This window comes from Corallococcus silvisoli (assembly GCF_009909145.1).
GTDB classification, from domain to species: Bacteria; Myxococcota; Myxococcia; order Myxococcales; family Myxococcaceae; genus Corallococcus; species Corallococcus silvisoli.
This window is the reverse complement of the sequence record NZ_JAAAPJ010000009.1, coordinates 115,343-346,028: the sequence shown is the minus strand read 5'-3', so window position 1 is coordinate 346,028 and position 230,686 is coordinate 115,343. Positions and strand designations below refer to the sequence as shown.

Sequence of the window (230,686 nt, the reverse complement as noted above, 5' to 3'; positions counted from 1 at the left end):
CGCCGCCCTCCACGAAGGGCAAGGCGGTGCGAGGCGCGCCGCGTCCAAGACAAGGCCCCAGGTGCCGAGGCCGCTCGGGATGGGGAGGGGAGTGGGGCCGCGTCCAGCTCGCGGTCCCGCGAGGGGAGGGGAGCTGGGCCGCGTCCGCCGCAGGCAGGGCGGACGCGGCGGGGATGTTCTCCCGCGCCCGCCGCCGTCGTGTGTGGGGGGCGGCGTCACTCGCTTCGGCCCGGGGAACCAGGCCCGGGTTCGTGGCCTTCCGTCCTGCGCCTCCCGTCCGTCAGTCGTCGGCCGACATCAGGGGGCCGGTGAAGCCGACCTCCAGGCCGCCATACTCGGAGGGCGCCAGGGTCAGCCTCCAGCCGTGCAGCTCCACCACGTTGTGCACGATGTGCAGGCCCAGGCCCTGTCCCTGGGGCTCGCGGGTCCGGGCCTCATTGCCCCGGAAGCGACGCTCCAGGAGCCGCGAGCGCTCCTCCTCCGGGATGCCCGGCCCGTCGTCGATGACGCGCAGGTGGAAGGTCTGCTGGCGCGTCGTCTCCAGCACCACCGCCACGTGGCCGTCCTCGCGCCCGTAGCGGATGCCGTTGAGCACCACGTTGCTCACCGCCTGCTCGAGCAGCGTCTCATCCCCCATCACCCAGGTGGACGTCGCCGGCACGCCGCGCTCCAGCGCGATCCGCTGCGGCCTCGCGATGGGCTGGTGCCGGCCCAGCACTCGCGACACCAGCGCGTTCAGGTCCACCGGCGCGTGCTGCACCTGTGGCGCTCCCGCCTCCAGCCGCGCCGCCGCCCCCAGGTTGTGCACCAGGGAAGCCATGTAGTGGGCCTCGCTCATCGCGGAGTGCATCAGGCCGGACTCCAGCGGCTCGCCTGAGCGCATCCGCTGCTGCATCGCGGCCAGGTGCCCCTGCAACACCGTGAGCGGCGTCATCACGTCGTGCGTGGTGTTGGCCAGGAAGTCGCGCAGCGTCTGCTCGCGGGCCTCCTGGTGCGCCATCTGCGCTTGAATCTCCGCGCGGGCCTGCTGGAATGCGCGCGCCAGCTCCGCGATCTCATCGTGGCCGTTCACGGACACCGGCTGCGCGTAGCGGCTGCCCGACGACGCGCGCACCTCCTCGGTGAGCCGGCGCAAGCGCTGCACCACCGGGCCCAGCGCCACCACCATCGCGGAGAGCAGGATGAGCGTGGGCACGCCCCAGATGTACAGCGGTGGCAGCCCCACCTCCGGCGAGTCCGCTGGCTCCACGCGCCGCGCGAGCACGTATTCGCACGGCCCGCCCTCCCAGGGCATGCGCAGCAGCAGGTCCTGCACCAGCGCGCCGTCGTCCTTGGCGTAGCGGCGCACGCCCACGCCGTCGTCGCGCGCGCCGTCTCGCAACGCGTCGTCCAGCGTCGGGGCCTGCGCGTTGCGCGAAACGAACTGCCCGTCGAACGGGTAGAGGTTCACCGGTGGCAGTCGCCGGCCCATGGGGCCCCTGCCGCCAGTTCGCCCCCTGGGGGGCCCCTCATCCCCGGGTCCCCGGGGGCCCTTGCCGGGGCCGCCTCCCCGCGGCTCGTTCGAGTCGCCCGGGGGAGGGCCGCCGCTGCCATCGGGCATCCCCTCGCGCTCCCAGGGCGGCTGCTGCGGGGAGCGTGGGGGGCGGACCATCCAGGTCTCGGGCGCGGCCTCGCAGCGCTCGCGCCCCCCGGCCTGCATCTGGGACATCGTGGACGCGATGATCACCTCGTCCGTCGTGCGGCGGCGCACCGAGTGCTCCACCTGCACCAGGGCGAACACCGCCGGCACCGTCACCGCCACCGCCGTGAGCGCCAGCCGCAGCCGCAGCTTCACGCCTCCTCCCCGGGCACCAGCCGGTAGCCCACGCCCCACACCGTCTCCACGCACTTCACCGGCCCCAGCTTGCGCCGGAGCCGGGAGACGTGGACGTCCAGCGTGCGCTCCGTGCCCTCTCGCTCCGGATCCAGGACGTGCTCGACCAGCCACTGCCGCGTCACGGCCTCCTGGGGCCTGCGCGCCAGGGCCGCGAGCAGCTCGAACTCCACCCGGGTGAGCTCCACCGCGCGCCCCTGCACCTGGACGGCGTGCGCCTGGAGGTCGATCCGCAGCGGGCCCACCTCCACCACCGCCTGCTCCTTCTGGAGGGTGGGGCGGCGCAGGCGCGCACGCACGCGCTCCACCAGCTCCTCCGGCCAGAAGGGCTTGGTCATGTAGTCATCCGCGCCCAGCTTCAGCGCGCGGACCTTGTCCAGCGTGTCGTTGCGCGCGCTCAGGATGAGCACCGGGACCTCCGAGAAGGTCCTCAGTGCCTTGAGCATGTCCAGGCCATAGGCGCCGGGCAGCATCAGGTCCAGCACCACCAGGCTCACGTCCGGCAGGTCCCCGGGCACCAGCAGCCGGCCCTCGCGCCACCACAGGGGCTCGAAGCCCGCGCCTCGCAGGTGCCCGACAATCTGGGAACCGAGCGGGTCGTCATCCTCCACCAGCAGGATGCGTTCGCCCATGCGCCATGCCTCCCTTCGGGCCGGTCCCCCGGAGTGCTCCGGGGGCCCTTCACCCTAGTTCACGGCATCCCGCCATCGAAGCCCGGCGGAGGAGGCCCCATGCCCCCATCGAAGCCCGGCGGAGGCCCCATGCCTCCGTCGCCGCCCGGCGGGGGACCGCCGCCTCCCCCGCCGCCCCCCGGGATGGCGCACTGCGCGCTGTCGAGCGACGAGCGGATGACCAGCGTCTTGGATGCCAGCATCGCGCCATCCGCCATGCGCTGGGTGGTGAAGAGGTAGTTGCCCACGCTGTCCGCGGACACGACGTTGTCGTTGGCGTTGGTCGTGTCCCGGGGGCCGCGCGTATTGTAGAGCGGCTGCGTGTTGACGATGTCGTCGTTGACGGTGTCGTCGAAGAACAGCTGCGACGTGACGAACTCCTGGCCGCCCACGCGAACCGTGAAGTGGATGTGGATGGTGCGGCTGCTGTACCAACCGGGGAAGCACGTGTCGAAGTCCACGCGCCCGTTCGCGTCCGTGGTCTGCACGCCGCGGAACCACCGCGCCGCGCGGGCCACCGCGTCCCCGGAGGTGCAGAAGTCGCTGGCGTCCTCGCCGGAGTAGAGCCCTTCCGGCGCCGCGTGCCAGATGTCCACCGTGGCGTTGGGCACGGGGACGCAGTTCTCGTTGACGATGAGGAAGGACAGGCGCACCGGGAGGCCGTCATGGCCCTCGCTGATGTCCTTGCGCGCCACGGTGGTCGCGTAGCAGGGGCCCAGAGTGGCCTCGCAGGTGAGGTTGCACACCGTGCCCAGCCCCGACGCGAACGGATCCGGGTAGCTGGCGGCGGCCGTCATCGCCGCGGTGCCGCCGGTGGCCCAGACGCCCGGGTCGGTGAAGCCGGCGTCGGTGACGCCCGCGTCGGTCGCGCCACCGGGGTCCACCGGAGCGTCCTCGCCACCGCAGGCGACGAGCAGCTTCGCCACGGGGACCGCGGCCAGCGACAGGCCAATGCCACGCAGGATGCTTCGGCGCGTGATGACCTTGAGGGATGGGTCCTGAGGGGATTCGCTCTTCATCCGGGGTTTCTCCGGGAGCTCGGGAGCCAGGAGCGGCGGGGGTGCCGCTCTCGGGGCCGTCCGGGGCTGACCGGACGACGAACCGGTTATCTCGGGTGAACCTTAAGCAATCCTTACGCGAAAGGTCCGCGACTCAGGAAAAGCGCACCCGGAAGGTGGCGAGGAGCGGACCCGCCGCCCGGCCGTCCGCCGGAGTCTTCGGACCGCCCTCGGGGAGCTTCGTCCCCAGCTCCTCCAGCGCGGGCTTCATCGCGTCGAAGGCGGCGAGCGCGTCGGCCGCGTTGTCGAAGAAGCGGGGGTGCACGAGCCAGCCCGACACGCCGCAGGTGACGACGTGGAAGGAGCGGGAGTCGTCCGCTTCGTAGGTGAGGCGCAAGAGGTCGCGGAGTCCTTCGTCCCGCGTGATGGTGCCGCCCTGGCTGCCCATGCTCCCGAGCGTCGCGCCGCCCTCGTAGTCACTCCAGCCGCTGTCCTCGGTCATGCCTTCATGCTTACCACTGGAGGCCCGGGACGTGACGGGGGGCGGCGCGTCAGGGAGGCGCCGCGCCGTTCCGCGAGGCCCCGGTCGGGACGGGCGAGGGGCCGCGCGGCCGGGATCGCGCACCGGTTGTCGCCCCCCGGGGATCGCCCCAGGTTTGCGCTGTGGGGGGCTGCCGTCATGTTCGCGGAACCACTGCTTGAGCCGCGCTACTCCGAGGAGGTCGTCCCCTTCCTGTCGGGTGATGGCCGCGCGCTGCACCTGGTCCACCTGCGCGGGTTCGAGGGGGCGGACAAGGGGCCGGTGGTGCTGGTGCATGGCGCGGGCGTGCGCGGGAACATCTTCCGCGCGCCGGTGCGTCGCACGGTGGTGGATGCGCTGATCGACGACGGCTACGACGTGTGGCTGGAGAACTGGCGCGCGAGCATCGACGTGGAGCCGGGCGATTGGACCCTGGACCAGGCGGCCGTGCTGGATCACCCGCCGGCCATCCGCACCGTCTTGGAGAAGACCGGGGCCGACACCGTCAAGGCCATCATCCACTGCCAGGGCTCCACCAGCTTCACGATGGCCGCGGTGGCGGGGCTGCTGCCGGAGGTGGACCTCATCCTCAGCAACGCGGTGTCGCTGCACCCGGTGGTGCCCGCGACCGCGCGGTGGAAGCTGCGCTATGTCGCGCCGCTCGTCTCGCACCTGACGTCGTACCTGGATCCGCAGTGGGCCTTCGAGGGACCCACGCGGACGGCGCGGATGCTGACGCGCGTGGTGCGCGCGACGCACCACGAATGCGACAACCTGGTCTGCCGCTGGACGAGCTTCACCTACGGGACGGGCTTCCCGGTGCTGTGGCGGCACCAGAACCTGAACTCCCGCACGCACGACTGGCTCCAGGACGAGTTCGGCCCGGTGCCCTTCAGCTTCTTCCGCCAGATGGAGCGCTGCGTGCGCGCGGGCCACCTGGTGCCGGTGGACGGCTTCCGCGCGCTGCCGGAGGACCTGGGCGAGCGCGCGCCCCAGACGGACGCGCGGTTCGTCTTCTTCGCGGGGGAGGAGAACCGCTGCTTCCTCGCGGAGAGCCAGCGCCGCAGCTTCGAGCACCTGGAGCGCTTCCACCCGGGACGGCACGCGCTGCACGTGCTGCCCGGCTACGGACACCTGGACGTCTTCATGGGCAAGCACGCGGCCCAGGACGTCTTCCCCCTCATCCTCTCCGAGCTGGACCGCCCGGTGTGACGAAAGGCCCCCATGTTCCTTCCTCGACGCATCCAGAGGCAGTCCGGCCGCTATTCGCGGGTGGACGACATCCCGTACGCGTTGCCCGTGAACTCGAAGGGGGCGCCCGCGTTGATGGCCGCGTTCACCGTGGATGCGCGCCGCGTGGCGAACCTGCTGCCCGGCAATGAGCTGCACCCGCTGCGCGTGTCGCGCGAGCGCAGCGTGCTGCTCATCTCCGTCATCGACTACAAGGACACGGACATCGGCGCGTACATCGAGTTCAGCATCGGGCTGGCGTGCACGCACGGGCGCAGGCCGGCGCCGCCGCTGCTGCCGCTGTTGTTCCCGAAGCACTTCGGCGTGGGGCAGTACGTGGTGGACCTGCCAGTGAACACGGAGGTCTCCGTGAAGGGCGGCAAGGGCATCTGGGGCATGCCCAAGCACCTGGCCCGGCTGGACTTCCGGATGGAGAACGGTTCGGTGAGCAGCCGCTACGAGGAAGGCGGCCAGCAGGCGGTGCGCGTGCGCATCGAGCGGCCGAAGCGCGCGTGGCTGCCGCTGCGCGCCGCGGCGGTGAACTACTGCGCGTTCCGGGGGATGTTGATGAAGTCCTCCCTCTACTTCCGGGGCCGGTTTGGCTTCCGGTTCGGGCGGCGGGCCTGGTCCACGCTGGAGTTGGGAGACCACCCGCGCGTGCAGGCGCTGCGGGACTTGAGCATCGCCCGGCGCGCCTTCTTCACCGGCTTCTTCCCTGCGTCGTACGGCGTGCTGGATGACCACTTCGAGGCGTGGTTCCTCACCCAGCCCACGCTGCCCGCCGCCACGTACCCGGAGGGGCTGGAGAGCGTCGTGGACCTGGGCCAGGGCCAGACGCCGATGCCGCCTCCGGAGTCGGACGGGATGCGGACGGGAGGGCTCCAGGAAGTCCGGCCATGACGGCGATGAAGCTCTCGGCAGGAGGCCCTTCCGTGCGCTGGCTCCCGGCCGTGGAACAGCGCTCGGTGGAGCGCGGGCGCCTGGATGCGTCCCCCGCGCCGCGCGGGGAGGTCCCCGGATGAGCGCGGGCGTGTCGCGATGGCTGGCGCGGCAGGCCCGCGTCCACGGGCGCGTGTGGCGCTGGGCGCTCGCGGTCATTGGATGGGCCACGCTGGTCGCGGGCGTGGTGCGGATGGTGCTGCCGGGAGCGGAGCTGCGCCTGATGTCCGCGGATGCGTCCGTCACGTCCGCTCAGCTCTTCCGCGCCACGGGCTTGTTCATGGTCCTGTTCGGTGGCCTGTTGTTGCATGGCCTGCATGAGCCCCGGGCGAATCCCGCCGCGTTCCTGTGGTCGGGGCTCCAGCGGGTCGGTGCGTGCGCCATGCTGGTGCTCGCCGTGGGGCGAGGGCTGGTGTCGCCGCTGTCCCTGTTCGCGGCGGCGTTCGACGCGCTGGCCGCCGGGGTGGTGCTCGGGTTCTACGCGACGCTGCGCCAGGGCGAGCAGGTCATCTCCGTGCTCAAGCCGGACGCCCACGCGGGATCCATCACCGCCTCGACCCTCATTGACCAGGGCTCCTCGGACGCCTGGCGCTCCCCGTCGGTGGCGGACGCCCGAGGCCTGCCCCTCTCCCTGGAGGACACCCCGATGCCCGAATCCGCTCCCGACCTGACCTTCCGCGAGACGATGTCTGGTCCGCTCGCGATGGGCACCTCCGACCCCGAAGCCGGTGCGCACGACGGCCGCTCCACGCCGTTCACCATGCATTGCACCATCCTCATCGACGACATGGACGCCTTCGTCCGCGATCCCAACCACGTCGCCCGGCTGGTGGCGCACGTGCAGTACAAACCCCTGGGCCTGGACCTGCCCGTGCCGGAGGGGAGCTTCAACCTCTTCCGCGCCACCGATGATCCCCGCACGAAGATCATGACCTATGGCCTGCGCTTCCAGGCCCACGGCCAGGACTACTTCCTGGATGGCACCAAGACGCTGCGCGACGACCCGGGGCCCGACCTCTGGCACGACACCACGCGCCTCTACAGCCACCTGCACGAGGGCCCCGACGCCAGGAGTCCCGTGGTGGGCGCCGGCATCCTGGTGCTGAGCATGCGGGAGCTGCTTCGGCTCGTCTCCAGCATGCGCTCCTCGCGCGAAGGCACGGAGGGCCTGCGCAGGGTGGCCGAGTTCGGCCACCTGTTCCTGGGCGCGCTCTGGGACCTCTACGCCTCCGAGGCGCCGCTCCGGGGCGAAGGGGAGGCGGCGCATGGCCACGAGCGCTGAGCACTTCGATGTCGTCATCGTGGGCTCGGGCTTCGGGGGATCGGTGATGGCGTGGCGGCTGGCGGACGCGGGCCTGCGCGTGTGCGTGCTGGAGCGCGGCAAGGCGTACCCGCCCGGCTCCTTCCCGCGCAGTCCCCACGACATGCGCCGCAACTTCTGGGATCCGAGCCAGGGCATGCACGGGCTCTTCAACCTCTGGTCCTTCAAGGGGCTGGGGGGCGTGGTGTCCGCGGGGCTGGGCGGGGGTTCGCTCATCTACGCCAACGTGCTCCTGCGCAAGGAGGAGAAGACCTTCATCCACGAGGATCCCCGCGACGGCGGTTACGAGGACTGGCCCGTCACTCGCGCCGACCTCGATTCCCACTACGACGCCGTGGAGCGGATGATGCGCGTGCAGCGTTACCCGCTGGAGCACGCCCCGTATGCCTCCACCGCGAAGACGCTGGCCCTGCGGCTCGCCGCCCAGCGCCTGGGGCGCGCGGACGACTGGCAGTTGCCGCCGCTGGCGGTGACGTTCGGCAACCGCGGCGAGGTGCCCGTCCCCGGCGACCCGATCCGCGAGGAGCACCCCAACCTCCACGGGCGCCCGCGGACCACGTGTCACCTCTGCGGCGAGTGCGACATCGGCTGCAACACGGGGAGCAAGAACACGCTCGACCACACCTACCTGTCCGCGGCGAAGCGCGCCGGGGCGGAGCTGCGCACGCGCGCGGAGGTGACGGAGCTGTGGCCCGCGGAGCATGGCGGCTACGTGGTGCGGTACCTGGATCATACGGACGTGGCGGAGAACGTCCCGCGCGAGGGCCCCCAATCGCAGTTGCCCCGCACCACGGTGACGGCGGACCGGCTGGTGTTGGCGGCGGGCACGTTCGGGACCCCGTACCTGCTGCTGAAGAACCGGCGGAGCTTCCCCGCGCTGAGTGAGGCATTGGGTTCGCGCTTCTGCGGCAACGGGGACCTGCTGGGCTTCATGCGTCAGTGCCGCGACACGAGCACGGGTCAGCAGCTGCCGCGCATCCTGGACGGCGGGCACGGCCCGGTCATCACCAGCGCGCTCCACTTCCGGGGTGAGGAAGAGGGAGGAGCGGGCCGGGGCTACTACATCGAGGACGCGGGCTACCCGGAGTTCGTCAACTGGCTCTACGAAGCCGCGCATCAGGTGCCGCTGGTGAAGCGCGGCCTGCGCCTGGGATGGCGCATCGTGCGGGGCTGGACGGGCCTCACGCGCGACACGGACGTGAGCGAGGAGATCGCCGAGCTGCTTGGAGACTGCCTGGGGTCCGCGACGTCGCTGCCGTTGTTGGGCATGGGGCGTGACATCCCCAACGGGCACATGCGGCTGACCCGGGACGAGATGCTGGACATCGACTGGAGGGTGAGCGGTTCGCGCGAGTACTTCGCGCGGGTCCACCAGTCGATGGCGGACATCGCGCACACGCTCGAGGGGACGCTGGTGCAGAACCCGCTCAGCTACGTGAGCCGGGTCATCACCGTGCACCCGCTGGGGGGCTGCCCCATGGGACGGGGGACGGAGACGGGCGTGGTGGATGCTTGGGGCGAGGCCTTCGGACATCCGGGGCTGTATGTGGCGGACGGCTCGATGATGCCGGGCCCCACGGGCCCCAATCCGAGCCTCACCATCGCGGCGCTCGCGGATCGCTTCGCGGACGCGATCATCGACGCACGCACCCGCGTGGCGCCCGTGCGCGCGTGGCAGGCTCCGGAGGAAGGATCATGGCCGTCCGCGCCTCCGACGTGAGCCGCTTCCCGGGCCGGCGGGCGCGGCGGCGCAAGCAGCCGCCGGACACGCCCGAGGGGCGGCCGATGGTGTCCTGGTACGACCCGGGCGTGCTCGTGAAGTCGGGCCTGAAGACGCTCCTGTCAGGGACCTTCGGGCGGCAGGCGGACCGGCGGCTGTTGGACGCGGTGGCTCGGCCCCAGCCGTTGGCGTTCGACTACGCGGAGGACGAGGAGGGGCGTCCGCGCGAGGAGCTGTGGCTGGACTACGTCGCGGACCTGGGGGACGGCTGGAACTCCACGTACGCGGTGGCGTCCTCGGTGATGGCGCCGGAGCTGGACCTGGAGGACCCGACGGGGCAGGTGCACCGAACACGGGGTGGGGACGTGCTCGTGTTCGGCGGGGACGAGGTCTATCCGACGGCGAGCGTGGAGGAGTACCAGGCTCGCACGGTGGCGCCGTACGCGGCGGCGCTGAACCGGCGCCGCCACCGGCCGCACCTGTTCGCGGTGGCGGGCAATCACGACTGGTACGACGGGCTGGTGTCCTTCACGCGCCTGTTCTGCCAGGGACGGTACTCACCGGGCTGGCGCACGAAGCAGCAGCGGAGCTACTTCGCGCTGAAGCTGCCGCATGGCTGGTGGTTGCTGGGGACGGACATGCAGTTGGAGTCGGACCTGGACGCGCCGCAGGTGGAGTTCTTCCAGCAGGTCGCGGCGCGGATGCGCGGCACGGATCGGGTGATTCTCTGCAACGCGGAGCCCGCGTGGATCCACCAGCAGGTGAAGCCCCGTGCGGGCCGCGGCTTCCTGGATCACAACATCGACTTCCTGGAGCAGAAGGTGCTGGGCAAGAAGGTGAGCGTGTTCCTCGCAGGGGACCTGCACCACTACCGCCGGCACGAGAACGGGGAAGGGCGGCAGAAGATCGTCGCGGGTGGGGGAGGGGCCTTCCTGCATCCCACGCACCTGCCGAAGGTGGACCGGCGGCCGGATGGCTTCGTGTTGAAGGAGTGCTATCCGCCGAGGGAGACGTCCCGGCGGCTCACCTGGCGCAACCTGCTGTTCACCGCGATCAACCCGTGGTTCAGCGTGTTCATGGGCGGCGTCTACACGTTGCTGGGCTGGGGCGTGGCCGCGAGGTTGAGCGAGGGTGCCGAGGGCGCACCGCCGTTCCGGGAGGTCCTCAACGCGGCGTTGCAGAGCACGGGGTCGATGGTGCTTGGCGCGGCGACGGTGCTGGGCACCGTCGCGTTCGCGGACAGCCGCAGGGGGAAGCGCTGGCGGCAGGTGTCGGGGGCCGTGCATGGAGGGGTGCACCTGCTCCTGGCGCTGCTGCTGACGTGGGGCGTGTCCGCGATCGCGGCGCCGCTGGCGAGCGAGCTGCAATGGAGCCTGCGCCGCGACTTGTTCAGTGGCCTGCTGCTCTTCGGTGGCGGCGCGCTGGTGGGGCCGTTCGTCATGGGCCTCTACCTGCTGCTGTCGCTCAACGTCTTCTCATGCCATCCGAACGAGGCGTTCTCGTCGCTGTCCATCCCGGACTGGAAGAACTTCCTCCGGCTCCACTTCGACGCGGAGGGAAGGCTGACGGTGTACCCGGTGGGGTTCCGCCGCGTGCCGCGCAGGTGGATGCGTGGGCGTCCCGCGGAGGACCCGGAATGGGTGCCGGACCCGGCGGACACCCGGGCCACGCCACCCAGGCTCATCGAGCCACCCATTGTCATCGGGCGTACGAAAGCGCTTCCGGTGACGCCGGATACCGGTCCGCCTGATGCTGCGACCAGGATCTAAACAGGGCCCTGCTCGGACTGTGTACCGCTGCTTAGAAGCGAACAGCGGGCTCCGACGCTTGATCAGGCTGCTGAAGCGTCAGCCTAGGACCAGTTTCGCGCAATCCGACCGGCAGCGGGTGCGCTGACGTGTCTGGCGAAGCAAGGTAACAGGAACAACTTGTTCTCAGTGCGGTCCAACTTTCAAGAAGCACAACTCCGAGGCCCTCAATGCAAGAACCCACGACGCGAAATCATACTGCCATCGTGAATCACTGGATGGCGCTGAGTCTGAGTGTGCTGCTTGAGTCCGTATTTTTTCAGCACGCCGGATTCTCCCTCAGCATGAGTTGGGTGGCCGAGTGGAAGTCCGACACTCATCCGGGAGCCACTTCGAAATCGTCGGATGGATGGGTCAACTAGTCGCCTTCACGTAGCCCATCCGGTTGAGGCGCTGCCGTCCGGGGCGTATGCGCGGACGTGCAGTGCCGCTCCGCGAGGTCGTGGGGCGCGGGTTGAAATCTGAATGTTGGTCCGCTGCTGGTGACCAGGGTTCCTGTTGGAAGTGACAAGGGTTCTTGTTCCCACGCCTGCTGTTCCGATAGCAGGCGTGGGGATTTTCCCTACGGCATCGCTCACCGGTCAATCCAGACCCGCCGTCCCTGCCTCTATGACAGGCGGCGAACCGCGATCGCCGAGGCAGTTTGAGCGGCGCGGGCCGAAGTCCTACGCTTAGCGCCCATGAAGGCGATGCTCCTATCCCTGATGCTCTTCGGCGCCGCGCCGTCAGGCCCCGCGCCGTCGTCCCTGCCTCCCGAAGCGCTGGGCGCGCCCCCGCTCGTGGATGTGTCTCCCACCGCGTGGTCCTGCACCGTCGACACGCTCCGCGCGGGAAAGGAATGCGTGTTCGAGGCGGAGGTGCCGCCACCCGGCGCCCCCAACGCCAACCAGGAGGCCGCCAACGTCAAGCTCCTCAAAGACGCGTCGCGCGCGCTCTGCACGGAGGCCGTCAGCAACGCCCGTGACGGCACGCCGGACGCGAAGCTCGTCGCCGTCTGCGAGCGCAAGTACGCCGATGTCGTGGGCCGCTGCGGCATCGACGGTGGCTCGCCGGTGGTCGACACCAAGGGCCGCTTCGCGCCCGCGGCCCGTGCCTGCTACCGCGCGCTGTCCACCGTGCTCCAGGACGTGCAGTTGATGGCGTCCGTGGCCTCCACCTGCTGCGAGTGCGCCGCGCGCAGCCAGTGCCCCGGCAATGGTGAGCGCTGCTACGCGGACGTGTCGCGCCAGCAGGCCGGGCCCGGGACGCTCGCGTGCATGGACGAGCGGTGCCACGACGCCTGCTCCATGATGCTGCCCCCGTCCGCGTCCATCCCCCGGTCGGAGCCTTCGCACGGAAGCCAGCGCTCCGGCTCCGCCGCGCTGTAGCCCCCGTCCTCCCGCCAAGGCTCGCATGACTCCACCGCGCACAAGCCCGCTGCCCGGCTCCGCCGCGCAGGAGTCCCCGCGAAGCCTTTCCCGGCTCCACCGCGCACAAGCCCACCGCCCGGCCCAACCGCGCTGGAGTCCCCGCGACGCCCTTCACGGACCTTCATGACTCCACCGCGCACAAGCCCGTCGCCCGGCCCTACCGCGCTGGAGTCCACCCATCGCCCTGCACAGGAGTCCCGCTCCATGTCCCGTCTTTCGCTGCTGACCCTGTTGGGTGCACTCGCTACCGGCTGTGGTGCCGCGCACTCCCACGTGGCCCTCGAGGACCGAACCCTCACGGACGCGCCGCCCCCAGCCCCGCCTGCGTCCTCGGCCCGGCCCGCCACGGAGCAGCCGCCTGCGTCGCCGCATGACGCCCGCGCGTTCCTCGCCCGCTATCCCACGCCCGCCGCCTGCGAGGGCGCCGCCCGCAAGCTCCAGGCGACGTCGCGCGACGACGCATGGCTGGCGCTGAAGCTCTGCGTGGAGGCCCCCGGCTTCACCCAACTGGGCGCCGTGCTCGGCAGCGCATGGACCGAGGACGTCCGCGTGCGTCCGGACGCGGCACCGCTCATCGCCCGCGTGGTGGCCCAGCGCGGCGGCAGCGTGGATGGGGAGCTGCGCCTGCTCCACTCGCGCAAGGTGCCCATCTTCTCGCTCGCCTCCGCCATCGCCCAGCCGGACACCTACCGGGGCCGCTATGTGCTCCTGCGCGCGCAGGTGGCGGACCAGCGCTCCGAGGGCGAACGCCCCACGCTGTGGCTCGTGGAGCAGGGCCTCCAGGCCGTCGGCTCCCGCCGGGAGGTCGGCATCGCGTACCACACCGACTCCGTCTCGGAGACCTCCGGTGACCTGGGCGGAAGGACGGCGCTGACAGGCGAGGGCCGCGTGGGCGGCTCCATCTTCACTCGCGAGAGCACCACCCAGTCCGCCTCCGAGCGGACGTACGACAACAGCTCCGAGGAGACCGGCCGCGAGGCCCTGGGCCGACTCGCCGCGCCGGATCCGTTCCTGGAGACCCGCCGCGACTACGTCATCCTCGCGCGCTTCGACGGCCTGCGCGTCACGTCCGGGATGACCACCGATGACGAGGACGAGGGCCCGAAGATCCCGGTGCTCACCATCGTGAGCTACCACCTGCCGCAGGCGCTCGCCGTCTACTGACGCGCGAGCCTGTCTCTCAGCGCTTCACCGGCGCCGGCGTCGCCGCGGCCGTCATGTCGCGCGACGGCGTGCCGGAGTAGATCTCCACGTCGGTCGCCACCCAGGTCCCCAGCCGCTCGCCGTAGGTGGTGTGGACCAGCGCCCCTGGCTGCAACTGTGAGCGGGCCACGCGCTGGCCGTCGCGGAGGATGCGCGTGGACGGCGCCACCGAGAAGGGCCGCTCCACGCCGTCGTCATCCCGCACGGTGAAGCCCCGGCTGCCTGCGCTCGTCACCGTGCCGTAGAAGTCCGGGAGGTCCTGGGCCAGCGCGTCACCCACGCTCCCGCTTCCACCGGTGCCCTCCGGCGGCCCCTCCGAAGGGGCCTGGAACACCGCGAGCCCGGGCCTCGTGCCGCTCTCGACGACCGCCCCCTCTCGGGACTGGCACGCGATGGCGCACAGCGTGAGTCCTCCGACGAACAGCCACCTCCCGAATCCCTGGCGCATGGGCCCCACCTCGCGTGCGTTGGTGCTCCCAAAGATGGGCCGGAAACGTGGGCCGACAACCACCCCCGCCGGGGAGGTCCGCCCCAGTGTCTCCCGGGCCACGGCGACCGCGACCGGGGGAGGACCCAGGGAGGGAGGCGCCCGCACCCGACGAGCGGGGCAGGGGAGGACCCGCTCAGTCCGGCCCGGACGCCAGCCCGTGCTTGCGCAGCAGCTTGCGCAGGTAGACCCGGTCGATGCCCGCCTCGCGCGACGCCTTGGACACGTTGCCGCCGCAGCGCTCCAGCAGCGTCTTCAGGTAGTCGCGCTCGAAGCCCTCGATGAGGCGCTCCTTCGCTTCCTTGAAGGGAAGGTCCGCCGCCAGCGACTGCGTGTCCTCGGGGCCCAGGTCCTGGGGCGGCGCGCGCGGAGGCGGCGTGTCGGGCAGGTCCGGCAGCGCCGACTCGCCCAGGCTCACCACCCGGTCCACGACGTTGCGCAGCTCCCGCACGTTGCCCGGCCACGGGTACTGGGCCAACAGCGCGCGCGTCTGGTCCGACAGGGCACTGGGCGGCTTGCCCATGCGCTCCAGCACCGTGTCGATGAGCAGCGGGATGTCCTCCGGGCGCTCGCGCAGGGGCGGCAGCGTCGCGCGCAGCACCGCGAGCCGGTGGAACAGGTCCCCTCGGAAGCGGCCCGCCTTCACCGCGCCCTCCAGGTCCTGGTGCGTGGCGGCCACCACCCGCACGTTCACCGAGCGATAGTCGTTCGCGCCCACCCGCTTCACCTGCCGGCGCTCCAGCGCGCGCAGCAGCCGCGGCTGGACCTCCAGCGGCAGCTCCCCGACTTCATCCAGGAAGAGCGTGCCCCCGTGCGCGCGCTCGAAGGCGCCCGCCCGGTCCGCCTGCGCTCCGGTGAAGGCGCCCTTCACATGGCCGAACAGCTCCGACTCCAGGAGCTGCGGCGCCACGCCCGCCAGGTCCACGATGACGAAGGGCCCCTTGGAGCGCCCGCCGTGGGTGTGCAGCGCCTCCGCGCACAGCTCCTTGCCCGTGCCCGTCTCCCCTTGGATGAGCACGTCGGATTCGCCCTGCGCCACGCGCTCCAGCAGGGTGAACACCTCCCGCATGCGCCGGCTGGAGCCCACCAGGTTGCCGAACCGTTCACGGTTGGACAGGGGCAGGGTGTGCGCCTTCTCGCCCTCCGGGACGAGCTTCAGCTCCGTGGTGCCCAGCGTCAGCACGGCTCCGGGGCGCACCTCCAGGGTGGTGAAGCGCATGCCCTCGCAGAAGGAGCCGTTGCGCGAGCCCACGTCCACCGCCTGGACGCTGTCCTCGCGCACGTCCAGCAGCAGATGACTGCGCGACACCGCCCGGTCCGCGACGACGATGTCCGACCCGGGATCCGCTCCCACCCGGTACCGCCCCGGCGTCAACGGGTAGCCATGGCCCGCGTCCGGCCCGGAGAGCACCACCAGCCGCACCCGCACCCGCGCCGTCCGCATCGCCGGCAGCGCGTCCGTCCGAAGCTGACGGTCCTCTTCCCCGCTGTCATCCCCGAAGCGCGCCACGGCGCGGACCATAACATACGGAAATGGAAAGGCCCGGCCTCCCCGCGCGCACCGGAAGATGCGCGTACGCGGGAGGACGGGCCGGGATGACGCGGGCAGGCTCGGGGGTCAGGCCGGCGGCTTCGCGTGCTTGTAGAACAGCACCAAGGTGTAGCAGTGGAACTCGTTGTCCGAGGACTGGCAGACGACCCGGTCCACGATCTCCAGATCCGAGTTGCTCTTGATCCAGCGGGTGACGTTCTCACCCAACTCTTCCCGCTCCTTGGCCTTCGTAGCGGAGAAGACCTTCACGCCCGTGAACATCGCCTGCCACTCCTTGTGCGGTGGTGAGAAAAGGCTGACCGGGAGTTATCGCACACGCCTTTTCAAGGTGTCAAAAATGCGGCGCGCCGAAAGTTGGGGACCCGTGAGGAGGCAGGGGGGCGCGGAGGGTGGGGGTTTGCAGGTCCCAGGGCATGCATAGGTTCACCCGGTCGCACCCGGTTCTTGGATTGGGGCGGGGCCCGGGGCCGTGGCGGTCCCAGGGGCATGGGCGGGAAAAAGGGGGCAGGACCGTGGACATGAAGACGAAGAAGGACCTGGCGGTGGACTTCATCAACACCATCCGCACCATGGAGCCGAGCGCGCTCAATGCCCTCATCGTCAAGGAAGCGGGCGAGGAGCTGGCGCAGTTCTTCCTGAACTACAGCGCCAACCTCATCTCCAAGGACCCGTCGCGGGTGCTGGAGAACACCTCGTCGCTGATGCTGATGGGCTACCTCATCCGCACCTACGAGGAGAAGAACAGCCAGGCCCGGCAGGGCAACTTCCAGTCCTACGCCTACGCCTGAGCGCCGGTGCTCGACAGGCCCCGGGGAGGCCTGTTAGGCACGCGTCGCCCATGCTCATCGACCTACACGCCCATTCCCATCTGTCCAAGGGGTGCGACCTGGAGCCGCGCGCCGTGCTCGAGCGGGCGGCGATGTTCGGCCTGGACGCGGTGGCGTTCACGGAGACCAACACCCAGGACGGCTGCGACGAGCTCTTCGAGATCGGCGCCAGGTCCAAGGTGAAGGTCTTCGTGGGGCTGGAGCTGGTGACGGACCGGGGCCAGTACCTGTGCTTCTTCCCGAAGCCGGAGCTGGCGCCGGAGCCCGTGCAGATGTGGGGCAGCAACCGAGAGAAGCCCTGGAGCGCGGCCGAGTGCCTGCCCAAGGTGAAGGCCCTGGGCGCGGCCATCGTCGCGGCCCGCCCGTTCGACCGCGACGTGCCCAACCCGGCCATGGACTACGTGCGCTCGCTGTCGGGCGTGCTGTGCGCCGTGGAGGGCTACAACGCCAAGGTGAAGCAGACGGCCAACGACCTCGCCGTGGAGGCCGCGGACGGGCTCAAGCTGCCCTGCGTGGGGGGCAGCGACGCGCGCGGCTCCCTGGACGAGATGGGCCGGGGCGCCACCTTCTTCAAGCGCGACGTGCTCACCCAGGCGCAGCTGGTGGAGGAGCTCTTCAAGGGCGACTTCTGGCCGGTGATGGCCGGCGAGCTGCCCCGCCTCACCCGGCCGGGCGAGGCCCAGGCCCAGCGCAAGGGCGGCGGCGGTGGTGGCAAGAAGCAGCACCGCCGCGGCGGCCGGCGCTAAGGCCCTCGGGGCAGGACGGACGCGCCCGCTTCCTCCGCGCGCACCAGCCGCCCGTCGGTGAGGAACGCCTTGCGGCGCTCCCCGGGGTAGCGCCACTCCTCGTTCTTCGCGGTGCCCTCCAGCGTGCGGCGCACCGTCTCGGGCGGGCCCCAGGCCATGCGCACCGCGTCCGCGGGCATGTCCGCCACCAGCTTCTTCGTGCGCACCGCCTCCCGCACCGCCGCGCTGAAGCCGTCCAGCTGCGCCTTGGGCGAGTGGGGCGACAGCGTCTTCTCCAGCTCCGCGCGGAAGTCGTCCGGCCGGTCCAGGTTGGGCGGCAGCACCAGCACCACCTGCTCCCCGGCGGGAGCGCCCTCCACCGTCACGTACACCCACGGCCAGGTGCGCGGGGAGTAGAGCACGCGCTCGGTGATGGCCCAGGCGGTGGGGAACTCCACCTTCGTGATCCGCACGCGCGAGCCCGCCGGGAGGGTGGCCTGGATGGGACCGGGGTCGAGGGGCTTGCCCTGCGTGTCATCCACCAGCCGCACGTCCTCTGGAGGGTAGGGCGTCAGCAGCCGCTTGGACGCGTCCCCGAAGAAGGGCGTCAGGTAGGCGGAGACGCGCAGGAACCGCTCCGCGTCCGGGCCGGTGAGGCTCCGGTCCAGCGAGGCGCGATCCTCGGGGGACATGCGGGTGGCGGAGGCGCAGCCGGTGGCCACGACGGCCACGAGCGGCACCAGGAGGAGGGACGACAGCGAGCGGAAGGGAGGCATGGCACCTGGAGGCGCGCGGGATGGGGCGCGCGCGCGGCGGTGGCCAGCTTTAGCCTAGCGGATGGCCTGCGTCAGCGCCGGCGTGCCCGCCGCGGCGAGCTTGCCGTCGCGGCAGCCCCGCTGGGGAGGACACACCGGACCGCGGCCGTGGGGGTCGGCCACCAGGAGGAATCGTCCCTGCCCCCGCGCATCCGTCAGCTCCGGATGGCCGCACAGCGCGCAGTGGCGGGGGGGACGCTTCGAGGGAGGAAAGGGCACGCGTCAAGTCTGCGCCCGCCCCGCGCCCCCAGCGAATTTTCAGCCAGGGACGCCGGTGCCCCGCGCTACGACTTGTCGCCGGACGCGGTCGACGTGCTGGGGGCCGCCGCCGGAGCGCTGGCCGCCGGGCTGCTCGACGCGGGGGCCGACGACGACGCGGACCCAGACGACGAAGAAGAGGAGGACGATGACGAACCGCCGCCGTCCTTCTTCGTGGAGCCGTACAGGTCCGAGTACCAGCCGCCGCCCTTGAGGTGGAAGCTGGAGCGGCTGACCTGCTTGGTCAGCGTGCCCGGGGCGCCGCACGCGGTGCACGCGGCGGGCGTCGGGTCGGAGATCTTCTGCAGGACGTCGATGGTCTTTCCGCAGGCCGAACAGCCGTACTCGTAGATGGGCATGGGGTGGGTACCTCGTCTCAGTGCGAAGGGGGAACGACCTGGGCGGAGAGCTGCTTGCGCAGGGACTCCGTCAGGTTCAGGCGCTCGAAGGCGCGGGTGACCAGCTCCGCGGGCGCGCCGTGCTGACGAGCCACGACGTTGGCCAGCGAGTGGAGATCGGTGGCGCTCGGCAGGGCATCCTTCGCCAGCCGCTCCAGGTCCTTGCGGAGCGCGTCGATGAAGCGCTTCTGGATGCCCAGGTCCGCCAGGTACTTGTCCCGGCCGAGCAGGTCCAGCCGGTGCGTGAGGTGGGACGTCGCCAGCACCTCGTTGCGGAAGCGCTCGCGCAGGGCCTCCACCTCTTCGGTGAGCCTGAGCGCGTGGGTGAGCCGCTGCAGCTCGTTGGGGCTCAGGCCCAGCGACCAGCCCACGCGGCCGGTGGCGCCGCGCTGGGCGGCGAAGGCGGTCAGGAGGTTGTCGCGCTCGCGGGCCTCCAGCGTCTCCATGATGCCGTGCTGGCGGAGGGCGTTCTCCATGTCCACCTGCGTCAGCTCGCCGCGCGGACCGTTGTAGCGGTGCTCCAGCGTGCGCAGCAGCGAGTAGCGGTGCTCCGTGGCCTCGATGGCGGCCTCCAGCGTCTCCTTGCCCTCCGAGCGCGTCAGATCGAAGAACGACAGCCGCTGGGCCTCCACGCGGGTGAAGCGGCCACGGGGGCGGGGCAGCTCGCGCTTGAGGAAGCGCGGGGCCTCCTCGTCCTGGGAGGGGGCGGCCTGGGCGGCGGTCTCCGGCGCGTCCGCGGCGTCATCGCCGTCCGCGGTGTCGGGGGCGCGCTTCTTGGGCGCGATGCGCTCCTGGACGGCGGCGGCCTCCGCCTTGGCGCTCTTGCGGCGGCCCGCCTTCGCGTCCACCTCGTCGCCAGCCGGGGTGGGCAGCGCGAAGGTGGGCGTCGTGGGGGCGGGCGCGGGGGGAGGGGTCTTCTCCTCGCGCACCTGGGCCAGCTCCTGGGCCACGTCGTAGTAGCCGCACTGCTGGCGCTGGGCCGCGAGCGACGGCGTCACGCCGCGCAGGATGTCCACCACCGCGAAGGGCCCCAGGGGGGACGCCTCCGGTTCACCGTCCGTGAGGGCGCGGACCCGGAAGTCCTCCTCCTCGGTGAGGAGCGAGAGCGCCTCGCGGACCTGCTGCGCGGGGGCCGGGGCCTTCGCGCGTCGGCAGAAGTCCGACACCGCCACCGCCACCGGGGTGGGTACATCATCGGGCTGCCGTCTTCTCTGCCAGGGACTGATCATGGAAAGGTTCGGAAAAATGCTCGTTTACGAGGGCGGATGCCTCTATCTTCGCGGCCAGACAGGTGTCAATGAGCCAGTCCGGCCTCAATGTAAACAGCTCACGCGCGGCGCAAGTCGACGACCGTGGTAGTCAGCAGGGGAGCGGGCGCTTCCCGAGCCGGGCCGGCGAAATAGTCTTGCGGGGGCGGGCATCCCAGCCTCAACACATGTGGTGCTCCAGAGATTGCAGATGACGACCCATAGCCACTCCCACGCCCATTCCCCGCTGGACAAGGATGACGTCCTGGCCCGCTACATGGCCCAGCACGGCCTGAAGAGCACGCGCCAGCGCAGCCTCATCATCGACACGTTCTTCGCCGTGGGTGGGCACCTGTCCGTGGAGGAGCTGTGGAACAAGGTGCGCGAGCAGGACACCAAGGTGTCCGTGGCGACCGTGTACCGGACCATGAAGCTGCTCAACGAGTGCGGTCTGGCGCACGCGCGCAACTTCGGCGACGGGCAGACGCGCTACGAGGCGGCGGCGGGGCGGGAGCACCACGACCACCTCATCTGCACGAGCTGCGGCACCATCGTGGAGTTCGAGAACGACCGCATCGAGACGCTCCAGGACGCGGTGGCGCGCAAGCACGGCTTCACGGTGACGTCGCACAAGATGGAGCTGTACGGCCTGTGTCGCGACTGTCAGCTCCGGGGTGGCCCCCCGGGGACGGAGGCCTGAGCGCGTGAGCCCGGTGCGAGGGCGCGCCCTGGTGTGTGCCGTGGCCCTGGGCGTGCTGTCCCTGTCCGGCTGTCACCGGAACAGCGGGCCGGTGGACGCCGGGCCCGCGTTCCTCCGGGCGCTCTGGCTGCCGTCGGTGGGGCCCACGCGCTACGACCCCCGGCAGCTCCCGGGCAAGGTGGTGCTGGTGTCCTTCCTGGCCACCTGGTGCTTCCCGTGCCTGGCGGACCTGCCCACGCTGGAGCAGCTGCAGAAGACGTACGGCCCCCAGGGCTTCCAGGTCGTCGCGGTGGGCATGGACATCGACGAGGGCCGGGTGCTGGGGCCGTTCGCGGACCACTACGCCTTCCCCTTCCCGGTGCTGCTGTCCGACGAGCACATGCGCGCGGGGCAGAGCGCGTTTGGCCGCATCCGCGGGCTCCCCAGCACGGTGCTGCTGGACAAGCGCGGCCGCGCGGTGGCCGCGTGGCAGGGCGTGGAGGGCCAGGCGGACGTGGCGAAGGCCATCGAGAAGCTGCTGAAAGAGGACTGAGTTCCCGCGCGGCCCGGGGTGCTACAGGGCTGGAGCGGAATTCTTGCGGGCAGGGGGGCCGCTGGTACCTTCGCCGGCGCTCATGACGTCCCGGCGAAAGCTCCTGATGGTGGCGGCGGTGGTGGCGGTGGCCCTGAGCCTCGCTTCGGTGGCGGACGCCAAGGGGTTCCGCCGTTACCTGCGCCTGCGCCAGGACGTGGAGGCGCTCGACGGGCGCAACCGCGCGCTGGCCGCGCAGAACGACGCGCTTCGCAAGGAGATCGCCGCGCTCCGCCAGGATCCGGCGGCGCTGGAGCAGTCCGTGCGTGAGGAGCTCGGCTACGTGAAGCCGGGCGAAATCGTCTTCCACCTGGAGTCGCCATGACCTCGCTGCCTGTGGTGCCCTCTCCGGCGAAGCTGGTGCGCGCGTTCTTCCGCGCCATCCCCGCGGCCGTGGCGCTGGCCACGTTCGTCCATCTGGCGCGCGGCGGGTTCCGGGGGCTGCACACGCTGGGGTGGACGGAGGCGGCGCTGGTGGTGGGGCTGCTCGTCGGCATTGGCATGGCGGCGTGGCGCCGGGCGATGCGCTCCTCGGTGGGCGCGGTCATCGACCTGCGCGACGACCTGGAGCTGGGCGGCGGGCTCATCTCCGCGGCGTTCATCGTGGTGGCGATTGGCGGCGGGGAGCTGTTCCCCATCGTCTACCTGTTGATGGCGTTCCTGGTGGCGTTCCTGCCGCGCAACGCGGGCATGACGCTGCTGGGCGTGGCGCTGGTGTTCGACGGGCTGGTGACGCTGGGCGGGCCGGTGGTGAACCTCACCGGCTTCCTGACGCACACCCTGTTCCTCGCGCTGTTCGCGGGCCTGTACCACCTGGTGTTGTCCGCGCGGATGGCGGTGGCGAAGCGGGCGGAGTCGGACGCGGTGCAGAAGCGCATCCGCGAGGTGGAGGAGCGCGCGCGCACCTTCCGGCTGGTGAGCTCCGGGACGCAGGACAGCTTCAGCGGGATGAGCTCCGACGAGAAGTGGCTGGTCGCGTCGGTGAAGGAGATTGAAGGCGCGGTGCACGCGGCGCTGGAGATCGCGGAGACGGGCCTGCGCACGGACACGTGCGCGGCGTTCCTGCTCACGTCGGATGACCGGAGCCTGAAGCTGTACGACTGCCGCTCGGGGTCGGAGCGGGTGCAGCGCGAGAAGTTCAACGCGGGCGAGGGCATCATCGGCGGGGTGTTGAAGCGCCGCGCGCCGGTGCGGATGAACTCGCCGCAGGGGCTGAAGGGCGTCACGTACTACGAAGGCGGCGGTCCCACGGTGCAGGCGCTGCTGGCGGTGCCCATCCTGGAGGGCAGCGGCCTGGTGCGCGGCGTGCTGGTGGCGGACAAGCTGAAGAACGAGCCGTTCACCGACCAGGACGAGAAGCTGCTCACGACGATCGCGGGCGAGGTGCTGCGCTCCATCGAGGTGGAGCGGGTGATGAGCTACATCCGCAAGACGCGCGACGAGAAGGACCGGTTCTTCCGGGCCATCGAGGAGCTGAACCGCGCGGGCAGCCCGGATCAAGTGTTCGTGGCGGTGCTGGAGTCGACGCGGCAGCTGGCGGGCCTGGACTTCTGCGCGGTGACGCTGGTCTCCGAGCAGGAGGGCAAGCGGGTGCACCGCGTGATGCGGATGACGGGCGTGACGGCGCAGGGCAAGGCGCTGGAGGGTCGCACGTTCCAGGACAACAACGGCCTGGTCGCGAACGTGGTGCGCTACGGGGCGCCGCTGCCGGGGCGGGACATCAAGGCGATGGACCGCCAGGTCATCTTCGATGAGGAGACGCAGGTGCGCGGGCTGGGCGCGCTGAAGATCTTCCCGCTGGTGGCGGGGGACCGCATCCTGGGCACGCTGGTGGCGGGGTCGCGCAAGAAGGCCGCGTTCGAGCAGGACGTGCTGCGGATGATTGAAGTCATCGCGATCCAGGCGGCGCAGGCCGTCTTGCGCGCGCAGCTCTACGAGCAGATGGAGCGGATGGCGACGACGGACGGCCTCACGGGGCTGCTCAACCACCGCACGTTCCAGTCGCGCGCGGACGACATCCTGGCGCAGGCGCGGCGCTACCAGCGCAAGTGCTCCATCGTGTTGACGGACGTGGACCACTTCAAGAACGTGAACGACACCTACGGCCACCCCACGGGCGACCAGGTGCTCAAGGGCGTGGCGCGCATCATCAAGACGCTGGCAAGGGACACGGACGTCGTCGCGCGCTACGGCGGCGAGGAGTTCGTGATGGTGATGCCGGAGACGGACGCGCAGGGCGCGAAGGTCATCGCGGAGCGCATCCGCGAGGCGGTGATGGCGGAGGTGTTCCAGACGGAGATGGGCCCGCTGCGCATCACCATGTCGCTGGGCATCGCGACGTTCCCGGACAACGCGCTGGAGAAGCAGCAGCTGATCGACCTGGCGGACCAGTGCCTGTACCACTCGAAGCGCAACGGCCGGAACCAGTCCGTGACGGTGGCGCAGATGCAGGGCGGCCGGAAGCTCCAGGCGGTCGCGGAGTAGGGCCGCGGTGTCCATGCCGCCGCTCCCCCTCGCTGTCACCACCAGCACCAAGACGGACGTGGCCACGGTGCGCGAGGCGCGGGCCGTGGCGCAGCGGTGGAGCCTGCCATTCCTCTCCCGTCGCTCCAGCGAGGGCATCGCGCCCTGGCTGGGCAGCAAGGTCGACGCGCTGCTCGTCGTGGGCGGCGATGGCGTGACGCTGTGGGAGCCGCACGGCTCGTTCGGCTTCCACGCGGGCATGGCCCACCTGCGGCGCATGCGGCTGCGGCAGGGGCAGCGCGATGACGCGTTCCTCAAGGTCGCGGAGCTGGTGCCGGGCGACGCCGTGCTCGACTGCACCCTGGGGCTCGCGCAGGACGCGCTGGTCGCGTCGCTCGCCGTGGGCCCGGAGGGCAGGGTGGTGGGCCTGGAGAAGAGCCTGCCCCTGTGCGTCGTCGCCGCGGAAGGGCTCCAGCGCTACGCGCGGGGCGCGGACTCCTGCGCCGTCGAGGTGCACCACGCGGACGCGCACGCGTACCTCAAGACACTCCCCGCGAAGTCCTTCGACGTCGTCTTCTTCGACCCGATGTTCGCGAAGCCCAAGAAGGCCCAGCCCGCCTTCGACGTCCTGCGCCGCTTCGCAGAGCACGCCCCCCTCACGCACGAGGCGCTGGAGGAGGGGAGGCGCGTCGCGCGCCGGTGGGTGGTCGTGAAGGGCGCCCGGCACACCGACGACCTGCGCAAGCTGGGCCTCCAGCCGGAGCCCACCTCGCGCTTCAGCGACGTCATCTGGGGCCGGCTTCCCGCGACGCCGTGAGCTACTCCTTCTCCGACCCCTTCGGCGGGCCTTCACTGCCCATGGGGGACAGCTTGCTCGACAGCGCGCCGGCCTGCTCGTGCGCCATCAGGTCGCGCGGCGAGCGGTAGTACTGCATGGGCGAGTGGTGCAGGAAGTTCGACACCCGGCTCGTGTAGAGACACGCGTACTGCTCCACCTGGTAGCCGAAGCGGCTGTTCTCGTTGCCCTCCTTGAACAGCAGGCCCCAGTACGGATTGAAGCCCTCCTCCACGTCGCGCTCCAGCGTGTCCGCGATGCCGTTGGTCGCCTTCAACGACCGGCGCAGCTTCTCCAGCTCCGCCTTCGTCTTCTTGCGCAGCTCCTCCGCCTCCAGGCGCTCCGCCTCCGGCAGTTCCTCGCGCTCCAGCCTGCGCTCCAGCGTGTTCAGCACCGTCTTGCGGTGGTTCACCTCGTCGTCCAGCCGCGCGCGCGTCAGCTCCACCTCCGACAGCGTGACGATCTCCTCGCGCCGTTGGTCCGTGTAGGTGATCTCGTCCTCGATCTCCTGGACGATCATGCATGTGCGCCACAGCGACGACTTCTTCGACTTCAGGATGTCGCCGTAGATGTGGTCGCCCACGTAGAGGATGTGCTCGCCCCGGTAGCCGGTGAACTCCTCGAACTGGGCCAGGTTGCCGCCCGAGTACACCGTGCCGCGCTCCAGCGACTTCGCCTCGCCCACGACCTTGCCGGCCTCCGTCGTCGAGTCCAGCTCCAGGAACGGCCGGTTCTCCGTGAAGAAGGCCGGCTTGCCCGCCGCCGTCACCGTGAAGTCGAAGTAGTTGCGCCAGCTGGGGTACTCCGGCAGCTGCCCGTCCAGCAGGTAGCGCATCACCGCGTTCGTGTAGTCCCACGCGGAGTTCGTCAGCAGGAACAGCTTCTTGCCGCCCGAGCGCAGCTTGTGCAGCGCCGGCCCCAGCTCCGGATCCAGGAACACGTAGCGCGCCAGGTCCTTGCGCACCTCGCGCTTGAGCGAGTTGTCCCGGTGCACCGTGTCGATGGCTTCCCGGATGTCGTCGTAGAGCTTGCCGTAGTTCACGGCGTGTCCCAGCGACTCCATCAGCTCGATGATGCCGGAGTACAGGCACGTCTCCGGCAGGGCGAAGAGCGTGTCGTTCCACGCGAACTGCGGGTTGCGCAGCCGCACCCGCTTGTTGCGGTACAGCTCCCGCCACGCGTCCGGCTTCAGCGGACGCAGGCCGTGGTACGCGCGCCCCACGTGCCCGAAGCGATCCATCTTCAGGACGTTGCCGTTGACCCGGTCCACCGCCAGGCCGCGCATCACGAAGTGGTGGTCGTAGAGCAGGCCCCCGATGAACGGCGGGTAGCCGTACTCGCTGATCAGCTTCGCGATCGTCATGTCGAACGACAGCTGCTCCAGCCGGCGCATGTGGTAGATGGCCAGCGTGTAGTCCATGTCGAACCCGATGAGTTCGATGTGGTCCATGCGCAGGTTGCGGTTGACGAACACCTCGCGCGCATGCGGCACGTGCGCCGCGGGCTCGCGCGGGGTGGTGAGCAGCCGGCCAAGCACGTCGTCGGTCAACAGCTCCCGGGCCCGGCGGGCCGCATCATCGGCGCGCTCCCGGTGGATGGTGGAACGGAAGCTCCCGTGCAGCGGATCCACGGAGGGTCCGCCCGGGATGGGCTGGGCAGAGGAGAGTAGGGGCGACACGGGACCCCAAGACATAACACGCGGCCCCCGCTCCGCGCCCGCGTCCTTGCGGGCTTCGCACGGGGCTGGCACGCTCTGGCCAACGATGCGCACCCCACGTCCATCCCCGGCCCTGGCCGAGGACCTCCACGCGCGCTTGTCCGCACGCATCACCGCGCTGGAGGACCGGGTCCGCCGCCTGGAAGCCCGACTCGCCCTGGAGGCTCGCAAGCCGCCACCCGTCCGCTCCCGGCCCAGCGTCTCCGCCGCCACCGCTCGGGCCGCCAGGCCCCGCCCGCGCTGCCCCGGCTGCACCCTGGAGCTGCCCCGTGGCCGGCGCGGCGACTCATGCGTCTGGTGCGGCTTCGTGTTCGCCGCCGTGGCCCGGCCCAAGACGCAGCGGAAGTCCCGATGAGCGGGATGTACCGGCTCACCGGGCGCACGGAGGCAGGAGACCTGGCGGAGCTGTACGAGGCCCTGCTGCTGCCCACCCTCCCCGTCGCGGTGAAGCTCTTCCTGCCGCGCACCTCCGACCCCGCCTATGCCCGGGAGCTGGCGGAGACGGTGCGGCTGCTCCAGCCCGTGCGCCACCCGGGCATCCTCCACACCGTGGACCTGGGCTTCGTGCGCCAGCGGCTCGCCGTGGTGCGCGAGGACGTGGACGGCTTCACGCTGGGCGTCGCGCTCCAGCGCCTCAACACCAAGGAGGTGCTGCTGCCGCCCACCGTGGCGCTCTCCATCGTCATCCAGCTCCTGGAGGCGGTGCAGCTGGCGCACGACGCGGGCGTCGTCCACGGCGCCATCACCCCTGGCAACGTGCTCCTGTCCCGCGAGGGCTACCCGGCCATCTGCGACTTCGGCGCGCTCCGGGCGCTGCTCTCCGTGCCCCAGCTCAAGCGCACGTTCACGCACCGGGGCCGCAACACCTACCGCGCGCCGGAGGTGACACGCGGCGAGCCGCCCACGGAAGCCTCCGACGTGTACTCGCTGGGCGCCATCGCCTACGAACTGCTGACGCTGCGCGAGCCCGTGGTGCCCGGCAGCGGCGTGAGCACCCGCCGCGAAACGCTGCCGCCTCCCAGCCGGTTGGACCGGCGGATCAACTCCCGGTTGGATCCGGCGGTGATGCGCGCGTTGGATCCGGCGCCGCAGCGGCGCTTCCGTTCGTGCGGCGAGTTCGCCCAGGCCCTGCGCAACTTCCTCTCCGCCGGCGGGGGCATGCCCGGCGCGGAGGAGGTGGCGCGCTTCGTGTCGGAGCTGTTCCCCAACGAGGTGAGCCTCGCCGCCCCCGGGCCCGTGCCGTTCGCCGAGCCCTTCGAACTGGAGCCCATCTCCGGCGCGGAGATGGAGGACCTGCACGCCGAGGAGTACGAGGCGTCCATCGTCCAGCGCGCGCCCTACAGCCGCGCGCCCACGGAGGAGGAGGCATCCGCGGACACGCAGGATGCCGCCCCTGGCTTCGAGTCCTTCCGCCCCGAGGACTACGCGCCCGACGACGCCCCGGAGGAGTCCCCCGACGACGCGTCCGCCGAGGAGGCCGCGGTCAACGACGTGAGGAGCACCGACCCCTCCCATGCGGGCCCCCTGGAAGGGGGCTGGGATGCCCCGCCTGGAGTCCTCGCGCAGAAGGCCCGGCGGCAGGTCGTCCCTCAAGGGGGCGCTGACGGCCACTCCTCCACCCGCGTCGGGCGCAACCCGCGCGTGAAGGTGATCGAGGACTTCTCCGCGCCTCCCCTGGGCGAGGACGAACCGCCCGCGCCCTCGGGCCGCCGCGCCGCGATGCGTCCCGGGCAGCCGCTGGGGGCGGAGGACGAGCCGTCGCCGTCCACGAAGCGCCCGGCGTTGCGCCCCGCGCGCGGGGCCGCGGGCCGCTCTCCCGTGCAGGAGACCCTGGTCCTCGCCTCGGGGGGCACGCCGCCGGCGAGCGCGGACCGGCCCGCGGGGCCCGAAGGTGGCGACTCCGGCGCGCCCCGCCAGGAGCGCCGGGGCCGGGGCGAACCCACGGAGGCCCTGTCGGCGGAGCCGCGCTCCGAGCGCCGCGTGCGTCCGGAGGCCGCTCCCGCGAGGAACGAGCCGCGCTCGCGCCACGACATCGCGCTGCCCGCGCCGTCGGACCGGCACCTGCCGGTGCACCAGCGCTTCGACACGGTGGAGACGCCGCGCATGGATGCGGCGGACGCGGTGCGCCGCCGCCAGCGCCTGCTCTTCATCGCGGGCGGCATCGCCCTGGTGGGCCTCTTCATGTTCGCGGTCGCCGCGTGGCGGCTGGGCCTGGACCCGGTGCATGCGCCGGAGCTGCCCCGGTATGATCCGAACGCGCCCGTGGCCAGCGGCGCCCCGGGCGAGCAGACCGCCAACCCGTCCGCGCTGAAGCCCATCGCGCCGCCAGCCCCCGTCGCGCCTCCGGCCCCGGGCGGCAGGGACGTGGAGGACCTGGACGACGGGGCGGAGGACGCCGCCGAGTCGGCCGTGCCCCCCAAGAACCAGCGCGCGTTCCTCACGCTGCGCACCAACCTCCCGGCGCGCGTCTACATCGACGGGGCGCGGGTGCGCCGCACGACGCCGCTGGTGAACTTCCCGATCCGCGTGGGCACCCGCGACATCCGCGTCGTCGCGCTCTCCACGGGCGAGCAGAAGGACTTCCAGCTCCGCTTCTCGCGGGGCCAGCACCAGAAGCTGGATGAACAGTTCCAGCCTCCCCCCACCAGGCGGTGACCGTGGAGCGCACGCGCATCTTCGTCGTCGAGGACCAGCCGCAGCTGCTTCGCAACCTGGTCAAGGTGCTGAGCACCTTCCCGGAGCTGGAGGTGGTGGGCACGTCCCAGGACGGCGAGCAGTCCGTGGAGGACATCGTCCGGGAGCGCCCCCAGCTCGTGCTCCTGGACCTGGAGCTGCCCGGCCTCAACGGCATCCAGGTGACCCAGAAGGTCAAGCGCCGCGCGCCGGAGGTGGAGATCCTCATCCTCACGTCCTTCGAGGAGGAGCAGAAGGTCTACGAGGCCATCCAGGCCGGCGCGTCCGGGTATCTGGTGAAGCGGGTGGGGCCGGAGAAGATCCGCTCCGGCATCCAGGAGGTCATGGACGGCGGCACCGTGCTGGAGCCCATCATCGCGCGCCGCTTCTGGAACTACTTCCAGTCCGTCCAGTCCAAGCCCGCCCAGAAGCCCGCCGAGCTGCCCTGGGGGCTGACGGCCGTCGAACTGGACGTGCTGCGCTACGTGGCCAAGGGCCTGTCCAACGCGGAGGTGGGGCAGGTGATGACGCTGGAGCGGCGCACGGTGCGCACGCACCTGTCGCATATCTACCGGAAGATGGGCGTCAACTCCCATGTGGACGCGGTGGTGAGGGCCCTGCGTGAAGGTGTCGTGGATCTCTAGCCCCGCCGTGGTTACGGTGGGGCACCTATGTCCAAGGCATCCCCGCGGTCCTCCGCCGTGCGCGCGGTGGACCCCACCCTCGCCGCCCTCTTCGACGTTCACGAGGCAACGCTGCCCAACGGCCTCAAGGTCCGCCTGCTGGCGAACCACCAGGCCCCGGTCGTCAGCCTCTACACCTTCTTCCAGGTGGGCAGCCGCAACGAGCGCCCCGGCATCACGGGCATCAGCCACCTGTTCGAGCACATGATGTTCAACGGGGCCAAGAAGTACGGCCCCAAGATGTTCGACAAGACGCTCGAGTCGAACGGCGGCCGCTCCAACGCGTACACGTCCAACGACATGACGGTGTACTACGACGACTTCTCCGCCGACGCCCTGGAGACGGTGCTGGACCTGGAGTCGGACCGGATGCGCTCGCTGCGCATCTCCCAGGAGACGCTGACCCGCGAGCGCGAGGTGGTGAAGGAAGAGCGCCGCGTCCGCGTGGACAATGAGATCCCCGGCATGATGGACGAGGAGCTGGGCACGCTCGTCTACAAGGCGCACGCGTACCGCTGGCCGGTCATCGGGTGGATGGCGGACATCGAGAACATCACCCGCGAGGACTGCCAGGAGTACTTCCGCACGTACTACGCGCCCAACAACGCGGTGCTCTACATCGTCGGGGACATCGACCCGAAGAAGACGCTCGCGCTGGTGCGCCGCTACTACGGCGGCATCCCGCGCGGTCCCTCGCCCGCCCCCGTGCTCAACGCGGAGCCGGAGCAGAAGGGCGAGCGCCGCGCCATCGTGCGCCACCCCGCGCAGTCGCCGTCCGTGATGATCGGCTACCGGGGCCCCGCCGCCAGCAGCGAGGACACGCTGGTGCTGGACGTGGTCCAGTACATCCTCACCAAGGGCGAGGGCAGTCGGCTGGTGAAGTCCCTGGTGTATGACCAGAAGGCCGCCGTGTCGGTGATGCTCGACTGGAGCTGGCGCATCGACCCGGGGACCATCCTGTTCTACCTGGAGCTCAAGCCCGAGTCGGATCCGGCCCAGGTGGAGGGCCTGCTGTACGCGGAGCTGGAGAAGCTCACGCGCGACGGCGTCACCGAGAAGGAACTTCAGAAGGCGAAGAACAACCTGCGCGCGGACCACCTGCGCGAGCTGTCCACCAACAGCGGCCGGGGCCACGCCCTGGGCCACTACGAGGCCCTGCTGGGCGACTGGCGCGAGGGCCTGTCCCTGCCGACCTTCTACGCGTCCGTCACGGCGGAGCAGGTGAAGGCCGTGGCCGCGAAGTACTTCGCCCCCGAGCGCCGCTCGGTGGTCACCCTCCATCCCGACGCTGGCGCCAACGAGCCCGGCGACGACGTGGACGCGTAACAGCGCGCCGCGAGGAAACCCCCTCCCTGTATGGCTTCCCGAAAGATCGCCTCCGTGAAGAACACCGTCCGCAAGGCCGCCAAGGCCGTGCGCAAACAAGCCACGGCCGCGCGCAAGAAGGTCGCGCAGGTCCGCAAGGCCGCCCCGGCCCGCGCCAGGGGAAAGCTCAAGGTCGTCCCGGCGCCGAAGTCCGCCGCCACCGGTGAGCTGAAGCTGCCCGCGCTGCACGAGAGCACCACGTCCACGGGCCTCAAGGTCATCGCCGCCGAGCGGGGGCCGCTGCCGCTGGTGTCGGTGCGGCTGGTCATGCGCGCGGGCGGCGCGTGGGATCCTCAGGGCAAGGACGGCCTGGCGGACTTCACCGCGCGCCTGCTGCGCCGGGGCACGAAGCGCCTGGACGCCGACGGCATCAGCGAGGCCGTGGAGTTCGTGGGCGCCAGCCTCTACGCGGGCGTCAACGAGGACGTGCTGTCCGTCTACCTCACCACGCCCGCGGAGCACTTCTCCGCGATGCTCGACATGCTGGGGCAGGTGGTGCGCGAGCCCACGTTCCCGGAGCAGGAGGTGGTGGACGCCCGGGAGCGCGCGCTGGCGCAGTTCGCCAACGACCTGGACGACCCGTCCTCCATCGCGGACCGCGCCTTCACGCGCGCCATGTGGGGCGAGCATCCGTACGGGCGCGACCTGGGCGGCATCAAGCGCACCGTGTCCACCTTCACGCGCGAGGACGTGGTGCGCTTCCACGCCGAGCGCATGGGGCCGCGCGTGTCGCTGCTCACGGTGGTGGGCGCGCTCGCCCCGGAGACGGTGGCCGCGGAGGCGGAGCGCGCCTTCGCTGGCTGGACGGGGGGCCCGGACACGCCGCCGGAGCTGCCGCGCAAGCAGGAGCCGCTGGCCAGGGCGGGGCAGGTGCTGCTGGTGGACAAGCCGGACCAGACGCAGTCCCAGGTGCGCCTGGGAGGGCCGGGCTTCTGGCTGGGCCACGAGGACTACTTCCCGGCCACGGCGATGAACATCGCGCTGGGCGGCGGCTTCACGTCGCGGCTGATGAACGAGATCCGCGTCAACCGGGGGCTCACCTACGGCGTCAGCTCCTACTTCGACACGATGAGCGCGGGCGGTGTGTTCGGGCTGTCCACGTTCACCAAGACGGCGTCCACGCGGGAGATCATCGACGTGGCGCTGAAGGAGATCCACGGCGTGCGCGACGGCGGCCTCAAGCCGCGCGAGCTGAAGGACGCGCAGAGCTACCTGGCGGGCCTGTACCCGCTGCGCACGGAGACCAACGAGTCCGTGGCCTCCGTCATCGCGGACATGCGCATCCATGGACTGGGCGACGACTGGGTGGAGAAGTTCCGCGACCGGCTCCGCGCGGTGACCCCCAAGGACGTGGCGCGGGTGTCGAAGAAGTACGCGTTCGCGGACCGGCCGGTCATCGTCGTGCTGGGCAAGGCGTCGGAGGTCAAGCCGCTGCTGGAGGGGCTGGGCCCCATCACCGTCGTGCCGGCGTCGGACTACGAATGAGCGGGGGTTCTCCCCGAGTCCTCTTCGAAGGCGCGGGCGTGCTGGTGGTGGACAAGCCGGCCGGGGTGCTCGTCATCCCCGGCCGGGAGGGCGGCCCGAGCCTGCGGGACACGCTGGAGGCGGAGCGGGGCCGCAAGGTGTACGTGGTGCACCGGCTGGACCGGGACACCTCCGGCGCGCTCGTCTTCGCGCTCGACGCGGACGTGCACCGCGCGCTGTCCCAGGCCTTCGAGACGGGCAAGGTGCGCAAGCGCTACCGGGCGCTGGTGGAGGGCCGGCTGGAGGCGCCCCAGTGGGTGGACGCGCCGCTGGTGGCCGGCCGCAAGGGCCGCATGCGCGTGGCGAAGCCGGAGGAGCCGGACGCGAAGCCCTCGCGCACGCGCGTCCGCCCCGTGGAGACCTTCGCGCGGGCCTCGCTGGTGGAGGCGGAGCCGGAGACGGGGCGCACGCATCAGATTCGCGTGCACCTGCTGTCGCTGGGGCACCCGTTGCTGGTGGATCACCAGTACGGCCGCGAGGCCCCGCTCACCGAGGCCGACCTGGGAGGGCAGGGGACACGCGAGGTGCTGGCACGCACGCCGTTGCACGCCGCGCGCGTGGAGTGGCCCGCGCTGCCCGGGGTGCCCGCGCGCGCGGTGGATGCCCCATTGCCCGAGGACCTGCTGCGCACGCTGGAGTTGCTGCGCGCGGCCGGGTGAAGCGTCCGCGCGACAGCTACTTGGAGGGCTCCAGCCTGAAGGTGTTGGACTCTCCCGTGGCGCCGAAGGCGTCCAGCGCGAAGAGCCTCACGTTGCCAGCGGGCGCGTCCATGACGATGGTCGCGGTGCACACGCCGTCGTCACAGGGGCCAATCTTCGGAGGTGACACCGTGCCGCGCGACGCGGTGAGCTCCACGGAGCCATCGAAGTGCATGGCCCGGGGGCCCTCCGCCCGCACGGTGATGGCGAAGCCCTGACGGCTCGTGCGCGTGCCTTCGATGGCGTCGAAGCTGAACCCCGTGATGTCGCCCTCGCGGATCGGATCATCCGGTCCAGGGCCCGCGTCCCGTGCGCCGCCGTCCCCGGCGTCGGAGCCGGCATCCTCTTCGACGGGCCCCGCGTCTCTCGCCACCAGCACGCCCGCGTCGTCCGGGTCCGCCTTGCCCTGCCCGGGCGGGTAGAGGACGAGCGGCTTGGGGGCCATGGCCTCCCGCCCATCATCCAGACGCAACAGCACCGGGTGCTCGCCCACGCCCAGGCCGCGAGGCACGCTCACGATCGCGATGCCCTCGGGATCGAAGCGACTCGGCTCCGCTTCCCGTCCATCCACCCAGACGCTGCCCGAGACCCTCCGCGCGTCCACTGTCTTCGCGCCGTAGTCCACGGCCACCGGGTAGCGCGCGTCGAACGTCACGGTGAGGGCGCCCCGCGTGTTGACCGGCAGCGCATCCGGCTCCACCGAGAGGATGGTGGGCGGAGGCAGCGATTCGGGGCTGCCTGGACATGCGCACGCGAGCGCCACCAGTCCCCATCCCAGGCCCCGTCGCATCACGGAATGAACCTCAGCCCCGCGGACACGGACACGCCTCCAAGCTCGGCGCGCACCGAATCCGTGTTCACCGGCGCCAGCGCGGCGCGCAGCTCCGTGAGGACGCTCCATCGACCCAGGTCATACGCTCCCTGCGCGGCCAGGAAACCCATGGCGCCCACTCTGCGCTCATCCACCACGTCAGAAAAGACGGCCCCGGTCGCAGATGCTCCCGTCGACAGGCGATGGCGGAACGCCAGCACGCCACCGCCTGCACGGCCGTCCAGTCTGAAGGACCTCTGGTGGAAAAGAGTGACGCGCGCGGACAGAAGCACGGGAAGCCCCCAGACGCGCGAGTGCACGTCGGTGGTGCCCTGTTGCCCATCGAGCTTCGCGTGACGCAGGCCCACCTCCGCCTCCACCGCCAGCCGTTCGTTCCACACCGGCAGCGGCACCGCGACCCCCAGCCCCAGGAGCGGTCCGCGGTTGGCGCCACTCGCGAACGCGGCCCCTCCCAGCAGGAACAACGACGTCCGTTCGCCCACACCGTGCGACCGCGCGGTCGCGGGGAGCGGGGCAGGGGACGCGGGTGCCTTGACCTCCACCGGCTCCGGGGCGCGGGGCTCACCCGGCAGCACGCCCGCGCGCAGTCGCACCGCGTCCACGTCAGCCGCGTCGCGCCAACGCACGGCGACGGACACCTCCGTCGCGTTGGCGTGAGGCTTCACCGTGAAGAGGGGGCGCTCCGATGAAGGCATCCCCGTGAGCGTGGCGCCCTTCGCGGTGACGGCCAGGTCGGAGGACCGCACCGGACCCTCCGGGCCCGCGACGATCAGCCAGCCGCCCCTGTCGGACGGAAGCGGCTCCGGTGTGAGGGCGGCGACCAGCGGGTGCTCCGAGGGCACCTCCAGGGGGGCCCGGCGATCCGTGGTGAGCGTCCCCCGCGTCGCGAGCACGCGGGCCTCCCGTGCATCCGGAGGCACCTCCACGGGCACCTGCGCCCGGCCGCGCGCGTCCGCCTTCACCGGGCCGAAGCGAGCCTCGCCCACCGCGACCACCACCTCCGCGCCTGGAGCGGTGGACACGTCCAGCGTGGTGCGGCCCAGCAGCGGCAACCGCACGGTGGTGAGCTCCGGCGCGCGGGGGCCCTCCACCCAGAACACCAACACCGCCCACAGCGGGTAGCGCACCTTCGGGGGCGTCCAGAGGAAGACGCGCTCGGCGCCGCCTTCCAGCCGCGTCGCGGACCAGGTGCCAGAGGAGGCCGCCGCGCGCACGGGGCCGGCGCCATCCGGCACCCGGACCCGCACCTGGACCTGGGCATCCCTCCCGAGCACCACGCGCCCGGGGGTCGCCTCCACTTCCGGCGGTTCCGCCCGCGCCACGGCGGCACCCAGCAGCAGAAGCGAAACGGCGAAGAGGAGCGGCGGACGCATGCGGGAAACCCGCATCCCAGTTGACCGCCGCTCCGGCCTCCGGGTCAATCCCCGGAAGGCAGGGAAGTCTCAGCCGCGTCGTCGGCGTCCAGGTCCGGAGGCGGCTCGGCCATGGGCTTGTCCGCGGGGCCGGTGTGCTTGTTCGTCGGGGGGCTGAAGACGGGCTTGTCCGTCTGCGGTCCACCGCGGCCGTGCACCAGCGTCTTGGTGTCGGAGCGGAAGGTGAGGTCCACCTTGTCGCCGCGCACCGCGGTCACCAGGCCCACGCCGAACGTCGGGTGGTGGATGACCTGGTCCACCTTGTAGGTGTCCTTGGGGCTGTACTTGGGGGCGCTCGCGATGTCCTTGCCCGCCAGCTGCTCGTCGAAGGAGATGACCACCTTCTCCGCGCGGGTCGTGCCGGAGGAGGCGGCGCGCGGCGCCCGGGTCGTGGACGTCTTCGTGGGGCGATCCGTGGCGCCCGGCGCGCCCCGGAACGCGTGGTCCCCGCCGCACGTGTTGCAGCGGACGCGCACGATCTTGGGGCCCACCATCGCGAGAATCGTATGCGCCAGGTTCATCTTGCAGCGGGTGCACTGGGCATCCACCTCGCCGCCGACCTTCTGAGTAGCCATTCTGTCGTGTCGCTCTGGCCCGGCAACTCCCCGAAGGGCGCGCCGGGCGTGGAAGAAAGAGGGCCGCGGAACATAACGGCCGACCCCAGGCGGAGGAAGCACCATCGCATCGCACCCGCGCGCCGCGTGAGCGCCCCCCGGGCAGCCAACCGGATGGAGGGAGGGGTGGGATGGGCCGCCACGGAGTTCGCTTGTGCGCCCGTCCGGGGCACGTAGAGTAGCCCGCCTGAGCGCATGACCACCGAGACCCCCAGCAAACCCAACCGGTTCACCGGCGCCTTCATCCAGTCGGTGGAGGGCCTCGGCAAGGGCATCATCGACGTCGTCAGCAGCATTGGCGGCGTCGTCGCCCTGGGCCTGGACGTCTTCCGCTGGAGCGTGCGGCGCCCCTTCCGGCTGCACAACCTCTTCACCCAGCTGGACTTCGTGGGCGTGGGCTCCATCTTCATCGTGGCGCTCACCGGCAGCTTCACCGGCATGGTGTTCGCGCTCCAGACGTCCACCGCGTTCGCCCTGTTCGACGCGGAGAGCCTCGTGGGCCCCACCGTGGCCCTGACGCTCACGCGCGAGCTGGCGTCCGTGTTCGCCGCGCTGATGGTCACCATGCGCGCCGGGTCCGCCATGTGCACGGAGCTGGGCACCATGCGGGTCACCGAGCAGGTGGACGCGCTGGAGACCATGGCCGTCAACCCGGTGCAGTACCTGCTGGTGCCCCGGGTGCTCGCGGGGCTGTTCATGGTCCCCGCGCTCACCATGCTCTTCAACACCACGGGCATGGCGGGGGCGTACGTCGTCGCGGTGTTCGGCCTGGGCATCTCCCCCGGTACGTTCCTGTCGCGCACCCAGCAGTGGATGGCTCCCGCGGACATCTACGAGGGGTTGATCAAGGGCGCCATCTTCGGGCTCGCGGTGGCCCTCATCTGTTGTTTCAAGGGGTTCAACGCGTCCGGTGGCGCCAAGGGCGTGGGTCAGGCCACCACCGAGGCGATGGTCGCCAGCGCCCTGTCCATCTTCATCCTCGACTTCATCGTCGGCATGTTGATGCACTGATGGGCCCGCCGAACGCGCCCCTCCCCGAGTCCACCGGGGCAGAGCGGGCGATGATCGACATCGTGGACCTGCACAAGACGTTCGGCGGGAACAAGGTGCTCACCGGCATCAACCTCACCGTTCCCGCGGGCAGCACCTGCGTCATCCTGGGGGGCTCCGGCTCCGGCAAGACGGTGCTGATGAAGCACATGATCGGCCTGCTCAAGCCGGACACGGGCCAGGTCATCATCGACGGGCAGGACATCGTCCCCATGAGCGTGGAGGGACTGCAGCAGGTCCGCCGCAGCTTCGGCATGGTGTTCCAGGCCGCCGCGCTCTTCGACTCCATGACGGTGTTCGAGAACGTCGCCTTCCCCCTGCGTCAGCACACCCAGCTGCCAGAGGACGCCATCCGCGAAAAGGTGCGCAAGCGCCTGGACCTCATGGGGCTCAAGCGCGCGGTGGAGGACCGCTTCCCGGCGGACCTGTCCGGCGGCATGCGCAAGCGCGTGGGCCTGGCGCGCGCCGTGGTGCTGGATCCCAAGGTGGTCCTCTACGACGAGCCCACCACCGGCCTGGATCCCATCACCACGGACTCCGTGGACGACATGATCCTCACCGCGCAGAAGGAGCTGGGCGTCACCAGCGTCGTCATCAGCCACGACATCGCGTCCGCGTTCAACGTGGCCAACCAGATCGCCTTCCTGTCCAAGGGCGTCATCGTGGAGCACGGGCCGCCGGAGCAGCTGCGCGAATCCCAGCACCCCGCCGTCCAGATCTTCCTCCAGACCTGGTTCGGAAAGAACTAGGGCGCCTTGCAAGAACTGGGGCCCTCAAGGAATTCGGCTCCACATGAAAAGCTGGCACCCGGCATGCAAATCGTTAGAGTCGCGCGCGGCCGGTGGTAGCGCTCGGAGTCACATCAGGTGAAGAAGCTCGTCACGCCCTTCCGTGTTGGCCTGCTGGTGCTCGCCGCCGGGGGATTCCTCATCGCGTTCGTGCTGTTCGCCAAGAAGGGCGGGCTGAGCGACCGTGACTCCACCCAGGTGTGGGCGTACTTCCGGGACGCGTCCGGCCTCGCGGTGCGCGGCCGGGTGCAGATCGCCGGCATCCCGGTGGGAGAGATCAGCGACATCAGCCTGGAGGGCACCCGCGCGAAGGTCTGGCTGAAGATCCGCAAGGGCGTGGACGTGCGCCAGGACGCGGCCGTCACCAAGCGCTCGGAGTCGCTGCTGGGTGACTACCTCCTGGACCTGAACCCGGGTACGGAGCAGGCGCCGGAGCTGGAGAACGGCGGGCAGATCCGCCGCGTCGTGGACACCCAGGGCGTGGAGGCCGTCTTCGAGTCGCTGTCGCAGATCACCTCCGACATCCAGCAGGTGACGGGCGCGCTGCGCGAGGTGCTGGGCGGGGAGAAGGGCGCGGGCAGCCTGGAGCGCATCGTGGAGAACCTGGTCCGCCTGTCGGACTCGGTGGATGCGACGGTGCGCCGCAACACGGACCGCCTGGACACCATCATGGCGAACGTGGAGGGCGTGTCCTCGGATGTGCGCGCCATCACCCAGGGCAACGGGGCGGAGGTGGGCCGCATCGTCGCCAACGTCGAGAAGATCACCAACGACGTCCGCGAGGTGCTGGGCACCGTCAAGAACATCGTGGGCAGCGGGGAAGGGGAGTTCAAGGAGAGCGTCTCCAGCCTCAAGCAGACGCTGGGCCGGCTGGACAACACGCTGTCCAACCTGGAGGACATCACCCGCAAGGTGAAGAACGGCGAGGGCGCCGCGGGCGCGCTGCTCACCGACGAGCAGCTGGGGCAGCGCGTCACCGAGGCCGTCACCGACATCTCCGACTTCGCCACCCGGCTCACCACCCTCCAGACGGAGGTGGGTCTGTTCAGCACGTACCTGGTGTCGCAGGGCGCGTCGAAGAACGGCCTGTCGCTCAAGCTCATCCCCAAGCCGGACAAGTACTACCTGCTGGAGATCATCGACGACCCCCGCGGCTCCGTCACCACGCAGGTGGTGCAGACGAACCCGCCGTCGGACGGGGACCCGGTCATCCAGACTCAGAAGGTGACCAAGGAGTCCTTCAAGGTCAGCCTCCAGTTCGCCAAGCGCTACTACTTCACCACCCTGCGGGTAGGCCTCATTGAATCCACCGGCGGCGTGGGCGCGGACCTGCACTTCTTCGATGACGCGCTCACGCTGAAGATGGACGCCTTCAACTTCACCGCGGACGAGCTGCGCTACCCGCGCCTGCGCACCACGCTGCGCGCCCAGGCGTTCGACCACCTGTTCGTCGTGGCCGGCCTGGACGACATCCTCAACGCACAGCAGCGTGACACGGCCACCAAGCGGCTCATCGCCGGCCGCGACTTCTTCTTCGGTGCCGGCTTCTTCTTCACCGACGACGACCTGAAGTCCCTCATCACCGCCGTCGGCGTCCCCACGTTCTAGGCCCGCAAGGCCTCTTGACCTTGCCGGGCAGGTGTCGTACCCGGCATGGGCACGGGGTTTCCCCTGGAATGCGCCGTGCCCTGACGCCTGCTGCCTCGCGCCCGGTCACCCCCCAGGAAGACTCCATGTCTCTTCTCGTCGTCGGTTCAATCGCGCTGGACTCGCTGGAAACGCCCTTCGGCAAGAAGGAGGACGTGCTGGGCGGGTCCGCCACCTACTTCTCCACGTCCGCGTCCTTCTTCGGGCCCGTGCAACTGGTGGCGGTGATTGGCGAGGACTTTCCAGAGTCGCACCTCCAGTTCCTGCGCGGGCGCGGCATCGACCTGGAGGGCCTCACGCGCGAGTCCGGCCGCACCTTCCGCTGGAAGGGCAAGTACGGCTGGGAGCTCAACGAGGCGCAGACGCTGGACACCCAGCTGAACGTCTTCGAGTCCTTCTCGCCCAACCTGCCGCAGGCCTACCGGGAGACGCCGTACGTCTTCCTGGGCAACATCCACCCGGAGCTCCAGGCGCGCGTGCTGGACCAGGTGAAGTCGCCCAAGCTGGTGGCCGCGGACACGATGAACTTCTGGATCCAGGGCAGCCGGCCCGCGCTGCTCAAGACGCTCCAGCGCGTGAACCTGCTCTTCATCAACGACGCGGAGGCGCGCCAGCTGTCCGGCGAGCACAACGTGGTGAAGGCCGCGCGCGCCATCCTGGCCATGGGCCCCTCGCGCGTCGTCATCAAGCGCGGCGAGCACGGCGCGCTCCTCTTCGATCAGGACCACATCTTCGCCTGCCCGGCCTTCCCCCTGTCGGAGGTGTTCGATCCCACCGGCGCCGGTGACACCTTCGCCGGCGGCTTCATGGGCACCCTGGCCACCTCCGCCTCCGGCAAGGTGGATCAGCAGCTCTTGCGCAGGGCCATGGTCATGGGCAGCGTGATGGCCTCCTTCACCGTGGAGAAGTTCAGCCTGGAGCGCCTGCGCGAGGTGCAGCGCCCGGAGATCCACGCCCGCTTCGCCGAGTTCAAGAAGCTCACCCACTTCGACGACCTGGGCCCGCTGGGCGGGTAGGGGAGCGCGGGGAGCGGATCCGGATCCGGTGTGGAACTTGACGGGCCACACCCACCCTCCCTAGGCTCGGGTGAACGCAGTGGATGAATAAATCCGGTGCGGCCATCCTTTTTCAGCGCCGACGTGGACAAGACGGACCCACGTCGGGAGGTCCCCGGGTTGAGCGAGAATCGAAAGCACGCGCGGGTCGGCACCCACCTGCGCTGCTGGTGCGAGGGTGAGAACGTGACCCTGTATGCACGCATCGCCAATCTGAGTGAGGGAGGCTTCTTCCTCAGGACGAGCACGCCCTTGGCGGCGGGGACGCGGACGCAGGTGCGGCTGACACGGCAGGCGACGGACACGCAGTTGCAGGCGCAGGCCACGGTCGTCTGGTTGCGGCAGGAAGAGCAGCCTGACGGCCGGCCCCCGGGCATGGGCCTGAGATTCGAAGCGTTGGACGCGGACGCGCTGGTGAGTCTGCGGCGCATCATCTCCCAGCAGCAGACCCCCCTATAGGGCTCCCATGCGCATCGCCGTCATCTCCGACATCCATTCCAACATCGAGGCCCTCACTGAGGTGTTGAGGGTGGCGGAGCACCAGAAGGTGGACCGCTTCGTGTCGTTGGGGGACATCGTGGGGTACGGGGCGTCCCCCAACCCGTGCTGCGAGCTGGTGCGCTCGGTGGCGGAGATCACCCTGCTGGGCAACCACGACGCGGCGGTGGCGGGGCGGATGGACTACTCGTACTACTACGACGCCGCCCGGCACGCGCTCGACTGGAGCGCCAACGTGCTCTCCGACGAGAACCTGGCCTGGCTGCGCAGCCTCCCGTACACGTACCGGATTGGCGAGGTGGGCTTCTGCCACGGCTCGCCCGTGGATCCGAAGGCGTACGAGTACATCTTCGCGCTGGAGCAGGCCCGGGAGCTGACGCCGTACGTGGCGGAGCTGCCGGAGGTGACCTTCATTGGCCACAGCCACCTGTGCCGGGCGTTCGCCATTGGCAACGGCGAGGTGAATGACGTGGTGGCGCAGAAGTTCGTGCTGCGCAAGGGCTACAAGTACATCGTCTCCGTGGGGAGCGTGGGCCAGCCACGCGACTACGACAACCGGGCCTGCTTCGTCATCTGCGACACGGACGCGCGCACGGTCGAGTACCTGCGCGTGGAGTACGACATCGAGACCTCCGCGCAGCGGATCTTCGACGCGGACCTGGCGCTCAACTTCGGCAAGCGCTTGTTCCTGGGCGTCTGAGCCCCGGGCGCGGCCGGTGCGGAAAAGCGGCGCGGCCGGGCGGAAGGTGGCATAAACCGGGGTCGTGAGCCCCCAGGTCCCCCGTCCGAAGCGGCCCTTCATGGGCCTTGGCCTCGCCGCCGTCCTCCTGCTGTCCGGGTGCAGCCGGGCCCCCGCGCCGCCCTCGCCCGAGTTCGAGCGGGCCAGCCGCCGGTGGACCGTCCTGTACGCCCAGAAGCTGGACGCGGCGTACCTGGACCCCGCCATCGGGGAGATCGAGGCCCAGCTCCAGCGCGTGCCGGCGGATAGCGTGGACGCCGCCGCGTCGCAGGACCTGCTCCAGCGCATCCAGCAGGGCCGCGCGCGCATGCAGGCGGATCGCGACGAGCAGCGCCGCGCGGTGGCGAGCGCCCAGGCGCTGCCCACCCTGGATCCCTCCCAGTCGAACATCCCGCGCCGCGAGGAGCCCGTGGCGGAGGCGGCCCCGGTGGACGCGGGGCCGGAGGACGCGGGAGTGGTGGGCGGCCCGCAGATGGGCACGCCGGCCTCCGAGCTGGTGGCGGGCTTCCGCGGCTGCTTCACCCGTTCCGTGCCGGTGACGGTGGAGGGGCGGGGGATGCGGGAGACCTGGCAGCTGAGCGACCGGGCGTCCTGCCAGCTGGAGTTCCCCAGCCACAAGGACACCTCGCTGGTGATTGAAGACGGCCGCGTGCTGGCGTTGTTACCCAAGAGCGCCATGCGGACGGTGCGGCGCTACGAGGACGGCGGGGTGGTGTCCCCGAGCGCTGACGGCCGTTGAACCTCTTTCCCTTACGTATCGACGACCTTCGATGAACGAACAGACCTTCATGAAGTTGATGCGCGTGCTGCCCAAGTCGGCGGTGTCCTCCGCGGTGGGCCTGGCCACGCGCCTGCCCGCGCCCGCGCCGGTGCACCACTGGGCCATGCGCGCCTTCGCCAAGGCGTACAACGTGGACATGGACGAGGCGGAGCACGGCTTCGAGAAGTACCCGACCTTCGCCCAGTTCTTCACCCGCGGCCTCAAGCCGGGCCTGCGCCCGGTGGACGCGGGCGAGAAGGTCGTCGTGTCGCCGGTGGACGGCCGGGTGTCCCAGGTGGGCTACTCGGACAACGGCCGGTGCCTGCAGGCCAAGGGCATCGAGTACACGGTGGACGAGCTCCTGGGCGACGCGCAGGCGGCGAAGCCCTTCCACGGCGGCGCCTGGACGACGCTGTACCTGTCGCCGCGCGACTACCACCGCATCCACGCGCCGCTGGGCGGCACCATCACGGGGTACGCGTACATCCCGGGTGAGTTCTGGCCGGTGAACCCCGCGTCGGTGAAGAACAAGCAGTCGCTGTTCTGCGTGAACGAGCGGCTCGTCACCTACCTGGACACCGCGGCCGGCAAGGTGGCGGTGGTGAAGGTGGGCGCCACCTGCGTGTCGCGCATCAAGGCGTCGTACGAGGACATCACCACCCACCTGGGGCAGCCGGGCAAGGTGCACCGCTACGGCGCGGGCATCCCGGTGGAGAAGGCCGGGGAGCTGGGCCGCTTCGAGATGGGCTCCACGGTCATCCTCTGCTTCGAGCCGAAGCGGGTGCGCTGGGACGACAGCCTCCAGCCGGAGACGGTGGTGCGCATGGGCACGCGCATCGGAGAAATTCTGTGAGCCAGAAGATCAACGGCGTGAAGGGGATGAACGACCTTCTGCCGGGTGAAATCGAGGTCTGGCAGTTCGTGGAGACGACCGCGCGCACGCTGTTCGGCCGCTTCGGCTACGGCGAGGTGCGCACGCCGATGGTGGAGGACACCGCCCTCTTCGTGCGCAGCGTGGGCGAGGAGACGGACATCGTCGGCAAGGAGATGTACACCTTCGAGGACAAGGCGGGCCGCAGCCTGTCCCTGCGTCCGGAGGGCACCGCGCCCGCGGCGCGCGCGTACATCGAGCACTCGGTGAGCAACCAGGAGCCGGTGTCGCGCTGGTTCTACATGGGGCCCATGTTCCGCTACGAGCGGATGAAGACGGGCCGCTACCGCCAGTTCTCCCAGATTGGCGCGGAGGCCTACGGCGCGAAGGAGCCCGCGCAGGACGCGGAGCTGATGGACGTGGTGGTGCAGTTCCTGGAGGCGCTGGGCCTCACGGACGTCACCCTGAACATCAACTCGCTGGGCGACGACGCGTGCCGGCCCGCCTACCACGCGAAGCTGGTGGAGTACCTCCTCGCGCACCGCGAGGAGCTGTGCGCGGACTGCCAGCAGCGGCTGGAGCGCAACCCGCTGCGCGTGCTCGACTGCAAGAACGAGAAGTGCCAGGCGGTGGCCGCGGCGGGGCCCAACGTGCTGGAGTTCCTGTGCGAGCCGTGCCGCGCGCACTTCACGGACCTGCAGCGCAAGCTGGGCGCGCTGGGCATCCGCTACGTGGTGAACCACCGGCTGGTGCGCGGCCTGGACTACTACACGCGCACCGTCTTCGAGTTCATCGCCGCGCACCCCGCGCTGGGCACCGCCAGCACCGTGGGCGGCGGCGGGCGCTACGACAAGATGATGAAGGGCCTGGGGGGGCCGGACGTGCCCGCGGTGGGCTTCGCCATGGGCCTGGACCGGCTGGTGCTCCTGCTCAAGGAGGGCGGCAAGACGTTCGCCCAGCGGCCGGACCTGTTCATCGCCGTGGCGGACGAGGGCTCCCAGGACGCGGGGCTCGCGCTGGCCAGCCGCCTGCGCCGCGAGGGCCTGCGCGTGGACTTCGACACGCGCGGCGGAAGCCTCAAGAGCCAGATGAAGCGCGCGGACAAGTCCGGCGCCCGCTTCACCCTGGTGCTGGGGGAGCAGGAGCGCACCAGCGGCCAGGCGAAGCTCAAGCCCATGGCGGGCGGCGAGCCCATCCCCGTGGCCCTGGACGCCGTGGCCGCCACCGTGCGGGCCCAGCCGGAGGCCGCGGCGGCCTGATCCGCGCCGCCTTCCGGTCCGCTCGTCCGGGCCGGAGGGGGGCAGGGCGGCCTGTCTTCCCTGAAAATCCAGGAGTAAAGGTGTTAAGCAGCGTAAGTCCCGGGAATCGCTGGGGGAACGAGGGCGCGGGGATTCGCGGCCGTTGAGAGGCTGGAGTAGATTCCGTCCTCGATGTCGAGCACTTCCCACACCTCGCCCGTGATCGAAGGTCCTCGCTGGATCCCCGTGGATGGGGACAGCATGTGGCCGTCGTTGCGGGCAGGGGACGTGGCGGAGGTGGAGCCGCTGGTGGAGGCGCCGCGCCCGGGCGAGGTGGTGCTGGCGCGCTTCGAGTCCGCGCTGGTGCTGCACCGGGTGCGCTGGTGCGACGGCCGCGTCTGCGCGCTGCGCGGGGACAACGGCGGCGTGGAAGATCCGCCGCTGCCCCTCTTCCGTATCCTGGGACGTGCGCGGCGTGTGCGCCGGGGAGGCGCCCTGCTGGAGATGGAGCGCTGGGACGTGGGCCCGCGCGCGGTGGGCCGCTGGCGGGTGGCCCTGAAGCGGAGGATCGCCGCGTGGTTGGGCAGGGCAGGGCGCGCATGAGCTTCACGGCTGAGAGTGTTCCCCAGCGGCGCCCGGGGGCTTCGGGCGAGGGATTTGGCGCGGACTTCCTCGTGCTGGACGCGGAGGGGCGCACGCTGCGGGGGCTCAACCCGGTGGCGGCGCGCATCTGGGCGCTGTGTGACGGACAGCGCACGGCCCGGGCGGTGGCGGAGCAGGTGGCGCTCGAGTTTTCGACCGACGTTGGCCCGGTGCTGGCTGACACGCTGCGGTTCCTGGAGGAGCTGCGGCGCAAGGGTCTGATGGATGAAGTGCGCGCGCCGGCCGGTGTCGCGCCTCTGGGGGGTGCATGATGCGGGCGCTCGTGGTGGTGCTGGCGGGTGCGATGGTGCTGTCGGCGTGCTCGGAGGGCCTTTCGCCCCTGCCGCCTCCTGCCGTGACGCCAGGACCGGGGGGCGGCTCGGCCGGCCCCGTGGATCCGACGGACGTGCTGGCGGGGGGCGGGAGCGTGGCCCAGCCGCCGCCCCCGGCGCCGGTGGACGGGCCGCCTCCGGACGAGGTCGTGGAGGAGGAGCCACCTCCCGTCGCGTCGCCGCCCCCGTCTGGCAGCGCGCAGGTGGTGGGCGCGGGCTCCGAGCCGGTGGGGTTGTCCGAGGTGCAGCAGGTGGACGTGGACTTCGTGGTGAGCGGCGTCCGGGGCAAGGGCCAGGTGGACGTGGAGTTCATCACGCCGGGTGGCCGCCCGTATGAGAAGCGGAGCACGGCCGTGGAGGCGCCGCCCGAGGAGTCCCGCACGCTGCGCTTCTCGCTGCCGGTGGCGGGCACCACGGTGTCCATGGCGCGCATGACGGGCACGTGGCAGGTGCGCTTCTTCCTGGACGGCGCGCAGCTGGCCACCACCTCCTTCACCCTGGAGCCGTGACGTGAGGCCCGCCATGAACGTCCGCACCCTCATGCTGTTCGCCCTGCTGCTGCCCGCGGCGGGCTTCTCCCAGACGTGGAGCGCGCGCCTGGTCCCCGCGCCCGGAGAGACGGTCGCCCAGGTGGTGATGGACGACGCGTCCGACCTGGTCGTGGAGGTGACCAACACGTCCACGGCCACGAGCGATTCGCGCCTGTCGGAGGTGTCCTTCGTCCTGCCGGACGGCTACCAGCTGCTGGACGGGCTGGCCGCGGAGGACTCACCGGCGTGGAAGGTCGAGTACTTCGACGCGAACCAGCGCCGCATCACCTTCCAGTCCACGCTGGGCTGCGTGGAGAATGGCCGGGGGCTGGCGAGGACGCAGACCGCGCGCTTCGTGCTGAGCGTGGTGGCCCCATCGGATCGCGCCACCGACAAGACCAACGAGCGGCTGGTGGCGGGGACCTATGGCCGCGACCAGTGCGACGGCACCAACTACACCATCAACCTGAACAGCTCCTCGTGGACGCGCACTCCGCTGGCCACCACCGTGACGCTGCTGCCGCGCGTGATGGCGGTCAACGCGGCGGCCGTGGCCCGCGTCGTGGTGGAGAACCGGGGGACCGCGGCGGGCACCGTGACGGTGGACAACCCCACCTCCACCAGCGCAGTGCCGCTCCAGTTCGTGAGCAAGGACGCGAACAAGTCCATCGCCGTGCGGGCCGCGGGCATCTTCGTGGCCAACGTGAGGCCCACCGCGGCGGGCACCGTGGCGGCCCGCGTGCGCGCGCACACGACCAGCAACAACGCCAACGCCCCGCTCGCGGACTCGCCGCAGGTGGACGTGGGCAACCTGGCCGCGGCGGCGGACATGGACATCGTGGACGCGTTCAGTGGGGAGCAGGTGACCCTGCGGCTCACCGTGCTGAACGCGTCCAGCGCGAACACGTACTCGAACGTGCGCCCCCGCGCGCCGGTGCTGGTGGGCAACGCGACGGCGACGCTCGTGTCGGGGCCCTCGCCCGACAGCGTGGCGCAGCTCGCCCCCGGGGCCTCCGCCCAGTTCACCTGGCGCTTCCAGGTGTCGGGCACGCCGGGTGCGAGCTACCAGTTCCGCTCCCAGGTGGACGCGACGCTCAACGGCTCCGCGGTGGCGGGGGATGTGGTCACCGCGCGCAAGGGCAGCCTCGCGCAGCACCGCGTGCGGCTCAGCCACGAATCGATGTCCACCGCGTCCACCAACGTGACGGTGGCGTACACGGTGCAGAACCGCGGTGAGTTGCCCATCTACGAGGTGAAGCTGCTCAAGCCCGCGGTGAACTACTTCGCCGTGGCCGCCTCCGGGCAGCAGGCGTTCGGGGACTGGATCGTCTACTCGGACGCGGCGGGCTACACCTGGGAGTCGGAGACGGGCATCCCGGTGGGCGGCGAGGCCGTCTTCCGCATCACCTATTCGGGCTTCACGGCCGTCACGGCCGACACGGCGTTCCGCCACCGCCTGGAGCTGAACCAGGGCTACAACGACGCGCGCATCCGCGTGGAAGCGACGATGACGCTGCTCGCGGTGGCCGCGGCTCCGGACGTGGCGCGCCTCACGGGCGTGGCTCGCGACGGCGGCGTGACGTTGACGTGGGACAACCCCTTCAACCACGGCGGCACGCTGGTGCTGCGCGCGCAGGGGACGGCGCCTCCCAACACCGCGCCTGTCAGCGGCAGGCGCTACGCGGTGGGCGACGTGCTGGGCAACGCGACGGTGGTGTACGCGGATGAGTTCAGCTCCGCGTCCTCGTTCACGGACACGTCGGTCGCCAACGGCACGACGTACGTCTACCGCGTGTACAACGCGGACGACGAACGCAGGTACGGGCCGGGCAACCAGCCCACGTCCCAGGGCCTCCTGGCCACGCCCCGGGCGCGCACGGCGGGCAACCCGCTGTGGTGCTACTCGGTGGGGTTGTCGTCGCTGCTGCAGCCCGTCACCGAGCTGGGGGTGGGCATCTTCAGCTCCTTCAACGACTCCGTGGTGGGCACGCTCACGAACACGGTGAACCCGTCCCTGGACGGCGCGGAGCGCTTCCGGCCGGTGAAGCTGTCGGGGCTGATTGGCAGTCGCTTCCCGGTGGTGCCGCTGCTGGGCCGGGGCGGGCAGCAGTTCATCGTCGTGGGCGACCAGGCCGGAGTCCCCGCGGTGCTCAACGCGGCCACGGGGGAGTTCCTGTGGAAGAACACCACGCTGGGCCTGGGGAACATCAACTCGTTCCCGGTGACGCAGCTGCTGGACTACGCGAACCCGGCGTACCGGGCGGTGTACTCGAACGTGGACCTGGCGTTCTTCGCGACGCGCGTGTCCTCCGCCGCGCAGAACCAGGTGGTCGCGCTGAACGCGGCCACGGGCGCGCTCATCTGGCGCTACCGGCCCGGGGATCTGGGCATGGTGAGCGGCGGCATGTTGGTGGACTACACGACCAACCGGCTCTACGTCGGGACGAAGTCGGGCGTGGGCAGCACGTCCACGCTGCGGGTGTTGGACAGCCTCACCGGGCAGGAGCTGGCGCGCCGCGTGATGGGCGACCTGGAGTTCGGTGTGGTGCGCAACGCCACCAGCAACCAGATCCTGGTCACGTCCAGCGACGGCATGGTGTACGGGGTGGATCCCTCCACGCTGGCGACGGTGTGGTCCTTGTCCGTCGCGACGCGGCCCTCGCCGTCCACGTCCGCGTTCACGCACTTCGCGCGGCCGCTGGGGCGGGGCTTCGTGGTCAGCCTGGCGAACGGCCGCGTGGAGCGCTACGAGATGGACGCGAGCAACGTGCCCGTGAAGCTGTGGTCGACGCCCATCGCGGGCCCGTCCGGCTCCTTCACCCTCAACCAGAACGGCGTGGCGCGCATCTACGTCGGGAGCACGGACGGAAAGGTGCACCAGTTGGAGCTGGAGACCGGCGTGGACTCGGGGCAGGTGACGGTGGGCAGCGCACAGGACATCGGCACTCCGACCATCGACCACACCGTGGGCCGGTTGCATGTTGGCTCCGCGGATGGTCGTATCTGCGCGTTCCCGGTTCCCTTCCAGTGAGCACACGACCTCTTCAGCAGCCCCCCGCGGGCCCCCCTGGTTCGCCCGAGTCGACGGGTTCGGCGGTGGCGCCCGTGTACGTGCCGCCCGCCATCCTGTGGGAGCAGCCGTTCGTCGCGCTGGCGCAGATCTCCGTCTGCTCCATTCCGGGCGAATCGGAGTGCGTGCCGTGACGGGCGGGGACCCGGGATCGGGTCCCCGGAAGTCAGCGCTCCGGATCGCCCTCGCGGGGTGGACGGTGGCGCTGGACGTGGAGGAGGGCGCGCTCGGTGACGTCCTCCGCCGTGTGTTTGGCGCGTTCCTCGCGCCGGACGCGGGCACTCCTGATGCGCGCCTCGTGCTGCGGGCGCCTTCGGCTCCGCGGGCCCCACCGGTCATCCACGAGCTGCCCCGGCTGGAGGTTGGCGCGTCGGGGACGCTGCGGGTGGAGGGCGCGGACTACTCCGCGGTGCTCTCCGCGGATCGGCGCCACGCGGACGTCATCGGGTCGGGCCGGTTCCCGGTGGAGAGCGTGCTCAAGGTGATGCTGGCGCTGGCGCTGGCGGAGCGCGGTGGGTTGCTGATCCACGGCGTGGGGGTGGCGCACGGGGGGCGGGCCGCGCTGTTCGTGGGGAACTCCGGCGCGGGGAAGAGCACCTTGGGCGGGCTGTGGCGTGAGGCGGGCGGGACGGTGCTCGCGGATGAACTGGTGGCGGTGTGGCCGGTGGAGGGTGGGGGCTGGCGTGCCGCGGGGACCCCCTGGAACCTGGGGACCCGGGCCTTCGAGGCGGCGCTGGTAACGGTGGGGACGCTCGCCTGGGACGCGGCTTCCCGGTGGGAAGGGCAGCGCGCGGGGGAGGTGGCCCGAGTGTTGTTGCTCAACGCGATGCTGCCCGAGCCCACCGTGGAGGGGCGCGGTGCGCTGGTGGGCGCGGCGGGGCGTCTGCTGTCGTCGGTGGAGACCGGACGGCTGGTGTTCTCCCGCGATGCCTCCGCCGCCGCGGTCGTGCGGGCGCGGCTGGGCACGTAGGCGCGGAGCGGAGCGCGGTCTTGACGGCCGCAGCGGTGAGGGAGGCCCGGTGCGTCGAGGCCGTCTCGGCGGTGGGAGTCATCGGGCGTCGCGGCTTTGCTGGCGGTCGCGGTGTGGATGGCGCGGGCGCACGGGGCTGGACCTCAGCGCTGGCTGCTGGGACTCGCGCTTGCCGCGCGTCTGCGTTACAGCGGGCCGTGGAGGCGGATGACGGTGGCTGAGACACGGGTGCCGTTGACGGTGATCGCGGGGCCTACGGCGTCGGGAAAGACGGCGCTGGCCATCGCCTGGGCTCGCGCCGCGGGCGGGGAGATCGTCAGCGCGGATTCACAGCAGGTCTACCGTGCCTTCGATATCGGCACGGCCAAGCCTTCCGACGAAGAGCGTGCCGCCGTGCCGCACCACCTCGTCTCCTGCGTGGATCCGCTGGAGCCCTTCTCCGCCGCTGAGTTCCAACGCCGCGCGGATGCGGCCATCACGGCCATCGCCTCGCGTGGACGCCCGGTGTTCGTCGTCGGCGGCACCGGCCTGTACCTGCGCATCCTGCTACATGGCGTGGTCGACGCGCCCGGCGCGCTGCCTTCCCTGCGCGCGGAGCTGGACGTCCTGGCGACGGAGCAGGGGAGGGAGGCCGTGCACCGCCGACTCGCGGAGGTGGACCCCGAGACCGCCGCGAAGCTGCCGCCCCAGGATCTGGTGCGCGTCGTCCGCGCCCTGGAGATCCATGCGCAGACGGGCATCCCTGCCTCGGAGTTCCGCCGCGCCCATGCCTTCGCGCCGGATCGCTACCCCTTCCGGTTGTTCGTGCTCGACCCGCCCCGTGGCGCCCTCTACGCCGCCATCAACGCGCGCACGGAGGCGCTGTTCTCACGCGGCCTCGTGGAGGAGACCCAGGCCCTGCTGGAGCGCGGCTACGCGGACGCGGCCCCCATGCGCAGCGTCGGCTACGTGCAGGCCCGGGCCGTGGTCGAGGGCCGGATGACCCGCGACGAGGCCATCGCCGACACGGCGCAGGAGACCCGCCGCTACGCCAAGCGGCAGCTCACCTGGTTCCGCAAGGAGCCCGGCGCGGTCTTCCTCGCTCCCCCGTATCCCCCCGCCGAACCCTGAAGCGCGGCGGCCCTTCCGGGCCCCCGCTTGGAACTCCGCCCCGTCCCGCCGGGATGGGCGGATTGTTCGCATCCGGCGGCGATCCCATCTTCCAGAAGGAAACGCTTCCAGCGTGTCCGCTCCCGGACCGGCAGGCGGCCGAGGGTGCTCGATGCCGGGAGCCACCACCGCGGAGATCGCCATGCAAACGAACGTCGAACGCACGCCGGAGACCCGGCCCGACCGTCCTCCCCGGGGGGCGTCGGCCATGTGGGGCGCTCCCTTCCTCCTGGGCATCCTGACGGCACTCGCGGGCCTGGTGCTGCTGGGCGCCACGTTCTTCACCAGCGTCATCACCATCTACTTCGTGGGGATGATGCTCGTGATCGGCGGCGTGCTCGAAATCATCGCGGCCGTCCGGAGCCGCTCCGAGGGCACCGGCACCTTCTGGTCCTTCATGCTCGGCGGCGTCCTCACCACGGTCGTCGGCATCCTCACCGTCATGTACCCAGGCGCGGGACTCGCCTCGCTGACGTTGCTGATCGCCGGCTACTTCTTCGCCAGCGGCCTCTTCCACGTCATCACGTCCGTCATGGACCGCTATGCCCAATGGGGCTGGGACCTGGCCTACGGGCTCATCTCCCTGGTCCTCGGCCTCAGCGTCATGGCGCAGTGGCCCCGGTCCTCCGTGTGGCTCGTGGGCACGCTCGTCGGCGTCGCCGTGCTCTTCCGCGGCATCTCCATGATGTCGGGCTCGCTCATGCTGCGCCGGGGCCTGCGGCGCTTCGAGGCCTGAGCGGATGAGCGCGCCAGGGCAGCCCTGGTGGCTCGTCACTGGCTGTGAATTCAAGGATATCCACGGGTGAAGTCGGCCCCGGCCTGGAGGTGGCGGGCCGGGGCGTCGAGCAGGGCTACTTCTTCGTGTGCGCGGTGTCGAACAGGTCGCCGAACTGCTCGCGCGGCACGGGCTTCAGCTCGCCCTGGTCATTGGGGCGCTCCAGCGTGAAGTCGTGGATGGTGCCTCGCACGAGGTACTCCTGGTCGCGCGCGGAGTTCATCATGGCGCGCTCGCGGAAGGTGAAGCTGGACTTCGTCGGATCCACGCCGACGTCCGCCAGGATCTTCCGCTCGTGGGGCTCCGGCTGCCAGAGGGGCTTGCCGGGCTGGCTGCGGTTCACGGCCGTCTCATCCAGGCCCGGATGGGTGGACGTGCGGAGGTCGCGCTGGATGTCGAACTGATCGAACACGTCCCCGCCCTTCGCGTCCTGGGTCGGGTTGTGGAGGATGCGGTTCTGGCCGTAGTCCGGGTTGTCGACGAGCTTCTTCTGCGTCGCCTTGCCGTCCACGCCCACGGGCACGCCACTGAAGGACGTGTAGGGGGAGTGGGCCTTGATCTCCTTCGCGCCGTCCACGTGCTCCGTCAGCGTCACCGCGCGGTCCTTCGGGTCCACCGGTTGGAGCTTGCCCCCCTTGTCGATGGCCGACTTGGGCGTGTCGTACTTCGGCTGCACCTCGTTGAACGGGTGGTTGTCGCGTCGCGACAGGTCCACGTCCGGCCGGATGCGCGGCGCCAGCTGGTTGTTGCCGCCATGGCGCCGGTCCTCCGCGCCCATGATGTCGTTCATCAGGTCCAGGCCGTTGTTGCGGGCCTTGTTCTTGTGCGCCAGCTCCTGGAGCGCCTGGTCCGGATGCACCTGCGTGCTGAAGGGGCGGCTCAACTGCGAGGTGTGCTTGAACAGCCGGGTCGACGTCTGGGCCAGCTTCGGCAGCTTCGAGGCGAACATGGACAATCCCTTTCAATGGAGCATGAAGTGCGAAGCTTCATGCGTTTGTAGGGATTATCCCGTGGATGTGATCTGAGTTGCGTGCAGGTAGGCCTCAGGAGGCGAAGCGGTCCTCGCCGAACGGCTCCAGGGCCGTGGACCGCGAGACTTCACGCGGCGCGCCAAGCGGGTCTGGCACGCGGCCGGTGAGCTGGCTCAGGAGCCGGTCCGGATTCACCGGCTTGGGCAGGAAGGTCTCCGCGCCCGCGTCGAGCGCGCGCTGCCGCACGTGTGGACGGTTGAGGCCGCTCATCACCAGCACCCGGGTGTCGCGGGTGAGCGGGTGCTGCTTGAGCCCTTCGCACAGGCGCAGGCCGTCCACCCAATGCAGGACCACGTCCAGGAGGATGGCGGTGGGCGGCCGGCGGGCGACGGCGCAGAACAACGCCAGCTCGTCCGCGAAGGACACCACGCGCGCCCCGGTGCTCTCCAGGAGCAGCGTCAGCGCCTCGCGCGTGTCCGCGTCGTCGTCCACCACGTAGTACAGGTCCGGCTCCACCTCCGGCACCATCGTCGGCACGGGTTCGATGGGCGTGCGCAGCCACGAGCCCACCACCTCGCGCACGCCCGACCAGCGCGCCGCGGCCAGCAGCGCCAGCGGGGTGGGGGCGCTCAGGCCCAGCACGCCCCCGCCGTACACGCTGCCCAGCGCGTGCTTCGCCCTCGCCGCGACGAACGCCGCCGGGGCCCGCTTGCCCGCGCGGCGCAGCCACGTGATGGCGCGCGCTCCAGCCGCCGCGTCCTCCAGCAGCTCGCCCAACCCGTCGCGCACATACCGCCGCTCCAGCGACGGCGCGTCCAGCCCTCCGTCGAGCAGCGCCACCGCGGCGCGGCTGCACGACGCCAGCGTCTCGGAGAGGCCCACCTGCAGCGGGTGGCCCGAGGCGGCGGGCCCCACCACCAGCTGACCGGGCGCCACCAACGTGCGGCCGGGGCCGAAGGGCAGGCGCGTCGTCTCCAGCGCGGCGACCTCGAAGCCTTCCTCCAGCAGGCCGTCGCGCGCGGCCATCATCAGCACCTGGCACAGGTCCGCCGGCGTCACCGCCGCGCCGAAGGCCAGCGCGTACACGGACGAGGCCCCGGGGACGAGGAACAGCGCGTCCACCGAGGGCAGCGGGGCCACCCACAGGCGCGCCACCGGCGCCAGGTCCCGCCCCACCATCGCGCCCTGGATCCGCGCCTGCACCGCGGGCATGGACGGCGCCGGACGGAAGCCCTTGAAGAAGGCGTCCCCCAACAGCGGCCCCGCGCCCGAGGCCAGCGCCACCGCGTGGAAGCGCTCACCGCTGCCCTGCGCGCGGACCACCAGGGGGCCCGCGTTGCGCACCGACGTGGGCGCGTCCGGGGCGGGGGCCTGCCGCTCCACCCGCTCCACGTGGCGGTTCACGAACCGGGCGCCCTGGGCGCTGGCCGCCGTGGCCAGCACCTGCCGCACCATGTCCATTCCCCCCTCGCTCCGGGGCCAGCCATCCACCACCCACAGCCCGCCAGCCGCGCACGGCAGCAGCTCCCGCTCACCCTGGGCGATGACCTCCACGCCGCGCAGCTCGTGCGCGCGCCACTCCGGCGGGATGCGGCAGCCCAGCGCCGCGAGCCGCGAGCGGCACTCCGGCGTGAGCAGGGCAGGGGGGGCGGTGCGCTCCTCGGTGCCCCCCGCGTAGACGCGCACGTCCAGGGCCACGCCCCGGGCGCGGCCGTTGAAGAGAAGCGAGGCCGCGAGCCCCGCCCCGGCGATGCCGCCGCCGACGATCGCCACCCTCGAACCACTCGCAAGCTTGCTGGTTCCGCTCATCGCGCGCCCTCGATCCTTACCCGCCGTCCGTGCCGCTAGTGCCGCTGCGCCGCCGAGCCATGGAGCGACTGGCCGTACACCACCACCCGGTCCCGCCCCTCCCGCTTGGCCTCGTACAGCGCGGCGTCCGCCGCCTTCAGCAAGGCCTCCGTGCTCTCGCGCGGCATGTCGGCCGTGTGGTCCGCCACCCCCACGCTGATGCTCAACCCGAAGGGCGCCGGCCGCCCGTCACCCCGCTGCACGTTCACGCCGCGCAGCTCCGTGCGCAGGCGCTCCGCGAACACCGCCGCCTCCAGCGACGTCTGGTGCGGCAGCAGCACCACGAACTCGTCCCCGCCGAAGCGCGCCGCGAAGTCGGACTCGCGCAGGTTGCCCTGCATCAGCGTGGCCAGGGCCAGGATGGCGCGGTTGCCCGTGTCGTGGCCCATGCCGTCGTTGATGGCCTTCAGGTGGTCCAGGTCGATGACCACCACGCTGAGCGAGTAGCCGTAGCGCTGCGCCCGCTTGAACTCGTCCTCCAGCCGCACCGACAGCGCGCGAAAGTTCGCCAGCCCCGTCAGTGCGTCCGTCTGCGCCAACACCTGGAGCTTGCGCTGCTGCTCGCTCTGGCGCACCGCGCGGTCGATGCGGGCGAGCAGCTCGCGCGAGCTCGCCGGCTTGTGGATGAAGTCCACGGCGCCCATCTCCAGGCATCTCTCCAGGGTCGCCTCGTCCGCGTCCCCCGTGAGGAAGATGACCGGCACCGTCTCCGTGCGCACGTCCCGTTGGAGCGTCTCCAGGACCGCCAGCCCATCCCCGGAGGGCAGGAAGCGATCCAGCAGGACCAGGTCCGGGCGGTGCTCGCGCGCCAGCTCCACGCCCGCGTCCGCGTCCGCGGCGGCCAGCACGTCGAAGCGCGTGGCGAGCAGATCCATCAGCCCTTCGCGCACGCCGGCGTCGTCTTCGATGATGAGCAGGAGCGAGCGCTCACTGCTGCGGCCGTGCCGTTCCATGAACTGATTTGCTCCGCTTGCCTGACCGGAAATGGCAGGCCGAAAGTCTCGGGCGCCACGCCCCACCCGGTGCTCCCCCCGCCCTTGCGCCCCACGCGCACCCGCCGCCGCCTCGTCCTGCAAGCACCCACCCACCCATCCAGACTTCACCCGAGACCTCCGGCTGCCAAGCCCGTCCGCCTCCGCGAGGAACCCTGGAGGTCTTCCGCCCCTGTCGCCCGCGTGTCCCTGCACGACAGCAAGCCCTGTGCCCCGGGATTCGCGTGGGGGACCGCCTCTTTTCAGGGGGTTGCGGACGCGTTCGCGCGCTCGCCAACAAGGCGACCGGAAGACGTTGCAGCGTGCGGACAGCGCGGCCGGTAGGAATTGCTGGAAGGCGCGGCGCGGCGGAGCCTTCCGCCGGAGGTCCTCCGGAGCGGATCATCCGGAGGCGGGGCCCTGGACTCCCGCGGTCCTCGCGCGGCGTCAACAGGGCCCCTGGCGCCATGGCGCTGGCGCCGGGAAGGCCCTCCCCAGGGGCCGCGGTGCGACGTGCCCTTCACGTCGCGTCAACGCGGCCAGCCGAAGCTTCGTCGAACGCTCGACGAAGCCCGGGGGACCTCAACGTCGGTGGGTGAACTGCACGCGGCGGCCGCCACCCATGGGCGGCATCATCGGCGGCGCCTCCAGGCCGAACTGCCACCACAGCGGCTCGTAGGGCTTCATCTTGAGGCGCTTGTCGTTCTGCAGCTGGGCGAGGCTGGACTTGAGCTTCTCGTCGGAGGGGTTCTGCTCCACACCCCGGGCGAGCACGCGCTGGGCGGCGTCCTTGTCCTTCAACTGGAGGAGGCACCACGCGTACACGGCCCAGACGATGGACTCCTTCTTGCCGCTCTTCACCGCGGCCTCGAACGAGGTCTTCATGGCGCCCGGGTCGTTGCGGCGGAAGTGCAGGGCGCCCTCCATGGCCTTGGCCATGTAGTTGCGGCCGCTGGCCTTCTCCAGGTGCGGCTTCGCCCCGTCCAGGTCCTTCACCATGTACTTGAGCATGCCGATCTGCGCGTGGATCTCCGGGCCGATGAGGAACTGCCACTTGTCCCAGACGAGCCCCTGCTCCAGCGTCTTGACGGCCCGGTCCACGCGGCCCTGGGCTTCCTTCTGGTTGGCCGGCTGGCCCTGCAGATCGTTCTGGACCGTGGTCATCAATGCCTGGACCCGGGTGGAGACCCTGCGGGCGAGCACGATGTAGGTGCCGAACAAGACGATGACGCCGGGGACGATGCCGGCCCACCAGGAGAAGCCGCCGGCGAGCTTGACCAGCACTCCGACCGCCAGCCCCACGGCCAGGGAGATAAGGAGGTTGTACATGCGCAGCCCCTTTAGCGGTGTGCGTGGATCACCGCAATCTTCGGATGCACACGAACCGAAGGCGCGATATACGTTCGGCCGCCTCGTTCACACCCAAGGGGCCCTCTGTCGAAATTGGTAGACGAGGCGGACTCAAAATCCGCTGCGGCTGACCCCGCGTCCCGGTTCGAGTCCGGGGAGGGCCATCCTCTCAAACGCAGACCCGGCGCCCGAGATGCCGTCTTCCGGACCGTCCGAACGTGAAAGCGCCCCCCTGTCCTCCTCGCCGGAAGACGCGATGAAGGTCCTGCTGGTCGAGGACGACACGAGCCTACGTGAGGGCATGGGCGAGCTGGTTTCCGAACTGGCGTCCGTGCATGCCGTGGGGACGCTCGATGAGGCGCTGCGCGCCCTGGAGACCGAGCGCTTCGAGCTGGTGATGACGGACATGCGCATCGCCGGCAACCACGACGACGGCCGGGGCGTCCTGGAAGCGGCCCGCCGCCGCCTGCACGCGGTGGCCATCGTCAGCGCCGCCGGGCCGGATGAGGTCGCCCGGGTCCTGCACCCCCTGGAACCGGATGCGTTGCTGATCAAACCCTTCCAGGTGGACGACATCCTGGGGCTGGTGGAGCGCTTCCTGGAGCTCAAGCGTCAGGCGCTCGCCGTCTCCGGGGCCCCGCCGGCCCGTGACGCCTCCGACTGGACGGAGCTCGCGCCCGGGGCCCGTTCGGCGGGCGCGGCACCGGAAACGGACCTCACCTGGGTGAGGTTGGAGCCGGACGCGGACTTCCGCTGGAGCCGCCCGCCGTGTGCCCAGGGGGTCCTCCTGGTGGAGGGCGACCTGGAGCTGGACGGTGAGCGCTTCGCCGCGCCGTGCTACCTGTTCCTGGCCCTGGGCGCTTCGCCGCGGGTCACGACGCGGACCGGCGCGCTGGCGGTGTGCGTGCCGCTGCGCGCCTAGGCGACGAGGTCACCCGTGGAGATTCCCCTCTGGCCCACGCCGCATGAGCCGTCACGCCTGGGGCGTCCGTCCCGGCGCGCGGCCACCGCGGCGCTGGAGACCCACATCGCGGTGCTCAAGGGAGACCCCCTGAAGGCCGCGCTCGCCACCGCGCTGCGGGAGGCGGAAGGACTGGGCGGCCAGGAGCGCCGCTTCGTGGCCATGGCGGCGCGCGAGCTGTCCCGGCACCAGCGGTTGCTGGACCTGGCGGCGCGGCAGCTGGGCCACGCTCCGGGGAAGATCGTCCTCACGGAGGACCAGGCGCTGGTGCGCTACACGCTCTGGCGGCGCCTCTTCTGTGGAGAGGATTGGACGCGCATTGGCCCGGAGGTGCGGCTGCCGGGGCCGGTGCGGCCGCGCACGCTGCATGACGCGGTGCTGGAGGGGCTCGTCACCAAGCCCCTGCCGGAGCCGCCCGCGGCGGAGTCCCCGGACTCCCTGGTGGAGCGGCTGGCCACCCGGTACTCGTTCCCGGGGTGGCTCACGCAGCGGCTGGCGCAGGTGTACCCGGAAGCGACGCTGGCGGGGCTGATGGCGTCGCTGGACGAGGAGCCCGCGCTGCACTTCCGCGTGCGGCCGCCGGGGACGCGGGACGCGGTGCTCGCGGCGCTGGCGGCGGAGGGCGTGGCGGCGGAGGCGGTGCCGTGCGCTCCCGACGCGCTGCGCGTCGCGGACGCCAGCCACCGCATCTTTGAATCGCGGGTGATGAAGGCCCGCCGCCTCCAGGTGCAGGACGTGGGCAGCCAGCTCATCGTCCTGGCGTGCCTCCCTCCCGGGGGCGGCCTGGAGGGGCTCGCCGTCGCGGACGTGTGCGCGGGGGCCGGGGGAAAGACGCTGGGCCTCGCGGACGCGGTGGGCGCGAAGGGGCGGGTGCTCGCGGGAGACCGCTCCAAGCGGCGCCTCGCGGACGCGCGCGAACGGGTGCGCGAGTTCGGCTTGAAGCAGGTGGCGTTCCCCCACCCGGTCCCGCTGGAGGCGGTGGACGTGGTGCTGGTGGACGCGCCGTGCAGCGGCACCGGGTCGCTCGCGCGTGAGCCGGATCAAAAGTGGAAGCTGTCCGCGAAGGCCATCGCGGAGTTCCAGGCCACCCAGTCCACGCTGCTCGCGGAGGTGGCCGGGCAGGTGAAGCCCGGGGCGCGCATCGTCTACGCCACGTGCTCCGTGCTGCCGGAGGAGAACGACGGGGTGGTGGAGCGCTTCCTCGCGAAGCACCCGGATTTCTCCCTGGAGCCGGTGGGGGAGGGGTGGGCGCCGGAGCTCCAGGTGGGAGTGGACGGCCCGTACCTGCGCGCCCTGCCGCCCCGAGTGCCCGGCGGGGGCTTCTTCGCCGCGCGGCTCGTCCGCAAGCCGGGTTGACAGTCGGCGAGCGGCCACGTTACGCACGAACGACCTTCTCCTCTCCCGAGGGTGACAGCCGTGGCGGCAGATCCGAAGCAGACCGAAGTGATGCGGCAGATCAATGAAGCCTTCCAGGCAGCCGAGGCCAAGCTGGCCAGGCTGCGCGAGGCTGTCGAGCGCAACACGGAGCTGGCTCGGGCCAACGGCAAGGCGGCCTTCCTCAAGGACAAGAAGGAGCAGACCCACCGCGAGCTGGGCGAGGCCGTCTGGCAGGCCGTGCAGGCTGGCCGCCTGGAGCTGCCCCCGGGGTTCGCCAAGCTGCTCCAGTCCATCGCGGCGGCCGAGAAGGCCGCGGCGGACCACGCCGCGTCCCTCACCGACCTGCTCCGGGAAGGGGAAGAGGTGGCGGATCGGTTGAAGGTAAAAAGCGTCGCGAAGCCACAAACAATTGTGGCGTCTGGAGTGAAGAAGCGATAGAAGTGCGCCGCCTTCGACGGACGGCTCCGCCCCCCCACGGCGGGACCGGCAGTACGCAGCAAAGACGGGGCTATAGCTCAGCTGGGAGAGCGCTTGAATGGCATTCAAGAGGTCACCGGTTCGATCCCGGTTAGCTCCACACTGAATTGAGAGAGGCCCGCGGGAGAAATCCCGCGGGCCTTTTGCTTTCGCGGGTCATCTCCAGCGGGTGCTCGGGCCGGCGCTACGCGTTCGCCGGGGCCTGCGCGGGGAGGTGCCGGGGCAGCCGCACGGTGAAGGTGGTGCCGGCTTCGGCCGTGGACTCCACCGCCACGGTGCCGCCGTGGGCCTCCGCCAGCTGCTTCACGATGTAGAGCCCCAGGCCGATGCTGCGGTTTCCGTTGTCTCCCTCGCCGCTGGGGCGCTGGAGGGGCTGGAAGAGCCGGCTCCTGCGCTCCGGGGAGATGGGGGCCCCCGCGTTGTGGATGGAGAGCGTCACCGCGTCGTCCCCGCCGTGCGTTTCGATGAGGATGGGGGTGTCGCGCGGGCTGTACTTGAGCGCGTTGGTCACCAGGTTCTGCGCCATCTGGCCCAGCCGGTCCGGATCCCACTCGCCCTCGCCGCTCCCTGTGACGTGCCTGCGGATCTCCCGGTCCGGGTGCGTCGCTTCAATCTCCTCCAGGACGCCCTCGATGATGTCGTGCAGGTCCGCGGGCCGGCGCTGGACTCTCAGACCCCCGCCCAGGCGTGCCTGGGTGAAGTCGAGCAGGTCGCGGATCAACCGGTGGGCCCGCTCCGCCGCGGTCTGGATGCGGCTGACGGCCTTGGTGCTGCGCTCGTCCAGCTCCTCGCGGCGCATCAGGCTGGCGGCACCCAGGAGGATGGCGCTCACGGGGTTGCGCAGGTCGTGGCTCACGATGCCGATGAGCTGCTGTTCGAAGTTCGCGCGCTGCTGCAGCTGGGCCTGGGCCTGGCGCAGCTCGTGGACGTCCATGGACGTGCCCACCCACTTGAGCACCCGGGCCTCCGCGTCCTTCACCGGCAGGGCGCGCACCAGGTGCCAGCGGTAGGCGCCGTCTGGCCCGCGCACGCGGTGTTCCGTCTGGAAGCGCGCTCCCTCCGCCAGGGCCTTCTCCCAGGCCCGCTGGCTGAGCGCGGCGTCCTCCGGGTGGAGCGTCTTGCGGTAGCCCCGTCCCAGGAGCTCCGCCACGGGGACGCCGGTCTGCTCCGGCAGGACGCCGTTGACGTAGGTGACGGCGCCCTCCGGGTCGGTGGTGAAGACGGCCTCCGGGAGCGCCTCCGCGAGCGTGCGGAACTCCTCCTCGCTGCGGCGCAGGGCCTCTTCCGCCTGCTTGCGCAGCGTGACGTCCTGCATGGCGCCCACCATGCGCAGCACCGCGCCCGCGGCATCGCGCACCACCCAGCCCCGGTCCTCCACCCGCGCGTAGGTGCCGTCCTGGCGGAGGAAGCGGTATTCGCCCCGCCAGTCGGTCCCGGTGGGCGCGTCGAGGAGGGCGTGGAGGCTCCCGACGATCTCCTCCCGGTCTTCCGGGTGGATCCTCCCGCTCCACCACTCCAACCCGGGCGACACCGCGTCGGGCGCGTAACCGAAGAGCGTGTGCACGCCCTCGTTCCAGGACACCTCCTGGGTGAAGGGGTTCCAGTCCCAGATGGCGTCCTTCGTGGCCCGGGTGGCCAGCCGGTAGCGCGTCTCCGACATCTGGAGGGCTTCGATCAGCTCCTTCTGGCGGGCGCGGGCCCTGGCGGCGTGCACCGTCCCTTCCAGGCGGGCCACCAGCTCGCGCACGCCGAAGGGCTTCACCAGGTAGTCATCCGCGCCCGCGTTCAGGCCCTCCACCTTCGCCTCCTCACCGGCGCGCGCGGACAGGAGGATGACGGGGACGTGGGCCGTGCGCGCATCCGCCTTCAGCTCGCGCAGGAGCCCGAAGCCGTCCAGTCCCGGCATCATCAGGTCCGACAACACCACGTCCGGAGGGTGCGCCCGCGCGGCGGCCAGGGCGGACATGCCGTCCGTGACGGCCTCCACCGTGAAGCGGCCCTCGAGCGCCCGCCGCACGTAGTCGCGCATGTCCGCGTTGTCGTCCGCCAGGAGCACGTGGCCGCGCACGCCTCGAGGCGTCGACTCCGGGACGGGCACCGGCGTGGGGGCGCTCGCCGGCCCGTCGCTCAGCCACTGCTCCGCTTCGTGGACGAAGACCTCCGGGTTCGGCGCCCGGGCGGCCCCCGTCCGAGGGCCGCCCCCCTGTCCTGGGGGCAGGTGGGCCGTGCCGGTGGGCAGCGACACCGTGAAGGTGCTGCCCTGTCCCTCGGTGCTCTCCACGGAGACGGAGCCGCCGTGCAGCGCCACCAGCTCGTGGACGAGCGCCAGCCCGATGCCACTGCCTTCGTGGCTGCGGCCGCGCGCGCCCTCGACCCGGTGGAAGCGCTCGAAGACCCGGGGCAGCTCCTCGGCGGGGATGCCGGTGCCCGTGTCGCTGACGGACAGCTCCACCCGGTCGCCGCGCTCCTGGAGCCGGACGGTGACGGCGCCCTGGAAGGTGAACTTGAACGCGTTGGAGACCAGGTTCAGGACCACCTTCTCCCAGAGATCGCGGTCCACCCAGACGGGCACCCGCGGGGACCGGCAGTCCACCTCGAACCGCAGCCCCGCCTTCGCCATCAGCGAGTCGAACGCGCTCACGAGGCCCGCGGTGAGCCGGCCCAGGTCCGTGGGCTCGACGCTCGCGTGCATCCGACCCGCCTCCAGGCGGCTGAAGTCGAGCAGGCTGTTGACCAGCTTCAGCAGCCGCTGGCTGTTGCGCTGGACGACCGACAGCCGCTCCCGGTGCTGGGGCGCGAGCGCGTGCTCGGCATCCCCGAGCACCTCGTCCATGGGGCCCAGCATCAGGGTCAACGGCGTGCGGAACTCGTGGCTCACGTTGGAGAAGAAGGCCGTCTTCGCCCGGTCCAGCTCCGTCAGGGCTTCGGCCTGCCGCCGGGCGTCCTCGTACGCGTGGGCCCTGGAGAGCGTCGCGCCCAGGCCGTTGGCGACGAGCTCCAGGAACGACACATAGGACGCATCCACCCGAAGCCGGGGCGACAGGCCCAGCACGAGCACGGCCGCCGGGGACGTCTCGCTGGAGCGGGCCAGGGGCAGGACGATGGCGGAGGTGGGAGGGGGCACGCCCTCGCGCAGGGGCAGGGGGCCGAAGCGCGCCGCCAGGCCCTCCACGTGCTCGGCCCGGTTGGACGCGGCCACCTGGGCCAGGGGCCAGGGGGCGGCGGTGGTGGGCTCCAGCGGCACCTGGAAGGGGCTGAAGGGGCCGGTCGCCTCCAACCCCATGTGGGCGTCCAGCCAGGCCAGGCCTCGCTCCGCGTCGATGCGGTAGAGGAGCGCGAAGGGCAGGTCCGACGGGTTCGTGGCCAGGGCCTCCATGGCCTGGGTGCAGGCGTCGCGGACCCGGAGGCTCCCGGAGGTGCGCGCGGCGACCTCCTGCAGCGTCCGGAGGCGGCGCGCGTCCAGCACCTGGCTGGTGGTCTCCACCGCGGTGTCGAGCACCCCGCCGACGCCGCCTGACTCGTCGCGGACGGGGCTGTAGGAGAAGGTGAAGTAGGTCTCCTCCAGGAAGCCATCCCGCTCCAAGAGGAGGCGCTGGTTCTCCGACAGGGTGGCGCGCGCCTCGCCTCGGACGTCTTCAATCAGGGGGCCGATGATGTCCCAGATCTCCGCCCACACCTCGCGCCCGGGGTGGCCCATGGCCCAGGGGTGCTTGCCGCCCAGCATGGGCCGGTAGGCGTCGTTGTAGAGCTTCACCAGCTCCGGCCCCCAGAACACCATCATGGGGAAGCGCGAATGGAGGCAGGTGCTGACGGTGGTGCGCAGGGACTGGGGCCAGGACGCCACCGGGCCCAGCGGCGTCTTCGACCAGTCCATCGAGCGCATCAGGGCGCCCATCTCGCCGCCTCCGGCGAGGACCTCCCGGGCCGCGTCGTCGGCGCCGTCCGGCTCCAGCGTGGGCGTGTCCGCACCGCCGGCCCCGGGCGTCCTGGTTGGGTGCGTCATCCTTGTTTCGTAATCGCGACCCTCGCGAGTGGCCAGGGACGGGGGCCGGAAGGGCGAACGCTCCCGGGCCGGACCGGCGCCGGGGGCGACGAAGCGTCGCGCGGTGCGTCCCCTCCCGGAACCAGGGGGAGGGGCGCGGCCCGCGGGAGGTGACGGGACGGCGGACGGCTACTTGCCCGCGAAGATGTTCATCACGTCCTTGAGCAGCTTGATCGACTCCGCGTGCGGACGCTGGAACGCGTTGCGGCCCATGATGGAGCCGAAGCCGCCACCCTGGTGGATCTGCTTGATGTCCTCGAGGAGGGCGGACGTCTCCTTCGCCTCGCCGCCGGAGAAGATGACGATGCGCTTGCCGTTGAACGCGGAGCGCACCACCTCGCGCACGCGGTCCGCGAGCGTCTTGGTGGGGATGTTCGCCTTCTCGAAGGCCTTCTTCGCCTCCGCCTGCTCCAGGTGGTCCGTGGGCGGCTTCACCTTGATGACGTGCGCGCCCATCTGCGCGCTGATCTGCGCCGCGTACGCCACCACGTCGATGGCCGTCTCGCCCTCCTTGGACAGGGCGCCGCGCGGGTAGGCCCACAGCACCGTGGGCAGGCCGTAGGACTTGGCCTCCGCGATGATGTCGCGCAGGTCTTCGTACTGCTCGTTGCGGGCCGCGGAGCCCGGGTAGATGGTGTAGCCCACCGCCGTGCAGCCCAGGCGCACCGCGTCCTTCACGGACGACGTCACCGCGGACATGGGCGCGGCCGTCTTGGCCAGCGAGTCCGAGTTGTTCACCTTGAGGATGAGGGGAATCTCGCCGGCGAGCTTGCCCGCGACCGCCTCCAGGAAGCCCAGCGGCGCCGCGTACGCGTTGCAGCCTGACTCGATGGCCAGCTGCGCGTGGTAGTCCGGATCATACCCCGCGGGGTTCGGACCGAAGGAGCGTGCGGGGCCGTGCTCGAAGCCCTGATCCACCGGGAGGATGACGAGCTTGCCCGTGCCCGCGAGCGTGCCGTGGTTCAGCAGGCGCGCCAGGTTCGTCAGCGTGCCGGGATTGTCGGAGGGGTACCAGGAGAGGATCTGCTTGACGCGGTCGGTGTAGGCCATGGGGTTTTCCTTGAAGGAAGGCGTCGAAACCGGCGCCGGATTCTGCGGTCCCGGGCCGCGCCCACCAAGCTTTGTCTGTAGGGAATGTCGGCGACTGTCACGCCCCCTACGTGCCTGTCGCGCGAGGGGACTGGGCGGAAGCCGACATCCGAAGGGGGACGGATGGTGAACAGAATTGCTGCGCCGTCGCGGGCTTCCAGGTATGCCCGCCAGACACGAGGCGGACCACAGCATGGGCAGAGAAGTCAGTAGGGTCGTCGCAGTGGTGATGATGATCACTGGTGGAGTGTCGGGCGCGCAGTTGTCGCCCACGACGGCTCCCTCGAATGCTCCCGGGACGGGAGCGCCGGGGACCGGCACCGCCTCGCCTGGCACCCTGTCTCCGAGCAGCGTGCCCATGCCCGGCAACTCCGCGACCCCAGCCACGCCCCAGTCCGGGGCGGGGACGTCCTCCGGCACGCCCACGACGGGGACACGCTCGCCGTTGCCACCCGGGCCGGCTCCCGTGAACGCGGCCCCGGCCTCGGAGCCCGGCAACGCCGCCCAGCGGGCCACCACGGGCACGCCCAAGCCTGCTTCCGCCTCCCCCGGCGCCCAGGACATCGCCACCCCTCCGGGCTCCACCGGAAAAGCCGGGGCCACCACGCCACCGGGAGCCACCGGAAGGGCCGGGGCCGCCTCGCCGGGCGCCACCGGAGAGGGGGAGGCCGCCACCGCCCCGCAGGGCACGCCCGGCGCCGCGGCACCCGGTAGGGCACAGGCCCCGGGCTCCACGGCGGGCCAGCAGCCCCTCCGGGAGCCCCTGACGCTGGCCCAGCTGGTGGAGCGCGCGCGCACCCAGGACGCGCGCGTCGCGGAGGCGACCGCGGAGCTGCGCAAGTTCCAGGCGCTCTACATGCAGGCGAAGTGGGCGTGGTTCCCCAAGTTCGAGGTCACCCTGGGCGTGGGCGGCCCGATTCCCGAGGCGCGCAACAACGGCCTGGGCGGTCCGCCGACGACGAAGGCGTCGCTGGAGGGGGACTGGGACTTCGGCCACGTGGGCGTGACGGTGTTCTCCACCGGCAACGCGGTGTTGCCGCTGTTCACCTTCGGCAAGTTCGCCGCGCTGGAGAAGGCGGGCGCGCAGGGGCCCATCGTCGGAGGAGCGCTGCGGGAGCGCGTGCGCGCGGAGGCCGGCTTCCAGGCCGCGCAGGCGTACTACGGCTACCAGCTGGCCCGCGCCGGCCTGAGGCAGCTGGAGGACGTGTCCAAGCGACTGAAGGACGCGAGCGAGCGCATCGACACGCTCCTCAAGGAGGACTCGGATCAGGTGTCGAAGGTGGACACGTACAAGCTGGGTTACTTCCGCGAGCTGGTGGAGTCCCAGCGCGCCAGCGCCGTGCAGGGGGAGCAGTTCGCGCTCGCCGCCATCCGGCTCCTCGCCAACGCGGGGCCGGATGAGAAGGTGGAGGTCGTGGCGGAGGAGCTGCCCCTCCAGGACGAGGTGAGGATCCCCGACCTGGAGACGGTGCTGAAGCGCGCCAGCGAGCGCCGCCCGGAGCTCAAGGCCGTCGCCGCCGGCATCATCGCGCGCGAGCAGGAGGTCTTCATCCGCGAGCGCAGCTTCTACCCGGACCTGGGCCTCGCGGGCTTCTACGACATTCGCTGGACGAGCAGCGCCACGCGCCAGCGCAGCCCCTTCGCGTACGACCCCTACAACGAGCGCACCCTGGGGCTGGGGCTGGTGATGCGCGGCACCTTCGACATCCCCATCAAGGACGCCCAGCTGGAGCAGGCCCGCGCGGAGCTGGACAAGCTGCACGCGCAGGAGCAGACGCTCAAGGCCGGCATCCAGTTGGAGGTGACGCAGGTGCACGGCCAGCTCGTCGCGGCCTACGCGCGGGCCAGGTCCCTGACGGAGGCCGAGCGCAACGCGAGGCGCTGGTCCACCGCCGCCTACGCCGCCTTCGACCTGGGCACGGGGGACACCCGTGAGCTGGTGGACGCCTTCAGCGCGCTGGCCCAGGCCTCCGCGGAGCGGGGCAAGAGCTGGCATGACGTCCGTGTGGGCCTGGCGTCATTGGCGCGCGTCACCGGTGCCGTCCCGGGCGCGGATGAATAACCCTTCCAGGCTTCCTGTCGTCACCCGCGTCGTCTCACGCGTCTTTCCACCCGGAGCTTCATCCCTATGATTGCTTCCCTGCTTGCCGCCACGCTGCTTGCCGCCGCCCCCGCGGGCCCGCTCAACGTCGTGAAGTCGGGCAACGCCGCCGTCCAGAAGGCCGCCAATGCCCCGGGCGCCACCGTCCAGTCCCTGGCGTCCGTCGTGGAGTCCTTCGTCGACTTCCAGGAGCTCGCCAAGCGCGCCCTGGGAGAGAAGGCCTGGAGCGGCCTGAGCCCGGCCCAGCGCAAGGAGTTCACCGAGACGATGACGGGGCTCCTGCGCGCCTCGTACGCCCAGAAGGCCATTGGCCAGGCGAAGGCGGAGGTCGTCTACGGCAAGGAGAGCGTGCAGGGGAACGAGGCCACGGTCGACACGAAGCTCACCGTGAAGACGGACCACGTGCCCGTGGACTACAAGCTGTTCCGCGCCTCGCCCAAGGTGGAGTGGCGCATCTACGACGTCATCACGGATGAGGTGTCCCTGGTGGACACCTACAGCGGCCAGTTCAAGAAGATCCTCCAGACGAAGGGCTTCGACGGCCTGATGACGACCCTCAAGTCCAAGCGCGCCCAGCTGGAGAAGCAGAACGCCAACACCAGCGCGGCCTCCGTGAGCGAGTCCGCCGCCGACACGACGGGCGCCGCCCCGCAGGCGAAGTAGGGCAGGGCGCCGTCCGGCGTCCTTCCGCCCGGGGCCAGGAGCGCCCGGGCGGAAGAAGAGGACGTCACCGCGGGAGGGACCCGCTCAGACGGGCCGCTGGAAGACGCGGTACGTCTTGGAGCGCTGGCCGCCCATCGATTCGATGGCGCGGTTGACCAGGTGGTTGTCCTCCAGCGTCCACGAAATCTCGCCGCCCGTGTACCCCAGCTCCCGCGCGGTGCGCAGGGTGTCCAGGTAGAGGATGGCGTCCAGCCCTCGGCGCCGGTAGCCCTCCTTGATGCCCAGCGTCAGCAGGCGCAGCCGCTTGATGCGCCGCGACGCCAGCACCAGCTTCACCAGGCCAATGGGCAGGCCGAACGTCGTCAGCCGCCCGCCCGCGGCCTTGAACGCCTCGTTGGCGTCCGGCAGCGTCATGGAGAAGGCGACGGGCTCACCCTTCACCTCCGCGATGAGCAGCAGCTCCGGGCGCACGATGGCCTTCATCTCCTTGGCCATGTGCTCGAACTCGCGGTCCGTGAAGGGGATGAAGCCCCAGTTCTTCTCCCAGGCCGCGTTGTAGATCTCCTTGATGCGGGCGACCTCCTGGGTGAACTCCTTCAGGCGCACCGCGCGCACGGTGACGCCCTCGCGGTGGCGGATCTTCTCCGCGATGCGCGCCACCTTCTCCGGGGGCGGAGTGGACGCCGCCAGCTCCCACGCCCACAGGTCCTTCGCCTTGGTGAAGCCGCACGTCTCCAGCAGGCCCGCGTAGTACGCCGGGTTGTACGGCATCATCAGCGCGGGAGGGCTCTCATGGCCCTCCACGAGCAGGCCCCAGTCCTGGTTGGAGGAGAAGTTGGCCGGCCCCAGCATCTGGTCGATGCCGCGCGCCTTCAGCCACGCGCTGGCCGCGTCCAGCAGGCCCCGGGCGACGCCCGCGTCGTTCACGCACTCGAAGAGGCCGAAGAAGCCCTCCTTCGTGCCGTGAAACTCCATGTGGCGCGGGTTCTTGATGGCCGCCACCCGGCCCACCACCTCCGTGCCACGGCGCGCGAGGAACAGCTCCACCTCCGCGTAGTCGAAGAAGGGGTTCTTCTTCGGGTCCAGGAAGTCCTTGCGCTCCATCTCCAGTGGGGGGACCCAGTTCGGGTCGTCACGGTACAGCGCGTACGGCAGCCGGATGAACGCGGTCCGGTCCACCGCGCCGCGCACGGGCGTCACCTGCACGTCGGAGGGCATGGGAGGAGTAGGGGAGGAGGAGGTGTCGGGCTTGGCGGGGTGGGCCATGAGGGAGGCTCAGTTCCTTTCGGCCTGGTTGCCGTCGGAACCGTCGCTGCCGTTGCGCAGGAACAGGTGGGCGCCCTTCTCCAGCAGCAGGCCCCCCAGCTCGCTGCGCTTCTCCCAGAGCTTCTTGGGCGCGCCGCCCAGCCGGCGCAGGTCCTCCGGCTGGAGGTTCGCCGCGCGCCAGGTGAGCTGCTCCACCGCGTCGAAGAACTTCCCGGCCATCTCCCGCGACGACATCCGCGACAGCTGCTCCAGCGAGAAGCCCTTGTCCGCCAGCAGGCCCGCGCTGCCCGCGGCCCACGTCTCGCTCGCCCTGTTGCTGCGCACCACGGAGCCCGGCCGGGCGATCTGCACCGGCTCGTACACGGTGGGGCGCGTCTCCGGGATGACGTTCAGCTTGCGGCCGATCTTCTCGAAGGTGTCCAGCACCTGGTCCAGCTGCGCGTCGGTGTGCGTGGCCATGTAGCTGGTGCGGATGAGCGCGTGGCCCGGCTCCACCGCCGGGGGAATCACGGGGTTGGCGAACACGCCCGCCTCGTGCAGCGCGCGCCAGAAGCGGAAGCACTTCACCTGGTCGCCAATGTGCACCGGCACCACCGGCGTCACTGACACGCCCGTGTCGAAGCCCATGGCCCGGAAGCCGTTGTGCATCTTCTCCGCGATGTCCAGCAGGCGCGCGCGGCGCTCCGGCTCCGCCTCGATGATCTCCGTCGCCTTGAGCGCCGCCGCGATGGACGCGGGCGTCATGGACGCGGAGAAGATGACCGAACGGGCCTTGTGGCGGATGTAGTTGATGACCTCGAAGGGGCCCGCGAGCACGCCGCCCAGCGACGCGAAGCTCTTGGAGAACGTGCCCATCACCAGGTCCACGTCCTTCTCCAGGCCGAAGTACTCGGAGGTGCCCCGGCCCAGCTCGCCCAGCACGCCCATGGCGTGCGCGTCATCCGTCATCACCCGGGCGTTGTACTGCTTCGACAGCTCCACGATGCGGGGCAGGTTGCAGACGTCGCCCTCCATGGAGAACACGCCGTCCGTGACGATGATCTTCCCGGCGCCCGGCTCCGCCGCGGCCAGCAGCTGCTCCAGGTGCTCCATGTCGTTGTGGCGGAACTTGCGCTCGGTCGCGAACGACAGGCGCACGCCGTCCACCAGCGACGCGTGGTTCTGCCGGTCGCTGAACACGATGTCGTGGCGGCCCAGGATGGACGCCAGCGCCAGGTTCGTCTGGAACCCGGTGGAGATGACGATGGCCGCCTCGCGGTTGAGGAACTTCGCCAGCCGGGCCTCCAACTCCTCATGCAGCGCCAGCGTGCCGTTGAGCAGCCGCGAGCCGGAGCACGTGGTGCCGAACCGCTCCGTCGCCTTGATGGCCGCTTCCTTCACCCGCGGATCCGCGGACAGGCCCAGGTAGTTGTTCGAGCCCACCATGATGACCCGCCGCCCCTCGATCTCCACCTCCGTGGCGCCGTGCGACGCCTCGATGGCTCGGAAGTACGGGTACAGGCCGGTGGCCTTGGCGATGCGGTAGTCCTTCCAGGTACGGCACTTGTCGAACACGTCGCTCATGGTGGTCTTTCTTACGCGTCGGGGGGTGTGCTCCGAGCCGCTCTCCATGTGCCGGGCGGTTTCCGGTTCCGGACCGCCCGACGCGCGCGAACACCCAGGGGGACGACGCGTGGGGGTCAATAAAGAGGGAAATCCACACTGTCAAGGCAGCGACGGTTCCATCGCACGCCGTGTGGGGCATCCGTGTCAGGGCGCGCCTTGACATCCATGCCCCATCGGTGGCACGCCGCGCCCCCGGACCTTCGTTCTCCAGTGGATGTTCCAACACCCCGGGCACACACGGGTTCACATGGGGAATGGGTTCCGAGGGGCCGGCTGTTCCGGGGGCCTGGATCGTGGCCGGCTTATTGCTAAGCCGGCCGGTGTCAGAGGAGCGGACGGTGTCCCAATCACGACTGCAGCGGTGGTTCGATGGCTTCATCCAGGCGGCGCTGACGCGGCCCTGGCAAGTGCTGTTCGCCGTCGCGCTGCTGACCGCCGCCGCGGGGCTGTTCGCGGCCCGGCTGGAGTTCCGTGGCTCCTTCGTGGAGCTGCTGCCGGAGGGGGCTCCGGAGGTTCGGGATCTGACACGCGTGTCAGAGAAGGCAGGCGGTGACGGGTACCTCGTCCTCATGGCGAAGGGTGGAACACCGCAGGCCCTTAAAACGTACGCCACTGAATTCCAGAAGCGTTTGGAGGCCCTCCCGGAGGTCCGCTACGTCGAGCACCACTACGACGTCGCCTTCTTCCGCCGCCACGGCCTGCTGCTGCTGCCCACGCGGGAGGTCGCCTCGCTCCGCGAGGACCTGGAGGCCCGCGTCCAGTACGAGAAGGAGCGCGCCAGCCCCCTGTTCGTGGACCTGGGCGTGGAGGACGCGCCGCCCACCTTCGAGGAGATCGCCCGCAAGCACACGCCGGACACGGCGGCGCTGCCGGAGACCCTGGCCAACAAGGACGGCACGGAGGTCTACCTGATGATCAAGCCGTCGGGGACGGCGGGGGACCTGGACTTCGCGCGGCGGTTCGTGGCCACGGCGATGGACACCGGCAGGAAGCTGGCCGCGGAGCAGTACCCGGGCGTGACGCTGGAGGCGACGGGCAACTTCCAGAACCGCATCGAAGAGGACGCGGTGATGCGCGGCGACCTGTCCAACGCGGGCCTCTTGTCCGCGCTCATCGCCGTGGGCCTCATCCTGCTGGCCACCCGGCGGGTGTCGGCGCTGGCGGTGGTGGGCGTGCCGGTGATGGTGGGGCTGGTGCTGACGTTCGCGTTCGCGCAGGGCGCCATCGGCCACCTCAACATCGTGACGGGCTTCCTCGTCGCCATCCTCATCGGCCTGGGCATCGAGTACGGCGTGCACCTGTCGATGCGCTACTGGGAGGAGCGCGAGGAGCACGGCGTGAAGGAGTCGCTGGAGGCTGCGGTGCGCGGCACCTTCAGCGGGGCGCTCACGTCCGCGTTCACCAACGCGGCGGCGTTCTTCGTGCTGGTGCTGGCGCAGTTCCACGCGTTCCAGCAGTTCGGCCTGCTCGCGGGCATTGGCGTGCTGCTGGCGGTGCTGTCCGCGTACGCGATGGGCCCGTCGCTGCTGGCCATCGCGGAGCGCATCCGGCCCTTCCGGCGCGAACACCGGGTGGCGACCGAAGCCCCCCCGGCCGAGGCCCCGGCGGCCCCGGTGAAGGAGTGGCGGCGCTGGCCCACGGGCCTCATCGTCGCGGTGGCGATGTCGGTGGTGGTGTTCGCGGCGTACTCGGTGGGCATCGCGCCCCGGCTGGGCTTCGAGACGAACCTGCGCAACCTGAAGGGCGACTCCCCGGCGTCGCGGCTGGACGACCACATCACGGAGCAGATCGGCTCGCCGCTCAACCCGGCCATCCTCGCGGTGGACTCGCTGGAGCAGGTCCGCGAAGTGGAGGACGTCATCGCCCAGGTGAAGGCGAGGAACGGCGCGAACTCCGTGTTCTTGCGCACCGCGTCCCTGAGCGACCTGGTGCCCTCCGACGTGCCGGGGCACCAGGCGGAGATGGGCCGCATCCGGGCGCTCCTGGACGGGCTGCCGAAGTCCGCGCAGGACGACGCGCGGGTGAAGGACCTGCGGACCCTGGTGGACGCGAAGCCGTATGGGCTGGACGACCTGCCGGTGGAGGCGCGCCGCCGCTTCGAGGCGCTGGACGGCAAGGGCATGTTCCTCCTGCTGTTCCCGTCGGTGTCCAACTACGACACGGAGGACCTGCACCGCTGGGCCGCGCAGCTGGATGAGGTGGTGGCCGGCGCGAAGGCGAAGGGCATCGACCTGGCGGTGCTGGACAGCAACCGCATCGCGGCGCGAATCTTCTCCCTGGTCCGGGGGGATGGGCCGTTCATCCTCTGGTCCGCGGCGGCGGTGGTGTTCCTGGTCATCCTGGCGAGCCTGCGCAGCCTCAAGCGCGCGCTGCTGGTGGCGGGCCCGCTGTTCCTGGGGATGACGTGCCTGGCGGGCGGGATGTACCTGTTCGACGTGCAGCTGAACTTCATCAACGCGGTGGTGCTGCCCAACCTGCTGGCCATCGCGGTGGACAACTCCGTCCACCTGTACCACCGGTACGAGGAAGAGGGCCCCGGGTCGCTGGGCCGGGTGGTGCGCAGCACGGGCTTCGCGGCGGTGGTGGCCACGCTGTCCAACGCGGCGGGCTATGGAGCGCTGATGGTCGCGAACCACCAGGGCTTGCGCAGCATCGGACAGATTGCGCTACTGGGGGTCGTGAGCACCTTTCTGGGGACGACGGTGTTCTTCCCGGCCATGCTGGCGCTGTTGGAGCGGTGGAAGGGGCGGCGGTCCGCGGTGGCACCTCAGCCGGGCGCGGTGGTGCGGCCTCTCAATCTCGGAGGGGCCGGCGAGCAGCCGGCCGAATCGCCGGGGGAGCGCAAATCGGCGTGAGCATCTGGTCATTCAGCGAAGGCCGTGTGCGGCCCCTCATGGCGTCATCGGACCAGGCGCTCGTGCGCTTCCGGCAGGTGGACATCGTCCTGATGGCCGCCTGCGCGGCAGCGGTCCTGGCTTGCGTGGGGCCGGCCCGCTGGGCACCCCATGCGACCCGGAGCGCCTGCCTGTTCGGGCTGATGGGGCTGGCCCTGCCGGTGCTGCGGATGCTGGAGGCGCGCTTCCCCCGTCGGCCGCTCATCGCCATCGCGGCGGACTTCTGGCTGCTTCCCTTGTCGGCGATGTCGCACGGGTGGCTGGGGCCCATCGTCGACTGGATGAACCCGCTGGTGAAGGACGCCCAGCTGGTCGCGGTGGACCAACGGCTGTTCGGCTTCCAGTCCGCGGTGGCCCTGGCGCACGTGGTTCCGCCCTGGGCCAACGACGTGCTGATGCTCTGCTACTACGGCCACTTCATCTGGCCGCTGCTCCTGGGCATCTTCCTGTACGCGCGCGGCCGGGGGCCCACGCCGGGCTTCGACGAATACCTGTTGGGCCTGGGGCTGCTGCTGAGCTTCAACTACGCGGCGTACTCGCTGGTGCCGGCGGTGGGCCCGCGCTACTTCCTCATCGGCGCGTTCGACGGTCCCGCGTCGCGGGGGTTGCTGCTCACGCCGCTCCTGGAATCGATGATGCGCACGCCCATCTACACCCGGGACTGTTTCCCGTCCGGACACACCGGGGTGGCGCTGGTGGTGCTCTTCTACGCGTTCCGGTTCGCCCGGCGCTTCTTCTGGGTGATGCTGTTCCCCGGCCTGGGGCTCATCTTCGCGACGCTCGCGGGGCGCTTCCACTACGCCATCGACCTGGTGTGCGCGGTGCCCCTGGTGCTGGTGGTGACGGGGCTGGCGCTGGCCCTGTCCCGGGCCGCCCGGCAACGCGCGGTGGAACAGGGCGCGCGTTCCGTGCCCGTGGACGCTATCGTCAGGCCCTGAATCGCCAGCCGGTCGCCCCGGGGGTCGGGGTGGACGTGCGCTGGCGCCGCCAGAGGCCCGCCCCATGTCCCCCCGGCCCGTGCTCGCGCAGCGTGTCTCCCGCTTCGGCACCACCGTCTTCTCCGAGTTCAGCGCGCTGGCGCTGAAGCACCAGGCCGTGAACCTGGGGCAGGGCTTCCCCGACTTCGACGGCCCGGACGCCATCAAGGAGGCCGCGTGGAAGGCCATCCAGGGCGGCGTCAACCAGTACGCCCCCGGCGTGGGCGCCAGGGACTTGCGCGTCGCCATCGCGGAGCACGCGCAGCGCTTCCACGGCCACGCCGTGGATCCGGACACCATGGTGTCCGTCACCAGCGGCGCGACCGAGGCCATCCTCGACGTCATCCTGGGCCTGGTGGATCCGGGGGACGAGGTGATCGCCTTCGAGCCGTTCTACGACTCGTACGACGCGAACATCGCCTTCGTGGGGGCGACGCCGCGCTACGTGCCCCTGCGCCCGCCGGACGCGTCCCATGCCACGTGGTGGTTCGACCGCAACGAGGTGCGGGCGGCCTTCGGACCGCGCACGCGGCTGCTCATCCTCAACTCGCCCCACAACCCCACGGGCAAGGTGTTCACCCGCGAGGAGCTGGAGTTCCTGGGCAACCTCTGCGCCGAGCACGACGTGAAGGTGCTGGCGGATGAGGTGTACGAGCACATCGTCTTCGCCCCCGCGCGCCACATCCGGGCCGCCACGGTGCCGGTGCTCGCGGACCGCACAGTGACCGTGAGCAGCGCGGGCAAGTCCTTCAGCCTCACGGGATGGAAGATCGGGTGGATCATCGCGCCGCCGCCGCTGCGGGACGCGGTGCAGCGCGCGCACCAGTTCGTCACCTTCGCCACGGCGTCGCCGTTCCAGGCGGCCATGGCCGTGGCCCTACGGCTGCCGGACAGCTACTTCCAGGAGCTGACGGCGCTCTACACCGCGAAGCGCGAGCGGCTGCTCGCGGGCCTGCGCGAGGCGGGGCTGAAGGCGTACTCCCCGGAGGGCAGCTACTTCATCCTCGCGGACATCACGGGCTACGGCTTCCAGGACGACGTGGCCTTCTGCCGGCACCTGGTGACGGAGGTGGGCGTGGCGGGGATTCCGCCCAGCGTCTTCTACGGTCCGGAGCACCGGCACCTGGGGCAGGGCTTCGCGCGCTTCGCCTTCTGCAAGACGGAGGGCGTGCTGGATGAGGCCGCGCGCCGCCTGCGCGAGAAGCTGCCCGCCCTCAAGCGCTGACGCCCGCCCACGCCCGTGGACGCCTTCTTCGGGGAGCTGTACCTGCGCAGCACGCTGCCGTTCCTCTCCGAGGAGGTGACGGCCCGGGAAGCGGAGTACCTGTCCCGGGCGTTCGCGGACGTGGAGGGGCCGGTGGTGGACCTGGGCTGCGGCCACGGCCGGCACGCGGCCCGGCTCAACGCGGAAGGGGGGCTCGCTGGCAGGGTGGTGGGCCTGGAGCTGGATCCGCTCTCCCTGCGCCTGCGGCGCCCCGGCTTTCCCGTGGCCCAGGGTGACCTGCGGGCGCTGCCCTTCCAGGACGCGTCGGTGGGGGGCGCCTACGCCTGGTATTCGACACTCTTCGCCTTCAGCGACGCGGAGCACGTCCAGGTGCTGCGCGAGGCCGCCCGGGTGCTGCGGCCCGGCGGACGGCTGGTGTTCCAGACGGTGCCGTACGAGCGCCTGGCGCGAAGTCCGGGCGCGGCCTTCCACCAGCGGTTACCGGATGGGAGTCTCCTGGAGGAGGAGAGCCGCTTCGACGCGACGCGTGGGAGGGATGTGGGGCAGCGCCGGCTGACGCTGCCGGACGGGCGCGTCCTGCGAGCGGCGTACGCCATCCGTTACTATCCTCTTGCGGAACTGAAACGTCTGTTGGAAAGCACGGGCTTTTCGGTGGCATGGGTGCACGGAGGCCTGGATTCCAGGCCGATGACACCCGACTCAACCGACCTCATCGTGGGAGCTGGGCGCGGTTGACCCAGGACTCGTCCAGTGGATCCGAAAGAGACATCGCGAACGCGGGTCGGCCTGCTGGGGCAACTGCCCCGCCGGGTCGACGTGTATGAGGTCGGCCCCCGCGACGGCCTGCAGAACGAGCTGCGCACGCTGCCCACCCGCGACAAGGCCCGGCTCATCAACGCCCTGGTCGCCGCGGGGGAGAAGCGCATCGAGGTGACGTCGTTCGTGTCACCCAAGTGGATCCCCCAGCTCGCGGACGCGGAGGAGCTGCTCAAGCTGGTGGGCCGCCGCGAGGGCGTCGTCTTCTCCGCGCTGGTGCCCAACCTCAAGGGCCTGGAGCGCGCGCGGGCCGCCGGTCTGGAGGAGGCCGCGGTGTTCATCTCCGCGTCGGAGGCCCACTCCAAGAAGAACATCAACAAGACCATCGCGGAGGCGCTGGCCGGGGCGCGGGAAGTGACGGCCGCCGCCCGCAAGGCCGGGATGCGCGTGCGCGGCTACCTGTCCACCGTGTGGGGCTGCCCCTACGAGGGCCACGTCCCGGTGGAGCGCGTGGTGGACATCTGCCGGCAGCTGGTGGACGCGGGCATCTACCAGCTCAGCCTGGGCGACACGATTGGCGTGGGCACGCCCCGGCAGACAGAGGAGATCCTGGGCGCGCTGCTCCAGCACATGCCGGTGGACACGCTGGCGCTGCACCTGCACGACACGCGCGGCACCGCGCTGGCCAACGCGCTGGTGGGGCTGGCCGCGGGCGTCACCACCTTCGACGCGAGCATCGGCGGACTGGGCGGCTGTCCCTACGCCCCGGGCGCCGCGGGCAACCTGGCCACCGAGGACGCGGTGTTCATGCTGCACGGCATGGGCGTGGACACCGGCATCGACCTGGACAAGCTGGTGGAGGCCGGTGAGATCGCCCAGGAGCTCATCGGACGGAAGCTCGCGGGCAAGTACCTCCAGGCCGCGCTGGGCGAGCGGGACAAGAAGGCCACCCGCCGCGCGCAGACCTGAGCGTCCCCCGCGGGGACCGCGTGACTAGCGGTCCCCGATCATCGCGGCCAGCCGCGACTCCAGGCCCAGGTGCTGGGCGGCGATCTCCAGCATCCGCCGCTCCTTGCGGTCGATGCGGCCGTCCACCAGGGCCATCTCCACGATGTGCCGCAGGAACACCTCCGCCTCCGGGCTGCCGCGCGGCATGAGGCGCTCGAAGAGCTGGGGCCCGGCGTTGAGCGCCATCTCCACGTTCGCCCACGGCACGCTCCAGCGCTCCGCGCACAGCTTGAGCAGGCGGCGCTCGGCGGCGGAGACCTCTCCGTCGGCGGCGGCGATGGACGCCATCATGTAGAGCAGCCGTTCGCGCTCCTTCACGTCCGTCATCACGTGGTCGCCGTCGCCCGCCATGGGCGGGGGCACGAAGCCGCCCCGGTCCTCGTCCCGGGCCTGCTGGTAGCGGGCCACGTTGGCGGAGTGCCGCTGCGCGTGGTGGACGTTCCAGGACTCGAAGGGGAGGGCGGACGCGAGCACCCAGTCCCGCTCGCCGGTGCCCAGCACCGTGCCGCAGAACTCGCAGGTGTTGGCGGCGCTGTTCGTGAGGGGCGCGTTGCACTGCGGGCAGCGGTCCGTGGACATGCCCGTGTCGGTGTTCGTCTTGGCGCCGTGGCGGCGCCGCAGCGTGAAGACCCAGCGCTGGGGCACGGTGGGCAGGCTGGGCGGGCGCTCATTGACGGGGCCCACGCCCATGCGGGCGCTCCAGCGGATCTCCACCTGCGCCTCGTCGAAGGACTCCGGGTGGACCTCCAGCGCGCGCACGTCCACCGCGCCCACGGCGCACTCCAGGAAGACGCGGCGCCGGCCGCGCTTGCGCAGCTCCGTCAGCTCCGCGCCCAGCGCCGTGAGGGCCTCCGCGTTCGCGACCTTGGACAGGCGCGCCGTCTCATCGCGGCTCTGCGCGTCGATCCACTTCCAGAACAGCAGCGACGCGCGGTCCTCCATCATCTCCAGGTTGAGCGCGGGGTCCTCCGCGCGGGCCTGCAGCAGGCCGTCCACCTGCTTGTGGTGCCGCACGTACTCCACGCCCTGCGTGATCTCCGACAGGGTCCAGTCGTAGTTGCCGGAGTTCACCACCGCGTTGCAGAACTCGCAGGTGTTGGACGCGCCTCCGTTGTAGGGGGCGCCGCAGTTGGGGCACTTGCCCTGGAACAGGTCCTCGCCAATGCGCGTCTGGGCCCCGGGCTTGCGCACGAAGGTCCACACCTCCGTGAATGCCTCCGGCGCCACGCGGCTCGCGGCGGCCATGGCCTGCGCGTCCGTCTGGTCCGCGGCCACGTCCGTGTCCCGGATGCTGGCGCGCACGCGCACGTGGATGCTGTCGTACCAGTTGCTCTGGTGCAGGCCGATGAGCTGCACGTCCAGCACCCGGATGTCCGCGAGCGCGTCCCGCACGCCCTGCGCCTGCATCAGGGCGAGCTGCACGTTGAAGCGCTGCCACGTCGCGTCCGACAGGAAGGGGCGCACCGGCGTCATGTCCCGGCGGAACCACGCCTGCTGCAGCTCCAGGAAGAGCCAGCGCACCTTGTCCAGCGTGGGCTGAAGTTCAAACGACGGGTCCTTGAGCTTCAGCGCGTTGACCCAGCCCTGCACGTCGCGGCCGGACACCTCCGTGCGCACCTCCGCTTCGCGTTGATCCAACGCGCGCCGGGTGGTGGCGTCCGGGTGCAGGTTCCGCCTGTAGAGCCAGTAGATCCCGCCGCCGATGACGAGCAGCGGGATGGAGACCTTGGGGTAGAGGAAGATGAACCGCACCAGGTCGAAGAGCAACCAGAGGGGCAGGCCGTCCCCACCGCCCCCCCCTCCGCCGCCGCCCCGGTCGCGCCCGGACGTGTAGTGCTCGCCGCCACCGCCTCGCGCCAGGGCCACCAGGGGCAGGGCGAGCAGCAGCAGCGTGGACACGGTGAGCAATCCCGGCAGCCACCGCCACGGGCGTTTCGTCGGAGGGCACGAAGGCATGGGCGAAATCCTATCCGTTTACGGCTTGCCAGACTGGGGAACAGGTTTCAGGCTGCGCGCCATTCACGCGGGCCGCTCCGGGCGGCCCGACACGGGGAGCGAAGATGCCGGAGTTCAAGGTCGACGCCCGCGGGGCCATCGAGATCTGGACCATCGACGGAGAGAGCCGCCGCAACGCCATCAGCCGCGCGATGCTCCAGGAGCTGGGCCAGCTGGTGGACCGCGTCTCCGCCAGCCGCGCGGTGCGCGCCGTCATCCTCACCGGCGCGGGAGACAAGGCCTTCTGCGCGGGCGCGGACCTGAAGGAGCGCGCGGGCATGGCGGAGCCGGAGGTGCGCGCCTTCCTGGACGGCCTGCGCAAGACGTTCCGCGCCATCGAGAAGAGCGACTGTGTCTTCATCGCCGCCATCAACGGCGCGGCCTTTGGAGGCGGCACGGAGCTGGCGCTGTCCTGCGACCTGCGCGTCGCCTCGCCCGCCACGGAGCTGGGCCTCACGGAGGTGAAGCTGGGCATCATCCCCGGCGGCGGCGGCACCCAGCGGCTCGCCCGGCTCATCGGCCCGGGCCGCGCCAAGGACCTCATCCTCACCGCCCGGCGCGTCAACGCGGCGGAGGCCTTCAGCATCGGGCTGGTCAACCGCCTGGCCCCGGAAGGGCACCTGCTGGAGGTCGCCTTCCAGCTCGCCGAGGCGGTGGTGGAGAACGCCCCCGTGGCCGTCGCCACCGCGAAGCACGCCATCGACGAGGGCACCGGCCTGGAGCTGGATGACGCGCTCGCGCTGGAGCTCAAGAAGTACGAGGAGGTGCTCAAGACAGAGGACCGTTTGGAAGGGCTCCGCGCCTTCGCGGAGAAGCGTCCCCCTGTCTATAAGGGCCGCTGAGGCCCCCGAAAGCGACAGGGGCGGCAGGCCCGCGGTCGCCCGCGGACCATGCGGCCCCTGGCTCATGCGTTCTGTGTGAGGCGGCGGACGTGGTGCCCGCCGCCCGCGCCGCCCGTCCTCAGGCGCTGGCGGTCTTCTCGCCGCCGATGTTCACGCCCTGCTTGTTGATGTAGCCCATCGCCTTGTCCTTGACGGTGGTGCGCAGCTCCGTGCCCGGCCGCGGCGCCAGCAGCAGCGCCACCACGCTGCCCGCGGCGGCGCCCAGCAGGAACGCACCCAGCCCCCCCAGGCCCGTGCGCACCGGCTTGTACGTCCTCAAGCCCACATAGCGCAGCGCGTCGTCCGGGTCGAACCGGTCCCAGGACTTGCGGGCCCGCTTGCCAGCGAGCTCCGCGTATTCGGGGATCTGGTCCAGGAGCTGGTGCGCCACGTACTGGCGGTACAGCTTGCTCTTGGCCAACGCCTTCGCCTGCCACGTCTTCTTCCTGAACATGGGTCCCTCCAGGGCCGGATGATTCACGGGGCGAGCGTGGCCCGCCTGGGTGCACACCCCCCGTGCAGCACTGAAGGTAGGCAGGGAAGCCCCCGGTGCCAGCCCCCGATGCGCCGCGCCGTGGCCTCATGCGTCGTCCTTTGGACTGCACGGTTGGCGGTTCGCACGGCAAGAAGGCAGCCATGGCAGGGGTTTCTTGGTATGGGACGGCGGCCATGTCCTACGACCAGAAGCTGCTCGAGACGATCGCCCAGGTGGAGAAGGGCGGTGCGCCCAAGTACCACGCGAAGAACGCGGAGAGCGGCAAGCTCTTCGCCCGGGAGCGCATCCGGCTGCTGGTGGACGCGGACTCGTTCGTGGAGGACGGCAAGCTCGCCAACAACCTGGATCCGGAGCTGCCGTCCGACGGCGTCATCACGGGCGTGGCGCGCATCGCCGGCCGCGCCGTGGCCATCATGGCCAACGACTCCACGGTGAAGGCGGGCAGCTGGGGCGCGCGCACGGTGGAGAAGATCCTGCGCATCCAGGAGACGGCGAAGGCGCTCCGGTGCCCGCTGATGTACCTGGTGGACAGCGCGGGCGCGCGCATCACGGACCAGGTGGAGATGTTCCCGGGCCGCCGGGGCGCGGGCCGCATCTTCTACAACGAGGTCCACCTGTCGGGCTTCGTCCCGCAGATCTGCCTGCTCTTCGGCCCGTCCGCCGCCGGCGGCGCGTACATCCCCGCGTTCTGCGACCTGGTCATCATGGTGGAGGGCAACGCCTCCATGTACCTGGGCAGTCCGCGCATGGCGGAGATGGTCATCGGCGAGAAGGTCACGCTGGAGGAGATGGGCGGCGCGAAGATGCACTGCTCGGTGTCCGGCGTGGGCGACGTGCTGGTGAAGACGGAGCAGGAGGCCATCGCCGCGGCGAAGCAGTACCTGGCCTTCTTCCCGGAGAACTTCACCCAGGCCCCCCCGCGCGTGGACGTGAAGGCGCCCAAGCACAGCGGCAAGCGCGTGGATGAGATCGTCCCGCCGGATCAGAACAAGCCCTTCGACATGCACGCCCTCATCGCGGAGCTCATCGACGAGGGCAGCTGGTTCGAGGTGAAGAAGCTCTTCGCGCAGGAGCTGATCACCGGCCTGGCGCGCATGGGCGGCCGGACGGTGGGCATCGTGGCCAACCAGCCCAAGTACAAGGGCGGCGTGCTGTTCGTGGACAGCGCGGACAAGGCGGCCCGGTTCATCTGGCTGTGCGACGCGTTCAACATCCCGCTCCTGTACCTGTCGGACGTGCCGGGCTTCATGATCGGCACCAAGGTGGAGCGGGCGGGCATCATCCGCGCGGGCGCGAAGATGATCTCCGCCGTGTCGGAGGCCAGCGTGCCGCGCATCTGCGTGGTGGTGCGCAAGGCGTACGGCGCCGGCCTCTACGCCATGAGCGGCCCGGGCTTCGCCCCGGAGGCCACGCTCGCGCTGCCCCAGGCGATGATCGCCGTGATGGGCCCGGAGGCGGCGGTGAACGCCGTCTACTTCAACAAGATCCAGGAGCTGCCGGAGGCCGAGCGGCCGGCCTTCGTCCAGAAGCTCCGCGACGAGTACAAGCAGGACGTGGACATCTACAAGCTGGCCAGCGAGCTCATCATCGACGCGGTGGTGCCCGGCGATTCGCTCCGCGGGGAATTGATGCAGCGTTATTCGCTGTATGCCGACCGCTTCCAGCCCCGCGCCGAAAAGAAGCACGGCGTCCACCCCGTCTAGAGTCCCCCACCTGATTCCACGCTAGATTCCGCTCCCGACCATGGACTTCGAACTCCCCGACAGCCACCGCGCCCTCCAGGCCTCCCTCCGTGAATTCTGCGAACGCCGCGTGAAGCCCTACGCCCGCGAGTGGGACAAGGACGAGAAGTTCCCCCTGGAGGTGGTGCGGGAGCTGGGCCAGCTGGGCGTGCTGGGCATGCTCGTCTCGGAGGAGTACGGGGGGGCGGGCATGGACTCGCTCGCCGTGGCGGTGGCGGTGGAGGAGATCGCCCGCTACGACGGCTCGCTCGCGCTGACCGTGGCCAGCCACAACGGCCTGGGCACCAGCCACGTGCGCGTGTTCGGCAACAAGGCGCAGCACCAGCGCTACCTGCCGAAGCTGGCCACCGGCGAGTGGCTGGGCGCGTGGGGCCTCACCGAGCCGGGATCCGGTTCGGACGCGTCCGGCATGCGCACCACCGCCGTGAGGAAGGGCGACAAGTGGGTGCTCAACGGCGCCAAGATGTTCATCACCCAGGGCACGGTGGGTGACGTGTTCGTGGTGCTCGCGCTCACGTCGCCGGAGAAGCGCCAGAAGGGCATCACCGCCTTCGTGCTGGAGAAGGGTCACCCTGGCTTCAGCCAGCGCTCCATCCACGGGAAGCTGGGCATGCGCTCGTCGGACACCGCGGAGCTCATCCTGGAGAACGTGGAGGTCGGTGACGACGCCATCGTGGGCGAGGTGGACCGCGGCTTCATCGACACGCTGAAGATCCTGGACAAGGGCCGCATCACCATTGGCGCGCTGTCGGTGGGGCTGCTGCGCGGGGCGCTGGAGGAGTCGGTGGCGTACTCGCGCGACCGCACCGCGTTCGGCCAGCCCATTGGCGAGTTCCAGGGCCTGCGCTGGATGATGGCGGACATGAAGACGGACCTGGAGGCGGCGCGCCTGCTGGTGCACCGCGCGGCGCGGCTCGCGGACGCGGGGAGGCCGTACTCGCAGGAGGCCTCCATGGCGAAGCTCTTCGCCTCCGAGGCGGCCATGCGCGCCTGCAACAAGGCCGTGCAGATCCACGGCGGCTACGGCTACACGCGCGAGTTCCCCGTGGAGCGCTACCTGCGCGACGCCAAGCTCTGTGAGATTGGAGAGGGCACGAGCGAGATCCAGCGCACCATCATCGCCCGCGAGACCTTCAAAGGGGCCTGATGGATACCGCTCGGCTGCGAGAGCTGGGGCTCCAGGTCCGCGAGGAAGCCGCCGGCATCGAGGTGATGCTGGACCTGGAGGCCGCGTCCCTGGTGAACCCCATCACCAAGGACTTCATCACGGAAGTGTCCTTCCAGGTCCTGGGCGACCGGCTCATCCCCATCGCGCCCGCCGCGGTGGTGGGCATGACGCCCATCCTGCTCTCCGCCATCGACGCGGCGGAGGAGATGCAGGCGCTGCTGCTGGACACCTTCAGCGACCACGTCTTCCACCTGCAGCGCCGCTCGGAGGAGCTGCAGCTGCTGGGCCTGCCCGCGGACGTGGATCCGCAGTCGCTGGTGCTGGCCACGACGGTGAAGGAGGGCCCGCTCGTCGTGAAGCTGGTGGCGGACCGGCAGGGCAACTTCCGCGTCGCGGAGGCCCGGCGCAACGGGGAGGAGCTGATCACCGCGGCGGGCCACGTCATCGAGCTGTCGGAGTTCCGCGAGCGGGCGGCGCTGACGGGCTACCTGTCCGCGCTCCTGGGCGAGCCGGTGGCGCGCACCCCGCAGAGCGCGCCCGGTTCGGAGCCGGTGCGCTTCGTGGAGGTGGTGGAGAAGTTCGGCCCGCAGGCCCTGGTGCCGCCGCGCAGCAGCCTGGAGCTGCTGGCGCAGTTGCAGGTGGAGGGGCGGGTGTACCGCTTCGCCGCCGCGCGCATCGCGGGGCGGACCTTCCGGGGCCTGCTCGCCGGCACCCAGGGCAAGGTGTGGGCGGGCCGCTTCGAACTGGATGAGTTCCCCGGGGTGGTGCGGATGGTGGCGGATCTGTTGAAGGTTGCTCCCGAGGCCGTGCGCCTCGTGGGCCCGGACGCGCCCCAGGAGTGAGCCGCGTGGAGAAGATGACCCTGGCCGAGCGGGTGCAAGCCCTGGAGGCCCGCCTGGGAGTGGAGTTCTCCAAGCGAGACCTCGCCCTGGAAGCCCTGACGCACAAGACGTACGTCAACGAGAACCGGGACCAGAACCTCAAGGACAACCAGCGCCTGGAGTTCCTGGGCGACGCGGTGGTGGACCTGGCGGTGTCCCACCGGCTGATGGACCGCTGCCCCGGTGTCCCCGAGGGCGAGCTCACCAAGATGCGCGCCCGCATCGTCCACGAGGAGGGCCTGGCCCGCGTGGCCCGGGGCCTGCGCCTGGGCGAGCTGCTGCTGCTGGGCCGGGGCGAGTCCCAGTCCGGGGGCCGCGACAAGAACTCGCTCCTCGCGGACGCGCTGGAGGCGGTGCTGGGCGCGGTGTACCTGAGCGGCGGCCTGGAGCCGGCCCTGGCGCTGGTGGACCGGTGCTTCGGGGAGGTGGTGGAGGAGGTGGCCTCGGGCGCGGGGCGCCTGGACTACAAGACGCTCCTCCAGGAGCTCTCCCACGAGAAGCTCAAGCTGTCCCCGCGCTACCGGGTGGTGGCGGAGTCGGGCCCGGAGCACTCCAAGGTCTTCGAGGTGGAGGTGTGTATCGGGGAGACCGTGTACGCCCGGGCCAACGGCCGGAACAAGAAGGAGGCCGAGCAGTCCGCCGCGCGCACCACCCTGGAGCGCCTTCGGGCGGCCCCAGCCCCGGAATCCGGGGCGGAGGTGGCTCCGGCGGAGGCCGTGGGAGGGACTTCGCCAGACGACCCTCCGGCGTGAAAGCCCTTGGAGGGGGAGGGGGGTGGGGGGTAGGGTCCGCGCCTTCCTGCCCTGGAGGCCGTCCCGTATGCACCGTCTTCTCGGTATCACCGTGGCGCTGGCCGCAGTCGCGGCGTTGGCCGCCGAGCCCGCAGTGGGCCCCTGGACGAAGAAGGTCCAGGCCGGCAAGGACGTCTACGCGACCCTGAAGACGAGCCAGGGCGTCATCACCGTGAAGCTCTTCTCCAAGGACGCCCCGAAGACGGTGGAGAACTTCGTCGGGCTCGCCACGGGCGAGAAGACCTGGACCGACCCGAAGACCGGCGAGCCGGTGAAGGGCAAGCCCCTCTACGCGGGCACCGTCTTCCACCGCGTCATCCCGGGCTTCATGATCCAGGGCGGCGACCCCACCGGCACCGGCATGGGCGACCCGGGCTACCGCTTCGAGGACGAGTTCCAGAGCGGCCGCAGCTTCGACAAGCCGGGCCTGCTGGCCATGGCCAACGCGGGGCCGAACACCAACGGCAGCCAGTTCTTCATCACCACCTCCACGCCCGCGCACCTCACCGGCCGCCACACCCTCTTCGGCGAGGTCGTCACCGGCTACGACGTGGTGGAGAAGATCGCCAGCGTGCCCCGCAGCGCCCAGGATCGGCCCCAGACGCCGGTGGTGCTCACCTCCGTCACGCTGAGCGACAAGGCCCCCAAGCAGGCGGCCGCCGCCAGGCCCAAGGCCACCGCCACCCCGAGTCCCGCCCAATGAGCTTCATGGAGCAGGCCCGCGCGGGCGTGGAGCTGTACGGCACCTTCGACACCACCGAGGGGCGCATCGTGGTGCGCCTGTTCTCCCAGGAGTCTCCGAGGACGGTGGAGAACTTCGTGGGGCTGGCCAGCGGGGAGAAGGACTGGAAGCACCCCATCACCAGCGAGACCATGCACGGCCGCCCGCTCTACGACGGCACGCTCTTCTTCCGCTGCATCAAGGACTTCATGATCCAGGGCGGGGATCCGACCAGCCGGGGCAACGGTGGGCCGGGCTTCCGTTTCGAGGATGAGTTCCAGGGCGGCCGGCGTTTCGACAAGAAGGGCGTGTTGGCCATGGGCAACACGGGCCCCAACACCAATGGCAGTCAGTTCTTCATCACCGCGGCACCACAGCCCCACCTGGACAACCGGTACACCATCTTCGGCGAGGTGGTGGCGGGGCAGGACGTGGTGGACCGCATCGCCAATGAGCTTCCCAAGGACTCGAACGACCGTCCGCGCCGGGACGTGCGCATCCAGACGTTGACCCTCTCCACGGCGCGGCCGTCCTAAGCCGTCCGCCGCCGTCCTCAGCGGTTCCAGTGGTTTCCCCGGGGCCTTCCTTCCGCAGTCGGAGGGCCCACTGATCATCTCCGGAAGTATGGCCTCCCAGTCCCAGAAGAAGACCCCTCGCGCTGGCTTCGCCGCGCTCATCGGCCGGCCCAACGTGGGCAAGAGCACGCTGCTCAACGCGCTCACGGGCGAGAAGATCGCCATCGTCTCGCCCAAGCCGCAGACCACCCGCAACCGCATCCTGGGCGTCGTCACGCGCCCGGAGGGGCAGGTGGCGTTCATCGACACCCCCGGCATCCACCAGGCCAAGGGGGAGCTCAACCGCTACATGGTGGAGGCCGCCATCTCCGCGGCCGAGGAGGTGGACCTGGTCCTCTTCCTCATCGAGCCACCCCAGGGCGAGACGCTGGAGGTGACGCCGGGCAACCGCGACATCCTCGAGCGGCTGCAGAAGGTGGGCAAGCCCACCTTCCTGGTCATCAACAAGATCGACTCCATCCCCAAGTCGAAGCTGCTGCCGCTCATCGCGCTCTACGGCCAGGAGTTCCCCTTCGCGGAGGTGGTGCCCATCTCCGCGCGGGAGAAGGACGGCGTGGAGCACCTGTTCCAGGTGGTGCTGGGCCACATGCAGGAGGGCGAGCCCCTCTTCGCGGAGGACATGCTCACGGACCAGCAGGAGCGCGTGCTGGTGGCGGAGTACATCCGCGAGCAGGTGCTCCGGCACTGCCGGCAGGAGATTCCGTACTCCACCGCGGTGCTGGTGGACGTGTTCGACGAATCCGAGCGCGAGCCGCGCCCCGGCACGCCCCCGGGCCAGCTGGGCGGCCTCATCCGCATCGCGGCCTCCATCTACGTGGAGCGCGACAGCCAGAAGGCCATCCTGATTGGCAAGCAGGGGCAGATGCTGAAGCTGATTGGCACGGACGCGCGCAAGTCGGTGCAGCGCCTGCTGGGCGCGCACGTGTACCTGGACCTGCGCGTGCGCGTGGAGGCCCGCTGGAGCGAGCGCGCCGCGGGCCTGCGCAAGCTGGGGTACGAGTGATGTCGCCGTCGTCGCTGAAGCCGAAGTCGTCGCCGCAGAAGTCGTCGTCGCTGTCGAAAGAGACTCCATGAAGCCGCTGGTCGCCATTGTCGGTCGCCCCAACGTGGGCAAGAGCACGCTGTTCAACCGCCTGGTGGGCCGCCGCATCGCGCTCGTGGAGGACGAGCCGGGCGTCACCCGCGACCGGCACTACGCGGACGCGGAGTGGGAGGGGCGCGCCTTCACGCTCATCGACACCGGCGGCTTCGTCCCCGGTGAGAAGGACTCGCTGCTCAAGCAGGTGCGCGAGCAGGCGCAGTTCGCGGTGGAGGAGTGCGACGTCATCATCTTCGTCGTGGACGCCCGCGCGGGGATGACGACCGCGGACGAGGCCGTCGCCAACTACCTGCGCAAGGCGGGCAAGCCCGTCGTGGTCGCCGCCAACAAGCTGGACAACGAGTCCGGGCAGATGCAGTCGCTGGCGGGCGAGTTCTTCCGCCTGGGCCTGGGCGACGTGAACGCCATGTCCGCGGAGCACAACCTGGGCATGGGCAGCCTGATGGACTCCGTCGTGGGCAAGCTGCCCGCGAAGGTGGAGGGCGAGGACGCGGAGGCGCCGCCGGACGACGGGAAGATCCGCGTGGCCATCATCGGCCGGCCCAACGTGGGCAAGAGCACGCTGGTCAACGCCATCCTGAAGGAGAAGCGCGTCGTCACGAGCGACATCGCGGGCACCACGCGCGACCCCATCGACTCCGAGGTGACGTACAAGGGCCAGCAGCTCATCCTCACGGACACCGCGGGCATCCGGCGCAAGAAGACCATCGCGCATCAGGTGGAGCAGTACTCCGTCATCGCCGCGCTCAAGGTGCTGGAGCGCAGCGACGTGGCGGTGCTGCTGATGGACGCCACGGAGCCCGCGGTGGATCAGGACGCGAAGCTCGCGGGCCTGTCCATGGACCGGGGCCGCGCGCTGGTCATCGTGGTGAACAAGTGGGACCTCATCGCGGAGGACAAGCGCCGCCAGGAGGCCTTCCGCGACGACCTCAAGCTCGCGCTCAAGTTCGTGGGCTACGCGCCGGTCATCTTCACGTCCGCCCTGCACGGCTCCAAGGTGGAGAAGGTGGTGGACGTGGCGGTGGAGCTGGCCAAGCAGTTCCGGTTCCGGGCGCCCACGCCGCAGCTCAACCGGCTGCTGGATTACATGGTGGACAACAACCCGGCACCCATCGTGAAGGGCAAGCCGCTCCGCCTGTACTACATCGCCCAGGTGACGGCGGCGCCGCCGACGTTCGCGCTCACCTGCAATGCCCCGGAAGGCGTTCCGGACATGTACAAGCGCTACATCACCAACCAGATCCGCAAGACGTTCGATTTGCGGGTCCCCATCCGCCTGCTCTTCCGCGAGCGTCCAGGCAAGGCCAAGCGCGAGGCCCGCAAGAACCCGCACCTGGCGGCCAAGGGCGGCAAGGGTGGGAAGCGGGCAGGGCGAGAGCGCGACTGACCCGCGCTCGCGCGTTGACACTCCCAGCGGGCGCTCTTTACAGTGCGCCGCTTTCCCAGAGCGAAGAGCACCGTCGAAGCCGGAGAGAGGTCCCTTCATCGTGGCCCAGCAGAAGACCGAGAAGATTCGCCAGCAGGAGCTTCGTCAGCCGGACGCCTTCCAGAAGGTGGGGGCGGACGCGCGCGACTGGCTGATGCAGCGCCAGAAGTTCCTCGCCATTGGCGCCGGCGTCCTGGTGCTGGGCGCGGTGGGCTTCGCCATTGGCAGCGAAGTCTCCAAGCGCGGCGAGGAGACGGCCTCCATGCAACTGGGGCAGGCCCTCACCGTCCTGGACCGCCCCGTGACGGGCGTGGACCCGGCGGACCCCACCTCCACGGAGACGCCGTTCCCGACGGTGGCTGCCCGTGATGAGGAGGTCGTCAAGCAGCTGTCCGGCTTCCGCAAGGAGCACCCGGGCACCCGCGCGGCGACCACGGCGGCCCTGCCGCAGGCCAAGGCGGAGTTCCGCCTGGGCAAGTACGACGACGCGCTGGCGTCCCTGGGGGCGTTCCTCCAGGGTTCACCGGAGAACGATGCCCTGCGCGCGAGCGCCCTGGAGGGCCAGGGCTACGCCTACGAGGCCAAGGGCGACTACGCCAACGCCATCACCTCCTTCGAGCAGATGGAGAAGGCGGACTCGGGCGAGTACCTGGTCGGCATGGGGCAGTACCACAAGGCCCGCATGCTCATCCTTCAGGGCAAGAAGGACGAGGCGGCGCAGGTGCTGTCGAAGATTCCCACCGACCACCCGAACAGCGCCGCGGCCCGCCAGGCCACCGAGCGCATGGCGGTCCTGGCCGCGGAAGGCGTAAAGATTCCCACGCCGGCACCGCCGCCGGCCGCGACGACGGAAACGGACGCGGGGTAGCGGTACGGCGCTCATGACCATGCGGCTCTCTCGGTGGAAGCGGTGGGTGGGAATGGTGGCCGGGGTGGGACTCCTGGCCGGGTGCGCGCGGGTGCCGCTGTACGGCAACCCGGAGCTGCCCGCGGCGCCCCGGCAGCCGCCGGTGGACTACTTCCACGTGGATTGGTGGACGGGGCTGGTGGAGAAGGTTCCGCTGCTGGAGTACTCGCCGCGTGAGCCCGCCTCCCCGGTGTACGACCCGGAGAGCAAGAACGTCATCGCGCAGACGCGCGACGGCTTCATCCACGCGGTGGGCCCGGACGGCCAGGAGCGCTGGTCCTTGCGCACCGGCGCCCGGGCGCTCGCGGGGGCCATGGCCAGCGAGGGCGTCATCTACGCGCCCGGCGGCGACGGCGTCCTGTATGCACTGGACGGCCGCACCGGCGCGGTGAAGTGGAAGTACGCCACGAACGAGTCCCTGGCCACGGTGCCCGTGCTGGCGGACGGGCTGATCCTGGTGGCCACGGACACCGACACGGTGTTCGCGGTGAAGGCGACGGACGGCACGTGGGTGTGGCAGTACCGCCGCGATCCGCCGTCGGGCTTCACCATCCGGGGCGCGTCCGCGCCGAGGGTGGACCAGGGCACCGCGTACATCGGCTTCTCCGACGGCTTCGTCGTCGCCCTCAAGGTAGATGACGGCGGCGTCGTCTGGGAGAAGGCGCTGTCGGGCACCGGGACGGAGTTCCTGGACGTGGACACCACTCCGGCCATCGATTCGGCGGGGCGGCTCTACGTGGCCTCGTACAAGAACGGCCTGTACGCGCTGGAGGCGGACTCGGGCGCTGTCATCTGGAACACCAGCGTGGGCGGCCTGACGTCGCTGCTCTCGCGGGGTGAGGTGGTGTTCGCCAGCGGCGACGGCCGCGTGGACGCCTACCTGGGGGAGACAGGGAAGCTCATCTGGTCGCTTCGCCTCAAGGATAGGACGGCGCTGGCTCCGGTGTTGGCTCGGGGAATGCTGCTGATCCCCAACGAGCGCGCGTTGCTGTTCGTGGACCCGACGACGGGCAAGACGCGCATGTCGTGGAACCCCGGCGTGGGTGTCTCCGCGCCGCCGTTCGTCGTGGGCTCGCGGGTGTACGTGCTGTCGAACAACGCGTACCTGTACTCGCTGGACATGAACAAGGTGAAGCTGGGGCCGCGCGGGTGACGCGCGCCGTGCCCCGGACGGTGCGGGTGGTGGCGGCGCTGATTCCCCGGCCCGGTCCGGAAGACGGCGGGCCGCGGTACCTGGTGCAGCAGCGCCTTCCTGGCGGAAGCCGGGCGCTGCTCTGGGAGTTCCCCGGCGGCAAGGTGGAGGCCGGCGAGACGGACGAGGCCGCCCTGGCGCGCGAGTGCCGCGAGGAGCTGGACGTGGAGCTGTCCGTGGGCCGGCGCCTGTGGGAAGGGCGGCACACGTACCCGGACCTCACGGTGGAGCTCATCCTGTACGCGGCCACGCTGGTGTCGGGTGAGCCGAAGCCCCTGGGCGCGCATCAGCTGGCGTTCCACACGCCCACGCAGATGCAGGCGCTGCCGTTCTGCGAGGCGGACGTGCCGCTCCTGGATGATCTGCTGGCGGGAAGGCTGGGTGCGCTCGATTGATGCTTCAGCACACGTTCCAGCACATCCCGGGCGTGGGGCCGTGGCGCGAGAAGGACCTGTGGTCCAAGGGCATCCGGACCTGGGATGACTTCCCGGACGGCGGCATCGTCATCAGCCGCAAGGCGGACGCGGTGGCCCGCCAGCGCATCGCGGAGGCCCGCGAAGCCCTGGCCCGGAAGGACCTGAAGGAGCTGGCCCGCCTGGTGCCGCCGCGCGAGCACTGGCGCCTGTTCCCGGAGTTCCAGGAGGACGCCGTCTACTTCGACATCGAGACGGACGGCAGCCAGACGCAGGTGCCCACGGTGGTGAGCCTGTTCGACGCCGCGGGGCTGCACGTCTTCATCCAGGGCCGGAACATGGACGCGCTGCCGGAGGCCATGGCGGCGCGGCGGTTGTGGGTGACGTTCAACGGTTCGTGCTTCGACGTGCCGGTGCTGAAGGAGTACTTCGGCGCGAAGCGCTTCCCGGTGCCGGAGGCGCACATCGATCTGCGCTTCGTCACGCGGCGGCTGGGGATGGGCGGCGGCCTGAAGGAGATTGAAGACAAGCTGGGCGTGGGCCGGCCGCCGCACCTGAAGGGCGTCAACGGCTACGACGCGGTGCTGCTGTGGCGCGCGTACCTGCGGCGCGGCGACGTGGAGGCCTTGCGCTATCTGGTGGAGTACAACCTCTACGACTCGTTCCAGCTGCGGTCACTGATGGACCTGTCCTACAACAAGGGCGCGGACGACCTGAACCTGGACGTCCCCCGGCTGAAGGTCTTCGAGCGCGGGGATCTCTTGTACGACGTGAGCCGACTGCTGTTGGAACTGGGCCCCACCGAGCGCGACGTGGACACGCTCGCGCGCGTGCGGGCCATGGAGCAGGATTCCTGAGCGGCCAGGTGGTCCCCTGGGTCGGCCGGCCGCGGCCCGGCGCCCCCTGGGGCATTCCCAGCCGTCGCGTGGCGCTCACCCGGCTCACGGCCCTGCCGGTGACGGACGCGGACTGGGCCGGGGATGGCTTCATCCTGAGCCCCACGGGCGAGGCCCTGGGATTGGCCCTGGGCGCGCGACGGCTCGCGGTGCTGGGGGCCGGGGACGCGTGGCCTCCCGAGCGTTCGCTGGAGCTGCCCCGGACGGCGCAGCTGGTCGCGCTGCATCCGTCGCTCCAGGGCGTGGCGGTGCTCGGGCCAGGGTGGATTGAGATGATGGGCCTGGGGCCGGACGCGGACTCGGTGGGCACGACGGCGCGCACCTGGACACGGCCCACGCAGGCGCTGGGCTTCGATGTCACCGGTCAGGGGTTGTGGACGAGTGACGTGGTGGAAGGAAGGGCGTCCGTGCGGGTGGTGGACGCCCGGACGCTGTCGGACGTCGCGGGGATGGAGACGGGGCTCGACGCGCCCCCGCTGGGCGAGGACGACCTGGATGGCCTGCATGAATGGATGCCGCACCCGCGCCTGCCGGTGATGGGCGTGTCGGTGAGCCGGGGGCAGGACGGCACCTGGCTCACGCTGGTGGAGCGCGGCCCGGCGGGGCTGATCCGGGGCGCGGTGGTGGCGTCCGTGGACGCGCCGTTCTATCCGGCGGGCTTCGTGCCGGACGGCTCGGGGTTCATCGGCGTGGGTGGCACCTGGGTGCGGCGCTGGACGTACCCGGAGGGGACGCAGGCGGCCGAGTTCCTGCTGCCGGAACAGGGAACGCTCGCCACGGGGTACTCCGGGTTGGTGACGGCAGGGGCGGTGCTGGTGGCGGTGGAGGACCTGTTGGCGGCGGGGGAGTGGTACCTGCTTCAGCTGGACCCCGTGACGCTGCGGCCCGTGTGTGCGTGGGAGCTGCCGCTGTCCACGGAGACCGTGACGTCGGTGCACCTGCTGCCCGGTGGCTACATTCTTTCGCCTGAGGACGGCCAGCTCTGGCGCCTGCCCGACGAAGTCCTTTCGGCGGTGTCCGAACCCGCCACCGTCCTGTGAACAGAGTCCCTGGGGATTGTTCAGGGCCGCGTGGAATGGCCTGGAAGGCTGTCTGTAAGGTCCGGGACCATGAGTGATCCAAACTTCGTGAACGCGCCCCCTGGAGGAGTCCCACCGCCGCCGGAGGCCGAGCCGCCAAAGACGCCGTCGCGCGGCAAGGTGCTGGGCATCCTGGTCGCGTTGATGGTCGTGGCGTTGGCGGCTTCGTATTTCGGCCTGAAGCGCCAATCCGAACCGGAGCCCGTGGCGGCGGCCCCGGTGGTGGACGCGGGCGTGGAGGCGGCACCGCCGGAGGTGCCACTGGCGGAGAGCGACAGCCGGGTCCGGGACGTGGTGGGCAAGCTGTCGGTGGACCCGGAGCTGGCGCGATGGCTCCAGGAGCGTGACCTGGCGCGCCGGTTCACCGCGTCCGTGAGCAACATCGCCGACGGCGAGAGCCCCCGGGCCTCGCTGCTGTTCATGGCCCCCGTGGGGGCGTTCCAGGTGGGCGAGGCGGCCGCGAACGGGCGGTCGGAGATCGCTCCGCTGAGCTACGCGCGCTACGACGTGGTGGCCCGGGTGCTGGGCTCGCTGGACGTGTCCGGCGCGGCGATGGTGTACCGGGAGCTGAAGCCGCTCGTCGATCAGGCCTACGGGGAGATCGCGCCGCCGGGACAGCGCTTCGAGACGGCCTTCGGTCGGGCCATCCAGCACCTGTTGGTGGTGCCGGTGCCGCGGGGGCCTGTCGAGGTGGAGTCCAAGGGCGCGCTCTATGTCTACGCGGCGCCGGAGCTGGAGGCGCTGAGCAAGGCCCAGAAGCACTTGCTGCGGATGGGGCCCGGGAACATGCGGCTCATCCAGGCGAAGCTTCGGGAGGTCCGGACGGCGCTGAACCTGCCGACCCCGGCGCCCGCGACGCCCGAACCGTTGCCGGATCAGGCTCCGGGGCAGTCGCAGACCGAGGAATGACGGCTACTTGTGCTTCTTTTTGCCGCCCTTGGCGGGCGCCGCCGGCGGCTTTGGCTTTTCCTTGTCGCCGGCGATCTGGAACGCGGCCCGGAGGTCGTCCACGTCGCGGCCGCGCGAGTCCTGGAACGCCGTGCCTGTTTGGGCGTCCACGACCAGCGTGTACGAGTAGCCGGTCTTGAGCGGCTGCGGCAGGTGGATGCGGTAGACGAGGCCGTCGTCGGACTCGGTCACGGAGTCGTCGGAGACCATGGCCCGGTCGGCTTCGTCCATCAGCCGGACGCGGTAGTTGCGCAGGGGCAGCGTGCTGCGCAGCTCCAGGTCCGAGGTGGACTCCACCAGGGGTTTTTCCTCCAGGGACAGCGGGATGAGCGCGAGCCCGGCGTCCGGAGCCTGGTACTGGAGCGTGAAGGCCACGGCCTCGGGGGCCGCGTCCGGGGTCGCCGTGGCGCTGGCGGGACCGCCGTCCGCGGTGGCCTGGGGCGTCTTGTCGGGGCAGCCCGTGAGCAGGGCCGCGGTGAGGCCGCAGAGCGCGGCGAGTCCGGTTCGTCGGAGGAGACGCATGGGGCGGCAACGTATGTGCCAGACACGGACTCGGGAAGCCCGAGATCACGAACCTGGGAGCCCGCCGGGCCGGTTGCGTGGACGTCCACGGAGGCTGGGGGACGGCGCTGGAAGCACCTGGAATCCTTCAGGATGCCCTGGCAATGACGTCTGATAAGAAGCGTTATGTAAACTAAGCCTCTGGGGTCCCAGGGGCGCATTCGTGGGACCACTTCCCCGTTTCCTTTTGGACGGCGTCCCTGCCCGCCGTCGTGTTGGCGCGCGATGGGCGGCATGGGATCCGTTCGCACATGCGGAATCCCGGTCGCCGTGACGTCGTGTCCGCCGTGCTGTTGGGGAGCCTTGGCGTCGCCGCGACCGCCCTTTCCGCGGCGCCCAGGCCCCGGGGAAAGCCGCTGGCGGTCAACGCCACCGAGGACCTGATGCGCGAGCACGGCGTCATCCGGCGCACCCTTCTGGTCTACGACGAGCTCGCGCGGCGCCTGCGGAACCCTGGGGAGACCGCTCCTTCCGAGGTGCTCTCCCAGGCCGCGGGCCTGATGGCCCGGTTTGGCGAGGGCTACCACGAGAAGCTCGAGGAAACCGAGGTGTTCCCACCCCTGGTCAAGGCCGGCCAGCAGAAACCGCTCGTCGACGTGCTCCTCGCGCAGCACGCGGCCGGCCGCGCACTGACCCAGGGCTTCCTCGCGGCGGCGAACAGCCCGGACGCCCTATCGAAGCCGGACTCCCGCTCGCGCGTGGCCCAGCAGCTCATGCAGTTCACCCGCATGTACCAGGCCCACGCGGCGCGTGAGGACACGGTGCTCTTTCCCGCCTTCCGGTCGCTCTTCGCGGCGAAGGACTTCGAGGCGCTGGGAGATCGCTTCGAGGAACAGGAACACCGCCTGCTCGGGAGCGATGGCTTCGAGAAGGCGCTCGACGAGGTCGCGCGGCTGGAGCGCGCCCTGGGCATCCACGACCTGGCTGGGTTCACCCCCAGGACTTAAGGCGCCGTGGCCACGGGCTCGCCGGGCGCCGTGTCGTTGCGGTGGATCACGCCCTCCTTCATCACGAAGAGGACCTTCTGGGTGACGCGGATGTCCTGGAGGGGGTTGCCGGGCACGGCGACGACGTCCGCCAGCTTCCCCGGCTCCAGCGTCCCCAGCCGGTCCGACACCCCGAGCAGCTCCGCCGCGTTCACGGTGGCGGTGCGCAGGGCCTCGGCGGGCGCCAGGCCGGCGTCCACCATCAGCCCGAACTCCTCCGCGTTGCGCCCATGGGCGAATACGCCCGCGTCCGTGCCGAACGCGATGCGCACCCCCAGGGAGATCGCCTTGCGCATCACCTGCTCTCGCCTCACATTCACGGCGCGCAGCTTGATGACGGTGGCCGGCGGCAGGCTGCCCTTGTCCGCCAGCTCCTTCACTCCGTAGAAGGCCAGGACGGTGGGCACGTACCAGGTGCCCTTGCTCTTCATCAGCTCCAGCGCCTCGTCGTCCATCAACGTGCCGTGCTCGATGGAGTCCACGCCCGCGCGGATGGCGCGCTTCGCCCCTTCCGCGCCGTGCGCGTGCGCGGCCACCTTGCGCCGGCGCGAGTGGGCTTCGTCCACCACCGCGTCCAGCTCCGCCTGGGTGAACTGCGGGGCGTCCGCGTCTCCGTTGAGGCTCAGCACGCCGCCCGTGGCGCACACCTTGATGACGTCCGCGCCGTACTTGAGGTTCTCTCGCACGAGGGCGCGCAGCGCGTCCGGGCCATCCGCCACGCCTCGGCTGGCGTCATGGGCCATCAGCCCCTTGCGCCAGGAGTTTCCGTGGTCACAGTGGCCGCCCGTGGTGCTCAGGGCGGACGTCGCGGCCAGGATGCGGGGCCCCACGACGGTGCCTCGCGCGATGGCGTTGCGCAGGCCCACGTCGATGAAGTCCTCCGAGCCCAGGTTGCGCACCGTGGTGAACCCCGCCATCAGCGTGGCGCGCGCCCGCGGCAGCGTGTTCAACGTCTGCTCGGGGATGGTGCGCTGGAAGTTGTCGATGATGTCCTTGCGCCAATCGGGCCCGGGCTCCGCGCTCAGGTGCGTGTGCGCGTCCATGAAGCCCGGCAGGAGCGTGGCGTCGCCCAGGTCCACGACCGTCGCGCCTTCCGGCACGGGCGCCTTCGGGCCCACGCCCACCACCTTCCCCTCCGCCACCACCACCACGCCCGGGCTGACGATCTTCCCCGTCTTCGCATCGAAGAGCCGCGCCGCCTTGAGGACCTGGGTCGTCGTCCGGGCGGGCTCGGTGGCTTCGGCGGAATGGGACAGCGACAGCAGGAGGGAGCCAAGGAGCAGAGCGGGTCGCACGGTCCGCCGATGCTACCGCAACGCCATCACGGCGTGCCCGCCCGGCGGACGGCGGGGCGCTGCGTGTGACGCGTCACGTAGTCCACCAGCCGCGGGTGCCCTTCCAGGAGCTTCAGCGTGTGGGCCAGGTGGAGGATCGACGCCATCACCACGTCGGCGGCCGTGAAGTGCGCCCCCACGAGGAACTCCCGGCCGTCGAGCCGCGAGTCCACGACCGCGAGCACCGCGTTCAACCGCTGCCGGGACAGCGGCGCTTCCGCCTGCTGTCCCTCCGGAAGCCGCGCGTGCCGGAAGAAGTCCAGCACCACCGGCTCCACGGTGTCCTCCGCGACGGCGATCCACTGGTAATACGCGGCGCGTTCGGCGGAGCCCACGGGGGGCGCCAGGTGATGCTCCGGGAACCGGTCCGCCAGGTGCATGCAGATGGCCGAGGACTCGAACAGCGTCACGTCCCCGTCCACCAGCGTCGGGACCTGGCCGAAGGGATTCAGCGCCAGGTACTCCGGCGTCGACGTGTCCCCCTTCGAGGGCTCCACCTTCACCAACTCGTACGGCACCCCGAGCTCCTCCAGCAGCCAGCGGGCGCGGGTCGCTCGGGTCCTGGGCGTGAAATAGAGCTTCATGGGCGCACCTCCGAACAGGTCCGCCCCGAGTGCTATCACGCGGCCCCGTGTGCGGGTCCACCGCGCAGCCGCTCGAACTCCACCGCGCAGTGCGCGGAGAACACCTTCACTTCGTGCCCATGCGCGCGCACCAGCTCGCGCAGCCGCTCCTGGTTCGCGAGCCGCGCGGCGTTGTCCACCGACCTCAGCCGCTGGAACAGCGCCACGCCCCACGGGCTCCGCGGCGCCACCGGATCCACCTCGTGGTGGCTGAAGTACGCGTCTCCCGCGTGCAGCACCCAGCCCCCGGGGCCCTTCACCGCGACGCCGCAGTGGCCGGCCGTGTGTCCCGCCAGCGGCACCAGCAGCACCTCCGCGTCCAGGCCCGGAATCACCCGGACGGACTCGAAGCCGAACCAGCGCTCGCCGTCCACGGCGTACCGGTTCCACTTCGGCCCGTGCTCCCACTGCACCGGCCGGTAGCCGAACATCGCGCCCGGCTTCGGCGGCACCAGGGCCGCGTCGTGCTCGTCCTCGAACACGTGGACCTGGGCCTCGGGGAAATCCGCCAGCCCGCCAATGTGGTCCAGGTCCATGTGCGTCGGCACGATGTGCCGCACGTCCCCGCGCTGGAACCCCAGTCGCTCCACCTGGGCCAGCGCTGTCTCGGCCAGCTCCAACCGGGGCGCGTTCCGGGCCACGAACCGCCCGCCCAGCCGCTGCTTCGCGTCCTGGACATCCCGGGTCCCCAGCCCCGTGTCCACCAGGACGAGCCCCCGTGGCGTCTCCAGCAGCAGGCAGTGGCAGACCATCCGGGCGCGCTCGAAGAGCCCGCCGTCGCCCGTGACGAACCGGGCGCTGGAGGGACACAGGGTTCCGCAGTTCAGGTGATGGATTCGCATGCCCGTCACTGTACGAATCCACCCCACGGGCCCGATTGGAGGAATCGGCCAGAGTCCGGTGGCCCGCACCCGGACCGGGTTGCTGCCCGGGGCCCGCCGCGCCATGGTTGCCGGCGCATGGCCTCCCCGTCCGAGCACACGCTGACCCCGCGGGCCGACCTGTCGCGCTTCGTCCAGCGGGCACGGCTCCTCTGGCGGGGCCCGTCCCCGGACGCCTACGTCCGCCTCCCGGACGGCACCGTCGAGCTGGTGGTCCGCGTCACGGCGTCGTCCTGCGACGTGCACGCGCTGGGGCCCCGGGAGCACGTGCTGCGCAAGGCGCCGTCGGAGGTGCCGCCCGACACGCTGGGCCTCCAGTTCAAGCCCGGGGGCGCGTATCCGTTCTTCGGTGTGCCCATGTCGGAGCTGGCCCGCCGGTCGCTGTCCATCGACACACTCTGGGGCCGGGCCGACGGCGCGAGGCTGCGCGCCCAGCTCGCGGAGGCCCGCTCCCCCGAGGCCCGCCTGCGCGCGCTCGAGGCCGCCCTCGCGGACCGGCTCCAGCGGGATGACGTCTACGAGCCCGCCGCCGCGTACCTCGTGCGGCGCGGCATCCGCCTGCTCACCGACGCGGTGGAGATTCCCCGCGTGGCCGGCCTGGCCCGTACGCTGGGCGTGAGCGAGCGGCACCTGCGCCGCGCCTTCGACGACGTGCTCGGCATGGGCCCCAAGGCCTTCGCGCGGCTCGTGCGCTTCCACCGCGCGCTCCGGGCCTCCAGTGTCCAGGGCGCACGGCCGGACTGGGGCGCCATCGCGGCCGGTGCTGGCTACTATGATCAGGCCCACCTCATCGCGGACTTCCGGGCCGTCACGGGCAGCACCCCGGGTGCATGGGTCCGGGCCCGGGTGGCCTGAGCCCCCTGCCCGTCCGCGTCGGACGCGGCGCGTCGGGATGCTGCGGGGCGGCGGATCCAGCTGCCTGGTGGGCCTCCTGGGAATCGAACGGGCGGCTGTGCGTTGTGCAGGAGGCGTGGGCGTTTTCCCCGCTTGACCGCCGCAGGGGCATCCCTCACAAACGCCCCGTCCCCGCGGGTCTCCGTTCCCGCGGCCCGAAAGGATCCCATTCATGAAGCGATTGATGGTCATCGCCGCCCTCGTGGGTGCCGCTCCGGCGCTCGCCGACGAAGGCATGTGGACGTACAACAACTTCCCCGCCGCGAAGGTGAAGCAGAAGTACGGCTTCGAGCCGGATCAGCAGTGGCTGGAGAAGCTGCGCCTGGGCGCGGTGCGTCTGGCTGGCGGCTGCTCCGCGAGCTTCGTGTCGCCGGACGGCCTGGTGATGACGAACCACCACTGCGCGCGCGGCTGCATCGAGCAGCTGTCCTCCGCGAAGCAGGACTACCTAGCCAACGGCTTCTACGCGAAGACGCAGGCCGAGGAGAAGCAGTGCCCGGCGATGGAGGTGAACCAGCTCGTCGAGATCACCGACGTCACCGACGCGCTGAACAAGGCCACCCAGTCGCTGTCCGGCAAGCAGTACTCGGACACGCTGAAGGCGGAGATGGCCAAGGTGGAGAAGGCCTGCGCCAACGGCGACGACAAGGTGCGTTGTGACGTCGTCACGCTGTACCAGGGCGGCAAGTACAACCTCTACAAGTACCGCCGCTTCCAGGACGTGCGCCTGGTGTTCGCCCCGGAGCACGCCATCGCCTTCTTCGGCGGTGACCCGGACAACTTCGAGTTCCCCCGCTACGACCTGGACGTGTCGTTCGTGCGCGTCTACCAGGACAAGCAGCCGGTGAAGACGCCGGACTACTTCAAGTGGTCCGAGCACGGCGCCAAGGAGAACGAGCTCACGTTCGTGGCCGGCAACCCGGGCCGCACCTCGCGCCAGCTGACCATCGCGGAGCTGGAGTACATCCGCGACGTGTCCATGCCCAAGTCGCTCATGTACCTGTCCGAGATGCGGGGCATGCTCACGGAGTTCCAGAAGCGCGGCCCCGAGCAGAAGCGCATCTCCAGCAACATGCTCTTCGGCGTGGAGAACGGCCTGAAGGCGTCCAAGGGCCGCCACGAGGCGCTGCTCGACAAGCAGTTCTTCGCGCAGAAGGTCGCCGCGGAGCAGGAGCTGCGCAAGAAGGTCGACGCGAACCCCGAGCTGAAGAAGAAGTACGCCGGCGCCTGGGATGAGATCGCCAAGGCGGAGGGGCAGCTCGTCAACCTCCGCAAGGACCTGAACTACATGGAGCAGGGCCAGGGCCTGTCGTCCTCCATGTACGTCATCGCCCGGACGCTGGTGCGCGCCAGCGAGGAGCTGCCCAAGGACAACGGCCAGCGGCTGCGTGAGTACAACGACGCCAACCAGCCCGCGCTCAAGGCGCAGCTCTTCAGCCCCGCGCCCATCTACCCGGAGCTGGAGATCGCCCGCCTGACGTTCAGCCTCACCAAGCTGCGCGAGGAGCTGGGCGCCAAGCACCCCTTCGTGAAGAAGGTCCTGGGCAAGGAGTCCCCGGAGCAGGTCGCCACCCGCGTGGTGAAGGGCAGCAAGCTGGCGGACGTCAAGGCGCGCCAGGCGCTCTTCGACGGTGGCAAGAAGGCCGTGGAGGCGTCCAAGGATCCGATGATCCAGCTGGCCCTCCTGGTGGACCCGGACGCCCGCGCCATCCGCAAGAAGTTCGAGGACGACGTGGAGTCCGTCATCCGGAAGAACAGCGAGCTGGTCGCCAAGGCGAGCTTCGACATCTACGGCACCAACCAGTACCCGGACGCGACGTTCTCCCCGCGCGTGTCCTTCGGTTCGGTGAAGGGCTACACGGAGAATGGCGCGCAGGTGGCGCCGTTCACCCAGATGGCTGGCACGTTCGAGCACGCCACGGGCCAGGAGCCGTTCGCCCTGCCCAAGTCGTGGGTGAAGTCGGAGAAGGTCATCAACGGCGCCACGCTGATGAACTTCGTCACCACCAACGACATCATCGGCGGCAACTCCGGTTCGCCCGTGCTGAACCAGAACCGCGAGGTCGTGGGCCTGGTGTTCGACGGCAACATCCAGTCGCTGGGCGGTGACTACGGCTTCGACGAGTCCGTGAACCGCACCGTGGCGGTCCACTCGGACGCCATCATCGAGGCGCTCCAGAAGATCTACGGCGCCAACCGCGTGCTGGAAGAGCTGCGCCCCGGTAGCACGAAGGTGACGCCGGTGAAGGCCAACCCGGCGGGGTAGTCTCCCCTTCCGCGGGCTGAAGTCCCCGAGGCTGCCTGGTTCGCGCCAGGCAGCCTCTTCTTTCATCCGCGCCCGCGAGGAGCCCTCACCCTGAGCGGGGCTCCGCGGACGCCCTCCGGCTCACTCCCACTCGATGGTGGCGGGCGGCTTGGAGGAGATGTCGTAGACGACGCGGTTGATGCCGCGCACCTCGTTGGTGATGCGCGAGGAGATGCGCTCCAGGATGGGGAACGGGATGCGGGCCCAGTCCGCCGTCATCCCGTCCACGCTGGTGACGGCGCGCAGCACGCAGGTGGACTCGTAGGTGCGCTCGTCGCCCATCACGCCCACGCTCTGCACCGGCAGCAGCACCGCGAACGCCTGCCACACCTCGCGGTACAGGCCGGCCTTGTGGATCTCCTCCTGGACGATGGCGTCCGCGCGGCGCACCAGGTCCAGGCGCTTCTCGTTCACCTCGCCCAGCACCCGGATGGCCAGGCCCGGCCCCGGGAAGGGCTGGCGGGAGACCATCTCGTCCGGCAGGCCCAGCTCGCGGCCCAGGGCGCGGACCTCGTCTTTGAAGAGCTCGCGCAGGGGCTCCACCAGCTTGAGCTTCATCTGCTCTGGCAGGCCGCCCACGTTGTGGTGGCTCTTGATGGTGACGGAGGGGCCCTTCCAGGACACGGATTCAATGACGTCCGGGTACAGCGTGCCCTGCGCCAGGAAGCCCGCGTCCTGCACGTCGCGCGAGGCCTCCTCGAACACGGCGATGAACTCCCGGCCGATGATCTTCCGCTTCTGCTCTGGATCGGTGACGCCGGCCAGCTTGGACAGGAAGCGCTCGCGCGCATCCACCGTCTTCAGGGGGACGTGGAAGCGGTCCACGAAGAGGGCCTCCACCTGCGCCCGCTCGCCCTGCCGCAGGACGCCGTTGTCCACGAAGATGCACTGGAGGCGCGGGCCGATGGCCCGGTGCAGCAGCAGCGCCGCCACGGAGCTGTCCACGCCGCCGGACAGCCCGCAGATGACCCGGCCCTCCTCGCCCACCTGCTTGCGGATGGTCTCCACCGCCTCGTCGATGAAGCCCTTCATCGTCCAGGAGCCGGTGACCTTGCAGTCGTTGAAGAGGAAGGCGCGCAGCATCGTCTTGCCCTGCGGCGTGTGGACCACCTCCGGGTGGAACTGGAGGCCGTACCAGGGCTTCGTCGCATGGGCCGCCGCCGCGAAGGGCGAATTGCCGCTGCGGCCAATGGCCTCGAAACCGGGCGGCAGCACGTCCACCCGGTCCCCGTGGCTCATCCACACCTGCACCTGGTCGCCCGGGTGGAACTCCGCGAACGGGCCGCGCGCGGTGAGCACCTCCACCGCCGCGCTGCCGAACTCCCGGTGCGCGCCCCGGTCGATGCGGCCGCCCAGCAGCTTGGAGATGAGCTGGAGGCCGTAGCAGATGCCCAGCACGGGGACGCCCGCGTCGAAGACGTAGGGGTCACAGCGGGGGGAGCCAGGGGCCTCCACGGAGGCCGGGCCGCCGGACAGGATGATGCCGCGCGGCGCGAACTGGCGGATGTCGGCGGCGGGGAGGTCGGGGCGGTGTATCTCACAATACACCCCCAGCTCGCGCACCCGGCGGGCGATGAGCTGGGTGTACTGGCTCCCGAAATCAAGGATCAGGATCTTCTCGGAGTGCAGGTCCACCGGCGATTCTCCCAGGGGGCGTCGTTGACGGGTGGGGGCCCTTATCGCTACAAACTTCGGGAAATCAACGCTGAAAGGCCGTCAATTGTTCGTGCGCCGCCTGTCCGCTTCCACTGCAGCAGCCATGCTCCTCCTGTCCTCCTCGGGGTGCGTGAAGGAGATCTCCTCTGACGAACGTCTGGAGAGGGATACCCGCAGCGTCGCCGTGAAGGATGCGCCCGGCGTCACCGAGCTCTCCAAGCTCACCTGTGACGACACCACGGCGCCCCTCAACAAGGCGCGGGACGTCAACCGTCCGGAGTCGGACCGGCTGGTGGACTACGTCCAGCTCTACTCCTCGCTCCGGGAGCGCACCCACACCTTCGAGGACGCGATGGCCCGCAACCCGGACCTGAGCTACCGCGAGGGCAGCCAGAACCTGGTCAACGCCAAGGACACCTGCATCCAGCAGACGGCGGACGTCCGGGTGGAGTTCGAGATCTACCTGCGCGAGCTGGTGGACGTCCCCACGGTGCAGGAGATCAAGGGCGGCAACACCGTCACGGTGGCCCGCCTGGACTTCGGCACCATGAAGAAGGCCATCGAGACGCTGGACCCGGACGACCGCGAGCAGCTGCTCCAGCGCGTGAACGCCGCGGAGAAGCGCGTGTCGGCCGCGCCGGCCCCCGCGGAGGAGACCCCCGCCGGCGGCAAGCGTCGCGGCAAGTAGTCCCTCGCGGGCCTCCCCTGGGTGCGTCCCAGGGGAGCCTCCCCTGCCCCGGAGCTTCCTCCGGGGCGGGAAGCCCTACTCCATGCGGTAGTTGGGCGCTTCCTCGGTGATGATGACGTCGTGCACGTGGCTCTCCTTGAGCCCGGCGGACGTGATGCGCGTGAAGGTGGCCTTCGTGCGCAGCTCCTCGATGGTGGCGCACCCCACGTAGCCCATGCCGCTGCGGATGCCACCCAGCATCTGGTGCACGTTCATGGACAGGCTGCCCTTGTACGGGACGCGGCCCTCGATGCCTTCGGGCACCAGCTTCACCGCCTCCACGTCGGACTGGAAGTAGCGGTCCTTGGCGCCCTGCTTCATCGCGCCCAGGCTGCCCATGCCCCGGTAGCTCTTGTAGCTGCGGCCCTGGTACAGGATGACGTCGCCAGGGGACTCCTCGGTGCCGGCGAACAGCGAGCCGATCATCACGGAGCTGGCGCCCGCGGCCAGGGCCTTGACGATGTCGCCCGAGTACTTGATGCCGCCGTCGGAGATGATGGGGATGCCGTGCTTGTCCGCTTCGCGGGCGCAGTCATCCACCGCCGTCACCTGGGGTACGCCCACGCCGGCCACCACGCGCGTGGTGCAGATGGAGCCCGGGCCGATGCCCACCTTCACCGCGTCCACGCCCGCCTCGATGAGCGCGCGCGTGCCTTCCGCGGTGGCCACGTTGCCGGCGATGAGGTCGAACCCGCGGAAGTTCTTGCGGGTGTCGCGCACGCCCTCCAGCACGCCCTTGGAGTGGCCGTGCGCGGTGTCCACGACGATGACGTCCACGCCCGCCTTGAGCAGCGCGTCGATGCGGGCCTCGCGGTCGGCGGACACGCCCACGGCGGCGGCGCAGAGCAGGCGGCCCTTCGCGTCCTTGGCCGCGTAGGGGTGGGTGCGGCGCTTCTCGATGTCCTTGATGGTGATGAGGCCCTTCAGCTCATAGGCCTCGTTCACGACGAGGAGCTTCTCGATGCGGTGCTCGTGGAGGAGCTTCTGGGCGTCGTCCTGGGAGATGCCCTCGCGGCCGGTGACGAGCTTCGTCGTCATCACGTCCTCGACCTTCTGGGTGAAGTTCTTCTCGAAGCGCACGTCGCGGCTGGTGACGATGCCCACCAGGCGCTTGCCCTGCACCACGGGGACGCCGGACACGCCGTGCGCCTTCATCAGCTCCAGCGCGCGAGAGAGCGGCGCCTTCGGTTCGATGGTGACCGGATCCACCACCATGCCGCTCTCGAACTTCTTGACCTTGAGGACCTCCAGCGCCTGCTGCTCGGGGGTCATGTTCTTGTGGATGACGCCAATGCCACCTTCCTGGGCCATGGCGATGGCCGTGCGGGCTTCCGTCACGGTGTCCATGGCGGCGGACAACAGGGGCACGTTGAGCCGGATGTTGCGCGTCAGGCGGGTCGTCAGGTCGGCATCACGGGGCGTGACGGCGCTCTCGCCGGGCAGCAGGAGCACGTCGTCGAAGGTGAGGGCCAACCGGATATCGGGGTTCAACATGGGGGCTCCCGGAGGCCCCGCGGGGCACCAGCGCCCGGCGGGTGCGTGTCCATACGGTTTACGCGGCAGCCGCGCAACGGAAGAAGGTTTTTTGCCGCCCGTTCCCTAGGACTTCGGGTGATACTCGGCGTCCCACACACACGACTTGGGACTTGGACCGGGCCTTGGCGGATTCGAATCAAGCGGGGGCGGTCGGGCTGGTGGTGAAGCTGCCCTTCGCCACCCCCGAGGAGTTCCTGGCGAAATACGGGGGCAACATCACCCGGGGGGGCATCTATTTGCGCGCCAAGGCCGTCCGCCCTCCGGGCACGGCCGTCACCCTGGACCTCCGCCTGGCGAGCGGCGACCGGCTCCTCTACACGGCGGCCATCGTCCACTTCGTCACCGGTCAGCAGGGCCAGGGCATCTCCGGGATGGGCCTGAGGTTCGGGGAGGCGGACGCACCGACCCGCCGGTTCCTGGACGCCGCCGTGGCCATCCTCCCCCACGCCCAGTCGGACGTACCGCCCGTGCCCAACGGGGTGGGCCCGGCGGACTTCACCGTCCCTGGCCCCGCCGCCGCCCCCGCCCTCCCCTCCGCCGCGCGCGCCGAGCCCGGCCCTGGCGCCGCCCGGGGGGACGGAGCTGATGTGCCCGGCGCTCCCACCGCACCCGCGCTGGAGATGGTGACGGCGGAGTCGTTGGATCTGAACACGGCCGAGCCACCCCGGGCCGGCCCTGTCATCGGCATCGACCTGGGGACGACGAACTCGTGCGCCGCGTTCGTGCGCGGCAACAAGCCGGGGGTGCTGCCCAGCCGCGAGGGTCACAACACGGTGCCCTCCATCCTGGCGTTCAACCAGCGCGGCAGGCTGGTGGTGGGCCACCCCGCCAAGGGGCAGATGCTCACCAACCCGCGCCAGACCGTGTACGGCGCCAAGCGGCTGGTGGGCCGGCCCTACGCGTCGCCCATCGTCGAGCAGATCAAGGGCCGCTTCCACTACGAGATCGCCGCGGGCCAGGCGGGCGAAGCGGCGGTGCGGCTGGGCGATCGCATCTACTCGCTCCAGCAGATCTCCGCGCTGATCCTCCGGGAGGTGCGCGAGGTGGCGCAGAACCAGCTGGGCCAGCCCATCTCCCGGGCGGTCATCACGGTGCCCGCCTACTACAACGACAACCAGCGGCAGGCCGTCCGCGAGGCGGGCAAGCTCGCGGGGCTGTACGTGGAGCGCATCCTCAACGAGCCCACGGCGGCGGCGCTGGCGTACGGCTATGGCAAGAAGCTCAACCAGCGCGTGCTGGTGTACGACCTGGGCGGCGGCACGTTCGACGCGTCGGTGCTGGAGCTGCACGACACCGTCTACGAGGTGATCTCCACCGGCGGCGACACGTTCCTGGGCGGCATCGACTTCGACAACGCCATCGTCGAGTCCCTGCTGGAGGAGTTCGAGCGGCAGACGGGCCGCGCCTTCCAGGGGGACCGGGTGGCCCTGCAGCGCATCAACGACGCGGCGGAGCGGGCCAAGTGCGCCCTGTCCGAGCGCTCGGAGATGCGCGTGCACGTGGCCTTCGTGACGATGATCGACAACAAGCCGTACGACCTGGACGTCACGCTCACGCGGCAGAAGTTGATCGCCCTGACGGAGAAGCTGGTCGACCGCACGGTCCAGGTCTGTGAAGAGGTGCTGCAGGCCAAGGGGCTGGGGCCCAAGGACATCGACGAGGTGATCCTCGTCGGAGGGCAGAGCCGCTTCCCGCTGGTGCACGAGAAGATCACCCAGTTCTTCGGCCGGCCGCCCAGCAAGGGCGTGCACCCGGACGAGGCCGTGGCGCTGGGCGCGGCGCTCCTGGCGCACAGCCTGGGGCAGCTGGAAGGCGTGGTGCTCATCGACGTGCTGCCCATGGCCATTGGCGTGGGGCTGCCCGGCGGGCGCTTCAAGCCGGTGCTGGAGCGCAACGTGTCGCTGCCGGCCTCCAAGGTCCACACGCTCTCCACGCACCGCGATGGACAGACGGAGCTGGAGCTCACCGTGTTCCAGGGTGACTCCGACCGGGCGCAGGACAATGAGTACCTGGGCACGTTGCGGCTCGCCGGCCTGCCAAAGCGTCCGCGCGGCGCGGTGCAGGTGACCGTCACCTTCGAGGTGAACAACGAGTCGCTGCTGAAGGTGACCGCGCGCGAGGGCACGACAGGTCGCGAAGTGGTCAGCACGTTCACCACCCGCGACACGCCGGAGGCCGTGAAGGCGCGGCTGTCCCAGCCGGAAGCGCCCGCGGTGCTGGCGCCTCCGACGTTGGCACCCTCCTCGGCCACCACCGGAGGCGCGCACTCCGTCAGCGCCGCGCGCAACCTGGCCGCGGCCGCCGCGCAGGGCGTGACTCCGGAGGTCGCGGGGGTGTCGAAGCCAAAGGGCTTCATGGGGTGGTTGAAGGGGTTGTTCGGCCGCGCTTGAAACTTTCACGCATCCCCGCTTCTTGAGTGAGTGGGTGGGTGATGCGCGCAGGGTCTCGTCACCGAGAGTGGCTGGAGGGTTCGAGCGTCGGGGCTGTTAAGAAGTGTCGACATTGTTTCGACACATGGATGGCCCCCCGTGAACGACTTCTCGCGAACCCTTCCCGGCGTCCTGTTGAAGCTTGCCTCGGGTCCTTCCGCTCAGGTGCCGCGGTACACCTTCCTGGGTGACGCGGAGGGGGAAGAGGCGCATTGGAGCGCATTCGACCTGGACGCGCGCGCGCGGCGGATCGCCACGGCGCTGCGGGCTCGGGGCGCGGTGGGCGAGCGCGTGCTGCTCCTGTATCCCCCGGGGCTGGACTACGTCGCGGGGTTCTTCGGGTGTCTGTACGCGGGCGCGGTGGCGGTGCCGGCGTACCCGCCGGATCCGATGCGCCTGGAGCGCACCCTGCCCCGCCTGCGCGCCATCATCCAGGACGCGCAGGCATCGGTGGTGCTCACCACGTCCGGCATCCTGGAGCTGTCGGACTTCGTCTTCGAACATGCGCCGGACTTCCGCGCACTGCACTGGATGGCGACGGACGCGCTTCCGGAGGGGGGTGAGCGGGACTGGGTGGCGCCAGAGGGCGTGGGCGCGGAGTCGCTCGCGTTCCTCCAGTACACGTCCGGGAGCACGGGCACGCCGAAGGGCGTGATGCTCACGCACGCGAACCTGCTGCACAACCTGGAACTCATCGCCGGAGCGTTCCAGGTGCGCCGCGACAGCGTGGCCGTCATCTGGCTGCCGCCGTACCACGACATGGGGCTCATCGGCGGCATCCTGGAGCCGCTGTACGGCGGGTTCCCGGCGGTGTGGATGTCGCCGATGACGTTCCTCAAGCGGCCCATGGCGTGGCTGGAGGCGGTGTCCCGCTTCGGAGGCACCCTCAGCGGCGGGCCGAACTTCGCGTTCGACCTGTGCGTGCGCAAGAGCACGCCGGAGCAGCGGCGGGCGTTGGACTTGAGCCGGTGGGAGGTCGCGTTCTGCGGCGCGGAGCCCATTCGTCCGGAGACGCTGGAGCGCTTCGCGGAGGCGTTCGAGCCGAGCGGCTTCCGGCGCGAGGCGTTCTACCCCTGCTACGGCCTGGCGGAAGGGACGTTGATCGTCTCAGGCGGCCAGCCGGCGGCGCCTCCGGTGTTGGCGACGCTCTCCGGGGACGCGCTGGAACAGCACCGCGCGGAGGACGTGGGCGCGGACGAGCCCGGGGCGCGGGTGCTGGTGGGCTGCGGACGCACGCTGGCGGAGCAGCGCATCGCCATCGTGGAGCCGGACACGCTCGCGCGGCGCTCGCCCGGCGAGGTGGGCGAGATCTGGGTGTCCGGTTCGAGCGTGGCGCGGGGCTACTGGGGCCGCGAGGAGGCGACGCGGGAGACGTTCCAGGCGCGCATCGCGCACGAGGACTCGGGGCCGTTCCTGCGCACGGGGGATCTGGGCTTCCTGCGGCCCGACGGTGAGCTGTACGTCACCGGGCGGCGCAAGGACCTCATCATCCTGCGTGGCCGGAACCACTACCCCCAGGACCTGGAGGCGACGGTGTCGGCGGCCCACCCTGCGCTCCGCCCCGGTGGAGGGGCGGTGTTCGCGGTGGAGGTCGCGGGCGAGGAGCGGGCGGTCGTCGTGCAGGAAGTCGACGTGCGCCGGCTGGGAGACCTGCGGAGGCAGTTCGCGGAGGCGGACGCGGCGGCCGGTGCCATCCGGCAGCGGCTGGCGGAGTCACATGAAGTGCAGGCCCACGCGGTGGTGCTCATCGAGCCGGGGAGCCTGCCGAAGACGTCCAGCGGCAAGGTGCAGCGGCATGCGTGCCGTGCGGGCTTCCTCACGGGGACGTTGCAGGAGGTGATGACGTGGCGGGAGGAGCCGCCCGAGCCTCCACGCAGTCCAGGGTCCGGTGCCCCGGGTGCGGTGGACTCCGGTGGTCTGCCCCCTTCCCACGCGGTGGAGGCGTCGAACGGCGCGAGTTCCTCGGCCTCTGGCATGCCCCCAGGCGGTCCACGGTCCGGAGCTTCGGGGACGGTGGAGTCCGGTGGTGTGTCCCCTTCCCTTGCGGTGAATGCATCGACCGGCGCGGACTCCGGCGGAACCCCGACGGCTTCATGGAGGCCATCCGTCGGGCCGTTCTCCGCGACTCACGGAGGGCTTGGGCTGGACGCACCGGCCCTGGCACCGGACGCGGAGGCGCTGGTGGCGTGGCTTCGCGACGTTGTGGCTCGGCATGCGCGCATGCGCCGCGAAGAGGTCGAAGTCCTGGCCCCGGTGACGCGTTACGGGCTGGACTCACTGGGCGCGGTGGAGCTGGCGCACGAGGTGGGCACGGCCATGGGCCTGACGGTGCCCATGGAGTGGCTGCTCGAAGGTCCGAGCATCGCGTCGCTCGCCACGCGGCTGCTCACGCTCCGTGATTCCTCCGGCCACGCGCCGAGCACGCTCCGACGCCGGGACGCGGCGGGCGACCGCGCGGTGTCCTTCGCGCAAGCGCGCCTGTGGTTCATGGACCGGTATGCGCCCGGTGACGCGACCTACAACCTGCCCGCCGCGATTCGACTGGACGGGCAACTGGATGTGCCCGCGCTGGAGGGCAGCCTCGCGGCGCTCTCGGCCCGGCATGACGCGCTGAGGACCACCTTCCGCGAGGATGACGGCCGGCCGCTCCAGGTCATCGCCCCGGCCGCGACGCTGCCGCTCACCCGCGTGTCGCTGGACTCCCTCCCGGCCGAGGCTCGCGAGGCCGAAGCCTCCCGGTGGGCCCACGAAGAGGCCCGCCGCCCGTTCGACCTGTCGCGCGGCCCGCTCGTGCGCGCCTCGCTCCTCACGCTGGATGCGGGCACGCACGTGCTGGTGCTGGTCATGCACCACGCCGTGTCCGACGGCGCCTCCATGGCGGTGCTCGTGCGCGAGCTGTCCTCGCTCTACGCGGCGCTGCGCGAGGGACGGCCATCCCCCCTGCCCGCCCTGCCGCTGCGGTACGCCGACTTCGCCGAATGGCAGCGGGCTTCCTTGAACGGAGCCGCGTTGGCTTCGCGGTTGGACTTCTGGCGTGAGCAGCTGACGGGCGCCCCGCCGCTGTTGGAGCTGGCCACCGACCGGCCACGCCCGGCCGAACGAAAGTCGACCGGCGCGCGGGTGCCGGTGGTGTTGGACCGCCGGCTGGCGGATGCCGTGCGCGCGCTGGCGGTGCGCGAGGGCGTGACGCCCTTCATGGTGCTGCTCGCGGGCTTCCAGGCGGTGCTCGCGCGTCGTTCGGGACAGGACGACGTCAGCGTGGGCACGGCCATCGCGGGCCGAAGCCGCGCGGAGCTCCAGGGACTGGTGGGGCTCTTCGTCAATACGCTGGTGATGCGCACCCGGCTGTCTGGCGCGCCCACGTTCCGGGAGCTGCTGGACCGTGTCCGGGTGACGGCGATGGGTGCGTATGCGCACCAGGATGTGCCGTTCGAGAAGCTGGTGGAGGCGCTTCAGCCCAATCGCGAGCGCGGGCACACGCCGCTGTTCCAGGTGATGTTCATCCTCCAGGGCGCGCAGGTGGGCGCTCCGGTACTGCCGGGCCTCCAGTCGCGCCTTCTGGACGTTCACACCGGCACCGCGATGTTCGACCTGACGTTGTCCCTGGCCGAGTCCGCTCGGGGCTTCGAGGGCTGGCTGGAGTACGCCACCAACCTGTTCGACGCTGGCTCCGTGACCCGGTTGGCCGGGCACCTGCGCGTGCTGCTCGAGGGCGCGGTCGCGGACCCCTCGTGCCGGGTGGATTCGCTCCCGTGGCTGGATGCAGCGGAGTCAGTACGGCTGCTGCGACTGGCCCGTGGCCCGGACTCCGACTTCGCTTCCAAGGCCACCGCGTCCTCGCTGTTCGCGGCCCAGGCGGCGCGCACGCCGGACGCCGTGGCGCTCGTCGTGGGCGAGACACGGGTGACGTACCGGGAGCTTCTCCATCGCTCCCGGCTCGTGGCGCATGCGCTTCGCCAGCGGGGCGTGGGACCGGAGTCCGTGGTCGGGCTGTGCGTGGAGCGCTCGGTGGAGCTGGCGGTGGGGTTGCTCGGCATCCTCGAAGCGGGAGCGGCCTACCTGCCATTGGATCCCGCATATCCGGCGCAGCGGCTCTCCGCGATGTGGGCGGACTCGGGGGCTCGGGTCCTCGTGAGCATGCGTCACCTGCAGGGCGTGCTCGACGTGCGTGCGTCGCGGCGGCTCTTCCTGGACGCGCTGGACCCCTCAGTGGGCCAGGGCTTCGTGGCGCCTCCGCGCGATGCGGGGTCGCTCGCGTACGTGCTCTACACGTCGGGTTCCACGGGGCGGCCCAAGGGCGTGGCGGTGCCGCACACGACGGTGATGAACTTCTTCCACGCGATGGACGCGCACGTGTCTCCGCGTCCGGGCACCTGGCTCGCGGTGACAAGCATCTCGTTCGACATCTCCGTGCTGGAGTTGCTCTGGACGTGGACGCGGGGCTTCCAGGTGGTGCTCGCGCCTTCAGGGCTGGAGCCTGTCGCGCTCGCGGACCTGCTGGAGCGGCACGGCATCACCCACTTGCAGTGCACGCCGTCCTACGCACGGGCGCTGGTGGAGGATCCCCGCGCCCTGCGCGCGTTGGGCAACCTGCACCAACTGTTGGTCGGCGGTGAGGCGTTCCCGGGGGAGCTCGCCGCGCGGTTGCGGACACGGGTTCCGGCGCTGCTCAACATGTATGGCCCCACCGAGACGACGGTGTGGTCGTCGCTGCACCCCGTGGAGGCGGAGTCGGCCGGGACGGTCCCCCTGGGGCGGCCGCTGGCGAACACCTCGCTGTACCTGTTGGACGCGCGCCTCACGCCGGTTCCCGTGGGCGTGCCCGGGGAGGTGTTCATCGGGGGCGAAGGCGTCGTGCGCGGCTACCTGGGCCGGACGGACCTGACCGCCGAGCGCTTCCTCCCGGATGCGTTCCGGGACGAGCCTGGTGCACGGATGTATCGCACGGGCGACCGGGCGCGGTGGCGCGCGGACGGGACGCTGGAGTTCCTGGGCCGTGTGGATCATCAGGTGAAGGTCCGTGGCTTCCGCATCGAGCCGGGGGACATCGAAGCCGCGCTCCGCTTGCATCCGGAGGTCCGCGAGACGGTGGTCGTCGTCCGCGAGGACGTGCCCGGTGAGTCGCGGCTGGTGGCCTACGTGGCCCCAGCGACCCCGGAGGCCAGCGCCCTTCGTGAGCACCTGCGCTCCCATGTCCCCGAGTACATGGTGCCCACCGCCTTCGTCGGCCTGGACGCCCTGCCACTGACCCCCAACGGGAAGGTGGACCGCCGCGCCCTTCCCGTCCCCAGCGCCACGTCGGCCGCCGGCTCAAAGGACGGCGCGCTTCGGACGCCCCTCCAGCAGAAGCTGGCCTCGCTGTTCCAGGACGTGCTGCATGTGGAGCACGTCGGCGTGGACGATGACTTCTTCGCGCTCGGCGGGCACTCGCTGCTGGCCACCCAGCTCATCGCCCGTATGGCGGTTCGGTTCGGCGTGGACCTTCCCGTGCGCGCGCTGTTCGACGCCCCCACCGTGGCGCGGCTCGCGGAGCGCATCCAAGAAGTCCCTTCTTCTGGGACGCCTGTTTCGCCCATCCCCGTCATGTCCCGTGTCGGGGACCTGCCGCTGTCGTTCGCGCAGCAGCGCATGTGGTTCCTGGAACAGATGGATCCGGGACAGGCGCTCTACAACATCCCCCTGGCCATGTGGCTGAGGGGCCCCGTGAACGCGGAGGTGCTGCGCCGCGTGTTCGCGGAGGTCGTCCGCCGGCATGAACCGCTGCGCACCACGTTCCATGAGCGCGACGGCGAGCCATCCCAGCGCATCCACCCCACGCCCTCCGAGTGGCCTCTCCCGGTGGAGGACCTGCCGGGAGGCGCGGCTCGCGAGGACGCCCTGCGGCGCCACCTGCGCGACGACGCGGCCCTGCCGTTCGACCTGAGCACCGGCCCGTTGCTGCGCACGCGACTGCTGCGGCTCGCGCCCGAAGAACATGTGCTGCTCCTGTGCATGCACCACATCGTCACGGATGGCTGGTCCATGGGCGTGCTCGTGCACGAGGTGGGCAGCCTCTATGAGGCGTTCACCGCGGGCCGGTCCTCACCGCTGCCCGCCCTGGAGGTGCAGGCCGCGGATGTCGCCGCATGGCAGCGCCAGGAGGGAGCGTCGGACGCGACGCGGGCCCACCTGGAGGCGTTGAAGGAGTCCCTGAAGGAAACGCCGGTGTTGGCGTTGCCTGGACAGAGCCTGTCCGGGGCCCGGACGACGCGGGGAGGCAGCCTTGTCTTCACGCTGCCGGCGCCCCTGGTGCGCACGCTGGAGCAGGTGGGCCGTGACCGCGACGCCACGCTGTTCATGGTGCTGATGGCTGGTTATCAGGCCCTGCTGTCGCGCTACTCCGGGCAGGAGGACTTCGCCGTGGGCACGCCGGTGGCCCACCGCTTCCGTCCAGAGCTGGAACCCCTCATGGGCGTGTTCCTCAACACGCTGGTGCTGCGTGCTCGCCTGGACGGCGCCCCGCGCTTCCATGAGCTGCTGGCGCGCGTGCGCGAGTCCTCGCTGGCCGCGTACGCACGGCAGGACGTGCCCTACGAACGGCTCGTGGAGGCGCTGGGTCCGGCGCGCGGCGGCGAGCGCGCTTCGCTGTTCCAGGCGATGTTCGTGCTGCAGAACACCCCGCTGCCCGCGCTCGCGCTGCCTGGGGTTCACATGGAGCGGCTGCCCACCACGACCGGGACGGCGCGCTTCGATCTCCTCTTGTCGCTCACCGCGCGGGATGGCGGGCTGGAGGGAACGCTCGAATACAGCCGCGACCTCTTCTCCCGGGAGGCGGCGGCGCGGTTCGCCACCCACTTCGGGGTCCTGTTGGAGGCCGTGGCGCGCGACGCGATGACGCCCGTGGCCCTGCTGCCCTTGATGGACTCGGCCGAACGCGCACAGGTGCTCGGGACCTTCAGCGCACCGGAGTCTCGGCCGCTCCGGGAGGAAGACACCCTCCTGGGTCTCTTCGCGGCCCACGTCCAGCGGGCTCCTGGCGCCGTGGCCGTCGCGCACGAGGGCCGGAGCCTGACCTATGGGGAGCTGGATGCCCGCTCGAACCAACTGGCGCGGCACCTGCTATCGCGGGGCCTGCGTCCCGAGGGCCGTGTGGGGTTGTTCCTGGAGCGCGGCCTGGACCTCATCGTGGGCATGATCGGTGTCCTCAAGGCGGGCGGTTGCTATGTGCCGTTGGATCCGGCCTACCCCGTCGCGCGGCTCGCGTTCATGTTCCAGGACGCGGCGCTGTCCCTGGTGATCACGGAGCGGGCGCTGCCCCCCACCCTGCTCGGGCAGGGCTGGCCGACGGTGGTCCTGGAGACCGAACGCGCCGCGCTTTCACACGACAGCGCCGCCCCCGTGCGAGCGGATGCGCTGCCGGCGCAACTGGCCTACGTGCTCTACACGTCCGGCTCCACGGGTACGCCCAAGGGCGTGGGCATCACGCATCAGTCCATCGTGCACCTGGTCCGGGACACGAACTACGTGAGGCTGGGGCCGGACGACCGCATGGCGCAAGCGGGTACGCCCGCGTTCGATCTGGCCACCTTCGAGATCTGGGGCGCGCTGCTCAACGGCGCCCGGCTGGTCATCGTTCCGCGCGAGGTGATGCTGGCCCCGGCGGAGCTGGCGCGAACGCTTCGCGAAGTGGGCGCCACCACGGCCTTGCTCCCCACGGCCCTGTTCCACACCGTCGCGCGTGAGGTTCCGGACGCTTTCGCCACGATGCGGGTGCTGCTCTTCGCGGGGGAAGCGGCGAACGCGGACGCGGCTCGCGCGGTGTTGCGGGCGGGGGCGCCGGGCCGATTGGTGAACCTGTATGGCCCCACGGAGACGACCGTGGGCGTCACCACGCACGACATCGTGGACCTGCCGGAGCACGCCACGTCGGTGCCCATCGGCCGGCCGATGACGCGGGTCCAGGCCTATGTGCTGGATGCGCACGGCCAGCCCGTTCCCGTGGGCATCCCGGGCGAGCTGTACCTGGGCGGCGACGGACTCGCACGCGGCTACCTGGGCCGCCCCGCGCTCACGGCGGAGCGCTTCGTGCCCTCGCCGTTTGGCGATGTGCCGGGCGCGCGGCTGTACCGCACGGGCGACCGCGTGCGGTGGCTCGCGGACGGCACGTTGGACTTCCTGGGCCGCATGGACACGCAGGTGAAGCTGCGCGGCTTCCGCATCGAGCTCAGCGAGGTGGAGGCCGTCGTCCGTCAGCACCCGTCGGTGAAGGCCGTGGTGGCCGGCGTGTTCGATGACGGCGCGGGTGATCCGCGCCTCGTGGCGTGGCTCGTCCCCGCTTCTCCGGTGGATGACGAAGCGCTCCGTGCGTTCGTCGCCGAACGGCTGCCCGCACCGCTGGTTCCGGCCGCGTTCGTGTCGCTGGACGCCCTGCCGCTCACGCCCGTGGGCAAGGTGGATCGAAAGGCCCTGCCTGCTCCGGTGGCACGCTCGGGCGTCGCGGAGCCCTCGAGGCCCCAGCGGATGACGCCCTTCCAGCAGCGGGTCGCCGGCCTGTTCCGCGAGGTGCTGCGGGTGGCGCACGTGGGGGTGCACGACGACTTCTTCGCCCTGGGGGGCCACTCGTTGCTGGCCACGCGGCTGCTGTCGCGGCTGCGCGCCACGTTCCAGGTGGAGGTGCCCATGCGGAGCCTCTTCGAGGGCGCCACCGTCGCTGATGTCACCGAGCAGGTGGAGGCCCGGCTCCTCTCGCGCAGCGACGCTCCCGCGCTGCCCGCGCTCCAGAAGGTGGCGCGGGACTTCGAGCCGCCCCTGTCCTTTGCCCAGCAGCGGCTGTGGGTGCTGGAACAGCTCCAGCCCGGAGTCACGCCGTACGTCCTGCTTGGCGCCGTGCGGATGGAGGGGGCCTTGGACGCGGAGGCCCTGCGCCGCGCGCTGGAGGCGCTTGTCGCCCGCCACGAGGCCCTTCGCACCACGTTCACGCTGAAGGTCCCAGACCCCGTGCAGGTCATCCACCCCGCGAGCGGCTGGATGCTGCCGCTGGCGGACCTGGGCGACGTGCCGCCCGGAGACCAAGAGGCGGAGGTGCGGCGGCTGGCGTTGGAGGAGGCGGGACGACCCTTCGACCTGGGCACGGGGCCGCTCCTTCGCACGCGGCTCTTGCGGCTGGACGCGACGCACCACGTGCTGCTGCTGGGCATGCACCACATCGTCTCCGACGGCTGGTCCGTGGGCGTGGTGGTGCGAGAGGTCGCCACGGCCTATGCGGCCTTCGCTTCCGGACGGGCCCCCGCCCTGGATCCCCTGCCCATCCAGTACGCGGACTTCGCCGTGTGGCAGCGCGGATGGCTCCAGGGCGACGTGCTCGCGCGGGAGGTGGCGTGGTGGAAGGAACAGCTCGCCGGTGCGCCTCGGGTGTTGGAGCTGCCCACCGACAAGCCTCGGCCTCCGCGGCGCTCCGCGAATGGCGCGCTGTTGCCCGTGCACCTGCCCCGGGCCCTGGCGGAGCGGCTGGGCGCCCTTGCCCGACGCGATGGGGCCACCTCGTTCATGGCGCTCCTGGCCGCGTGGCAGGTGCTGTTGTCGCGCTATAGCCGGCAGGACGACCTGCTGGTGGGCGCGCCCATCGCGGGCCGCAACCACGACGACGTGGAGGGGCTGGTCGGCTTCTTCGTCAACACGCTGGCGCTGCGTGCGCGCATCCGTCCGGAGGCGTCCTTCCGCGAGCTCATGGCGCAGGTGCGGGACACGACGCTCGCGGCCTATGAGCACCAGGACCTGCCGTTCGAGAAGCTGGTGGAGGAGCTTCAGGTGCCGCGCGACCTGGGCCGCACGCCACTGGTGCAGGCCGTCTTCGCGCTCCAGAACGCCCCCGCTGGCGTGCTCGAGGCGCCGGGGCTGACGCTGGAGTTGCTGGACGTCGACTCGGGCACGGCGCACTTCGACCTGAGCCTCCTCCTCACGGAGACACCGGACGGACTGCGCGGCGCCATCGAATACAGCACCGACCTCTTCGAGCGCGACACCGTGGCCCGCCTCGCTGGACACCTGCGCGTGCTGTTGGAGGCCGCCGTCGAAGGCCCGGATGTTCCGCTGGCCCGGCTGCCGTGGCTCACGCCTCCGGAGCGCCAGCAGGTGCTCGTCGCGTGGAACGACACCGCCCGCCCCTACCCCGCCGACAGCACCGTGGCGGCGCGGTTCGCGGAGGAGGCCTCGCGGCACCCGGACGCGATCGCGGTGGAGGACGGCGACGAGCGCTTGACGTACGCGCGGCTGGACGCGCGGGCCAATCAGCTCGCGCACTTCCTGCGCGGCCAGGGCGTGGGGCCGGATGTGCCGGTGGCGCTGTGTCTGGAGCGCTCCGTGGGCTTCGTCGTCGCGGTGCTTGGAATCCTCAAGGCCGGCGGGGCCTACGTGCCCCTGGACGCGTCGTATCCCGCGCAGCGGCTGGGCTTCATGCTGGAGGATGCACGGCCGCACCTGTTGCTCACCACGCGCGAGCTGCGCGGACGGTTGCACCTGCCCGACGCATCCCTGCCCTGCCTCTTCGTGGAGGAGCTGTCGCTGGCCACCTGCCCTGTCTCCGCCCCGGTGACGGGCTTGGGGTCACGCCACCTGGCCTACGTCATCTTCACCTCCGGCAGCGGCGGACGGCCCAAGGGGGTGGGCATCGAACAGCGCGGCCTGCTGCGCCTCGTGCACGCGGCGCCGTATTCCCGGTACGGCGCGCGGGACACGGGGCTGCTCTTCGCGCCCGTGTCCTTCGACGGCTCCGTGCTGGAGCTGTGGACCCCGCTGCTTCATGGTGGCCGGCTCGTCGTCTTTCCGGGACAGGTGCCCGCGGGGGACATGGATGCGCTCGCCCGCGTGGTGGAGCGGCATGGCGTCACTTTCATCCACCTGCCGGCCGGCCTCTTCGCGCAGCTCGTGACGCACCGGCCGGAGCTGCTCGGGCGTCTGAACGAACTGCACGCGGGGGGCGACATCGTCTCCGCGCCGCACGTTCGCCGGGCGATGGAGTCGCTGGGCCGTCCGTTCACCAACGCCTACGGCCCCACCGAGTGCTCCGTGGTCGCCACCACCTTCACGGTCGAGCGGCCGGAGCAGGCGGGCCTGTCGGTGCCCATCGGCGCGCCGCTCGCGAACACATCTGTCTACGTCCTGGACGCGGGGTTGGGCCCGGTGCCGGTGGGGGTGCCCGGGGAGCTGTACCTCGGCGGTGACGGCGTGGCGCGCGGCTATGTGTCCAGGCCGGACCTGACGGCGGAGCGCTTCGTCCCGGATGCGTACGGCTCGAACCCCGGCGCGCGGCTGTATCGCACCGGAGACCTGGTCCGCTGGCGCGCGGATGGGACGCTGGAGTTCCTGGGCCGCGTCGACCATCAGGTGAAGGTGCGGGGCTTCCGCATCGAGCTGGCGGAGGTGGAGGCGGCCCTGCGCGAGCTGCCCTCCGTGCAGGAGGTCGCGGCGGTGGTGCGGGAGGACGTGCCCGGCGACAAGCGGCTCGTCGCCTATGCGATGCCCAGCGCCGGGCAGGTGCTGGAGGCCTCGGCCCTGCGCGCGGCCCTGAGGCTGCGGCTGCCGGAGTACATGGTGCCGTCGGTGTTCGTGACGCTCCCCACCCTGCCCCTGAATCCCAGCGGCAAGGTGGACCGCAAGGCCCTGCCCGCGCCGGACGCCGCGTCCACCGGACGGCAGGGCCGCTTCGTCGAGCCCACCCATCCGTTGGAGCAGCGGCTGGCGTCCCTCTTCGCCCGGTCGCTGGGCGCCGACCGCGTGGGCGTCCAGGACCACCTCTTCGACGACCTGGGCGGCACGTCGCTGTCCGTGGTGCGGCTCGCGGCGGCCCTGCGCGAGGAGCTGGGCCGTGAGCTGCCCGTGGTGTGGCTGTTCGAGCACCCCACGGTGGAAGGACTCGTCCAGCGGCTGGAGCGAGAGGACCAGGGGCCCGGGTCCACCGCCAGTCCCGTGTCTCAGGAGCCCGGCCACCGCCCTCGCGAGGCCCCGAGGTCGGGCACCTCCGGCGCCATCGCGATCATCGGCATGGCGGGCCGCTTCCCCGGCGCGATGACGGTGGCGGAGTTCTGGCGCAACCTGCGCGAGGGCGTGGAGTCCATCACGCGCTTCTCGCCCGAGGAGCTGGAGCACCTGCCCGGCCTGCCGGACGGGTTGGAGCTGTGGCACCACCCCGGGTTCGTCCCTGCCGCGGGAGTGCTAGACGGCGTGGACAAGTTCGACCACGCCTTCTTCGAGATGTCCCTGCGTGAGGCCCAGTTCACGGATCCACAGCAGCGCCTGTTCCTCCAGACGGCGTGGACCGCGCTGGAGGACGCGGGTATCGATCCGGATCGCTTCCCGGGCGCCATCTCGCTGTACGCGGGGGCCACGGGCTCTGGCTACATGGAGGCCGTGCGACAGGCGATGCCGCTGGACGCCGCGTCGTTCATGGAGCTGCACGGCACCGCCACGCATGAGAGCCTGGCGACGAAGACGTCCTTCAAGCTGGGCCTCACGGGAGAGAGCACGCTGCTGTACACCGCCTGCTCGACGGGGCTGGTGGCGGTGCACATGGCCTGCCAGAGCCTCCGGGTGGGCCAGTCCGACGTCGCGCTCGCGGGGGCGACGCGGCTGTCGCTGCCGCAGCGCACGGGCTACGTGCACCAGGAGGGGTTGATCTTCTCCCCGGATGGCCACTGCCGCGCATTCGACGAGAAGGCGCAGGGCACGCTTTCGGGCAACGGCGTGGGCGCGGTGGTGCTCAAGCGCCTGGAGGACGCGCGGCGGGATGGGGACGCCATCTACGCCGTCATCCGGGGGTCGGCCCTCAACAACGACGGCCGGAACAAGTCCGGCTTCACCGCGCCCAGCGTGCAGGGGCAGGCGGCCGTCGTGCGGCAGGCGTTGGCGAACGCGGGCGTGGCGCCAGAGGCCATCGGCTACGTGGAGGCGCACGGCACCGCGACGCCGCTGGGCGACCCCATGGAAGTGGCCGCCCTGATGCGCGCGTATGGCCTGGGGCCGGCGCACCAGGGACGGATCGCGCTGGGGTCGCTGAAGACGAACGTGGGCCACCTGGACACGGTCGCGGGCCTCGCGGGGCTGATGAAGGCCGCGCTGTCCCTGCATCACGGCGAGATTCCGCCGAGCCTCCACTTCGAGCGGCCCAACCCGCGCATCGACTTCGACGCGGGGCCGTTCTTCGTCAACACCCATGCGCGGTCATGGCCTCGGGGCGAGACGCCCCGCTTCGCCGCCGTCAGCTCCTTCGGCATTGGCGGTACCAATGCCCACGCCATCCTCGAGGAAGCCCCCATGCGGCAGAGTGGTTCCACCCCGCGTACCCACCAGCTCATCCTGCTGTCCGCGCGCACGCCACAGGCGGTGGATGCGGCGGCGCGACAGTTGGAGTCGCTCGCCGCGGATGGGATGGACACGAGGGCGCTGGCGGATCTGGCCTTCACGCACGCCGTGGGGCGCAAGGTGTTCGAGTACCGCACGACGCTGCTCGTGAAGGACTCGGGCGAGCTGTCGCGGGTGTTGCGCAAGGGGGTGTCGGCATTCTTGAAGAGCTCGCCTCGCGCGCCGCGCGTGGCGTTCGTGTTCTCTGGTCAGGGCACGCAGCGGGTCGCCATGGGACGCGACCTGGCCCAGGCGTCGCCGAGGTTCCGGGCGCATCTGGACGCGTGCCTCGCGCTGATGGAGCGGCCGCTGCGCTCGCGGGTGGAGAGCCTGCTGTCACCTGCCGCTGGCTCGGAGGCGGAGGCCACGGCGGACCTCGCGGACACGCGCGTCGCGCTGCCCGCGCTGTTCAGCGTGCAGGTGTCCCTGGCGCGGCTCTGGATGGAGCTGGGGGTGACGCCGCACGCCGTGCTGGGGCACAGCTTCGGCGAGTACGCGGCGGCGTGTGTCGCGGGCGCGCTGTCCTTGGAGGACGCGCTGCGGCTCGCGGTGACGCGGGGGGAGCTGATGCACCGCATGCCACCGGGGGCCATGCTCGCGGTGGGGCTGAACCGGGTGCATGTCGAGCCGCTGCTGTCTGGACGGATGACGATCGCGGCCATCAACGCGCATGACCAGTGCGTGGTGTCCGGGCCGGTGGAGGACGTGGAGCGCTTGAGGGCGGAGCTGCGGAGCCGGAGGGTGAGCGCGGTGCGATTGCCCGCCCCGCATGCGTTCCATTCGGCGGACGTGGAACCGCTGATGCCGGAGCTGGCGCGGGTGGTGGGGACGTTGCGCCGCTCGGAGCCTGCGGTGACGTACGTGTCCAGCCTCACGGGGATGCGGGCCCGACCGGGGCAGCTCGCGGATCCAGCCTATTGGACGGAGCAGATGCGCCAGCCGGTGGGGTTCATCACCGCGGTGCGCACGCTGCAGGAGCAGGAAGGCTGCGCGTTGTTCCTGGAGGTCGGCCCGGGGCATGACGTGGCTTCGCTGGTTCGCTCGAACCTGATGTTGGATGACAATCGCGTCCATGCGCTGTCGTCCCTGCAACCGGGTGGGACGACGACGGAGCAGCAGTCGTGGCTCCGGACCGTGGGCGCGCTCTGGGAGGCGGGCGTCCCGGTGGACTGGCGCGCGTTCTACGCAGACGAGCAGCGCCTGCGGTTGCACCTGCCGACGTATGCCTTCCAGGAGAAGACCGTCTGGGTGGAGCCGCGAGCACGCGCCCTCCCCTCGACGTTCATGGCGCCCTCCGACTCCGAGGACCGTGCGCCGCTCGATGCAGGAAGTCCGGCGCCCGTGGTGGTGAGAACGTCGGTGCCGGTGTCGCCCGACGCCGAAGCCCCGACCGGGAGCGCTGCCTCGCTTCCGCCTCCGAGCACGAGCGCCAGGTCCTGGTGGGTGTCGCCGGTCGCCGACTCCACGGCCGATGCGGAGCCCTCCGAAGCCGGCTCGGCCGTAGCCGACGCAGCACCTGAAGTCGCGCCCGCACCGCCTTCGGCGCGCATCGGGGCTCCAGCCCCCACCTCATCGAAACCCGTCCGCGACGACGCTCCTCAAGGTGACGTGGAGGAGCGCGTGGCCGCGCTCTGGCGCGAACGCCTGGGGCTGGAGTTCGTCGGCCGGCACGATGACTTCCTGGAGATCGGCGGCAACTCGCTGACCGCCGCCCAGCTCCTCAATCAGGTGCGGGATGCCTTCGGCGTCCAGCTCCCGCTGGCCGCCCTCTTCGAGGCCCCCACCGTCGCGGGCATCGCCGAGCGCCTGGTGCCGCTGCTACGTCAGGCCCCCCAGGCCGCCGCCTCCGTGGAGCTCCCCCTGGTGCCGCTCGCGCGCACCGCCGAGCTGCCCCTGTCCTTCGTCCAGGAGCGCGTCTGGCGCCTGGAGCAGCACCGGCCCGGCCTGTCCGCGTACAACATCCCCTTCGTCCTGCGGCTCGAAGGCGACGTGAACGCCGACGTGCTGGAGCGCGGCATCCAGGAGATCGTCCGGCGCCACGAGGCCCTGCGCACGACCTACGACGCCGTGGACGGCCGCCCGGTGCAGCGCTTCCACGCGCACATGCACGTCCCGCTCGCCCGGTTGGAGCTCCGGGGCCCGCTGGAGACCCGCGAGTCGGAGGCGCTGCGGATCGCCCGCGAGGACGCCGCGACGCCGTTCGATCTCGTCCAGGGGCCCGTGCTGCGCACGTCCCTCGTCCGACTGGACACACGGCTGCACCTGCTGGTGGCGTCCATCCACCACATCGTCAGCGACACGCTCTCCATCGCCCTCTTCGTCCAGGAGCTGGGCCAGCTCTACAACGCCTTCCTCGCGGGCCGTCCATCTCCCCTGCCCCCTCTGCCCGTGCAGTACGCGGACTTTGGCGCGTGGCAGCGCCGGAGCATCGCGGGTGGCCATCTGCCCGAACAGGACCAGGGCTGGCGGCAGCGGCTGGCGGGCATGCCGCGCCAGCTGGAGCTGCCCACCGACCGTCCCCGTCCTCCGGAGTCCCCGCTCACCTCCGCGCGCATGTCGGTGGACTTCCCGCCCGCGCTCGCCCGCGAGCTGATGGCCTTCACGCGCCGCGAGGGCTTCACCGGCTACATGACCGTGCTGGCCGCATGGCAGACGCTGCTGCACCGCTACAGCGGCCAGACGGACATCATCGTCGGCACGCCCATCGCCAATCGCACCCGCCCGGAGCTGCTGCCGCTCATCGGCTATGTGGCGCACTCGGCCGCGTTCCGCACCCGCTTCACGGACGGGCTGACCTTCCGCGAGCTGCTGGACCAGGTGCGCGGAGAGGTCGCGGATGCGCAAACGCGTCCGGACGTACCCTTCGAGTACCTGCTGGAGGCCCTCCTCCCGGGCCGGGATATCGGCCGGGGGCGGATGACGGACTCGGTGTTCGTCTACCACTCCGGCGCGGGCGCGGGCGCGGAGACGCTGGCGCTCACCGGCATGCGTGGCTCGCTGGTGGAGGTGTCCGGCACGCCCGTGCAATGGGGCGCCACCCTGTCGGACCTCACGCTCGTCCTCTCCGAGGCTCCCGGCCGCGTCCATGGCGCGCTGGAGTACGCGACGGAGCTGTTCGACGCCGCCACCGTGGCGCGGCTCGTGGAGCACTTCCAGGTGCTGCTGTCCGCCGCGATCGCCAGTCCCGAGACCCCCGTCTCCCGCCTGCCCCTGGCCACGGAGGCCGAGCGTCGTGCCTGGCCCGCGCCCCATGTCCCTCGGGGCTTCGCCTCCGTGCCCACCGTCCTCGCGGACCGGCGTGCGCGCCACCCGGACACGCTCGCCGTCTCGCGCGGCGAGACGCAGTGGAGCTGGGCGGAGCTGGGCGCGCGCGTGGACGCACTGGCCTCGCGGCTGAGGGACCTCGGCGTGACGGCCGGGACACCGGTGGCCGTGTGTCTGCGCTCGTCGCCGCAGAAGCTGGCCGCGCTGTGGGCCGTGTTGTCCGCCGGTGGCGCGGGCGTCGCGCTGGGCCCCGCGGACCTGGGGCAGCTGCCGGTCTACGCCTCCGACAGCGCCCGCGTTCCGGTGCTCGTCACCACGCGCGACCTGGTGGCCTCCGTCCGCGTGGAGGCCACGCGTGTCGTGTACGTGGAGGAGGTCGCCCCAGCCGTTGCCTTCATGAGCGCGGCGGTGGACGCGGAGGGCCTCGCGTGGCTCCTGCCTCCGGGCGCGGGGCAGCCCGCGTGGGCCCTGGGCCACCGGGAGCTGTCGGAGTTCTTCGCGGGCCTGGACGCGCGCCTGTCGCCGCCGGATGGGGGCGTGTGGCTGTCCGCGAGCGAGGCGTCGGCGGAGCGGCCGGAGCTGGAGTCGCTATGGGCGCTCACGCGCGGGCTGCACGTGGTGTACCCGCCGGAGCAGGTCACGGCGCGGCTGGTGGGACTGCACGGCGGGGGGCCGCGCGCGAAGGCGATGGACCTGAGCCTCATCTACTTCGCCAACGACGAGGACTCGCTCCAGGGGTCGAAGTACGAGCTGCTGCTGGAGGGCGCGAAGTTCGCGGACGCGAACGGGTTCTCCGCCGTGTGGACGCCGGAGCGACACTTCCACTCCTTCGGTGGCCTGTACCCGCAGCCGGCCGTGGTGGCGGCGGGCCTCGCCACCGTCACGCGCAACCTTCAGCTGCGCTCTGGCAGCGTCGTGCTGCCGCTGCATGATCCGCTGCTCATCGCGGAGCAGTGGTCCGTGGTGGACAACCTGTCGCGGGGCCGCGTGGGCCTGTCAGTGGCGACGGGCTGGCACGTGCAGGACTTCACCTTCGCGCCGGGCAACTTCGAGAAGCGGCGCGACATCCTCCTGGAGAAGCTGTCGACGCTGCGCGCCCTGTGGCGCGGAGAGAAGTTCCGGCGTCCGGGCGGCGCCGGCACGACGGTGGAGGTGGGGCTGCGGCCGAGGCCGGTGCAGAAGGAGCTGCCGGTGTGGCTCACCGCCACGGCCAACCCGGAGACGTTCCGCATGGCGGGCGAGCTGGGCGCGGGCGTCCTCACCGGCCTGCTGGCGCACTCACTGGAGGAGCTGAAGCCGAAGGTGGCGCTGTACCGCGAGGCGTGGCGTCGCAACGGCCACCCTGGCCGCGGCCACATCACCTGCATGCTGCACACGTACCTGGGGGATGACGATCAGGAGGTGTTGCGCACGGTGCGCCAGCCGCTGCTCGCCTACTTCCGCAGCTCGGTGGACATCGTCTCGTCGCTGCTGCTCACCCAGGGCTACCAGGGCGACATCCAGAAGCTGTCCCCGGAGGACATCGACGCGCTGCTCGAACACACCTTCGAGCACCACGCGAAGACCACGGGGCTCGTCGGCACGGTGGACGGTGCGCTGCGGCGCCTGCGCGATGTGCGCGCGGCGGACGTGGACGAGGTGGCGGCGCTCATCGACTTCGGGCTCGACACACCGGTGGTGTTGGACGGCCTGCGGCGGCTGGCCACGGTGCGCGAGACGCTGGATGCGGAGGCCGCCGTCCGCCAGGAGCAGGTGCTGGTGGAGGCCGACGCGGGAGTGGAGGGACTGCTGGCCCTGGCGCGCGCGTCGGGCGCGGTGCTGATGCACACGTCGGCCCGGCTGGCGCGCACGTTGACCGAGCTGCCGGATGTGCGCGGGTCCCTGGCCCAAGTGGGCACCCTCGTCCTGGAGGGCGCGTCGGTGGAGCTGGGCTCCGCGCTGCGCCGGGCCGCGGGCGTGGAGGTGCTCCTGTCCGGCGACGCGGGTGAAGGCGCGCTACTGCCCCGAGTCCCCGGAGAGCGCATCCCCGCGGAGCTCCAGGCATGGGTGCTGGACACGGCCGGACAGCCCGTTCCCGCGGGCGTGGTGGGCGAGCTGGCCCTGGCGGGCGCCGGGCTCCCCGGGCGCTTGTGGAAGGCCGGAGCCGACGAGCGCCAGCGCCTGATGCCGCATCCCCGGGAACCCTCCGCGCGGCTGTACCGCACCGGCCGCCATGCGCGTCTGCGCGCGGACGGCCAGGTGGAGGCGCTGACGACGCGAGTGCCCCCACCACCGGCTTCGCCCGTGGCGCGTTCTCCCGTCGACGGCCAGGTGGAGGCGCTGACGACGCGCCTGTCCTCGCTGGCTCCGCCCGTGGCGCGTCCTCCCGTCGACGGCCGGGTGGAGGCGCTGACGGCGCGCCTGCCCCCACCGGCTCCGCCCGTGGCCGCGCCCCTCCCCGTCGCGCGCACCGCCGCCCAGGCGGGCCCCAGCGGGCCTCCGCCCATTCCGCTGACGCCCAGGGGTCGGCCGCTGCCGCTGTCCTTCGCCCAGCAGCGCCTGTGGTACCTCCAGCAACTGGAGCCCGAGAGCGGTGCGTACAACAACGCGTCCACGTTCCGGCTCACCGGAGCGCTGGACATCGCCGCGCTCCAGTCCGCGCTGGACGCGCTGGTGGCCCGGCACGAGGTGCTGCGCTCCACGTACGCGCTGGAGGGGGACCAGGCGGTGCAGCACGTCCATCCGGCGTCGGGCGTGCCCCTGACGCTGCTGGACGTGCCAGGGGACTCTCCCGCGGCCCGCGAGGCGGAGGTGATCCGGCTGTGCCAGGCCCAGGCGATCGTCCCGTTCAACCTGGAGCAGGAGGTGGTCCGCGCGAGCCTGCTGCGCGTGGAGCCCCAGGTGCACGTGCTGTCGCTCATGTTCCACCACGCCGTGTCCGACGCGTGGTGCAACATGGTCGTCGCTCGTGAGTTGACGGAGCACTACGCGGCGTTCACGCAGGGGCAGCCGTCGTCCCTGCCTCCGTTGCCCGTGCAGTACGCGGACTACGCCGTGTGGCAGCGCGCCTGGTTGGAAGGCGGCGTGATGGAGGCGCAGGTCGCGTGGTGGAAGCAGCACCTCCAGGGCGCGCCGGCGCTGGAGCTGCCCACGGACCGGCCGCGTCCCGCCATCCAGTCCTTCGCGGGCGCGCATCACCGCTTCGCGTTCCCTGCTGACGTCTCGGCGCCGCTGCTGGCGCTGGGCCGCCGCCAGGGCGCCACCCCGTTCATGGTGATGATGGCGCTCTACCAGACGGTGCTGGCGCGCTACTCGGGGCAGGACGACTTCGTCGTGGGCACCCCCATCGCTGGCCGCACGCGGCCGGAGGTGGAGTGGCTCATGGGCTGCTTCGTCAACACCCTGCCCCTGCGCACGCGGCTGGAAGGCACGCCGTCCTTCCGCGAGCTGCTGGGCCGCGTGCGCCCCCAGGCGCTGGAGGCCTATGCGCGCCAGGACGCGCCGTTCGAGCGCATCCTGGAGACGCTGGACCTGCCCCGGGACCTGAGCCGCATGCCGGTCTTCCAGGTCAGCCTCAACGTCGTCAACACGCCGGAAGCCCGGGCGCAGTTGCCGTCGTTGGAGTTGGGGCCGGTGGAGGTCCCCACCCACACGGCGAAGTTCGACCTGACGCTGGAGGTCCTGGAGAGCCGCACGGACCTCGCCTGCCGCATGGAGTACGCCACCGCGCTCTTCGACGAGGCCACCGTCGCGCGCATCGCGGATCACCTGTTGGGACTCGCGCGAGAGGTCGTCGCGGCCCCGGACGCGCCCCTCGCGACCCTGCCCCTGCTCGGCGCGGGGGAGCGTGAGCAGGTGCTGCGCGGCTGGAACGACACCCGCGCCCGCTTCCCGCGCGGCGCCACCCTGCCCCAGTTGTTCGAAGCCCAGGCCGCGCTCACGCCGGACGCCATCGCGCTCCAGTTCGAGGACCAGCGCCTCACCTACGCGCAGCTGGAGGTCCGCGCCAATCAGGTCGCGCACCATCTGCGCTCGCGCGGCGTCGGCGCGGAGACCCTGGTGGGAGTCTGTCTGGAGCGCTCGCTGGAGATGGTCATCGGCCTCCTGGGCGTCCTGAAGTCCGGCGCCGCCTACGTGCCGCTGGATCCGTCCACGCCCTCGGAACGCCTCGTGGACATGGTGGAGGACACCGGCACGCCCGTGCTGCTCATCCAGGAGCGCTTCCGGAGCGCGCTGCCCGCGCACGTCGAGCACGTCGTCGCGCTGGATGCCCAGTGGGATGTCATCGCGCGCGAGCCCACCGTCCGGCCCCTGCCGCTCGCCGGTGAGGACGCCCTCGCCTACGTCATCTTCACCTCGGGCAGCACGGGACGCCCCAAGGGCGCGATGAATGCTCACGCGGGTGTCGTCAACCGCCTGCGCTGGATGCAGGAGCGCTACGGCCTGTTGCCCACGGATACGGTGTTGCAGAAGACGCCGTTCAGCTTCGACGTGTCCGTGTGGGAGTTCTTCTGGCCCTTGATGGCGGGGGCGAGGCTGGTGCTCGCGCGGCCCGGCGGGCACCAGGAGCCGGACTACCTGGTGGCGCTGATGGCGCGCGAGGGCGTGACGACGGTGCACTTCGTGCCATCCATGCTGCGTGCCTTCGTGGAGGAGCCCGGCCTGGAGGGCCTGACGCGCCTGCGACAGGTGATGTGCAGCGGCGAAGCCCTGCCCGCCGACCTGGTGCGACGGGCCCAGGCCCGCCTGCCCCACGCGACGCTGCACAACCTCTACGGCCCCACCGAGGCCGCGGTGGACGTGACGTCATGGGAGTGCCCGCGCGACGAGGCCGGGCTCCGGGTCATCCCCATTGGACGGCCCGTGGCCAACACGGCGATGTACGTCCTGGATCGCCTGGGCCAGCTGGTGCCCGTGGGCGTCCCGGCCGAGCTGTTCATCGGGGGCGTGCAGGTCGGCCGAGGCTACTGGCGCCGCCCTGGCCTCACCGCCGAGCGCTTCCTCCCGGACGCCTTCAGCGACACGCCCGGTGCTCGCATGTACCGCACGGGGGACATCGCCCGGTGGCGCTCCGACGGCACCCTGGAGTACCTGGGCCGCGCCGACTTCCAGGTGAAGCTGCGCGGCTTCCGCATCGAGCCAGGCGAGATCGAGGCGGCGCTGCTTTCGCACGCGGACGTGCGGGAGGCCGTGGCCGTGGTGCGCGAGGACGCGCCCGGCGTGCGGCGCCTCGTGGCCTATGTCGTCGCCAGCCTGGAGCTGGAGCCGGCCTCGCTGCGCGCGCTGCTGCAACGGCGGCTGCCTGAGTACATGGTGCCCTCCACGTTCATCCCGCTGCCGGCCCTGCCGAGGACCTCCAGCGGCAAGGTGGATCGCAAGGCCCTGCCCGCGCCGGAGGTCCAGCGCGCCTCGAAGCGGGACTACGTCGCGCCCCGCACGGAGATGGAGCGGACGCTCGCGGCGGTCCTGGCGCAGGTGCTGCGCGTCGAACGCGTGGGCCTGGAGGACAACTTCTTCGAGCTGGGGGGCGACTCCATCATCAGCCTCCAGGCCGTCGCGAGGGCGCGGCAGGCCGGCGTGCGGCTGTTCGTGCGCGACCTGTTCCAGCACCCGACGCTGGGGGCCCTGGCGGCCGTGGCGCGTGTCGCCGAGGTCCGCCTCGCGGAACAGGGACCCGTGGTGGGCGAGGTGCCGCTCACGCCCATCCAGCGCCAACTGCTGGAACGCGATGCCACGCACGCCCACCACTTCAATCAGGCGCTGGTGCTCCGGGCGCGGCAGCCGTTGATGACGGCGCAGGTGGAGCAGGCGCTCCAGGCGTTGGTCCTCCACCACGACGCCCTGCGCATGCGCTTCGTGCGTGAGGACGGGCTGCCCCACGGGTGGCGTCAGCTGGACGCGGCGCCCGAAGAGATGGCCCCTGTCCGCCTGCTCCAGGTGGACCTGTCCGCGCTGCCCTCGGGAACGCGCGAGGCGCGGATGGAGGAGGAGGCCCAGCGACTCCAGGCGTCCTTCGAGCTGGCCCGGCCGCCCCTGCTGCGCGCGGCCCTCTTCCACTTCGGTCCTGGGCAGGACCCGCGCCTGCTGCTCATCCTGCACCACCTCGTGGTGGACGCGGTGTCCTGGCGGGTGCTCGTCGAGGACCTGGAGGCCACCTACCTGCGGCTGCGCGCGGGACAGCGGCCCGAGCTCCCCGCCAAGACCACGTCGTTCCTGGCCTGGGCCCGTCGGCTGGAGGCCCACGCCCTCTCCGACGCCCTGCAAGCGCAGGCGGCCCTATGGCTCGACGAGGCCCGGAGGGACGTGGCCCCCCTGCCCACCGATGCCACCGGACCCGGCACCGTGGGCTCGCATCAAACCGTGTCCATCCACCTGGACGAGGAGGAGACCCGGCTGCTGCTCCAGGAGGCACCCGGAGCCTGGCGGGCGCGCATCGACGACGTGCTGCTGACGGCGCTCGCCATGGCCCTTCGCCAGTGGACGGGCCAGTCGCGCCTGCTCATCGACCTGGAGGGCCATGGCCGCGAGGAGCTCTTCGCGGACGCGGACGTGTCGCGCACCGTCGGTTGGTTCACGTCGCTGGCCCCCGCCCTGTTCCAGTTGCCGGAAGGCGGCTCCCCCGGGGACTGCCTGCGCGCGGTGCGCGACTCGCTGGGGGCGTGGCCGGACCGGGGCGTCGGTTACGGCCTCTTGCGCCACATGGGGCCCGCGGAGGTCCGGCAGCGGCTCGCGGCCCTGCCTCCGGCGGAGGTGATCTTCAACTACCTGGGGCAGCTCGACCGGGCGACCGGGGCCAGCACGTTCTTCGCCCTGAGCACCGAGTCCCCCGGCATGACGGTGGCGCCCCAGGCCGCGCGCGCGCACCTGCTGGCCGTCGACGGCTTCGTGGTGGATGGCCGGCTGCGAATGGACTTCGGCTTCAGCCGCGACCGGCACCACGCCGCCACCATCGAGTCCCTGGCCCAGGACTTCGCGAGCGCGCTGCGGACCCTCATCACCCAGCGCCACTCCCGTGATGCCCTCCGCAGGACGCCCGGTGACTTCCCGCTGGCCCGTCTCTCCCAGGCTTCGCTGGATGGACTGCTCGCCGCGCAGGGGCACTCGGTGGAAGACCTCTACCCGCTCTCGCCGGTGCAGCAGGGGATGCTCTTCCACGTCCTCTACGCCCCGGACACGGGCGTGTACTTCATGCAAACGTCCTGGTCGATCCACTCGCCCGTGGACATCGGGTTGTTCCAAAAGACGTGGCAGGCGGTGATCGACCGCAACACCGTGCTGCGCACCTCCTTCATCTGGGAGGGACTGGACGTCCCGCTCCAGGCCGTCCACGCGCACGCGCCCCTGCCGTTTGAACAGCACGACTGGCGCCACCTGTCCGCGAGCGATCAGGACGCCGGCCTCGCGCGGCTGGAGTTGGAGGAGCGCGCGCGGGGCTTCGACATCGCGAGCGCCCCGCTGATGCGAGTGACCGCGGTGCGGCTGGCGGACCTCCACTGGCGCTTCATCTGGAGCCACCATCACCTGCTCCTGGACGGCTGGAGCACCGGGCTGTTCTTCCAGGAGCTCTTCGCGCTCTACGACGCCTTCCGGACTGGAGCCACGCCGCCGCCCCTGCCGCGCGCTTCCTTCCGCGACTACATCGCGTGGCTGCATCAGGTGGATCGCTCGGGCGATGAGGCCTTCTGGCGTGGGCAGCTCGCCGGTCTGTCGACTCCCACGCCCCTGCCCTCGGAGCTGTCCGTGGCGGAGCGGCCCTCCGGCGTGGGGGGCCTGTCGGAGGCGTCGCTGGAGCTTTCGGAGGAGCGCACGGCGGAGCTGCAGGCGTTCGCGCGGCAGCACCACCTGACGCTCAACACGTTGGCGCAGGCGGCGTGGGCGCTGGTGCTGGCCCGCCACGGGGCGGAACGAGACGTCCTCTTCGGGACCACCCTGGCTGGCCGTCCCCCAGAGCTTCCGGGATCCGAGGCCATGATGGGGATGCTCATCACGACGCTGCCGGTCCGCGTCACGCTCCCCCCGGAGCACGCGCCCGTGTTGCCCTGGCTCCAGGCGATCCAGGTCCAGCAGCTGAGCATCCAGCAGCATCAACACCTCCCGCTCGTCACCGCGCAGGGCTGGAGCGACATGCCGCGTGGCACGCCGCTCTTCCAGTCGCTGCTGGTCTTCGAGAACTACCCCGTCGATGAGGCCCTGCTGCGGCGATCAACAGTGCTGGACATGCGGGACCTTCGGAGCGGAGAGCCCACGAACTACGCGCTGCTGGCCGTCGTGGTTCCGGCCCGGAGGCTCCTGCTCCAATTGACGCATGACTCTCACCGCTTCCCAGCGGGCGCGGGTCAGCGGCTCCTGGGGCACTGGCGTCAGGCGATGGAGACCCTGGCCCGGCCCGGCATCCGGCTGTCCGACGTGTCCCTCGTCACGCCCGAGGAGCGGACGTGGCTGCTGGCGGCCCGTGGCGACGACGCCGTGGCGTTCGACGCCCGTGCCACGCTGCACGCGCGCATCGAACAGCAGGCCGCGAGGACACCGGACGCACCCGCCGTGGTGTACGAGGAGACGGCGCTCACGTATCGGCAACTCGACACGCGATCCAATCAGCTCGCGTGGCACTTGCGCGCGCTGGGCGTGGGGGCGGAGTCGACGGTGGGCCTGTGCCTGGAGCGTTCGGCGGAGTCCATCGTCGCGCTGCTCGCGGTGCTCAAGGCCTGCGGTGCCTTCGTCCCGCTGGATCCGCGTGTCCCAGCCGCGCGCAAGGCGTCCCTGCTGCAAGCCGCTGGCGCCACCGTGCTGCTGACCACGGAGGCGCTGGCGCGCGCATGGCGGCCCGATGGGGTCCACGTCGTGTGTCTGGAGGTGGCGCAGGACGCCCTGGCGGCGCTCCCAGCGGATCCCCTGCCTCCGGTGGCCCACCCGGAGAACCTCGCCTACGTCATCTTCACGTCGGGCTCCACGGGCATGCCCAAGGGCGTGATGGTGCAGCACCGCTCGGCGCTCAACCTTCATCATTCGCTGAGTCGGAGCATCTACGCTGGACTGCCGCCAGGACAGCGCGTCACCGTCAACGCGCCGTTGCACTTCGACGCGTCCATCGAGCAGGTCCTTCAACTGCTCGATGGCCACTGCCTGTGCATCGCCCCGGAGGACGTGCGCCTGGATCCGGAAGGGATGCTCGGGTGGCTGGAGCGCCAGCGCATCGACACGCTGGACTGCACGCCCTCGCAGCTCCGGTTGCTGTTGGACGCGGGGCTGCTCGAACAGGCCCACGTCCCTGGTTTGCTCTCCGTGGGCGGCGAGGCCCTGGACGAGGCGACATGGCGGCGCCTCGCGGCGACGGAGCGCACGCGCGCCTTCAACGCCTACGGCCCCACCGAGTGCACCATCAACGCGACCACGTGGCCCGTCCACGGCGCCGCCCAGCGCGTGCCCGTCATTGGCCGGCCGGTGGACAACCTGCGCGCCTATGTCCTCGACGAGCACCAGCGCCTGGTGCCCGTGGGGGCGCCGGGAGAGCTGTGCTTCTCCGGCGAGGGCGTCACGCGCGGCTACCTGGGCCAGCCCGCGCTCACGGCGGAGCGCTTCCTGCCGGATCCATTCAGCGCCGAGCCCGGAGCACGGCTGTACCGGACGGGAGACAAGGCCCGGTGGAGGGAGGACGGGACGCTGGAGTTCATGGGCCGCCTGGACTTCCAGGTGAAGCTGCGCGGCTACCGCATCGAGCTGGGAGAGATAGAGGCGACGCTGCGCGCGCACCCGGGAGTGCGGGACGCGGTGGCGCTCGTGCGTGAGGATGTTCCCGGGGACGCGCGCCTCGTCGCGTATGTGGCGACGGAGGTGGATGGCGACGCGTTGCGCGAACACCTGCGCCGGCACCTGCCGGAGTACATGGTGCCGTCCGCCCTGGTTCCCCTGCCCGCCCTTCCGCTGGCACCCAGCGGCAAGGTGGATCGCAAGGCACTGCCCGCGCCGGAGGACTCCTCGGTCACCGGGCGTAAGGTCGAGGCCCCCGCGACACCGACGGAGGCCACGCTCGTGGCGCTCTGGCGTGAGGTGCTGCGCGTCCCCGCGGTGGGGCGGCATGACGCCTTCTTCGAGCTGGGCGGCCATTCGCTGCTGGCCACGCAGCTGGTGTCCCGTGTTCGCGCGCACTTCGGAGTGGAGTTGCCGCTTCGAGCCTTCTTCGAGGGCCCCACCGTGGCGGCGCTGGCCGTCCGCGTCGATGCGCTCCGAAGGCCGGAGGCCGCCGCGCCCACGCTGCCCGCGCTGCTCCGGATGGAGAGGCCGGAGGTGCTTCCGCTGTCGTTCGCCCAGCAGCGGCTGTGGTTCATCGAGCAGCTGGGCACGGCGGGCACCGCCTACAGCCTCCCGAGCGTCCTGCGGCTGGAAGGCACGCTGGACATCATCGTGCTGATGTCCGCGTTCGACGAGCTGGTGCGCCGTCATGAAGCGCTGCGCACCACCTTCCGCGCGCACGAAGGCACGCCGTTCCAGCTCATCCACCCGCCCTTCCCCATGCCCCTGCGGCACGTGGACCTGACGGCGCAGGAAGCGCGCGAGGCGGAGGCGTCGCGGCTGACGCGGGAGGAGATCCGCACCGCGTTCGACCTGGAACAGGGCCCGCTGTTCCGAGGCCTCCTGATGACGCTGGGGCCCACGTCGCACCTGCTGGTCCTGAACACGCATCACATCGTCTCCGATGGCTGGTCCACGGGAGTCCTGGTGCGGGAGATGGGCGCGCTCTACGCCGCCTTCTCGGACGGGCGTCCCTCGCCGCTGCCGGAGCTGACCGTGCAGGCCGTCGACCACGCGCTCTGGCAGCGCGACTGGCTCCAGGGCGACGTGCTCGATGGACAGCTCGCGTACTGGCGCGGGGCGCTGGACGGCGCGGCGCCATCCCTGGCGCTGCCCACGGACCATCCGCGCCCGGCCCGGCAGTCCTTCCACGCTGGCGTCCAGCCCGTGGCTCTGTCACGCGAGCTGAGCGAGGCGGTGGAGGCCCTGGCGAAGCGCGAGGCCGCCACGCCGTTCATGGTGTTGCTCGCGGCCTTCCAACTGCTCCTGCGCCGGTACTCGGGGCAGGAGGACGTGATCGTCGGCGCACCCATCGCGGGTCGCCGACACGCCGAGGCCGAAGCGCTCCTCGGCTTCTTCGCCAACACCGTCGCGCTGCGCACGCGGGTGCGAGACACGCTCCGTTTCCGCGAGCTGCTTGGCGAGGTGCGAGCCACCACGCTGGGGGCCTACGAGCACCAGGACCTCCCCTTCGAGAAGCTGGTGGAGGCCCTCCAGCCGGAGCGCGACCTGGGCCGCACCCCGCTCTTCCAGGTGACGTTCACCCTCCAGAACGCGCCGCTCCCGGAGCTCGCGCTCCCCGGTCTGCTCCTCAGGCCCGTGGAGGCCGCCCCCGAAGCCATCCTCTTCGATCTGCAATGCGTGCTGGTCCGCACGGCGGACGGGTTCGAGGGAGCTCTCCTCTACAACACGGACCTGTTCCAACCGGCCACGGTGGCCGGCATGAGCGAGCGCCTGCGGATGCTGCTGGAGGCGGCCCTGCGCGCGCCGGACGCGCGGCTGTCCCAGCTCCCCTGGGTCACGGAGGCGGAGCGCCAGCGGCTGCTCATCGAATGGAACGACACGACCCGCGACGCTCGACGGGACGCGTCCGTGCCCGCGCTCTTCTCCGAGCAGGCCGCGCGCACGCCAGACGCCATCGCGCTCAAGGCGGGCGCCTCACGGCTTACGTACGGGGCACTGGACGCGGCGTCGAGCCGGCTCGCGCACCACCTGCGTCGCCAGGGCGTCCGGCCTGGCCACCGCGTGGGCTTGTGCCTGGAGCGCTCGTTCGAGCTCATCGTCGGAATGCTCGGCATCCTCAAGGCCGGCGCGGCCTACGTCCCGGTGGACACGAAGGTCCCCGCGGAACGCATCACCTGGATGCTCCAGGAGGCAGGCGTCGGCGTGCTCGTCACGCAAGAGGCGCTGGCGGATGAGCTGCCGCAGGTGGTGGACCTCCAGGTCTTGATGGACGCGGACGCGGCCCAGCTCGCGAGGCAGCCGGAGACGGCGCTGGACGTGTCGGTGCCAGCGGAGGCGCTGGCCTACGTGATGTTCACGTCGGGAAGCACGGGGCGTCCCAAGGGAGTCTGCGTCCCCCAGCGCGGCATCACGCGCCTGGTTCGCGGCGCGGACTTCCTCCGCTTCGGTCCGCAGGAGGTGTTCCTCCACCTGGCCCCGGTGTCGTTCGACGCATCGACGCTGGAGATCTGGGGCGCGTTGCTGAACGGCGCCACGCTGGTGCTCGCCCCAGCGAAGCCGCTGTCCCTGGAGGAGACGGGCGCGCTGCTGAAGCGCGAGGGCATCACCACGTTGTGGCTCACCGCCGCCCTCTTCGAGCAGATGGTCCTCCGCCAGGGCGAAGCGCTCGCGGCGGTGCGGCAGGTGTTGGCGGGCGGCGACGTGCTGCCCGTCGAGCGCGTGCGTGACCACCTGGGGCGGATGGCTCCAGGCGCGGTGCTCGTCAACGGCTACGGCCCCACGGAGAACACCACGTTCTCCGCGACGCATACGCTGCGCGCGGGTGACTCCGTGGTCGGGTCGGTGCCCATCGGTCGTCCGCTGACGAACTCCACGGTGTGGGTGTTGGACGCGGCGCTCCAGCCCGTCCCTCCGGGTGTGCCGGGGACGCTCCACGTGGGCGGGGACGGCCTCGCCTGGGGCTACCTCCGGCGCCCGGACCTGACCGCCGAACGGTTCATTCCCCACCCCTTCGCCACGGCGCCGGGCGAGCGCCTCTACGACACCGGTGATCGCGTGCGCTGGCGGACGGACGGGACGTTGGAGTTCCTGGGCCGCACCGACTTCCAGGTGAAGCTGCGCGGCTTCCGCATCGAGCCGGGTGAAGTCGAAGCGGTGCTGCGTCAGCTGCCCCAGGTCGAAGAGGCGGTGGTGGTGCTGCGCGAGGATGTGCCCGGCGACAAGCGCCTCGTCGCGTACGTCGTGACCGACGGGGACGGCTTCGATCCGGTCGCGCTGAGGGCCGCTGTCCAGAAGCAGCTACCGGACTACATGGTGCCCGCGTCGTTCGTGGCCCTGTCGTCGATGCCGCTGTCCCCCCACGGCAAGGTGGACCGCAAGGCCCTGCCCGTCCCGGAGGCCCCGCGCGCTTCCGGCGCGACGTCCTCCGCGCCCCGCGACGCCTTGGAGACGGCGCTCGCGGCCATCTGGTCGGAAGTCCTGCATGTGGACGCGGTGGATATCCACGGCGACTTCTTCGAGCTGGGCGGCCACTCGCTCCTGGCCACGCAGGTGGTGTCGCGCATCCGTTCGACGCTGGGCGTGGAGCTGCCGCTGGGAGACCTGTTCAGCGCGCCCACGGTGGCCTTGCTGGCGGAGCGGCTGGTCAACGCCCGGCGCACCCAGGCGCCCCCGCTCGTGCGGACCGCCCGGACGTCCGCGCCGCCGCTGTCGTTCGCGCAGCAGCGTCTGTGGTTCATCGATCAGCTGGAGCCGGGCAGCAGCCTCTACAACATGCCGCTGGCGCTGACGCTCACGGGCGCACTGGACGCGGAGGCGTTGCGCGCGAGCCTGGACGCGTTGATGGCGCGGCACGAATCCCTGCGCACCACGTTCCGCATGGAGGCGGGCCAGCCCGTTCAGGACGTCCACCCAGAGGGCACCGTGCCCTTCGAGGCCGTGGACCTGACGGGCCTCTCCAACGAGACGGAGCGGCGCGCGGAAGCAGAGCGGCGGGGAATCGCCGAGTCCCGCCAGCCCTTCGACTTGACGCGAGGGCCGGTGATCCGCGCCCTGTTGCTGAAGCTCTCCTCCGAAGAGCACGTGCTGGTGCTGCACCTGCACCACATCGTGTCCGACGGCTGGTCGCTGGGTGTGCTGGTGCGCGAAGTGACGGCGTTCTACGAAGCATTCCATCAGGGACGGCCCGTGCCCCTGCCGGAGTTGCCGATCCAGTACGCGGACTATGCGGTATGGCAGCGCGGCTGGCTTCAGGGGGGCGTGCTGGAAGCGCAGGTGGCGTGGTGGAAGCAGCAGCTCGCCGGAGCGCCGCCCGCGTTGGAGCTCCCCACCGACAAGCCCCGGCCCGCGGTGGGCACGCAGCGGAGCGCCACGGTGCCCGTGCGCCTGTCGCGCGTCCTGGCCGAGCAGGTGGAGGCCCTGGCCCTGCGGGAGGGGGCAACACCCTTCATGGTGCTGCTCGCGGCCTTCCAGGCCGTGCTGCACCGTACGTCCGGACAGGAGGACGTGCTGGTGGGATCGCCCATCGCGAACCGCCGTCACGCGGAGACGGAGGGGCTCATCGGCTTCTTCGTCAACATGCTCGTGCTGCGCGGCCGCTTCAGCGACGGGATGAGCTTCCGGGAGCTGCTGGCCCAGGTGCGCGCCACCACGCTGGGCGCATACGAGCACCAGGACATCCCGTTCGAGAAGCTGGTGGAGGCCATCCAGCCCGAACGGGACCTGGGCCGCGCGCCCCTCTTCCAGGCGATGTTCGCGCTCCAGAACGCACCGCTGCCGGAGCTGTCACTGACGGGCCTCACCCTGAAGCCGGCGCCCTTCGACGGCAACGCCACCTCGCAGTTCGAGGTGGGCCTGGACCTGAGCCGTGACGCGGACGGCTTCGCGGGGAGGCTGACATACGCGACGGACCTGTTCGAACGCGCGACGCTCGAACGGTTCGGCGACCACCTGCGGATGCTGCTGGAAGCCGTGTGCGTCCAGCCCGGCACACCCCTGGCGAGCGTGTCCCTCGTCTCCGCGGACGAACATGCGCGGCTCTCGGCGCTGGCGAGCGGCGGAAGCGTGGACTTCGACCGCGACATCCCGCTGCATGCGTGCTTCGAACAGCAGGCCGCGAGAACGCCGGACGCGCCCGCCGTGGTGGACGCGGAGACGACGCTCTCCTTCCAGGAGCTGGACGCGAGGGCCAACCAACTCGCGTGGCACCTGCGCGCGCTGGGCGTGGGGGCGGAGGTGACGGTGGGCCTGTGCCTGGAGCGCACGGCGGAGGCCATCGTCGCGCTGCTCGCGGTGCTCAAGGCCGGAGGGGCCTTCGTGCCGCTCGACCCGAAGGCGCCGGCTGCGCGCAAGACGTTCCTGCTCCAGGACTGCGGCGCATCCGTGGTGCTGACCACCGCACGCCTGGCCGAGGACGGCTGGGCGGGCGGCACCCCCACGGTGTGCCTGGACACGGAGCACGTCGTCCTGTCGACGCAACCTCATGAGGCACCGCCGCCGCTCGCGGGGCCGGAGCACCTGGCATACGTCCTCTACACGTCCGGCTCCACGGGCACGCCCAAGGGCGTGATGGTGCGGCACCGCTCCGTGCTCAACCTGCACCGGGCGTTGAAGCGGACGCTCTTCGCGGGGTTGCCCGAGGGCCGGCGCGTCACCGTCAACGCGCCGCTGTACTTCGATGCGTCCATCGAGCAGGTCATCCAGCTGCTCGACGGGCACTGCCTGTACCTGGTCCCGGAGGAGCTGCGCCGGGATCCAGAGGCGATGATCGCGTGGCTGGAGCGGCACCGCATCGACGTCCTGGACTGCACGTCCGCGCAGCTCAAGCCGCTGCTGGACGCGGGGCTGCTGGAGCGCGCCTGGGTTCCCCCCGTGCTCGTGTCGGGAGGTGACACGCTGGACATGGCGTCCTGGCGCAAGCTCGCGGAGACGACGCGCACGCGCGCCTTCAATGCGTACGGGCCCACCGAATCCACCGTCAGCGCCACCTTGTTCCCCATCCAGGGCACCCTCCATCCGCGGCCCGTCATCGGCCGGCCGCTGGCCAACCTGCGCACGTACGTGCTCGACGCGAGGCAGCGTCAGGTACCCGCGGGCATCCCTGGCGAGCTGTGCATCGCGGGTGAAGGTGTCGCGCGTGGCTACCTGGGCCAGCCCGCGCTCACGGCGGAGCGCTTCCTGCCGGATCCGTTCAGCGCCGAGCCGGGAGCACGGCTGTACCGGACGGGAGACAAGGCCCGGTGGAGGGAGGACGGGACGCTGGAGTTCATGGGCCGCCTGGACTTCCAGGTGAAGCTGCGCGGCTACCGCATCGAGCTGGGAGAGATAGAGGCGACGCTGCGCGCGCACCCGGGAGTGCGGGACGCGGTGGCGCTCGTGCGTGAGGATGTTCCCGGGGACGCGCGCCTCGTCGCGTATGTGGCGACGGAGGTGGATGGCGACGCGTTGCGCGAACACCTGCGCCGGCACCTGCCGGAGTACATGGTGCCGTCCGCCCTGGTTCCCCTGCCCGCCCTGCCGCTGACTGCCAACGGCAAGCTGGACCGCCGGGCACTGCCCTCGCCCGAGGCGCTGCTGCGCGCGTCGCGCACCTACGAAGCCCCCGCGACGCCCGCCGAGGTGGCCCTGGCCGCGCTGTGGGAGGAGTTGCTGAACATCCCCGTCGTGGGGCGCAACGATCACTTCTTCGACCTGGGCGGTCATTCGCTCTTGGCCACGCAGCTCGTGTCCCGCGTGCGCGCCCGCTTCGGCGTGGACGTGGGGGTCCGAGCGCTGTTCGAGTCCCCCACCCTGGCGGCCCTCGCCCAGCGCCTCCCGTCCGCGCCGGCGGCCACCGTGCTGCCGCCGCTCAGGCCGGCCACGTCACCGGGGCCGCACCCGCTGTCGTTCGCGCAGCAGCGGCTGTGGTTCATTGATCAGCTGGACCCTGGCAGCCCGCTCTACAACATGCCCACCGCGCTGCGCCTGTCCGGCACGGTGGACGTGTCCGCGCTCCAGCAGGCTTTCGATGCCCTGGTCCAGCGCCACGAATCGCTGCGCACCACGTTCGTCGCCCACGAAGGCGAACCCCGCCAGCACGTCCACGCCGCGCCCACGGGAGTCCTGTCGGTGGTGGACCTCACGGCGCTTCCCGAGGACTCACGTGAAGCGGAGGCGCTACGGCTCGCGAGCGAGGACGCGCTCCGGCCCTTCGATCTCGCCGTGGGGCCGCTGGCGCGCCTCACCCTGCTGAGGCTCGCGGATCAGGAGCACGTGCTGCTCATGTGCCTGCACCACGCCATTGGCGACGGCTGGTCCGTGGCGGTCCTGGTGCGAGAAGTCACCGCGCTCTACGAGGCCTTCCGCCAGGGCCAGCCGCCGTCGCTCGCGCCGCTGGCGGTGCAGTACCCGGACTTCGCCGTCTGGCAGCGCTCCTGGCTCCAGGGCGAAGTGCTGGAGGCGCAGCTGAAGTGGTGGAAGCAGCAGCTCGCTGGGGCCCCGCTGGCCCTGTCGCTGCCCACGGACAAGCCCCGCCCGCCCCAGCGTTCGTCGCGCGGCGCGGCCTTCCCGGTGCGCTTGCCGTCGGGCTTGAGTGACGCCGTGGAGGCGCTGGCGCGGCAGGAAGGCGCCACGCCCTTCATGGTGCTCCTCACGGCCTTCCAGACGCTCCTTCACCGCTACTCCGGGCAGGACGACCTGCTGGTGGGCACATCCATCGCGGGCCGGCGTCACGCGGAGACGGAGGGGTTGATCGGCTTCTTCGTCAACACGCTGGTCCTGCGCGCGCGGTTCGACGGCCGGCCTTCATTCCGGGAGATGATCGCGCAGGCGCGCACCGTCACGCTGGGAGCGTACGAGCACCAGGACCTCCCGTTCGAGCGGTTGGTCGAAGCGGTGCAGCCCACGCGGGACCTGTCGCGCACGCCGCTCATCCAGGCCCTCTTCGTGCTCCAGAACCTGCCGGAGTCCGAGGTGCGCCTGCCGGAGCTGACGCTGCGCCCGGTGGAGGTGGACCTGCCCACGACGAAGTTCGACCTGGACCTGAGCCTGGTTCGCACGGAGCGCGGCTTCGAAGGCGTCCTCTCCTACAGCACGGACCTCTTCGAGCCCGCCACGGCCCGGAGACTGACGGAGCACCTGATCCAACTGCTGGAGGGCGCCGTCGCCACGCCGGATGCCACGGTGGAGGCGCTGCCCCTGCTGACGGCCGAAGAGCGCCAGTGGGTGCTGGAGGAGTGGAGCGGCGAGACCGCCGACTTCGCGGGGGACATCCCCTTCCACACACGCTTCGAGCAGCAGGTGACGCGCACCCCCAAGGCCCCCGCCGTGGTGATGGGCGATACGACGGTGTCCTTCCACCAGCTCAACGTGCGCGCCAACCAGCTCGCGCACTACCTGCGCACGCTGGGGGTGGGCCCGGACGTGCCGGTGGCGTTCTGCCTGGAGCGCTCGCCGGAGGCCATCGTCGCGCTGCTGGGCATCCTCAAGGCGGGAGGCGCCTTCGTGCCCCTGGACCCGGCCGCTCCCGCCGCGCGAAGGGCCTTCATCCTGGAGAACAGCGGCGCGGCCGTGCTCCTCACCACCCAGGCCCTGGCACAAGCGTGGCAGCCGGCGGTGCGGCATCTGGTGCGGCTCGACGTGGAGGCACGCCGCATCGACGCGCTGTCGCCGGGCAATCCGCGCTCGGGTGTGCAGCCGGGGTGCCTCGCGTACGTCCTCTACACATCGGGCTCCACGGGCATGCCCAAGGGCGCGATGATCCAGCACCGCTCGCTGGCGCACCTGCACCGCGCGTTGATGGAGGACTGCTACGCCCGGGTGCCCCGGGGCATGCGGGTGAGCCTCAACGCGCCGCTCTACTTCGACGCGTCGGTGGCGCAGTGGCTCCTGTTGCTGGAGGGCCACTGCCTGTGCATCGTGCCAGAGGCGGTGCGCCAGGATCCGGAGGCGATGCTCGCGTGGTTGGATCAGCGCCGCATCGACGCGATGGACTGCACGCCGTCGCAGCTCAAGCTGCTCCTGGAGGCCGGGCTGCTGGAGCAGCCGCATGTGCCCTCCATCGCGTTCATCGGAGGCGAGGCGATGGATGAGGTCACGTGGCGCCTCCTCGCGGAGACGCCGCGCATGCGCACCTTCAACGCCTACGGCCCCACCGAGGGCACCGTGGTGGCGACCACCTGGTGCGTACAAGGGGCCCCGCAGGCGACGCCCGTCATCGGCAAGCCGCTGCTCAACGTGGGCGCCTTCGTCCTGGATGCGGCCCTGAACCCCGTGTCCGTGGGCGTACCCGGCGAGCTGTTCATCTCGGGTGAGGGGCTCGCGCGGGGCTACCGGAACCGGGCGGACCTCACCGCGGAGCGCTTCATCCCCCACCCCTTCAGCGCGGAGCCCGGAGCGCGTCTGTACCGCACGGGCGACCGGGTCCGGTGGAGGCAGGACGGCACGCTCGACTTCATGGGGCGCGTGGACTTCCAGGTGAAGCTGCGCGGCTACCGCATCGAGCTGGGCGAAATCGAGGTCATGCTGCGCACGCACCCGGGCGTCCGGGACGCGGTGGTCCTGGTGCGCGAGGACGTGCCGGGCCTGCCGCGCCTCGTGGCATACGTGGCCCCGGAGGTGGATACCGCGCCGCTCCGGGGCCACCTCCAGCGCGCGTTGCCGGACTACATGGTGCCGGCGGCATACGTCGCGCTGGCCGTCCTGCCACTGACGCCCAACGGCAAGGTGGACCGCAAGGCCCTGCCCCGTCCCGCGGAGGACGTCGTGGGCATGGAGGCCCGAGTGGGGCCTCGCGACGCGCGAGAGGCCCGGCTGGAGCGGATCTGGTCCGAAGCGCTGGGGCTGTCGGCGGTGGACGTGCGGACCAGCTTCTTCGAACTGGGAGGTCACTCGCTGCTCGCGGTGCGCCTGATGGCGGCGGTGGCGCGGGAGACGGGCCGGAAGCTCCCGCTGTCGACCCTCTTCCAGGCGCCCAGCGTCGAGCGGTTCGCGGTCCTGCTGGGCGAGGCCGAGGAAGCGAAGCCCTTCACGCCGCTGGTGCCCTTCACGAAGGACGGGACGGGTGCCGCCCCGCCGTTCTTCTGCGTGCATCCGGTGGGCGGCAACGTGCTGGCCTACGCGGAGCTCGCGCGGAGGCTGGGCCCGGAGCAGCCCTTCTATGGGCTCCAGGCGCGAGGTCTGGACGGCGCGGCCGAACCGCTGGGCACCGTGGAGGCCATGGCCACGAGCTACGTACACGCGCTGAAGGAGGTCCAGCCCACCGGGCCCTACTTCCTGGGCGGCTGGTCCCTGGGGGGCGTCATCGCCTACGAGATGGCGCACCAGCTCCGAGCCGCGGGCGAGGTGGTGGCGCTGGTCGCGCTCGTTGATTCGTATGTCCCGGAGACCGTCCCGGCCCCGGAGCCGGACCTGGATCGCGCGCTGGCGGTGGGCCTGTTCGCGCAGGACCTGATGGGCGTGTCGCTGGAGCACCTGGACTTGGACACCGCGGAGCTGGCGGCGCTGGAGCCCGAGGCCGCGCTCGCGAGGGTGTTGGAGTCCGCCGTCCGGGCTGGCGCCCTGCCGCCCGGAGTGGAGGCCTCGAATGCCACGGCCCTCTTCCGCGTCTTCGAAGCCAACCTCGAGGCCGCGCGGCGCTACCACCCGCCCGCGATGGATCAGCGCGTGCTGCGCTTCCAGGCGGCGGACCTCATCGAGGAGGCGAGGACCCTCGATGGCGGCTGGTCCGCGCTCGTCGGGGCGCGGCTGGAGTCGCACCCCCTGCCCGGCACCCACTACACGCTGCTGCGCGAGCCCGGGGTCCAGGCCGTGGCGGACATCCTGGCGAAGGCCCTGCGGGAGGCCTGAAGCACGTAGGCCCGCAACGACGAACCCCGCTCCCTCCAGTCGAGGGGGGCGGGGTCCGGTGTCCGCGGCGGAGGGGGCGCGGCGGCTACTTGTGCGCGTTCAGGTCCGGCTCGGACGGGGGCGCCTTGTCGGCGGGCACGTCGAAGAAGGTGTTGGAGCTGGGCGCGCGCGTCTGCGCCACGCTGTTGTTCTCCAAGGTCTCCGGCACGGGCGGCAGGGTCACCTGCGTCATCTGGGCCTTGGCCGCGGCCTCCGCGGCGAGCTTCGCGTTCCTCCGGCGGCGGTACACGAAGTAGCCCACCGCCAGCACCGCCAGCGAGCCCATCACGACGACCTGGCCGTCCTTCAGCTTGCGGATGACCATGTCCAGCTCGCCGCCGAAGTGGAAGCCGAGCCACACGAACACCGGCGCGGACAGCAGCGCCGCCAGCCCGTCCCACAGGATGAAGCGCCAGTACGCCATGTGGACGGAGCCCGCGGTGAAGTACGTCACCGCGCGCACGCCCGGCATGAAGCGGGCGATCATCACGATCTTCTGGCCGTGCGTGACGAAGAGCGATTCCACCTTCGCGCGCTTCTCCGGCGTGACGATCTTCGCGAAGAACCCTCCCCCCTTCGCATCCGGGTTGCGTCCCAGCCGCGTGCCCAGCCGGCGCCCCGCCAGGTAGATGAGGCTGTCACCCACCAGGATGCCGAAGAAGCCCACCGCCATCATCACGGGAAGGTGCGCCGCGCCCTTGTGCGCCAGGAACCCGCCGAGGATGAGCGAGATGTCCTCCGGCAGCGGCACACCCAAGCCGCATGCCACCAGGATGCCGAACACGGTGAAGTAGGCGAAGAGGCCCTGGGAGTTACCGAGCAGGTTGGTGAGAAAATCTTCCACGCGTCGTTCCGTCCAATCACTTCCCGAAGGGCCGCTCGGCAATCACCCGGGCCTGCCCGTTCAGCACCCAACCATCAACCGGGTGCGGCAGTTGAAAACTCCGGCCACCCAGCATCCCACCTCAAACGCTCCGGCCCCATCACGAAAGCCCTCGGTCCGCCGCCTACCCGCACCCACTGTGTGTTCCAGGGTGGGGCTGCAAGGGAGCATCCGGCGAGACAGTAACCACCTCCCGTACGGGTGGCAGGATCTCTCGTCCTTCCGGCCTCCTGGCAGGAGCCCCGCGACCGCCGCCCGACACCGGGACGGGCTCGGACGGGGGGACGGGCGGCCCCCTCAGCTCCCAGGGGCCCGCGCGACCAGGGTGCGCAGCATGTCCCGGTTGTCCCGCGCCTTCACGCCGAAGTGGCTGACGATGCCCATCAGCAGCTTGATGCAGGCCTGGGGCTTCTGGGCGAGCAGCTTCTGGAAGTCCGCGGCGCGGATCTCCAGCGCCATCACGTCCGTCTGCGCGGTGGCGGTGCACAGCCGCTCCCCCTTCTGCACGAGCGCCAGCTCGCCCAGGGGCTCCCCGACCGTGACCTCACCCAGCGGCACGTCCTCGCCGGTCGGGCTGCGGGCGCTCAGCCGCACGGTGCCCTCGCCGACGATCCACAGCGAGTCACCCGGCTTGCCCTCGGTGAACAGCGCCGTCCCCTTGGGAAAGGCGCGCGACACGGCGGCCGCCGCGAAGATGGAGATGCCAGTGTCGGTGAAGCCCTTGAAGAGCGGACAGGCCTTCAGGGTCGTCTCGGGCACGAGAGCCATGAGGTGTTCCTAACACGCACAACGCGGCGGCGTCAGCGGCTCGCGCGGTGTTCGGAGGCGGTGTGCACGTAGTGGAGGGCGGACTGGATCAAGAACTCGCGCTCGCCGTCGGTGAGGGGGCGCTTCACCTTGCCGGGAGAGCCCACCACCAGCGAGCCCGGGGGGACCTTCGTCCCGGGCGTGAGCAGCGTGCCGGCGCCGATGATGCAGTCGTCGCCCACCTCCACGCCGTCCATCAGGATGGCGCCCATGCCCACCAGCACCCGGTGGCCCACGGTGCAGCCGTGGAGGATGACCCGGTGGCCCACCGTGCAGTCGTCGCCCACCACCGTGGAGTCACCCTGGCTGGTGACGTGCACCATGGTGAGGTCCTGGATGTTGGTGCGCCGGCCAATGCGGATGGAGTTCACATCCCCGCGCAGCACGGAGTTGAACCAGATGGAGGAGTCCTCGCCCAGCTCCACGTCCCCCACCACCTGGGCGGAGTCCTCGACGAAGCAGCTGGGGTGGACGCGGGGGGACACTCCGCGAAACGGCCTCAACGGCATGGTGGAACCCTCCAACGGCGAGAGAACGGCGGGAGGCGTCAGGCCTCCGCCGGGACATGCAGCGGCACGGGCAGCTCCACCGCCGGCGGCGCCACGGTGGGGCCCTGGAGCACCGCCACCTGCCGGCCCGCCAGCTGGTTGGGCGTGGCGCGCTCCACGTGGACCTTCACCACCGAGCCCGCCGGGGCGTCGCCCTCGAAGTTGACGGTGCGGTTCTCCGGCGTGCGGCCGAAGCGCTTGGTGGCGTCGTAGCGCGAGCGGCCCTCCACGAGCACCTCCACGTCCAGCCCCACCTGCGCCTGGGTGTACTCGCCGCTGATGCGCCGCTGGACCTTCTGCAGGCGCTCCAGCCGGGCCACCTTCACCTCGTGCGGGATGGGGCCCCAGTCCTTCTCCCGCAGCGCGGCGCCCGTCTTGGGGCGCGGGCTGTACACGAAGGAGAACTGGTTGTCGTACTTCACCAGCTCGGTGAGCTTGAGCGTCATCTCGAACTCTTCCTCGGTCTCTCCGGGGAAGCCCACGATGATGTCGGTGGTGACGGCGATGCCGGGCCGGGCGGCGCGCAGCTTCGCCAGGCGCTCCAGGTACTGCTCCACCGTGTAGTCGCGGCGCATCATCTTCAGGATGCGGTCGCTGCCGCACTGCACCGGCAGGTGGAAGTGCGGGGCGATCTTCGGCTGCACGCGGAAGGCTTCGATCAGCTCGTCCGACAGGTCGTGCGGGTGGCTGGTGGTGAAGCGCACGCGCTCGATGCCCGGCACCTCCGCGGTGCGCAGGAGCAGCTGCGCGAAGCTGATGCCGCCCTGGTACGAGTTGACGTTCTGGCCGATGAGGGTGACTTCGCGCACGCCCACGCCCGCCAGGTCCGCCACCTCCACGAGCACGTCCGGGAACGCGCGGCTCACCTCGCGGCCCCGGGTGTGCGGGACGATGCAGAACGAGCAGACGTTGTCGCAGCCCTTCATCACGGTGACGAACTCCGTCACCTTGCCGCGGGACGTCTCCGCGTCGGCGCGCGGGAAGACGTACTCCTCGGAGTCCACGAAGGCCGTCTCCACCACCCGCTCGCGCGCGTCCTGCACGCGGGCGATGACCTCCGGCAGCTTCGCGATGTTGTCCGGGCCGAAGACGAAGTCCAGGTACGGGACCTTCTTCAGCAGCTTGTCCTTCTCCTGCTGGGCCACGCAGCCGCCCACGCCCAGGATGGCGCCCCGGCTGGCCTTCACCGCGCGGTAGCGCCCCAGCGCGGACAGCATCTTGTCCTCGGCCTTCTCCCGGATGGAGCAGGTGTTGAGGATGATGAGGTCGGCGTTGTCTGGCTCCGGCGTGGGCACGTAGGACATCTTCGACAACGCCTCGCTCATCCGCAGCGAGTCGTTGACGTTCATCTGGCAGCCGAAGGTGTGGATGAAGTAGCGCTTCATGGGTGGGCCTTGAAGGAAAACGGGCCGTTATGCGACGCCCGGACGCGGAATGCAACCGGGCGGACGGGCCGGGTCATCCCCGGCTGAGGACCTGGGTGAGCCGGGTGTGCAGCGCCACCAGCTCCGCCTCGCGCTCGCGCAGGAGCGCGACCGTCTCCACGCCGTACCGCCGCCCCAGGGCCTCCGTCTCCCGCTCCTGCTTCACCAGCTCGTCCCGGACGCGCTTGCGCACCTCCTCCGCCTCCGGGCCGCTGCGCGCCTCCAGCTCCGCGAGCTTCGAGCGCAGCCGCGACACCGTCCAACGCCGCCCGCCAAAGGCGCGCAGGACGGCGCTCCCCCACTCCGCCGCCTTCACGTCCAGGCCGCTGGCGCCCAGGGCGGCCGCCTGCGCCCGGGCCATGGCCTCCGCGCCGGCCTCCGCCTCCACGTGCGCCAGGAAGGTCTCCTGGTAGCGGACCAGCGCGTCGAGCATCGGCCTGTCGACCGGCCGGGACGCCATGCGCAGCGTGCGGTCGTCGGCGGCGTCGAAGTCCGGGCCGGTCTCCACGTTGGGGACGTCCTGGTAGTCGTCGAAGAGGGACGGAGCCATGGGGCACCTTCGGGCAAAGGGGTTCAGACGGGGACGAGCTGTTCGGCGATGCGGGCCAGGTCGGACACGGAGGTGACGACCACGGCCTGGGAGCAGTGCTTCTCGTAGGTGAGCATCTCGCTGTCGCCGATGCCCCAGTTGCCCCGCTCCTCGGGGCAGATCCACAGCACGCGCTTGGCCTTGCGGCGCAGGTCCTTGAGCGCCCACGCGTTGTTCGCGTTGTAGTTGTTGCGGCCGTCGCCAATGATCATCACGGTCGTGCGGCGCGTGATGCTGCCCAGGTGGTCGCGGCTGAAGTCCGCCAGCGCACGGCCGTAGTTGGAGTTCGCGCTCATGGACACGGTGCGCCCGGTGGTCGCCGCGTCGATGGCCTCGCTCACGTCCAGGTCCTTGAAGTACTGGGTGACCTCCCCCACGTCGGACACGAAGACGAACGAGCGCACGCGCACGAACAGCGACTGCATCGTGTGCATGAACAGCAGCATCATCCGGGACGCGTTCCTCACGGAGTCGGAGATGTCGCAGAGCACGACGAGCTCCGGGCGCTCGGGCCGGCGGGTGCGGAACACGGGCACCATGGGCACGCCGTCCCACGGCATGTTCCGGCGCAGGGTGCGCTGGACGTTGAGCGAGCCCCGGCGGTGCGAGCGCTGCTTGCGGATCATCCGGCTCTTGAGCTTCTCCGCCAGCGTGCGGACGGCGGCCTCCATCTGGTCCACCTCCGCCTGCGTGAGCAGGTGCAGCGGCTTCTCCTTCACGGAGTCCGTGCGGCGGCGGATGCGGGCCTCGGACTGGCGCTTCACCTCCTGGCGCGCGGCCTCTTCAATCTTGCGCATCGCCGCCGCCACGTGGCGCGAGACGATCTCCACGCCCTCGGTGTGGAGCCCGCGCGCCTTCAGCTCGTCCTCCAGCGACTTGAGGTCGGAGCGCGCCCGCTCCATGCCCGCGCCCGCCAGCAGCCGCCGCGTGAAGAACCCCGTCTGGAGCGGGCTCTCCAACTGGCCCAGGTCCAGCTGCAGCGACGCCTGCCGGAAGAGCTGCGCCAGCCGCGCGCGGTCGCCCGCGAGGATGGCCTGGGCCAGCGGGGACATCTCCGGCGCCAGCAGGTTCATCTGGTAGATGACCATCTTCAGCAGGTCGCCTTCCAGGTAGCCCTCGTCCTCCAGCTGCTTCGCCAGCGACGCGTCAATGGCCTCGAACGTGCGGGCCGCGCCGGAGAAGAAGAAGTCGAACGCGCGGCGGAAGGTCTCCACGTCCAGCTCGCGCTTCACCAGCGTGGTGCGCAGCACGGAGCGGAACAGGGCCCGGTCCGTCAGCCCCACCTCGGCGGTGGCGCGCAGCGCGTCCTGCACCTCGGACGTGCTGACGCGCACGCCGTTCTGGCGAAGCACCTCCGCGAACTCGACGATTCGGGCGTCCATGGCGTCAGGCCTGCCGTTCGAACGACATCACGGCTTCCACGTGGTGCGTCTGCGGGAACATGTCCACCACCTGGAGCGCCACCGGTCTGTAACCCGCGTCCACCAGCCCCGCCGCGTCCCGGGCCAGCGAGGCCGGGTCGCACGCCACGTACACGACCCGGCGCACGTTCAACGCCCGCATCCACTTCGCGAGCCCCGGCGCCCCGGCGCGGGGCGGGTCCGCGAGGCACGCGTCGAACGAGCGCCCCTCCGCCACCAGCCCGTCGCACACCTTGCGCGCGTCGCCCTGGATGAAGCGCACGTTGGCCACCCCACCCTCGCGCGCGCTGCGCTGGGCCAGCTCCACGCCCACCGGCGAGGACTCCACCCCCAGCACCGACCCCGCCGTCCCCGCCAGCGGGAAGGTGAAGTTGCCGTTGCCGGAGTACAGCTCCAGCACGGAGTCCGTCTCCCGGGCCCCCAGCTCGTGGAGGGCGGCGGTGACGAGCCCCACGTTGGCCTCCGCGTGCGCCTGGGCGAACGCATCCGGCCGCAGGTACACCGGCACCTCCGGCCGCAGCGGGGACAGCGAGCGCAGCACCGGCCGGCCGATGAGCCGTGCGGAGCCCTCCTTTGGCACCAGCACCGCGCCCTCCAGCCGCAGGGCGCGCACGGCGGCCTCCGTGGCCTCCAGGTGCCGCGCCGTCACCGGGCCGGAGAGGTTCACCGCGAACGCGGCCTTGTCGCCCTCCGCCAGCAGGAGCACGTCCTCGGTGTCCTTCGTCAGCGGCTTGAGCAGCGGGGCCAGCTTCCCGGGCAGCGCGGTGAGCACCGGCGTGAGCGCGGGGCACACGTCCACCGGGACGCGCTCATGGGTGCGCCTGCCGAAGTAGCCGAGCGCCCCCTTGCCCGCCCCGTGCAGCACCGCGCGGCGGCGGTAGCCCCAGTCCCGGGGCGCCACCAGCAGCGGCCGCACGGTGAAGCCCGAGCGCGGCAGGCGGCCCAGGTGCTCCAGGGTGGAGAGGACGATCTCCTGCTTCGCGGACCGCTGCGCCGGCACGGACAGCTCCAGCCAGTCGCAGCCGCCGCAAGCGTCGGAGAGGACGCAGCGCGACGACACCCGCTCCGCGCCATCCGTCAGCACCTGGCCCAAGAGGCCGCGCAGGACCTTGCCCTGGACCTCCAGGTGGACGCGCACGGTGTCGCCGGGGAAGGCGCCGGGCACGAAGACGGTGCGGCCCTCCCAGGAGGCCACGCCCTCCCCCAGCTGGCCCAGCCGTTCAATCGTCAGTTCAATGGGAGCTTCGGGCAGGGTCGTCGTCATCACAGGCGCACTCGCGGGGGCCGCCTGGGTCGGGCCGCCCTACTTCCGGGTCGCACTGCCACGCTCGTCCGCCGGCAGGGCTTCCCGCAGGCGCTCCACGAACGCTTCGATGCGCGACCGCTTCTCGTCGTCAACGTCCAGGAACTCCACCGCCATCCCCGGCACCTCGGAGCCCGGCGTCCCCTGGGCGTTGGTGCGGGTCACCTTCCCGGACAGGTCCACCGGGAAGCTGGCGCCCGGCAGCGACACCAGGATGCGCACCACCGTGCCCACCGCCAGCGGCTGCGGCGTGTTGATGTAGATGCCGCCGCGCGACAGGTTCACGGCCCAGTCCGTCACGAAGCCGGCCACCGTGCGGTACGCCACGGGCAGCTCATGGTCGATGCGGTGCGCGCGCGGCGCGGGGACGGGCTTCTCCGGGGTGTCGGCCATGGGGGGTGCTCCGCTCCTCGGGGGGAAGGTGGCTTCCGTCCCACCCGAGGCGGCGGAAGCACACCCTAGCACTCCGCGTCAGGCCTGGAACTTCATCTCGCGCAGGTCGGGCGCGATCTTCAGCTTCGGCTCGGTGAGCTGCTGCACCCGTTCCACCGTCAGTCCGGGCGCCAGCTCCCGGAGGACCAGCCCCTCCGGCGTGACGTCCAGGAACGCGTGGTCCGTGACGATGTGGTGCACGCACTTGAGGCCCGTCAGCGGCAGCGAGCACTTCTTCAAAATCTTCGGCTGCCCGTCCTTGTTCGCGTGCTCCATGGCCACGTAGATGCGCTTGGCACCCACGGCGAGGTCCATGGCGCCGCCCATGCCCTTCACCATCTTGCCGGGGATCATCCAGTTGGCCAGGTCGCCCTCCTCGCTGACCTCCATGGCGCCCAGCACGGCCAGGTCGATGTGGCCGCCGCGGATCATCCCGAAGGACAGCGCGGAGTCGAAGAAGGCGGAGCCCTTCACCACCGTCACCGTCTCCTTGCCCGCGTTGATGAGGTCCGGGTCCTCGCTCCCCTCCTCCGGGTACGGCCCGATGCCGAGCAGGCCGTTCTCCGACTGGAGCACCACCTCCACCCCGTGCGGGATGTAGTTGGGCACGAGCGTGGGGATGCCGATGCCCAGGTTGACGTAGAAGCCGTCCTGGAGTTCCTGGGCGATGCGCTGCGCGATCTGTTCACGAGTCAGGGGCATGGCTCAGGACGCCTTCTTGCGGACGGTCCGCCGCTCGATCCACTTCTGGAGGTTCTGCGCCTGCACGATGCGGTGCACGAAAATGCTCGGGATGTGCACCAGGTCCGGATCCAGCTCGCCCGGCTGCACGATGTGCTCCGCCTCCACGATGGTGACCTTCGCGGCCATGCACATCATGGGGGTGAAGTTCCGCGCCGTCTTGTGGAACACCAGGTTGCCCCAGGTGTCCGCCTTCCACGCGTGGACGATGGCGAAGTCGGCCTTGAGGGGCGTCTCCAGCACGTGCAGCCGCCCGTCGATGATGCGCGACTCCTTGCCCTCCGCCACCTGGGTGCCCGCGCCCGTCGGCGTGAAGAACCCGCCGATGCCGCAGCCCCCGGCGCGGATGCGCTCCGCGAGCGTGCCCTGCGGGTTCAGCTCCACCTCCAGCTCACCGGAGAGGAACTGCCGCTCGAACTCCTTGTTCTCCCCCACGTAGCTGGCGACCATCTTCTTCACCTGCTTGTTCTGCAGGAGGACGCCCAGCCCCAGCTCCGTGGTGCCGCAGTTGTTGGAGATGATGGTGAGGCCCTTCACGTTCTTCTTGTGCAGGGCCGTGATGAGGTTCTCCGGGTTGCCGCACAGCCCGAACCCACCACTCATCAGCGTGATGTTGTCCGGGATGTCGGCGACCGCCTCATCCGCGCTCGCGTAGACCTTGTTCATGCGGGCAGGTCCTCAGCGCTCGACCATCAGCGCGATGCCTTCGCCGCCGCCGATGCAGAGCGACGCCACGCCGCGCTTCTTGTCCTGGTCCTTCAGCGTGTGCAGCAGCGTGACGAGCACGCGCGCACCGGAGGCGCCAATCGGGTGGCCCAGCACCACCGCGCCGCCGCGCACGTTCACCTTGGACGGGTCCAGGCCCAGGATGCGGTTGTTGGCGATGGCCACCACCGCGAAGGCCTCGTTGATCTCCCAGAGGTCCACGTCCTTGGCCGTCACGTTCTGCTTCTTGAGCAGCGTGTTGATGGCGTCCGCCGGCGCGATGGTGAACTCCACCGGCTTGCGGGCGGCCTGCGCGTAGCCCTTGATGCGGCCCAGGATGGTGCGGCCCTCGGCCTTCGCCTTCTCCTCGCTCATCAGCACCAGCGCCGCGGCGCCATCGTTGATGGAGGACGCGTTGGCGGCCGTCACGGTGCCGTCCTTCTTGAACACCGGCTTGAGGCCCGGGATCTTGTCCGGCTTGGCGTTCTTGGGGCCCTCGTCCTCGGAGACGGTGGTGAACTCATCCGGCTTCTTGCCCGGGATCTGGACCGGGACGATCTCCGGCGCGAACAGGCCCTCCTTCTGGGACTGGATGGCGCGGCGCGTGGACTCCAGCGCGAACGCGTCCTGCTGGGCGCGGCTGATGTCCTGGGAGGTGGCGCACTCCTCGGCGCAGTTGCCCATGTGCACGTTGCCGTACACGTCCCAGAGGCCGTCGGAGATCATCGCGTCCTTGAACTCCACGTTGCCCATGCGGGCCCCGCCGCGCATCGTGTGGGACACGTAGGGCGCGTTGCTCATGGACTCCATGCCGCCCGCGACGACCACGTCCGCGTCACCCAGGGCGATGGACTGCGCCGCGGCGATGACGGCCTTCAGGCCGGAGCCACAGACCTTGTTCAGCGTGACGGCGGGAACGGACTCCGGGAGGCCCGCGAAGATCGTGGCCTGACGCGCCGGGGCCTGGCCCACGCCCGCCTGCAGGACGCAGCCCATGATGACCTCCTGCACGGCCTCCGGCTTCACGCCCGCGCGCTCCAGCGCCGCCTTGATGGCGATGGCGCCCAGCTGCGGCGCGGTGAGCTTGGACAGGGCGCCCTGGAAGGAGCCGATGGGGGTACGGGCCGCGCCCACGATGACGACTTCACGAGCCATGGAACTGCCTCCGATTGCGGATGAGCGAACAGCCAGGGTTAACGGCGATGGGCGCACTTATCACCGGGCGTTCCCTGGAGTTCAAGCGTCCTCGCTCGGCGCCCAGGCGCGGAGTGACAGCGACCCGCTCCGGGGCGGACTCCACTGTCCACCCCAGGCCACTGCGGCGGCGGAAGGCGGGCTTTTCCGGGGTGGGCCCGTCCGACCGGTCGGATGGGACGCTCCCCTGCCCGCCCGCGTCAGCCGCGGCAAAAGAAAACGGCCGGGTCCCTTTCGGGAACCCGGCCGCTTCTCACGTCAGGACTGGCGGCTGACTACTTCTTCAGCTTGGAGGCCATGACGTCGCCCAGGCGGGCCTTGGACCCCTCGGCCTGCTTGCGCAGGTACTCGCGGTAGTCCTCGCCCTCGCCGATGAGCGCCTTGATGGACAGGGCGACCTTCCGGTCCGGGGTGTTGATGTCGATGATCTTCACTTCGACATCCTGGCCTTCCTGCACCACGTCGCGGGGGTTCTCCACGCGCTCTTCCTTCAGCTCGGAGACGTGGACGAGGCCCTCGATGCCCGGCTCGATCTCCACGAACGCGCCGAAGTCGGTGACCTTGGTGACCTTGCCCTTCACGCGGCTGCCCACGGGCAGGCGCTCGGAGAGGGTCTCCCAGGGGTCCGGCTGGAGCTGCTTGATGCCCAGGCTGAAGCGCTCGTTCTCGACGTCGATGTTGAGGACCACCGCCTCGACCTCGTCGCCCTTCTTGAACATCTCGCCCGGGTGCTTGATGCGCTGGGTCCAGGAGATGTCGGACACGTGCACCAGGCCGTCCACGCCCTCCTCGACGCCGACGAACACGCCGAAGTCGGTGACGTTGCGGATCTGGCCCTTGATGACGGAGCCGATCGGGTACTTGTCCTCCAGCAGCGTCCAGGGGTTCTGCTCGATCTGCTTCATGCCCAGCGCGATGCGCTTGGCCTTCGGATCGATGTCGAGGACGACGGCCTCCACCGTCTGGCCGACCTCCAGGATCTTGGACGGGTGCTTGAGGCGCTTGGTCCAGGACATCTCGCTGACGTGCACGAGGCCCTCGACGCCCTGCTCGATCTCGATGAACGCGCCGTAGTCCGTGATGGACACGACCTTGCCGGCGACGCGGGTGCCGACGGGGTACTTCTCGTCGGCGCGGTGCCACGGGTCCTCCTGGATCTGCTTGAGGCCCAGGCTGACGCGCTCCTGCGCGGGGTCGAACTTGAGGACGACGACGCGCACTTCGTCACCGACGTTGAACATCTCGCTGGGGTGACCGATGCGGCCCCAGGACATGTCGGTGATGTGGAGCAGGCCGTCGATGCCGCCCAGGTCGATGAAGGCGCCGTAGTCGGTGAGGTTCTTGACCACGCCCTTGAGGACCGCACCCTCCTTGAGGTTCTTGAGGGTCTCCTTCTTCATCTCCTCGCGCTGCTTCTCCAGCAGCACGCGGCGAGAGAGGACGATGTTGCCGCGCTTCTTGTTGAACTTGATGACCTTGAACTCGAATTCCTTCGAGATGTACTGATCAAGGTTGCGCACCGGGCGGATATCGACCTGGCTGCCGGGGAGGAACGCCTTCACGCCGATGTCGACGGACAGGCCGCCCTTCACGCGTCCGACGATGGTGCCCTTGACGATCTCATCGCGCTCGCAAGCGGCGGAGATTTCGTCCCAGATGCGCATCTTGTCGGCCTTCTCCTTGGAGAGGACGACCATGCCGGTGTCGTTCTCGCGGCTCTCCAGGAGGACCTCGACGGGGTCGCCGGCCTTGACCGTGACCTCACCGCGGGGATTGGTGAACTCGGAGATCGGGACCTGACCCTCGGACTTGTAGCCGATGTCCACGATCGCGAAATCCTTCGTCACCTGCACGACCGTGCCCTTGACGATCTCGCCTTCCTTCAGGATTCCGTCGCCGCCACGCTCCTTGAGCGAGGCCTCGAACATCGCCGCGAAGTCTTCGTCACCGCCGTCGATCTGCTGGTTCACGTTCTGCTGCATGAAGTGGAAGTCCTTGGAACGGTACAACTGCCCCCTGTTTGAATGGGTGCGCGGCCGCCTGCGGGGAGCGACGGGAAACCGCGGGTGTCCCTCCGATAGGGACGTAAGGCTGGCTGGAAGCCGCGCACCCTAGACACCGGAGTTTCCGGGAGTCAAGTGGGGCGCCGCCTCAGGTGCTGTTCCGTTTTCTATGAACGCCCGGCAGGGTCCGCACCTCTCCTACCTGTCAGGCCCCCCTGCCCGCCCGCCCCGGGTGGGACAGGCGGAGCGCCTACCCCTGCTGGCGGAAGGTCTCCCGGGCGATGACCATCCGCTGCACCTCGCTGGTGCCCTCGTAGATGGTCTGCACGCGGGCATCCCGGAAGTAGCGCTCCACGGGGAACTCGTCGATGTAACCGTAGCCCCCGTGCAGTTGCACGGCCTTGTCCGCGACCTTGTTGCTCATCTCGCTGGCGAACAGCTTCGCCATGGAGGCCTCGCGGGTGAACGGCTGGCCGGACTCCTTGAGGGCGGCCGCCCGCAGGGTGAGCAGCTCCGCCGCGTCCAGCTGTGTGCGCATGTCCGCCATCATGAAGCGCGGGGCCTGGAAGTCCGCCACGGCCTGACCAAAGGCCTTGCGGTCCTTGGTGTAGGACACCGCCGCCTCCAGCGCGGCGCGGCCCACGCCGCACGCCTGCGCCGCGATGCCAATGCGCCCGCCGTCCAGCGCCATCATGGCCAGGCGGAACCCGTCGCCCTCCTTGCCCAGGAGGTGGGCCGCGGGGACTTCGCAGTCCTCGAAGGTGAGGCCCACGGTGTTGGACGCGCGCAGGCCCATCTTGTCCTCGTGCTTGCCCACGTGGAGGCCCTTCGCGCCGCCTTCCACGATGAAGCAGGACAGGCCCTTGTTGCCGGTCCCGCTCGTGCGGGCCCAGACGACGATGACGCCCGCGTACGCGCCGGAGGTGATCCACTGCTTGCTGCCGTTGAGCACGTAGGCGTCGCCGCGCTTCACCGCGGTGGTGCGCATGGCGCCGGGGTCGGAGCCCGCGTGCGGCTCGCTGAGGGCGAACGCGCCGACGATGGCCTCACCGGAGGTGATGCGGGGGACGAACTTCTCCCGCTGCGCGTCGGTGCCGACCGCGTGGATGAGCTCCGCGCACATGTTGGTGACGGCCATGGCCACGGACACGGAGGCGTCCGCGGCGGCCATCTCCATCATCGCCAGCGCGTAGGAGACGACCCCCGCCTCCGCGCCGCCGTAGCGCCCGGGGAGGTTCACCCCGAGCAGCCCCACTTCCGCCAGGGCCTTGAAGACTTCCGGATCGAACCGCTCCTCGCGGTCCGCCGCGCGGGCATGGGGAGCCACGCGCTCGCGGGCGAACTTGCGCGCGGTGTCGCGGATGAGCGTCTGGGTCTCGGTGAGGTCGAAGTTCACGGGCGCGGGCGTCCTGGGCGCTACTCGATGGCCTTGAGGTTGAACGGGTACTCGATGGGGTGGTCGCGGCCGTCCGGGGGCTTGGGGAAGTCCATGGACGACAGGACGGCCACCACGCAGTCGTTGAGCCCCGCGTCCTTCAGCGTGCTGCCGTGCTTGTCCACCTTGGCGCTGCGCACGGTGCCGTCCGCGGTGATGGTGAAGGTGGTGAGCAGCTTGCCCTCCACCTTCTTGTCCTTCTCCACCATGTGGTCCTCGTAGCACTCCTGGATGCGAGGCATGTGGTGGGCCATCACCTGCCGGATGGAGTCCGGGGTGAAGGGCAGCCGGCTCACGTCCAGCCCGTCGTCCTTCTTCGGGGCGGGCGTCGCGGCCGGGGGGGCCGCGGCCTTCTTCTTGGAGGACGAGCCCTGGGCCAGGGCCAGCGGGGAGCCGAGGCCCAGGGACAGCAACAGCACGGGGAGGAGCGCGCGCTTCATGACCGGGTGACTACTCCTTCAGCAGGTTGGCGGAGATGACGATGCGCTGGATCTCGCTCGTCCCCTCGTAGATCTCGGTGATGCGCGCGTCGCGCACGTGGCGCTCGGCGTCCATCTCCTTGCTGTAGCCCATGCCGCCGTGGATCTGCAGGGCCTTGTTGGCCACGCGGCTGGCCATCTCGCTGGCGTACAGCTTGGCCATGGCGCTCTCCGGGCTGTGGCGCACGCCCTTGTCCTTCATCAGCGCCGCGCGCCACACCAGCAGCCGGGCCGCGTCGATCTCCAGGGCCATGTCGGCGATCATGAACTGGATGGCCTGGTGGTCGCGGATGGGCTTGCCGAACGTCTTGCGCTCGCCCGAGTAGCGCACCGCCTCCTCGAAGGCCGCGCGCGCGATGCCCAGCGCCTGCGACGCGATGCCGATCCGGCCGCCGTCCAGCGTGGACATGGCGACCTTGAAGCCCTCGCCCTCCTTGCCCAGGCGGTACTTCTCCGGCACGCGCATGTCCTCGAAGAACATGGAGCAGGACCAGGCGGCGCTGATGCCCATCTTCCGGTCGGGCTCCGCGCGGGTGAAGCCGGGGGTGTTGGTGGGCACGAGGAAGGCGGTGATGCCCTTGTTGCCGGCCTCCCGGTTCGTCATCGTGATGAGGACGATGGCGTCGGCCTTGGGGCCGTTGGTGATCCAGTTCTTGGAGCCGTTGATGATGTACTCGTCGCCCCGCTTCACGGCGACGGTCTTCTGGGCGGCGGCGTCGCTGCCGGCCTCGGGCTCCGTGAGGCCGAAGCAGCCGAGCTTCTCACCGCTGGCGAAGGGCTTGAGGAACTGCTCCTTCTGCTCCGGGGTGCCGAACTTGGACACCGGGTCGCAGTAGAGCGAGTTGTTCACGCTCATGATGACGCCAGTGGAGGCGCAGCCGCGCGAGATCTCCTCCATCGCGATGGCGTAGCAGACGTTGTCCAGGCCCGCGCCGCCCCACTCTTCCGGCACGGCGATGCCCAGCAGCGACAGCTCCGCCAGCTTCTTCACCGCGTCCGTGGGCCAGGCGTGCTGTTCGTCCCACCTGCGGGCGTTGGGGATGAGTTCCTTGGCGGCGAACTCGCGGCACAGCCGCTGGATCTCGCGCTGGATGTCGGTCAGCTCGAAGTTCATGGTGGACATCCCATAGTACGCGGCCCGTCCCGGGGCTACTTCGAAGACGTCCCGCCCTCCTCCGGTGCGGGAACCCGGGTCCCGAAGAACATCGCCAGCGGGACGGTCACGTCGAGGGACACGTCCGTGCGGGCGCCCGCGTCCGTCCAGGTCCTGCGCACCACCACCGACACCGTCCAGGGTTGGGTGTCCCGGTGCCGTTCAATCAGGTCATAGGTAAGCCCTGCCCCGGCCACCCCGCCCTTGCCGTCCCCTCCCCAGACGCCTGCTCCCTCGGCCAGCACGCCGAAGCGGGACGTGTCCGGGAAGGCGTACACCCGGGCCCCGGCGAGCAGGCGGAGGGTGGAGGGGCCCAGGCGCAGCTGGGGCTCCACGAAGGGCGACAGGATGAGCGTGGGGCCGGGCACGTCCAGGGGCGGGGTGGCCCACGGGTGGACGGGCCAGGAGAGCACCCAGTGGGCGCCGTCACCCCACTCGCGCCGGAGGTCCGGGATGAGGGGCTCCAGGAAGCACAGCGTGTAGATGCACAGCGTGCGCTTCCAGGACACCAGGGCCGGGGCGCGGTGCTCGGCTGGCGCCTCCGCGTCCGGCTCCGGCTCCGCGCCGGCCCAGGCGGGCGGCGCGGCCAGGAAGCACAGCAGGCTCCCGGCCGCGACCGCGGGCTTCACGTCACTTGCCCTGGAACGCGGCTGGACGCTTGGCGAGGAACGCGGCCATGCCCTCGCGCTGATCCTCCGAACCGAAGAGGACCGCGAAGCCCTGGCGCTCCAGCTCGTTGGCGGCGCGCAGGTCCTGGTCCGCGCCGTACTCCACCACGCGCTTGGCCTGGGCCACCGCGAGCGGGCCGTTCTTGAGGATCTTCTCCGCCACCGCGCGGCAGTGGGCCATCAGCTGATCCGCGGGCAGGACCTCCAGCACCAGGCCGATCTCCTTCGCCTTCGCCGCGTCGATGCGGTCCGCGGTGAAGAGCAGCTCCTTGGCGCGGGCGCGGCCCAGCAGGCGCGTGAGGCGCTGGGTGCCGCCGAAGCCCGGGATGACGCCCAGGGTGACTTCGGGCACGCCCAGCTTCGCCTTCTCCGACGCGTAGATGAGGTCGCAGCCCAGCGCCAGCTCCAGGCCGCCGCCCAGCGCGAAGCCGTTGACGGCCGCGATGGTGGGGATGGGCAGGTTCTCCAGGGACTCGAAGACGTGGTGTCCCAGGGCGGAGAACTCGCGCGCCTGGGCGGCGGAGATGGTGGCCATCTCCGCGATGTCCGCGCCGGCGACGAAGGCCTTCTCGCCCCCGCCGGTGATGATCAGCGCGCGCGTGTCGCCCGTCAGCGAACGCAGCGCGTGGTCCATCTCGTGGAAGGTGGCGGTGTTGAGCGCGTTGAGCGCCTTGGGGCGGTCCACCGTGAGGGTGGCGATGGCGCCGTCCTGGGCGAACCGGATGTTCTGGTAGTCCATGTGTGGGGCTCCCGGGGGTTAGTACTTGTAGAAGCCGCGGCCGCTCTTCTTGCCGTACCAGCCCGCGTCCACGTACTGGCGCAAGAGCGGGCACGGGCGGTACTTGGAGTCCCCCAGGCCCTTGTGCAGGACCTCGGCGATGTAGAGCACCGTGTCCAGGCCGATGAAGTCCGCCAGCTGGAGCGGGCCCATGGGCTGGTTGGTGCCCAGCTTCATCGCGGTGTCGATGTCCTCCGCGGTGCCCAGGCCCTCCATCAGCGCGAAGCAGGCCTCGTTGAGCATGGGGATGAGGATGCGGTTGACGATGAAGCCCGGGTAGTCCTTGGACACCACCGTCGTCTTGCCCATGCGCTCGGCCATGGCGCGGATGGTGGCGTACGTCTCATCGCTGGTGGCCGCGCCGCGGATGAGCTCCACCAGCTGCATCACCGGCACGGGGTTCATGAAGTGCATCCCGATGACGGACTCGGGGCGCTTCGTGGCCGCGGCGATGCGGGTGATGGGGATGGAGGACGTGTTGGTGGCCAGGATGCCGCCGGGCCGCACGACCTCGTCCAGCTCCAGGAAGATGCGGCGCTTGAGGTCCTCGTTCTCCGTCACGGCCTCGATGGCGACGTCCACGTCCTTGGCGTCGCGCGCGCTGGTGAAGGTGGCGAGGTTGGCCTCGGCGGCCTGCTGCTTCGCCGCGTCCAGCTTGCCCTTCTCCACCAGCTTCTTGAGGCCGGCCTTGATGCGGTCCGCGCCCTTGGCGAGCCCGTCCTTGTTGACGTCCACCAGCGACACGCGCAGGCCCGCCTGGAGCGCCACCTGCGCGATGCCCGCGCCCATCTGCCCTGCCCCGACGACGACGATGTGTTCCGTTGCCATGGCGACTTCTCCTGTGTCGGCGGCCATAACGCACGCCCCCAGGAGGGTCAACGGCTGGTGGCGGGCAGCCGCAGCTGGCGGACGATGGCCTCACCCTCGCCCACCGTCAGCGGCTCCTCCAGGCGCACCCGGGGCTCCTGGCCCTCCACCTTCACGAACAGCCGCATGCGGAAGCTGCCCTGGGGCAGCCCCACCTTGAACGTCACCTCCGGTGGGGGGCCGCTCGCGAAGAAGCGCTCCTCGCGCTTGAGGATGTGCTCTTCCGGATCCACCACCTGGAGGTCCATGGCGCGCGCGCGGCTCCAGCCCTCGCCGTCGAGCTGGAGGATGAGCTGACGCTCGGGCACGTCCGTGGCCCGCCAGAGCCACAGGCCCACCGCGACGATGGCGATGAGCGCCAGCCGCTTGGGCAGCGGGTGCGTGCGCCAGCCCGCGCGGGGCTTCTCCGGGGCGGGCGCGGGGGCCTCCGGCACGGGCTGTTCCGGCGCTTCCGCCACGTCCCTACTCCCGCTTCGAGCGCTTGGAGGCCGGCCGGCGCGCGTTCAGTTCGGTGATGACCACGCGGGTGGTGGGCGGCGCCTCCGCGGACTTCTTGCCCTTCGCGGGGGGCTCCGGCGGCGCTGCTTCCTCCGCCTTCTCCGACGGCACCAGGCGGATCTGCGCCTTCACCTCCACCGTCATGCCGGAGAGCAGCTTGAGGAACTCGTCGCGCAGCTTCTCCGACTGCATGAAGCGGCGCAGCTCCTCCGTGACGACGCGGGAGATGTCGTCCTTCGTCTTCTCCGCCTGGGAGAGGATGAAGCCCAGCGCCTCCTTGGGGAGCTTGAGCTGGCCGGCGAGGGCACGGATGCCCTCCTCGCCCATGAAGATCGCGCCCATCCCGGCCACCGCCATGCGCCGCACGAAATCCGGCACGAAGCCGCCCGAGCGGCTCTCGCGTCCGTGCTGCTGCTCCGAGTCGTCGAACAGCGGATCAGGCGGGAGGTCGTCGTTGCCGGCCGGGGCCATGCGGTCTCCTTCTCTCAGTTGGACCCTACCGGGCCTGCATCACCGGCAGGGGCACGCTCTTCATGGACTGCGCGGACACGCGGCCGGCCACGTTGCGGGCGATCGCCTGGAAGGCCTGGGCCTCCGGGCTGTCCTTGTGCCCCACCACCACCGGCACGCCGGAGTCTCCCGCTTCGCGCACCTTGAGGTCGAGGGGGATCTCCCCCAGGAATGGAATGCCGAACATCTCCGCGGCCTTGTGCCCGCCGCCGTGGTTGAAGATGGGCGTGCTCTTGGAGCAGTGCGGGCAGATGAACTGGCTCATGTTCTCCACGATGCCCAGCACCGGGATGTGCACCTTGTCGAACATCTGCTTGGCGCGCACCACGTCCGCCAGCGCCACGTCCTGCGGCGTCGTCACCAGCACCGCGCCCGCCGCCCGCACCGACTGGGACAGGGTCAGGGCCACGTCGCCCGTGCCCGGGGGCAGGTCCAGGATGAGGTAGTCCAGCTCACCCCAGTTCACGTCGCGCACCAGCTGCATCAGGGCGCCGTGGAGCATGGGGCCGCGCCAGATGAGCGCCTGATCCGCCTCCACCAGGAAGCCGATGGACATGATCTTCAGGCCATGCGCGATCAGCGGATCCAACGTCTTGCCGTTGGGGCTCACCGGGCGCTTGTCCGCGGTGCCCGTCATCAGCGGCACGGACGGGCCGTAGAAGTCCGCGTCCAGCAGGCCCACCTTGGCGCCGTGCTGCGCGAGCGACGCGGCCAGGTTCACCGCCACCGTGCTCTTGCCCACGCCACCCTTGCCGGCGCCCACGAGCAGGATGTTCTTCACGCCCGGCAGCAGCGCCCCGCCGCCAGAGCCTCCGGCGACGCCGCGCACCTGGGCGCCCCACTCGATGTCGAAGGACTTCAGGCCCGGCACCGCCTTGAGCGCGGCCTCCGCGTCCGCCTGGATCTTCCCCTTCATGGGACACGCGGGCGTGGTCAGTTCAATCTTCAGCTTCACCGTGTCGCCGGTGACGCGGACGTCCTTCACCATCCCGGCCTTCACCAGGTCGACGTGCAGTTCGGGGTCGATCACCTTCGACATGGCCGCCATCACATCGGCCTGGGAGACGCTCATCGGGACACCTGAAACCTTTTGAAAACAGGCGCTTGCACGCTTGAAGGGGGGCGGAGATTGCCAGCACTCCGGGGGCTGTCAACGTCGTTTAACGCAGGGGCCCTGGGGGCGCACCCGCCGTTGAACCCGCGGGAGCGCCCCTGGCTTCTGGCCGTCATTCGATGGCCGCCACGCGGTATTCGCCGTCTTCCAGGAGCAGCCGCACCGCGCGCTCCTCGCCCAGGGGGAACAGGGCCTCGCCCGCCGCCACCCGCACGCGGGTGTTGAGGGCCAGACGGGCGCGGCGCAGGCGCTCCTTCGAAAGGGGCTCGCGCTCGAAGTCCTCGCGCAGGCGCTCGGGCGTGTAGCGGGCACGCAGCGGCGAGGCGAGCAGGCCCCACGCTCCCTTCCAGTCGCGCGCGTCCACCGCGTCGAGGAACTTCTTCAGCGCCGCCCGGGGCACGTCCGCCGCGCGCGACTCCACCACGCGCCAGTCCTCGCCCTGGCGGGCCAGGGTGACGGAGGGGGCCCGGGCCTCCAGCATGGCCGCGCCCGAGCGGACCGCGGCGGCCCGCTCGGTCCGGGCGGGGGCGTCGGAGTACTCGTCCAGGAAGGCCACCTCCCCGTCCGGCCCTCCGGTCGTCAGGCGGTAGGCGTCCTGGAGCCGGTTCTCCTCCAGGGCCTTCGCGTACGCCTCCGCCACGGTGGTGGGGTCGCGCGAAGCGGTGGCGCAGGCGGTGCCGAGCAGGAGGAGGCCCAGGGGAGCGAGGCGGGTCATCACTGGCGCGGCAGGGTAGACCCCGTGCCTGGGCCGGGCAATCTCCAGGTGCCCTCCCCCGCCCTCGCTCCTCCGGCGGGCGCCGTCAATGGCGCCGCAGGAGCTGGACGACCCAGAGCACCAGGTCCGCCAGGTCGACGCCGTCCGCCACGTCCTCCATGGAGGGGAGGCTGCTCGGTTCGCGGTTCTTGGGGAGGCTGGAGCCCGCCACGGCGCCCTGGGGCGCGTGCTCGCCGCAGTAGAGGTCGCCGTTCCAGGCCCACGCGTGGGGCACGGACACGGCGAGGCCGCAGTGGACGCACGAAAGGGGCGAGTGCACGCCCCACCCGCCCGACGGGGAATCCGACGGCGGCAGCGGGGCCGTGGCGCCTGGACTCCTCCACGGATCCGCGCCCCCGTCCGTCGCGGGGGCGACCTCCCAGCCCCCCGAGGTGGCCGGTCCCTTCGGCGGCGTCACGGTGGCGTGCTCCAGGGCCTCGAACTTGCCCGCGTCCAGCCACGCGCCACCGCAGTGGGTGCACAGGTCCACGCTGCACACGCGCGCGGACACGAGCCCCAGCCGCGCGCCGCAGCCCGGACAGCCCAGGGGCTCGCTGTCGCAGGTGGCACAGTGGACCTGGGCACGCGGCACCAGGTGCCCTCCCTTGCGGCACCGCGACGCGGCCTGACGCGCCGTGTTCATCAGCGGCTGGAGCGACGGCCGGTCCGGGAAGCGCTCCAGCTCACCGCGGTCGAAGAACAGGCCGTGGCAGCGCGGACAGAGGTCCACCTCCACGTCCGACGCCTGGACGACGTTCAACGGCTGGCTGGGGCACACCGGGCAGGAGCGGGCCATCCCGCCATGCTAGTCGAAGCGCCGCGACGCCGCCCCGAAGCCCCAGAGGCTCCAGGACGCGGTGCAGAAGGCGTAGGTCGCCGGGTGCGCCGCGCCCGACAGCAGCTTGAGCAGCGACAGCCCGCCCCGGGCGCCGCCGTAGCGGACGAGCTCGAAGTCGTCCGACGCGACGCGTGCCTCCTCCAACGCGTGGCGGCAGACCTCCTCGAAGCCGCCGATGCGGTCCACCAGCCCGGCCTCCTTCGCGCGCAGGCCCGAGTAGACGCGGCCCTCCGCGCGCTGGTGGATCTCCTCCTTGGTCCGGCCGCGCGCCTGGGCCACCAGCTCCAGGAAGGACTGGTAGCCCTCCTCCACCTCGCGCTCCAGGGCGGCGCGCTCGTGCGGCGTGAAGGCCCGGGACGAGGAGAAGAAGGCCGCGTTCTCCCCCCGCGCCAGCGTGGTGCGGTGGATGCCCAGCTTCTCCAGCAGCGCGCCGTAGTCGAACTTGCCCATGAAGATGCCGATGGAGCCCACCACCGCGTGCGGCGCGGACCAGATCTCCTTCGCGCCAATGGCCGCCATGTAGCCGCCGCTCGCGCAGACCTGGTCCACGTACGCGATGACGGGCTTCTGCTTCGCCACGCGCTTGACCGCCTCCAGGATCTGCTCGGACGCGAGCGCCGAGCCGCCCGGGCTGGACACCGCCAGCACCACCGCCTTCGCCCGTGTGTCGCGCCCCGCCTGGCGCAGCGCCTTCACCACCGAGTCCGCCGCCGCGAACCGGCCCGCGCCGCCGCCGCCCGGGATGATGATGCCCGCCACGTCCACCACCGCCAGCCGGGGCTTGCGCTTGAACCTGCGCCACTTCACCGGCGGGAACGCGAGCGTCTCCAGGTACGCGTCGAAGGTGGGCACCGGCGGCTCCTCGTCCTTCTTCGCCTCCAGCCCCAGGTGCGTGCCCAGGTCCGCCTCGTGGACCAGCCCGTCCACCAGCCCCGCCTCCAGGGCCCGCTTCGCGCTGTAGGGGCCGGCGTCGATGAGCGCCCGCGCCTCCTCGGGAGTCTTGCCGCGGCCCGCCGCGATGGCGGCCACGAGGGCGCCGTAGCGCTCGTCCAGGAAGGACTCCAGCGTCTGTCGCTGGATGTCGGACACCTTGCCGTCCGTGAAGAGCTCCGGCGCCGTCTTGTAGTCGCCGCGCCGGGCGAAGTGGGCCTGGATTCCCACCCGCTCGAAGGCCTCGCCCAGCACCGTGGCCTCGGCGGCGTAGCCCACCAGCTCCACCCGGCCCATGGGGGCGAGCAGCACCTCGTCCGCCGCGGCCAGCACGGGGTACGCGTCCGTGTCCACCATCACCGCCCAGGACACCACCCGCTTGCCCGCGGCCTGGAAGTCCGACAGCAGCGCCCTCAGGGCCTCGCGCCGCGCATCCGGGACGCCCAGCCCCTCCACCTCCAGGAGGATGCCCTCCAGCTTCGCGTCCCGGGCCAGCAGCTTCAGCGCCCGGCCCAGGGCCTCCACCGACGTCACCGTCGCGGGCTCCTCCGGCGCGCGGCCCCACCGGAAGCGCGGCACCGGGCGCGGGCGGTACGGCGGGGTCCCGGAGAGCCGGAACCGGACCCAGGTGGGCCGCTTTCGCCCCGCGATCAGCCGGAAGGGCAGGCCCAGGAGCAGGCGCAGCCCCAGGAAGAGGTTGACCACGAGGAGGAAGGGAAGGCGGAGCATCCGGCGCGCGTAACGCTCCCGCCACGGTGAAGCAACCCCTGTTCACCCGCGCCCGGCGGCTCTGTTAGGCTCAAGGCCCATGTCCTCCCCCTCCCTCCCCCGGCTTGTTCTCGTCCTCGCCCTCGTCTGGGGCGGCGCTGTCCTGGCGCAGCCCCAGCGCAAGCAGCCCCAGGAGTTCCAGACCCGCAAGGAGCTGACCGCGGAAGAGAAGGCCGCCGCCAAGGCGCGCGCCATGGGCAACAACCTCAACGGCTACGGCAAGGACGTGCAGATCAAGGAGACGCCCATCCCGTGGATGGCCATTGGCCTCGTGGGCATCGTCTTCCTGGTCGCCGCGCCCTTCGCCATCCGCGCGTACCGCGGCACCGTGAAGGAGATGGCGGATACCAACACCTTCGGCGCCCGCGGCAACGCCTCCGAGGACGAGGCCTGAGTCGAGGAGGCGCGAGCCTTCCTCCTCCGCCTCACGCCGGACGGACCTCCACCGCTCCGCCCGGCGACACGTCGATGTGAACCGGCAGGAAGCGCCGCAGCACCTCCGCCTGGACCGTCATCGCGCCGGTGATGCGCGCGGCGGTGAAGCGCGTGGTGCCCGGCGTCACCGCCCCCAGCCGCCCCGACGCCAGCAGCGCCGCCGGCAGGAGCAGCTGCTCCGCCAGGTGCTCATCCAGCGCGCCCCCCGTCTGCATGAACCGGGTCAGCGCCTCCGCCGCCTCGCGGCCCACGCCCTCCGCGTCGTGGCCTCCGTTTCCCAGCGAGGTGAAGGCCGCGACGGTGTGCTCGAACTGCGCGAGGATGAACGTCGCCGTGCCCTGCGAGCGCGTCACCGGCACGGGCCGGTTGTCGGCCTCCGCCAGGATGCCCCGCTCGCGCAGCGCGGCCACCGCGGCGCGGGACTGGCGCTCCGCGATCGCGAAGGGCAGCCCGCCCACGAGCGTCATCACCCGCACCTCGCGCAGCACGCCGCGCGCGGGAAGGTCCACGCGCACCGGCGGCTCCACCGGCGCGCCGATCTCCGCGGTGAACTCGCCCGCGCCCTCCGGGTGGAAGCCCGCGTGCGTGAGCGACAGCTGCACGGGCAGGCCGTACGCGCGCGCCACCGGCAGCCACGCGCCGACCAGGGCGTGGAAGCTGGGGCTGTCGCGCAGGTGCGTGGCGCCGCGCAAGGTGAGCCGGCCGCCCCCCGCGAGCGCCAGCGGATACACCAGGCACTGGAAGAGCCGGGGCGTGCTCCCTGATGCGCCGGCCTCCAGCAGGTAATCCCCCGCGCGCACCGGGCCGGGGGTGAAGTGGATTTCGGAGGCGCCCACGACGGCGCCCTCGCTGGTGCTGGTGCTCAGGGCCTCCGCGCCGCGCACGTACGCCAGGTGCTGCGGGCGCAGGCCGGAGGGCTCCCGGCGCTCGCGCAGCCGGGTCAGCTGGAAGGGACGGCCGGTGATGAGCGACAGACACAGCGCGGAGCGGAGGACGTGGCCACCCCCCTCCCCCATGCTTCCGTCGAGCAGCACCCGCCCGGAGTCGGGCCGGTCGTGACCGGTCATGTCCCTCCCGTCATGGTGTCAGGCGCGCGGCCCCTGAATGGCCGCGGTCCGCGTTGACGGCGCGGCAGCCTAGCAGACGCCGCGCGGGGGGACCGGGGAACTACGGCTCGTCCAGCGCCGGCAGCACATTCACCTTGAGCGCACTTGGCTCCGCCACGGAGTGATGCACCCGGTGCATGGCGCGCACGAAGTCGGTCGGCTTCGCCTCGTTGATGTTGGGCACGAAGGTCTGGGGGTTGCGGTCGATGAACGGGAACCAGCTGGACTGCACCTGCACCATCAGCCGGTGCCCGCGCTGGAAGGTGTGGAACACGTCGTTGATGACGAAGCGCACCTTCGTCACCTCGTTGGGGGTGAAGGCCTTCGGCTCCGAGTAGCTGTCGCGGAAGCGGCCCCGGAACGGCTCGCCGCGCACCAGCGTCTGCTGGCTGCCCCGGTTGTGCTCCCCGGACTGCTCCTGCTCCTTGGTGAAGCCGGGCACCTTGCCGGGGTTCACGTCCACCAGCTTCACCACCCAGTCCGCGTCGCTCCCGGTGGTGGAAACCCACAGCTCCGCCTCCAGCGGGCCCGCCACGGTGAGATCCTTCTGAAGGGGCTCCGTCTGGTAGACGAGCACGTCCGGCCGCCGCGCCGCGAAGCGCTGATCCTCCGTCATGTAGGCCTTGGACCAGCCAGGGCTCAGGTCCTGGGTGTACGGCACCGGCTTCGCGGGGTCGCTCACGTATTCGTCGAACGACGGCGCGGTGGCCGTGGGCGCCTGGAACGTCAGCGCGCCCTGGGGTTGGAAGTACAGCCGCGTCGGCTTCGTGCCCTTGGGCGGCCACGCGTCCAGGCGGCGCCAGCGGTTGGCGCCGCCCTCGAAGACCAGCGCCTCCGGGACGCCCGCGTCCGGGCCGCCCTTCAGGTGCTGCTGGAAGAAGGCCAGCACCAGGTCCTGGTACGTGGTGCTGGTGGGGAAGCCGAAGTCCGCGTCGCCCAGGGACGTGCCGCTCGAGCGCATCCAGCCGCCGTGGGGCCAGGGGCCCATCACCAGCGTGTTGGCGATGCCGGGGTTCTGCTTCTCGATGGCGGCGTAGGTGTGGAGCGGGCCGTAGAGATCCTCCGTGTCGTACCAGCCGCCGACCACCATCACCGCCGCCTTGATGTTCTTCAGGTGCGGCAGCAGGTTCCGCGCCTGCCAGAAGGCGTCGTAGTTGGGGTGCGCGACGATCTCGTTCCAGAAGGCGATGTCGCCGTGGAAGTGCTTCGCGTCCGCGTTGGACACCGGCCCCAGGTCCAGGAAGAACTGGTAGGCGTCCGGAGTGCCGAAGTCGAAGGGCTTCCAGTCCACGTCGTCGGTGGGCGCGGGGCGCGGCTTGCCGAAGCTGGAGAAGAAGCTGAAGGAGAGCTGGAGGTTGAGGGCGCCATGCCGGTGCATGTCGTCCCAGAACCAGTCCGCGATGGGCGCCTGCGGCGACACCGCCTTGAGCGCGGGGTGTGAGTCGATGGCGCCCGCGGACGAGTAGAAGCCGGGATAGGACACGCCCCACATGCCCACGCGGCCGTTGTTGTTCGGCACGCGCTTCGTGAGCCAGTCGATGGTGTCGTAGGTGTCGCTGCTCTCGTCCACCTCCTTGCCGCGCTTGGTGTCGCGGTGGGGGCGCATGTTGACGAACTCACCCTCGGACATGAACCGGCCGCGCACGTCCTGGAAGGCGAAGATGAAGCCGTCCTTCTCGAACGCGGCGGTCGCCAGGGTCTGTTTGTACTGGCCGGCCCCGTAGGGCCCCACCGAATACGGCGTGCGCATCAGCAGCACGGGGTAGCGCTTCTGGGGGCTGGCGTCCGTGGGGACATAGAACGTCGTGAAGAGCTTCACGCCGTCGCGCATGGGGATGCGCACCTCGTACTTGGCGTAGTGCGACCGGATGTAGGCCGCGCGCTCGGCGTCTGGGTCCGCGGCGGACTTCGGGGGCGTGGCGGATGACTGCGCGACGGCGGTGCCGGACAGGGAGAACAGCGCGAGCGCGGTCAGCAGGCCGCGGGTGCCGAAGGACATGATGCCCTCCTCGGGTGCGAATGCAGGGGGACGCCATCTTGGGCGATGCGGCGCGGGCAAGGAAGCTGGATCGCTCCGCCGGCGCGCGAGAACGTGCAACCGTTGCACGCCCCAGGGCTGGCGCGATCATGCAAACCTTGCATGCACGGCAATCTTTGCTCATGTCCTCAAAAGCAGACATGGCTTGTCGAATAAATCGCGCGCCTCGCGTCTCGTGATGGCAGGGCGCATTCGAGCGCTCCCTCCAGACCGCATCCACGCGGGGGACACGGACACATGATCGGCATTCACAGGACCTGTTTGAAGATGTGGATTGGCGCGGTGATGTTGACCACCGCGAGCGCGTTCGCGGAGCCGCCGGAGCCGCCGGAGCCGCCGCCGACCAACGGCGCGCAGGGCACGCAGCTGCACGGCACGGATCGCTTCGAGTCCATCAACATCCCGCTGGCGTCGGTGGAGCCCTCCGCGCCTCCCGCTGGCGTGACGTGCGCTCCCGCCAAGGCCCTGGCGCTGGGGGGACGGGTGGCGGCGCTCCAGGGGTGCAGCGGAGGCAGTCCGCCGGTGACCTCGCGCTTCCTGGAAGGCCCTGCGCTGGTGGGCACGTCGTTCCGCGCGCCCTTCGAGGGCCGCTCGGTGAAGCTGGTCATCACGGATGCCCGATGTCACGTCCCCATCAAGGGGCCCAGCAAGCCCAACTGCACGCCAGAGGAGATCCTCGATGGCACGGCGTACTGGGAGTACAGCGTGACGGCCTCCACGAATGATGGGACGACCATGCCGCTCTGTCCGCTGGGCAGCGGCTTCGCGCTGCCGGTGCCCAACGCCTGGTCCGCGGGGGGAGCGCTGCTGCCCAACCCGGACTACTTCACCTTCGCGTGCACGCCCAAGAACGAGGGCACGGATGAACTGCCCTTCTTCGTGGGCGGTGGCGTCATCGCCAAGTGCATCGACTGGGGCTACCCACCTTGGGCCGGTGCGTACACGCCGGACCTCGCGCTGAAATTCCACCAGCTGTGCACGCGCATGGCGATGGCGGACTACTGCGGTGAGGGGCGCAGCAACACGCTCGACGGAACGCCGTTGTTCTTCATGGGCGTGCAGAACGCGATCGCGATCAGCACCAACGGGCGCCTGCCCAAGTGGCTGGGGAAGGACAACGGCTACTCGCTGGAGGCCGTGTGGAAGATGAGCGCTTGCGGCGACGTCCGTCCGTTGTGCCTGGGCAAGACGCGCTGGGACAGCCTGCCGCTGGAAGCGACGTGCGTGAATCGCGCCCTCGATCTGCATGAACGGACCCAGCCTTGTGAGGACGTGGACATGGGCGCCCTGGCCGGCACGACGCTCCTCGTGTCCTATTCACTCTTCATCGACCATGCGCTGGTGTCCTTCCGCGCCAACGGGACGAGCTTCGTGACGACGAGCGCGGTGACGGTGGACCTGAAGACGCATTCCTGGGGACCGGACGTGTCCGCGTATGGCCTGGACCTGGATGGGAACGGGGTGGCGGACGTGTCGCCGTTCGTGCCGATGCGCATGGAAGGCCCCCTGCTCTCCGCGAAGCTGCCCGATGAGATCCTCAAGCGCATGGGGAAGCTCATCACGCCGCTGTACCGCTGCTCCGACGGCCTGGGCCACTACCTGCTCACGAACAACTCCGCGTGCGATCCACGCCAGGGCTACACCCGCCTGGTGGTGAACGGAGACCGCGGCATCGAGGGCTATCTGTACAGCGCCGTGGACACCACCAGCACGGGCCAGCGGCGGCCGTTGAAGCTGTGGCATCACCCGACGCTGGGCCTCTTCGCCACGTCGACCGAGGCGCCGGACGGCTACACCTTCGTTCGGGACCTGGGGTACCTGCCGTCGGTGGGGCAGCTGCCGGGACGCGACCTCTAGGTCCCGGGAGTCACGGCGCGGACGCGCACACGCGCATCCCGATGAAGGGGAAGCGTGTGCGCGGTTCGCCGTCGCCGTGGTTGAGGGTCCGGGCGGTGAGCGCGTCCTGGTAGAACGAACCGCCGCCATACGCGGGCGTGCCAGCGGTGTCCGTCACCAGCCACTCCCACACGTTGCCGGACAGGTCCGCCACGCCGAAGGGGCTGTCCGACGCGGGATGCGAGCCCACGGCGTCCGGTCCGAAGGCCCGCGGCTTGCGGCCATAGGTGGCGTCGAAGTTGGCATCATCCGGCGCGAGCACCGGGCCATGCGGATAGTCGCGGCCATCCGCGCCCCGGGCCGCACGCTCCCATTCCCGTTCGGTGCACAGGCGGGCGCGGGGGACCCGGCCGGTGGCATCCAGCCACGCGACATACGCGCGGGCGTCCTCCCAGGAGATGCCGGACACGGGGAAGCGGCGCCAGTCCTGTTCGGCGCGCAGCTCGCGGTCCAGGTAGCGCAGCGGCTCCCCTTCCCTCGCCTGGTAGGAGATGCCTTCGTGCTCCAGGTGGAAGGTCCAGGTGCCAGCCGGGGCCGGGCGCAGCTCCAGGGTCCCGAAGTAGTTGGTGCCTCGGGGCCTGCGCGCGGCGCGCTCTGGCGCGGGCAGGTCTCGCAGCCAGGCGATCCAGTCCGCGTACGTGACTTCGTGTCGCGCGATGAAGAAGGCCCCCGTGGTGAGCGGGTGCAGCGGGCGCGTGTGCACGATGGTGCGGCGGATGGCCTCGTCGTCGCCGCTGCCGTAGAGGAAGCGGCCGGGAGGCACGTAGACGTAGCCCTCCGGGACCTGTTCGGGGAGCACGACCCGGGCCTGGAAGGTGCCACCGCGCGTGAGCAGCACGGGGTAGCGCACGGGCGGACGGTCCGGGAGCGTGAAGGTCAGCCGGTACGAGCCGGGCTCCAGCGTGAGGCCCGACGTGATGGGCGTGGTGCCGAACGTCCACGGCTTGGACCAGTGCTGGGGGCCAGGGGTGGCTTCCACGCGTTCGACCTGGACGGTGGCGCCGGGGGGATCGCTGTCCAGCTCCATGGAGACGGGGCGGGTCAGCTCCTGGGTCGTGCCGCCGGAGGGGTCCAGTTCTTCCAACTGCTGGGTCAAGGTGGCCTGGACGTCAGGCTTGCGGTCCCGCTCCGCGACGAGGATGCGTTGGAAGAGCACCTCGGCGGCGCGTGAGTCCAACGCCTTGTTCCAGCCCCGGCCCACGCGCGTCCGAGAGGCTTCGAGGAGCTCGCTCGCGTCCTCGTAGCGGCGGGCCTGCTTCGCGCCGAGGGTCAACGCGCGGGCCCAGGCGTCCTCGGCGGCGGCCATGTGGTCGGAGTCGAACGCGGTGAAGGCCTCGGCACGGAGAGCCTCGATCTGGACGTCCATCGCCCGGCACTCCTCGACGAGGGGGGCCGCCAGGGCCAGGGCCTGCTCCGCGTCGGTGCGCCGGGACCACTCCTTGGCCCAGGTGCCGCCGATGAGGATGGCCACCGCAAGGCCTGGGAGCGCGAGCACGCGGGTGAGCCTCAGCCACCGGGGCCTTGGGGGCGCGAGGGGTTCCTGGGCTGGACGCGGGGCGGTGGACTCCAGCGCCTCGCGCAGGGCCTCGGCGGAGTCGAAGCGCGCGGACGGATCATGCGCGAGGCAGCGGGCGACGACCGCCGCGAAGGAGGGATCGACACCGGGAACGATGACGTCCAGCGGCGCGAAGCTCCGGGGCCGCAGCGGTGCTTCCGCGAGCGGCCCGGGCGTGGTTCCTCCGCAGAGTTCGTAGAGCAGGACGCCCAGCGAGAAGAGATCGCTCCGGACCGTGGCCGGTTCCCCACGCCAGACCTCGGGCGCCATGTAGAGCGGCGTCCCGATGCGGCCCGTGGCCATCAGCTCCGGGGGGCCGAGCTGGAGGGGCGGCGAGAGCGGAGAAGCCGTCGCGGTCCGTTGCGCCACGTTCGCGGCAGCGGCGCTCAACGGGTTCGCCGGGATGTGCCGCGTGGCCGCGGGCGCCGCGGTGTCGTCTCCGGTGCTGGGGCCCGGGTGCCGCGGCCCCGCTTCGCTGCTGGCGCGGACGGGCACATCCACCGTGGCATCACCCTCCGGTGACCCGGCTCGCGGGCCCTCCGGCTGGCGCGCGGGCGCGACGGGGGCCAGGGCCACGTCGAGCAGCTTCGCCACGCCGAAGTCGAGCAGCTTCACCTGCCCGTCCTCGGTGAGGAGCGCGTTCGCGGGCTTGAGATCCCGGTGCAACACCCCCTGTCGGTGCGCCGCCGAGAGCCCCTTCGCCAGCCCGACGCCAATCTCCCGCACGCGCGTCCACGGCACCGGCCGCGCCATCTGGTCCAGGCTCGCCCCGCGCAGGAACTCCGAGACGAGATACGGCCGATCCCGCACCTCCCCCACGCGGTGGATGCCCACCACGTTCGGGTGCTGCACCCGGGCGATGGCCCGCGCCTCGGTGCGGAAGCGCTCGCGCTGCACCTCATCCGGAGCGACGCCCGCGATGAACTTCACGGCGACCAGCCGGTCCAACACCGTGTCGTGCGCGAGGTACACCTCCCCCATCGCCCCCCGCCCGAGCGGCTGCAGGATGCGGTACTCACCGAAGGTCGCGGGAGGTTGCCAGGCTGAAGGCAGGTCGCTGCTCATTCCTCCGCCGGGCCCCGGCCTCGCGATGACGGAATGCGGTGCTGCTTCATCTTGAACGCGAACGTGCGCAGCGGCATCCCGATGAGCTGGGCCGCCCGGGTCTGCACCCCACCGGTGGCCTCCAGCGCCTCCATCATCCGCCGCCGCTCCAGCGTCCGCAGCTCCTCCGCCAGGTTCTGGAACACCCGGGGCGAGGCGGCCGTCCCCTCCTCACCCCGCGCGGGCTCCGGCGGCGTCGCCCGCAGCGAGTCCGGCAGGTGCGACGGCTCCACCACCGGTCCCGGCGACATGGCCGCCGCGTACTCCACCGCGTTCTTCAGCTCGCGGACGTTCCCAGGCCAGCCATGCGCGCTCAGGACCTCCATGGTCGCGGCGGACAGGTGCAGCGGTGGGCGCCCCGCCCTGGCGCACGCATCCTCCAGGAACGCTCGTGCGAGCAGGGGCAGCTCCCTCGGCCGGTCCCTCAAGGGCGGCAGCATCACCACCGCCGCGGACAGGCGGAAGAAGAGATCCTGCCGGAACCGCCCCGCCTTCACCTCGTCCGCCAGCACCCGGTGCGTCGCCGCCACCACGCGCAGATCCACGGGCCGCTCGCGCGAATCCCCCAGCCGGGTGATCACCTGTTGATCCAACGCCCGCAGCAGCTTCGCCTGGATGGGCAGCGACAGCTCCGCCACCTCGTCCAGGAAGAGCGTCCCGCCGCTGGCCCGCTCCAGCAGGCCCGCGCGCGCCCGGTCCGCGCCGGAGAAGGCGCCCCGCTCATGGCCGAACAGCTCCGCCTCCACCAGGCTCTCTGGCAGCGCCGCGCAGTTGAGCGCCACGAACCCCTGCGCCGCCCTCCGCGACCAGTGATGCACCGCCCACGCCGCGTTCTCCTTGCCGGCCCCCGTCTCGCCGTGGATGAGCACGGGCAGTGGGCTCGCCGCCAGCCGGCGCAGCAGTTCGAACAGCTGCAGCAGCGCCGTGTCCGCCACCACCACCGACCGCTCGCCCAGCGCCAGCCGGTACATCGACGGCCCGCTGACCCGCGTCTCCCCGGGCGCCGCCGCCAGCGCCGCCGCCCGGGCCGCGCCGAGCAGCGCATCCCCCTGCATCCCATCCCCTGGCGCGTGCGCCAGCCCCGCCCGCACGCGCCCGGCGAGCGGCGTGAGCACCGACACCAGGTGCGCCGCGGCGGCCTCCGCCTCCTCTCCCGACAGGTCCGGCAGCAGCACCATCCACGTGCCTCCCAGCTGCCCCACGCCATCCATCAGCCGCAGCGCGCCATGCAGCGCCCGCCCCAGCTCCGCCGGCGACACCCACGCGGACTCCACCTCCAGCGCCAGCACGCTCACCGCGTGCCCGGTCGTGCGCACCCGCTCCAACTCCTCCGACAGCCGCGCCCGCAGCCCTTCGGCCTCCAGCGCCCGCCGCTCCGGCAAGGGCCGCTCGCCCCGGTGGAACACCAGCGTCACGTTGCCCAGCGTCACCACGTCCCCGCCGTCCAGGGGACGCGACCCCTGCACCGGCTCGCCGTTGACGCGCACGCCGTTGTGGCTGCCCAGGTCCGCGATGAACGCCTCCCCCTCCGCCACCCCCACCTTCGCGTGCTGGCGGCTCACCGACGCGTCCTCCACCAGCACGTCCACCCCCGCCGCCCGTCCAATCACCACCGCCCCCTCCCGGGGCAGCGGCACCAGCGTGGAGCTGTTCCCCACCAGCAGCAGCAGGTACAGCCGGTCCGTCGCGGCGGCGCGGGAGGCTCCCTTGCGGGGGGCCTCGGTCTCCCTCAGGTCAGGTGGCAGCATTCCCTGAAAGAATGCCCAGGCCCTTGAACCCCGGGCAACCGGCACGTCTGATTTGCGGGTCGGGCCATGCGCGGGGGATGCTCGCTGTCTGGGAGGAGACGGGTTCCATGGCCAAGATGCTGCAAGAAGGGGATGCGGTTCCGGACGTCACGCTGAGGGGGCCGGGCGACGCGCCGGTGCGCCTGCGCGACCTGCTGGGTGACAAGGCGATGGTCATCTACTTCTACCCGCGGGATGACTCCCCGGGATGTACGGTCCAGGCCTGCTCCCTGCGGGACCAGTACCAGGACTTCACCGACGCGGGCGCGGACGTGGTGGGCATCAGCAGCGACACCGCGGAGTCGCATGAGAAGTTCGTCGCCAAGTACCGCCTCCCCTTCCGCCTCCTCAGCGACCCGGACGGCGCGGCGCGCAAGGCCTTCGGGGTGGGCACCAACTTCCTGGGCCTTCTGCCGGGCCGGGTGACCTTCATCGCCGACCGGGCGGGCACCATCCGCTACGCCTTCGACTCGCAGGTCCAGGTGAAGAAGCACGCCTCGCTCGCGCTGGATGTCGTCCGGTCGCTCACGGGCCAGGGCGCGGCTCCCACCCGTCCTGCCTGACAGACGCGCTGGCGTCGCGTTTGCCGGTAGACTGATTCACGGCGTCCTGGCCGTGGGAGCCAGGACGTCGCGCCCCGTTCGCGAGCAACATGGGACACCTGGGTGGGCCGGAGGTCACGTCATGCGGTTTCATTGGATGCTGGGACTGTTGTGCCTGGGCTGCGCCAGCCTGACGAAGGACCTCCACGACGAGAACGCGGCGGGCGAGGAGGAGGTGCCCACCGAGGAGACGGTGTACCTGGTGTCGCTGGACGAGGCCCTGCTCACCATGCGGCACGTCTTCGAGGAGCAGCGCTACGACGTCTTCGAGCGCGAGGGCCACCACGAGCTCTACACCTCCGCGCACGAGCCCGGGTTGAACCTGCCCGGCAACCGCACCTACGAGCGCTACTTCGTGAAGGGCGCGGCGCTGGGCCCCCGCCAGTCCGTGGTCCGCGTCTTCCGCCTGCGCTACCGCGAGCAGGACACCAACATCGAGATCAAGCCCAAGTGGCTCAACGAGCGCATCGAGGACGAGGAGAAGTACCTCGCGCGCAAGACGTTCGAGCGCTTCACCTTCGACGGCGTGCCGGACATGGAGGGCTTCAAGATGGTGCGCGGCACCCGCGACCTCCCGCTGGAGCGCAAGCTGCTCGCGAAGCTGGAGATGGTGCCCTCGCTGGAGCTGGTGGGGGGCAAGGCGTCCGCGCCCGTGCGCTCGGTGCAGGTGGAGGGCTGGGAGGAGGACGTGGCCCACTCCGCGCCCGTGACGTGCGGGGAGCCGCTGCCGGGCGTGGAGCCGCTGCTCACCGCGGGGCACACGGTGCTGGTGTCGGACCCGCTGGGCACGCGCGAGCTGCCAGAGGCCGCCACGCGGATGCTGTGCGACGCGGTGGAGAAGAAGCTGCCGGTGGCGCTCGCGCTGTCGCTGCCGTCGGAGGATCAACCCTCGCTCGATGAGTACCTGGCCTCCGCCGGTGGCAACGAGGACCTGGAGCGGCTGCTGGTGGTCAGCTCCTTCTGGCGCCGCGTGTACCAGGATGGCCGCAGCAGCGGCGCCATGCTGCGCCTCATCGAACAGGCGCGCCGCCTGCGCGCGCAGGGCAACGCCATCACGGTGCTCGCGTTCGACTCCAACTCCGCCTCCGGCAACTCGCGTGAGGAGGAGATGGCCCGGAACCTCATCGCGTACCGGCAGGCGAACCCGGACGCGTGGCTGCTCGCGCTCGCGGGCGACGTGCACGTGCGCACGAAGCCGGTGAGCTGGAACAAGGACTTCGAGCCCCTGGGCTCGCGGCTGCTCCGCGCCCTGCCCGCCTCGCCCGTGAAGGCGCTGGAGGTGGGCTTCGCGCGCGGCTCGCAGTTCTCCTGCCGCTTCAACGTCTGGGAGCAGGTGGAGTGCAACGTCTACGCGCTCAGCCCGTCCGTGGAGGTGCGCCAGGAGCCGGGCACGCCGCGCAAGGTGGCGCTGTTCTCCTCCCCCAGCGACCGGGGCTTCCACGGTCGGCTCTACGTGGGGGCGCTCAACGCCTCTCCGCCCGTCATCCAGCGCGTGACCCAACCGGTGGCCCAGCAGCAAGGGGCCGCGCACCCGCCGGACGCCACGCCCTGAGGGTCTTCACCTGAAGTGTCAGGCTGTGCCGACGGGGACGGCGACGACGCCGACGCGGTCCCCTTCACGAAAGGGGGCAGGACCATGCGGTGGCACTGGACGTTGGGGCTCTTGTGCGTGGGCTGCGCGAGCCTGTCGCGTGGACTGGATGGGGCTCCAGCGGACGCGGAGCCCATGCCCACCGTGGAGAAGGTCTACCTGGTGCCGCTCGACGAGGCGATGTTCGTCGCGCGCCGGCTGCTGGAAGAGCAGCGCCTGGACATCTTCGAGAACAACACCACGCACGAGCTGTACTCCCAGTCCTGGGAGATCGGCGTGAACGCGCGCGGCAACCGCACCTTCGAGCGCTACCTGGTGCGCCCCGAAGCGGTGGGGCCGCGCCAGTCGCTGGTGCGCATCTTCCGGCTCCAGTACCGCGAGGCGGACGACGCCATCATGCAACAGACCCCCGAGCCGGGCAGCCAGAGGGCGAACGACCACACCTACAACCACTTCCGCGAAGCGTTCACGCACGACACCTTCGAAGCCGTCCCGACGATGGAGGGCTTCAAGCTGCGCCGTGGCTTCCGCGACCTGCCGCAGGAGCGGAAGCTGCTGGCCCGGCTGGAGATGGTGCCGTCGCTGGAGCTGGTGGGCGGCAAGGCGTCCATCCCGGTGCGGGAGGTGAAGGTGGACGGCTGGACCGCGGAGGCCCCGGACGCGGCCCCCCGCTGCGGCGATCCCGTGGAGGGCGTGGCGCCGCTGCTCGCCGGTGGAACCACCGTGCTGGTGGCGGATCCGCTGGGCACGCGCGAGCTGCCGGACGCCGCCGCGCGGATGCTCTGCGACGCGGCGGAGAAGAAGCTGCCGGTGGCGCTGGCCCTGTCGGTGCCGTCGGTGGACCAGTCCGCGCTGGAGGAGTACCTGGCGAGCGCGGGCACCAATGAGGACCTGGAGCGGCTGCTCGTGCTGAGCGACTTCTTCCGCCGCGTGGACCAGGACGGCCGCAGCAGCGCGGGCGTCATCCACCTGGTCGAGGCCGCGCGCCGCCTGCGGGCCCGGGGGAGCGCCATCTCGCTGGTGGCGTTCGACTCCAGGGAGGCGGCGGGCAACGCGCGCGAGGCGGAGATGGCGGCGAACCTGCTGGCCTTCCGTCAGGAGCACCCGGACGCGTGGATGCTGGTGCTCGCCGGTGACGTGCACGTGCGCACCGGCGGCGTCGGCTGGGACTCGAAGTTCGAACCCATGGGCCGGCGGCTGACGCGGGCCCAGCCCTCATCGCCCGTGCTGGCGCTGGAGGTGGGCTTCGCCCGGGGCGCCCACTACGCGTGCCGCTTCAACGTCTGGGAGCAGGTGGACTGCGACGTGCACGGCATCAACCCGACGGTGGAGGCACGCCAGGAGCCGAACACGCCCCGGAAGGTGGCGATGTTCGCGTCGCGGGGGGAGACGGGCTTCCACGGCCGGCTCTACCTGGGCACGCTGAGCCCGTCCCTGCCCGTCCTCCACCGCGCCGTGCGGGCCCCGGAGAAGCCGGAGGCCGCGCACGGCGAGGCGCAGGGGACTACGGCGCCTTCGAATTGAGCTGGACGCCGCTCACGACGAGGCCGTAGACGGCGTCCACGGCCGGCGTCGCGGTGTGGGCGTCCTGGACCAGCTCATCCGCCAGGACCTCCACCTTCCACGTCCCCGCCCCGGGGTTCGCGATGAGGACGTTCTCCACGGTGTCCACCTTGTTGGAGGCGCCGCCGGCCGTGGAGACGTTGCCCGCCGTCAGGCCGTTGTTGCCCCAGTAGATGACGCCGCTGGGCGCCGTCACGCGCAGCGACAGGTCGTTGATGCGCGCCTGGGCCGCGCCCACGGTGCCCATGGGGTCCTTGTAGGCCAGGGTGACGTTGAGCTCCGGCTCCCCGCTGGCCACGGTGAAGGTGTACGTCTTGGTGGCGAGCGGCGTGAGGATGTCCGTCTCGTCGACGACGAACGTCTTCGCGGCGCGGTCGTACAGGCGCTTCAGGTCGGACGTGCCCCAGCCCTGCTTGTTGCGGTCGATGTCCGCGTTGGCGCCGCCGGCCAGCCAGTTGTAGCGGGCCGCGCCGTTGATCATCAGCGCCTTGGCGGTGGCCATCTTCGGGCGGCTGGTGAAGACGTCCGCCGCGCCGCCGTGGCCGGCCCACACGCCCTGGTGCCACATCTGGTGCAGCAGGCCGAAGTGGCCGGAGGTCTGCGGCGTCGCGGAGCTGGTGCCGCTGAACTCCGTGTAGCTGCTGTCGGTGGAGCCGGACGCGCCGCGGATGCTGTCGTAGTAGAAGGCCAGGTCCGGCTTGATGCGGCCGTCCGCCGCCGGGCCGATGCTCGCGCCCGTGGACCAGCTGTCATCCGCGCGGGTCTGCGTGTTGTAGTGACGGATGCCGCCCACGGACACGATGTTCTTCGCCCACGCCTGCGGGCGTGAGTTGCGCGAGCCGCTGTTGCTCTGCGACTGCGTGCTCAGCAGCGGCGCCTTGAACAGGTAGTCATCCACCTCCGCGGAGATGGTCGTGTACGCGGTGGTCAGCGTGCTGCCCACGCTGGAGGTCTGGAACACCGCGCGGTAGGGGCCGGTGGGGTTGAGCAGCTCCTGGTTCATCGTGTAGCGCGACTTGGTGCCGCCGAACTGGGTGGACTCCGAGTAGAGGAAGAAGATGCCCTGCCCGCCCGGCAGCAGGCCCCGGGCCAGCGGGTCCACGCCCTTGGCGAAGTTGTGGCTGTAGCAGCTGGTCCCGTGCAGGGAGCCGGAGCTCGTGCCCGTGCTGTGGATGATGGGCGCGGTGGGCCACTCGCGGTGGGTGGTGCGCAGCTCGGTGTCGAACACCTCTCCGCGAACGCCCTGCCCGTTCCAGCCCTTGAGCGTCTCGATGTAGTTGGCGCCGCCCGTCTCGCGGACGATGTCCATGTCCACCTCGCCGGGGCCCCCCCAGCGGTCGACGAACTGGACCTCGTTGGCGCGGGCCACCTGGGCCAGCTGCTCCTGGCTGAGCGTGGCCTCCACGCGCAGGCCGCCCGGCTCCACCAGCTCCACCTTGCCGCCCAGCCGCTCCACCAGCGCCGTCACGCGGGCCTGCCGCGCGGGGCCGCCCTCGCCCAGCATGATGGAGTAGCGCTGGGGCGCGAGCGCCGCCGCCCGGCCGAGCAGCGCGTCACGGAGCACCGGCTCCAGGCGCCACTCGGGGTGGTAGTCCCCCACCCAGCGCACCGCGGGCAGCTGCGCGACGCGGGCCTTCACCTCCGCCGGCATCTCCACCAGGTACGTGTGGTCCGACAGGAAGCGCAGCACCTTGCCGCCCGCGTTCTCGATGGCCTCGCGGTACTCCGGCAGCGGCGTGGCGTGGAACTGCACCAGCGACAGCGTGTTGTCCCGGTCCGCCACCAGCGCGTTGCCCAGCAGCGGCGCGTTGCGCGCCAGCGGGTCGAACGAAGCCTCCGCCAGCCGGATGAGGTACGCCTCTGGCTGCACGCGCCCCAGCAGCTCCGTGCCGCCGCGCGTGTACGCGGAGAAGGCCTGCTCCGTGCCGTCCGCCTGCCGCTCGCGCCAGACGTGCAGCTGGACGCCGGTGTCCTTCACCACGTCCAGGGTGCGCAGGGCGCTGACCGGCCGCGCCGTCCGGTGGAACACCAGCCCCGCCGGCGTCGCCAGGGTCTGGCCACCCGCCGGGAGCGTCGTCGCCACCGCCGCGCCCGGAGCCGCCTGAGCGCGCGTGGCCGCCGTGGGGGTGCGCTCCGCCGCGAGCGCCCCCGCCGGAACCACCAGGGTGCACCCCAGCACCAGCGCCGTCACCGGCCGCCAGCCACCACGGGACGTCGAGAACCGCTTCTGCATGCTCTGCATGTCGGTACTCCCTTTAAAGTGAGAAAAACCTGTAATACGTATTACGGAAGTATTTCAAGTCCTTGCCACTCAGTTGCAATAGGGCGTGCTTTTTTCACTCCTGGTGTCGGTTTCGGGGTGCGTCGAGGTGGTCTCGGGTGCACCCCAGGTGTTCGGAATCGCTCAGACTCCAGGCGCGGTCCGGGACTCCGGTGCGGCGAGCGGGCGCTGGACCGGGCCGGGGGCCTCGTGTTGAAGAGGTCCCCCGCTCCTCCTGCCCGCATGCACGACCTGAACGCCCTGGTTGGCGCCGGTACGCACGACCTGCTCTTCATCACGCTGGACACGCTGCGCTACGACGTGGCCCGCGAAGCGCTGGAGGCGGGCCGCACCCCCACCCTGGCCGCGCTGCTGCCCGGCGGAGGGTGGGAGGAGCGCCACAGCCCGGCGAGCTTCACCTACGCCGCGCATCAGGCCTTCTTCGCCGGCTTCTTCCCCACCCCTGTCACCCCTGGTCGGCACCCGCGCCCGTTCGCCCTGCGCTTCGAGGGCAGCGAGACGACGGGCCCGGGCACCTGCGTGCTGGACGCGCCGGACCTCGTCACCGGGCTGGCCGGGCGCGGCTACCACACGGTGTGCATTGGCGGGACGGGCTTCTTCAACCGGAGGAACCCCCTGGGCCGCGTGCTCCCAGGCCTCTTCGCCGAAGCGCATTGGGGCCCGGAGCTGGGTGTCACCGACCCTCGATCCACGGAAAATCAGGCATCACTCTCGGTGAAGATCCTGGAGGCGCTGCCCCGGGAGCAGCGGGTGTTCCTGTTCCTCAACGTCTCCGCGCTGCACCAGCCGAACCGGCACTACGTGGCTGGGGCGACGGAGGACTCGAAGGAGACGCAGGCGGCGGCGCTGGCGTACGTGGACGGCCAGCTGCCGCCGCTGTTCCAGGCGCTGCGGCGGAGGGCTCCGGCCTTCTGCATCGTGTGCTCGGACCACGGGACGGCGTACGGCGAGGACGGCTACTCGGGGCACCGGCTGGGACACCCGGTGGTGTGGACGGTGCCCTATGGAGAGTTCGTCCTGCCGGTAGACTCCGGGCCATGACGCGCCTGGAGTCGATGCTCGAAGGGACGCCGTACGTGGCGTACCTCTACGGCTACCCGCACAAGACGGCCTACCGCCCGCTCACGCCCGCGCTGCCGCTGGAGGACGTCTGGGCGAAGGAGCGCCGGGACGCGCTGTTCCTCTACCTGCACGTGCCCTTCTGCGAGATGCGCTGCGGGTTCTGCAACCTGTTCACCGCCGCGGGGCCGAAGGAGGACGTCGTCCAGGCATGGCTTTCCGCGCTGAAGCGCGAGGCCCGCCGGGTGAAGGAGGCGCTGGGGCCGGCCACGTTCGCGCGGGCGGCCATCGGCGGGGGGACCCCCACCCTGCTGGAGGTCTCGGGGCTGGAGGCGGTGTTCGACCTGGCGGCGGAGCTGGGCGTGGATCCGCGCGCGGTGCCCCTGTCCGTGGAGGTGTCGCCGGAGACGGTGGACGCGGACAAGGTCGCGCTGCTGAAGGCCCGCGGCGTGGACCGGGTGAGCATGGGCGTGCAGAGCTTCCTGGAGGCGGAGGTGGCCGCGGTGAAGCGGCCGCAGAAGACGGCCCAGGTGGAGGCGACGCTGGACCTGCTGCGGAGCGCGGGCTTCCCCACCCTCAACCTGGACCTCATCTACGGCATCGAGGGACAGACGGTGGACAGCTTCCTGCGCTCGCTGGAAGCGGCGCTGCGGTACTCGCCGGAGGAGCTGTACCTCTACCCGCTCTACGTGCGGCCCCTCACCTTCCTGGGGAAGAAGTCGCGCGCGTGGGACGACCTGCGCCTGTCGCTCTACCGGACCGGCCGGGACTTCCTCCTCGCGCGGGGCTACACGCAGGTGTCGATGCGGATGTTCCGCGCGGCGCACGCCCCGGCCGCGCGCGGCGCGGTGTACCGCTGCCAGGAGGACGGCATGGTGGGGCTGGGGGTGGGGGCGCGCTCGTACGCGGGCGCCGTGCACTACTCGTCCGAGTACGCGGTCGCATCGCGCGAGGTGCGCGGCATCATCCAGGCGTACATCGAGCGCGACACGGAGTCCTTCGGCGAGGCGCGCTACGGCTTCGTGCTGGACGCGGCCGAGCAGCGCCACCGGCACCTGGTGCTGTCCCTGCTGGCGGAGGGCGTGGACCCGGGGGTGTACCGCCAGCGCTTCGGATCGGAGGCCCGGGGGGACTTCCCGATGCTCGCGGAGCTGGAGGCGCACGGGCTGGCGCGGGACGTGGATGGCGTGTTCCAGCTCACGGACGCGGGCGTGGAGCGCTCGGACCTGATTGGCCCGTGGCTGGACTCCGAGGCGGTGCGGGCGCGGATGGCGGAGTACGCCTGGCGATGAAGCTCACCGTGCTCTACCGGGGCCCGCTGTCCGGCTGCAACTACGGCTGCGAGTACTGCCCCTTCGGCAAGTGGAAGCAGTCCGAGGAGGAGCTGACGAAGGATCGCGCGGACCTGGAGCGGTTTCTCGCGTGGGTGGAGTCGCGCACGCAGGACACCGTGTCCGTCTTCTTCACGCCCTGGGGCGAGGCGCTCATCTGGCCCTGGTACCAGCAGGCCCTGGCGCGGCTGACGCACCTGCCCCACGTGGAGCGCGCGGCGGTGCAGACGAACCTCTCCTGTCGGCTGGACTGGCTCGCCGACTGCCGCCCGGAGAAGCTGGGCATCTGGGCCACGTACCACCCGGAGTGGATGAAGCGCTCGCGCTTCCTCGCGCAATGCCACCGGCTGTCGGAGCACGGCGTGCGCCACAGCGCGGGCATGGTGGGCTTCCGGCGCTTCGCGGACGAGGCGGAGGCCCTGCGCCGTGAGCTGCCCGACGACACGTACCTGTGGATCAACGCGGTGAAGGACGGCCTGGACGCGTACACGCCCGAGGACGTGGAGCGCTTCACCCGCATCGATCCGCTCTTCCCCGTGAACAACACCCGCCACCCCAGCCGGGGCCGCGCCTGCCGAGGGGGCGAGTCCGTGCTGTCCGTGGACGGTGACGGCACCGCGTACCGGTGTCACTTCATCAAGGAGCCCCTGGGCAACCTCTACGCGCCGGACTTCGACGCGGCGCTGAGGCCGCGCCCGTGCTCGAAGGACACGTGCGGGTGCCACATCGGCTATGTGCACCTGGAGTACCTGGAGCTGGACCGGGTGTTCGGTTCGGGGCTGCTGGAGCGCGTGCCGGCGACGCGGCTGTGGACGGGCGGCGCTCAACGCAGCGCTTCGCGGATCTCCCAGTCGTAGACGGACAGGCCGTCGCGCGTGAGCCCGGGGAGCAGGTCCCCGAAGGCGTTCGCCTCCAGCACGCGGTGGCCGTGGAAGAAGTCCTCGAACATCAGGTCGATGCCTACGTGGAGGCAGTCGTGCGCGCGGGCCACGGCGCGGCAGCTCTCCATCGCGGCCTCCAGCTCCCGGCGCGGCACCGCCGCGTGGAAGGCGCCCAGGTCTCCCCGGTAGCCGCCCAGGTGCAGGTTGGTGATGGGCAGGCGGCTCTGGCGCACCACGGTGAAGGCGGGCTCGCCGCGCACCGCGAGGACGCGGCAGTCGAACACGTCCCCACCCAGCCGGGCCTTGGGCCGCGCTTCCTCCACCTGGGAGCCCTCGCGCAGGAGGAAGGCCAGCACCGCGTCCACGTCCCGCGCGTCCGTCACCCGGCGCACCTTGAGGGAGTTGAACCAGCCGGTGGGGCCCCGGTGCAGGCTGGTCAGGAGCGAGCCGCCCGACCGCCCCGGCCGGTAGAGGGCGAGGCAGGACGCGGACGAGCCGCAGGACAGCTTCACGAACGCCTCGCGGAAGCCCGCGTCGCGCATCCCCTGTCGCAGGCCCTCCGGATGGGCGCTGGCTTCGTTCAGGTCCAGGAACGGTGGCACGGAGATGCCCAGGGCCGCGTACCGGCGTGACGTGACGCGCTTGTCGAACAGGTCCGCGATGGCGCCGGGCGCGGACTGCACGCGCCACCGGGGACGCAGCGTGAAGCGGGCGGACAGGTCCTCCAGCACGCGAAGGAAGCCCAGGTGGTGCTGCCGGGGGCAGAGCACGCGGCCGTGCTCATCCGGCAGGGCGTCCAGGGGGGCCGGCGCCACGGTGTCGCAGCCCGCGGCGAGGGCATCCGCGTGACCGCGCTTCAGGAAGGCGCGCTCCACGCCCGCGTCCTCTCCCGCCGCGTCGATGCGGACGAACCGCTCCGTGTCAGGCTGGTCCAGGAGGACGTCCGGCGCGCGGGCCACGGCCTCCCAGGCCAGCACGTGCGCGGGAGGGAGCCCCGCGCGGATCAGGGCCTCCTGGAAGAGCGTGACGCGCCGGTTCCCGGGGTTGCCGATGATCAGGAACGGCGGCGCGGTGGGCATTACTCGCCCACGGCGGCGTAGCGGTAGTCCTCTTCGTAGGGCGTGCGCTGGTTGCCCGCCGCCACCGAGCGGGCGGCCTTCGCCACCGCCCCCTGGCCCACCTCCGTGAGGTAGTTCTGGGTGACGTCCAGCGTCCGGAGGTGCTGGAAGGCCTTCGCGTTGCGGGCCAGCGTGTCGGCGCCCGCGTCGGTCATCGTGCCCATGGAGAGGTCCAGCGCCTGGAGCTGGGCGACGACCTTCGCGGTGGACAGCGCCTCGCAGAGCGCGTCCGTGAACTCCGAGTTGCGCAGCCCCAACAGGCGAAGGGCCGGCACGCCTTCGCCGTCGAGCAGGCGCTCGAGGTCCTTCACCCCGCCACCAGCGCCGTAGTTCTCCTGCCCGAACCACACCTCCAGCGCCTCCAGCTTCGGCCACTTCGCCTTCACGATGGACTGCACCGCGCCCAGCGGAAGGCCACCGGTCTCCACGGTGAAGGAGCGCAGCTCCGGCAGGTCGACCACCCCCAGCGCGATCTCCCCGCCGCGCACGCGCAGCTCCCGGAGCTGGGGGTAGGCCTTGTAGAGCGGCTGGAGGTTGCCCACGTCCGTCCAGGAGATCTCCGTGTCGTCCGGGTACTCGAAGTCACCAATGAACAGCGAGCGCAGCGGCGGGGCGGGCTCCGCCTTCGCGAGCACCTTCAGCGTGTCGCCGTACTCGTTCTGCCCGTCGAAGTTGGCCATGCCCAGGGTCAGCTTCTGGAGGAAGCGCGCGGATGGATGGGCCAGCAGCTCGCCCAGCAGCTCCGGGATGTCCTCTCCCGAGTCGTAGTCCACCTGCCCCAGCCGGGCCTCGCGGATGAAGCCCAGGTGCCACTCGAGCTTGAGGGCTTCGTTGGAGACCGCCTCCGTCAGCGCCTCGCCCAGCAGCTCGCCCGCGTGCGTCGCGATGAACTTCGCCGCTCGCTTGTGCATGAGCGCGGCGGCGTCCGCCGCGGCCTCCAGCGTGGCGTGCTGGAGGAGGATGAGCTCGGCGCGGGGATCGCCCTCGCCCTTGAGCCACTCGGCGTACGCGAGGTAGCCCTTGAGGTCATCGGGGTTGGCGAGGATGGCGGCCTCCAGGTCCGGGTTGGAGGCGCCCTCCCCCGTGGCCTCCCCTCCGTCGCCGTCCCCGGCCTCGCCGCCGCCGCTGGCGAGCGTGTAGCCCTTGCGCTCCTTCTCGCGGACCTGGGCGTCGTAGGCCTTCTTCGCTTCCGCCTTGGAGCCGAAGGTCTCCACCTTCTCCTGGCCGTCGGTGCCGATGCGGCCCCAGCGCTTGGTCAGCGTGGTGCCCTCCAGGGTGATCTCCCAGAACTTGCTGGAGCTGCCTTCGGTGAACTCGTAGCGCGGCATGGGGCGACCCTCCCGGGGAACGCCTCGGACGCTAGAAGAGCCCCCCGGCAAGCTCAAGGCGCGACGAGGCAGGGCCCCGCTTCAGCGGCGCAGCAGCACCAGCTCCACGCGGCGGTTGAGCTCGCGGCCGCGAGGAATCAGGTTGGGGGCCTTGGGGCTGCGGTCGCCCAGGCCCACGGCCTCCACGCGGGAGGGGGCCAGCCCCGCGCGCACCAGCAGGTCCGCGACGGCGCGGGCGCGCGCATCGGACAGGCTCTGGCGGGCGGGCTCGGGCACCTCGCGCGAGTCGGTGTGGCCCTCGACGCGCAGGCGGGCCTTCGGCTCGCGCACGAGCAGGTCCACCAGCAGGTCCAGGCCCGCGAGCGAGGCCTTCACGGGCATGGGCTTCTTCTCGTCGAAGCTCAGGGGCCGGGGCAGCTCGACGCGGTCTTCCTGCACCTTCGCGGCCTGGGCGGCCTTGGGCGCGGGCACCAGCGCGAAGGCCACCGACGCGTCGGCGCCCGAGGCCAGCTCCACCTGGCGCGTCTGGGCGAGGAACCCGTCGGCGATGAGGTCCACCGTGTACGCGCCCGCGGACAGGGGCAGCTCCGGGGGCTTGCGGCCGGGCGCCGTGGGGACCGTCAGCTTCACGGGCTCGCCCGCGCCGCGCACGAAGGCGGTGGCGGAGGTGGGCTTCTTCGACGTGACCTGGAGGCGCAGGCGGCTGAGGGCCACGGGCGTGCGCTCCACGGGCGGCGTCACGGAGACGACCGTCGCGGGAGGCTTCACGCCCGCGTCGGGCGGCGGGAGCTGGGCGACCTTCACGGGGCTCCCCGCGTCCGGAGGCGACTTCGCGGCCGTGCCCGCGTCGACGGAGGTGTTCTTCACCGGCGGTGGCGCGGTGGCGACGACGGGCTCGTCCTGCGGCGGTTGGATCATCTCCGCCGTGACGGCGTGGGTGAGCTTGAGCTTGAGGCGCGGATCCGGCGCGTTGGGCACGACGCTGGGCGACGCCTTGACCAGGACGCGCAGCCCGCGCTGGGTCTGGAAGCCGACGGACGCGGTGATCTTCCAGAGGAAGCCATTGGTCTCGCTGAAGAGGCTCCAGGAGCCGTTGGTGTACGTGACGCGCGAGACGAGCGTGTGCTCCCCCGGCTCCACCTTCAGCACGGCGAGGCGGTGGACGCCCTTCGCGTTGAGCTCCTCGATGGCGGGGACCGCGAGCGGTTCGCCGTCCAGGAGGAAGTCCGTCTCCACGAGGCGGTAGCCGTCCTCGGGTTTGAAGCCCTCGAAGAGCAGCTGCACCTCCGCGGGGGACTCGGGGACCATGGCGCGCAGCTGGCGCTCCAGCTCCGCGCGCACCTGATCCTCGCGCGTCGGCTCCGCCGCGAGCGCGCCCGGGGCAAGCAGTCCCGCGAGGACCAGTGACCCGATCTGGAGGAAGGAGGAATCCACGAGGCGTCGCGCAGCATGGCACAACGTTTCCCCGGGCGATGCAGGGATACAGCCCTGTAGGGGGAGCAGACGGGCGCCGCGGGGGTCGGGTTGGAGGCTTCCCGGTGAATTCAGCCTTCCAACCAATCCTGGCGCGGAGGGAGCCGGTTGGATCATCCTCGGTGGCGCATGGATCCGCGGCCTGACCCCTCTCCGACGCCCGTTCCCTCTTCCCCCAAGGTGACGCCCCGGCTTTCAAGGCGGGCGTGGGCCTGGAGCGCGGTGGGGGCGGTGGTGACGCTGGCCGTGTTCGCCGCGATGGTGCGGGTGGATCGCACGGCGCGGGGGACGGCGCTGCTGGAGCTGGGCGAGTGGGTGGACGTGCCGGCGCCGGTCGCGGGGCGGGTGGTGTCGGTGGACGTGGGGCTGAGTCAGAAGGTCACGGCGGGCCAGGTGGTGGCGCGGCTCGCGGCGGCGTCGGGAGCGGCGGAGGTGTTCGCCCCGCTGGAAGCCATGGTGGGGCGCGTGTCGGTGAAGCCGGGCGCGGAGGTCGTGGAGGGGCAGCCGTTGATGGCGTTGATGAACCGGAACGTGCTGCCCTCGCTCTACGTGCTCTTTCCGGGGGAGCTCCGCGCGGAGCTGGCACCCGGCATGACGTTCGAATACCAGCTGGCGGGGATGCCCGTTCCCTTCGAAGCGGTCATCGAGAAGGTGGAGGATCCGGAGACGTCGCTCCAGTACGCGCGGGCGCAGAAGGACGCGACGCAGTCGTCGGAGCAAGGCGCGGTGCTGGTGCGGGCGCATGTCCCGTCGCGGAACTACGAGCGTGACGGCATGCGCCGTGTCTACCAGGACGGGATGACGGGGCGGGCCCGGGTGAGGCTGGGAACGCAGCGGCTGCTCGTGGCGTGGTTCCCGGGGCTGCGGGGCGCGTTGCCGTGACGGAGGTTCGCGGCGTGATCAACGCCTGACCACGGGTGGAAAGCCGTGGCGCTTCGCCCTCCAGGCGACGAGCAGCGTCGGCACCAGGAGCAGGACGAGCAGCCATGGGAACGCCGTCGCGCCGTGTGTTTCGAGGAGCACTCCGCCCGCGATGCCGCCCCCCGCGATGGCGATGTTCCAGGCCGTGACGACCATCGACTGGGCGACGTCCGCCGCCTCGCCCGCGGCCTTCGCGGACGCGGTCTGGAAGAGCGTCGCCGCTCCGCCATAGGCCAGCCCCCAGATCGCCACGCCGCCGTAGACCACGGCGGGGACGCCACCCCACAGGCCGAGCGCGAACGACACCCCCACCAGGAGCGCCGTGCTGACGAGCACCAGCTCGCGCAGCCAGCGGTCGATCAAGACGCCGATGACCCAGATGGAGGCGAGCGCGAACACCCCGAAGACGAGCAGGACCACGTCGAGGTGCTTCGCCATCCCCGTCGGCGCGAGGAACGGCGCGATGTACGTGTAGAGGACGTTGTGCGCGAGCACGAAGGCGAGCGTGACGAACAACACGGACCGGAGCCCCGGCAGCAGGAAGACCTTCCGGATGGACGTGTGACGCTCCCCGGTCTGGCCCGGAAAGTCCGGGAGCCTGGCGAACACCCAGCCGACCAGGGCGAGGGCGAGGACGCTCATGATGCCGAAGGTGACGCGCCAGCCGACGGCGGCGCCCAGGAAGGTCCCGGCGGGGATCCCGAGCGAGAGCGCGAGCGGGATGCCCACCATGGCGATCGCCATCGCCCTGCCCTGCTGGTGCGCCTGCACCATGCGCGCCGCGTAGCCCGCGACGAGGGCCCACAACAGTCCCGCGAACACCCCGGCGAAGAACCGCGCGCCGAGCGTCAACACGAAGCTCGTCGACACCGCCGTCACCGTGTTGACGATGGCGAAGCCCAGGATGGCCAGGACCAACAACGGCCGTCGTCGCCACCCCTGCGTCGCGGCCGTCAGGGGGATCGCCGTCACCAGCGTGCCGATGGCGTAGAGCGTGACGAGCTGGCCGGCCAGTGACTCGGAGACCGCCAGGTCCGCGCTCATTCGCGGCAGCAGCCCCGCTGGAAGCGCCTCCGTGAGCACGGTGATGAACGCGGCCATGGCCAGGGCGAGGAGCCCGGCGATGGGCAGGCGCTGTTCCTCGCCTGTCGTACCGTCAGCGTGTTGGAGTCCGGGCGCGGCCAGGGCGCGTGTCGTGTTCGTCGAAGTCATGATGCCGCCAGTCAGGGAGTGAAGGGACGACAGCCGATGCCGAAGCCCCCGGGCTCGCGAGGCGAGGCGGCTTCCGTCGACGTCGATGGCGACACAGTAGATTCGCGCTGGACTGGCGACCACCGCGCTACAGTTCCAAGCACATCGGACAAGAAAGTCCGCAATCAAGGTGGCACGCATGGACAGCCTCGGCTCACTCAACGCCTTCGTTCAGGCCGCGGATGCGCGCAGCTTCACGGCCGCCGGACGGCAGCTGGGGGTGTCGTCGTCGGCCATCGGGAAGGCCGTCGCCCGGCTGGAAGAGCGGCTGGGGGTGAGGCTCTTCCACCGCTCGACGCGCACCATCACCCTGACGCCGGAGGGCTCGCTCTTCCTCGAACGCTGCCGGCGCATCTTCTGTGAGGTCGAGGCCGCGGAGCTGGAGCTCGCGCAGACGCAAGGCGCGCCGCGCGGCAAGCTGCGCGTCAGCATGCCCCTGGCCGGCATGTTGATGATGCCGACGCTGAGCGCCTTCATGCGCGCGTATCCGGAGATCGAGCTCGACCTCGACTTCTCCGATCGCATCGTCGATGTGATTGATGAGGGCTTCGACGGCGTCGTGCGCGCGGGCGAGGTGCGCGACTCCCGGTTGATGACGCGGGTGCTGGGCACCTTTCGGCTCACGCTCGTGGGATCGCCCGGCTACCTCGCGCGAAGCGGGACGCCCCGGAAGCCGGAGGACCTGCGCGCCCACGCGTGCCTGCATCACCGCTTCGCGAGCAACGGCAAGCTGGAGCGCTGGCCCCTGCGACGCGGGCGCAAGGAGCTGGAGCTGCCGACGACGGCGGTCGCGAACACCATCGAGCCGCTCATCTTCATGGCCGAACAGGGGCTCGGCATCACCTGCCTGCCGGACTTCGCCATTCGCCGCCAGCTCGCGGACGGCACGCTCGTGACGGTGCTCGAACAGCACACGCAGCACGAAGGCACGTTCCGGATGCTATGGCCGTCCAGCCGCTACCTGTCTCCCAAGCTGCGCGTGTTCGTGGACTTCATGGCGAAGCACCTCTTCAGCAACAGCCGCGCGCCGGGTCCCTGACGCTCACGCGCCCTGACGCGCGAGCCTGCGCTCCAGGCGCTCCAGGCGGAGCTGATGATCCTGCGGCGGCTCCTCCGGCGCGGCCAGCCTCGCGTGGTACAGGGCCCGGGGCAGGTCCTTCAGCGAGTGCTCGTAGAGCTTCGTCAGCGACAGGTGCAGCACCGCGCCCTGTCCCGGCTTCGCGAAGGTGAGCGCCCGCTGGAGGTGCGCCACCGCCGCCTCGCAGTCCCCCGCTCTGCGGCAGAGACGTGAGGCCACCACCAGCGCTTCGATGCCCACCGGTCCCCCGCCCTCCGCCGCCGCCTTCGCGAAGGTGAGCGCCCGCTCCGAGTCCCCTGCCCGCTCCGCCACCTGCGCGAAGCCGAGCAGGTCCCTGGGGTCCTGCCGCTCCGTGCCCTCTGACTGGAAGCGGCGCACCAGATCTCCCAGCAGCGCGGCCAACAGCAGCAGGTCCTTCTGGTTGTGCTCCAGCACCGGCACCAGCTCCGAGCCGTCCGTGCCTCGCAGGAAGCGGAAGTACAGCTCCGGGATGAGCGAGCCGTCCACGTCGTCCACCCGGTGATGCCCCAGCACCTTCGACTCCAGGTGCACGAGCCGCGCGCCCTCGCCCCGGTGCTTGAACACGCGTCGCGCGCAGTGCAGCAGGTCCAGGTGGGGCAGCTCCTTCGGCACCGGCACGCGGTTGAGCACGAACCGCGTGCGCAACAGCGGCCAGTCGAAGCTCTTGCCGTTGTACGTGACCAGACACGACGACGACGCCATGCGCTCGGCGAGGAGCCGCAACATCGGCGCTTCTTCGCCCATGCGCCGCAGGAAGAGCTGCTGCACGCGGAGGGAACGGCCCTCGAACCACGCCAGCCCCACCAGGAAGGGCACCGTGCCCGTGCCTCCCGCCAGCCCCGTCGTCTCCGTGTCCAGCATCAGCATCCGCGTGAAGTCCACCGACTCCAGCTCCGGATGCAGCGCGAGCCCCGCCACCAGCCGCGCCTCCACGTCGAGCGCGGCCGCGACCGGCGCCGTGCCGTGATGGTGATCCGCCGCGTACAGCTGATCCGCGACGTGCACCGTGCCGTGCGGCGTCGACCGCGCCTCCACCGGCAGGGCCCGGGGCTCGGGAACAGGGGCCACCGCGCGCCGGGCGGACGACGTGCCCTGCCGCTCCGCCCAGAACGACAGCAGCTTGCGCAGCTCCGCCACGCGCGGATCGCTCGCGCCCTGCGTCGCTTCCGCCTTCCGCGCCGCGAGCCGCCGCCGGGCCTCCTCTCGAAGGTCCACGAGCCCATCCGCCCGGGCCCGCGCGTCCGGAGGCGCCGGATCACGAGTCTCTTCCGGACGAACCTCCCCTTCGAGCGAGGGCCCATCCTCCCCGTCCATCGACAGGCGTTTTCGCAGCGCCTGGACCAGGACCTCCGCGATCGTCGTCGTCCCCGCCTCTTCCACGCGGACGCCCGATGGGGGCGGTGCTGCGTGCGTGCGCGCGGCGGGCGGATGCGTCGCCACGGTGTCCGGGGCCCTCGGCGACACGACCGATGCCGGACTCGCCGCGACGGACGGCGCCTCGGCCGTCGGCGTCTCCGCCACGGTGTTCACCGGCGCCCTGGCCTGACTGCCGGGGCCCGCGCTGGTGAGTCGGGACAGCTTGCGCTTCAGGTCCATGCGCCGCCCGTGCTCCTCACTGCACCCCGGCGACGCCGAGCGCCGCCAGCAGCTCCAACGCCAGCCGCTTGCGCGGATGCGACCCTGACGGCGCGCTCCCCGGCTGCCCACCCGCCGCGGGCCCGATGCATGCGGGGCACCCGTCCTCGCAGGGGCAGGACTCCAGCAGCTTGCGTCCGCGCAGCAGCAGCTCCGCGCGTTGGTCGTACAGCCTCGCGGCCAGCCCCACGCCACCGGGCACGTTGTCGTAGAGGAACAGCGTCGGCTCGAAGCCCACCCCACCCTCCTTGCGCGGCGGACCGTCCGGTTCGTCCCGGCTGCCGAGCGTCCGCCCCAGGTCGCGCGGGTCGCTCATCAGCCCCACGCACGCCACCGTGCGCAGCGCCGAACCCAGGCCGCGCAGCGCGTCGATGACCGCGGGCCTCGGCGCGTCCATCGCGCGCACCACCGTCTCCGGCACCGTCAGCCACAGCGCGGAGGTGTGCATCTGCATCTCCGGCAGCCGCACGTCGCCGTAGCCCACGTTCTCATGCGTGTGGAACTTGATCTTCTTGTAGCCCACCACCTTCTCGATGACGGAGACCTCGCCCAGGCCCGCGTGCAGGGACGGTCCCAGCGGCGCGCCCTGGTCCTCCTGGATGACGCTCACCCGCACGTTCGTCATCGCGTCGGTGAAGTAGTCCGGCGCCACCTTGCGCACGAACGCCTTGTGGTTCTCCAGGTCCAGCAGCTCCACCTGATACTGCTCCGAGTCGTGCTGGTAGATGGCCTGCTCGTGCAGCTGCGTGTGCGCGGAGCGGAAGTCCATCTCCGCCAGCGTCCGGTCGCTGCCCCGCTCGATGACCACCACGTTGTCCCAGCCCACGCTGCGCAGCGACACGTGGTGCGCCGGGTACGCGTCCGACGACCAGTGGAACATCCGCCGCCCGCCCTCCGCCGGCTGCGACGGGTGCACCACCTGGTGCTGCGTGAGGAAGTCCAACGCCTCCGTGGTGTTCTCCACCGGCACGTCCCCGAACGCGTCCCCTTCCTCGAAGGGCAGCTCGAACGCGGCGCACTTCAGGTGCTGGACCAGGATCTCCACGTTGTCCGGATCAATGCGCGCGTGCTCCACCGCGGCGCTCGTGAGCGCACGGGGATCCGCCGCGAAGTACTGATCCAACGGCGCGCTGGAGGTCACCAGCAGCGCCAGGCTCCCCATGCCCCGGCGGCCCGCGCGGCCGAAGCGCTGCGCCAGCGCCGCCACGGAGCCCGGGTAGCCCGCGCACACCACCGCGTCCAACGAGCCGATGTCGATGCCCAGCTCCAGCGCGTTGGTGGCCACCACGCAGCGCACCTCGCCCGCGCGCATCGCGGCCTCCGTCGCGCGCCGGGTGCCCGGCAGGTAGCCGCCCCGGTAGCCCTGGATGAGCGACGGATCCAGCTTCTCCTCCACGAACCGGTCGCGCAGGTACTTGAGCATCACCTCGACGTTGTTGCGCGACTGGCCGAACAACAGCGTGGACACCCCCGCGCGCACCAGGTCCGAGGTGAGCCGCACCGCGCTCTTCAGATAGCTGGCGCGGATGCCCAGCTCCGCGTTCACCACCGGCGGGTTGTAGACCATCACCCGGCGCTCGCCGGACGGCGCCCCGCTCTCCGACACGAGCGCCACCTCGCGCCCCAACATCCGCTCCGCGTGCGCCTTCGGGTTGCCGATGGTCGCCGAGGCCAGGATGAACGTGGGCGACGCCCCGTGGAAGCGCGCCACCCGCTGCAGCCGCCGCAGCACGTTCGCGAGGTGTGAGCCGAAGACGCCCCGGTACGTGTGCAGCTCGTCAATCACCACGTAGCGCAGGTTCGCGAACAGCCGCGCCCAGTTCGCGTGGTGCGGCAGGATGCCCGTGTGCAGCATGTCCGGGTTGGTGAGCACCACGCCCGCCCGCTCACGGGCCGCGCGCCTCGCGTCCCCCGGCGTGTCGCCGTCGAAGGTGATGGCGCCATGCCCCAGCCCCGCCTCGCGCATGAAGGCGCGCAGCGACTCTTCCTGGTCGCGCGACAGGGCCTTCGTGGGAAACAGGTACAGGGCTCGCGCGTCGGGCTCGCGCGCGAAGCGGTCCAGCAGCGGCAGGTTGTAGCAGAGGCTCTTGCCAGACGCGGTGGGCGTGGCGATGACCAGGCTCTCCCCGTCGCGGGCCCGCGCGAAGGCCTCCGCCTGGTGGGAGAAGAGCTGCTCCACGCCCCGCCGGCGCAGCGCGTCGCGGACCTGGGGGGACAGGCCCTCCGGCAGCGGCGCGAAGACCCCCGCCCGGGCCGGCGTCACGGCATCGTGGACCATGTGGGGCCACACCTGCCGGTCCGTCCGCCATCCCTGGAGCACGGCGTCCAGTCCGCGAGCCCCCGACCACGGGGTGCGGCGCGGGCCGGAGAAGGCCTCTGTTTCCTTCTCGGGCTTCATAGGGCTGGGCACTGTACAGACGTGTACCGGGAAGGACAACGCGCCACGTCTCCGCCGCTCGCGCGGACCTGACGCGGCGTGACTGACCCCGCACGCCACAGCCGGGCGCTCTCCTGTAGCCGTTTCCGTCACAGCAGGGCCCAGGCCTGTTCTTGCTGTCCTCTCATGATTTGAGTGGCATTCGCGATGCACTTGCTTTTCCACGTCATGAGCCCGGCCCACGCGCTCCTGCGTTCCCCCGCGGCCCATGGCGAACTCCCACCATGAAGACCCCCGCCTTTCGTCTGTCCGCGCTCGCGTTGGCGCTCGCCACCCAGGGTGCGCTCGCCTACGAGTACAACGTCGACCTGAAGAACACGGGCACCACCACGGCGTACGACGTGGCGGTGGTCCTCAGTGGCAACGAGACCCTCGCCAGCACGTTCAACGGCTACCAGGGGGGGCCGCTCGATGGGTACTTCACCGACGTGCAGGAGTCGCATCCCGCGTCCGGTGACACGATCATCCACTGGATGAACATCGACGGCATGGACTCGCCCATCCCGCCGGGCCGGACCATCCACATCGGCTGGAGCACGCAGGACTGCGACAGCACGGTCAAGGACATGTACTGGACGACGAAGTCCCATGGCCGGCTGGCCAACAGCGTCCTGCACAACGTGACGCACAACCTCACCTACGTGTCGGGCCGCCTGCCCATCATCGACTTCACCAACGTGATGGAGGCGCAGGTGTCCATCCGCCTGCGCGACGTGCGCTTCGCCGTGGTGGATGCCCCGCTCAAGCTGGAGGCGCTCTCGTCCGTGAACGCGGCGCTGATGAAGTCGCTGCGCCCCGTGAAGGAGGGCGTCTTCGTCCTGGCGCCGGGCGAGCGCGTGAGCTTCACGGTCCCCGTGGCGCTCAAGGAGGGCCAGTCCCTCATCACCGTATACTCCACCGGTGACGCGCTCCAGGGGGCGGCGAGCGCCGTCAACCAGGGTGCCGACTCCCTCCACTTCATGCAGCGTCCCGTTGGCGGTGGCGGCCACGGCAACGGCTGCTAGGCCCCTCGCCGCTGGAGTACCCCCTGGCCCGCTCGGCCGTGTTCGGGAGCGGGCCGTGGGTGGGCCGGGCATCGCCCACGCGTGTGTCGGACCCAGGAGGTTTTCACGTCGGCTGCGGAAATCCCCTGGGAAGAGGGCTAGTGTCCCGCGCCCGTGGCGCTCGCGATCTTCCTCTTTACGTACCTCTTCATCGCCGGGGCGCGTTTGCCCTTCATCAAGCTGGACCGTCCCGGGGGCGCGCTGCTGGGCGCCACGCTGATGGTCGTCGCGGGCGTCGTCACGCCCTCGGAGGTCTTCGGCCACAGCGCGAACCGGGACGGGCAGGCCATCGACATGGACACGCTCGTCCTGCTGCTGGGGATGATGCTGCTGGCCGTGTACCTGGCGCAGGCGAACTTCTTCCGCGTCGCCGGGGCCAAGGCCCTTCGTGTCGCCCACACGCCGCGGCTGCTCCTGGTGGCCGTCACGTTCGTGAGCGCGTTCCTGTCCGCGTTCCTCGTCAACGACACCGTGTGCCTCTTCCTCACGCCGCTGGTGCTGGCGGTGGTGGAGGACGCGCGCCTGCCTCCCGCGCCGTACCTGCTCGCGCTGTGCATGGGCAGCAACAGCGGCTCCGTGGCCACCTTCACCGGCAACCCGCAGAACATGCTGATTCAAGGGGCGTCAGGCCTGGGCTACGCGCGGTTCGCCGGGTACATGGCGCTGCCCGCCCTGCTCTCCACGGCCATCGTCGCCGGGGCGCTGCTGTACCTCTTCCGCAAGCAGCTTCCGGCCGCGCACTTCGACGCGCACCCTCCCCCGCTCGAAGTGGACCGCCGGCTGCTCACGCTGGGACTGGGGGGCCTGCTGGGCGTGGTGGTGGCGTTCTTCGCGGGCCTGCCCATGAGCTGGAGCGCGCTCGCGGGCGGGGTGCTGGTGATGACCCTGTCCGGACACGACTCGCGCGAGGCCCTGGAGCGCGTGGACTGGGTGCTGCTGCTCTTCTTCGCCAGCCTCTTCGTCGTCGTCTTCGGGGTGAACCAGGCGGGCTGGGCGGAGAAGATCCGCCACGTCTTCTCCCCGTTGATGGCCGGGCCCCCGTTGCGTGAGACGCTGGGCTTCGCGTTCCTCACGCTCGTGGCGTCCAACCTCTTCAGCAACGTGCCCTTCGTGATGCTGGCGCGCGCCTGGGTGCCGTCCATGCAGGAGCCGGAGCTGGCGTGGCAGGTGCTCGCGCTGGGCTCCACGCTCGCGGGCAACCTCACGCTGGTGGGCAGCGTGGCGAACCTCATCGTCTTCGAGGCCGCGCGCGGCAAGGTCCGCATGGGTTTCGTCGAGTACCTGCGCGTGGGCGTGCCCGTCACCCTCCTCAGCTTCGTCGTGGGCCTGGGCGTGCTCCTCGCGGAGCACGCCCTGTTCTAATCCCCGCGCCTCAGGCGTCCGGATCCGGCAGCTCGCCGGGGGGCAGCTGGCGCTCGGGCGGGGTCAGCGGCGCCACTGACGCGGGCGTGACGGCGGAGGGCACGGTGTCCGCGGCGGCGCTGCCCGTGGGGGCCGAGCCCTTGCGGTTCTGGGGCGTCAGGTCCTTCACGAACATGTCCGCCACCTTGTCGATGAGGTCCGTCATCGCCAGGCGGAACAGCTCCGGCTCCTTGCCGACCTTGAACGGATCCAGGTGCGGCGCGCCCTGCTCCACCGCGTCCAGGTGGAACGGCCTGCGCCACAGCTCCTTGCGCCCGTCCAGCCGGAACATGCGCCCGTAACCCTTGAGGTAGGCGCCGGCGTGTCCGCCCTCGCTGCGCATGCCGAAGTCCTGGATGACGAACTCCACGATGGTGTCCGCGCCCAGCGGGGCCATCAGGTCGTAGTCCGGCGCGTTGGCGGGCACCTCCTCCACCAGGAAGCTCTCCAGCGAGGACGCCACCCGGGCGGGATCCACCGCGTCCGTCCAGGGGGCCTCTTCGGGCAGGCGAGACAGGGTGGTGACGCGCAGGCGCTCGGAGAGCTCGAAGCGCGTCACCGCCTGTTGCAGCTTCACGGTGAGCCGGCGGTCGGCCTCCTTGGCCTCCAGCTTCTTGAGCTTGCCGGAGTAGGCGCTGTCATCCTGGAACACCCGGCTCTTGGGGCCCGCGCCATCCTCGATGCGGGAGATGAAGGCGGGCCGCTGGACCCGGTCCAGGTCCGCGCCGGAGAGTCGCTGCGAGGCGCAACCGGCGGTGAAGGTGAGGAGGACTGCCGCGAAAAGAAGGCTTCGGCTTCGCACCATGGGCCTCACGCTAACCCATCCCCGAAGCCCTGGCCCGTTTGCGGCCCGCCCCGGAAGCCCTGAAGACGCCTGGGGAACATCCCGCGCTGCTATGCTCCCGGGCGTGAATCCTCCCTCTTCCGTTCCCCCCGGCCCGGGCCCCAACCGCAAGCGGCGGCTGGGAGAGATCCTGATGGATGCCGGGCTGCTGACCGAGTCCCAGCTGCGCACCGCGCTCTCCGAGCAACGCAAGTGGGGCGGCCGCCTGGGGCTCACCCTGGTGCAGATGGGCTACGTGGACGAAAGCTCCATGGTGCACGCCCTGTCGCGGCAGCTGGCCATCCCCACCGTGGAGCTGGACGTGCACCTCCCCGTCCCGTCCGCCCTCCAGGCGCTGCGCGTGGACATCGCCGAGCGCTACACCGTCTTCCCCATCGCCTACGAGCCCGGGACCAAGACGCTCACCGTCGCGACCTCGGATCCCACCAACGTGGAGTCCCTCCAGGAGCTGGCGTTCCACTCCGGCCAGAAGCTCCAGGTGGTGGTGGCGACCGCGTCCTCCATCGAGCGCGCCATCCGGCACCACTACCACGGCGAGGTCACCTCCACGGCCGCCACGCCGCTGAGCTTCGGCATGGAGGAGGCCACCTTCGAGCTGGCCCCGCCGCAGTCGGAGCCGCCGCCTCCCCCACCCCCGCGTGCCCAGGCCCCGGCGCCCGCGCGAGACCTGGAGCTGGCGTCGAGGGTGGAGGCCCTCACGCAGCAGGTGGCGGACCTGGAGCGCATGGTGGCGCAGCAGGCCCGGGTGATGCGCGCGATGATGGACGCGCTGGAGGCCCGGGGGGCCCTCACCCGCGAGGAGGTCCAGGCGAAGGCCCGGTGAGGACGGCATGACGCTCCCCTTCTCCGAAAAGCTGAAGCTGGAGCTGACCGTCACCGCGGGCGAGCAGGCGTTCCCGATTCCCGGCGGACAGGTGCGGGACTTCTCGCTGCGGATGACGCCCACCGGCTTCCGCTGCACGCTGTCGTTCTGGACGTCGCTGGAGAAGGCGGACGCGGCGCTCTTCACCGCGTTCAGCAAGCCGGACCTGGTGCGGGTGCGCCTGGCCCTGTCGGGGGTGTACGACCCGCCGCCCACGCCGCTCCTGGTGCAGGGCATCGTGACGGAGAAGCGCGTGAGCGGCACCGCGCACGGCCACAAGGACTCCGTAGCCGTGGCCTTCCGCCAGTACACGGTGACGTTCGAGGACCCGGCGCGGGTGCTCTGGACGCAGCACCGCCCCGTGGAGCTGCACACGGCGAAGAAGCTGTCGGAGCTGCTGGACGCGCACAAGCCGGGCGGCCTGCTGCTCGCGTACGACTGGGATGCGCTGGACGCCAGGCAGGCGTTGGTGTGCCTGGGCATCGGGGAGGACGTCCCGTCCGCGAGCTTCTACGACTTCGTCATCTGGTACGTGGACACGCGCGGCGGAGTGCTGACGTACGACAGCCCCACGGACACGTACACCTTCTCCGCGAAGAAGCCGGCGGCGGGCTCCGTGACGGCGCTCAGCCGCAGGCACGTGGAGCGCGTGGACGTGGAGCTGCCGCCGGTCATCCGCCACGGCACGCGGGTGCTCAACGGCTTCGGTGCCGGGGCGACGACGGTGGCGTTGGAGCAGGCGCAAGCGGTGGCGGGCATCCAGCACGACGTGCTGGTGCGCACGCCCATCGCGGCGGAGGCGGAGCAGCGCCAGTCGCTGGAGAAGGAGCGCCTGCGCGTGCGCAAGCGGCGCCTGCGGCTGACGTTCCTCGACGTGCCGCCGGTGGCCCTGCATCCGGGCTCGCTGATCAAACTGGACGGGCCCCTGTGGAGCCCTGACCTGGTGGGACTGGGCGAGGACCTGCGCGTGGCGGAGCTGTCCTTCGAAGGCGCGGGCCTCCAGGCCGGCCCGCATGACGGACAGCAGGAGGCGACGGCGGGCTACGAGGTCACGCTGTCCGTGCTGCTGGAGCAGAAGTCGGATCCGGTGCCGGCGCTGCCCGCGTACCGCCCGCCCCGCTACCCCATCTATGTCGAGGGCAAGGTGCACAGCCCCGGCGGCGAGGCCACGGATCGCATCTACCTCCAGGTGGACGACGCGAAGACGTCGGTGACGAACTACCGGGTGACGGTGCCGCTGTGGAACAAGACGGTGAGCGTGCCGGCGGAGCCCGGCCTGTTCCCGGGGACGTTCTACTTCCCTCCGTACAAGAACGAGCGGGCGCTCATCGCGCTCCACTTCGAGTACGCGGAGCTGCACCGCTTCCTGGACTGGGGGGACGGCGTGCGCATGCCCCAGGACAGCCAGGGCGATCAGATCCTCTTCGGCAAGAACGGCGCGAACCAGACGGCGCTGACGCACGACTTCCAGGACAACAAGCCGGTGTGGAACCTGGGACGGGTGAACTCCAACGACACGGAGATCATCCGCCTCTCCGAGGGCCACCTCCTCATCCAGACGAAGGAGAACCCCGGCGGCGTGGCGACCACGCCCACGTATGACGTGACGCCGCAGGTGGAGACGGCCAAGGGCGACCTCACCGCGGGCGTGGAGGGCGCGGTGGGCGACGCGACGGCGGCCTACAAGGCGTCCACCGCGGAGGTGAACGCGAAGCTGAACGCGGCGACGGAGGAGACGGGCGCGGCCCTCGCCGCGGCGGAGGCCAAGGTGAAGGCCCAGGCCGCCGAGTCCCGCGCGAAGCTGACGGGCGCGCTCAACGCGCTGGATGGACAGGCGGGCGCGCTCTCCGCCTCCGCCTCCGAAGCCAAGGCCGCGCTGGCGGGGTTGAAATGAACGAGCTGCGCGCCACCGTGGCGAAGCACAAGGCGACCGTGCAGGGCTTCGGCTCGGGAATCACGCCGCGCCTCACCACCGCGAAGGGCGAGGTGGAGGCCCTAGTCCAGGGCGTGGTGGAGCAGGTCGCCGCGCTGCGCCCCACCGTCGACGGGACGCTGGGCAAGCTGCTCACCCAGGTGAACGCGGTCAACGTGACGGTGGCGGACCCCTCCTCCCGCTTCCAGGCACTGGCCGCGGAGGTGCAGGGCCACCAGCAGGCGCTGACCGCCGCGAGCACGAAGGCGCGCACGTCGGCGGAGTCGTTGGGCAAGGAGGCCACGGCGAAGAGCCAGGGGCTGGAGGCCCAGGCGAAGGCCTCCGCCGAGTCGTCGCAGGGACAGCTCACCGCGATCCAGCAGCAGGTGGCCCAGCGGTGTGACGCGGACAAGCAGTCCTTCGACGCGAAGCTCGCCCAGCGCAAGGGATCCAAGGCGGACACGGACGCGCGCCGCGCGCAGGGGTACGCGCTCATCGACCAGACGCGCTCGGGGCTCACGGAGGACCTCCAGGGCGTGGGGACGACGATCGCGGCGGCCCTGTCCGCGGTGCTGGTGCGTCTGGCCGCCGCTCGTGACTCCGCCACCGCGCGGAGCACGCAGCTGTCGTCCGCGCTGGACGGCGTGGTGAACGATCCGGTCCGCGCGCTGACGGCGCTGCATGAGGAGATCGTCAAGGCGGGCAAGACGACGAAGGACGCCCACCAGCAACAGCAGGCCGCGCTGGAGACGCAGCGCAAGACGCTGGCGTCCCAGGTGAAGGCGGCGGCCGTGGCGGCGGCCGGCATCGTGGATCCGCTGGACACCCAGGTGTCCCCGTCGCTGACGGCGGGCAAGACGCAGGCGGCCGGGACGCTCGACGCGCTGGGCAAGACGGTGGGCGGTCAGGTGACCAGCGTCACGGCGCAGCTCACGGCGGTGGAGCAGCTCATCGAGCAGGTGCAGAAGAACATCGAGGGCGCCATCACCCAGGTGAGCACCACCCTCGACGGGCTGGTGCAGGGCGCGCTCACGGCGGTGGAGTCCGTCAAGGCGCCGCTCAAGCAGACCCTGGAGGCGGCCTTCGCCACGCTGGACACGTTGGTGGCGAGCATCAGCGCCCTCAAGCAGCAGGTGATGGCGCTGTTCGAGCTCCTGCCCCAGAAGCTGGAGCAGCTCCAGACCCTCTTCCAGCAGCTCGTCGGCTCCCTGGAGGCGCTGCTGGAGCGCGCCATGGGGCTCCTGGAGGCCATCCCCGCGGCGGACCTGCCCAAGCCGCTGGTGAACCCCGCGGTGCAGGGCATCAGCCAGGTGGTGGGGCAGATCACCACGCAGCTGGGCACCCTCTCCTCCCAGGTCGGCACCCAGCTCCAGACGGTGCAGAAGACCATCGTCTCCCAGGTGGAGACGGTGCAGACCCAGGCGCAGACGCAGATCGACACGGCCACGGAGCAGGTCGTGTCACAGATGGGCACGCTGACCCAGTCCATCCTCCAGGGCATCGAACAGGCCAGCGCGCAGGTGGGGCGGATCCTCGCCGCGGCGGTGACGCAGATCGACACCGTGAAGACGCAGGGCGTGCAGCAGATCCAGGCCATGAAGCAGCAGGTGGCCGCCCGGGTGACGCCCCTGGACACGCAGGTGCCTCAGCGCCTCCAGGCCCTGGAGGCCCAGGTGGGCTCCGGCATCGACGCGGCGGTGCAGGCCATGCAGACGACGCGCGACACGGCCGAAGGCCAGGTGACGTCCGCGAAGGGCCAGCTGGATGCGCACCTGAACTCCACGAACACCTCCACGACGGCCGCGCTGAAGTCGCTGGAGACGGCCCGCGCCAGCGCGGAGACGTCGCTCATGTCCCAGGTGGACAAGGCCCTGGCCGCCCTCAAGCAGCGCGCGGAGGGACTGAAGACGGGGGCGCAGGCGCAGGTGGACGCCGTCACGACCAACGCCACCACGTCGAAGCCGCAGCTCCTGTCCCCGCTCGACGCGATTGGCGCCCAGCTCCAGGCGGGGGCCTTCGCGAAGCCCGTGGGCGCCGCGAACGGGCGGGTGACGTCCGCGCTCCAGGCGCTGGGGCCTCGGCTGGACGCGCTCGCCACCTGAGGCGGCGGCCTACTTGGGGCTGGCGAAGGTCGGAGGCTCCGGGGCCTTCGGCGCCTTGGGGGCTTCGGGCACGGCCGGCGCGGCTTCCTGGGCGGACATGTGCTGCGGCAGGTCCGTGCGGATGCGGCTCTCCTGCAGCTCGATGTCCACCGACCGGGGCACGGGCACGTCCAGCAGCGCCTGCCACGCGCCGTTGGGCGTGGTGAACAGGAAGCTCACCGCCACGGCCTGCTCCGGTGGCAGGGGGATCTTCACCTGCTTCGTGCGGCTGGGGTAGATGACCACCGTCTGCAACACGGAGTCGTCCGGGCTGATGACCTTGGCCGCGACGTCCGCGTAGCCCTCCGTCATCGTCGTCTTCGACACCGTGCGGACCAGCATGTACAGCGGCCGGCCCTGGTTGGTGCCCGCGGGCGCCTTGACGTTCACCGTCAGGCTGGGCGCCGCGCAGCTGCCCACCACCACCGCCGTCACGAGTCCCGCCGCCAGCCTCACGACCCCGCCCTTCATGGCACCACCCCACGGAATGGCGCCCACGGCTCACCGCGCAGCCCGAAGCTGATCTCCAGCACCTTCTCGTTCGCCGCCAGGCCCCGGCCCGGCAGCACCCACACCACGTTCGACTGGTCCGTCATCGTGGCGGACTCCAGCAGCCGGAAGCAGTTCCACGAGGACTCGGACATCTCCATGGAGCGGTAGCGCTTGCCGTCGCGCGAGGGCGAGCGCAGCTCCACGCCGATGGACGACGGCTGCGGGCTCCACCAGCTCAGCGGGAAGTCCCCCCACGCCGGCCGCTGGTTGAACCCGAACGACGCCGCCCCGCCGCACTTCAGGTACGACAGCGTGACGAAGCTGTCCGGCGTGGGCGCCGAGGGCAGCGGCAGGGGCCGCACCTGCATCGCGATGGGCCGGGGCTTGCCCTCGTCGTCCCACAGTAAGCGCGACAGGCGGCCGGTCTGTCCCAGCGCCGTCAGCATGCGCGGCGGCAGGAGCAGCCGCGACTTCAAGGGCCAGCGCAGGGACCAGTCCGTCCCGCGCTCCTCCACCACTGGCGACAGCACCTGCGTGACGAACTGCCAGAAGGCCCCGTCCTTGCGCCGCAGGACCTCCAGCTCCACCGGATCCACTTCCTGCGACGCGCTGGGGTTGAACGGGTAGCGCTTGAGCAGCGGCTCCAGCGTGCGGCGGGACTGGTACGCCCACTGCTCCGCGAGGACGCGCTCCAGCTCCGTCCGGCCCCGGTTGCGCACGACGATGAAGGGCTGACGGAACGGCAGCCGGAACTCACCCACCAGGCCGTGCTGATCCAGCCACGCGTCCACCCGGCGCAGGTACGAGTCCTCCTCCTCCAGCAGCATGCTCAGCGCCACCCGGCCCACCGGCGACAGCATCTCCGCGAGCTGCGAACCCCCCGAGGACGCCGTCGCGCCCGCGGGCGCCGCGCCCTCCTTGGGGGCGGCGGGCTTCACCGGCGCGGGCTTCACGCCGGACAGCTCCTGCTGCAGCTGCGACACCAGCGTGGTGTAGGCCGACAGCTCCACGAGCGCGCCGCTCTTGTCCGGCGTCATCAGCTGCACCACCGGCTTGAAGGGCGCCACCGCGTCGCGCATCGGGGCGTAGTACTCGCTCTCCAGCGGGCCCACGCCGGCGCGGACCGCCACGTCGCGCAGCATGGCCTCCAGCGCGGAGGACGGCTGGAGCAGCGCGGACAGGTCGCTGGCCAGGGAGCCCCGGGGCGTGGTGCGGAAGCGGTAGCCGCGGTAGCTGGCGTAGAGGTCCTGTCCGTAGCGCTTCGCGAACGCCTGCACCTTGCCCTGCACGAAGGTCGCCCGCTCCACGGCCTCCTCGCGCGACAGCCGCGACTTGGCGAGCCGCTCGGTGAACTCATCCACCAGCGGGCTCAGCTGCGCGTCGAAGGCGGCCTTGCCCAGCACGCGGCCCACCACCGGGGCCTGCCCGCTGGTGAACTCGGTGTCGTCGTCCCCTGCCCCTTCGTTGGCGACCTCGGAGGTCGTCTCCCCGGTGCGCGGGTTGAAGACGTTGCCGTCGAACGGCGAGCGGCCCGTCTCCTTCAGCGCGCGCAGCACCTTGTCCAGCAGCTGCCGGGAGACGTCCACCGGGCGGAACTCGAAGTCGCGCTTGAGCACCTCCACCGAGTAGCGGGCGTCGCCGTCACTGGGGGCGAAGAGGCCGTCCGCGCGGGTCAGCAGCTCCGCGGGCGTCATCCGGGAGGCGGCGCGCAGGGCGGTGTCCGCCTCGTCCTCCATGCGCAGGATGGACTCCAGCGCCTGGCGGTTCTGGCGCATCCAGTCCAGCGACTCCAGCAGGCTGCCCACGCCCTTGAGCTGGCTGGCGTCCGGCTCCGCGTCCGAGGCGTTGATGAGGTCCATCACCTGCCGCGCGGAGCTGAAGGGCGCGCTCTGCTCCAGCGAGTCCCGCAGGTGCTCGCGGTCGGCGCGCAGGGCCTGCCACCGGACCAGGTCCAGCTCCTTGGCGGCCAGCACGTCCTGCAGCTGCATGAAGTGCTCGCGCCACGGGCCCAGCAGGCCGTCCAGCGTCAGCCACACGAAGGGCCAGCGCGTCCAGGGGACGTTCTCGTCGAAGGGCTTGTCACTGGCGATGACGTAGTTGGCGATCATCGGCTCCGCGAGCCCCATGGCGTCCAGCCAGTTGGGCTCGGAAGCCTCGCCTCCCAGGCTCATGCCGAAGGCCTCCGACGTCCACTTCAGCTGCTTCTTGTGCGTCCCGTGCACGCTGCGCAGCACGAACTGGCCCAGGTTCTCGTTGCGCGAGGCGTAGAGCACGCCCAGCGTGTAGAGCGCCTGCTCGGGCCGGCAGAGCGACTCCTGGTGGCAGCTCTCGTGCTCCGGCGTGGCGGCCAGGGGCATGGCGCGCGTGGCGCGGTTGCTGAAGCTGGGCGCCGGCTGACAGCCGGGGATCCGGCCCGGGCACCGCCGACACTGGTCCTGACACTTCTCCAGCATCGGCTTCAGGTAGGACATCCGGATGCTGCGAGCGAGCCGCGCGCGCAGCTCCTCCCACTCGTCCGTGAAGCTGTGCTCCAGGGGAGGCCAGTAGCGCGTGGCGCCCCAGAGGTCCTCCATGGCCCTCACCGCCTCGGTGGTCTGCGCCTCCACCACGGAGCCGGACACGCTCTGGTTGCGTTCCTCCAGCCGCTGCACCGTGACCTGGAACGCGTCCAGCTTGTCCTGCGCGCGCATCAGCAGCCGGTAGAAGTGGGCGTAGGCCAGGATGACCGGAAGGCACCCCACCGCGACGATGGCCGCGCACCGGCGCAGGTGCGTCCAGCGGTAGCGCGCGATGAGCTTGTCCACCGGCTGGTCCGCGTGCACCGCCAGGGCGCCCGCCGCGCGAGCGTCCTGCGCGGGCGACGACAGATACACGCGCTCGAGCTTCAGCGGGAACGCCAGCGACCCGCTCTCCACCAGCGTGGACACGAAGCGGCCCAGCACCGCGAACGCCTCGCCGCCGCGCGCGTAGAACGCCGCCAGCCGCTCGAAGGCGTCCGGCGCCAGCGACGTCAGGCCCAGCGCCAGGTACTTCTCCATGGGCTGGAGCGCGTGCGCCAGCTCCCCTTCCCTGCCGGGCGGGGGCACGGCCAGCTCCAGGGGCACGCCGTGCTTGCGCAGCAGCTGCGCGAAGTCCGCGTAGCCCTCCAGCTCATCCATGTGCGTGAGGGCCAGGCGCGTCTCCACCGACGCCTGGCACACCTCCGCCAGCAGGTTCACCTTGCCGCGCAGCAGCTGGGTGACGCGCTTCACCTCATCCGGGCTCGTCTCCAGCAGCCACTTCGCCTTCAGGACGATGACGACGCGGCCCACGTGCCGGCGGCCGAAGGTGGCCTTCCACAGCTTGCGCAGCGCGATGCGGGCGTGGCGCGAGTCGTCCTCCAGGACGGGCGCGGACACCTCCTGCACGACGACCTCGGGGCCCAGGAACATCTCGAGCAACGGGTCGTCGGTGTAGCTGGGCAGGAACTGGCGCTCCTGCCGCTTCCAGTCCACCTCCGTCTCGATGAGCTTCGACTTGCCGCTGCCCGCGGGCCCCAGCACCACCAGCGTGGGGAAGTCCCGCACGGACGCGCGGTAGCGCCACGGGAGCCGGCTCAGGAACGTCTTGCGGATGGCGAGCAGCTGCCCGGACGTGAGCGGCTTCTGGCTGCCCGCGCGCGCCGCCGGGTCGCGCCGCTTGCGCCACCAGACCGTCGCGCCCACGCCGATGGCGGTGAGCGCCACCACGACGCCCAGGACGAGCACCCAGTGGGCCTTCAGGGATGCGAGGATGGACTGGAGCGCGCCCACGGTCAGTCGCTTCCCCGTCCGCCCTGGCGCGCGGCGAGTTGAAGCGCCTCCAGCACGTCCTCGGCCTCTTCCAGCGCGGACGTCAGCTTCGCGCGCAGCTTCTCCTGCTCCTGGGGCGACGGCAGCATCCCGTCCCCGGGCGGATCCAGCACCGTCAGCCCCTCACGCACCGAATCCAGCAGCGGCTTCACGCCCTCGCTCAGCGCTCCCAGCTCCGCGCCCACCTGCCGCTCCAGCACGTCCAGAAGCGCCAGCGGCCTGGGCGGGGGCGCCGCGGGTGGGCGGCCGTCGCGTGTCGGGAAGGGCCTCAATTGGAGACCCACCAGAGCAGGACAGGCAGGCCCAGGACGATGAGGGCCGTCACGGCGTAGTAGTGCACCGGGAAGTCGTAGACGGTGGGCGCGCCCTGCGGCACCGCGGGCGCGGGCTGCGGCACGGTGGCGGGCTGCGGGATGCGGTCGGAGATGCGGTCCTTGACCTCGCGGATGCGCTCCGGCTGACCCACGAGGCGGCCGGTGAAGCCCGCGGCCAGGCAGAAGCGGATCATCTCGAAGACGATGGGTGGCGTGTCATTGCGGCGCAACTTCTCTTCCATGAAGTCGTAGAAGAGGTCTCCGCCGGAGTCGACCTGGAACAGGTTCTGCTGCAGGAGCGGCCAGAGCTGTTGCTCCGCGTCCGACAGCCGCCGGAGCACCCACTCATCCAGGAAGAAGACGAACGGGCGGATCAGGTCCTCCACTTCGTCCGGCCGCAGGTCCGCGCCGAACGTGGCGCGCAACAGCTCCAGCTCCACCAGCAGCGCCTGCTCCAGGTGGCCCAGCGCCTCCTGTCCCACGCGGCTCTGCGGCCGGCGCGCACCCGGGGCGGGCTCGGCGGGCAGAGCCCGGTCGAGGAGCTGGCGCACGCGTCGCTGCGCGGCCAGAAGTGAGTTCCAATGCTCCAGTTTCATGCGCGTGGGTGGTTACGTCGGAAGCTGTAGCGGCCCCAATCCCGCCACCGAGGCTCGCAATTCCACTGATGCCTCATTGTTCCAAGCATCCAGCAGGTCTCGCAGCTGCTCAAGAAAGCAGACGACGACGGGCTCGAAGCTCAGGTCGAAGGGCTCCATCACGGCTTCGTACGCGTGGCGGATCCCCGAACCCTTCAGCGCGCTGTCGGGCACCACGCTGAACTTCAGCTCCTTGAGCCAGGGGAGGACGCGGCGGAAGGGGCTCTCCGCGGGGGTCCCCAGATGACCGAGCAAGGCGACCACCTCGTCCCTGCCCAGGGTGGCCTTCGCCTTCCACGCGAGGAACTGCGTCAACGCCTCGACATCATCCCGTAGCACGCTGTCGCGGTGGGGCTGGAGGCCGCCCACCGTCTGCCACTTCAAGCCCTCGATGTGCCTGCCTGGGACGGACACCTCCACCCTGCCCGCCGCCTGCGCGGAGAACTGCGGCTGGTGCCACAGCGCCTCCAGCACGATCTTGCGCGGCGCGGTGAACGCCTCCGGCATGCGCACGATGAGGCTCTGCCGGGAGGTGAGCTTCTCGTCGAAGGTCTCGTCCACCTCGTAGCTGGGCCCCTTGCCGGGCAGGAAGGCCGGCCGGAGCGGAGACAGGCCCGCCTTGGTCATCTCGAAGACGCCCGTCACGGAGTGCAGGCTGAACTCGCGCCCCGCGCTCATGCTGAGAATGGGGTGCTCCGCGCGTGTGCCGTCCGCCACGACCACCTGGGCGGGCTCCGCCTTGAGGTTCACCACCGGGACGGTGAAGAGCTGGAAGAAGTCCGGGTGCAGCGACCGCCCCACCGTCCAGTCCTTGTCCAGGTCCAGGCAGAGGCAGAACTTCATCCACGAGCTGCCGCGCGGCGGCGGCACCTTCACGTGCACGAAGAGCTGCTGCTCCGGGAACTGGAAGAAGGCGCGCAGCCGCTGGAACGGGTGCGCGTAGACGGCGCTGTCGTCCGGCGCGGGGGGATCGCGGTTGAAGGACACCTCGCAGGGGCTGCCCACGGAGTGCTCGTCCGCGGACTCGTCGTACACCACGCTCACCTGCTTCAGGTGCTTGCGCAGCGCGTGGAACACCGCCAGCGACGAGCGGTAGTCGTCCAGGTGCCGCACGTGCAGGCTGAGCAGGTCGATGGGGTCCTTGCGCGCGAAGCGGGACTCGAAGCGGAGGATCAGCCGGTGGCCGCTGCGCACCTGCGGCACCACGTCCGTGCCCTTGAGGAAGATGGGCAGCACGCGCAGGTCGCGCTGGAGCCGGAAGGACCCCGCCACCCCTTCCGCGGGCGTCAGCCGCAGCTCCGTGCCCCGGGTGAGGAGCACCGGCTCCACCATCTTCTCCGTGGGCACGGCCTGCGCCATGGCGGCGGCGGGCACGGGCTCCAGGAGGAAGTCGAAGAAGCCCGCGAAGAGGCGGCGCCAGGTGGAGCGCAGGTTGTGGAGCGTGGCGTGCCGCGTCTGCACGGAGAAGAACGCCATCGCTTCGATGAGGCGCCGCACGTCCGGATCCTCGCGGTCCAGCGGCGCCGCCGGATGGCGCTCCTGGAAGCGCTGCCGGAAGCGCTCCAGCCCGTCCAGCTCCGACAAGAAATCGAGGTAGATCTTCTCCGAGAAATCCTTCACCGCCCGCTCTCCCGCCGTACGTCCGTGCCCATGTGCTTCAGCCCAACTTCACCAGCGCGCCGCCCACGCTGGTGATGGAGCCCTTCAGGTTGGCCATGCCGGAGCTCTCCAGGTCCAGCTTGCCGGAGCCGGACACCTTGGTCATCGCGCCGGACATCTCCGCCTGCGTCTTGCCCGCCAGCTTCAGCGTCACGCCATCCACCTTCGCCTCGCCGCCGGAGGTCACCATCTCCGCGCCCATGTTGCCCTTCATGGCCAGCTTGGACGTGGCCTCGATGTTCACGTTGGCGCTGGAGGACAGCTTCGCGTCGCTGGTGGCCGTCTGCGTGAGCTTCGCGCTCGTCTTGAGCGTCATGTCCTTGGTGCTCTCCACCGTGAGCGTGTCCTGGCTGGTCCACTTCGACACGCCCTTGGACTTCATCGTGAGGGTGTCCGTGTCGAACGTCAGGTCCTTCACCGTGACGACGATGCTGTCCTGCTTCTGGACGATGGTGCTCGTCTCCGAGGAGCCCTTCACCTTGATGGTGATGCTGGTGCCATCCATCACGATGGTCTGGGTGATTTGGTCATCCGCGTTGTCGACCTGGACGGTGATGCCCTTCTCCTTGTCCAGTTCGATCTTGCAAACCAGCGTGCCCATCAGACCTCCCGCCTCAAGCGGACTCTTCCTTCACCAGGATGAGCAGCGAGCCTTCCTTCAGTTCGATCTTCTCCGTGTCGCTGGCGTTCGTGCGCATGAGCCGGAACAGCGGCTTGTTGTCGTCATAGAAGTGCCGCATGGACGTGCCGTTCGTCGTGGTCTTGCCGACGAGCAGGTGCACGCCCTGCCCGTCCGAGGGCAGCCGCGCGCCCGCCCGCCAGTCCAGGTGGCGCTTGAGCCACGCGCGCAGGAAGTCCAGCGCCACCAGCACCCGCGCGCCCTTGTAGGCCGGGAAGTAGAAGTGCCCGGGCAACAGGTTCGCGTTGAAGGGCACCTGGACGATCTGGTTCGCGAAGAGCGGCAGCTTGACCTTGTAGCTGTCCAGCGAGGTGGCGTCGTCGGTGTACGCCTGCCAGGTCTCGTCCTTCTGCTCGCCCACCTCGCTGACGACGAGGCCCTCCACGAAGCGCGGGTACACCGGCGCCGTGAAGGGCGGCAGGTCCACGTGCGGCTCGTCCTTCTTCTCCAGCCGCGTGGTGAAGCTGAAGAGGTAGCGGCTGTCCGGCGAGGGCCGCCGCGCGCCCTCGTCCCCCTCCCCTGCCGGGTCGTCCGGGGGCAGCGGCTCCGCGCGCAGGCTCATCCGGCGCACCCGGAAGGTGTCCGTGGAGGGCACGCCCGCCGCCATCCACCCGGACGTGGAGGGCAGCTTCACCAGCGCGCCCGGCGCGAAGGCCACCGGCGGGAAGCGGTTCCAGTCCAGCTCCACCTCCAGGCCGCGCACCTTGAGGCGGGCGGTCTCCAGCGTCACGCGGGACTGGACGTCGTCCGCGATGTCCGTGCGCAGGAGCACGTCCTGGCGGACGCCGGTGACGGCCTGGGCGTTGGTGATGGCCTGGTTCTTGGGGCTCTCCGCGGCGGCGTTGAGGATGGCCACGTCGTGACGCGCCACCTCCGGGAACACCACCGTCACGCGGTCCACGTCCTCCGCGCGCAGGGGGAGCGGCGTGCCGGTGGCGTCCTTCGCCGCGCGCAGCTGGTAGCCCTGCGCGGTGTAGTCGTACGCCAGCACGCCGTTCTGCGTGTGCACGAACCAGACGACGAAGTCGTAGAAGCTGGCCCCGGACTCGGGTGACAGGCCCAGGAAGATGAGCGGGAGCGTGGCCCCGAGCTTCGCGTCCCAGTCATTGGCGAGCGAGATCTTGTCGCCCTTGTGCGCGTCCAGCACGTCCTGGAGCGTCTTCTGGGTGTAGAGCACGCACGGGTAGTGCTGGGTCCACAGGAGCCGCGCGGGGTCCACGAAGCGCACGGTGTAGTGCCGGTAGGTGATGCCCGCGCCCTTCGCCTGGGCGACGGTCTCCTCGCTCAGCGCCTTGTCCAGCCCCAGCCCCTTGACCTTCAGCGACGTGAAGGTGGGCTTCGTCGCCGTGTCGGAGTGCACGGCCTTCAGCTCCAGCGCCACCTCCACCAGGTCCGGCTTGAGGAAGTCCGCCAGCACCTTGTCCTGCTTCTGGCCGCCGTGCGCCGTCTCGTCGAGGACGCGGAACTCCACCCTCCCCTCGTGCCCCCAGCCGTGCAGGTCCAGCTCGAAGGCCAGGATGTCCGCCGGGGCGATGACGTGCGCCGTCCCGCCGAGCGTGAGCGTGAGCGACAGGTCCAGGCGCTCCGCGTGGGCCGCCATCAGACGTCCTCCGCCTGCACGCGCACCCGGCCGGTGGTGGCGTGGAACAGCAGGCGCAGGTGACACGGCTGTCCGTCGAAGGCGCCCCTGCAGTCGAAGTGCAGCCACAGCGAGCTGTCCCGGCCGCGCAGCTTCACCTCCGGGCCCACCAGCCGGGGCTCGTGCCGGGCCACCTCGTTCTGGATTTCGGCGGTGAGCGCCTCCACCAGCTCGCGCGTGCCCAGCTTCTCCGTGTACCCGCCCAGGCCGAAGTCGTGCATGAAGAAGCCGTAGCCCTTCTTCGTGTTGAGCACGGCCTCGATGTTGCGCATCACGTGTTCCAGGCTGTCGCGCACGTTGGGGCGTTGGGCGCGGGCCGCGAACTTGTCCAGGAAGGGTGCGCGCGCCATGGCGATCAGCTCCTCCGCCAGAACAGCGACGTCTGGGCGCCCCGCAGCGCGGGCGTCACGTAGAAGGCCACGCCGTCCTCGCGCAGCGCGTGCTGCCACTCCTCGCCGCTGCCCAGCAGGTACCAGTCGATCTCCGGCCCCAGCGCATGCGGGAAGGACGGATACGGCACGTGGGTGAAGGGCACGCCCTTCAAGGCCTGACGGCGCACCAGCGGCAGCCGCGTGGGGCTGGCCAGCTTCACGCCGTCCAGCGGCGTGCGCTCCCCGGGCTGGGTGCGCTGGACCAGCAGGTACGCCTCGCTGGCGGAGCGGATCTCCGGGGGCAGCGGGGACAGGAGGAACTGGCCGTCCTTCACCTGGAAGGCCTTGTGCGTGGAGCGCGTGGCCTCTGGCTGGAAGCTGCGGGTGAGCAGGCGGATCCACCCGCCCAGGCCCTGGGCCAGGTCCTCGTGCTGGTACACCGGCATCTGCTCGTCCGGGAGCATCTCCAGGTAGCAGCACGCCTCGAAGTACAGCCGGCGCAGCCCGTCGAACAGGTGGTACGGGTGCACGTACACCTGCCGGAACATGTCCCGGCGCAGCGCGATCAGCCGCTGGACTTCGAAGAGCGCCCGGCGCGCGTTGGTGAGCCGGTCCGTGCGCAGGTACGTGTCCGAGATGTGCGTGAGCAGCTGCTGGCGCACCTGATCCAACAGGTCATCCAGCGTGCCGAGCAGCTTCTCCAGGAAGGGGTTGGGCCCCACGAGCAGCAGCGCCGGCACCCAGTCCGGGGACGTGCGCCACGCGCCGTCCTCGTCCTGTGACACCGCGGCCAGGCCGAAGGACGCCACCGCCCCGTCCAGCACCGGCTCCGAGGACAGCTGCAGCTTGTTGAGCACGCGCTGGAGCACCGGCGGATCATCCGCGTACAGGCGGATGCCCTCCGCGCTGACGGTCTCCTTCAGCACGTGCAGGTAGATGATGAACTCCGACTTGCCGATGGCGTCCAGCGACAGCGGCGCGATGACCGCGTTGCCGGGCACGTCCAGCAGCTCCCCCGACTTGGTGACGACGGTGAGCGCGGAGATGGACAGGCTGCCGCCCAGCAGGAGCGACTCGTTCCACGCGAGGTTCGCGACCCCGTAGGACGGCAGGCCGGACAGCGTGGCGTGGAGGCGGATCTCCGCGTCCAGCGCGTCCTCCTGCGCGATGAAGTGCTCGGGGAGGAGCGTCTGTCCGACGTGCCAGCGGACCCGTGCCAGCTTGTACCGCTGCATGCGCCTTGCTTTCCTTCCGCCCGCCAGAAGGCCGGGAGCGAGTTTGCTCCCGGCCCGGGCGCGGGACGGAGACCGACGGCCGATGCTAGCTGGCCGTCTCGGTGACGCCCCACTTCTTGGCCAACTTCTTCGTCGAGGACGTGGCCAGGTTCAGCGACTGCTCGGTCGCCTGCGGCTTGACGCCGATCTGGAACGTGTAGTTCTTGGGCGACTGGACCTCGCGGGACTCGTTGTCCGCGACGGACATGTTCAGCTCGTCGCCGTTCTTCTCGAGCAGGCCCTTCATCTCCGCGTCGAGGAAGTTCGACTTGAAGTACTTCTTCCCGATGGGGTCGTACTCGTAGACGACGTACTTGAAGACGACCTCGATGTTGCTGAACTTGCCCAGCAGCATCTCCGCCACCTTCTGCTTGTTCGCCACCGACACCTGGCCGGAGAAGTACATGGCGTCCGTGACGCCCGTATCCCAGAGGTAGTGGTTGAGGACGGCGACGACCTTGTCCGCGATGGCCGCGTCCGGGTTCTCAGGATCCTTGATGGTCTCCTGGTCCGCCGTCAGGGGCACGCCGCCGATGCTGATGGCGGTGATGTAGCCCACAGGGGTCTGCTTGTCCTTCTTGAAGTTGAAGCCCTGATACACGTCCAGGCTGCGCGAAAACTGGGGCATCTGTCACTCCAGGGTTGAGGGGCAGGCTCTCACCTGCCCCAAGTTGGGATGCGGCTATCCGAGCCGCGACTCGAGCATCAGCTCCACGTTGAGGCCTTCGAACTGGATGTGCGGCAGCACGGCCAGCTTGCAGTCGTACCAGCCGATCTCACCGGGGCGCGGGAACACCGTCACGCTGCTCGCCTTGAACGGGAAGCGGCGCACGGTGAGGTCGTCCGGGTTCGCCACGGTGGTGACGTAGTTGGACAGCCACGAGTCCAGCTGACGCTGGATGTAGTCCGCGTCCGCCGTGTTGCCGATGTTGTCGCGCATGATGCACTTCACGTAGTGCGCCAGCCGCGTGATGGAGAACGTGTAGGCCAGGTTGGTGACGAGCTGCGAGTTCTCCGAGTCCTTGGGGTCCTTGAACGTCTTGGCGACCTTGGCGGACTGGGTGCTGAAGAACGTCGCGTCGCTGGAGCTCTTCCGGTACACGAGCGGGATGAAGCCGGAGCGCGCGAACTCGTACTCGCGGTAGTCCGGGATGGCGATCTCCACCGGGGCCTTGATCTCGTCCTGGCCGCGCAGGGAGAAGGTGTCCACCGGGAGGCCGGTGATGAGGCCGCCGCCCTTGGGGCCGCGGATGGACTGGCACCAGCCGCTGATCTCGAACGCCTTCACCATGTTGCGCGCGAGCAGGATGGCGGAGTTGCCCCAGAGGTACTTGTCGGAGTCGCCGCGCGCCGTCTCGGTGAAGTTGAGGACGTCGCAGGGGTTCTTGTCCGGGTGCCAGGGCAGGCGCAGCACGTAGCGCGGGAAGGTCAGGCCCACATAGGCGGCCTCCTCTGTGTCGCGGAACGCGTTCCAGCGGCCGAAGCGCGGGTGCGCGAGCACGCCCTCCAGGTTCTTGATGGCCTCCATCTCCTCGATGGTCTCGCAGCCGAAGAACTTGTGGCTGACGGCGGAGATGAACGGGGCGTGCGCGGCGTTGGACAGCTTCGCCATGCGCTGCAGCCACGTGAGGTCCGCGGGCGTGGAGGAGAACTCGTAGAGGCCCACGAGCGCGCCGAAGGGACGGCCGCCGTACTGGTCGTACTCCTGGATGTAGACCTTGTCGAAGAGCGCTCCGGCGAAGATGTTGCTGGAGTTGTTCTCGAAGTCCTCCGCCAGCTCATCCTTCGCCACGTCCAGCACGTCGATGGCGATGTTGGCCTTGAAGTTGGTGTGGTTGACCAGGTCCTCCAGGCCGCGCCACGTGGACTCCAGCTTCTGGAAGGTCTCGTTGTGGAGGATCTCGTTCATCTGCGCGTCGATCATGCGGTCGATGCGGCTGATGACGTCCAGCACCTGGCCCTTGTCGAAGCGGGCGGTGTTGTCCGGGCCCTCCACCGGGGCGACGTTCTGGAGCAGCGCGGCGACGCTGGAGAGGAACCGGCTCTCCATCGTGACCTGCTGCTCGTCGACGACCGCACCGAAGTTGCTGAGGATCATCGGCTCGGACGCCTGGGGCGGATCGAGCCGGACACTGGTGAACAGGCGCTTCAGGTAGGTGGTCTCGGCCATGGCTGAGTCCTTTGAAGAAGTCGAAGGGTTGGGAAGGCGGATCAGGAAGCGGCCGGGGGCTTGGCCCCGGCGGCGACGGTGGCGGAGACGGCGGCCGTGGCGGCGGCGGCGCCCGTGGAGGGCTTGTTGGTCGCGGCGGCGGCGGCGGCGGGCGCGTCGGCCTTCGCGGTCTCACCGGACGGCAGGCGCATGCTCTCGTAGCCCTTCAGCTCGTTGAGCAGCTCCTTGAGGGCCTCCGGCTTGGAGAACAGCTCGTAGAGTTCGCGGCGCAGGTCCTTGCGGTTGTCGATGTTGGACTGCATCTCCACGAGGAGCGTCTTCAGCAGCAGCAGCGCCTTGAGCTTCGGCACGTGCTTGACGATCTCATCCGGGTGGAAGGACTTCATCCGGTCGATGGGGAGCGTGACGTCCAGCTCCGACTCCACGTCCGGGTTGATCCGGTTGGGCACCTGGAACTGGGTGGACATCTTCATGTCCTTCATCAGCTCATCCAGGTTGCGCCCGTCCACGGAGCGCAGGCGGCGCGTCTCCAGGTCCGTCTTGCGGTCTTCCGAGGAGCCCAGCGAGAAGTCGCCCAGCACCAGCAGCCGCAGCGGCAAGTTCACCGTCTCCTGCTCGCCGTTGATGGTGGTGCGGTACGTGAGGGTGATGCGGGATTTGGGAAGCTGGTCCTGAATGGCCACGGTGACTCCCTGACAGTCGCAGCGCGTGAGTCCCCCCGTCCTGCTGGAGCCGCCCCGGGAGTACGCCCTGCCGAGTGAACATTTACAGCCTAGGCGCGATCAGGAATACGCGTCAACCAAGCGACATCTCAGGCCTGGCGGGGTTCTGATGATCGCAACTGCGCGGTGTCCCCCGAGAACAAGAGGACCTCCTGGGTCTGCTCCGGTCCTCCTACCAAGGGTTCGTAACCCAGGTGGCTGCCGTCCTGGAGCCGGGCGTGGCTGGACTGATCACGCAGCGCCAGGATCACGGCGAGTGCGAGCGGCGTCTCCGCGAGGCTCGGGAGGATCCGGGCGTTGAAGCGTCGCCGGGCCTCCACGGCCCAGGGGATGCCGGCGCCGGAGTGCGGTTCGTTGAGGAACAGGCGCACCTCCACGCCGCCCGTGGGGACGGTGGCGAAGCCGCCCACGGCGCTGCCATCCCCGAGCGCGGCGGCGCCCAGGCGGATGCCCTTGGACTCGATGCGCTGGCGGCGCGTCTCGCGGCGCACCACCACCTCCGCCTCCGGGAACACCTTGGCGAAGAGCCAGTGCAGGCTGCTGGGGCACGCGAGCCGCAAGAGGCGCAGCCGGTGCGCGGTGGAGTGCTCCCAACCGGGGAGGAGGGACTCGTCGCGGTCCGGGAACTGCCCCGCGAAGCGCGTGCGCAGCAGCAGGTGGTCGAAGTAGCCCAGGAAGTCCGCCATCGCGTCGTGCTCCAGGCGGTCCATGGCCTGGAAGAGGAAGGATGGCAGCGGCGTCTGGACGCCGAGCAGGCCCAGGTTGACGGTGATGACCACGCGCTTGCGCGGCTGACGGGTGAACTCGATGGCGTGCACCAGGTGCTGCTGGTGCACGGTGCTGCGGTGGCTGCGGAACTCGACCTCCGCTTCGCCGTAGCCTTCCTTGGCGAGCAGATCCAGGAGCGCCGGCACGTCGAAGTGGCGGATGCGCTCGCTGATGCGCTCCTCGACGGTGAGCTTGCGGCCCGGCTGTTCGCGGTCGAAGTCCATGCGGGGCTATTCGTCGAATTCGGAGGCTTCGCCCCGGGCGGGGCGCTGCTGGGAGACGAGGAAGGCGTCCAGGTCCACGCGGTAGAGCTGATCCAGCGCGCGGAAGCCCAGCGTCTCCGTGTTGTGGAGCATGGGCTCGATGGCGTCCGCGTTCTGGGCGAGGCCGTTGAAGAACCCGGAGAAGAGCTGGGGCAGATAGACGCGCGGATCAAACCGCTCCACGGTGGCGAGCACGTCCACGGCGATGACGCTCGCCTTGGTGAAGTCCGCGCGCTCCACCAGCGCCTCGAAGGCGGACAGCTTGCGCACGAGCTGGGCGAGCGCGGGTGACATGGGGACGCTCGGCCCCGAGTCCCGGGACTCGGCGTGGGCGGCCTTCCTGCCCTTCGCGGGGCGGGCCTCCTCTTCCTCCCCGTCGTCCTCGTCCTCGTCGTCGTCATCCTCCGGCGCGGCGGCGAGCGCCGGGGCGGGCCGGGCCTCCTCCGGCGGGGGGAGGAACGGCACGCCCTGGGCATGGGAGCGCAGCGCGCCGAGCAGCGTGCGCATGGCGTCCATGCACGCGCTCTTCTGGAGCACGGCGAGGGCGGCGATGAGGGGGTCGCCCATCGCCAGGGCTTCCTCCAGGGGCTCGCGGTTGCCGGGCGCGCACCAGGCCTGCCACTGCGCGTCCTTGAGGCGCGTGTGGTGCTCCAGGGTCTTGCCCATCATCTTGAGCAGCCAGCGCAGGCCGGTGTCCGCGAAGACGGCCTTCTTCTCCGCGGGGCCGAAGAAGTCCCAGTTCTCCGTGAGGGTGCGCGACAGGGAGCGGAACAGGATGGGCAGCGCCTTCATGCCGTCCGCGAAGAAGTGGCCGAAGAGGTACGGCCCCAGCAGGCGCACGTCGCGCACGCCCTCGCGCAGGAGCACTTCGGACGCGCGGGCCGCGTCCGGGTAGGTGCCGCGGGCGACGAGGCCGGTGATGGCCTCCAGGCGCGGATCCGGTCCCTCGGATTCGTCGAGCGGCACGGGGGCGCTCGTGAGCGCCGCGTCGAGCAGCGTGAAGTCAACGGCTTCGACCGCCAGGGCCGCGTTACCCATCGATGGCCACCATCTGCCCAGGGGAGACGACCTGGATGACCCCGCCGTAGCTGCACATGCACTTCGAGTTGCTCTCCAGGGCCGGCATGTTGCCGATGAGCACCTTGGGGCACCCGGGCACCCAGGGCGCCGCGGTGGCGGGGATGCAGGGCATGGGGGTGAGGACGCCCAGCGCCGCCGCGGTGGCCGCCGCCACCATGGGGTTGGACGGCGTGTTGCACATGCCGAAGGGCAGCACGTTCACGAACGGCTTGCTGTCCATGATGTTCGCCGCGGGCGTGGTGGCCATCACCTTGTTCACGGGGAGGACCATCAGCGACGAGGGGGCTGCCCCGAAGCTGCACTGGAGCATCGCTCCCATCACGACCTGGACACCCATGTGCCGCTCCTTTTTCACCGCGCTGGCGACGGGCCATCATCTCCCGAAGCGCCAGCGCTTTCCAACAAGCGTCCCCGCAGGGCGGTGAGCGCCTGGAACATCGGATCCGTCGCCTTGCGGTGCAGCGCGCCGGTCAGGTACTGCGTCGCGCACCACGCGTCGTCGACCGCGCCCTTCTTTCGGTGGGGAAAGAGCGGAAAGAACTCGATGCGGTCTGGCAGGAAATCCCCGTCCAGGAGCATTTCGATGCGCCGGCGGATCTCCTGCTCGCCGGACGAGGGAGCAGGCTCGGCGCCGGTGAAGGCCAGGAGGATGAAGCGGGAGTGGCTGGCCAGCCCACCGGTGGACACCGGCACCACGCTGGTGCCCACGAGGAAGGGCAGTCCCTCCAGCGCGGCGGTGACCTCCTTCGCGGGGTAGGCGCGGCCATCGTGCCGGAAGCCCAGCGTGCCCCCGTAGTGGTAGCGCTGGCGGATCCGCGCGAGCACGACGTGACCTGGGGGGCGCCCCTTGTCCGGCAGCAGCGTGAAGACGCCCACGTCCGTGGGAGCCCCCTGCCCGCTCTGGTTGGCATCCTTCAGCGCCCAGGCGCGGCCCGGGACGGGGATGACGTCCGTGTGCACGTCCGCGTGGGGATCCGCCACCCCGCGCGACGACACGAGCACCGCGCCACCGGCCGCCGCGTCGATGAGGACGTTGGACGAGGGCACGGACTGGAGGCCGCACTGCTTCACCCACGTCCTCCACGCCTGGGCGTCGTAGGGCTCCTCGGGGTCGCGGAACCAGTGCTGCACGTTGCGCAGCGAGCCGGTGCGTTGGCGCAGGAAGACGTCGCGCAGGCGCGGGGTCACCCCCAGCGCGCGCAGCGGCTGTTCCATCAGCAGCGCCGGGTTCTGCGTCAGGTCCGCCAGCTCCAGGTGCAGGTACGTGGCGCCGCGCAGCAGCGTGGCGAAGAAGAGGGCCGGCAGGTGCTGGAGCACCGGGAAGTCCGGCGCGGCGAGGATGTCCCCCGGCCCCAGGCCGAAGGTGAGCATCCCGTCGCCGAGCGCGCCCTTCCACGCGTTCTCCGCGGTGAGGGGCACGGGCGTGTGCGGCGGATCCACCAGCGGAGAGAAGAGGAGCCCCACCGCGTCCGTGGGCTTGTACGTGTGCGACATGAAGCCGGGCGCTCCCCCACCCCGGCTCTTGAGCAGGCGCTTCTCGTGCCCCTTGAGGATGGGCAACTGGTGGGGCTCCGCGGCGATGAAGTCCGGCTCCAAGGCCTCCAGCCGGGTGGCCATGGCGCGCGGCCCGGTGGGCGGCAGGAGCGTGAAGCAGCCGCCCAGCTTCAGCGTGGCCAGGAGCGACACGAGCAGCTCCTGCCCCACGCCGTGGACCAGACACACCTTCGCGCCTGGGGCCACGCCCTGATCCGTCCACTCGCTGGCGCGGCGCGCGGAGAGGTCGTGCAGGGCGCGGAAGCCCACGGTCTGCCAGCCCTGGATGCGGGCGTACGCGCGGAACGCGGGGCGCTCCAGGGCGACGTGGCGCACGACCAGGTCGTGGAAGAAGTCGTACTGCTGGCCCGGGCGGCTCTTGGGTGGCGGAACGCCCCGGCCCGCGTGGGCCTCCGCGAGCGCGGCGGCGAAGCCTTCTGGATCCGCCCAGCTCTCCTGCCACCACGGCGGCGCGCCGGCTTCGGGAGAGAAGCCTGCTTCCAACTGCCGGAGGATGTCCTTCACGTCGAAAGGCATGGGTGTCTAGCGGGAGGGAAAGTCGAAGCCGACCTTCACCATGAAGCGGACCTTGGAGCGCACGTTGCTCTCCGGGGCGTAGGTGCCGACGGTCCCCTGCGGCCGCGACTCGCCCCGCCGTTGCGGCTGTTGCGGCGCGCGCTCGATGGAGGTGGGCACGACGGCGCGCACCAACGGGTGGTGGGACTGGAGCGGCGGCACGTGCATGTCCACGTCGCGGCCGAAGAGCCAGGCGCCACAGCGCCAGAGGACATCGTGCCGCCGGGTGAGCAGCGTCCAGAAGCGGTCGCGCGTCTCCGTGGCCTCGAAGAGGAGGGGCGAGTTCGAGCTGTCCCGACCCTCGCCGGGGGCCGCCAGCAGGGCCCGCAGCTGCTCCGCGACGCGCTCCACCTCGTTCACGTCCTCGGGTGTCACCGGGGAGCGTCCGGCGAGCTTCGCCTCGTGCTCGCGGAACAGCGCCACGAGGCCCAGGCAGTCCCCCACCACGTCGCGGTGGCCCTCCCCGTGGCTCGCGGCGACGTCGGCCGCGGTGAGGAAGGACGCCTCCGCGAGCGCCTCCGCCGTCTTGAGCAGCTTGCGGCGCAGGTGCTGGGCGCGCTCGAACAGGCTTCCAAAGGAGCTGGCCCGCATGTCGCGCTGCACGCGCAACGCGGCGAAGGCCAGCGCCTGCGCGAGCAGCGGGAGCGCTCTCAGCTCGTCCAGCTCCACGCCCGGGAGCGTGGCGACGTCCGCTTCGCGGGCCAGCACGCTGTCCACGCCGCGCTTCGTGTTGTGGAACGCGAGCGCGATGTTGCAGCGGCACTCGTCCACGGGGCCATCGAGTGCTCGGGCCGCGGAGAGGAACACGTCATAGCCGGGCTCGGAGCCAAGGGCTTCCAGCTCGGCGATGTCGTCGGGCCCCAATCCCGCTGTCGCGTGTGGCGCCCCGCCCTGGCCTCCAGCCATGCCGGTCAGGATAGCGGGCACCCCTGGGTGTCACAACCTACTGCCCTGCCCTGCTCCCTGGTGGATCCGTCCGGTCGTCCGACGTGAGACAGACCGGGGCGCACGCCGCGTCTCATTCCTGTGTTTCAGAGGATGTGTCAGGTGGTGGCTGACCCGTGGAACCTGGAAGGTATGTCGTCAGACGAGGATGAGGTCTTCCTCGTCGCCTTCCAGGGGGGCGCCCGCGGCGTCCAGGACATGCTGGGTGCGACGCAGGCGCTGGTCGCTGAGGTCGGCGACGAGCATCAGGACCTGCGGGTGGCTGGAGATGAGCGAGTCGAAGTCCTCGCGCGGCAGGCGCAGCAACGTGGTGTGCCGGGCGGCCGCGACCGTGGCCGTGGCGGGCGTCTTCTGGAGCAGGGAGATCTCTCCGAAGAGCTCGCCCTCCTTCAGGCGCGACAGCACGTGCCCGCCCTTGTGGACCTCCACCTCGCCGGAGAGGACGACGTAGAGGCCGTCGGTGGGATCGCCTTCCCGGATGATGACGTCTCCGCGTGAGACATCTCGCGCCCGGAAGCGCTCCACGAGGCCGCGCCGGTCCTTGCGGTTGAAGGGGCGGAACAGCGCGGAGCTGCTCATCACGTTGGCGAGCAGGCGTTCGCGGCAGAACTTCTTGAGGGCCTTCGCCACGGGCGGGTGGCTGCGCGACAACGTCGCGAGCACCGAGGCGGAGATCTCCAGCACCTGGGTGTCGTCGGACGCGGACTCCACGGACGCGGCGCGCGGGGCGCCGGACAGCAGCGCCATCTCTCCGAAGAAGGCGCCACCTTCGAGCGTGGCCAGGTCCTGCTGGCGGCCGTCCTCCTCTCGGAAGACGCGCACGCGTCCCTCGCAGATGACGTAGAAGGCGTGGCCGTGACTGCCCTGCGCGAGGATGCGCTCGCCGGGGCCGAACCGGCGCAGCGGACAGCGTTCAAAGAGCTGGATGAACGCGTCGCGTGGCAGGTCGGAGAAGAGCGGGATGGCGGGCAGCGTGTCCCAGGTGCCTGGGGTGGGCTCCGCCTCCTCGGTCAGCTCGAGGACCTGCTCGTCCGCCTCGGGCGCGTGGTCCGCGAGTCCCCGCTGGGCCGCGAGCTCCACCGCGTGCAGCAGGGAGTCCGCTTCGATCTCCAGCTCCGTGAAGCTGGAGACGCGCAGGGACGCGCGCCAGGGCTCCGGGGCTCCGGAGGTCGTGGGCACCACGGAGGCACCGGCCGCGGTGGCGGTGCTTGGGGGCTTGGGCGGCGCTTCGGTGGTCGCTGACGCGGTGGAGGCAACCGCCGCGGGTGCGTCCGTACGGCGCGGGCGCAGGCCCGGGGGCGCGGCCTGGGCGGGGGCCTTGGGCTCAGATGGATCAGTGTCCGCGATGGGCGGCGCCAGGGCCTTCCATCGTCCGCTGGGGGTCCGGACCTGGGGAAGCTCGGGCATCGAGGCGAGGGGCGGCGGCGCCACGCGGGTGGACAGACCCGGTGGAGTGGCTTCGGTCGGGGCTGCGGTGGGCCTCGCCTCGCTGGGGCTCGCGAAGGCTTCGGGCGCACGTCGGGCGTCGGCGGTCGGACGTGGGCTCGTGGGCGGAGGGGTTGCGCTGACTGGCGCGTGGTCCGCGCCCCGCGCTGTGTTCGCGCCCGGAGCCTCGGGGGCATCCTGCCGGGGGGCGGCCTCCACCTCGACGGAGATGACCACTTCACCGTCATCCGCGACGGCCGCTGTCGGCATGGTCAGCTCTGGAGGGAGCGAATCCGACAGGTCGACGGGCGCCCCTTCCGCCTCGAGAGGTTCGGGGCGCTTCACCTTCGGGTCCCCGCCCTCCGCGTCTGGCGGCGAGGGAGGGACTTCTCTGTGGGTGACGAGGCTCGTGGGGGCGCGCGGGGCCGTGGCGTCACCGGGCTTCGCCCTGGCCGTGGCGGGCGTGCCCCTTCGCGCATAGAGATCCGCGAGCATCTGCTGCACACCCTGGTGCGCTGGATCCAGCTCGAGGATCAGCTTGCTCGCGGCGATGGCGCGCGGCAGGAATCCTTCCCGCGCGAAACCCTCCGCGGCGGAGTGGTAGGCGGAGACCGCCCGGTCACGCTGTCCGGCCTTGGCCCACGCGTCGCCCATGCGCAGGCGGCTCTGGTGATCCTTTGGCTCCGCCTGGCAGTAGTCCGCGTACAGCTCGGCGGCCTTGGCGAAACGGCCCTTGCTGAAGGCCTCCGTCGCCTTGTCCTTGAGCGCTCGGGACTCCATTCACTGCGCCCCGCCGGCCGCCGTGCCTTCCTTCGTCAGGTTCGCGCCCGCGGCGACGCGGACCTCGCGGAAGTAGTCGCCCTTGAGCGCGTCCAGCGGCTCCGCCTCCGCGCCCGAGTTCATCTTGCGCAGCGCCGTGGCCGCCGCGGCGCGGATCTCCGGCAGGTCGTGGAACAGGTCCCGCCCGACCACCTCCGCCGACTTCGCGTCGCCAATGGCGCCCAGCGCCAGCAGCACGTCGCGCCGGGCCACGCTGTTGGAGTCATCCAGCGCCTTGAGCAGCGTGGGCACCGCGTCCTTCGCCCCCATCCTGCCCAACAGCTGCGCCGCGAGCGCCGCCTCCGCCCCACCCTCCTTCACCACGCCCTGCAACGCCTCGGACGCCGACGCGGGCGGCGCCCCGACGCGGGACAGCGCATCCAGGACCACCAGCTTCTCGCCGCCCATCTTCGGCAGCGAGGCCACCAGCGCGAGCTGACCGCTCTCGCCCTGCTCCGCGAGTGCCAGCGCCAGCGTCTTCTGGAGCTCACGGTCGGGCTCCAGCAGCGCCGTCCGGGCGATCTCCACGCCCTCCGGCCCCAGGTACGCGAGCCCCACCAGCGCCGCCGCGCGCAGCACCGGGCTCGCGTCATCCGAGTAGCCCTTGAGGATCTCCAGCGCGCCGGGCGCCTTGAGCGCGCCCAGTCCGGTCAGGAGCGTGGCCAGCGGCTGCAACTTCGCGGGCTCCACGTCGTCGCTCAGCTCCGAGGGCACGCGCGGTGGCACCACCACCCGCCCGGCCTCCTTCGCGCGGGCCGCGTTCAGCGCCTGGAGCCGCTCGAAGAGCTGCGCGTGCTTGGTGGAGCGGGCGTCGTCCTTCCCCTTCGCCGCCGCGGCATTCGGGGCCGATGGATCCAACGCGGTGCCGTACTTCTGGGGCAGCGCCTGCGGTATCCAGTCCGCGCGCAGCGCCGTGAGCCCGGCGACCTCCTGCTCGTAGAGCTTCTGGAGCGCGGGCGCGACGGACGCATCGCCCACGTGGGTCACGGCTTCGACCGCGAGCGTGCGCAGCGCGACGTCCGGCTGGTTGAGCCACGGCGTCACCTTGGGGAGCAGCGCCTGCGCCGCCGGTCCCAGCCCGGTGACGGCCTGGAGCCCCGACGCTGCGGTGGCCGGCCGCGCGAGCCGTTCCGCGATGGGCTCCGCCGGGCAGCCGCCCCGCGCGCGCATCGCACGTCCGGCATCCAGGGCCTCGTCGCGCGCGCCATCCAGCGCGATGGCGCACAGCGCGGCGTCGGTGGCGGGCGTGCGCGGGAAGGTCAGGATGGCGTCGGTGGCCAGCGGGCTCACCGAGCTCTTCTCCACCGCGACCGCCTGGAGCTTCGTGGCGGCCGTCGGGTCCTGCAGCTTCATCAGCGCGCCGATGGCCGACTCGCGCAGCTCCGGGAAGCTCTCGTCGAGGAGCAGCGCGATGGGGGCCACCGCGCGCGTGTCACCCGCATCCCCCAGTCCGCGCACGGCGGCGGCGGCGAGGATGACCTGGCTGTCGCGCACCATGGGCAGCAGCCGGTTGACGGCTTCGACGCGGCCGCTCTTGCCCAGCTCTTCCGCGGCCCCCACGCGCTCAGGGAGCGCGCCTTCCGTGAGGGCGAGGAGGTTGCGCTCCCAGAGGCCCTTGGACTCGGCCGCGACGACGGAGGCCATGGCGCCGGGGACGTTCGTGCTCTTGAGGGCCTGGACGATGACCTTGCGCGTGGCGCGGCCCCGCCGTCCGTACTGGAGCGTGAGGTACGCCTTGGCCTTGTCGTTCTTCACCTTGGCGAGCGCCAGGGCTGCCTGCCCTTGCACGGCCTCGTCCGAG

At 70.9% G+C, this 230,686-nt stretch carries 169 protein-coding genes and 2 tRNA genes (1 of these 171 only partly in view); 85 read left to right on the top strand and 86 right to left on the bottom strand.

What is annotated here, in order from left to right; all coding sequences use genetic code 11:
* Positions 1-280: 280 nt before the first annotated feature.
* From GTY96_RS20090 to GTY96_RS20075, 4 genes are all read right to left on the bottom strand, one after another.
* Entirely contained in the window at positions 281-1,834 is a 1,554-nt protein-coding gene (locus GTY96_RS20090) for a sensor histidine kinase (protein ID WP_161665524.1), read from the bottom strand.
* The gene (locus tag GTY96_RS20085) at positions 1,831-2,505 is read right to left on the bottom strand and encodes a response regulator transcription factor (RefSeq protein ID WP_143904415.1); all 675 of its coding nucleotides are present in this window, start codon (positions 2,503-2,505) and stop codon (positions 1,831-1,833) included. The genes GTY96_RS20090 and GTY96_RS20085 overlap by 4 nt, the downstream gene beginning before the upstream one ends.
* A gap of 59 nt (positions 2,506-2,564) precedes the next feature.
* A complete protein-coding gene (locus GTY96_RS20080) occupies positions 2,565-3,563 on the bottom strand; it encodes a dioxygenase family protein (protein ID WP_161665523.1) in 999 nt (332 codons plus the stop codon).
* 133 nt (positions 3,564-3,696) lie between these two features.
* Entirely contained in the window at positions 3,697-4,044 is a 348-nt protein-coding gene (locus tag GTY96_RS20075) for a hypothetical protein (RefSeq protein ID WP_161665522.1), read from the bottom strand.
* Positions 4,045-4,221: 177 nt separating this feature from the next.
* On the opposite strand from GTY96_RS20075, the gene GTY96_RS20070 reads away from it, so the two are divergent.
* The 7 genes from GTY96_RS20070 (at position 4,222) to GTY96_RS20040 (ending at position 13,653) form a co-directional block, all read left to right on the top strand.
* The gene (locus GTY96_RS20070; RefSeq protein ID WP_161665521.1) at positions 4,222-5,274 is read left to right on the top strand and encodes a lipase family protein; all 1,053 of its coding nucleotides are present in this window, start codon (positions 4,222-4,224) and stop codon (positions 5,272-5,274) included.
* Positions 5,275-5,286: 12 nt separating this feature from the next.
* Positions 5,287-6,192: an acetoacetate decarboxylase family protein gene (locus GTY96_RS20065; RefSeq protein WP_143904423.1), complete on the top strand. Its 906-nt coding sequence runs from the start codon at positions 5,287-5,289 to the stop codon at positions 6,190-6,192.
* 118 nt (positions 6,193-6,310) lie between these two features.
* Positions 6,311-7,513: a hypothetical protein gene (locus tag GTY96_RS37710; protein ID WP_235685726.1), complete on the top strand. Its 1,203-nt coding sequence runs from the start codon at positions 6,311-6,313 to the stop codon at positions 7,511-7,513.
* Positions 7,497-9,272 (top strand): GMC oxidoreductase, encoded by a 1,776-nt coding sequence (locus tag GTY96_RS20055; protein WP_143904425.1) that lies wholly within the window; start codon positions 7,497-7,499, stop codon positions 9,270-9,272. The genes GTY96_RS37710 and GTY96_RS20055 overlap by 17 nt, the downstream gene beginning before the upstream one ends.
* Positions 9,248-11,041 (top strand): metallophosphoesterase, encoded by a 1,794-nt coding sequence (locus tag GTY96_RS20050; RefSeq protein WP_161665520.1) that lies wholly within the window; start codon positions 9,248-9,250, stop codon positions 11,039-11,041. Before GTY96_RS20055 ends, GTY96_RS20050 begins: the two co-directional genes overlap by 25 nt.
* A 719-nt stretch (positions 11,042-11,760) precedes the next feature.
* Positions 11,761-12,447, top strand: coding sequence for a hypothetical protein (locus GTY96_RS20045; protein ID WP_143904429.1), 687 nt, complete (start codon positions 11,761-11,763; stop codon positions 12,445-12,447).
* Between the two features lie 246 nt (positions 12,448-12,693).
* A complete protein-coding gene (locus GTY96_RS20040; protein WP_161665519.1) occupies positions 12,694-13,653 on the top strand; it encodes a hypothetical protein in 960 nt (319 codons plus the stop codon).
* 16 nt (positions 13,654-13,669) lie between these two features.
* Here GTY96_RS20040 and GTY96_RS20035 read toward each other — a convergent pair whose 3' ends face one another.
* The 3 genes from GTY96_RS20035 to GTY96_RS20025 all read right to left on the bottom strand — a co-directional run bounded on the left by GTY96_RS20035 (position 13,670) and on the right by GTY96_RS20025 (position 15,992).
* Entirely contained in the window at positions 13,670-14,140 is a 471-nt protein-coding gene (locus GTY96_RS20035; RefSeq protein WP_143904433.1) for a hypothetical protein, read from the bottom strand.
* A gap of 175 nt (positions 14,141-14,315) precedes the next feature.
* Positions 14,316-15,701 (bottom strand): sigma 54-interacting transcriptional regulator, encoded by a 1,386-nt coding sequence (locus GTY96_RS20030; RefSeq protein WP_143904434.1) that lies wholly within the window; start codon positions 15,699-15,701, stop codon positions 14,316-14,318.
* Positions 15,702-15,797: 96 nt separating this feature from the next.
* Positions 15,798-15,992, bottom strand: a complete 195-nt coding sequence (locus GTY96_RS20025) for a hypothetical protein (RefSeq protein ID WP_143904436.1) — start codon at positions 15,990-15,992, stop codon at positions 15,798-15,800.
* 251 nt (positions 15,993-16,243) lie between these two features.
* On the opposite strand from GTY96_RS20025, the gene GTY96_RS20020 reads away from it, so the two are divergent.
* Together GTY96_RS20020 and GTY96_RS20015 are read left to right on the top strand one after the other, a co-directional pair.
* Positions 16,244-16,519, top strand: coding sequence for a hypothetical protein (locus tag GTY96_RS20020; RefSeq protein WP_143904438.1), 276 nt, complete (start codon positions 16,244-16,246; stop codon positions 16,517-16,519).
* A 50-nt stretch (positions 16,520-16,569) separates the two neighbouring features.
* Positions 16,570-17,304 (top strand): PHP-associated domain-containing protein, encoded by a 735-nt coding sequence (locus GTY96_RS20015; RefSeq protein ID WP_143904440.1) that lies wholly within the window; start codon positions 16,570-16,572, stop codon positions 17,302-17,304.
* On the opposite strand, the gene GTY96_RS20010 is transcribed toward GTY96_RS20015, so the two are convergent.
* The 4 genes from GTY96_RS20010 to GTY96_RS19995 all read right to left on the bottom strand — a co-directional run bounded on the left by GTY96_RS20010 (position 17,301) and on the right by GTY96_RS19995 (position 19,983).
* Positions 17,301-18,059 carry a hypothetical protein gene (locus GTY96_RS20010; protein WP_143904442.1) on the bottom strand — a complete coding sequence of 253 codons (759 nt, stop codon included), beginning with the start codon at positions 18,057-18,059 and terminating at the stop codon, positions 17,301-17,303. The genes GTY96_RS20015 and GTY96_RS20010 overlap by 4 nt on opposite strands.
* A gap of 54 nt (positions 18,060-18,113) precedes the next feature.
* Positions 18,114-18,317: a hypothetical protein gene (locus GTY96_RS20005; protein WP_143904444.1), complete on the bottom strand. Its 204-nt coding sequence runs from the start codon at positions 18,315-18,317 to the stop codon at positions 18,114-18,116.
* A 65-nt stretch (positions 18,318-18,382) separates the two neighbouring features.
* A complete protein-coding gene (locus GTY96_RS20000; protein WP_161665518.1) occupies positions 18,383-18,715 on the bottom strand; it encodes an FmdB family zinc ribbon protein in 333 nt (110 codons plus the stop codon).
* A 17-nt stretch (positions 18,716-18,732) separates the two neighbouring features.
* Entirely contained in the window at positions 18,733-19,983 is a 1,251-nt protein-coding gene (locus GTY96_RS19995; RefSeq protein ID WP_161665517.1) for a hypothetical protein, read from the bottom strand.
* A 229-nt stretch (positions 19,984-20,212) separates the two neighbouring features.
* On the opposite strand from GTY96_RS19995, the gene GTY96_RS19990 reads away from it, so the two are divergent.
* From GTY96_RS19990 to GTY96_RS19970, 5 genes are all read left to right on the top strand, one after another.
* Positions 20,213-20,701, top strand: coding sequence for a Fur family transcriptional regulator (locus tag GTY96_RS19990; protein WP_186002004.1), 489 nt, complete (start codon positions 20,213-20,215; stop codon positions 20,699-20,701).
* A gap of 4 nt (positions 20,702-20,705) precedes the next feature.
* Positions 20,706-21,233 carry a TlpA family protein disulfide reductase gene (locus tag GTY96_RS19985; RefSeq protein ID WP_161665516.1) on the top strand — a complete coding sequence of 176 codons (528 nt, stop codon included), beginning with the start codon at positions 20,706-20,708 and terminating at the stop codon, positions 21,231-21,233.
* A gap of 82 nt (positions 21,234-21,315) precedes the next feature.
* Complete coding sequence (locus GTY96_RS19980; protein ID WP_143904453.1) at positions 21,316-21,597, top strand: FtsB family cell division protein; 282 nt, start codon at positions 21,316-21,318, stop codon at positions 21,595-21,597.
* Positions 21,594-23,756: a sensor domain-containing diguanylate cyclase gene (locus GTY96_RS19975; RefSeq protein ID WP_143904455.1), complete on the top strand. Its 2,163-nt coding sequence runs from the start codon at positions 21,594-21,596 to the stop codon at positions 23,754-23,756. The genes GTY96_RS19980 and GTY96_RS19975 overlap by 4 nt, the downstream gene beginning before the upstream one ends.
* A gap of 13 nt (positions 23,757-23,769) precedes the next feature.
* Positions 23,770-24,552 carry a class I SAM-dependent methyltransferase gene (locus GTY96_RS19970; RefSeq protein ID WP_161665515.1) on the top strand — a complete coding sequence of 261 codons (783 nt, stop codon included), beginning with the start codon at positions 23,770-23,772 and terminating at the stop codon, positions 24,550-24,552.
* A gap of 1 nt (position 24,553) precedes the next feature.
* Here GTY96_RS19970 and GTY96_RS19965 read toward each other — a convergent pair whose 3' ends face one another.
* Positions 24,554-26,263, bottom strand: coding sequence for an HAD-IG family 5'-nucleotidase (locus GTY96_RS19965; protein ID WP_143904459.1), 1,710 nt, complete (start codon positions 26,261-26,263; stop codon positions 24,554-24,556).
* Positions 26,264-26,384: 121 nt separating this feature from the next.
* Here GTY96_RS19965 and GTY96_RS19960 point away from each other — a divergent pair, with 121 nt between their 5' ends.
* The 6 genes from GTY96_RS19960 to GTY96_RS19935 are packed head-to-tail and all read left to right on the top strand — an operon-like array spanning position 26,385 to position 33,191.
* The gene (locus tag GTY96_RS19960) at positions 26,385-26,642 is read left to right on the top strand and encodes a hypothetical protein (RefSeq protein ID WP_235685725.1); all 258 of its coding nucleotides are present in this window, start codon (positions 26,385-26,387) and stop codon (positions 26,640-26,642) included.
* Entirely contained in the window at positions 26,639-28,942 is a 2,304-nt protein-coding gene (locus tag GTY96_RS19955) for a serine/threonine protein kinase (protein WP_235685724.1), read from the top strand. Before GTY96_RS19960 ends, GTY96_RS19955 begins: the two co-directional genes overlap by 4 nt.
* Before the next feature lie 2 nt (positions 28,943-28,944).
* The gene (locus GTY96_RS19950) at positions 28,945-29,604 is read left to right on the top strand and encodes a response regulator (protein ID WP_186002005.1); all 660 of its coding nucleotides are present in this window, start codon (positions 28,945-28,947) and stop codon (positions 29,602-29,604) included.
* Positions 29,605-29,631: 27 nt separating this feature from the next.
* Entirely contained in the window at positions 29,632-30,969 is a 1,338-nt protein-coding gene (locus GTY96_RS19945) for a M16 family metallopeptidase (protein WP_143904467.1), read from the top strand.
* Positions 30,970-30,999: 30 nt separating this feature from the next.
* Positions 31,000-32,493, top strand: coding sequence for a M16 family metallopeptidase (locus tag GTY96_RS19940; protein WP_161665513.1), 1,494 nt, complete (start codon positions 31,000-31,002; stop codon positions 32,491-32,493).
* Positions 32,490-33,191: an RluA family pseudouridine synthase gene (locus GTY96_RS19935; RefSeq protein WP_161665512.1), complete on the top strand. Its 702-nt coding sequence runs from the start codon at positions 32,490-32,492 to the stop codon at positions 33,189-33,191. The genes GTY96_RS19940 and GTY96_RS19935 overlap by 4 nt, the downstream gene beginning before the upstream one ends.
* A 16-nt stretch (positions 33,192-33,207) precedes the next feature.
* Here the strand turns inward: GTY96_RS19935 and GTY96_RS19930 are convergent, their stop codons facing one another.
* From GTY96_RS19930 to GTY96_RS19920, 3 genes are read right to left on the bottom strand one after another with little or no spacing between them, the layout of a single operon-like run.
* Entirely contained in the window at positions 33,208-34,023 is an 816-nt protein-coding gene (locus GTY96_RS19930; protein WP_143904473.1) for a hypothetical protein, read from the bottom strand.
* Positions 34,020-35,435, bottom strand: coding sequence for a hypothetical protein (locus GTY96_RS19925; RefSeq protein WP_161665511.1), 1,416 nt, complete (start codon positions 35,433-35,435; stop codon positions 34,020-34,022). The genes GTY96_RS19930 and GTY96_RS19925 overlap by 4 nt, the downstream gene beginning before the upstream one ends.
* Positions 35,436-35,479: 44 nt before the next feature.
* Positions 35,480-36,049 (bottom strand): hypothetical protein, encoded by a 570-nt coding sequence (locus GTY96_RS19920; protein WP_143904477.1) that lies wholly within the window; start codon positions 36,047-36,049, stop codon positions 35,480-35,482.
* Between the two features lie 234 nt (positions 36,050-36,283).
* On the opposite strand from GTY96_RS19920, the gene GTY96_RS19915 reads away from it, so the two are divergent.
* The 17 genes from GTY96_RS19915 to GTY96_RS19835 all read left to right on the top strand — a co-directional run bounded on the left by GTY96_RS19915 (position 36,284) and on the right by GTY96_RS19835 (position 52,163).
* The gene (locus GTY96_RS19915) at positions 36,284-37,099 is read left to right on the top strand and encodes an MlaE family ABC transporter permease (protein ID WP_143904479.1); all 816 of its coding nucleotides are present in this window, start codon (positions 36,284-36,286) and stop codon (positions 37,097-37,099) included.
* A 50-nt stretch (positions 37,100-37,149) separates the two neighbouring features.
* Positions 37,150-37,887: an ABC transporter ATP-binding protein gene (locus GTY96_RS19910; protein ID WP_143904786.1), complete on the top strand. Its 738-nt coding sequence runs from the start codon at positions 37,150-37,152 to the stop codon at positions 37,885-37,887.
* Positions 37,888-38,004: 117 nt separating this feature from the next.
* Positions 38,005-39,534, top strand: a complete 1,530-nt coding sequence (locus tag GTY96_RS19905) for an MlaD family protein (protein WP_161665510.1) — start codon at positions 38,005-38,007, stop codon at positions 39,532-39,534.
* A 125-nt stretch (positions 39,535-39,659) separates the two neighbouring features.
* Positions 39,660-40,589: a PfkB family carbohydrate kinase gene (locus tag GTY96_RS19900; RefSeq protein WP_143904483.1), complete on the top strand. Its 930-nt coding sequence runs from the start codon at positions 39,660-39,662 to the stop codon at positions 40,587-40,589.
* 159 nt (positions 40,590-40,748) lie between these two features.
* Positions 40,749-41,087 (top strand): TIGR02266 family protein, encoded by a 339-nt coding sequence (locus tag GTY96_RS19895; protein WP_143904485.1) that lies wholly within the window; start codon positions 40,749-40,751, stop codon positions 41,085-41,087.
* A 7-nt stretch (positions 41,088-41,094) separates the two neighbouring features.
* Positions 41,095-41,826: a metallophosphoesterase family protein gene (locus GTY96_RS19890; RefSeq protein ID WP_143904487.1), complete on the top strand. Its 732-nt coding sequence runs from the start codon at positions 41,095-41,097 to the stop codon at positions 41,824-41,826.
* Between the two features lie 64 nt (positions 41,827-41,890).
* Complete coding sequence (locus GTY96_RS19885) at positions 41,891-42,604, top strand: hypothetical protein (RefSeq protein WP_328700948.1); 714 nt, start codon at positions 41,891-41,893, stop codon at positions 42,602-42,604.
* A 31-nt stretch (positions 42,605-42,635) separates the two neighbouring features.
* Entirely contained in the window at positions 42,636-43,478 is an 843-nt protein-coding gene (asd, locus tag GTY96_RS19880) for an archaetidylserine decarboxylase (RefSeq protein WP_143904498.1), read from the top strand.
* 26 nt (positions 43,479-43,504) lie between these two features.
* Positions 43,505-44,755: a histidine--tRNA ligase gene (gene hisS / locus GTY96_RS19875; RefSeq protein ID WP_201756246.1), complete on the top strand. Its 1,251-nt coding sequence runs from the start codon at positions 43,505-43,507 to the stop codon at positions 44,753-44,755.
* Positions 44,756-44,926: 171 nt separating this feature from the next.
* The gene (locus GTY96_RS19870) at positions 44,927-45,337 is read left to right on the top strand and encodes a S24/S26 family peptidase (RefSeq protein WP_268903956.1); all 411 of its coding nucleotides are present in this window, start codon (positions 44,927-44,929) and stop codon (positions 45,335-45,337) included.
* Entirely contained in the window at positions 45,334-45,648 is a 315-nt protein-coding gene (locus GTY96_RS19865) for a PqqD family protein (RefSeq protein WP_143904504.1), read from the top strand. The genes GTY96_RS19870 and GTY96_RS19865 overlap by 4 nt, the downstream gene beginning before the upstream one ends.
* Positions 45,645-46,217: a hypothetical protein gene (locus GTY96_RS19860; protein ID WP_143904506.1), complete on the top strand. Its 573-nt coding sequence runs from the start codon at positions 45,645-45,647 to the stop codon at positions 46,215-46,217. The genes GTY96_RS19865 and GTY96_RS19860 overlap by 4 nt, the downstream gene beginning before the upstream one ends.
* A 13-nt stretch (positions 46,218-46,230) precedes the next feature.
* Positions 46,231-49,269 carry an outer membrane protein assembly factor BamB family protein gene (locus GTY96_RS19855; protein WP_143904508.1) on the top strand — a complete coding sequence of 1,013 codons (3,039 nt, stop codon included), beginning with the start codon at positions 46,231-46,233 and terminating at the stop codon, positions 49,267-49,269.
* Entirely contained in the window at positions 49,266-49,442 is a 177-nt protein-coding gene (locus tag GTY96_RS19850; RefSeq protein ID WP_161665508.1) for a hypothetical protein, read from the top strand. The genes GTY96_RS19855 and GTY96_RS19850 overlap by 4 nt, the downstream gene beginning before the upstream one ends.
* Entirely contained in the window at positions 49,439-50,278 is an 840-nt protein-coding gene (locus GTY96_RS19845) for a hypothetical protein (protein ID WP_328700947.1), read from the top strand. Before GTY96_RS19850 ends, GTY96_RS19845 begins: the two co-directional genes overlap by 4 nt.
* A 228-nt stretch (positions 50,279-50,506) precedes the next feature.
* Positions 50,507-51,388 (top strand): tRNA (adenosine(37)-N6)-dimethylallyltransferase MiaA, encoded by an 882-nt coding sequence (gene miaA, locus GTY96_RS19840; protein WP_255442543.1) that lies wholly within the window; start codon positions 50,507-50,509, stop codon positions 51,386-51,388.
* Between the two features lie 181 nt (positions 51,389-51,569).
* Positions 51,570-52,163 (top strand): HdeD family acid-resistance protein, encoded by a 594-nt coding sequence (locus GTY96_RS19835; RefSeq protein WP_235685723.1) that lies wholly within the window; start codon positions 51,570-51,572, stop codon positions 52,161-52,163.
* A 115-nt stretch (positions 52,164-52,278) separates the two neighbouring features.
* On the opposite strand, the gene GTY96_RS19830 is transcribed toward GTY96_RS19835, so the two are convergent.
* The 4 genes from GTY96_RS19830 to GTY96_RS19815 form a co-directional block, all read right to left on the bottom strand.
* Positions 52,279-53,151 (bottom strand): hypothetical protein, encoded by an 873-nt coding sequence (locus tag GTY96_RS19830; RefSeq protein ID WP_161665506.1) that lies wholly within the window; start codon positions 53,149-53,151, stop codon positions 52,279-52,281.
* A gap of 94 nt (positions 53,152-53,245) precedes the next feature.
* Entirely contained in the window at positions 53,246-54,982 is a 1,737-nt protein-coding gene (locus GTY96_RS19825; protein WP_143904516.1) for a response regulator, read from the bottom strand.
* Positions 54,983-55,017: 35 nt separating this feature from the next.
* Positions 55,018-55,974 (bottom strand): diguanylate cyclase, encoded by a 957-nt coding sequence (locus GTY96_RS19820; RefSeq protein ID WP_143904518.1) that lies wholly within the window; start codon positions 55,972-55,974, stop codon positions 55,018-55,020.
* Between the two features lie 600 nt (positions 55,975-56,574).
* The gene (locus tag GTY96_RS19815; protein ID WP_143904520.1) at positions 56,575-57,321 is read right to left on the bottom strand and encodes a tetratricopeptide repeat protein; all 747 of its coding nucleotides are present in this window, start codon (positions 57,319-57,321) and stop codon (positions 56,575-56,577) included.
* A gap of 99 nt (positions 57,322-57,420) precedes the next feature.
* Here GTY96_RS19815 and GTY96_RS19810 point away from each other — a divergent pair.
* The 5 genes from GTY96_RS19810 (at position 57,421) to GTY96_RS19790 (ending at position 60,257) form a co-directional block, all read left to right on the top strand.
* Positions 57,421-57,506 (top strand) — tRNA-Leu (locus GTY96_RS19810).
* A gap of 92 nt (positions 57,507-57,598) precedes the next feature.
* Positions 57,599-58,264 carry a response regulator gene (locus GTY96_RS19805; RefSeq protein ID WP_143904522.1) on the top strand — a complete coding sequence of 222 codons (666 nt, stop codon included), beginning with the start codon at positions 57,599-57,601 and terminating at the stop codon, positions 58,262-58,264.
* A 15-nt stretch (positions 58,265-58,279) separates the two neighbouring features.
* On the top strand, positions 58,280-59,659 hold the full coding sequence (locus GTY96_RS19800) for an RsmB/NOP family class I SAM-dependent RNA methyltransferase (protein ID WP_186002006.1): 1,380 nt from the start codon (positions 58,280-58,282) through the stop codon (positions 59,657-59,659).
* A 60-nt stretch (positions 59,660-59,719) separates the two neighbouring features.
* Entirely contained in the window at positions 59,720-60,118 is a 399-nt protein-coding gene (locus tag GTY96_RS19795; protein ID WP_143904524.1) for a hypothetical protein, read from the top strand.
* A 66-nt stretch (positions 60,119-60,184) separates the two neighbouring features.
* Positions 60,185-60,257 (top strand) — tRNA-Ala (locus GTY96_RS19790).
* Positions 60,258-60,341: 84 nt separating this feature from the next.
* Here the strand turns inward: GTY96_RS19790 and GTY96_RS19785 are convergent.
* The gene (locus GTY96_RS19785; protein ID WP_161665505.1) at positions 60,342-64,160 is read right to left on the bottom strand and encodes an ATP-binding protein; all 3,819 of its coding nucleotides are present in this window, start codon (positions 64,158-64,160) and stop codon (positions 60,342-60,344) included.
* Positions 64,161-64,328: 168 nt separating this feature from the next.
* The gene (locus tag GTY96_RS19780) at positions 64,329-65,249 is read right to left on the bottom strand and encodes a class I fructose-bisphosphate aldolase (RefSeq protein ID WP_143904528.1); all 921 of its coding nucleotides are present in this window, start codon (positions 65,247-65,249) and stop codon (positions 64,329-64,331) included.
* 232 nt (positions 65,250-65,481) lie between these two features.
* Between GTY96_RS19780 and GTY96_RS19775 the strand changes: the two genes are divergently transcribed.
* Both GTY96_RS19775 and GTY96_RS19770 read left to right on the top strand, forming a co-directional pair.
* Complete coding sequence (locus GTY96_RS19775) at positions 65,482-67,350, top strand: TolC family protein (RefSeq protein ID WP_161665504.1); 1,869 nt, start codon at positions 65,482-65,484, stop codon at positions 67,348-67,350.
* Between the two features lie 66 nt (positions 67,351-67,416).
* Positions 67,417-68,052: an MlaC/ttg2D family ABC transporter substrate-binding protein gene (locus GTY96_RS19770; protein WP_143904532.1), complete on the top strand. Its 636-nt coding sequence runs from the start codon at positions 67,417-67,419 to the stop codon at positions 68,050-68,052.
* Between the two features lie 84 nt (positions 68,053-68,136).
* On the opposite strand, the gene GTY96_RS19765 is transcribed toward GTY96_RS19770, so the two are convergent.
* Both GTY96_RS19765 and GTY96_RS19760 read right to left on the bottom strand, forming a co-directional pair.
* Positions 68,137-69,318, bottom strand: a complete 1,182-nt coding sequence (locus tag GTY96_RS19765; protein WP_143904534.1) for an N-acetyltransferase — start codon at positions 69,316-69,318, stop codon at positions 68,137-68,139.
* 9 nt (positions 69,319-69,327) lie between these two features.
* Positions 69,328-70,881 (bottom strand): aminotransferase class I/II-fold pyridoxal phosphate-dependent enzyme, encoded by a 1,554-nt coding sequence (locus GTY96_RS19760; protein ID WP_143904536.1) that lies wholly within the window; start codon positions 70,879-70,881, stop codon positions 69,328-69,330.
* A gap of 380 nt (positions 70,882-71,261) precedes the next feature.
* Between GTY96_RS19760 and GTY96_RS19755 the strand changes: the two genes are divergently transcribed.
* From GTY96_RS19755 to GTY96_RS19735, 5 genes are all read left to right on the top strand, one after another.
* Positions 71,262-73,778 (top strand): efflux RND transporter permease subunit, encoded by a 2,517-nt coding sequence (locus tag GTY96_RS19755; protein ID WP_328700946.1) that lies wholly within the window; start codon positions 71,262-71,264, stop codon positions 73,776-73,778.
* Positions 73,775-74,755, top strand: coding sequence for a phosphatase PAP2 family protein (locus tag GTY96_RS19750; RefSeq protein WP_255442492.1), 981 nt, complete (start codon positions 73,775-73,777; stop codon positions 74,753-74,755). The genes GTY96_RS19755 and GTY96_RS19750 overlap by 4 nt, the downstream gene beginning before the upstream one ends.
* 64 nt (positions 74,756-74,819) lie before the next feature.
* On the top strand, positions 74,820-76,019 hold the full coding sequence (locus GTY96_RS19745; RefSeq protein WP_161665503.1) for an aminotransferase class I/II-fold pyridoxal phosphate-dependent enzyme: 1,200 nt from the start codon (positions 74,820-74,822) through the stop codon (positions 76,017-76,019).
* Between the two features lie 15 nt (positions 76,020-76,034).
* Positions 76,035-76,754: a methyltransferase domain-containing protein gene (locus tag GTY96_RS19740; protein ID WP_143904540.1), complete on the top strand. Its 720-nt coding sequence runs from the start codon at positions 76,035-76,037 to the stop codon at positions 76,752-76,754.
* A gap of 15 nt (positions 76,755-76,769) precedes the next feature.
* Complete coding sequence (locus GTY96_RS19735) at positions 76,770-77,744, top strand: hydroxymethylglutaryl-CoA lyase (protein WP_143904542.1); 975 nt, start codon at positions 76,770-76,772, stop codon at positions 77,742-77,744.
* Between the two features lie 24 nt (positions 77,745-77,768).
* On the opposite strand, the gene GTY96_RS19730 is transcribed toward GTY96_RS19735, so the two are convergent.
* Positions 77,769-79,739 carry a TIM44-like domain-containing protein gene (locus GTY96_RS19730; protein WP_161665502.1) on the bottom strand — a complete coding sequence of 657 codons (1,971 nt, stop codon included), beginning with the start codon at positions 79,737-79,739 and terminating at the stop codon, positions 77,769-77,771.
* A 104-nt stretch (positions 79,740-79,843) separates the two neighbouring features.
* On the opposite strand from GTY96_RS19730, the gene GTY96_RS19725 reads away from it, so the two are divergent.
* Complete coding sequence (locus tag GTY96_RS19725; RefSeq protein WP_143904546.1) at positions 79,844-80,620, top strand: enoyl-CoA hydratase-related protein; 777 nt, start codon at positions 79,844-79,846, stop codon at positions 80,618-80,620.
* A 118-nt stretch (positions 80,621-80,738) separates the two neighbouring features.
* Here the strand turns inward: GTY96_RS19725 and GTY96_RS19720 are convergent, their stop codons facing one another.
* Positions 80,739-81,113, bottom strand: coding sequence for a YtxH domain-containing protein (locus tag GTY96_RS19720; RefSeq protein ID WP_143904548.1), 375 nt, complete (start codon positions 81,111-81,113; stop codon positions 80,739-80,741).
* 215 nt (positions 81,114-81,328) lie between these two features.
* Between GTY96_RS19720 and GTY96_RS19715 the strand changes: the two genes are divergently transcribed.
* From GTY96_RS19715 to GTY96_RS19650, 14 genes are all read left to right on the top strand, one after another.
* Positions 81,329-82,858: an acyl-CoA carboxylase subunit beta gene (locus GTY96_RS19715; RefSeq protein ID WP_161665550.1), complete on the top strand. Its 1,530-nt coding sequence runs from the start codon at positions 81,329-81,331 to the stop codon at positions 82,856-82,858.
* 40 nt (positions 82,859-82,898) lie between these two features.
* Complete coding sequence (locus GTY96_RS19710; protein ID WP_143904550.1) at positions 82,899-84,044, top strand: acyl-CoA dehydrogenase family protein; 1,146 nt, start codon at positions 82,899-82,901, stop codon at positions 84,042-84,044.
* Positions 84,044-84,907, top strand: coding sequence for a hypothetical protein (locus tag GTY96_RS19705; protein ID WP_186002008.1), 864 nt, complete (start codon positions 84,044-84,046; stop codon positions 84,905-84,907). Before GTY96_RS19710 ends, GTY96_RS19705 begins: the two co-directional genes overlap by 1 nt.
* Positions 84,908-84,921: 14 nt before the next feature.
* A complete protein-coding gene (gene rnc, locus GTY96_RS19700; protein WP_186002021.1) occupies positions 84,922-85,698 on the top strand; it encodes a ribonuclease III in 777 nt (258 codons plus the stop codon).
* A gap of 67 nt (positions 85,699-85,765) precedes the next feature.
* Complete coding sequence (locus GTY96_RS19695; RefSeq protein WP_143904555.1) at positions 85,766-86,440, top strand: peptidylprolyl isomerase; 675 nt, start codon at positions 85,766-85,768, stop codon at positions 86,438-86,440.
* A complete protein-coding gene (locus GTY96_RS19690) occupies positions 86,437-86,994 on the top strand; it encodes a peptidylprolyl isomerase (protein ID WP_143904557.1) in 558 nt (185 codons plus the stop codon). The genes GTY96_RS19695 and GTY96_RS19690 overlap by 4 nt, the downstream gene beginning before the upstream one ends.
* An 88-nt stretch (positions 86,995-87,082) precedes the next feature.
* A complete protein-coding gene (gene era / locus GTY96_RS19685; RefSeq protein WP_143904559.1) occupies positions 87,083-88,036 on the top strand; it encodes a GTPase Era in 954 nt (317 codons plus the stop codon).
* 67 nt (positions 88,037-88,103) lie between these two features.
* Complete coding sequence (gene der, locus GTY96_RS19680; protein ID WP_143904561.1) at positions 88,104-89,519, top strand: ribosome biogenesis GTPase Der; 1,416 nt, start codon at positions 88,104-88,106, stop codon at positions 89,517-89,519.
* 97 nt (positions 89,520-89,616) lie between these two features.
* A complete protein-coding gene (locus GTY96_RS19675; protein WP_370456601.1) occupies positions 89,617-90,426 on the top strand; it encodes a tetratricopeptide repeat protein in 810 nt (269 codons plus the stop codon).
* A 13-nt stretch (positions 90,427-90,439) separates the two neighbouring features.
* Positions 90,440-91,618, top strand: coding sequence for an outer membrane protein assembly factor BamB family protein (locus tag GTY96_RS19670; protein WP_143904565.1), 1,179 nt, complete (start codon positions 90,440-90,442; stop codon positions 91,616-91,618).
* Positions 91,615-92,052 (top strand): (deoxy)nucleoside triphosphate pyrophosphohydrolase, encoded by a 438-nt coding sequence (locus GTY96_RS19665; RefSeq protein WP_143904567.1) that lies wholly within the window; start codon positions 91,615-91,617, stop codon positions 92,050-92,052. Before GTY96_RS19670 ends, GTY96_RS19665 begins: the two co-directional genes overlap by 4 nt.
* The gene (locus GTY96_RS19660; RefSeq protein ID WP_143904793.1) at positions 92,052-92,927 is read left to right on the top strand and encodes a ribonuclease H-like domain-containing protein; all 876 of its coding nucleotides are present in this window, start codon (positions 92,052-92,054) and stop codon (positions 92,925-92,927) included. Before GTY96_RS19665 ends, GTY96_RS19660 begins: the two co-directional genes overlap by 1 nt.
* Before the next feature lie 8 nt (positions 92,928-92,935).
* Positions 92,936-94,006: a hypothetical protein gene (locus GTY96_RS19655; protein WP_161665501.1), complete on the top strand. Its 1,071-nt coding sequence runs from the start codon at positions 92,936-92,938 to the stop codon at positions 94,004-94,006.
* Positions 94,007-94,075: 69 nt separating this feature from the next.
* A complete protein-coding gene (locus tag GTY96_RS19650; RefSeq protein WP_143904571.1) occupies positions 94,076-94,954 on the top strand; it encodes a DUF3014 domain-containing protein in 879 nt (292 codons plus the stop codon).
* A gap of 3 nt (positions 94,955-94,957) precedes the next feature.
* Here GTY96_RS19650 and GTY96_RS19645 read toward each other — a convergent pair whose 3' ends face one another.
* A complete protein-coding gene (locus tag GTY96_RS19645) occupies positions 94,958-95,515 on the bottom strand; it encodes a hypothetical protein (protein ID WP_161665500.1) in 558 nt (185 codons plus the stop codon).
* Positions 95,516-95,805: 290 nt separating this feature from the next.
* Between GTY96_RS19645 and GTY96_RS19640 the strand changes: the two genes are divergently transcribed.
* A complete protein-coding gene (locus tag GTY96_RS19640; RefSeq protein WP_161665499.1) occupies positions 95,806-96,501 on the top strand; it encodes a hemerythrin domain-containing protein in 696 nt (231 codons plus the stop codon).
* On the opposite strand, the gene GTY96_RS19635 is transcribed toward GTY96_RS19640, so the two are convergent.
* Genes GTY96_RS19635 through GTY96_RS19625 form a run of 3 tightly spaced genes read right to left on the bottom strand, consistent with a single transcriptional unit; the run spans position 96,498 to position 99,339 of the window.
* Positions 96,498-97,835 carry a metal-dependent hydrolase family protein gene (locus GTY96_RS19635; RefSeq protein WP_161665498.1) on the bottom strand — a complete coding sequence of 446 codons (1,338 nt, stop codon included), beginning with the start codon at positions 97,833-97,835 and terminating at the stop codon, positions 96,498-96,500. The genes GTY96_RS19640 and GTY96_RS19635 overlap by 4 nt on opposite strands.
* A gap of 26 nt (positions 97,836-97,861) precedes the next feature.
* The gene (locus tag GTY96_RS19630; RefSeq protein ID WP_161665497.1) at positions 97,862-98,458 is read right to left on the bottom strand and encodes a glutathione S-transferase family protein; all 597 of its coding nucleotides are present in this window, start codon (positions 98,456-98,458) and stop codon (positions 97,862-97,864) included.
* A gap of 35 nt (positions 98,459-98,493) precedes the next feature.
* On the bottom strand, positions 98,494-99,339 hold the full coding sequence (locus GTY96_RS19625) for an MBL fold metallo-hydrolase (protein WP_161665549.1): 846 nt from the start codon (positions 99,337-99,339) through the stop codon (positions 98,494-98,496).
* A gap of 117 nt (positions 99,340-99,456) precedes the next feature.
* Between GTY96_RS19625 and GTY96_RS19620 the strand changes: the two genes are divergently transcribed.
* Both GTY96_RS19620 and GTY96_RS19615 read left to right on the top strand, forming a co-directional pair.
* The gene (locus tag GTY96_RS19620) at positions 99,457-100,233 is read left to right on the top strand and encodes a helix-turn-helix domain-containing protein (protein ID WP_143904581.1); all 777 of its coding nucleotides are present in this window, start codon (positions 99,457-99,459) and stop codon (positions 100,231-100,233) included.
* A 211-nt stretch (positions 100,234-100,444) separates the two neighbouring features.
* Positions 100,445-102,538 (top strand): S46 family peptidase, encoded by a 2,094-nt coding sequence (locus GTY96_RS19615; RefSeq protein ID WP_143904583.1) that lies wholly within the window; start codon positions 100,445-100,447, stop codon positions 102,536-102,538.
* Positions 102,539-102,658: 120 nt separating this feature from the next.
* Here GTY96_RS19615 and guaA read toward each other — a convergent pair whose 3' ends face one another.
* Complete coding sequence (gene guaA, locus GTY96_RS19610) at positions 102,659-104,212, bottom strand: glutamine-hydrolyzing GMP synthase (RefSeq protein ID WP_143904586.1); 1,554 nt, start codon at positions 104,210-104,212, stop codon at positions 102,659-102,661.
* Positions 104,213-104,336: 124 nt separating this feature from the next.
* Here guaA and GTY96_RS19605 point away from each other — a divergent pair, with 124 nt between their 5' ends.
* On the top strand, positions 104,337-104,921 hold the full coding sequence (locus GTY96_RS19605; RefSeq protein ID WP_143904588.1) for a hypothetical protein: 585 nt from the start codon (positions 104,337-104,339) through the stop codon (positions 104,919-104,921).
* 75 nt (positions 104,922-104,996) lie between these two features.
* On the opposite strand, the gene guaB is transcribed toward GTY96_RS19605, so the two are convergent.
* Positions 104,997-106,454 (bottom strand): IMP dehydrogenase, encoded by a 1,458-nt coding sequence (gene guaB / locus GTY96_RS19600; RefSeq protein ID WP_143904590.1) that lies wholly within the window; start codon positions 106,452-106,454, stop codon positions 104,997-104,999.
* A gap of 164 nt (positions 106,455-106,618) precedes the next feature.
* Here guaB and GTY96_RS19595 point away from each other — a divergent pair, with 164 nt between their 5' ends.
* Positions 106,619-108,886, top strand: a complete 2,268-nt coding sequence (locus tag GTY96_RS19595) for a TIGR02266 family protein (protein WP_161665496.1) — start codon at positions 106,619-106,621, stop codon at positions 108,884-108,886.
* Between the two features lie 138 nt (positions 108,887-109,024).
* A complete protein-coding gene (locus GTY96_RS19590; protein ID WP_161665495.1) occupies positions 109,025-146,116 on the top strand; it encodes a non-ribosomal peptide synthase/polyketide synthase in 37,092 nt (12,363 codons plus the stop codon).
* A gap of 85 nt (positions 146,117-146,201) precedes the next feature.
* On the opposite strand, the gene GTY96_RS19585 is transcribed toward GTY96_RS19590, so the two are convergent.
* The 24 genes from GTY96_RS19585 to sppA form a co-directional block, all read right to left on the bottom strand.
* Positions 146,202-146,999, bottom strand: a complete 798-nt coding sequence (locus GTY96_RS19585; protein WP_143904597.1) for a DedA family protein — start codon at positions 146,997-146,999, stop codon at positions 146,202-146,204.
* A gap of 336 nt (positions 147,000-147,335) precedes the next feature.
* Positions 147,336-147,806, bottom strand: coding sequence for a cyclic nucleotide-binding domain-containing protein (locus GTY96_RS19580; RefSeq protein ID WP_143904599.1), 471 nt, complete (start codon positions 147,804-147,806; stop codon positions 147,336-147,338).
* Positions 147,807-147,838: 32 nt separating this feature from the next.
* Positions 147,839-148,354, bottom strand: a complete 516-nt coding sequence (locus tag GTY96_RS19575) for a gamma carbonic anhydrase family protein (RefSeq protein WP_143904601.1) — start codon at positions 148,352-148,354, stop codon at positions 147,839-147,841.
* A 38-nt stretch (positions 148,355-148,392) separates the two neighbouring features.
* Positions 148,393-149,778 carry a tRNA (N6-isopentenyl adenosine(37)-C2)-methylthiotransferase MiaB gene (gene miaB, locus GTY96_RS19570; protein WP_143904602.1) on the bottom strand — a complete coding sequence of 462 codons (1,386 nt, stop codon included), beginning with the start codon at positions 149,776-149,778 and terminating at the stop codon, positions 148,393-148,395.
* 73 nt (positions 149,779-149,851) lie between these two features.
* A complete protein-coding gene (locus GTY96_RS19565; protein WP_143904603.1) occupies positions 149,852-150,367 on the bottom strand; it encodes a hypothetical protein in 516 nt (171 codons plus the stop codon).
* Positions 150,368-150,390: 23 nt separating this feature from the next.
* A complete protein-coding gene (locus GTY96_RS19560; RefSeq protein ID WP_143904604.1) occupies positions 150,391-151,788 on the bottom strand; it encodes a VWA domain-containing protein in 1,398 nt (465 codons plus the stop codon).
* Positions 151,789-151,792: 4 nt separating this feature from the next.
* Entirely contained in the window at positions 151,793-153,091 is a 1,299-nt protein-coding gene (locus GTY96_RS19555) for a class I SAM-dependent RNA methyltransferase (RefSeq protein ID WP_143904605.1), read from the bottom strand.
* Positions 153,092-153,130: 39 nt separating this feature from the next.
* Complete coding sequence (locus GTY96_RS19550; RefSeq protein ID WP_143904606.1) at positions 153,131-153,523, bottom strand: PilZ domain-containing protein; 393 nt, start codon at positions 153,521-153,523, stop codon at positions 153,131-153,133.
* A gap of 78 nt (positions 153,524-153,601) precedes the next feature.
* On the bottom strand, positions 153,602-154,264 hold the full coding sequence (locus GTY96_RS19545; RefSeq protein WP_143904607.1) for a CoA transferase subunit B: 663 nt from the start codon (positions 154,262-154,264) through the stop codon (positions 153,602-153,604).
* Between the two features lie 3 nt (positions 154,265-154,267).
* Entirely contained in the window at positions 154,268-154,969 is a 702-nt protein-coding gene (locus GTY96_RS19540; RefSeq protein ID WP_143904608.1) for a CoA transferase subunit A, read from the bottom strand.
* A 12-nt stretch (positions 154,970-154,981) separates the two neighbouring features.
* Positions 154,982-156,163 (bottom strand): thiolase family protein, encoded by a 1,182-nt coding sequence (locus GTY96_RS19535; protein WP_143904609.1) that lies wholly within the window; start codon positions 156,161-156,163, stop codon positions 154,982-154,984.
* A gap of 314 nt (positions 156,164-156,477) precedes the next feature.
* Positions 156,478-158,184 (bottom strand): 30S ribosomal protein S1, encoded by a 1,707-nt coding sequence (locus GTY96_RS19530; RefSeq protein WP_143904795.1) that lies wholly within the window; start codon positions 158,182-158,184, stop codon positions 156,478-156,480.
* A 271-nt stretch (positions 158,185-158,455) separates the two neighbouring features.
* Positions 158,456-159,601, bottom strand: coding sequence for an acyl-CoA dehydrogenase family protein (locus GTY96_RS19525; RefSeq protein ID WP_143904610.1), 1,146 nt, complete (start codon positions 159,599-159,601; stop codon positions 158,456-158,458).
* Between the two features lie 20 nt (positions 159,602-159,621).
* Positions 159,622-160,080 carry an AgmX/PglI C-terminal domain-containing protein gene (locus tag GTY96_RS19520; protein ID WP_143904611.1) on the bottom strand — a complete coding sequence of 153 codons (459 nt, stop codon included), beginning with the start codon at positions 160,078-160,080 and terminating at the stop codon, positions 159,622-159,624.
* A 10-nt stretch (positions 160,081-160,090) separates the two neighbouring features.
* Positions 160,091-161,233, bottom strand: coding sequence for an acyl-CoA dehydrogenase (locus GTY96_RS19515; protein ID WP_161665494.1), 1,143 nt, complete (start codon positions 161,231-161,233; stop codon positions 160,091-160,093).
* Positions 161,234-161,268: 35 nt separating this feature from the next.
* Positions 161,269-161,901 (bottom strand): hypothetical protein, encoded by a 633-nt coding sequence (locus tag GTY96_RS19510; RefSeq protein ID WP_161665493.1) that lies wholly within the window; start codon positions 161,899-161,901, stop codon positions 161,269-161,271.
* A 1-nt stretch (position 161,902) separates the two neighbouring features.
* Positions 161,903-162,679 (bottom strand): enoyl-CoA hydratase-related protein, encoded by a 777-nt coding sequence (locus GTY96_RS19505; RefSeq protein ID WP_143904614.1) that lies wholly within the window; start codon positions 162,677-162,679, stop codon positions 161,903-161,905.
* Positions 162,680-162,697: 18 nt separating this feature from the next.
* On the bottom strand, positions 162,698-163,546 hold the full coding sequence (locus GTY96_RS19500; protein ID WP_143904615.1) for a 3-hydroxyacyl-CoA dehydrogenase family protein: 849 nt from the start codon (positions 163,544-163,546) through the stop codon (positions 162,698-162,700).
* Between the two features lie 47 nt (positions 163,547-163,593).
* Positions 163,594-164,043: a hypothetical protein gene (locus GTY96_RS19495; RefSeq protein ID WP_255442500.1), complete on the bottom strand. Its 450-nt coding sequence runs from the start codon at positions 164,041-164,043 to the stop codon at positions 163,594-163,596.
* 4 nt (positions 164,044-164,047) lie between these two features.
* The gene (locus GTY96_RS19490) at positions 164,048-164,554 is read right to left on the bottom strand and encodes a hypothetical protein (RefSeq protein WP_143904616.1); all 507 of its coding nucleotides are present in this window, start codon (positions 164,552-164,554) and stop codon (positions 164,048-164,050) included.
* A 25-nt stretch (positions 164,555-164,579) separates the two neighbouring features.
* Positions 164,580-165,665, bottom strand: a complete 1,086-nt coding sequence (gene apbC / locus GTY96_RS19485; protein ID WP_143904617.1) for an iron-sulfur cluster carrier protein ApbC — start codon at positions 165,663-165,665, stop codon at positions 164,580-164,582.
* Positions 165,666-165,819: 154 nt separating this feature from the next.
* Entirely contained in the window at positions 165,820-166,422 is a 603-nt protein-coding gene (locus tag GTY96_RS19480) for a hypothetical protein (protein WP_143904618.1), read from the bottom strand.
* Positions 166,423-166,507: 85 nt separating this feature from the next.
* Entirely contained in the window at positions 166,508-167,257 is a 750-nt protein-coding gene (locus tag GTY96_RS19475; RefSeq protein WP_143904619.1) for a TFIIB-type zinc ribbon-containing protein, read from the bottom strand.
* 9 nt (positions 167,258-167,266) lie between these two features.
* Positions 167,267-168,958, bottom strand: coding sequence for a signal peptide peptidase SppA (gene sppA, locus GTY96_RS19470; protein ID WP_161665492.1), 1,692 nt, complete (start codon positions 168,956-168,958; stop codon positions 167,267-167,269).
* A gap of 79 nt (positions 168,959-169,037) precedes the next feature.
* On the opposite strand from sppA, the gene GTY96_RS19465 reads away from it, so the two are divergent.
* Entirely contained in the window at positions 169,038-169,391 is a 354-nt protein-coding gene (locus GTY96_RS19465; protein WP_143904621.1) for a hypothetical protein, read from the top strand.
* Between the two features lie 31 nt (positions 169,392-169,422).
* Here GTY96_RS19465 and GTY96_RS19460 read toward each other — a convergent pair whose 3' ends face one another.
* Positions 169,423-170,499 carry an RNA 3'-terminal phosphate cyclase gene (locus GTY96_RS19460; RefSeq protein WP_143904622.1) on the bottom strand — a complete coding sequence of 359 codons (1,077 nt, stop codon included), beginning with the start codon at positions 170,497-170,499 and terminating at the stop codon, positions 169,423-169,425.
* A gap of 100 nt (positions 170,500-170,599) precedes the next feature.
* Positions 170,600-172,537, bottom strand: coding sequence for a CocE/NonD family hydrolase (locus GTY96_RS19455; protein WP_161665491.1), 1,938 nt, complete (start codon positions 172,535-172,537; stop codon positions 170,600-170,602).
* 276 nt (positions 172,538-172,813) lie between these two features.
* On the opposite strand from GTY96_RS19455, the gene GTY96_RS19450 reads away from it, so the two are divergent.
* Entirely contained in the window at positions 172,814-174,433 is a 1,620-nt protein-coding gene (locus tag GTY96_RS19450; RefSeq protein ID WP_161665490.1) for an ADYC domain-containing protein, read from the top strand.
* A gap of 10 nt (positions 174,434-174,443) precedes the next feature.
* Here GTY96_RS19450 and GTY96_RS19445 read toward each other — a convergent pair whose 3' ends face one another.
* Positions 174,444-177,092 carry a bifunctional serine/threonine-protein kinase/formylglycine-generating enzyme family protein gene (locus tag GTY96_RS19445; RefSeq protein WP_161665489.1) on the bottom strand — a complete coding sequence of 883 codons (2,649 nt, stop codon included), beginning with the start codon at positions 177,090-177,092 and terminating at the stop codon, positions 174,444-174,446.
* Positions 177,089-178,879, bottom strand: coding sequence for a sigma 54-interacting transcriptional regulator (locus GTY96_RS19440; protein WP_201756219.1), 1,791 nt, complete (start codon positions 178,877-178,879; stop codon positions 177,089-177,091). Before GTY96_RS19440 ends, GTY96_RS19445 begins: the two co-directional genes overlap by 4 nt.
* A gap of 107 nt (positions 178,880-178,986) precedes the next feature.
* Here GTY96_RS19440 and GTY96_RS19435 point away from each other — a divergent pair, with 107 nt between their 5' ends.
* The 3 genes from GTY96_RS19435 (at position 178,987) to GTY96_RS19425 (ending at position 182,635) form a co-directional block, all read left to right on the top strand.
* Positions 178,987-179,481, top strand: coding sequence for a peroxiredoxin (locus GTY96_RS19435; protein WP_143904626.1), 495 nt, complete (start codon positions 178,987-178,989; stop codon positions 179,479-179,481).
* Between the two features lie 121 nt (positions 179,482-179,602).
* Positions 179,603-181,072: a TraB/GumN family protein gene (locus GTY96_RS19430; RefSeq protein WP_143904627.1), complete on the top strand. Its 1,470-nt coding sequence runs from the start codon at positions 179,603-179,605 to the stop codon at positions 181,070-181,072.
* Between the two features lie 84 nt (positions 181,073-181,156).
* A complete protein-coding gene (locus GTY96_RS19425; RefSeq protein ID WP_161665488.1) occupies positions 181,157-182,635 on the top strand; it encodes a TraB/GumN family protein in 1,479 nt (492 codons plus the stop codon).
* Here the strand turns inward: GTY96_RS19425 and GTY96_RS19420 are convergent.
* Complete coding sequence (locus GTY96_RS19420) at positions 182,616-184,916, bottom strand: S8 family serine peptidase (protein ID WP_161665487.1); 2,301 nt, start codon at positions 184,914-184,916, stop codon at positions 182,616-182,618. The genes GTY96_RS19425 and GTY96_RS19420 overlap by 20 nt on opposite strands.
* Before the next feature lie 261 nt (positions 184,917-185,177).
* Here GTY96_RS19420 and GTY96_RS19415 point away from each other — a divergent pair, with 261 nt between their 5' ends.
* The 3 genes from GTY96_RS19415 to GTY96_RS19405 are packed head-to-tail and all read left to right on the top strand — an operon-like array spanning position 185,178 to position 188,202.
* Positions 185,178-185,996, top strand: coding sequence for an STM4013/SEN3800 family hydrolase (locus GTY96_RS19415; protein ID WP_161665547.1), 819 nt, complete (start codon positions 185,178-185,180; stop codon positions 185,994-185,996).
* A complete protein-coding gene (locus GTY96_RS19410; protein ID WP_161665486.1) occupies positions 185,993-187,306 on the top strand; it encodes an STM4012 family radical SAM protein in 1,314 nt (437 codons plus the stop codon). The genes GTY96_RS19415 and GTY96_RS19410 overlap by 4 nt, the downstream gene beginning before the upstream one ends.
* Positions 187,303-188,202 (top strand): STM4011 family radical SAM protein, encoded by a 900-nt coding sequence (locus GTY96_RS19405; RefSeq protein WP_143904631.1) that lies wholly within the window; start codon positions 187,303-187,305, stop codon positions 188,200-188,202. Before GTY96_RS19410 ends, GTY96_RS19405 begins: the two co-directional genes overlap by 4 nt.
* Here the strand turns inward: GTY96_RS19405 and GTY96_RS19400 are convergent.
* The 3 genes from GTY96_RS19400 to GTY96_RS19390 form a co-directional block, all read right to left on the bottom strand.
* The gene (locus tag GTY96_RS19400; RefSeq protein ID WP_161665485.1) at positions 188,169-189,305 is read right to left on the bottom strand and encodes an STM4014 family protein; all 1,137 of its coding nucleotides are present in this window, start codon (positions 189,303-189,305) and stop codon (positions 188,169-188,171) included. The genes GTY96_RS19405 and GTY96_RS19400 overlap by 34 nt on opposite strands.
* Entirely contained in the window at positions 189,305-190,672 is a 1,368-nt protein-coding gene (locus tag GTY96_RS19395) for a WGR domain-containing protein (RefSeq protein WP_143904633.1), read from the bottom strand. The genes GTY96_RS19400 and GTY96_RS19395 overlap by 1 nt, the downstream gene beginning before the upstream one ends.
* A gap of 81 nt (positions 190,673-190,753) precedes the next feature.
* Complete coding sequence (locus GTY96_RS19390) at positions 190,754-192,106, bottom strand: OmpA family protein (RefSeq protein ID WP_328700945.1); 1,353 nt, start codon at positions 192,104-192,106, stop codon at positions 190,754-190,756.
* Positions 192,107-192,274: 168 nt separating this feature from the next.
* Here GTY96_RS19390 and GTY96_RS19385 point away from each other — a divergent pair, with 168 nt between their 5' ends.
* Positions 192,275-193,027 carry an efflux RND transporter periplasmic adaptor subunit gene (locus GTY96_RS19385; protein WP_143904635.1) on the top strand — a complete coding sequence of 251 codons (753 nt, stop codon included), beginning with the start codon at positions 192,275-192,277 and terminating at the stop codon, positions 193,025-193,027.
* Between the two features lie 18 nt (positions 193,028-193,045).
* Here the strand turns inward: GTY96_RS19385 and GTY96_RS19380 are convergent, their stop codons facing one another.
* Positions 193,046-194,278, bottom strand: coding sequence for an MFS transporter (locus tag GTY96_RS19380; protein WP_161665483.1), 1,233 nt, complete (start codon positions 194,276-194,278; stop codon positions 193,046-193,048).
* Between the two features lie 178 nt (positions 194,279-194,456).
* Here GTY96_RS19380 and GTY96_RS19375 point away from each other — a divergent pair, with 178 nt between their 5' ends.
* On the top strand, positions 194,457-195,356 hold the full coding sequence (locus GTY96_RS19375; RefSeq protein ID WP_143904637.1) for a LysR family transcriptional regulator: 900 nt from the start codon (positions 194,457-194,459) through the stop codon (positions 195,354-195,356).
* Positions 195,357-195,359: 3 nt separating this feature from the next.
* Here GTY96_RS19375 and GTY96_RS19370 read toward each other — a convergent pair whose 3' ends face one another.
* Both GTY96_RS19370 and GTY96_RS19365 read right to left on the bottom strand, forming a co-directional pair.
* A complete protein-coding gene (locus GTY96_RS19370) occupies positions 195,360-197,012 on the bottom strand; it encodes a ribonuclease H-like domain-containing protein (RefSeq protein ID WP_161665482.1) in 1,653 nt (550 codons plus the stop codon).
* A gap of 16 nt (positions 197,013-197,028) precedes the next feature.
* On the bottom strand, positions 197,029-199,449 hold the full coding sequence (locus GTY96_RS19365; protein ID WP_186002010.1) for a DEAD/DEAH box helicase: 2,421 nt from the start codon (positions 199,447-199,449) through the stop codon (positions 197,029-197,031).
* 263 nt (positions 199,450-199,712) lie between these two features.
* Between GTY96_RS19365 and GTY96_RS19360 the strand changes: the two genes are divergently transcribed.
* Together GTY96_RS19360 and GTY96_RS19355 are read left to right on the top strand one after the other, a co-directional pair.
* Complete coding sequence (locus tag GTY96_RS19360; RefSeq protein ID WP_143904639.1) at positions 199,713-200,492, top strand: hypothetical protein; 780 nt, start codon at positions 199,713-199,715, stop codon at positions 200,490-200,492.
* Positions 200,493-200,645: 153 nt separating this feature from the next.
* Entirely contained in the window at positions 200,646-201,893 is a 1,248-nt protein-coding gene (locus tag GTY96_RS19355; protein ID WP_143904640.1) for an ArsB/NhaD family transporter, read from the top strand.
* 10 nt (positions 201,894-201,903) lie between these two features.
* Here GTY96_RS19355 and GTY96_RS19350 read toward each other — a convergent pair whose 3' ends face one another.
* On the bottom strand, positions 201,904-202,737 hold the full coding sequence (locus tag GTY96_RS19350; protein WP_186002011.1) for a hypothetical protein: 834 nt from the start codon (positions 202,735-202,737) through the stop codon (positions 201,904-201,906).
* Between the two features lie 103 nt (positions 202,738-202,840).
* Here GTY96_RS19350 and GTY96_RS19345 point away from each other — a divergent pair, with 103 nt between their 5' ends.
* Genes GTY96_RS19345 through GTY96_RS19335 form a run of 3 tightly spaced genes read left to right on the top strand, consistent with a single transcriptional unit; the run spans position 202,841 to position 207,652 of the window.
* Positions 202,841-203,599, top strand: a complete 759-nt coding sequence (locus tag GTY96_RS19345; protein WP_255442507.1) for a GspE/PulE/PilB domain-containing protein — start codon at positions 202,841-202,843, stop codon at positions 203,597-203,599.
* A gap of 7 nt (positions 203,600-203,606) precedes the next feature.
* Positions 203,607-205,532, top strand: coding sequence for a hypothetical protein (locus tag GTY96_RS19340; RefSeq protein ID WP_161665481.1), 1,926 nt, complete (start codon positions 203,607-203,609; stop codon positions 205,530-205,532).
* Positions 205,529-207,652: a hypothetical protein gene (locus tag GTY96_RS19335; protein ID WP_161665480.1), complete on the top strand. Its 2,124-nt coding sequence runs from the start codon at positions 205,529-205,531 to the stop codon at positions 207,650-207,652. Before GTY96_RS19340 ends, GTY96_RS19335 begins: the two co-directional genes overlap by 4 nt.
* 9 nt (positions 207,653-207,661) lie before the next feature.
* Here the strand turns inward: GTY96_RS19335 and GTY96_RS19330 are convergent, their stop codons facing one another.
* The 19 genes from GTY96_RS19330 to GTY96_RS19240 all read right to left on the bottom strand — a co-directional run.
* Positions 207,662-208,162, bottom strand: coding sequence for a type VI secretion lipoprotein TssJ (locus GTY96_RS19330; RefSeq protein ID WP_143904643.1), 501 nt, complete (start codon positions 208,160-208,162; stop codon positions 207,662-207,664).
* A complete protein-coding gene (locus tag GTY96_RS19325; protein ID WP_143904644.1) occupies positions 208,159-211,974 on the bottom strand; it encodes a type VI secretion IcmF C-terminal domain-containing protein in 3,816 nt (1,271 codons plus the stop codon). The genes GTY96_RS19330 and GTY96_RS19325 overlap by 4 nt, the downstream gene beginning before the upstream one ends.
* A gap of 2 nt (positions 211,975-211,976) precedes the next feature.
* Entirely contained in the window at positions 211,977-212,285 is a 309-nt protein-coding gene (locus GTY96_RS19320; RefSeq protein ID WP_235685720.1) for a hypothetical protein, read from the bottom strand.
* On the bottom strand, positions 212,282-212,878 hold the full coding sequence (locus tag GTY96_RS19315) for a DotU family type IV/VI secretion system protein (protein ID WP_328700943.1): 597 nt from the start codon (positions 212,876-212,878) through the stop codon (positions 212,282-212,284). Before GTY96_RS19315 ends, GTY96_RS19320 begins: the two co-directional genes overlap by 4 nt.
* Positions 212,879-212,935: 57 nt before the next feature.
* Entirely contained in the window at positions 212,936-214,582 is a 1,647-nt protein-coding gene (locus tag GTY96_RS19310) for a type VI secretion system baseplate subunit TssF (RefSeq protein ID WP_143904646.1), read from the bottom strand.
* Between the two features lie 37 nt (positions 214,583-214,619).
* Positions 214,620-215,222, bottom strand: coding sequence for a hypothetical protein (locus GTY96_RS19305; protein WP_143904647.1), 603 nt, complete (start codon positions 215,220-215,222; stop codon positions 214,620-214,622).
* 13 nt (positions 215,223-215,235) lie between these two features.
* A complete protein-coding gene (locus GTY96_RS19300) occupies positions 215,236-216,900 on the bottom strand; it encodes a hypothetical protein (protein WP_143904648.1) in 1,665 nt (554 codons plus the stop codon).
* Complete coding sequence (locus GTY96_RS19295) at positions 216,900-217,289, bottom strand: GPW/gp25 family protein (protein WP_143904649.1); 390 nt, start codon at positions 217,287-217,289, stop codon at positions 216,900-216,902. The genes GTY96_RS19300 and GTY96_RS19295 overlap by 1 nt, the downstream gene beginning before the upstream one ends.
* 5 nt (positions 217,290-217,294) lie before the next feature.
* Positions 217,295-218,545: a type VI secretion system baseplate subunit TssK gene (tssK, locus tag GTY96_RS19290; RefSeq protein WP_143904650.1), complete on the bottom strand. Its 1,251-nt coding sequence runs from the start codon at positions 218,543-218,545 to the stop codon at positions 217,295-217,297.
* A gap of 85 nt (positions 218,546-218,630) precedes the next feature.
* On the bottom strand, positions 218,631-219,212 hold the full coding sequence (locus GTY96_RS19285; RefSeq protein WP_143904651.1) for a hypothetical protein: 582 nt from the start codon (positions 219,210-219,212) through the stop codon (positions 218,631-218,633).
* A gap of 54 nt (positions 219,213-219,266) precedes the next feature.
* Positions 219,267-220,754 (bottom strand): type VI secretion system contractile sheath large subunit, encoded by a 1,488-nt coding sequence (tssC, locus tag GTY96_RS19280; protein ID WP_143904652.1) that lies wholly within the window; start codon positions 220,752-220,754, stop codon positions 219,267-219,269.
* 41 nt (positions 220,755-220,795) lie between these two features.
* Positions 220,796-221,437, bottom strand: a complete 642-nt coding sequence (tssB, locus tag GTY96_RS19275; protein ID WP_161665478.1) for a type VI secretion system contractile sheath small subunit — start codon at positions 221,435-221,437, stop codon at positions 220,796-220,798.
* A gap of 128 nt (positions 221,438-221,565) precedes the next feature.
* On the bottom strand, positions 221,566-222,468 hold the full coding sequence (locus GTY96_RS19270) for a type VI secretion system baseplate subunit TssG (protein ID WP_143904654.1): 903 nt from the start codon (positions 222,466-222,468) through the stop codon (positions 221,566-221,568).
* A 6-nt stretch (positions 222,469-222,474) separates the two neighbouring features.
* Positions 222,475-223,545 (bottom strand): type VI secretion system protein IglI family protein, encoded by a 1,071-nt coding sequence (locus GTY96_RS19265; RefSeq protein ID WP_161665477.1) that lies wholly within the window; start codon positions 223,543-223,545, stop codon positions 222,475-222,477.
* Positions 223,538-223,924, bottom strand: coding sequence for a DUF4280 domain-containing protein (locus GTY96_RS19260; RefSeq protein ID WP_143904656.1), 387 nt, complete (start codon positions 223,922-223,924; stop codon positions 223,538-223,540). The genes GTY96_RS19265 and GTY96_RS19260 overlap by 8 nt, the downstream gene beginning before the upstream one ends.
* Positions 223,925-223,938: 14 nt before the next feature.
* Complete coding sequence (locus tag GTY96_RS19255; RefSeq protein ID WP_161665476.1) at positions 223,939-225,657, bottom strand: acyl-CoA synthetase family protein; 1,719 nt, start codon at positions 225,655-225,657, stop codon at positions 223,939-223,941.
* 6 nt (positions 225,658-225,663) lie between these two features.
* Positions 225,664-226,623 (bottom strand): hypothetical protein, encoded by a 960-nt coding sequence (locus tag GTY96_RS19250; RefSeq protein ID WP_161665475.1) that lies wholly within the window; start codon positions 226,621-226,623, stop codon positions 225,664-225,666.
* 156 nt (positions 226,624-226,779) lie between these two features.
* On the bottom strand, positions 226,780-228,846 hold the full coding sequence (locus GTY96_RS19245; RefSeq protein WP_161665474.1) for a cyclic nucleotide-binding domain-containing protein: 2,067 nt from the start codon (positions 228,844-228,846) through the stop codon (positions 226,780-226,782).
* On the bottom strand, positions 228,847-230,686 hold the 3' portion of the coding sequence (locus GTY96_RS19240) for a HEAT repeat domain-containing protein (RefSeq protein ID WP_143904660.1). It continues 278 nt past the right edge of the window; 1,840 of the gene's 2,118 nt are visible here — the last part of the coding sequence; its start codon lies off the right edge, out of view; it ends in the stop codon at positions 228,847-228,849. It abuts the gene before it with no gap.

What these genes read in the sequence shown, in the direction of transcription:
- GTY96_RS19820 (WP_143904518.1), bottom strand. Translation starts at nt 55,974, where the DNA reads ATGGAACGGCACGGCCGCAGCAGTGAGCGCTCGCTCCTGCTCATCATC.
- apbC (WP_143904617.1), bottom strand. Translation starts at nt 165,665, where the DNA reads ATGAGCGTCTCCCAGGCCGATGTGATGGCGGCCATGTCGAAGGTGATC.
- GTY96_RS20040 (WP_161665519.1), top strand. Translation starts at nt 12,694, where the DNA reads ATGTCCCGTCTTTCGCTGCTGACCCTGTTGGGTGCACTCGCTACCGGC.
- miaB (WP_143904602.1), bottom strand. Translation starts at nt 149,778, where the DNA reads ATGAAGCGCTACTTCATCCACACCTTCGGCTGCCAGATGAACGTCAAC.
- GTY96_RS19545 (WP_143904607.1), bottom strand. Translation starts at nt 154,264, where the DNA reads ATGCCCCTGACTCGTGAACAGATCGCGCAGCGCATCGCCCAGGAACTC.
- GTY96_RS19300 (WP_143904648.1), bottom strand. Translation starts at nt 216,900, where the DNA reads ATGGCGGCCCACGCGGAGCGCCTGGACCTGTCGCTCACGCTCACGCTC.
- GTY96_RS19255 (WP_161665476.1), bottom strand. Translation starts at nt 225,657, where the DNA reads ATGCCTTTCGACGTGAAGGACATCCTCCGGCAGTTGGAAGCAGGCTTC.
- GTY96_RS19605 (WP_143904588.1), top strand. Translation starts at nt 104,337, where the DNA reads ATGCTCCTCCTGTCCTCCTCGGGGTGCGTGAAGGAGATCTCCTCTGAC.
- GTY96_RS19640 (WP_161665499.1), top strand. Translation starts at nt 95,806, where the DNA reads ATGCGGAATCCCGGTCGCCGTGACGTCGTGTCCGCCGTGCTGTTGGGG.
- GTY96_RS19860 (WP_143904506.1), top strand. Translation starts at nt 45,645, where the DNA reads ATGATGCGGGCGCTCGTGGTGGTGCTGGCGGGTGCGATGGTGCTGTCG.
- GTY96_RS20070 (WP_161665521.1), top strand. Translation starts at nt 4,222, where the DNA reads ATGTTCGCGGAACCACTGCTTGAGCCGCGCTACTCCGAGGAGGTCGTC.
- GTY96_RS19295 (WP_143904649.1), bottom strand. Translation starts at nt 217,289, where the DNA reads ATGGCGCGCGCACCCTTCCTGGACAAGTTCGCGGCCCGCGCCCAACGC.
- GTY96_RS20080 (WP_161665523.1), bottom strand. Translation starts at nt 3,563, where the DNA reads ATGAAGAGCGAATCCCCTCAGGACCCATCCCTCAAGGTCATCACGCGC.
- GTY96_RS19805 (WP_143904522.1), top strand. Translation starts at nt 57,599, where the DNA reads ATGAAGGTCCTGCTGGTCGAGGACGACACGAGCCTACGTGAGGGCATG.
- GTY96_RS19650 (WP_143904571.1), top strand. Translation starts at nt 94,076, where the DNA reads ATGAGTGATCCAAACTTCGTGAACGCGCCCCCTGGAGGAGTCCCACCG.
- der (WP_143904561.1), top strand. Translation starts at nt 88,104, where the DNA reads ATGAAGCCGCTGGTCGCCATTGTCGGTCGCCCCAACGTGGGCAAGAGC.
- GTY96_RS19365 (WP_186002010.1), bottom strand. Translation starts at nt 199,449, where the DNA reads ATGAAGCCCGAGAAGGAAACAGAGGCCTTCTCCGGCCCGCGCCGCACC.
- GTY96_RS19910 (WP_143904786.1), top strand. Translation starts at nt 37,150, where the DNA reads ATGATCGACATCGTGGACCTGCACAAGACGTTCGGCGGGAACAAGGTG.
- GTY96_RS19980 (WP_143904453.1), top strand. Translation starts at nt 21,316, where the DNA reads ATGACGTCCCGGCGAAAGCTCCTGATGGTGGCGGCGGTGGTGGCGGTG.
- GTY96_RS19705 (WP_186002008.1), top strand. Translation starts at nt 84,044, where the DNA reads ATGGATACCGCTCGGCTGCGAGAGCTGGGGCTCCAGGTCCGCGAGGAA.
- GTY96_RS19475 (WP_143904619.1), bottom strand. Translation starts at nt 167,257, where the DNA reads ATGGCCCGCTCCTGCCCGGTGTGCCCCAGCCAGCCGTTGAACGTCGTC.
- GTY96_RS19270 (WP_143904654.1), bottom strand. Translation starts at nt 222,468, where the DNA reads ATGGACTTCGACCGCGAACAGCCGGGCCGCAAGCTCACCGTCGAGGAG.
- GTY96_RS37710 (WP_235685726.1), top strand. Translation starts at nt 6,311, where the DNA reads ATGAGCGCGGGCGTGTCGCGATGGCTGGCGCGGCAGGCCCGCGTCCAC.
- GTY96_RS19500 (WP_143904615.1), bottom strand. Translation starts at nt 163,546, where the DNA reads ATGGCAACGGAACACATCGTCGTCGTCGGGGCAGGGCAGATGGGCGCG.
- GTY96_RS19460 (WP_143904622.1), bottom strand. Translation starts at nt 170,499, where the DNA reads ATGACCGGTCACGACCGGCCCGACTCCGGGCGGGTGCTGCTCGACGGA.
- GTY96_RS19385 (WP_143904635.1), top strand. Translation starts at nt 192,275, where the DNA reads ATGGATCCGCGGCCTGACCCCTCTCCGACGCCCGTTCCCTCTTCCCCC.
- GTY96_RS20085 (WP_143904415.1), bottom strand. Translation starts at nt 2,505, where the DNA reads ATGGGCGAACGCATCCTGCTGGTGGAGGATGACGACCCGCTCGGTTCC.
- GTY96_RS19920 (WP_143904477.1), bottom strand. Translation starts at nt 36,049, where the DNA reads ATGGCTACTCAGAAGGTCGGCGGCGAGGTGGATGCCCAGTGCACCCGC.
- GTY96_RS19350 (WP_186002011.1), bottom strand. Translation starts at nt 202,737, where the DNA reads ATGGTGCGAAGCCGAAGCCTTCTTTTCGCGGCAGTCCTCCTCACCTTC.
- GTY96_RS19625 (WP_161665549.1), bottom strand. Translation starts at nt 99,339, where the DNA reads ATGCGAATCCATCACCTGAACTGCGGAACCCTGTGTCCCTCCAGCGCC.
- GTY96_RS19550 (WP_143904606.1), bottom strand. Translation starts at nt 153,523, where the DNA reads ATGGCCGACACCCCGGAGAAGCCCGTCCCCGCGCCGCGCGCGCACCGC.
- GTY96_RS19405 (WP_143904631.1), top strand. Translation starts at nt 187,303, where the DNA reads ATGAAGCTCACCGTGCTCTACCGGGGCCCGCTGTCCGGCTGCAACTAC.
- GTY96_RS20015 (WP_143904440.1), top strand. Translation starts at nt 16,570, where the DNA reads ATGCTCATCGACCTACACGCCCATTCCCATCTGTCCAAGGGGTGCGAC.
- GTY96_RS19965 (WP_143904459.1), bottom strand. Translation starts at nt 26,263, where the DNA reads ATGTCTTGGGGTCCCGTGTCGCCCCTACTCTCCTCTGCCCAGCCCATC.
- asd (WP_143904498.1), top strand. Translation starts at nt 42,636, where the DNA reads ATGAACGAACAGACCTTCATGAAGTTGATGCGCGTGCTGCCCAAGTCG.
- GTY96_RS20075 (WP_161665522.1), bottom strand. Translation starts at nt 4,044, where the DNA reads ATGACCGAGGACAGCGGCTGGAGTGACTACGAGGGCGGCGCGACGCTC.
- GTY96_RS19575 (WP_143904601.1), bottom strand. Translation starts at nt 148,354, where the DNA reads ATGCCGTTGAGGCCGTTTCGCGGAGTGTCCCCCCGCGTCCACCCCAGC.
- GTY96_RS19765 (WP_143904534.1), bottom strand. Translation starts at nt 69,318, where the DNA reads ATGGCCCACCCCGCCAAGCCCGACACCTCCTCCTCCCCTACTCCTCCC.
- GTY96_RS20025 (WP_143904436.1), bottom strand. Translation starts at nt 15,992, where the DNA reads ATGTTCACGGGCGTGAAGGTCTTCTCCGCTACGAAGGCCAAGGAGCGG.
- GTY96_RS19335 (WP_161665480.1), top strand. Translation starts at nt 205,529, where the DNA reads ATGAACGAGCTGCGCGCCACCGTGGCGAAGCACAAGGCGACCGTGCAG.
- GTY96_RS19710 (WP_143904550.1), top strand. Translation starts at nt 82,899, where the DNA reads ATGGACTTCGAACTCCCCGACAGCCACCGCGCCCTCCAGGCCTCCCTC.
- GTY96_RS19715 (WP_161665550.1), top strand. Translation starts at nt 81,329, where the DNA reads ATGTCCTACGACCAGAAGCTGCTCGAGACGATCGCCCAGGTGGAGAAG.
- GTY96_RS19940 (WP_161665513.1), top strand. Translation starts at nt 31,000, where the DNA reads ATGGCTTCCCGAAAGATCGCCTCCGTGAAGAACACCGTCCGCAAGGCC.
- GTY96_RS19515 (WP_161665494.1), bottom strand. Translation starts at nt 161,233, where the DNA reads ATGAACTTCGAGCTGACCGACATCCAGCGCGAGATCCAGCGGCTGTGC.
- GTY96_RS19265 (WP_161665477.1), bottom strand. Translation starts at nt 223,545, where the DNA reads ATGGGTAACGCGGCCCTGGCGGTCGAAGCCGTTGACTTCACGCTGCTC.
- GTY96_RS19445 (WP_161665489.1), bottom strand. Translation starts at nt 177,092, where the DNA reads ATGAGCAGCGACCTGCCTTCAGCCTGGCAACCTCCCGCGACCTTCGGT.
- GTY96_RS19435 (WP_143904626.1), top strand. Translation starts at nt 178,987, where the DNA reads ATGGCCAAGATGCTGCAAGAAGGGGATGCGGTTCCGGACGTCACGCTG.
- GTY96_RS20045 (WP_143904429.1), top strand. Translation starts at nt 11,761, where the DNA reads ATGAAGGCGATGCTCCTATCCCTGATGCTCTTCGGCGCCGCGCCGTCA.
- GTY96_RS19630 (WP_161665497.1), bottom strand. Translation starts at nt 98,458, where the DNA reads ATGAAGCTCTATTTCACGCCCAGGACCCGAGCGACCCGCGCCCGCTGG.
- GTY96_RS19400 (WP_161665485.1), bottom strand. Translation starts at nt 189,305, where the DNA reads ATGCCCACCGCGCCGCCGTTCCTGATCATCGGCAACCCCGGGAACCGG.
- GTY96_RS19745 (WP_161665503.1), top strand. Translation starts at nt 74,820, where the DNA reads ATGTCCCCCCGGCCCGTGCTCGCGCAGCGTGTCTCCCGCTTCGGCACC.
- GTY96_RS19695 (WP_143904555.1), top strand. Translation starts at nt 85,766, where the DNA reads ATGCACCGTCTTCTCGGTATCACCGTGGCGCTGGCCGCAGTCGCGGCG.
- GTY96_RS19775 (WP_161665504.1), top strand. Translation starts at nt 65,482, where the DNA reads ATGGGCAGAGAAGTCAGTAGGGTCGTCGCAGTGGTGATGATGATCACT.
- GTY96_RS20000 (WP_161665518.1), bottom strand. Translation starts at nt 18,715, where the DNA reads ATGCCCATCTACGAGTACGGCTGTTCGGCCTGCGGAAAGACCATCGAC.
- GTY96_RS19945 (WP_143904467.1), top strand. Translation starts at nt 29,632, where the DNA reads ATGTCCAAGGCATCCCCGCGGTCCTCCGCCGTGCGCGCGGTGGACCCC.
- hisS (WP_201756246.1), top strand. Translation starts at nt 43,505, where the DNA reads ATGAACGACCTTCTGCCGGGTGAAATCGAGGTCTGGCAGTTCGTGGAG.
- GTY96_RS19720 (WP_143904548.1), bottom strand. Translation starts at nt 81,113, where the DNA reads ATGTTCAGGAAGAAGACGTGGCAGGCGAAGGCGTTGGCCAAGAGCAAG.
- GTY96_RS19620 (WP_143904581.1), top strand. Translation starts at nt 99,457, where the DNA reads ATGGCCTCCCCGTCCGAGCACACGCTGACCCCGCGGGCCGACCTGTCG.
- GTY96_RS19870 (WP_268903956.1), top strand. Translation starts at nt 44,927, where the DNA reads ATGTCGAGCACTTCCCACACCTCGCCCGTGATCGAAGGTCCTCGCTGG.
- GTY96_RS20055 (WP_143904425.1), top strand. Translation starts at nt 7,497, where the DNA reads ATGGCCACGAGCGCTGAGCACTTCGATGTCGTCATCGTGGGCTCGGGC.
- GTY96_RS19730 (WP_161665502.1), bottom strand. Translation starts at nt 79,739, where the DNA reads ATGCCTTCGTGCCCTCCGACGAAACGCCCGTGGCGGTGGCTGCCGGGA.
- GTY96_RS19375 (WP_143904637.1), top strand. Translation starts at nt 194,457, where the DNA reads ATGGACAGCCTCGGCTCACTCAACGCCTTCGTTCAGGCCGCGGATGCG.
- GTY96_RS19580 (WP_143904599.1), bottom strand. Translation starts at nt 147,806, where the DNA reads ATGGCTCTCGTGCCCGAGACGACCCTGAAGGCCTGTCCGCTCTTCAAG.
- tssC (WP_143904652.1), bottom strand. Translation starts at nt 220,754, where the DNA reads ATGGCCGAGACCACCTACCTGAAGCGCCTGTTCACCAGTGTCCGGCTC.
- GTY96_RS19925 (WP_161665511.1), bottom strand. Translation starts at nt 35,435, where the DNA reads ATGCGTCCGCCGCTCCTCTTCGCCGTTTCGCTTCTGCTGCTGGGTGCC.
- GTY96_RS19420 (WP_161665487.1), bottom strand. Translation starts at nt 184,916, where the DNA reads ATGCAGAGCATGCAGAAGCGGTTCTCGACGTCCCGTGGTGGCTGGCGG.
- GTY96_RS19520 (WP_143904611.1), bottom strand. Translation starts at nt 160,080, where the DNA reads ATGAAGCGCGCGCTCCTCCCCGTGCTGTTGCTGTCCCTGGGCCTCGGC.
- GTY96_RS19690 (WP_143904557.1), top strand. Translation starts at nt 86,437, where the DNA reads ATGAGCTTCATGGAGCAGGCCCGCGCGGGCGTGGAGCTGTACGGCACC.
- GTY96_RS19540 (WP_143904608.1), bottom strand. Translation starts at nt 154,969, where the DNA reads ATGAACAAGGTCTACGCGAGCGCGGATGAGGCGGTCGCCGACATCCCG.
- GTY96_RS19455 (WP_161665491.1), bottom strand. Translation starts at nt 172,537, where the DNA reads ATGTCCTTCGGCACCCGCGGCCTGCTGACCGCGCTCGCGCTGTTCTCC.
- GTY96_RS19430 (WP_143904627.1), top strand. Translation starts at nt 179,603, where the DNA reads ATGCGGTTTCATTGGATGCTGGGACTGTTGTGCCTGGGCTGCGCCAGC.
- GTY96_RS19990 (WP_186002004.1), top strand. Translation starts at nt 20,213, where the DNA reads ATGACGACCCATAGCCACTCCCACGCCCATTCCCCGCTGGACAAGGAT.
- GTY96_RS19825 (WP_143904516.1), bottom strand. Translation starts at nt 54,982, where the DNA reads ATGAGCGGAACCAGCAAGCTTGCGAGTGGTTCGAGGGTGGCGATCGTC.
- GTY96_RS19915 (WP_143904479.1), top strand. Translation starts at nt 36,284, where the DNA reads ATGACCACCGAGACCCCCAGCAAACCCAACCGGTTCACCGGCGCCTTC.
- GTY96_RS19935 (WP_161665512.1), top strand. Translation starts at nt 32,490, where the DNA reads ATGAGCGGGGGTTCTCCCCGAGTCCTCTTCGAAGGCGCGGGCGTGCTG.
- GTY96_RS20030 (WP_143904434.1), bottom strand. Translation starts at nt 15,701, where the DNA reads ATGGTCCGCGCCGTGGCGCGCTTCGGGGATGACAGCGGGGAAGAGGAC.
- GTY96_RS19995 (WP_161665517.1), bottom strand. Translation starts at nt 19,983, where the DNA reads ATGATCAGTCCCTGGCAGAGAAGACGGCAGCCCGATGATGTACCCACC.
- GTY96_RS19535 (WP_143904609.1), bottom strand. Translation starts at nt 156,163, where the DNA reads ATGGCTCGTGAAGTCGTCATCGTGGGCGCGGCCCGTACCCCCATCGGC.
- GTY96_RS19330 (WP_143904643.1), bottom strand. Translation starts at nt 208,162, where the DNA reads ATGAAGGGCGGGGTCGTGAGGCTGGCGGCGGGACTCGTGACGGCGGTG.
- GTY96_RS19770 (WP_143904532.1), top strand. Translation starts at nt 67,417, where the DNA reads ATGATTGCTTCCCTGCTTGCCGCCACGCTGCTTGCCGCCGCCCCCGCG.
- GTY96_RS19835 (WP_235685723.1), top strand. Translation starts at nt 51,570, where the DNA reads ATGCAAACGAACGTCGAACGCACGCCGGAGACCCGGCCCGACCGTCCT.
- GTY96_RS19395 (WP_143904633.1), bottom strand. Translation starts at nt 190,672, where the DNA reads ATGCCGCGCTACGAGTTCACCGAAGGCAGCTCCAGCAAGTTCTGGGAG.
- GTY96_RS19725 (WP_143904546.1), top strand. Translation starts at nt 79,844, where the DNA reads ATGCCGGAGTTCAAGGTCGACGCCCGCGGGGCCATCGAGATCTGGACC.
- GTY96_RS19440 (WP_201756219.1), bottom strand. Translation starts at nt 178,879, where the DNA reads ATGCTGCCACCTGACCTGAGGGAGACCGAGGCCCCCCGCAAGGGAGCC.
- GTY96_RS19830 (WP_161665506.1), bottom strand. Translation starts at nt 53,151, where the DNA reads ATGTTCGCCTCGAAGCTGCCGAAGCTGGCCCAGACGTCGACCCGGCTG.
- GTY96_RS19900 (WP_143904483.1), top strand. Translation starts at nt 39,660, where the DNA reads ATGTCTCTTCTCGTCGTCGGTTCAATCGCGCTGGACTCGCTGGAAACG.
- GTY96_RS19425 (WP_161665488.1), top strand. Translation starts at nt 181,157, where the DNA reads ATGCGGTGGCACTGGACGTTGGGGCTCTTGTGCGTGGGCTGCGCGAGC.
- GTY96_RS19480 (WP_143904618.1), bottom strand. Translation starts at nt 166,422, where the DNA reads ATGACCCGCCTCGCTCCCCTGGGCCTCCTCCTGCTCGGCACCGCCTGC.
- GTY96_RS19565 (WP_143904603.1), bottom strand. Translation starts at nt 150,367, where the DNA reads ATGGCTCCGTCCCTCTTCGACGACTACCAGGACGTCCCCAACGTGGAG.
- GTY96_RS19815 (WP_143904520.1), bottom strand. Translation starts at nt 57,321, where the DNA reads ATGTACAACCTCCTTATCTCCCTGGCCGTGGGGCTGGCGGTCGGAGTG.
- GTY96_RS19785 (WP_161665505.1), bottom strand. Translation starts at nt 64,160, where the DNA reads ATGACGCACCCAACCAGGACGCCCGGGGCCGGCGGTGCGGACACGCCC.
- GTY96_RS19260 (WP_143904656.1), bottom strand. Translation starts at nt 223,924, where the DNA reads ATGGGTGTCCAGGTCGTGATGGGAGCGATGCTCCAGTGCAGCTTCGGG.
- GTY96_RS19360 (WP_143904639.1), top strand. Translation starts at nt 199,713, where the DNA reads ATGAAGACCCCCGCCTTTCGTCTGTCCGCGCTCGCGTTGGCGCTCGCC.
- GTY96_RS19955 (WP_235685724.1), top strand. Translation starts at nt 26,639, where the DNA reads ATGAGCGGGATGTACCGGCTCACCGGGCGCACGGAGGCAGGAGACCTG.
- rnc (WP_186002021.1), top strand. Translation starts at nt 84,922, where the DNA reads ATGACCCTGGCCGAGCGGGTGCAAGCCCTGGAGGCCCGCCTGGGAGTG.
- GTY96_RS20050 (WP_161665520.1), top strand. Translation starts at nt 9,248, where the DNA reads ATGGCCGTCCGCGCCTCCGACGTGAGCCGCTTCCCGGGCCGGCGGGCG.
- GTY96_RS19285 (WP_143904651.1), bottom strand. Translation starts at nt 219,212, where the DNA reads ATGCCCCAGTTTTCGCGCAGCCTGGACGTGTATCAGGGCTTCAACTTC.
- GTY96_RS19370 (WP_161665482.1), bottom strand. Translation starts at nt 197,012, where the DNA reads ATGGACCTGAAGCGCAAGCTGTCCCGACTCACCAGCGCGGGCCCCGGC.
- GTY96_RS19645 (WP_161665500.1), bottom strand. Translation starts at nt 95,515, where the DNA reads ATGCGTCTCCTCCGACGAACCGGACTCGCCGCGCTCTGCGGCCTCACC.
- GTY96_RS19415 (WP_161665547.1), top strand. Translation starts at nt 185,178, where the DNA reads ATGCACGACCTGAACGCCCTGGTTGGCGCCGGTACGCACGACCTGCTC.
- GTY96_RS20010 (WP_143904442.1), bottom strand. Translation starts at nt 18,059, where the DNA reads ATGCCTCCCTTCCGCTCGCTGTCGTCCCTCCTCCTGGTGCCGCTCGTG.
- GTY96_RS19305 (WP_143904647.1), bottom strand. Translation starts at nt 215,222, where the DNA reads ATGGGCACGCTGGTTTGCAAGATCGAACTGGACAAGGAGAAGGGCATC.
- GTY96_RS19865 (WP_143904504.1), top strand. Translation starts at nt 45,334, where the DNA reads ATGAGCTTCACGGCTGAGAGTGTTCCCCAGCGGCGCCCGGGGGCTTCG.
- GTY96_RS19245 (WP_161665474.1), bottom strand. Translation starts at nt 228,846, where the DNA reads ATGGAGTCCCGAGCGCTCAAGGACAAGGCGACGGAGGCCTTCAGCAAG.
- GTY96_RS19380 (WP_161665483.1), bottom strand. Translation starts at nt 194,278, where the DNA reads ATGACTTCGACGAACACGACACGCGCCCTGGCCGCGCCCGGACTCCAA.
- GTY96_RS19780 (WP_143904528.1), bottom strand. Translation starts at nt 65,249, where the DNA reads ATGGCCTACACCGACCGCGTCAAGCAGATCCTCTCCTGGTACCCCTCC.
- GTY96_RS19505 (WP_143904614.1), bottom strand. Translation starts at nt 162,679, where the DNA reads ATGGACTACCAGAACATCCGGTTCGCCCAGGACGGCGCCATCGCCACC.
- GTY96_RS19340 (WP_161665481.1), top strand. Translation starts at nt 203,607, where the DNA reads ATGACGCTCCCCTTCTCCGAAAAGCTGAAGCTGGAGCTGACCGTCACC.
- tssK (WP_143904650.1), bottom strand. Translation starts at nt 218,545, where the DNA reads ATGCAGCGGTACAAGCTGGCACGGGTCCGCTGGCACGTCGGACAGACG.
- GTY96_RS19660 (WP_143904793.1), top strand. Translation starts at nt 92,052, where the DNA reads ATGCTTCAGCACACGTTCCAGCACATCCCGGGCGTGGGGCCGTGGCGC.
- GTY96_RS19555 (WP_143904605.1), bottom strand. Translation starts at nt 153,091, where the DNA reads ATGACGACGACCCTGCCCGAAGCTCCCATTGAACTGACGATTGAACGG.
- GTY96_RS19855 (WP_143904508.1), top strand. Translation starts at nt 46,231, where the DNA reads ATGAACGTCCGCACCCTCATGCTGTTCGCCCTGCTGCTGCCCGCGGCG.
- era (WP_143904559.1), top strand. Translation starts at nt 87,083, where the DNA reads ATGGCCTCCCAGTCCCAGAAGAAGACCCCTCGCGCTGGCTTCGCCGCG.
- GTY96_RS19530 (WP_143904795.1), bottom strand. Translation starts at nt 158,184, where the DNA reads ATGCAGCAGAACGTGAACCAGCAGATCGACGGCGGTGACGAAGACTTC.
- GTY96_RS19615 (WP_143904583.1), top strand. Translation starts at nt 100,445, where the DNA reads ATGAAGCGATTGATGGTCATCGCCGCCCTCGTGGGTGCCGCTCCGGCG.
- GTY96_RS19670 (WP_143904565.1), top strand. Translation starts at nt 90,440, where the DNA reads ATGACCATGCGGCTCTCTCGGTGGAAGCGGTGGGTGGGAATGGTGGCC.
- GTY96_RS20035 (WP_143904433.1), bottom strand. Translation starts at nt 14,140, where the DNA reads ATGCGCCAGGGATTCGGGAGGTGGCTGTTCGTCGGAGGACTCACGCTG.
- GTY96_RS19890 (WP_143904487.1), top strand. Translation starts at nt 41,095, where the DNA reads ATGCGCATCGCCGTCATCTCCGACATCCATTCCAACATCGAGGCCCTC.
- GTY96_RS19410 (WP_161665486.1), top strand. Translation starts at nt 185,993, where the DNA reads ATGACGCGCCTGGAGTCGATGCTCGAAGGGACGCCGTACGTGGCGTAC.
- GTY96_RS19760 (WP_143904536.1), bottom strand. Translation starts at nt 70,881, where the DNA reads ATGAGCGACGTGTTCGACAAGTGCCGTACCTGGAAGGACTACCGCATC.
- GTY96_RS19970 (WP_161665515.1), top strand. Translation starts at nt 23,770, where the DNA reads ATGCCGCCGCTCCCCCTCGCTGTCACCACCAGCACCAAGACGGACGTG.
- sppA (WP_161665492.1), bottom strand. Translation starts at nt 168,958, where the DNA reads ATGCTCCGCCTTCCCTTCCTCCTCGTGGTCAACCTCTTCCTGGGGCTG.
- GTY96_RS19975 (WP_143904455.1), top strand. Translation starts at nt 21,594, where the DNA reads ATGACCTCGCTGCCTGTGGTGCCCTCTCCGGCGAAGCTGGTGCGCGCG.
- GTY96_RS19450 (WP_161665490.1), top strand. Translation starts at nt 172,814, where the DNA reads ATGATCGGCATTCACAGGACCTGTTTGAAGATGTGGATTGGCGCGGTG.
- GTY96_RS19490 (WP_143904616.1), bottom strand. Translation starts at nt 164,554, where the DNA reads ATGGCCCCGGCCGGCAACGACGACCTCCCGCCTGATCCGCTGTTCGAC.
- GTY96_RS19465 (WP_143904621.1), top strand. Translation starts at nt 169,038, where the DNA reads ATGTCCTCCCCCTCCCTCCCCCGGCTTGTTCTCGTCCTCGCCCTCGTC.
- GTY96_RS20065 (WP_143904423.1), top strand. Translation starts at nt 5,287, where the DNA reads ATGTTCCTTCCTCGACGCATCCAGAGGCAGTCCGGCCGCTATTCGCGG.
- guaB (WP_143904590.1), bottom strand. Translation starts at nt 106,454, where the DNA reads ATGTTGAACCCCGATATCCGGTTGGCCCTCACCTTCGACGACGTGCTC.
- GTY96_RS19560 (WP_143904604.1), bottom strand. Translation starts at nt 151,788, where the DNA reads ATGGACGCCCGAATCGTCGAGTTCGCGGAGGTGCTTCGCCAGAACGGC.